The following is a 230686-nucleotide window of genomic DNA, read 5'->3' as shown; positions in this document are numbered from 1 at the left end:
GGCAGTATCCCTGCCTGGACAGGTGGTATTACTAAGCCACCTGCAGAGTATAAAGTGGGTATGCACCACCCAGACCCCTTCGCAGATGACAAAATCTTGTTCACGATTGATAAAACTAATCTGGACAAGTACAAAGATAAGTTGAGCCCTGGTCAGGTTGCCTTGTTCGAGACTTATCCCGATACGTTCAAAATGCATATCTACCCGACTCGACGCAGTGCTGCATATCCGCAGTTAGTGTACGATGCAACCAAAAAGTATGCATCTACAGCACAGCTAATTGAAGACGGTAACGGTATTAAAGATACTGCAATTGGTATCCCGTTCCCGATCCCTAAGAATGGCTTAGAAGCTATCTGGAATCACTTGCTTCGCTATCGCGGTTTGTCTATTGCACGTTTCGGCGGGCAGGCAATGCCAACTGCATCGGGCTCATACAACATCATCGGCTTTGATGAAAAACTGTTGGTTAAGTACTCTAGCCCTGAAGTTACGCCTGAAGAACTGAAAGAGTCTAATGTCCTGTTTAAGTTTAAACAAAAAGTAACTGAGCCTGCGAACCTTGCTGGGACTGCTTTGTTGGTACATGAAACAATGGACCAAATCCTGACACCTCGTCAGGCTTGGACATATAACGCAGGTCAACGTCGGGTGCGTCGTGCACCGAATGTAGCATATGATGCACCGGGAACTGCGTCAGACAGTCTGCGTACGACAGACGATTTCGATATGTTCAACGGTTCACCTAACCGTTACAACTGGACATTGAAAGGAAAGCAGGAACTTTATATTCCATATAACAGCTACAAACTTCACAGTGATAAGCTCAAGTATGATGATATTCTGATGGCAGGTCACGTAAATCCTGAGCACGTTCGTTATGAAAAACACCGTGTCTGGGTGGTTGAAGCAAACCTGAAAGAAGGTACTCGCCATATTTATAAGAAGCGTGTTTTCTACATTGATGAAGACAGCTGGCAAATCCATGTTGCTGACCTGTACGACAACCGTGACCAAATGTACCGCGTCGCGATGGCACATGGTTTGAACTACTATGAAGTGCCGACACACTGGAGTACGTTAGACGTGTATCACGATCTCAACTCTCGTCGTTATCTGGCAATTGGCCTGGATAATGAAGAAAGCATGTATGATTTCAGTCAGTCTTTCCAGGACAATGAGTTCACACAAAGCGCTTTACGCCGCGAGGGCAGACGATAAGCGTAACTGCCGGCTAGTGCTGGCAATGCGCAACTCCTCAGGAGTCACGGTAGTGACTCCTGAATTGCACTTCCTATTCTCTCTCACAATAATTTTCGAGTATTCATCATGATTAAGAAGTTAGTCGCAACCACGATTGCTGTTTTGGCAATGCAAAGTGATGCAGTAGTCGCAGCTTCTGATGCACTAATGGTGGCACATCCACAACGTACATTACTGACAGATATTAGTTTTACAGGCTCCCGGCTCGTTGCGGTTGGCAAATATGGCACGATCGTTACAAGCAGCGATGGGAGTAATTGGCAACAAGCCCAGGTTCCTGTACAAAGCTTATTAACGGCAGTGACTTTTGTAAGTGAAAGCAAAGGCTGGGCATGTGGCCATGACGCTACAATTCTGAGCACTGAGGACAGTGGTCAGAGCTGGCAGATCCAGCAACATTTACCTGACATCGAAAAGCCCTGTCTGGATATTACCTTTGCTAACGAGCAAGTTGGCTATGCTGTGGGTGCTTATGGCATGATGTACGAAACCACAGACGGTGGAAAAAACTGGCAAAAGCGCTTTATTGATACCTTCGTCCACCCGGATGATATTGATTATCTAGCCGAACTAAAAGAAGAAGACCCCGCCGCCTATGAAGACGAAACTGCGTTCATACTGCCACATTTTAATTCTCTTTTGATTGATGGCACAGACTATTATCTGGCCGGAGAAATGGGCCTGTTTGCTGTCAGTAAGGACGCCGGAAAAAGCTGGCTTAGAATGCCAAGTTTTTACGCAGGCTCACTGTTTTCAGTAAATAAAACGTCTGATGGCCGTATACTCACAGCCGGTCTGCGTGGAAATGCATTTATATCCGACTCAGAGCTCTCCTCGTTCAATCGCTTGGCACTCAGTAAAACCGCAACCATTAATCAAGTTCTGTCAGTTGATAAGCAGCAGTACCTCTTTGCAAACAGCGGTGTGATTTTCAACCGAACCGAAGACGGGTTATCCAGTAAGCAGCTGAAAAATGGCAAATCCATTATGGCCGGCGTTGTATTCAATGGAAAACTGGTCCTGGCGACTGAACAAGGGATCCAGATAGTAGAGGCTAAACACTAATGCAGTCATTGTTAAACCAACTTGTGTATGTCGTGTTCAGACACAGAGTTGCGATGATCTTTATGTTCATTGTGGCCACTTTGTTTTTGGGTTACCGCACAACCCACATCCAGCTCGATGCATCTTTTAATAAAAACATTCCGTTAAATCATGAGTACATGAAAGTATACCTCAAGCATGAAAAGCAATTTGGCGGTGCGAACAGTATCCTTATTTCAGTGTGTGACGCAGACGGTGATATCTTTAACCCCGAATTTTTTTCCCAGTTAAAAGCCGTTCATGACCAACTTTACTTTATTCCCGGTGTAAACCGTCCTCTGGTGAACTCGATTTTTGCACCGAGCGCGCGTTTTGTTGAGGTCGTGGAAGATGGATTTGCCGGTGGCCCTATCATTCCGGCTAATTTTACGGCGGACGAGGCCGGACTCGCAGTTGTTAAACAAAATATAGAAAAAGCCAAAGTCGTGGGGCGCATGGTGGCCAGCGACTACTCCTGTGCAATGGTGACTGCTCAGTTAATGGAAATTGACCCACAAACGCAGGAAAAGCTCGATACATTGGCATTTGCTAAAAAACTGGAAAGTGAAATTCGTGCGCCACTGAGCACAGATAAAGTCTCTATCCATATTATCGGCTTTGCCAAGATGGCTGGCGATATCGCAGATGGTGCAAAAGGCGTTGTGCTGTTTTTTGCGGTAGCGATTTTGTTTACCTTTGTGATGGTGTGGCTATTCTGTAAGAGCTTCAAGTTAACGCTCTTGCCTATTATGTGCTCCTTGATTGCCGTGGTATGGCAAATGGGCCTGCTCACTATACTAGGGTTTGGTTTAGATCCCATGTCTATCCTGGTGCCTTTCCTTGTCTTTGCAATTGGTGTGAGCCATGGTGTGCAAATGATCAACGCGATTGGTAAAAAAGTGGCGGAAGGCGTGAGCAGTAAAGTGGCCGCAGAAGCGAGCTTCAAAGCCTTGTTAATCCCGGGTGGTATCGCTTTACTATCAGATACAGTGGGCTTTTTGACCTTGCTTGCCATCGATATCGGCATCATTCGTGAATTGGCGATCACCGCGAGTTTAGGTGTGGCTGTGATTATTTTCACTAACCTGATATTACTACCAATTCTGGCGTCTTACTACAATTCCAGCAAAATTCACCGTGTCGATGATGGTAACTCTCTGAGCCACAGGTTATTTACGGCGTTGCGTGAAGCCTTAGTTAAAACCACTGACAAACGAGTTGCACGTGTTATTTTACTGGTGAGTGCGGTGCTATTTGGTCTGGGCTACTGGCAATCTCAGCATATGCAAATCGGTGATCTACATGCCGGTGCACCAGCGCTGCATGAGGATGCACGTTACAATCAGGATACTTTCCTGATCTCTGATCGCTACGCAATTTCATCTGACATCCTTAAAGTACTGGTAGAGGCTTATCCTGCGGCTTGTACTGAGCATGATACAATGGATAGGATCAGTCGTTTCCAATGGCGTGTGGAAAACTTACCGGGCGTTCAGTCAGCTGTGTCTTTGAGCTCAGTCGCGCAGTCTGTCAACGCGGGCTATAACGAGGGTAATCTGAAATGGCAAACTCTGCCACGTAACAGTGCATCTCTGGTACAGGCTACGTCTCGTGTAGAAACGAGTACCGGTCTGCTAAATGGTGATTGCTCTGTGATGCCTATCATCATATTCATGGCCGATCACAAGGCCCAGACCATAGATAATGTGGTGTCTCAGATCAAAGCTTTTGCTAAGGAAGAGGGCACAGATACAGTGCAATTTAAACTTGCGTCTGGTCCCATAGGTGTAATGGCTGCAACGAACGAGTCAGTATCGGAGGCGCAGCTGCCTATGATGATTTACGTGTATGGTGCAGTGATTATACTATGTCTGATTAGCTTCAGAAGTATACGCGCGACTATCGCCGTTGTATTGCCTCTGTATATAGTATCGACTCTGGCACAAGCATTGATGGTCAAACTCGAAATTGGCCTGACTGTATCTACCTTACCAGTAATTGCTTTGGGCGTGGGTATTGGTGTCGACTATGGTATCTATATCCTGTCTTCTATGATGACACAACTCAAACAGGGCATGCCACTTCCACATGCGTATCGTAATGCACTGGCTGAAAGAGGTAGTGCAGTCTTGTTCACTGGGATCACATTAGCGATAGGTGTCAGCACCTGGATTTTCTCGGCGCTCAAGTTCCAGGCGGATATGGGGATATTATTAACCTTTATGTTCCTGGTTAATATGTTGGGTGCGGTTTTGTTATTACCTGCAATAGGAACCTTAATCTGGACAGACCAGAAAAAAAAGTGTGAATAAAAGTGCTTATAAATGGTCGGTTTCGGCCATTTATATCTATATTTAGTGAATATCTGACCAACCGGCTGAAAAGGCTATAATGTTTTCGTCGAAAAGGCTTTTTATTAGCGCCAGAAAGGTTAAAATTCACATGACTCCACGCTAATAAATGGCTGTACAAATAATCTACCGTTCAAAGGTGGTATAGATTAAGGAACACATAATGACACAAAATGAAGGTCCAGCATCGGTTATCCTGGATAACGTCACCAAGCTGATCCACAAAAAAGTTCATGCCGAAAACGTGTCGCTCGTTGAAACTTTTGCCAAAGCCTTGTACAGCAATATGTCTAAAGAGGACTTGGCACATCGTAACGACAGTGACTTATACGGAGCCGCATTGAGTCTTTGGAATTCTCTTGAAAAGAATGCCTCTGACGATGCGGTTATTCGCGTTTTCAACCCTGAAGTCGCCAAAGATGGCTGGCAATCCTCTCACACGATCGTAGAGATCATCGCGAAAGACATGCCGTTTTTGGTTGATTCTGTGCGCATGGCGCTTAGCCGTAAAAACATCGTGTCTCACTTACTGTTACATAGCCCGCTTAAAATCAAGCGCGACAGTAATAACAAGATCACTGCACTATCAAATTTAAAAGCAGATCAAGAATCATCGTCGACCAAGACGGTGTTTTTCATTGAGATTGATCGTCAGACCGATGCTAAGGTAATCAAAGAGTTCACCGAGGAACTGGAATCAGTATTAAAAGACGTGTCTGTGGCCGTTGAAGACTGGAAGCCAATCCGCGACAAGCTGGTTGCAGTCAGTAAAGAAATCCCAACGCGTCACCATGACTGCTCTCAGGCAGAAGTCGATGAAGCGGTTGAGTTCCTTGAATGGCTATCTTCAGATAACTTCACCTTTATGGGCTATCGTCAATATGACTTGGTGCCTGTACAAGGGGATCACGAATTACGGGCAGTGCCAGACACCAGCCTTGGTTTGATGAAAAACTCAAGCCATGATGGTGGCCGTCTGCTTTCAGAATTGCCAGAAGTTGCGCGTAAAGAGGCGCGCAGTAAGAATCTGCTGATTTTAACTAAGACTAATTCATTGTCTCGTGTTCATCGTCCAGCTTACATTGATTATGTCGGTATTAAGCGTTTTGACGAGCAGGGCAATGTGATCGGTGAAGACCGCTTCATTGGTTTGTTCTCATCAAGTTTTTATAACAATAGTGCGGCAGATGTCCCCGTCCTTAAGAGCAAAATCCAACGCATTATGGAGCAGTGTGACTTTGCAGAAGGGACGCACGCTTACAAGGCGGTACTGAACTTGCTGGAAACGTACCCGCGTGATGAACTCGTGCAGGCCCGCGAAGCCGAGCTACTAGAAGTTGCGACAGGTGTTTTGCAAATTCAGGAACGCGACATGTGTCGTCTGTTCGTCCGCCGTGATGTATACGGACGTTTCTTCTCATGTATGGTCTATGTACCACGTGAGCGCTATAACACGGCACTACGTCGTGAAACTCAACAGTTATTGGCAGATGCATTTAAGTCCAATGAAAAAGTTGAGTTTACGACCTTTTTCTCAGAGTCCACACTGGCGAGAACGCATTACATCGTGCGTGTGGCAGATAACAGTATTAAGTACAACGTGAAAGACATCGAAAACAATCTGGCAGAAGCCGCTCGCACTTGGGAAGATAAACTACAATCTGCATTGCTTGGCAGCAATGGTGAAACCCGTGGTAACGAGCTAAACCGCAAATATGCTAACGCGTTCCCACACTCATACAAAGATCAGGTTTTACCTAGTGCCGCTGTGGTCGACATTGAGAAGCTGGAGCAGCTGAGCGATGAGAAAAAGCTGGAAATGCTTTTCTATCGTCCTCAGGAAGAAGCTAACAGTGAAATCGTACGCCTGAGCCTGTTCCATAAAGATGTACCAATTCACCTTTCCGATGTTATGCCTATGTTGGAAAACTTTGGCCTGCGCGTCATTGGTGAAACACCTTATGCAATCAAGAGCAGCGATGGTCAGGTAAACTGGATCATGGATTTCTCCATGATGATCGACTCCAAAGGCATTGCTGATTTCGATAAAGTTTCAGCACGTTTTCGCGCCGCATTGACTAACGTGTGGAATAACCGTCTGGAAAGCGATGGTTTCAACCGCATGGTATTGCTGGGTGGCATGACCGGTCGTGAAGCGTCTATTTTGCGTGCGTATGCTAAGTATATGCGTCAGATCGGTGTGACATTCTCGCAATCTTATATCGAAAATACCTTTGAGCACTATCCACACATTGCAGCACAAATTGTAGAGCTGTTTGTGAAGAAATTCTCTCCTGCAAAGAAAGCGGCACAGAAAACGCTGGACAAGCTGATTGAGAAAATCTATCTGGAACTTGAAAACGTTGCGAACCTGGATGATGACCGTATCATTCGCATGTACGTTGACATGATCAACGCAACACTGCGCACTAACTTCTATCAAAAAGAAGCGGACGGCACAAACAAGTCATATATTTCATTTAAGATTAATCCTCGTGCCATTCCAGAAATGCCACTGCCGTTACCAGCGTTTGAAATCTTCGTCTATTCACCGCGCGTAGAAGGTGTTCACCTGCGTGGTGGTAAAGTGGCTCGTGGTGGTCTTCGCTGGTCTGACCGTCGTGAAGACTTCCGAACTGAAGTTCTGGGTCTGGTTAAAGCGCAGCAGGTTAAAAACACAGTAATTGTACCTGTTGGCTCAAAAGGTGGATTTGTATGTAAGCAACTGCCTAATGACCGCGAAGGCTTCTTTAAAGAAGGCCAGGAATGCTACAAGATGTTTATCCGTGGCTTGTTAGATATCACAGATAACATCAGTCATGGTGAGATAGTACCGCCGGTAGACGTCGTACGTCATGACGAAGATGACCCGTATCTGGTTGTTGCCGCAGACAAAGGCACAGCTACTTTCTCTGATATTGCCAATGGCATTGCTGAAGAATACAACTTCTGGTTGGGTGATGCATTTGCCTCTGGTGGTTCAATTGGTTATGACCACAAGAAAATGGGTATCACAGCGAAAGGTGCCTGGGAATCTGTTAAACGTCATTTCCGTGAAATGGACATCGACTGTCAGACTACAGATTTCACCGCGGTAGGTATCGGTGACATGGGTGGTGACGTATTTGGTAATGGTATGTTGCTGTCTAAGCACATTCGCCTGCAGGCAGCCTTTAACCACATGCACATTTTCATCGACCCGAACCCGGATGCAGCAAGCTCTTATGTAGAGCGTGAACGCTTGTTTAATCTGCCTCGCTCAAGCTGGGAAGATTATAACAAAGAGCTGATCTCGGAAGGGGGCGGTGTATTCTCTCGTGCGGCCAAGTCAATTAACCTGACGGCTGAAATGAAAAAGATGCTGGGCACCAAAAAAGTCAGCATGACACCAAACGAGCTGATAAAAGCCCTACTTAAAATGCCGGCTGATCTGTTATGGAACGGCGGTATCGGAACATATATTAAAGCTAAACCTGAATCCAATGCAGATGTAGGCGACCGTGCGAACGACGGTCTACGTATCGATGGGTCAGAACTGGGTGCTAAGATCTTCGGTGAAGGTGGTAACCTGGGTGCAACGCAACTGGGTCGTATCGAGTTTGCCGAGAAAGGCGGACGCATAAACACCGATTTCATTGATAACGTAGGTGGCGTGGCGTGCTCGGATAACGAAGTAAACATCAAGATCCTGTTGAACGGTCTGGTTGCTGAGGGTGATCTGACTAAGAAGCAGCGTGATGAACTGCTGTATGCTATGACGGACGAAGTGTCTGAACTGGTACTGGCTGACTGTTACCGTCAAACACATACCTTGTCTATCACTAAGTCGAAAGGCCCGGCAACACTGAAAGAGAAGATCCGCTTTATTCATGCGCTGGAAAAAGAGGGCAAGCTGGACCGTACCATCGAGTTCCTGCCGACCGATGAAGAGCTGGCTGAGCGTGCTGCGGCAGGTTCTGACCTGACTCGTCCAGAGCTGTCTGTATTGGTTTCTTACTCTAAGATGGTGTTGAAAGAATCACTGGTTGTTGATGAGATTTCGGAGAATCCATACTACCGTCAGCTGTTAGTGAATTCATTCCCGGTGCCTCTGCGTGAGCGCTTTAACGCGGCGATGGATAACCACCCACTGCGTAAAGAAATTATTGCGACTAAACTGGCCAATAACATCGTTAATGATATGGGTCTGAACTTCATGATCCGTATGCACGAAGAAACAGGTGCAACGGAAGCAGAAATTGCGCTGTGCTATTCAATTGCCAGCGAAATTTTTGAAATGAAGGATACCTGGCAGTCAATCGCAGCACTGGATAACCATATTCCTTCGGCTGTTCAGACTGAAATGCTGTATCAGCTACGCCGCACTGTACGTCGTACCACACGTTGGTTCTTGCGTCACCGTAACAAAGGTATGACAATTGAAGAAACCATCGCGTTCTTTGCGCCGACCTTTGCAGATCTAAGCAACAACCTGAACAACTACATGGTTGAAGAAGAAAGTGCACGTTTGGCTGAAAAAGCCGATGCACTTATCGCACAAGGTGTACCAGAGCAAATCGCTATGCGCATTGTTTCTCTGTCTAGCTTGTTCTCAGTCATGGACCTGGCAGAAGTAGCTGCAAACTCAGGTCGCGCGATTGATGTGGTGTCTAACACATACTTCAAACTGGGTGCGAATATGGGTCTGCACTGGTTCCTGGATCAGATCACTGCACAACCTGTTGCAAACCACTGGCAGGCGCTTGCACGCGCCTCTTACCGTGAAGAGCTGGACTGGCAACAACGTGCATTGTCTGAAGTTGTATTGAACAGCTTTGAGGGCGATGACCACGATGTTGATTCACTGATCAATCAGTGGATGGAAAATCAGTCTACCTTATTGCTACGCTGGCAGCAGATGCTGGCTGAGTTTAAAACGTCGCAAAGTCATGACTTTGCGAAGTTCTCAGTGGCATTGCGTGAACTGATGTTGTTGAGTCACAACTGTGACACTTCCAAATAGAAAATAACCCGTTAAAATACCCCGGCTTTGCTGGGGTATTTTTTTATCCCAGATTTGAAATTGATACCAAGTCGCTTCATTAATGGCCTAATCATTGTGAGGCAAGAAAATTTCGACAATAACCAGGCAAAGATTTTGCTGGTTAGTTGTACTAAATAAAAAATCTTTTACTTAGTCAGCGGCAGATTTTATCCTTCAAATTGGTTATGCATGAATGTGCTTGGTGTCATACGTTACTAGGAACTTAAGGAGTCTCCATGTTTTATGATTTAGCGCGTCGCTATATGTTCAGTAAAGATGCTGAGTGGGCTCATGATTTTGCACTCGGAAATTTACGCCGCTTCGCGAATACCCCATTAAGTATGGCCTGGTCACAGTCACTTCCAAAGAAACCGGTTAATTTTCTGGGTCTCGAGTTTGATAACCCGGTAGGGCTCGCGGCAGGCTTAGACAAAAATGCAGAGTGCATTGATGCGTTCAGCCAGATGGGTTTTGGGTTCATTGAAGTTGGTACGGTCACACCCAGACCCCAGGTTGGCAATGACAAGCCACGCATATTTCGTTTGCCAGAAGCCAATGCCATCATTAACCGCATGGGCTTTAATAACAAAGGGGTTGATAATCTGGTTGCGAATGTTAAAGCAGCTCGCTATCAGGGGATCCTGGGTATCAATATTGGTAAAAACAAAGACACACCAAATGAGCAGGGCAAAGACGACTATATCCATTGTATGCGTAAAGTTTTTGAGCACGCGTCATATATCACAGTCAATATTTCCTCACCTAATACGCCGGGATTAAGGGATTTGCAGTACGGCGAGGCCTTAGATGACTTGTTGCAAAGTCTGAAAAATGAACAGGTTGATTTGATTGAGAAGCATAAGAAGTCGGTTCCTATGCTGGTCAAAATTGCCCCAGATGTGGATGCAGTGCAATTGCAGCAAATTGCTGAGTCGTTAGTGAATAACCGCATCGATGGTGTGATTGCAACCAATACCACATTATCACGTGACGCGGTCAAAGGACTGGAACATGCTGAGGAAGCCGGTGGTTTATCTGGTCGTCCGGTACGTGAAAAGTCCACCCAGGTTGTTAGTGAGCTAAAACGCATGACACAAGGCAAGCTACCTATTATAGGTGTAGGCGGGATCGATAGCGCTGCAGCGGCAAAAGAAAAGCTTAATGTCGGGGCAGATTTAGTTCAGGTTTATACAGGCTTTATCTATGAAGGCCCTCAGCTGATCAAAAAGATCGTCACAGAGATCTAACCAGCTGTTCTATAAGTAATTGAATGTATTTGTAATTAATCTGTAATATTGTGGCGCATACAGCAATACTTCACTTAAACGATCATTTTTTCGCAAGGATGATCGTTTTTTCCTTATAAAGATCATTCATATAACGCGATGATCTAAAACAATTTGTTATTACAAAAATTTTTACACTGTGATAATTCGCGATATACTTCTGAACAGGTCTTAAATACGTAACACATTGATATCAGGAGGTCAGTTTTGCAAGCATCCAAAGAGTGGCGTTGGATAAGATGTAGCCACAGAAACAGACTGCTTGTGGACTTAGGCGACGACCTTCAGTTGTGTACGCCGTTTCGTCTAAGACAACTCACGGAAGACTCACTGCACAGTGTCGATATGAGTGTGGATGAGGCTGCCTTCTACCGTAATGTGTACGACTATTTGCTCGGATTTAAAGTCTGGTCCGAGCCCCAATGTTGCCAGATTGCACTCAATGCCACCGCTGCTAAATTCCATTTACTCCCCGTGCAAGCCAAAAGCTGGTTTTTTAAAAGCTATACTGGCGGCCAGCCTCTGGTGGATGCCGTTATCACTTTACATTCGAAATGCCAGCCAGGTGAATTCTTGATTGTGGATCATAATCAGGAGAGCAGCCTGTGTATCAATCTTACCCATGGATTTATGTTAGATGAGAACATCGAGCTTGAGCAATTTCAGGCTATAAAAGTGCTCAATGACAGGGTACATCCGCTTATTCAGGCACATAAGCTTACTCAATCAGCCTGATAACAACCCAATCATTCTGGCTTATGTCATATGACTAGGCTGCACACACCGCCGCTTGCTGTGTTATACTCGCTGCAATTGAAATTACTGAGTATTTACATTGCAGTTTATCGCCTTAACGTCTATCGGTATTGAAAACCTGTTGCTTGAAGAGCTTCAGTCTCAGGGACTTGAAGTCGTCAAACAAACTGTCGGTTCAGTTCGCTTTACCGCGGATAGCCTGGCAGTTCAAAAATTCTGTATGACCACGCGTTTCGCAACGCGTGTGATGATGCTGATTGATGAGCACGAAAACATCAACAACAAAGATGACTTGTATAAATTTGCTCGCTTTCAGGGCTGGCAGGAATGGTTTGGTCCAAAACAGACGTTTGCGATTGAATTTAACGGCACTAACCGGGAACTGAAAAACACCCAATTTTCTGGCCTGGTGATCAAAGATGCCATTGTTGATTATTTTCAGGACCTGTACGAGCAGCGTCCATCAGTCGATAAGCAAGATGCCAATGTTCGCGTTATCGCGAAGCTCAATAAGCAAAAGATTGCGCTTTATATAGATTATTCTGGTCCGCGTCTGTCGGACAGAGGTTATCGCACCAAACAGGGTAGAGCACCTATCCGCGAAAATCTGGCTGCCGCTTTGGTGCAGCGCAGTGGTTGGCTGAGCGATACATCAAAACCTCTGTTTGATCCGTGCTGTGGTTCAGGCACTTTACTGATTGAAGCAGCCAGTATGGCACTAAACATCCCTGCCAATCTGAACAAAGATTTTGCCTTCAAGCGCTTACCAGGTTTTCGTGACGCTAAATTTAAGGAACTGAAAACTGAGTTAAAACAAGCGCAAGTGGATAAACCCTTATGGATCATTGGTCAGGATATTGATGTCCAGGTCTTGGATACCGCCAGAGAAAATGCGAAGCGAGCCGGACTGGAAGACATCATTCGTTTTAGCGAAGGGGATGCCAGTAAACTGACCTGTGTTGCTAAGCGCCCGGGGACATTACTAAGTAACTTACCTTATGGTGAGCGTTTAGGGTCAATGGCGGAGCTGATTAACCTATATAGAGGCATGGGCGAGCGCTTTAAAAAGCATTACAAAGACTGGTCTTTGGCGTTACTTGGCACAGATGAAGCACTGTTTAAAACGCTGAAACTGTCGTCGAAAAAACGCTATAAGTTTAAAAACGGTCCGCTCGATGTTGCACTGTATCTGTATGACATGGACGAGCGTCAGGTGGCACAAAATGAACAGTCGGGGGCGTTGCATTTTGAGCAATCCCGGGCATTTGCTAACCGTGTTAAAAAGAACAAGCAATCATTAAAAAGCTGGCTTAAAAAAGAACAGGTCCAGGCTTATCGTGTCTATGATGCCGATATTCCAGAGTATAATGTCGCAGTGGATGTCTATGGTGACAGTGCTGTGGTGTTTGAGTATGCTGCACCGAAAGAAATAGACGAGCAGATTGCAAATAAACGCCTTCAAGACATCATTACTTTGACTGCTGAGACCTTAGATATCGACCCCAGCAATATTGCGGTTAAGGTACGTAAGAAACAAAAAGGCCAGGAGCAGTATAACGCGCTCAGTAAACAAAATCGGGTGCAAGTAGTTGAAGAGTTTGGCGCCAAGTTTAAGGTGAACTTGTTCGATTACCTGGACACCGGATTGTTCTTAGATCACCGGCTGGCCAGACGCTATATTCAGCAAAATGCCAAGAACAAACGTGTACTTAACTTGTTTGCATATACCGGCAGTGCGTCGGTCCACGCGGCACTTGGTGGCGCAAAAGCCGTGACTACCGTCGATATGTCTAAAACTTACCTGAAGTGGGCAGAAGAGAACTTCGCGTTAAATGAGTTGCGTAACCCACGTTTTAGGTTTGAGCAGGCAGATTGTCTTAAGTGGCTTGAACATGCGCAGGGCCAATATGATTTGATCTTCCTCGATCCGCCGACCTTTTCGAATTCAAAGCGTATGAAAGAGGTGTTTGACGTTCAGCGCGACCATATCCAGTTGCTTGAATGGGTGAAGAAAATTCTTAGCCCGGGTGGTACTTTGCTGTTCTCCAATAACAAGCGAGGCTTTAAAATGGATGAAGTCGGTCTGATGGGATTAGGCCTCAAAGCAGAGAATGTATCAGATAAAACCTTGTCGCCGGATTTCAAGCGTAATAAACAAATCCACAACAGCTGGTTGATCACCCATGGCTAAACTCACATTATTTTATACTGACGGTTGTCATCTTTGTGAGCAGGCTTATGAGCTGGTACTCAGGTGTGTCACCAGTGATCTTGTCATACATAAAGACATAGTGGACGATCCTCAGTTGATGGCTGAATATCAGACATCAATTCCCGTACTTAAGTCAACAGAGAGTGCCAGAACCCTGTTCTGGCCTTTTACAGAACAAGATATAAAAGAGTTGTTAAAGTAAGATGGATTTAATCAGAATAGCGAGAGCCCAGCTGGCTTTTGGTACTCACCCCTTGTTAGACCAAGCCGACGCGGTGATTGAAGCCGGAGAGCGGGTCTGTATTGTTGGTCGTAACGGCGCCGGAAAGTCAACCCTGCTAAAAGTGCTGGATGGCCAGGTTCAACTGGATGATGGAGAAATCAACCGGGTATCAGGGTTAAAAGTTTCACGGTTGGAGCAAGACCCGCCAAAAGGCGCACAGGGCAGTGTATTCGATTACGTAGCCGGTGGCCTGCCTGATATCGCCCAACTGCTGATTGACTATCACAATGTCAGTGAAGCCTTGCAGAGCGATCACTCGAGTAATCTTTTGAGTCGACTTGAGCGTTTATCCGCTGACATTGAAGCGAAAGATGCCTGGCGATTTGAAAGTCGTATCAAGCTTGTTTTAACTCAATTACAGCTTACGGCCAATATGAAACTGGAAAAGTTATCTGGTGGCTGGTTACGAAAAGTGGCTCTGGCAAAGGCTTTGGTGAGCGATCCAGATCTGTTACTGCTGGATGAACCGACCAACCACCTTGACATGAGCAGTGTTGAATGGCTTGAACAGTTTTTGAAAGAGTTCAAAGGCGGGATTGTATTTATATCGCACGACCGGGCATTTATCCGCGGTGTTGCGACTCGTATTCTTGATCTGGACCGCGGTAAGCTTATCTCTTATCCGGGAGATTATGCTAAGTACCTGGAGCAAAAAGCGCACGACCTAAAAGTTGAAGAGGCACAAAACGCCTTATTTGACAAAAAATTAGCCGAGGAAGAGGCTTGGATCAGACAAGGGATCAAAGCGCGTCGTACTCGCAATGAAGGCCGTGTCAGAGCCCTCAAAGCACTGCGGGTAGAGCGAAAGCAACGGGTTGAGCAAGTTGGCAAGACTGACTTTAACATTGAATCAGCTGAACGTTCAGGCAAATTGGTATTTGAGGCGCAACATATTGGCCATGCCTTCAAAGATAAACGCATAGTCGATGAATTCTCGACCCTGGTTATGCGCGGCGATCGAGTTGGCTTAATTGGTCCTAATGGGGTAGGTAAAACGACGCTACTCAAAATTCTCTTTGGTGATATAGCTCCGGATAAAGGTAAAGTAAAACAGGGCGTTAACCTTGAAGTTGCCTATTTTGACCAATACCGGGAAAAGCTGGACGAGGAGAAAACGGTTCAGGACAATGTCGCGGAAGGTAAGCAGGAAGTACAAATGGGGGGCCGAAGCCGCCATGTTCTGGGGTATCTGCAAGACTTCTTGTTCCCGCCAGCGAGAGCGCGCACGCCGGTTAAAGCATTGTCGGGTGGAGAGAAGAACCGCCTGCTGTTGGCCAAGCTATTCCTCAAGCCTTCAAACGTTTTGGTACTGGATGAGCCAACCAATGACTTGGATATCGAAACACTGGAATTGCTGGAAGAGATCATCAACCAGTACCAGGGAACAATCCTGATTGTTAGTCACGACAGGGAATTTATTGATAATACCTGTAACAGTGTATGGGCGTTTGAAGGCCAGGGCAAAGTCACGGAGATTGTCGGTGGCTTTAGTGATTTTGAGGCGTACCGGGCGCAACGGCTTGAGCAGCAAAAAGCGTTGGAAAAGCTCGACAAAGAGAAGCAGCAAGCGAGCGATAACAAAAAAGCCGCCAATAAAAACAAATCAGGCAAGTTAAGCTACAAATTAAAGCTTGAACTGGAAGCATTGCCGGGTAAAGTAGAGGCTCTGGAAAACGAGCTGGAAGAGCAACAAAACCTGGTGAATTCACCGGAGTTTTTTAAGCAAGATCCTGAAACGACCCAAACCGCGTTGAACCATTTGGCTGACCTTGAGTCCAAGCTTGAAGCCGCGTTTGAGCGTTGGGAAGAATTAGAAGCATTACAGAATCAGTAGTAAGGATTGAAATGAAATATTCACTTATGGCCGCCAGTATTATTTTCGGCCTATCTGGTCAGGCAATTGCCGCACCGTACAAACTCACTGAATTACCAACCAGCGACATTGGCAAAATGCATTATGTCTCTGATGTTAACGAAAGTGGTGACGCCATTGGCCGTGTGACAGGTTTATATAACTTGCCAGTCGACATTAGCTATATTGATTTTTCGGACACGTCGTTCATCGAATATTACGAACTCTACAAGGAGCAATCAGTAAAGAAAGGTGAAACCATCGAATTCACCTTAGATGATATAGAAAATGGTGACGCGCTTTCAACAGATGCAGATGCGCACACTTTTATGCTGAGCTATTTATCGTCTAATACGCAAAGTGCTAGCGCTGAATTTCAGAAAATCAGTTCTGTAGCTGGGCTTGAATTCACCGGTACCACTACTAATTTGATTGACATTTTTGATGTAGAGTCGCCCGACTATGCGGGACTGACACGTTCCGTCAGTAATGCAATGACTGCCATCGCGGCAGATGGCACTGTGGTAGCCTGGGGGTCTGCGCCTTTTAAAAAAATCACGTTTACCCCTGACGGAGAGAGTGAGGCAAAAACCTATTTTGTTCGTGACTGGCATGCGCGTGGGATAGTGATCTCTCCGGGTGGCAAGCGCGTTACTCTTGAGCCCCCGTTTACTGAATATGGCGGCTACAGCATTGCAAATGATATAACCCTGACAGACGAAGGTAACTACCTGATCGTTGGTCAGGCATCTGTGGGCTTACCTGAAAACAGTCAAACCACGATTACTGACAACTGTGATGATAAAGATGAGCCTGAAGCGGTGTGTATCTGGCGTCAGGGACGAGGTGTCTATGATCTGCGAGCTTACCAATGGACGTTGGATAAAGATTTCAATGTCATTGATACAAAAGATCTGGGTATTGGTCTGGAGCGTAAGGATGATGAAAACAACCCGTTCTATAGTTCTGCATTTGCCATCAATAAAGCAGGTATTGCCGTAGGTAAGTCCAGAGTCAGGATTGACGATAGCCTCAAGGCCTTTGAAGAGCCAGGCTATTATCAGGATGGTCAGTTTTTCACTTTGCGCGAGCATGATGACATTTATCAGGCAGGGTTTGCTGTTGATATCAACGACAGCAATGTGATTGCGGGATACGTAGGCAGGCAGAACCAGGGCACCTTATTCGACGTGACCGGGTATTACTACGACATGAATGATAAAAAGTTTGTAGAGCTCCCTACCTATTTCAATGGCTCAGACACTGTTGTGAGAGACATTAATAATACTGGATATATGGTTGGTGAAGGCGAGGTTGAGAAAAATGTTACTAGTCCTCGCTATGAAGGTTTCATGTATAAAATCGGTGATGAGAATTTAACTAACATCAATGATTTACTGCCTTGTAAAAGCGATGACTTTCCATATACCGTATCCGAAGCGATCCGCATCACGGATGACAATACTATATATGCAATTGCAACCAAAACGGTTGGAAAGCTAGACTCGCTGGGAAAACCAGATAAAGACGCGAATGGCAATGATGCATCAGAGTCAATCGTGGTGTCTGTGGTGCTGACTCAAACCGGTAGCACAGAGTTGGAGCAGTGTGCTGAGCCGGAAGCGGAAACGTACGAGCGTCAGTCTGCTTCTTTGAGCTGGCTATCTATGCTTGCGCTGCCTTTGGCATGGACACGTCGCAGACGTCGCAGATAGTACCTGTTAGCAAGGGCCCAATCGTCCGCGGCTGTGCCCTTGTTATTTGCCGGATTTAGCATACAAACACAGAGTTTTAAAACTTCTTACTGGTTTTTTGAGTGGAAACTGCCAGCCAGATCTACACACCTTCCAATATACCTTTAATTGCTCAGAATTTAGCAAGTTATTGTCAATTTCAGACATGATCGTCTGATCTGAATTGACAATTGACCACGACAAAGTATTCATTGCTGTTCTATTTTTACTCTGCTTTTTTATTCATTGTAAGCGAGTCTTATCTTCGTAAAAAAGTAACGGATAAAAAGACTGCCACTAAAGTGTTAAATAATTTAATTGTAGCCATCCTTACGTCTGTTCTTACCAGTGCCGTTTGTAAACAATAAATTCCAATCGGGAACGTTCCAAATATATTGTTATTCATAAAAGTGCAACAAATAAATAATCTTCATAATAAACAAGGGGGTAGTGAATTTCTGGTGTGTTCACAACAATAGAGGTTAAATAATAATGTACTAGATTATTACTTTTAACTAGTCACTTGTTATGTTTTTTCACATCGTTACACTGCCTCCGCCTGCGCCGATGATAGGAAATAATGTCATTTCCATTGATGTCAGGTTAAAAAATAAAACAAGTGAGGATGCATTTATGCAACTAGTTAACATAAAGACGCCAACTGTTAAGGTCAGTGCAATAGCATTGGCATTAGCTGCACACCAGGCCAATGCGGCAGTGGATTGTAGTGAACTACCGCAGTGGCAAGCAGGTCAGGTGTATACGTCTGGTCATCAGGTGCAACAAGATAACATTGCTTTTGAGGCAAATTGGTGGAATCGATCATCACCTAAGCTGCGCTCCGGGCAATGGCAGGAATGGCGCAAGCTGGGAGAGTGCCGGGGAGGTGAGCAACCCAATCAATCACCTGTGATTGACCTGAAGCAACCGGATGGTGATATGAAGGTGACAGAAGGTGAAAAGCTTCAGTTTGTTTTCAGTGCACATGACAGCGATGGCGTCGTCAAGCAGGTTTCAGTCTATCACAATGATGTTTTGGTCAAAGTGCTGGACCTGGCTCCTTATGTGCTCAACTGGAAGGCGCGTGTTGGTGAGCATGTTTTCCATGCCGTTGCGATTGATGACGATGGCGCAAAGTCGGTATCGGCAAAGCGCACTGTTCAGGTAGTTGCATTGCCGCCGGAAGATAAAAATACTGCACCTGTCTCACGCCTTACGGCTGAATTGCCCAATGAACTGGAGGTGGGTAGCCTGGTCCGGCTGACACTACGAAGTCATGACAAAGAAAATGACCGCTTAACTCAGGTACTGACGCTTAATGGTCAAGAGATTAAACGCACAGAACTGACGGAAGCGCAATATGAATGGTCAGCTGCGTCAGCTGGGCGCCATGAGTTTACTTTGCAGGCAACGGACGAGCATGGTCTGGTGTCAGAAAGCATCACGCGTACTTTTATTGTGAAAGCGTCGGGGGACGATAAAACCAGTCAGTTGGATTGTTTGCCGGCCGGTCTATATCGCACACCCGGCGTAACCAGTGCCTATTGTGATGTATACGATAGCGAAGGTCGGGAGAAGATGGGGGCTGATCATCCCCGGCGCGTGATTGGTTACTTTACCAGCTGGCGCCATGGCAAAAATAACCAGCCAAGCTATCTGGTCAATAATATCCCCTGGGACAAGATCACTCACATCAACTATGCCTTTGCCCATGTAAATAGCCAGAATGAGCTAAGTATTGGCGACCCTAAAGCTGAGGGTAACGCTGCAACCAATATGACCTGGCCAGGTGAGGTAGGCGCCGAAATGGATCCAAGTCTGCCCTATACCGGTCACTTTAACTTATTGAGTCGCTACAAAAAGCAGTATCCACACGTCAAAACCATGATCTCTGTTGGTGGCTGGGCTGAGACGGGCGGTTACTTCGATGAAACAGGCAACCGCGTCAATAGCGGTGGGTTCTACACCATGACCACCCATGCCGACGGTAGTGTGAATCATGAAGGGATACAAGCGTTTGTCGCCAGCTCTGTGGCTTTCTTACGTCAGTACGGGTTTGATGGTCTGGACATTGACTACGAATATCCGTCGTCAATGAAAGACTCGGGTCACCCTGAAGATTTTGATATCAGTAACCAGCGCCGTGCTGGCCTGAATAAGTCTTATCAGGTGCTGATGAAATCTTTGCGTGAAGCGCTGGATAAAGCGGGTGAGCAGGATGGTAAGCACTACATGCTGACCATAGCGTCTCCTTCTTCGGGTTACTTGTTAAGAGGCATGGAAACGTTTCAGACTGCACAGTACCTGGATTTTGTGAACATCATGAGTTACGACCTGCACGGTGCCTGGAATGACCATGTTGGCCACAACGCGCCTTTGTATGATACCGGTAAAGACACTGAGCTGAAAACCTGGAATGTATACGGTACCAATGAGTTTGGTGGTATTGGCTACCTCAACACAGACTGGGCCGTGAATTATTTCAGAGGTGCATTACCAGTCGGGCGGATCAACATAGGTATTCCCTATTACACCCGTGGATTTAAGGATGTGCGTGGTGGTGAAAATGGTCTTTGGGGTCGTGCGCCATTGCCTGATCAAAACGCCTGTCCGAAAGGGACAGGGATCGGTGAGAAGAACAAATGTGGTAACGGTGCCATTGGCATCGACAACCTGTGGCATGACATTGAAAATGGTCAGGAAGTCGCGGCGGGCTCGAGCCCTTTATGGCACGCCAAAAACCTGCAACATGGTATCAATCCAAGTTATCTGGCTGACTATGGTCTGACGCCTGCTACAGATCCGGATGATGTGATGCGAGGCGACTATGTGCGGCATTACGATGACATCGCTGTCGCTCCCTGGTTGTACAACGCGCAGAAAAAAGTCTTCTTGTCGATGGAAGATACTGAATCCATGCAAACCAAGCTTAATTATGTGGTTGAAAAAGGCCTGGGTGGCGTGATGTTTTGGGAGCTTGCAGGCGACTTCGACTACCATGCGGACAAAGGAGAGTACTTCATGGGGTCAACCATGACCAGTCTAGCCTACAACACCTTCAATCAAAGTGGCACAGACTACGCTACGGTGCAGGGCGATGCAGAATTTGTTGTGCCTGAGTCAGCGGTTGATATTCGCTTTAACGCCAAAGACTTCCCGGTTGGCGATCAGAACTACCCGATCAGACCCACATTCGCGTTCACCAACCACTCAGAGCTGGACCTGAGCGGGGCGACAATCAGCTTCAATGTGCCAGTCTCAACCTCTGCGATCTTTAAGTCCAACTGGAATGCTCGCAAAAAGCTGGGCATGAAAGTAGAGCACGATGCCAGCAATGCACGCGGTAACAACATTGGTGGTTTTGACAACGCATTCCATCGCTTCTCAATCACCCTGAAAAACGAGTGGGGTGGTCAGCTGGAGTCGTTTAAGCCAGGCGAGACCGTAAATGCTCAGGTTATGTACTACATGCCGATCACGGGGCCGGTTAATTTTGTCATTGAAAAAGGTGGCAAACAATACGCCTTCAGTAGCGAATATCCTCAGTTGCCTGTAGCGAAAAAGTCGGATGACACTTCCGGTGGTAACCCTCCATCCGGCAGGCTTTGCGAGGGGGTTGAGTTGAGTAATATCAATCATTACCCACAGTGGCCGCGCACCAACTGGGCCGGTACACCAAGCCATGCGCTCGGTGGCGATATGCTGATCCACAACGGTTACGTTTACAAAGCCAAGTGGTGGACCAATGCCACGCCATCCAATGGTGGTGCCTGGCAGCAGGTTTGCTCGCTGTAATCCTCAATAAATAGCGGTGGCATAGCTGCCACCGCAGGAGATAACCCTATGAAATATAATAAAACCCTATCGGCTCTCGCCGTGGGGATGACTTTGGCTGCTGCCAATCAGGCATTAGCGCATGGCTATATGGACTTTCCTAAGGCCCGTCAGGCGATTTGTCAGGAGCAGGGCGGGTTCTGGTGGCCAAAAGATGGTTCCAAGATCCCCAATGCAGCCTGCCGCGCCGCATTTTTGAAATCCGGTCATGTACAGTTTATTCAAAAGCATGAATTCGCTGCCAACACGGCAGAGTTTAACGATCAAAGCGCGGTTGAGGCGAATATTCCCGATGGGACTTTATGCCATGCCGGTGATAAAAACAAAGCCGGCATGGGTTTACCCTCCAAAGACTGGCAGAAAACCCCTGTGACGGTCGATGGTCAGGGGCAAATCAAGATCCGTTATCGCGCCACAACGCCGCACAACCCGAGTTTTTGGCAGTTCTATCTGACCAAGCCGGGTGTTGATTTTGAAAACAAAGCGCTCAGCTGGGCTAATCTGGAGCTGGTGCAAAGTCATGGCAATATTGACTTTTTTATGGCGCCCGACGGCAAACGTTACTACGAGATGACAGTGGCCATTCCCGAGCGTTTTTCGGGCGATGCTGTCCTGTACAGTCGCTGGCAACGGGATGATGTGGTCGGAGAAGGTTTTTACAACTGCAGTGATATTACTATCATCAGAGACGCTGAACCCCAGCCGCCACAAAGCTGGCATAGCGCCGGGTATTATCTGCGTCAGGGGCAGCAGGCCAATATTGGCGACACGGTCTGGCTGCGGGCGTTCGATGGCAACGGCAAAGAACTTATTCAGGAAAAGCTCGCCATTTCTGAGCAGCGCCTTGCCGACTGGCCAGCGTATTTTGCGACTCAGCTCAATGAGGCGTTTGCTGCACTGATCCGTATTGGGGTGCAGGATGAGCATGGCAATATTTACTTTGATGCAACCAGCCTGGCGAGTAATCAGGTTTTTGTTACTGATCAGACGCATAGCTTCAATCTCAGTGTGGTGGCTAAACCTGCGAATACACCACCTACGGTACACACCCCAGCAATATTGACCGTACAGGAAGAGCAAAGCGCTCATTTGCATGTGCATGCTTTCGATGATCAGCAAAGCAGACTGGATTTCGACTGGCAGCTACCGGCTCAGATCAGTTACACCGGCACCGGCTCAACCATCACCGTCACGGCCCCACAGGTTGATAAAGACACGCAGTTTAGTGGCAAGGTCACTGTTTCTGACGGACAGCTAAGCACTTCAGTCAATGTGATCATTGCGGTGACTAATCAGGATACCACTCCGACACCGCCTGAGAGCGATGCCTGGCAAGCGGATAAGGTTTATACCGGCGGAGACATTGTTAGCTTTAACGGCAGCCAATATCGCGCCAAGTGGTGGGTTCGCGGGCAACGTCCCGATACAAGCCATGCCTGGGAGCGCATTGCATCACCTTCTGAACCAAAAGACCAATGGCAAGCCTCCGTGGCTTACGCCGGCGGCGCAATTGTGCGCTATCAGGGTGAGCGTTATCAGGCGCGTTGGTGGACCCGAGGCCAGCAACCTGGCAAGCACAGCGTGTGGAAAAAACTATAACAACGAACGAGGAAAAAACATGTTTAACTATTTGATAAGTGCGGCTGCGGTCGCGTCAGCATTATCGGTAGCGACAGCAGTCGCTGCGCCATCAACCCCGAGCATTAACTGGAAGCCGCAAAACTACTCCTTTGTTGATGTGAACATTTATGGCAGAGGCTCCTACAAACAACTGATCCAGGCCAAAGAAGTGGTCGATATTGCCATTGAATGGAATGCCTGGTCGGGCAAAGGGGGTGACAGTTACAAAGTATACTTTGATGACAAGGTGGTCAATGAAGGACAGCTGGCGAAAGGCACCACCAGCGGGGTGATCCGCTTCCCTTATCATAAATCAGGGCGTCATGAATTGCGTATTGCACTATGTGATGCGTCGGGCTGTGCCACCTCTGCCAGCAAGCCTATCGTGATAGCGGATACCGATGGCGGACACCTGGAGCCGCTCAAGCTGAACGTCAACCCCAATAACAAGCAATATGACACCGACCCCAATACCGTGGTGGGTGCCTATTTTGTCGAGTGGGGCATATACGGCCGCAACTTTGATATAACGCAGCTCCCGGCGGATAACCTGACTCACCTTTTGTATGGCTTTATTCCTGTTTGTGGGCCGAATGACTCGCTGGCAGAAATTGAAAATGGCAATAGTCTGCGCGCGTTAAAGCTGGCGTGTGGCAGCTCTGAAGATTATGAAGTGGTGATCCACGACCCCTGGGCTGCGGTGCAAAAAGCCCTGCCGGGGATCAGCAGTAAAGATCCAATTCGCGGTACCTACGCACAATTAATGGCGCTTAAACAGCGTAACCCGGACCTGAAGATCTTACCTTCTGTGGGGGGCTGGACTTTATCCGATCCCTTCTTTGACTTTACCGACAAAGCGAATCGCGACACCTTTGTCAGGTCTATGCGCGAGTTCCTGACGACCTGGAAATTCTATGATGGTGTGGATATAGACTGGGAATTCCCGGGCGGTGATGGTGCCCACCCTGATTTGGGCGCTAGCACGGATGGCGAAACCTATGTGTTGCTGATGAAAGAACTCAGAGAGATGTTGGATGAGCTGGAAATTCAAACCGGTCGTGAATACGAATTAACTTCAGCCATTGGTACCGGCTGGGACAAAATCGAAGATGTGGATTATCGCGATGCTGCGCAGTACATGGATTACATCTTTGCCATGACCTATGACTTTTACGGTGGCTGGAACAATGAAACAGGCCATCAGACGGGTATTTACTGTGGTTCACACCTGAGTTCAGATGAATGCCAGGGTAATGGGTTAGATGAGCAAGGGAAGGCAAGAAAAGGCCCTGCTTATACCCTGGACAATGCCATTCAGTTATTACTTAAGCAAGGTGTGCCCAGTGAAAAGCTGGTAGTTGGCGCAGCCATGTACGGACGTGGCTGGGAAGGTGTTTATCCGAACAATGCGCAAATTGCAGATAACCCGATGACGGCGCCGGCCAACGGTAAGTTGCGTGGCAGTACGTCACAGGGCGTTTGGGAAGCCGGTGTCATCGACTATAAAGGACTCAAGGCACACATGATTGGCAGTGATGAGCAGGGCATTAATGGCTTTGAAGTGGGTTATGACACCACAGCCGAAGCGGCTTATGTTTGGAACCGCGATACAGGCACACTTGTGACCTATGACAGCCCGCGTTCCGTCAGAGCCAAGGGGCAATATGTCCGTGAACACAATCTGGGTGGTTTGTTTGCCTGGGAAATTGATGCGGATAACGGTGATATTCTCAATGCGATGCACGAAGGATTGGCCGGGAAAGTGACTGAGCCGGTACCAGTGAACAAAGCACCAGTAGTCACTATGCCGACTAACCTGACGCTGGCGGCGGGTGACATCTATATTCTGACTGCCAATGCGCGCGACCCCGAAGGCAAAGTGCTGACCTATCGTTGGTCAGGTGATGCTCAACTGAATCTGCAAAGTGAGGATGACAGCGTTATCGTAACGGCGCCGAATGTCGCTCAGGATGCGGTGTATACGGTTAACTTGCAGGTCTCCGATGGGGTGAACAAGGTACAGCGACAGGTCAAAGTACTGGTAAAAGCGCCGGTGGTTGAAAATAAAGCCCCCGTTGTTGGAGACATAGCGAGTATTAGCCTGGATGAAAAGTCCAGCAAAACGCTGATCGTGGATGCCACTGATCCGGAAGGTAAAACACTGAGTTACCAGTGGAATGTGCCTGGTCACACAATCAGTGGTCAGGGCGCATCTGTGACCCTGACGGCCTCTAAAGTGGATAAAACACAGACTGTGACCGGGACTGTGACCGTCAGCGATGGTGTCCATGAAGTACAACGTCAATTCAACGTTACCGTGAAAAATCTGGCTGAAACACCTGAGCCGATCCCAGGTGACGGCAACACCACCTGGGATGCCAACAAAGTGTATGTAGGCGGCGACAAAGTGTTTTACAAAGGTGTTGAATATCGCGCTCGCTGGTGGACACGAGGTGCGCTGCCTTCGAATGGCGGTGTGTGGCAGGAGATCATCCCAGACGATGGCAAAGTGCGTGCCTGGCGCAGTGACCTGGTTTATACCGGCGGTGACAAAGTAACACATGACGGCGAAACCTGGCAGGCACGCTGGTGGACCCGAGGTCAGACGCCTGGCAGTAACGGTGTGTGGCGCAAGCTTTAAATTAACCGCTGTTACGGATAACGCCTGTGAGCGCAGGGATGCGCTTCTAAAGATAAATAAAAACAACGAACAAAAAGAGTAAAATCATGTATAAGTTATCACCCATAGCTGCTTTTCTCGCTGCAGTGAGTGTATTTGGTGCTACTGCAAACACCGCACCGATCAGTGTCCACAGTAACAAACAGCTGGAATCTCAGCTGATAGAACAGTTGCAGCAGTCAACGCGCTTTTTCCAGTCCCGTCAGGCAAACACTCAGCCTGGCTTTGAATTTAAAACCCACAGTCGCAGCAAAGATGGCAAACACCTTCGTCGTAGCCAGTATTATCAAGGGGTCCGCGTACACGGTGGGGAAATTGTCACACACCATGACGCACAAAACTTGTTTAGTGTGTGGTTTTCACCGGAGGGGGATATCACTGGGATCAGTGGTTCAGTGGTACCGGCGCCTAAGCTGGATTCAGTTGTTGCGTCAATTGATGAAGCACAAGCACTGAGTACCGCAAAGGACAGTATTCCGGATCTATTGCTCACTCACGATGAGCAGGTTGAACTGGTGGTTTATCCTTACCAGGGCGGCTTTAGACTGGCATATATGATCACTTTATTTGCTGAGACAGAGCACGCCCCCAGCAGGCCGGAGTTTTTCATTGATGCACACAGTGCCGAGATCCTGAGTCATGTTGAGACTCTGACCCATGGAAAAATTGGCACGGGCCCCGGCGGCAATGAGAAAATCGGCCGCCATTACTACGGCGAGGATAAGCCTAAGTTTTATGCGACGGAGCGTGAAGACGGACGCTGTGCCCTGGCGCATGATGATATTCGCGTTATCGATATGGAACACGACATCAGTAATACAGAGACTTTTGTGTTTGATTGCCATGAGAACCAGCATAAGTCAGTTAACGGTGCCTACTCTCCACTCAATGACGCCATGTATTATGGTAAAGCAACGCTGGAGATGTTTGATGACTGGTACAGCAGTCGCGCATTGGAAGGCGATTTGGTGATGCGTGTTCACTACCGTGAAAATTACCTCAATGCATTTTGGAATGGCAAGGAAGTGACGTTTGGCGATGGCAACTTATCTCGTTATGGCGTGTATCCTTTTACATCACTAGGCGTGGTCGCCCATGAAATTGCCCATGGTGTGACGTCACAAAACTCGAAGCTGGTATACAGCAGTATGTCCGGGGGGGTGAACGAAGCGTTTTCAGATATGACGTCGGAGGCGCTGGAGTGCTTTCTGAATCAAGACGCCGATGGCAATTGTGAAGTGGACTGGTTAATAGGTGCCAGCATTTTCAAAAACCGTACAGCGCTGCGCTATATGGATGACCCAACCAAAGACGGTAAGTCCATTGGTCATGCGGATGACTACACCATAGGGCTGGATGTCCACTATAGCTCTGGGGTGTTTAACAAAGCATTTTATCATCTGGCAAATACGAACGATTGGGGCGTGAAAAAAGCCTATGAAGTGATGTTGCATGCCAACAAACACTATTGGGTTTACAATGGTAATTTTGAATCGCTTGCTTGCGGTGTAACGGATGCTGCCGAGGAGCTGGGTTACGACATTACAGATGTTGGCGCGGCGTTTAAACAAGTGGGGGTGTTTGCCTGTACAGAAAATAAAGCACCAGAAATCACCATAACGAATCCGGGTGAGGGCAGTCGCTTTAAGATTGAGTCAGAGTTGACCTTCAGTGCTGATGCAAAAGATGACTATGGTGAGGTTGCAAAAGTGACCTTTATGGTGAACGGTGAGCAATATCGGACATTAACCGCTGAGCCTTTTGAGGTGCGCTGGCAAAGCGGTGAAACCGGCATCTATCAACTCAGTGCTGTTGTAGAAGATAATGAAGGACTGACAGTCACTTCAGAACCCGTGCGGTTTACTTTAATAGACCCTGCACAATGCCAGACTCCTCAGTGGAGAGAAAACCAGGTCTATGTACAGGGCAATAAAGCCGCCTTTGATGGCTATGAATATATCGCCAAATGGTGGAACCGAGGCCAGAGTCCCGAGCATAACTCAGGTTCCTGGGGCGTATGGCAGCGCGGTGTAGAGTGCGGTGTCACTCAGGAGCAGCCAAATCAGATACCTGAATTGGCTTTCTTATCACCAGATAATCACCTGGAAGTGAGTGAAGGTAGTAAGGTGGCGGTAGCATTAAATGCAACCGACAGAGATGGCACAATTAAACAGGTACTAGTTAGCGTCAATGGACAGTTGCTGACTGAGCTTACTCAGGCACCTTATGCATTTAACTTTGACGCAAAACAAGCTGGAGAGTACACCCTGAGTGCGGTTGCCATAGATAACAAGGATGCCCGCTCCGTTGTGGCAATACGCACAATCAAAGTGAATGTAGCAAAAAGTGAGGCTCATGCACCAGAAGTAACTCTGAATAGCCCTAAAAATGGCAGTGAGTTTGCTCCGGACCAGCCAATCGCACTGCAGGTCAGCGCATCTGATAAGGATGGCGACCTGGCTCAGATCCGCTATTTTGTTAATGGCAAACAGGTGGCCAGTAGTCACACGAAACCTTACTCTGCCTCGGTGACTCTGAGCGAAGCGGGTTCTTATGAGGTTTATGCCGTGGCCAGCGATAAAGGTGGGCTGCAAACTCGCTCAGCAACGCACAAAATAAGTATCAAAACACAGACTCCCGGATGTCGGGCCGGTGTCTGGTCCGCCAATACGGTTTATACCGCTGGCGATCAGGTGAGTTACAAAGATCGATTGTTCGAAGCCAAGTGGTGGACACGCAATCAGAATCCGGCCGACAACTCCAGCCGCTGGGCAGTGTGGAAAGTAATGGGGGCATGTAACTAAACTAACATAGGGGCCGGATCCGTCAATGACGTCAGGCCCTCTTTAAAATGGTCTGCACAATCACAACCAGAGCACGGTGTTTTATTGCGCAAAGGGTAACATTTAATAACACACAAGCCATTGTTACCCATACATATCCAGATACAATATGGCGAATTTTCAGTTTAAGGATAACACATGATGAGGATAAAAACACTGGGTGCATTGGCGCTGGCTAGCATGTTAACAGGCTGCGGTTCAGGCAGCGACGGAACGACTCCCGGGCAGGGGATACCACCCAAGCCCACCGAGAAAAATTCAAAAACGGTCACCCAAGGGTTTGAGGTTCACATTTTCAATCGAATGGCGGAACAGGACATACAAAACCCAGAATATAATCGAGACACACCGTATCAGGTAGCTGAGGAAGTGACCTATCAGGACATTGTTTTTGGGCTGGACACTCAAACGATGTCGGTCACAACAGCATCCTGGCTTGATATACCTCATTCGTTTTCATTGATCAAAAAAGCCTATGCTTTGTCGCCCGTACCGCCTCAAACAGAAGAGAACATCGTCTCAATTGACATTACTTCAGCGTCCGATTTTAGCCAGGCATATCCGTCGGGTAGCAATCTTAATGCTCTATTCTCGGTAACTTACGCTGATGCACTGAATAAGTACTACTCCTACAAAAACGAGACGAAAACCTTTTTTACGGTTGAGGAGTATGTGCAATATGGTCGGGCTAATGGCGGGCTAAATGCCGGGTTTACACGCAATCTGGTGTTGAATAGCGGGCCAGACTACCCTGTGAATATGACTTTTTATATCGAGATTGAGTTGGATAATGGCAAAATCTTCTCTCTTGAAACACAAGAAGTGGCCTTTAAAGGCGTGGATAATTAAAGGGAATTAAGTAACCGCCATGGGGTCATATGAACGTCCGATTGACCCCAGATGCAATCCGAGTCACAGTATCTGCACCCAAGTTATAAACAAACAGGAACCTTACATGGCAGAACTATTGGCGCCATATCAGCTTAGCATTTTGGTACTCGGACTGTCGGGTGCATTATTCTTAATTCAACTGGCGATTGTCGATATTGTCGCCATTAAGCAAAAGCACCCACCGGGAGTTGCAGTTGCTCAGGACCCGGATGACTGGTTATTTCGTTGCAACCGGGTATTTGCGAACAGTAATGAGACGGTCGGTATATTCGTGTTAGTCATACTCTTTGCCATGTTTTCCGGTGCGGATCCCAGGTGGCTGAATACAATAGCCTTAACCTACCTTTTCTCTAGGGTAGGGCACATGTTGTGTTACTACTTCGGCCAGAAAATATTGCGCAGCGTTGCATTTGGCGTCTGTTATCTGAGCCTGCTGGGGATATTTATCATTGGGTTATCAGCCTGGCTAAATTAAGCATGGGGTTTAAACTCATAATTTAAACTGGCTGGTTGCTGCGACCAGCCTGTCTGATGCTTCGTGCAGTCTGTGCGATACATCGTCAAGGTCAGCAAATGATGCATGTACCTGCTGTTGCCCTTCGTTCATCTGTTCAATGGTATCGGCAACCTGTGCGGCAACAGAGCTTTGCTGTTCTGTGGCCGACGCAATTTGATTATTCATCAACGTAATATTGGCAATCTTAGACTGTATCTCTTCCAGTGCTTGTCCTGCTTTTAATGCCCGACTTTCATTACTTGCGGCTTGTTCATCGGCCTGGCTCATCATTTTAACACTATGATCTGCCGCGTTTTGCAAGGAATCGAGCAGGGAGCGGATTTCAGTGGTGGCATCACCGGTTCGAGATGCCAGAGTTCTGACTTCGTCAGCGACGACAGCAAAACCACGACCTTGTTCACCAGCCCGAGCGGCTTCAATGGCCGCATTAAGTGCGAGCAGGTTCGTTTGTTCCGCGATGGAGCTGATGACATCCAGGATAGACGACACGTTACCAGTGCCTTTGGCAAGGTCATTGACGGCCTCGGCGGCATGACTGATCTGTTGGTTTAATTCCTTGGAATTGGCAATGGTGTCTGTAACTGCAGTCAGGCCGTTGTGGGCTTCCTGCTCGGTTTCATGTGCTGCGGTATTTGCCGCAGAGGCCGCTTCACTGATGCTGGCGATAGACTGAATAAGTTCATTGATAGATTGTTGTGTCTGTGATGCCTGAGCTGACTGAGTATTAGTAACTTCTCTCACTTTTTCGGTACTATGAACCAATTTTTCTGAGGTATCTAACAAAGGTTGAGAAACCGACATCACGCCGTTAATGGCCGAGGTCAGCGTATCCATAAACTTATTGAAGTTTTGCGCGGTGAGACCGAGCTCATCTTTGCCCAATACTTTTATACGTTGGTTCAAATCACCGTGTCCTTCTGCAAGTTCACGTAAAGATGATCTGAGTTCATTGGCGGTAAAGCTGATATTACGCGCCACCGACAGAGCCACAACTACAAGTAGGATGGTCAGCACCACGCCGGATTGAATCGACATCCATAGGCCGTCATTGCCGCTTTGATAGGCCTTCTTAATGGTTGACTGAAAAAGTGCATCTACGTTTTGCTGATAAGCGCTCAGATCGCTATCGGTTTGCTCAAACAGCTCCGATTTTTGTTTTGCTTTGGCAGGTAAGGTACTGAAGTCTATGGTGTCGTTGATCATGCCCTGCGCGATCTGCTCGGACAGCGCCTTATATTCGTCAATTGTGTTGAGTTGGCGCTGAATTTGTGTGGCATTGTCAAGGTCCAGCACGCGCAGTTCATCCAGGTTGGCTTTCAAGTCTTGCACCGTTTGAGACGCCTGATTCAACACGTCATTGTCTGCAAACGAGACGGCCTGACTGTAGAGCTCATCTGCGCGGCGGATAAGCACACTATTTATGGTGGATAACTGGACGGTTTTGTAAATTTGCTTTTCCAGCAACATAAGCTCTTTTTGTGTGCTTTTAAAGGCGAAGAAGTTAATTAACAGGTTCGCTGTAAATACGGATACCGACAGAGCGACGATTAGACAAACTTTGTAAAATAACGGTAGGTTTTTAAACCATTGCATAACCTTAATCTCCAAGGGAGGTGCTGTATTTATATCTGCACCACAGCCCCGTTGTGCGCCGATAAGTTGTTCAGTCCACTACCAAGTTTTAGTCATAAGACAAAAAAAAGCCAATTGTTTAGTTAAATTTAACAAAGTGCTCGTGTTGCTCAGTCTGGCCTTTGTTACGCTGTATTCGCTATTGTCTCAGAAATCGCACAATGTCCTATCTAACCACCTGTTAAAAATTGGCTAATTATTAACCTCTCTACTACTTTGAAGGGGGAAGTTTGTGCACAAAACTTCTTGATTCTGCCACTCACATGAGGAAACGATTATGTCAATCTCCGTCAAGAAGGCGTGTTGTGCGGCCATGTATGGTGCCGCACTTTTGAGTATGGCCCAGCCCTTGCACGTACATGCCGAAGTTGTTGTCATTGTTCATCCAAGCAATGACTCATCCTTTGATCAGGGTGAAATTAAAAAGATATTCCTAGGAAAAACAAAGTCTTTTTCTAACGGTCGCAATGCGATTTTGATCAGTGCCAGTGCGGATGACCCAGCGACCGACGAGTTTAACGAAAAGGTGATAGGCCGCTCCAGCAGCCAGGTGAAAGCCTACTGGTCAAAAATTTTGTTCACAGGAAAGGGCACCCCCCCGCAGGAGATGAACTCGGCTCAGGAGGTGATCTCGACTGTGGCCTCTAATCCCGATGCGATTGGATATATTGACGCGAGTGCTGCAACAGACTCGGTCAAGGTTGTTGCGAAATTTTAATAGGGCATAATCATGAAAAAATTATTAGCATTCTCATCTTGTTTGTCTTTATTACTGTCAGCATCGGCCATGGCTGAGATGCGGATAAGTGGATATGGTTCTATCATTGCCGGTAAAACCCTGGGTACGGTGGATGACCCACTCAACCCCGGACAAACCCGCGATGAAATATTGACCGCTGACTTTTATGATGTGGGTCAGTATGACAATGACATCACCTTTAATGCCGAGTCAATTTTAGCTGTACAGGCTGTGGTTGACCTTAACGAAAAGTTCTCAGTCACTGCGCAGCTGGTGGCCAAAGGGGTCGACGATTTTGAGCCTGAATTCGACTGGTATTATGTGACCTATCAGGCCTCAGATCAGCTCACCCTTATGGCAGGACGTCGTAATATCCCCATGTACTATTTCTCAGAGTTTTCAGAGGTTGGTTATGCTTACCCCTGGATGCGACCCCCTTCAAACTTATATTGGTGGCAGGTTACTCAGTTTAACGGGGTCCATGCAATGTATAGCTTTGATCTGGGTGATTACAGCAATACACTCACCTTTTTCTACGGTAACGAGTATTCAGACGATAACGTCGAAATGCTCTACTACGATAAACTGTATGGTGGCAACGCGCGAACGGTCAATGAATTCTGGACCGATATCACAGGAATGAACTGGAATATTTCTGGCGACAACTTTGACCTGAGATTTGTTTACTTCCAGAACGACCGCGACAGGGAGACCATTCAGCAAGACGGTAGTATTGACCCTTATACGCCATTTTCTCAGACCTTTATTGGCCTGGGCGGGAGCATCAATTTAAGTCAGTTCACGGTACTTTTTGATGCCAACTTTGTTGATTACGATGACGATCTGGGCACTGAATTTCCTACCTATCTGGTTTCTCTCGTCTATCACTGGGATGATATTCAACCCTATGTATCTTATTCAAAAGCCGATCATGAACGCTCCAAAGTCCCGACAGAAGATTTGGAAGAACACTACATGCTGAGCTTTGGTGTTCGCTATGATTTTATGCCTAAGGCGGCTTTCAAAGTCCAGTATGACAAGTTTGTCGATCAGGGCGATGTACCTAACGGTTGGGCCTATCACGGCGATTCGCGCACCATCAGTATGGGTGTCGACTTTGTCTTTTAGTCCTGTATTCGCGCTGAACGGTCCAGATCGTTTCAGGGGTTAAGCTATGTGACCTTGTTAAATACTCTCAGCCCGATATCACTTTTCCGATTTCGGGCTTTTATTACTCCCTGCGTTTTTGGCCTTGTTAGCACTATCCTCAGTGTTGTTATCTTAAAAATACAATTATTTCTGATTCCTACATCTGCTCTTTTCGCTCTAACGTATCAGATTGTGAAACTGCTCAACCACATTTGAATAGAGGAAGCTTTGTTCAAGCAAGGCTTCCATCAGCCCTTCAGGTCTTGCTTTGATAATGGCCGCTTCCAACGCTTCTTTGTCGGCCAGACAAGGGCTTTGGTTAGACAAGGCAAGGTACACAGGGTTGATTTGTACAGGTTCAGGTAACATGGCAAGTGGCAAAGACTGCTCACTATACACATTCAACCAACTGCTGATGGCCTGCCACTGTGGGGCAATAAAGTAATCAATCCGACCCAGCGCCAGCATTTTAAGGGCTTTTTCAACGCTATCCGCCGTCGTCAGGGTCAGTTGGGTGAGATCAAATCCGGTGTGGCTATGTGTGGCTGATTTAGCTTCACGTAACGCTGCGCCTCTGAGCGGCAAAAGTGCATGCAAGTTACGCAGCGGTAATTCTCGGCGTCGATAAAACACACTGTGTGCAGACGTTGTCAGAGGAGGCTCTAAATAGGTAAACCACTCAGGCGGGTAGTGGGTGCTTTGCAGACCAACCAGCAAGTCAATATGGCTATCTCTTGCCCATTGAATGGCTCTGAGCCAGGGCATGGGCTTTGCTACTTCAACGTGCGTTTGCTTAGGCAAAATTTGCCGAACAAAATCAAAGCCAATTCCCCGTAAACTGTCTTCACTAATAGCATAGCTAATGGGAGGGGCATCAGGGCTGCCGCCATGCGTATTTCAGAGCACATCGCAAAACTGTATTTGCTAACCAATAAGCAAAGCAATAAAAGGGCTATAACATGGGAGCGATTCACAATTTTACCACCAACTAAGGTGAAGGCTGTTATTAGTTATAGCTTAATTCTGTTTGTTTTTCGCGGTGCTATTGAGGCTCAGTGTGAGCGGACAGTATGCTAAAGGTCGTCATTGGAGCGGCGTAATTTATTATTTGTATCGCAATACAAATTCAAAGAGGTGCCAAAATGCAACTAAATTGTACTAATTTAAGTAATAGCTTTGAGTTCTCTAAAGAACCGTGAAGGGGTGGTATATGCCGGAAAATTTGAATGGCCTTAAGTGCCTGGTTTGCTTATGTCTGTGCCTGACATTCAATATGGCATCTGCGACCCAGTCACCTGCGTCACCCCAGAAAATGGCTGTCAAGATAGAAGATGCTGAAGGCCATGATAAGGTCGAAGCAATCATTGATTTCGTTGCGGCGCACTTTCATTTTCATTCTACTCAGTCACTTACCTACGGGAAAATCGGATTATCCATGCTGTCAGATAATCCCAATAACGACCAGGCAGCGCGGTTGCTGAGTCATCTAGCTCGGGCCCATATATCGAAACGTGAGCTAAGCGAGGCCAAAGAATTGGCACAGCGCGCGAACGTATTGGCAGTACAAAGTGGTATCGAGACTAACCAGGTGCTAGCCAGACTGGTCTCTGCAGATGTTGCGACACGGCAGGAAAATTTCGCAGTTGCAGAGGCTGATCTTGCTACGGCAATGGCGCTGGCAGCCAATATAGGGCATGACAGGTATCTCGCCAGAGCACGACAGTTATCGGGTGTACTCAATGTACAGTTAATGCGTTTTGATGATGCATTGGCCGATTTTCTTCATAGTCTGAATTTATATCGCAATTTACAGGATACCTACAGGGCATCTTCGGTACATCAAAGTCTGGCGTCGCTTTACAGAAAAATGAATCTGTATGAAAAGGTGCTGATCCATCAGAATCAGGCCATCCAGATAGCGGTAGAGCTCAAAGACGACAGAAAGCTTGGCATTTATTACAGCAACATGGGTACCTACTTTGAAGAGATTGGTGACTACAACAGCGCCATTGATATGTACTTGAAGTCACTGGAGTACAAAAAAGTGCTGGGTTATAAAATGGGTATGATCCACACTTACAATCGGCTGGGTTCCGCCTATCGTTTAGCAGGGGACTTTAGTCGTTCTGAAAGTAGCCTGATGGAGGCCGAGCAGTTAAAGCAGGCAATCAAACGCTATGACACTAATATCTCTACCTACCTGGACCTGGGGCGTTTGTACTTAGATACAGGCGAGTTGAAAAAAGCTGAAGACTATCTTAATAAAAGTTTGCCATTGTATCTGGGGTCACCGTGGGAAGACAGGATAGCTGAGATTTATCAGGCTTTCGCGCAATTGTCGTTGCAGCGGGGAGACGCAAATCAGGCGATTGAACACTATCTCAGAGCCATTGAAATTGCTCATCGGCATCAAAGAGACACGCAGGTGTTGCACTACCATCGTGAGCTTGCGCAGGTCTATGAGCGCGTTGGTCAGGTGCAGGAGGCGCTTAGATATCTGAACGCTTATTTACTGCGTCAAACCGAGTGGGAAGACAGAAATAACCAATATCGGCTCAGTGCGTTGAGTGTGGAGTTTGATGTTGAAGAAAAGGAACGTGAAATTGCTGCCCTGGTTCAGGAAAATCGAATTAAAGATTTAGAAATAGAAAAGCAGGCATTCCAAAAAGGCGCTGTTCTGATTGCGTTAGTACTGGCATTTGGCACCGTCTTCTTTTTGTATTTTTGGTACAGCAAAAACAAACAGCTCAAGATAGAGCAACTTGCTTTACAACAAGTGAGTGATGTAAAAGAGCGCCTGAGACTGGCCTTATGGGGAAGTGGGGATGAACTGTGGGATTGGGATTTGGCTGCGGGGGTTATCACACGAGATAATCGACTGGGTAATTTGCAGTTACCTGATGCTCAGATTGGTTCTGATCTTGGCACACTCAAAGCGTCCGTTCATCCACAAGACTATACAAGGTTACAAGAGGCGTTCAACAGACACTGTAGCGGAGAAAGTGATTATTATGAGGTGAGTTACCGGGTTAAAGACAAGCAGGGTAACTGGTTGTGGGTGCTGGACAGAGGCAAAATAACGGCACGAGACGAAGCGGGCAACGCCATCAGAGCATGTGGCACAATCAAAGATATATCAGAACTTAAGGCCACAGAGCTGGCGCTGGCAGAACTCAATAAATCCCTTGAAAAGCGGGTCGAAGAGCGAACCGAGCGATTGCAACAATCCGCCGATGAGCTGGCAAATACCCTTGAAGAACTCACCGCAACACAATCTACCCTGGTGGAAGCGCAAAAAATGGCGTCTCTTGGACGTCTTGTCAGCGGTGTTTCTCATGAGCTCAACACTCCACTTGGCACAGCCATAACGGCCAGCTCAGTATTAACTCAGTCTTTGCGAAGCTTTAAGGACAAGCTGGACAGTGGCAAACTGACATTAAGCGACACCCAAGCGTTTATTGAACTTTCAGAGTCTAGCGCACAGCTGATGGACAGCAATACAGCCCGCGCAGCTCAGCTGGTTAAGCGTTTTAAGCAGGCATCCGCTCAGGAATATATCAGCAGTAACGACCCAATCGAATTGAAACCCTTTATAGAGGCGTTTTTGGCATACAGGATAAAGGAAAGCAAAGTAAAGGTTGAGCTTGACTGTCATGACGCAATCAATATCTTCAGTAATGGTCAGGCACTTGAAAAAATACTCGAAGACTTGCTTGCAAACGCGATTGATCATGGCTTCGATGCTGCTGAGGGGCGTATTTTGATTCAAGTCAGACAACAAGAAGAAATGATAACCATGCTGTTTTCAGATAATGGTAAAGGGATCGACAAGGCAGAGCTTGCGCAGATTTTTGAGCCATTTCATACTACTGCGCGCCATAAAGGGAGTGTAGGCCTGGGCTTATATATGGTGTTTAACCTGGTGACCTATGTACTAAATGGCAACATTCAGTGCAAACCCAACGTACCACAGGGCTGCACGTTTGAGGTGGTATTCCCGACAAAATTAAGATGACTGTATATTTTTCAGTGGCTTAGTTGAATTAATCGACTCATTAGGTCAATGTATATGCACCCATAATAAGCACAATAAGGAGCTCTGTGTGACAGAGTTACTGGTCCCATATCAACTGACTATTCTGGTGCTCGGGTTATCGGGTGGACTATTTTTAATTCAGCTGGCGATTGTCAATATTATCGCAATTAAGCAAAAGCATCCGCCTGGCGTGGCGGTCTCGCAGGACCCGCAAACGCTGTTGTTTCGAAGTAACCGAGTGTTTGCCAATAGCAACGAAACAGTGGGGATCTTGATACTGGTGGTGCTTTTTGCGGTATTCCCGGGCACACATCCGGGTTGGCTCAACGGATTAGCTGCCACATACCTGCTGTACAGGGTCGGGCATATGGTGTGTTACTACTTAGATCAGAAACTAATGCGAAGTATCTCTTTTGGCGTCTGCTATCTCAGCCTGTTGGGTATTTTTGTTAGTGGTATGGCCGCCTGGTTAAGATAATCCAGGCGTGCGTATTCAGGTTATGGCGCGAATAATGATCCCGGGATCTGTGATCCCTTCTTTTTTCAGCGCTTCCTGAATGTTTTTGATCATATCGAAATACTGCTCCTGCAACTGCATCAGGTACTGGCTTTTCATTTCTGTCAGTTGCTGAGTTGCCTCATCGGGTTCTCGTTCTGTTTGCAATGCCATTAACTCTTCTTTGAGTAAGGTCATTTCTTCTTTGAGCTTTTCCAGACGCTCCAGCATTCGCTGGATATAGGCAGGGACATCTTCAAATTCCTCAGCGTCTTCTTTGGCTTTTTCCCCGGATAGTACATGCTTGTCTTCATTAGATAAAGTTATGCCCTGAGCTTCTTCTGCGGTATCTGTTGCAGACGGCGTCGTCTGTTGTTCTTTGGTTGCAGCCACTTCGTCTGTCGCGGTGGCTGCAGGTTTACTCTGAAAAGCGGTAATGTCTCTGGATGTCTGGTGAATTATAAATGTCATAGCACTTTCCCTGATCACGCTTGGCTAAACATACAAAGTATCGATTAATACTTTTATCTTAATTTATATCGACATTTAATTGGACATCTTTAGGACAAAAGTTATGACAAATGCGACGGCCTGCGCCAGAATTTGTCTTTTAATAGCGAGAGGGCACCAAGCAAAATCAATAAATAAGCACCAGAGAAAGGCATTATGATCGCCAGTACCACACCAAATAAGGTGAGTGAGGGGGCAAATAGCCCTGGCACGGGTATCTGATATGTACTGAGTTGGCGTAACACAGAGCCAAGGAGTAAAAACAACACCCCACTGCTTAGAAACCACACGATGGCTTCGCGGTCAAATAGCATACTGCCGTTGACGACGGTCGTGGCGAACCAGCCTTCCTGATGCATTGCAGTGAGTACCTCCCAGCCCATCAAAATGCCGACCAGGTTGTGAAGCAGGCCTGTGAATATCAGCCCATTTCCTAAAAAAGCGGCGCGATTCATAATAATGCCTCCAGTTGCGTTTTCGCCTGTCGGGAACTCAGTGTCAGGCACTCCTGAACGGACAGGCGAGGGTAGAGCTGCTGTAGCCCCAGAAAGCTGGCATAGCTGGTGGTTGCTAGTTGCTCTGCCTGCGTTGAGTCTAAACCTAATTCAAGGTAACAGGTTTTAAGGTAATGCTGACGCTGAGCGTCTATGGTGCACAAGTGGTGCTGGATGCTGGTATCTTTCAGGGCCCAGGCCCGAATATGCATTTCAGCTTCAATGTCCGTCACTGCAATGGCTTCATCGAGGCGTTCCAGCCTGGTCTTGGGACAGGGCTGTGTATCGGCAATGGCAATCAGGCGTGCAGTGGCTTGCTCATACCAGTAAGTCATCAGTGCATCGATAAAAGCCTGGCGATTTTTAAAGTGATGATAAAAAGAGCCCTTAGTCACTTTTTTACGGCTGCATAGTCGGTCTATGGTCAGAGCATCTGGTCCACTGCGGATCAGCGTTTTTAGCGCAAATGCCAGCCAACTCTGTTTTGCATCGCTCATAATCTTCCTGCCTTCTTGGCATTGTGAATAACACTGCGCGCGATAACATAATGAAAGGGTAAAATGGCAGTGAGGTAAATGCGACCCGTCAAGGTTTTTGGATTAACCAAAGTGGATACAATCACCGTGTTTTGCTGTTTTTTTACGCTCAGGTAAAAGGCCATATGGCGGTCTTCAGCGTTGCTGATAATCTCCTCAGGGTACTTTTCGCAAACGTTCAGAAAGCCTGCCTGATCGCCTACATCCAGCTCATCACCGGCGGGCACCATAGTGTTTTGCCCGACTGAAAAACCAAATGCAGCGACTAACTTATTTCTGAGTCGCATCAACTGTGTTACCCAGCCGGGCATAGTATTAAAAATCCGGTATTGCAGCTGGCTGGGTGTTAGGGATGGTGTGTCGAGCGTGACTTGTAGTGCGTCACGAAAATGGTGCGCGCATGCTTTTGCCTGAAGGCGATCGTGCTCAGGTTTAAGGCTCATAATCTGACTAAACATAAACAACTCCGTTTGATGGCAACTGAACATACCATACTGTATGGTATGTTTCTGTGCAATGGTTTTACGTGGTTTTTATTCGGAAGTAATAGCAAGGGGGGACGTAAGCCGGGTCAGTGACAATAACCCGGCAAAAAAGCGTGGCTTAGAATGTCCAGGCCAGGTGCACCTGAGGAACCGATTCATTGGTGTCGGTGCCCAGTTTATTTCGCCAGTACTGCCATTCGATACCCAGCATCAGCTGGTTTTCGGGCATCTCCAGTGCGTGACCCAGATCCCAGCGCAAAATAGGTTGTGCCAGTAGCCAGCCTTTCACATCACCGCCCACTTCATTGTCGCGGCCGGTGATGTATTCCACATGACCTGTAAACTCAAACTTGTGTCCGCCAATGGTAAACGGGTAGCCCCAGGCCACATCCAGCATATAACTGTTGGTCTCTTTCGGCGCGCCACCGGCATTCACGCCGCGACTGTCGTCGATGTAGCCGGTCAGAGTGGTAGAAAAGAAATTAAACCCGTCGATATTCCAGGAGAGTTTTACGCCTGGCAGGTATTTCATGACTTTGGCATCGCCTGCGGCGTTAAAGCCCATCACAATCCCAACGTCCTGAAGTGGTGAGTCATTAAACTTCAGATCTGCCAGCTTCCCCAGACTAAATGTAGAGTACCATTCTCCGTAAAAGTCGCCATCCTGATAGCCATCGTCCAGATCGTCTGTGCTGTAATCGATAAAGAAGAAGTTATCGCCATAACGGTAACCGGAGGCATGTTGCAGAGAATAAATCGTCTGATTGGCCTTTTGCTGACTAAATGGATTTTTAAATTCACCGTGATTAAGGTGTAGCTGAGTGTTACTCCAGTCAGCCGCTGCAGCCGTACCAGCACTAAGCATAAGACTCAGAGTGAGCGCAGAAAAAAGTGGTGTTTTCATTGTTTCTCGTGTGTATGGGGTTATAAACAGCTGAATTATAAACGCAAATCAACAAACAAGTGGAATAAAAACACGCATTTTCTTGGTTTAGGACAAATAATGGCACCCTGAGGATGCCATTTCTGTTTGGTGATTAGTCTTTATGGCGGCGCAAACATATAACGGCAATGGCCGTAAACGCCAGAATAAAGCAGTAAAAGGACGAGGTAGAAACTTCCCAGGGGCTGATCTTAAAAGTCGCGCCCAGCAACAAAGCTTGTGCGCCATAAGGCAAGGATCCCTGCATGACACAGGCAAAAATGTCCAACAGGCTGGCTGAACGCTTACCAGAGATCTCACCATCATCGGCCAGCTTTTTAGCAACCGGACCAGCAACAATAATACTTACGGTGTTGTTGGCGATACACAGGTTACTGGTCAGTACCAGCGCGGCAATACCCAGCTGATCGGCCACTTTTCTGTGCCATTTGGCAATGATGGCCGTTATTGTCTGGATCTTGTGAGCCAGATAATCCAGCCCGCCATTGACGCGGATAAATTCAGACAAGCCACCGATGAACATAGATAACAGGAAAATTTCCTGCATATCACTGAAGCCCTTGTATACGTCTTTAACGAAAGCGGCACCCTGATAATCGCCGGTGAACCCCATCAGTGCAGCGAAAATAATACCACTAAAGAGCACCACAAAGACGTTGATGCCGATCACTGCCAGCACCAAAATAAAGGCATAGGGCAATACCAGTAGCCAGTCAAAAGGCTTGGTTTCAACCGCCTGTGGCTCTGGGGTTAGGAATACCAGCAGCGCTACGGTAAGCACGGCAGCGGGCAGGGCAATTTTCAGGTTTTCTTTAAATTTGTCTTTCATTTCACAACCCTGAGTACGGGTTGCTGCTATGGTGGTATCCGAAATGATAGACAGGTTATCACCAAACATCGCACCGGAGACAATGGTACCGGCCATCAGAGCGGGATCGATACCGGTTTTAACAGATACCGCGTAGGCAATCGGGCCAATCGCACCGATAGTACCCATTGACGTACCCATGGCAGTCGAGACCACAGCGGCAATTAAAAACAGCCCGGGTAGTAGCAGGCTTGGCGGGATCAGCGATAATCCGGCATTGACGACGGCATCAACGCCGCCCGTGGCACTGGCCACCGATGAAAACGCACCGGCAAGCAAGTAGATTAAGCACATGGTAATGATATTGCTGTGTCCGGCGCCTTTAATAAAGGTTTCAACGCTCTGGTTGATGGTGCCTTTGTTGATCCAAAACGCGATAACTATGGCGGGTAAAATGGCCACCGGTGCCGGTAGCTGATAAAAAGCATAGTCGACGCCCTGTGATTGCAGGTACAGACCTGCGCCCAGGAACAGGCCAACAAAGGTTAAAAGAGGTAGCAAAGAAAGTTTTGCTTGTGTGTGATTTAAGTGTGGCTGCATAGCACTCCCCAAAAACTAACCACAGCCAACGAGTCCATTATTAGCTGCATTTAAACTACATCGCCCGCAATAATTGAAATCGGCGAGGGCGGAAGTTTATATGGTTAGACGTCTAAAGTCCATTGTGTTTCGTTATTATATTTTTCTACCTGTCTGAGCGTTTAGCTTTGAGCGTGAGCAGAGCTTTTGATAGCTCAAAACACGACTTTAAAGTGTGCTCGGCCTTGCTGGTTGCACGTCAATGACGAGCCCGCAAAACAGGATAGATTCGTATTATTGTCAACTGACTATGACACAGAGATAGGGTAAACTCTAGAGCACAAAATTAATCACCTGGCATAAAAGCGGGGTGATCGAGCTTATCTCTCTTGCGCTGAAAATCGGGAAAATACGTTTCCGTACCACCAAACAGGTGGCATATCTAACACAAAGGAAAACCGTAAAATGACACAAATCGGTATTTTTGGCGCCAATGGCCGTATGGGCCTGGCGCTGATTGAAGCAGTCCAACAGTCTCAGCATTGCCAGCTTGGCAGCGCATTCGTCAGAGCGTCCTCGCCACACCGTAACCAGCCTATTGCCACACTACAGCCGCAAGCACCTGCCGGGTCGACCTTCAGTTCTGAACAGCAATTGGATCCTGAACTGGATGTACTGATCGACTTTACGCTACCAGAGGGTATGCTCGGCCACTTGCAACAGGCTGTGGCGAATAAAACGCCCATGGTAATTGGCACAACCGGCCTGAGTGCAGAGCAAATGCAGGCACTGGAAACCGCCTCTGAGTCTATTCCGATTGTTTTTGCACGTAACTTTAGTGTCGGTGTGACGCTGATGCTGGACCTGGTGCAAACTGCCGCGGCAAAGCTGGCCGATGAAATGGACATTGAAATCTTTGAAGCTCATCACCGTAATAAAGTCGACGCACCGTCGGGGACCGCGCTGGCGATTGGTGAAGCCATTGCCGAGGCAAAAGGGTGGGATCATGACCAGGTGGCGCGCTATGACAGAACTCAGGTACATGAGGCTAAAAGTCAACAAGAAATTGGCTATTCAGTGCTCAGAGCTGGCGATATAGTTGGTGAACATACGGCTTATTTTGCCACTATGGGAGAAAGGCTGGAATTAACACACAAAGCAACATCAAGATTAACCTTCGCATCAGGTGCTGTAAGGGCTGCGCAGTGGTTAAAAGATAAGCCGAACGGACTTTATTCCATGCAAGATGTGCTTGGATTGAAGAGGTAAGCTTACTATTTTAGCGTGTTCGTTAGTAAAAGTCGCTAAAAACCTTATTTTTTTATTTTTTACGCGAATTATTAGACGAATCTAAGAAAGTGCTGTAGACTATAACGAATTTGCCAAAATTTTAATAACTGCGTGTTACCAAGCGCTTTGTAGACGGGAAAACAAGCGTTGGCTTGCTCCCGTTTTTTACTATCTAGGAGGTTAACTTGACTAAATCCGCTCTCTTAGTCCTTGAAGACGGCACTGTGTTTCGCGGTACTGCCATTGGCGCTGACGGCCTGTCCGTTGGTGAGGTAGTATTCAATACGTCTATGACGGGATATCAAGAAATTTTGACGGATCCTTCTTATGCAGAACAGATTGTGACGCTGACTTATCCACACATCGGGAATACCGGTACTAATAGTGAGGATGAAGAAGCCGATAAAATCTGGGCTAAGGGTCTGGTAATTCGGGATTTGCCATTGCTTGCAAGTAATTTCCGTAACGAGCAATCGTTAAGTGACTACTTAAAAGCACGCAATATCCTTGGGATTGCCGATATAGATACGCGTAAGCTGACGCGTATCCTGCGTGATAAGGGCGCTCAAAATGGCTGCATCATCGCGGGCGATGAAATTGATGAGCAGCAGGCACTGGAAGCGGCAAAAGCGTTCCCAGGCCTTAAAGGGATGGATTTAGCGAAAGTCGTAACAACAGAACAGACTTACGAGTGGCGTGAAGGGAGCTGGACTTTAGGTCAGGGCTTCCAGACTCTGAGTGCTGAAAATGAGCAATTCCATGTTGTTGCGTATGATTTTGGTGTGAAAAAGAACATTCTTCGCATGTTAGTCGACCGTGGCTGTAAACTAACTGTAGTACCAGCAGAAACCTCCGCTGCAGAAGTACTGGCGATGAATCCAGACGGTATTTTCCTGTCTAATGGCCCAGGCGACCCAGCGCCTTGTACCTACGCAATCGATGCGATTAAAGCTTTCTTAGAAACTGACACGCCTATTTTTGGTATTTGTTTGGGCCATCAGTTACTGGCGCTGGCCTCAGGTGCACAAACGGTGAAGATGAAGTTCGGTCACCACGGTGGTAACCACCCGGTGAAAGACCTGGATCGTGACGTGGTAATGATCACAGCACAGAACCATGGTTTTGCTGCGGATGAAGCAACTTTGCCAGATAACCTGCGTGCAACGCATAAGTCGTTGTTCGACGGAACCTTGCAGGGCATTCATCGTACCGACAAACCGGCATTTAGCTTCCAGGGTCACCCAGAAGCAAGCCCGGGTCCGCATGATGCAGCGCCGCTGTTCGACCACTTCATTGAATTAATGCAAGCACGTAAAGCCTAATTAGAACCGGAGTAACAATGCCAAAACGTACCGACTTAAACAGCATACTGATCCTGGGCGCAGGCCCAATCGTCATCGGCCAAGCCTGTGAGTTTGACTACTCTGGTGCTCAGGCGTGTAAAGCGCTGAGAGAAGAGGGCTACCGGGTTATTCTGGTTAACTCAAACCCGGCAACCATCATGACTGACCCGGAAATGGCAGATGCGACTTACATCGAGCCAATTCACTGGGAAGTGGTTGAGAAAATCATTGAAAAAGAAAAGCCAGATGCGGTACTACCGACTATGGGTGGTCAGACTGCTCTAAACTGTGCGCTTGACCTGGACAAGCATGGTGTACTGGCTAAGCACGGTGTTGAGCTGATCGGTGCAACTGCGGATGCCATCGACAAAGCTGAGAACCGCGAGCGCTTCGACGTTGCAATGAAAAACATTGGCCTTGAGTGTCCTCGCGCAGAGATTGCACACTCAATGGATGAAGCGCACGATGTACTGTCGCGCATCGGCTTCCCGTGTATCATTCGTCCTTCTTTCACTATGGGTGGTACCGGTGGTGGTGTTGCCTACAACATGGAAGAGTTCGACGAAATTTGTACCCGTGGTCTGGATCTATCTCCAACCAACGAGCTACTGATCGACGAGAGCTTACTGGGCTGGAAAGAATACGAAATGGAAGTGGTGCGTGACAAAAACGACAACTGCATCATTGTGTGTTCTATCGAAAACTTCGACCCTATGGGTGTTCACACGGGCGACTCAATCACAGTTGCACCGGCACAAACTCTGACTGACAAAGAATATCAGATCATGCGTAACGCCTCGATGGCGGTATTGCGTGAGATTGGCGTAGAAACCGGTGGTTCAAACGTTCAGTTCGGTGTTAACCCGGATGATGGCCGTATGGTTATCATTGAAATGAACCCGCGTGTATCGCGTTCATCAGCACTGGCATCTAAAGCAACCGGTTTCCCGATCGCTAAGATTGCAGCTAAGCTGGCTGTGGGTTATACCCTGGACGAGCTACAAAATGACATCACAGGCGGTGCAACCCCTGCGTCATTCGAACCGTCAATCGATTACGTTGTGACTAAGATCCCACGCTTTAACTTCGAGAAGTTCGCCGGCGCTAACGACCGTCTGACGACACAGATGAAGTCAGTGGGTGAGGTGATGGCCATTGGTCGTAACCAGCAAGAATCACTACAAAAAGCACTTCGTGGTCTGGAAGTGGGCGCAACAGGTCTTAACCCAATTGTTGCACTGGACGACCCGAAAGCGAAAGAAACCATTATTCGTGAACTACGTGAGCCAGGCGCAGAGCGTATCTGGTACATCGCCGATGCAATGCGTCACGGTATGAGCGTAGAAGAAGTGTTCGAGCTGACCAAAGTTGACCGCTGGTACCTGGTTCAGATTGAAGACATTCTGAAAGACGAAGCAACCATCGCTGAAGTGGGCATGGCTGGTCTGAATAAAGACTTCCTGCGTCGCCTTAAGCGTAAAGGTTTCTCAGATCCACGTATCGCTGAGATTGCGGGTGTGTCTGAAAAAGAAATTCGTAAGAAACGTCACCAGCTGGATATCCTGCCGGTTTACAAGCGCGTTGATACTTGTGCTGCAGAATTCAGCTCAGACACTGCTTACATGTACTCATCTTACGATGAAGAGTGTGAAGCGGCACCGTCTGACAAAGACAAAATCATGGTGATCGGTGGGGGTCCTAACCGTATCGGTCAGGGCATCGAGTTCGATTACTGTTGTGTACACGCCGCGCTGGCAATGCGTGAAGACGGCTACGAGACCATCATGGTGAACTGTAACCCTGAAACGGTTTCAACAGACTACGATACGTCAGACCGTCTGTTCTTCGAGCCAATCACATTGGAAGATGTGCTTGAAATCGTGCGCGTTGAAAAGCCAAAAGGGGTAATTGTTCAGTACGGTGGTCAGACGCCACTGAAACTGGCCCGTGACCTTGAAGCGAATGGTGTGCCAGTAATTGGTACTTCACCAGATGCGATTGACCGTGCTGAAGACCGTGAGCGCTTCCAGCAGCTGGTTGAGCGTCTTGACCTGCTTCAGCCTGAAAACGCAACGGTTACGTCACTGGAAGAAGCGGTGGCAAAATCTCAGGAAATCGGCTTCCCGCTGGTTGTACGTCCTTCTTATGTACTGGGTGGCCGTGCGATGGAAATCGTGTATGACGAAGATGACCTGCGTCGTTACATGACCGAAGCGGTTTCTGTGTCTAACGAAGCACCAGTATTGCTGGACCGCTTCCTGGATGACGCTATCGAAGTAGACGTTGATGCGATCTGTGACGGCGAAAACGTCATCATTGGTGGCATCATGGAGCACATTGAGCAAGCCGGTGTTCACTCAGGTGACTCTGCCTGTTCACTGCCTGCACACTCACTGTCGCAGGACATTCAGGACGTAATGCGCAAGCAAGTGCGCGACATGGCACTGGAGCTGGGCGTGGTTGGTCTGATGAATACTCAGTTCGCGGTAAAAGACGGTCAGGTTTACCTGATTGAAGTGAACCCGCGTGCTGCGCGTACCGTGCCGTTTGTTTCTAAAGCAACCGGTGTTGCGCTGGCAAAAGTGGCGGCCCGTTGTATGGTTGGCCAGTCACTGGAAAGCCAGGGCGTGACGAAAGAAGTTATCCCGCCTTACTACAGCGTAAAAGAAGTGGTACTGCCATTTGCTAAGTTCCAGGGTGTTGACCCAATGCGTGGTCCTGAGATGCGCTCTACCGGTGAGGTAATGGGTGTTGGTGAAAACTTCGCCGAAGCCTTCGCAAAAGCGCAATTAGGTGCATCAAACGCTTTACCACGTGGTGGTCGCGCGCTACTATCTGTTCGCAATGGTGACAAGGCACGTGTTGTAGAGCTGGCTAAGACCATGAAAGCCATTGGCTTTGAGCTGGATGCAACCAAAGGTACAGCACAAGCTCTGGAAGACGCCGGCATCGAAGTACGTCGCGTAAACAAGGTATTTGAAGGTCGTCCACACATTCTTGACCGCATCAAGAACGGTGAGTACAGCTACATTGTGAATACCACAGAAGGCCGTCAGGCTATCGAAGATTCGAAGGTGTTACGTCGTGGTGCACTTCAGCATAAGACTAACTACACCACTACGCTCAACGCAGCGTTTGCAAACTGTACAGCCAATGAGGCTGACGACAGAAGTTCTGTAAACTCTGTTCAGGAGCTACACCAGCGTTTGAACTAAGAAGAACAAGGCCAGGGCGCAAGCCCTGGCAATGAGTGAGATACTATGCAATCAATTCCGATGACAGTACGAGGCGAAGAAATGCTTCGTGAAGAACTGAACCATTTAAAGAAAGTCGTCCGTCCTAAGATCGTTGCCGACATCGCGGAAGCGCGTGAGCACGGCGATCTGAAAGAAAACGCCGAATACCACGCTGCACGTGAGCAGCAGGGATTCTGCGAAGGCCGCATCCAGGAAATTGAAGCCAAACTGTCTACATCACAGGTTATTGACGTCACTAAAATGGCAAACAATGGCAAAGTGATCTTTGGCAGCACGGTGACCATAGTCAATGTTGATACAGACGAGGAAGTGACCTACAAGATAGTAGGTGACGACGAGGCAGACATTAAAAACAATCTGATCTCGGTTAACTCGCCAATTGCACGTGGTCTTATCGGAAAAGAACTGGATGATTCAGTGACCATTCAAACTCCAAACGGTAGCGTTGAATACGACATCATCGAAGTTGAATATGTCTAGATTTGTCTAACCTATAGCACCAAAAACCCGACCCAGTGTCGGGTTTTTTATTGCCCACTCCTTAACCTTGTGCCAGATCAAAGAGCCGCAAAAGCAGCGCGTTATGATGAGTTTAACAAAGGAGAACATCATGACTGCTGACCAATTAACGAGTTTTCTCAAATCCAAACAAAATGAACTGAGTCAACGGATAGCCGCCATTGAAGCCGATTTCAGAAAGGGCCGGTCGGCCAACTTTGCAGAGCAAAACACAGAGCGTGAAAACGACGATGTACTGGATGAAATTCATCAGGAAGCCAAGCAAGAGCTGGTCATGGTCAATCACGCGATACTGCGAATAGAGCAGGGCACCTATGGCCTGTGTCAGCACTGTGAAGAACAAATCAATCCGGAGCGTTTAAACGCTCTGCCTTACACAACGACTTGTATTAAATGCGCAAAATAGAAAGGACCGTATTATGACAATTGAAAAACATGATCTGCACCACGAATTTCCGGAATATAAAGACGAGATCCACCATCTGAAAATGAACGACGCACACTTCGCCCGTTTGTTTAAAGAATACCATGAGTGCGATCACGAAGTACATCGCATCGAAACCGGCGCAGAAAATACCTCTGACGCTTACCTTGAAACACTCAAAAAGCAGCGCCTTCACTTAAAAGATCAGCTGTTTTCTATTATTAAGAAAGCACAGACTGTTGCTTGATTCTCAAGTGCGCCCATCCGGGCGCACGCTTACAATGAGATTTAGGCCAGATAATTTAGAGGTTGTTATTATCACTTCATGACAGTATTAGCTGAATTTAATGACGAAAAAGCAGTTAAGACAATAACAAATCAATAGAGCAATCATAAACAAGGCTGTGCATCCAATAACCTGGAATTAATATCCTTTTAAGCTGGCTGATGAATCATCACAAAGCTCTACATTATATAACCTGTATTTATTCTTCTTTCTTCAGAGTGAAATGATCTAGATCATTATGTATCGAAGTCGAAGAACTTATCTAATTTACCCGTTACGTGGTGAAAATAAATATCGCAGTTTATTTTTTGTGTATATTTATTGTAAATTCATGGTAAGGGTTCAGTGTCATTGGATTGGTCATTGAGATATCACGCACTGCGTAGGGAGTATTAAATTGAATGTATCTATAGAAGCGTTTCGTCATTTTGATTTTCGGCTCATTCCTGAACCGTCGCCGCTTGATCTTGTCATTACTGAATCGCTCGAAAGTCACACTAAAGTTAATGGCTCCAAATCTGGCGCTTTGCTTCCACTACCGTTTCAGACTGGGATCGGAAAAACTTACACGGCATTAAACTTTTTGCTCCAGCAGATGCTTGCTCAAGTGCAAAATGAATTACAGGAAGAAAAGAGTGGTAGTAGATCCAAGCGTTTGCTCTATTACGTTACAGATTCAGTAGATAATGTCGTAAGTGCGAAAGCAGACTTGTTTAAGTTAATTGAAGAGCAAACAGTTAAGGGGCGACCTCGCTTCACTCTTGAACAACAAGACTACCTTAAAGCACAAATAGTCCACCTACCTAACCAGTCAGAGCAGTTGTTGCAATGTTCTGATGCTGTAATGAATGAAGTGTTGACAGGATTTGACTTGAACGCCGAGCGCGATGTTAAAGCAGAATGGAGCGCTATATCGGGCCTAAGGCATCATGCGAGCAAGCCAGAAGTTAAAGTTTCTTTAAGTCGTCAAGCCGGTTACTTTTACCGCAATTTAGTTGCCCGCTTGCAAAAGAAACAAAAAGGGGCCGATAGAATCTCGCTGAATGGCTCGTTACTGACCTCTGTTGAAGCACTTCTGCCGGGAGAAAAAATCCGCAATGGAAGCGCTCATGTTGTTTTCTTAACGACGAGCAAGTTTCTGAAAGGCTTCCACAATACCCGCTCGCGCTACAGTCCATTACGCGATTTAAGTGGTGCGGCGCTTATCATTGATGAAATTGATAAGCAAAATCAAGTCATCCTTTCCGAACTGTGTAAACAACAAGCGCAGGACTTAATTTGGGCTATAAGAACTCTGAGAGCAAACTTTCGAGATCACCAACTTGAGAGTTCGCCTCGCTACGACAAGATTGAAGACCTGTTTGAACCACTGCGTGAGAGACTCGAAGAGTTTGGCACCAAGTGGAACCTAGCGTTTGCGTTTAATACGGAAGGACCTAACTTGAATGAACGACCTGTTCGGTTGTTTTCAGATAGAAGCTTCACGCATGTAAGCAGTGCCACTCATACGCTGTCATTAAAATCAGATCTATTGAGGCAGAAAAATCTCATATTTAGTGATGAGAAAGTGGAAGGTTCTCTCATTGAAAAAAATGGGCTTTTAACCCGCTTTGTCAATGAAGCGGATGTTATATACCAGTGGTTTCTTGGCACTATGCGTAAAGCCGTATTTCAGTACTGGGAGAACGTTCGTAGCCTTGAAATTGAAGGGCGCGAAAATAGAAGCCTAGAAGGAACGTTTCAAGAAGCCGTTCAATCCCTGCTTACTCACTTTAACCTACAAGAATTTGAGTCTGCTGTTTACGAGTCTTTTGATACTAGGGGGCTGCGGCAATCAGCGGGTGGACAAGCGAGCAAGTTGAGTTCTAGCAAGAGCTACCATCATACCGGAATGAAACTTGTTGAAGTCGCCCATAATCAGGGGACTCGCGATACCGTAAATTGTAAAGCGTCATTCTTAAATCTTTCACCATCGGGTGTCTTGGCGGATATGGTTGATGCCGGAGCTGTTATTCTCGGTATAAGTGCAACAGCGAGAGCTGATACCGTAATACATAACTTTGATTTTAAGTACTTGAATGAGCGTTTGGGTAAAAAGCTTCTATCTTTGTCTAGGGAGCAAAAGCTGCGGGTAAATGATTATTATCATAGTAAGCGCAACTATAAAGATAATGGTGTGGTTTTAAAGGTTAAGTATCTTAATAGTCGAGATGCGTTTCTTGATACTTTGTTAGAAGAATATAAGCCGGAGGCTCGCTCAAGCCACTTTATCCTAAATCACCATCTCGGTATTGCTGAGTCAGAGCAGGCATTTGTTCGGAGCTGGCTGTCTAAGCTCTTAGCGAGTATTAAAGCGTTTATGTCAGTTCCTGATAATCGTTATATGCTGTCGCTGTTAAACCGTACTCTTGATACAACACGTCAGGATATTAATGAATTCATCCAGTTTTGCTGTGATAAATGGGCGATAGAATTTAATGTTCCAACCAAGACATATTTTGGCGTGAACGCTGATTGGATGAGGTTAGTTGGCTATGATGAAATTTCCAATCACCTAAACACAGAAGCAGGGAAAGTCGTTGTGTTCAGTACATATGCTTCAATGGGTGCTGGTAAAAACCCTGATTATGCAGTCAATTTAGCGTTGGAAGGTGGAAGCCTAATATCCGTTGCCGATGTTACTTATAGCACCCAGCAGCGAAGCGATATAGACAGTATATATCTTGAAAAACCTACTCAGCTAATGTTGTCAGATGATTATTCGCATACTGCTAACCAGCTTTGTCAGTTTCACCAAATCTTATCTTTGCAAGAGAACGGAGAGTTGTCGCCGAAAAGTGCTGAAAGCTGGTGTCGTCAGCAACTTATGGGCATGAGCAGAGAGCGCTCTTTACAGCAATATTACCAAACAAGTGACTACCAAAGCGCGGTAAGGAAATACATTGAACAAGCGGTAGGAAGAGCCGGGAGAACATCTCTGAAACGAAAACAAATTCTCTTGTTTGCTGATTCCAGTTTGAAAGAAATTCTGGCGGAAGAGAGTAGAGACCCAAGCTTGTTTTCGCACGAATATGTTGCTTTGGTTGATAAAGCGAAATCAGCTAATGAGCCTTTAGTTGAGGACAGGGTTGTTCGACGTTTGTTTAATCTTGCCCAACGAAACAACAAAGACGGTATTCAGTCAGTCAAGGCCCTAGTTCGTCGTCTACATAATCAACGTGCATCTGATAATGATATTCAAGAGTGGCAAGACATTAGAACTCAGTTACTTCGCTCTCCTACGATTGCCTCTCAACCTGCCCGATTCAATCGATTGTACTTACAGTCTATGACCAAAGGGTATTACCGTTACCAGGGTAATTTAGATGGTGACCCGAATGCCTTCGAGTTCTTTGATAGAGTGCCTACTGGCGATATGGTTTCTGAGGAAGCATGCAGCCTAGCTACGTTAGTTCAGAACCAATATGTGAGGCCTTGGTTTGAACACAAAGGTTTTGCCTGTTCGTGGCAAAAAGAAGCGTATGTGATGACGCCAGTTATGTTTACCAACATTTATAAGGGAGCATTGGGCGAGCAAGCGGTAGAGGCGGTGCTAACAGCATTCGATTTTATCTTTGAAGAAGTTCCAAATTCTATTTACGAGCGATTTGATAATAGAGTCAAATTTGCAGGGGTTGAGCAACCGATCTGGCTAGACAGCAAATACTGGAAGCATGAAGGTAATGAAAGCAGCGAAGATTACAGTTCGAAAATTTCATTGGTAGAAGAAGAGTTTGGACCTTCGAAGTTTGTTTACGTGAATGCGTTAGGGGATGCCTCAAAGCCGATTAGATATTTGGACTCGTGCTTCGTAGAAACCTCACCACAGTTAGCTAAAGTTATTGAAATTCCGGCACTAATTGATGATAGCAATGCCGACACCAACCTAACCGCAGTACAGGAGTTGATAAAATGGTTACACAACAGCTAGAACCTTCCTCACACGGTCCTTTATCAACCTTAGCGGAACAAATATCCATTGACACTGATTGGGTTGATAGAAGCTTCGCGATTTACTGTGTCAGTTATAAAGGAATAGACTTCTCAGAACGACCTAAGCGTTTAGTAACATTAGCGTCTGAAATCTATAAGTCAGGAAGTGTTTATTGCTTAGTCAAAGGTGCCAATAAAGAAGCGTGTTATTGGGTGCTGTTAGCAAAGGACGCCAAATTAGACCTCAAAGACACGTCTTTGGCTATCAAACCAGTTAATGCTGTCGAGCTACCTACATGGCAATTGGCCCGTTTACTGATCAAAGCGATACCAAAAGTATTGAGTGGCACTACGCCAGAGATAAAGCGCTTTGAAAGTGAGGGTTTGTATTATCTAGTCAAAAGCAAAAAGTTACCGAAAGGCCATTCTGGCTATGAATTAACGACCGTGGAAATCGACTTAGCACCATGTGCAGCACTTGGATTCAAACAAACACTTTCAATGGGTACTAAAACATTTTCTCCCTTGTCTTGGTTTACGCTAGAGAACGGAGAGATACAAAAAAAGGCAAGGTCTGCTATACGTTATCAACTTGATGAAGTGGGGATGTTGGTCAGCAAATCCATAAAGGGCGACTACATCAAGAAGCCGCTTTACTCTAATGCGAAGAATCGAATCCAGGCGATTGATATTACTAAAGAGTCTTATAGCGGTTTTCAACTATCTAAGGTCGGAATTCTTGAACAATTCATGCGAGATTTGAAGCAAGCTTATGGTGACTCAGTTGCGGTGAAGTTGCAGCGGATTCCCGGAGAAAAGCATAGATTTGTTTCAGATACGATTGTCAAAAATCACTATGTCGGTCTGTTTGATGCGTTGAAAGAGCATCGTTTGGTGGTCTGTGATTTAACCGAAAGCAAAGATACTGACGCTGCATTAACCTTGCTTCATGGTATCGAACATCTAGATATAAACGCAGAAATAGCTGAAGTTCCGATTTGTGGGGCACTGAATATCCTAATTGTTGGTAATAAAGACACCTACAAGTCAGCTGAAGAAGATCCGTACCAGGTTTATCGCAAAAAGTACCAAGACACAGTTTTTCAATCGTGTTACCCAGAGCGCTTATGGAATCGTCAAGGCCAGCCAAACCGACACGTGGTGGAAGTGCTGTTAAAAGAACTACTTATCAAGCTAGAAGTTCATACAAAAAAGCATTTGATTGAATACCCAAGAAGCCCTGAAGGATGTGTATATTACATGCCTCATCGACCGCAAGGCGAATTTTCAGAGGTGCGAGATGGGCCGTGGCCAGTGTATGCGTCTAAGTTAGTGGGCGATGAATGGCAATATATACAAGCGACTCAAGAGGAGCTTGAAGATATTGAACTCGATTTAGGTAATGATAAATGGCAAGTATTTCAAGGATTCCAACGTTCCCCTTATATTTATTGGCCGGAGACGGGGGACTATGCCATTTTCATTGATACGGGTATTCAAATGCTGCCGGAATTTGAAGCGGTTGCGGAGCGATTGCGTGAGCTTAAAAAAGGACGAGCCCAAGATGTCCCGATTGCATTGTTGACTCAGTTCATTGAAGAAAACCCAGAGAGTAAAGTAATCAACAAACTGAGAGCGATATTGTCTGAGTGGGATGATACGACCCCTCTACCGTTTGATGAGTTTTCGACAATTGCATACAAAAGCAATGATGAAAAACAATTCTATGATTGGCTGCGCGAACAAGGATTCTTCTTAAAAACATCGATGAGAGGACAAAGTGACGGGTTCTTTAATGCATCTTTAGGTTTCTTCTATAACCGAGAGCAGGGTATGTACTTTGCTGGTGGCAAAGGCAGCCCACAGAGCAAAATAGAAACTTTTAGCCATTTATACCTAATAAAACATTCGTTTGATGCACTACCTGAAGAGGTAGAAAACTTGTTTGACGTTTATCACTTAAGGCATCGTTTACCAACTGTAACGCCTTATCCTTTTAAGCATCTACGTGAGTATATTGAGATGCAGCGTTTTAAATCTTGATGGTAGGCCAAACTAAGGAGCTAGTAGCGAGCAGAAACCAATGTTTTATTCGCTACTAGCGTCAAAAGTCAGTAAAATCCTGCCCAAATACCCCTATTGTTATTGTTTGAATTTCAAGCAACTATCATTTAAGAAGAATATTATGGACCACTCAGTACATAACAAACTCGTTTCATTTATCTGGTCGATTGCCGACGACTGCCTTCGTGATGTCTATGTTCGTGGTAAATACCGCGACGTTATCTTACCTATGGTGGTGCTACGCCGTCTGGATACGCTTTTAGAGCCTTCAAAAGAAGCAGTATTGGAAGAAGTTAGATTCCAAAAGGAAGAGATGAATGAAACTGAGCTTGATGATGCGCCATTATGTGCAGCATCAGGTTATGTGTTTTACAACACTTCCAAGTGGACCCTCCAAACGCTATTCAGTACTGCGACCAACAACCAACAGATTCTGCTGGCTAACTTCGAAGATTACCTCAACGGTTTTAGCAACAACGTAAAAGAGATTGTTGAGTGTTTTAACCTGAGAGCTCAAATCCGCCACATGGCGGGGAAAGACGTTCTGCTAGATGTGGTTGATAAATTTGTCTCGCCATACATCAACTTAACGCCAGAGGTTAAAGAAGATCCTGAGGGCAACAAACTACCGGCGCTCAGTAACCTTGGTATGGGTTATGTTTTTGAAGAGTTGATCCGTAAATTCAACGAAGAGAACAACGAAGAGGCAGGTGAGCACTTTACTCCGCGTGAAGTTATCGAATTGATGACGCACCTTGTCTTCGATCCAATCAAAGATAACTTGCCCCTTTCAATCACAGTGTATGACCCTGCATGTGGTAGTGGCGGTATGCTGACAGAAACACAGAACTTTGTTGAAGAGAAGTATCCGGCATCGAACCGTGATATTTACCTCTACGGTAAAGAGATTAACGATGAGACTTACGCCATCTGTAAGTCAGATATGATGATCAAAGGTAACAACCCTGAAAACATCCGTGTTGGCTCAACCCTTTCTACCGATGAATTCTCATCAGAGCGCTTTGACTTCATGCTTTCTAACCCACCTTACGGTAAGAGCTGGGCGAGTGAGCAAAAACACATCAAAGAAGGCAAAGAAGTCGTTGATGGTCGCTTCAAAGTGAAGTTAAAAGATTACTGGGGTGTTGAGTCAGAACAAGATGCAACCCCTCGCTCCAGTGACGGTCAGTTACTGTTCCTGATGGAAATGGTCACTAAAATGAAGTCGCCTCAAGTTAGCCCATTAGGTTCACGCATTGCGTCTGTTCACAATGGTTCAAGCTTGTTTACCGGTGATGCGGGTAGTGGTGAAAGTAATATTCGTCGTTTCATCATCGAAAATGACATGCTGGATGCGATTGTTCAGTTGCCAAATAACCTGTTCTACAACACGGGTATTACTACGTATATCTGGCTTCTAAATAACAACAAGCCTGAAAGCCGCCAAGGCAAGGTGCAGCTGATTGACGCTAGCTTGCTGTTCTGTAAGTTGCGTAAGAACTTGGGTAACAAAAACTGCGAGTTCTCGCCAGAACACATTGCGGAAATTGTCTCGACCTATCTAGATAATCAAACCGTTGAGCGTGCCATCGACGCGAAAGGTGATTCGGTGGGTATTGCTGCTCAAGTCTTCAAGAACCAAGATTTTGGTTACCACAAAGTGAACATTGAGCGCCCAGATCGCCGTAGTGCTCAATTCCGCGCAGACCTAATTGAACCGCTACGTTTTGAAAAATCACTGCGTGAAGTGATGGAGTACTTGTACGCCGAATATGGCGAGCAAGTCTATGACGCTGGGTTTGTTAAAGGGATTGAAAAAGAGATCACTAAGTGGTGTGAAGAAAACGATATCAGCCTAAACAAAGCAGCGAAAACCAAGTTGCTGGATACGAAAAACTGGATTAAACAGCGCACACTGGTTAATTCAGCGAGTCAATTACATAGCAAGATTGGTGATGAAGTTTACAACGACTTTAATCAGTTCAAACAATTGGTAGATGCAGAGCTTAAATCACTCGGTCTTAAACTCGCGGCAACTGAGAAAAAAGCCATTGTTGATGCGGTAAGCTGGTATGACGAAAGCGCAGAAAAAGTCATCAAGAAAGTCGCCAAGCTTAAGCAAGACAAGTTAGATGACTTGCTAGCAAACTACGAATGTGAACTGCAAGACTTGTCAGATTTCGGTTACTACCCAACGGGCAATCACAATGAATTCGTGACTTATGAGTCAAGCTCAGATCTGCGTGATAGCGAATCCGTGTCACTTGAGCAAAGCATTTACCAATACTTCCTTGATGAAGTAAAACCGCACGTAGATGAAGCTTGGGTAAATTTAGAATCAGTCAAGATTGGTTACGAAGTCAGCTTTAACAAGCACTTCTACCGTCACAAACCACTGCGCTCAATGGATGAAGTGGCTAGCGATATTATTGCGCTTGAGCAAAAAGCGGAAGGTTTAATTGCTGACATTCTTGGTATCTCTGTAGCTAAGGTTCAAGGGTAAGCGAATGACAGATACGATGATTAAGCGTATGTCCAAGTATGAGTCTTATAAAGAGTCCAATGTTGATTGGATTGGCAAAATCCCTAAAGAATGGGACGTTGTTAGACTAGGTGGTTTGTTTAGAGAACGTCGAACAAAAGTTTCTGATCTTGATTTTCCAGCATTGTCGGTGACCAAAAAAGGTATATTACCGCAGTTGGATAGTGCTGCTAAGACAAAAGATGGTGATAATAGAAAGCTAGTGAAGTGCGGGGACTTCGTTATCAATAGTAGATCAGACCGTAAAGGCTCTAGTGGTGTGTCAGACAGAGATGGCTCCGTGTCGTTGATTAATATTGTTTTAGAGCCTCAGAAAATTGAAGCGACATTCTGTCATCATTTACTAAAAAGTAATGCTTTTATAGAGGAATACTACAGAGTTGGTAGGGGGATCGTTGCTGACCTGTGGACAACAAGATATGACGAAATGAGGACGATAAGTCTTGCGTTACCGTCTAAAACGGAGCAAGTAGCAATTGCCAGGTTCCTTGATGAAAAAACAGCACAAATCGATGAAGCCATCGCAATCAAACAAAAGCAAATTGATCTGTTAAAAGAGCGCAAGCAAATCATCATTCAGCAAGCTGTAACGCAAGGTTTGAACCCTGATGTGCCAATGAAAGATTCTGGTGTGGATTGGATAGGAGAAATTCCTGAACACTGGGGGATTGTAAGATTTAAGAACCTATTCACTCAGAGTCGACTACCAGTACGCAAAGGAGATGGTGTTGTTACTTCTTACAGGGATGGGCAGGTCACTTTACGCTCGAACCGCCGTGTAGGTGGGTACACTGAAGCAATCTTGGAAGGTGGCTATCAGGGCATCAGAAAAGGGCAACTGGTTCTTAACTCAATGGATGCTTTTGAAGGCGCTATTGGTGTTTCAGACTCTGATGGAAAATGTACACCTGAATACGTGATATGTGACCCTATCAATAGTGTTAACGTATCACAGTATTATTTTGCCTACTTACTAAGAGAAATGGCTCTTGCTAAGTATATTCAGGTTATTTGCAATGCAGTTCGTCAACGTGCCGTGCGAATTCGTTACAATAACTTAGCGCCTTTGTTTATGGTGGTTCCTCCTGTAAAAGAGCAGGAAGATATAGTGTCTTTTATTGAAAAAGAATCAGCAAAGTTAGATGCGGGTATCAAGCATCTAAATGAACAGATAAGTAAACTAAAAGAATACAAAACTACCCTAATCAACAGCGCCGTTACAGGTAAAATCAAAGTGACGGAGCTGGCATAAATGGCGGTTGTTGTTGCCAGTTGCACACTGGAAAATCTGTTTTCTGCTGTGCCGATTTTAGCTTCTGACGGTAAGGTTGAAAAATACGTTCACGGGATGCTTGCCATCCCTGAATATCAGCGCCCATATCGCTGGAATGAAGAGCAAATCACACGCTTGTTGAATGACTTTAAGCTTCATCAGCAAGATCTAGCTGGTAAACCTGACGCAGAACATTGCCCATTTTACTTGGGCAGTGTCATTTTGCATCAACAAGGCAGCAATCTTAATATCATCGATGGTCAGCAACGCCTTACCACAATGGCGTTGATTTCCCACTTAGCAAATAAACACTCTGACCTTGAGCTGGTTTATGAATCCCCTGAGAGCCAACAGCAAATCAAACATAACCTTGGTTGGCTGTATAAGCATGAGGCTTCATTGGCTGATATCGATTTTGCGCAAATCAACATCACCTTGGTAGTGACAGACAGCGAAGATGAAGCCTACCGATTTTTTGAAACCCAAAACACGGGCGGGGTGCGTTTAGCAGGGCCTGATATTATCAAAGCTCACCATCTGCGAGCCGTTGATGAGAAAGACAAATCTGCGGTAAACACCTTTGCTACTCGTTGGGAAGCGCTGGGGGATTTAAACCCTGTTGTTGATATTTTGCTGCGTGGTCGCTATTGGCAATACCTTAACTTCCGAGACTACCCGCTTCACAACCAAACTCAGCAAGTGCGTAATAGCATTGTTACCGAGCTGGCAGAGCAAACAGGCAAAGGCGACGATATTGCATTTGGCAGAATTGCTCGTACTTACATGCCAAATGGCGGTGAGAGCTTGGCTCAGCCTCAAGTCGGCTATGAACTGCGCCAGCCGTTAAATAGTGGTGCCAATACCATTCACTATTTGCAGTATTTTGAGCAGCTGCGCCAAACCTACTTGTTGAATAATACAGCGCAAGGTGAGCTTGCTGGCTTTTACGAGTTTTATCAAAAGCTGGTCTGCAAACTTGATGGCTGCGGCTATCTTAAACAGCTCTATGACGCATGCCTGTTGCTCTACATCAGTCAGCATGGGCAGCGAAGCCTAGAGGTAGCAGCGAAAAAACTTTTCCGCGTGGTTTATTCTCGTAGAGTAGAGAACCAGAAAGCAGTAAAGGAGAAATCGGTTCCTGCTTTTGCCAAAGAAACCCCAGTGCTGGATTGGATTGCAATGAGCTATACCCCAGAGCAGTGTTTTGCACAGTTAGATAGTTTCAAGTTGTCGGTCGACAAGAGTGGCTTTGACAAAAACAGCGTTAAAAAACGTTTCGTCGAAAAAGTATCTCAATACTTTGGCCTGGATATAGAAAAGCAAGATTATGCCAATCAATTTGGCCCTGCATTTAGCCAGCACATCTCTGCGTTAGGAGTAAAACATGGGTGATCATTTATCAGTGCAAACTGAGCTTTTGACGCTCGAGAAAATCTACACCGAAAACTACCAGTTTTCTATTCCTAGCTATCAGCGTCCTTATGTCTGGTCAGACGATGATGTCTTACTGCTGTTCAGAGATATTAAAGAAGCGTGTCGATTAAAAGAGCCAAACTATTTTATCGGCACCATCCTGTCGTCTCGCATTGAACAAGATGGAGAGCGGATCTATGAGTTGATCGATGGCCAGCAGCGCACGACAACGCTAATGCTCATGACCATTGCCTTTAAATACGCAGGCATTAAATCTGATCTTGCAGGGCTTGCTGTTTATACATCGAGTGATGGTGAAGATAAGCCACGTCTCCAATTCTCAATTCGCGAGCAAGTTCAGCAGCTTTTGGGTGGCCTAGCGGGGCTAAATAACTATCAAGTGCCGTCTAAGGAAACGATCGCCGACAATGCTTATTTGAAACAGATGGGCGTGGCGTTAGATGTATTGACCAAAGAGGTAGAGAAACTCAAATCAGATGATGAGGTGAGTGCCGAAGCCATGGGGGATTACCTCTACCGCCAAGTTCAATGGGTAAATAACATTGTGCCAACACAAATGGACTTAAACCGATTGTTTGCCACCATGAATACCGCTGGCATTCAGTTGGAACAAGCGGACATTTTAAAGGCGAAGCTCTTCAAGCACATTCATACTGACAAAGCACAGTATGATGCAATGTGGGTGGCGTGTGAGCACCTGGAAAACTATTTTGAACGCAATGTACGCAAAGTATTCCCTAATGCTGATTGGTACCATATTGAACCCGAACATTTGGCGTCTTTTGATGCTGAACGCTTCGCTGCAAAAGATGAAACGTCAGAGGCGTTACCTGGCTTGTCGATTGCTCAGTTAGCGTCACAAGTTAAAGCAAGTTCAATTCCTGATAACACCGAGCAAGAGAAGTTTGAAACCTACGATTTGGATGTTGAAACAGTTTACTGTCGCCCAATCATCAAGTTCCCGCTGTTATTGATTCACGCTTACCGAGTCTACTTGGCGCTTAATGATCATAATGATATTGAGCCACGTCTGCATAGTGATCGCTTGTTGGAGATATTCGAGCCACTTATCAATGGTGATGAGCAATCGGTAAAGCTGTTTATCGAAACGCTATGGCAGGTTCGCTACCAGTTTGACCGTTGGGTTGTGAAATGGGTTGAACGTGACGATGCGACAGATGCGCAGCTTGGTTTAACGTATCAATCTCGCAGCAAGTCTAATGACACTTACTACATCAACCGAACGCAGAAAGAGTTAAGTGACATTGTTCTTTTGCAAAGTGTTCGCAACTTTACCGGTGAGCGCAGCGCTCAGTATTGGTTAACGCCATTTCTTTCAGGCTTGATCCGTTCGAGTATCATACAAGACTCTGAGGCGCTAGAGCTGCTAGAAAATATCGACAACAAAATGTCACTATCAATCGATACTCAGAAAGAGGCAAGCTTTGCAATGGCTGAGGGCTTGGAGCCTAACTACCAGAGTTGGCAATCACAATCGACGTACTTTGAACAGTCGTTAGGGACGAGTTTCGAGCACTACTGGTTTCAAAAGCTTGAATATTTGATTTGGAAGCAAATGAAGGTTTCAGAATCTTCGTTGACTAATGAAGAATTGAAGAAGTTTAAAAAGTACCGAATTACGTCCAAAAATTCAGTAGAACATGTTCATCCTCAAAATGATGAATATAACAATAGGTTAGACTGTAAAACGTTAAATTCATTTGGTAATTTAGTGCTACTTAGTCCTGGTGAAAATTCTTCTTACAGTAATCAAGACGTTGACAAAAAGCGTATCGATTTTGATAAGAAGCACCATTTCGACGCACTGAAACTAAGAGAAATATTTGGTGCTAAAGGCCAGGGTTCATGGGGTAAACAGCAGATAGATGAACATCTAGAGGACATGATGACTGTTTTTGAACAGCACTACGAACATTAATAAAGACTCTGAATAATCAAAACAAACAACGGGAATTTATGGTTAGTAAAACAAATGAGCAGGCACTAGAGGCCGCAATAGAAAAAGGTTTAGCCGGTATTTGTAAAGAAGAGCTAGCGTTGGGTGAAGCACCGCTTAATTACAATAACGCGCTTTATCTTATTGGCTCTCCAAGTGACTTTGACAAACAGTATGCTTTAGATATCCGTTTGTTTTGGCAGTTTCTCGAAGATACCCAAGCGAGTGAGCTAGAAAAGCTCAAACGCACCAGCCCTCACGATTGGCAGAGAAAGATCCTTGAGCGCTTTGATCGTATGATCAAGCGTCATGGTGTATTGCGGCTATTGAAAAAGGGGCTAGACGTTGATGACGCGTTTCTAACGTTAATGTATCCAGCACCTCTCGCAAGTAGTTCTGAGAAGATAGAAAAAGATTTCGCAGCCAACTTGTTTAGCGTGACTCGCCAAGTTTGTTATTCCAATGCAAACCCATTGGAAGAGATCGACATGGTACTTTTCATCAATGGTATTCCGCTGATTACTCTTGAACTTAAAAACCATTGGACGGGACAAAATGCTGCTTATCATGGTCAGAAACAGTACCGAGATGATAGAGACGCTAACCAACCTCTGTTGAATTTCGCACGTTGTTTGGTTCATATGGCGGTTGATACCGATGAAGTCTATATGACGACCAAATTGGCAGGTAAAAAGACATTCTTCCTACCGTTCAATAAAGGCTTCAATCTAGGCAAAGGAAACCCGACTAACCCATATGGCCACAAGACGGCTTACTTGTGGCAAGAGGTGTTTCGCAAAGAAAGCATCGCTAATATTATTCAGCACTTTGTTCGCCTTGATGGCAGCAGCAAAAAGCAGTTGGACAAACGAACTTTGTTCTTCCCTCGATACCACCAAATGGATGTCGTACGTCGCTTGGTTGATCACTGCTCAGTTAATGGTGTTGGGCAAACCTATCTGATACAGCATTCAGCGGGTTCAGGTAAGTCTAACTCAATTACATGGGCTGCATATCAGCTCATTGAAACTTATCCTATCAGCGATGATCTACCAGGGAGTAGAGGAAAAGAAGTGCCTCTATTTGATTCGGTCATCGTTGTTACTGACCGTCGATTGCTCGATAAGCAGCTACGCGACAATATTAAAGAGTTCTCCGAAGTGAAGAACATTGTTGCGCCTGCGTTTAAATCGTCTGAGCTAAAGTCAGCATTAGAGAATGGCAAGAAAATCATCATTACCACCATTCAGAAGTTTACATTCATTATTGATGGTATTGCAGATTTAAGTGATAAGCGTTTTGCCGTCATTATTGATGAGGCCCACAGCTCTCAGTCAGGCTCCGCTCATGACAATATGAACCGTGCAATGGGCAAGAGGGAAGTGGCAGAGCTGGAAGATGCTCAGGACAAAATCCTACAGGCAATGCGCTCTCGTAAGATGCGTGGAAATGCCTCTTATTTTGCTTTCACTGCAACGCCCAAAAACACCACTCTAGAAAAGTTTGGTCAGCGACAAGCGGACGGAACTTACGCTCCTTTCCATTTGTATTCGATGAAACAAGCGATCGAAGAAGGGTTCATCCTCGATGTTATTGCCAACTATACGACTTATAAGAGTTATTACGAGATTGAAAAATCAATCCAAGATAACCCTGAGTTCGATAGTAAAAAAGCGCAGAAGCGTTTGCGAGCGTATGTAGAGGCAAGCCAAGAAACCATAGATACGAAAGCCGAGATCATGCTTGAACATTTTCTCAAACATGTGATTAACGGTAAGAAGCTAAAAGGCAAAGGCAAGGGCATGGTGGTGACTCAAAATATTGAGTCAGCTATCCGCTACTATCGAGCGTTAACTAGGCAACTCGATAAGGTGGGTAACCCATTTAAAGTTGCCATTGCCTTCTCTGGCACCAAAGAAGTTGATGGAATTGAATACACTGAAGCAGATCTCAATGGCTTCCCAGAAGGTGATACCAAAGATTACTTTGATGTGAACTACAAGCGTAAGGATTCGGACTCCCCAATTCCTAAGCATGTAGATCAAGATACTTTTCGTTTGTTGGTCGTGGCGAATAAGTATTTGACAGGTTTTGATCAACCGAAGCTTTGTGCCATGTATGTGGACAAGAAACTGGCGAGTGTACTGTGTGTGCAAGCGCTGTCTCGTTTGAACCGTTCAGCACCAAAGTACGGTAAGAAAACGGAAGATCTGTTTGTGTTGGATTTCTTCAACTCAGTGGATGATATAAAAACCGCATTCGACCCTTTCTATACATCGACAACGCTTTCTGAAGCGACAGATGTCAATGTTCTTCATGAGCTAAAAGATGATATGGATGGCACTGGTGTTTATGAGTGGTTTGAAGTTGAGGAATTCAACAAGCTTTTCTTTGAAGGAAGAGATGCTCAGGACCTAAGCCCAATCATTGACATAGCAGCTGCGCGTTTTAACCACGAGTTAGAACTTGAGAACGAATTTAAAATCGATTTCAAAGTGAAAGCCAAGCAGTTTGTGAAAATCTACGGTCAGATGGCATCTATCATGCCTTATGAGGTCGTTCAGTGGGAAAAACTGTTCTGGTTTTTGAAGTTTTTGATTCCGAAGCTTTCCGTCGAAGACCCGGATAAAGAAGCATTAGACTCGTTACTAGATTCCGTCGATTTGAGCTCTTATGGATTACAAAGGGTTAAGCTTAACCACTCCATCGAGCTAGATGACTCTGAAACTGAGTTAGATCCTCAAAACCCGAACCCGCGTGGGGCACATGGCGCTGAAAGTGAGAAAGACCCGTTAGATGAGATCATCCAAATCTTTAACGAACGTTGGTTTCAAGGTTGGAGCGCAACCCCAGAAGAGCAACGAGTTAAGTTTGTGAATATTGCTGATAGCATCCGAAATCACCCAGACTTCGAAGCTAAATACCAAAACAACGCAGACCCTCATACTCGAGAGCTAGCGTTTGAGAAAATGTTGAAAGAAATCATGCTTCGACGCCGTAAAGACGAATTAGAACTCTACAAGCTGTTTGCCCAAGACCCAGCTTTTAAAGCGTCTTGGACGCAAAGCATGCAACGTATGGTAGGGATGTAAAAGCCTCTATATTAAAAAAAGCTTTATTAAATAACTTACCCTGGGAATAAATTGATTCACAAAAAAGTTTGAATTTTTCAGTTTTTGACCAGAAATTAGAAGCCTAAGTGTGAACAATGAGTATTATAAACCGTTGCTTAACTTAACACATGCGCCCATCTGGGCGCACACCTTCATACTTTGAAACGATTTGTCATACTCCTCTGGACCCAGCTTTGTTACACTTCCTGCATCATAGTTATCGCATATAGGAAGTATTATGTTTTCTTTAATCAAAGGGTTACTGTTTAAGTCACTGAAAAACCAGGCGGGCCGAAAGGTGGCTGATGCTGTTGTTGAAAAATGTGTTCAGCAGGGCATGGAGTATATGCGAGGGCGTGGCGTTGAGGGACAGCGGCAGGGCAGTGATCTGGATGGATTGATCGTCGGGCTGAATAACCTGACGGCAAAGCGGCTCCCCGATGGTCAATATCCGATCAGATTAGAGCATCGGACTCTGATAGTCACGATTGAGCATTATGGCATAGTGTCTATCACTGAATTACATAACAATTAACCTGCGCAGAGTGATGGGCGGCTAACTCTTTCTTCAGCCGCATTATGTGCTGTTTTAGCGCGGCACTCAGATGATGAATGGTTGCCAGGGTCTTGAGTGGGCTTAGTAGCAGCGCCTGACTGGCAAAAGCGCATCAATTCAGGCACTGTCTGCACTTAGCTAATCTTACAAGCTGGATACTGTCACAGATTTCATCGTTTCTTTCCCTATACAGATCTGTATGGCAATGAATGTTCTATTTTTCACGCTTATTGGCGGTGCTACACGTTAACTATATGGGTACACCTGCCTTTAGTCTATTGCTTTTCACTTTTGCTTCTCACCGCATTGTCATACAGCTTGGTTAACAGGTTGCTGATAACTGCAAAACTGTACAGCCGGTTTGTTGATGTTTTTGCTATATATTTTTGGTTCATTGGGCGGTTTTTCGAACAACAAACAGGGCAAGCGCACTCTTTTTTCTGTCACATAACCGCTAACTTTCTGACTTAAATGAATAAATAATGCTTAAAAGGAAAAGTAAGGAGGCATATTCAATAAAATTATATAAATTATATTGTATACATAGTGAAATCGGTGTTAATAATATGTCACCTCTTATGGGGTTTGGATACACATTTTAATAAGGTTACATTATGAAAATAAAAGCAATACTCGCTGCGCTTCCCTTGCTATGCACTAGCGTGCAGGCAACGCAGCAACAAGTTGAGAGACAATTTAAACCACTGAACGCTGCCGATTTACAGTTGGCTCATGGCGACGAAGGTCATAACCACACTGCACAAGACAATGCACCAACAGCAGCCCGTGACTCTGTAATGCATTCGCATTTGCCGGTAGCAATGCACTTGGCTTCATCACAGGTCGATGTGGCAAGCAGTTGCGACCTGGCGGCTTTTGCCAATGCCAGTGCATCCACGATTGTTGCGCAAGTCTCCGGACAGGGGGCAAGTTGTGTCAATGATCTGTTCAGTGCACCTTCTGATACCCAGGTTGCCACCTTTACAACCGCAAAAATGCTGGCCGTCGCTGCGCAGGCAAAGACCTTGTCTGTGAATTATTCAGGGACTGGCAGTGCCGATCTGGAAGCGTTTTTCTTGTTTATTCGGGCCGGTTTTTACGTCGAGTTTTATAATGACTCAGTTACCTTCGACGGCAGTGTGCAAACTGCGGTGAAAGGCGCGCTGGATGCGTTTGTGGCCAATAGCCATTTCTATGACAACAACGATGCGCATGGCGAGGTACTCAGCGAGGTGATCACCACCATGGATTCTTCCGAGCTTCAGCATGTTTATCTGCCAGTCGTGAAAGCCTGGTTGTCGCGCTGGAGCGAAAGCTATGCGACCAGCTGGCATATGCGTGGCGCGGTGAATGGCATATTTACCATTTTATTTCGTGGTCAGTGGAACAGTGATTTTGTTGCGCTAGTCGGTAAAGATGCAGAACTGGTGAGTTTACTGGCTAACTTTACCAAACAAAGCTGGATGCTGGGGTCGGATGCTGAATTCATGATCATTAACGCCGGCAGAGAGCTTGCCAGGCTCAAGAATTATACAGGAACATCAATCCAGCCAGCCGTCGATACAGCCCTGAAAACTCTGTTCTCTACCTACCAGAGCTATGGTTATGGTGATGGGATCTGGCTTGGTGCCGCTGATATCGCGACCTATTACGCGGATTGTAATGATTTCGGGATCTGTGGGTTTAAAGAGGAGCTGATTGGTAAAGCGTTGTCGCAGAGCTATCAGTGTAGCAGCACTATCCGTATTCGCTCTCAGGAGATGACACAGGCGCAGCATTTGTCTGCCTGTGACACCATGGCGGCAGAAGAGACGCGCTTTCATACCATGCTCGAAACCAATCAAACACCCGTCGCCGATGATAATAACACCATGCTGCAGGTTAATATCTTTAACAGCAGCGCAGATTATAAGAAATATGCGGGTCCGATATTTGGTATAAACACCGACAACGGTGGAATGTATCTGGAAGGGGACCCGAGTGTTGTCGGTAACCAGGCAAACTTCATCGCTTATGAAGCCAGCTATGCTAAGGCTGATCACTATGTGTGGAATCTGGAGCACGAGTATGTGCATTACCTCGACGGACGATTTGACCTGTATGGCGACTTTAATGCCCCAACGGAGGCCATTGTCTGGTGGAGCGAAGGGGTGGCAGAATATGTGGCCAACCTGAATGACAATCAGGATGCCATAGATACGATAAAAGACGGCAGTACCTATCAGTTGGGTGAGATCTTTGAAACCACCTATGACGGCTTTGATCAGGACAGGATCTATCGCTGGGGTTATCTTGCTGTGCGCTTTATGATCGAAACACACAAAGATGAAGTGAATGCCATGCTGGGAGAAACCCGGGTCGGTAACTGGAGTGCTTATAAGGCGCGCATGAATAACTGGGCTGCGCAATATGGCAACGAGTTTACCCGGTGGACGCAACAACTGGCAGGCGATACAAATCAGGCGCCGACAGCGGTTATAAATGGTCCTTATCAGGGCACAGCCGGCGCATCTGTGCGTTTCAGCAGTCAGGGCAGCTCAGATCCGGAAGGACAGTCTCTAAGCTATGCGTGGCAGTTTGGAGATGGCGCGCAAAGCACACAAGCGGACCCAGTTCATACGTACCAGGATGCCGGTAGCTACACGGTTACACTCACTGTGACTGACAATCAGGGGCTGGCACATCAGGTGACAACGCAGGCAACGATCAGTGCAGATCAGGGGATTGTTGAGTTACAAAATGGCAAGGCTGTGCGTGTTGCCGGTGCTCAGGATGAACTGACATACTTTAAAATTCAGCTTCCGGCAGGCGCAACGGACTTAACCGTCAGTACCAGTGATGGCAGCGGAGATGTTGATTTATATCTGCGTCACGCGCAGCAACCTACACTGGATACCTACGATTGTCGGCCTTATGTTGGTGGCAATGCTGAGCGTTGTGACGTTGCAACACCAAAAGCAGGTGAGTATTACATTATGCTCAGGGGCTACAATGCATATGCCGACGTTAACCTGATTGCCAGCTATACCGCGCCGGTAGCGGCTTTACCTGATACCTGTGTGACTCAGGGGAGCGTGTCTGGCGGGCGGCTGTCAGAGGGCGTTGCTGTGTGTATGGGCAGTCAGGATCCAATGTGGTTTAGTCTGGAAAACGTCAGTGGCCAGCAGAGCATTCGAATCGAAACAGCCCATGGCAACGGTGATCTGACACTGGAGTACAGTAATCAGGGGTGGCCGAACGACAATAATGTTGAGGCCGGATCTTACCGGACAGGTAACAGTGAGTGTATTAACCTGAGTGATCAAAGCCAGTATTGGGGATACCTTAAGGTCAGTGGCGCGCCTGTCGGTGCGACTGTGCAAGTGACCTATAACGATGGGTGGTGTAATTAACCGTTAAGAGAATTTAACCAATGTGCTTGAAGGTTGGGGAGACTGGCTCTAGATTTAAAGAGTCTTCTCAGCCTTTTTATGGCAGTCATTTGTGAAAATAAACCCGTTGATAGTCAGCTTCATCTTAACCCTTTTCAGTGTGCTTTTACCCGTTTATGCAGCTGAACGAATGAATATATTCGTCTATCACAACAAGCCCCCTTACATCATGGATCAGGCAGAGCAACAAGGTTTGTACTTTGACTTTGTGGCATTACTTAACGCCTCGCAGTCTCACACTCGCTACAAACTGGTGTACTTGCCTCGCAGACGTATCGAGCGGGATCTCAATGAACAGACCTTAAATGGTGCGGTACTGGGAGTGCATCCCGTCTGGTTTAAAGACCCGGACAAGACTCGCTACTTATGGAGTGAGCCACTGATGTACGATACCGATGAGTTTGTATCCTGTGCCGAAAATCCCTTTGAATATGATGGGGTGGCCTCAATGAGCAATAAAAAGTTTGGTGGCATTTTGGGTTATCACTACTTTCGTACAGTCAAACCGGTCAGCGCAGGGGTGTTGGAGCGGGTCGATGCCAACAGTGAAGAAGGCTTGCTGGAGCTGGCGTTGCGCGAACGTGTGGACTTTGCCATTGTGAGTCGTTCCACACTTAACTACTTTATTCAAAAGAACCGCTGGCAGGAGCATTTCCATTTGTCTAAACAGCCGCATGAGTCTTATTACAGAGCCATGCTGGCACCTCCACAGCTGCAATCACAGTTTGAACGTTTAGTTACCACATTAAATGAGGCGAGCTTTCGCAGTAAACTGACTCAGCTTTTGAGTCGTTATCAGATTGATGCCGGCCCCGCCACCGCGAAGTAGCGAAGTGACAGCGTTTTGACTGGCTTCGATACTTCGCGACCTGTATACCTTGACTGAAACGGCGATGTTTACCAGCTGCCGGTGTTTTCCATGCTCAGCCAGGGCTCTTTTGGTGGTAACGGCTCGCCCTGTTGTAATAGCTCAATCGAGATACCGTCGGGAGATTTAATAAAGGCCATATGCCCACATCTTGGTGGCCGGTTTATGGTGACTCCCGCAGCCTGGAGCTTGTCACACAGAGCGTAGATGTCTTCAACAGCAAAGGCCAGGTGACCAAAATTGCGCCCGCCACTGTACTGCTCTGTATCCCAGTTGTAGGTCAGTTCAATGGTCGGTGAAAAGCTGGTTTTCGCTTCATCCAACTGTGTGGGTGCTGCCAGATAGACCAGAGTAAAGCGCCCGGCTTCACTGTCTTTACGTTTAACTTCTACTAATCCCAACAGATTACAGTAAAAGTTTAAAGATGCATCCAGGTTTTCAACCCGAACCATAGTGTGCAGATATTTCATAAAATTGCCCCTGTTTGTTCAGGTGTCAAAGATAAGGGCAGATGAGTAAAAATCAAGGAGAGTAGGGTGATTACTCTCCTTGTTGCGTCAGACTATCAATACTCTGCGGTTAATGTCACGCCGCTGAAGTCTTTATAGGCTTTGACGGAAATATGCCAGATGCCCGTTTGAGGTTGCGTTTGTGTACAGGTTTCCGTATTACCATCTTCATAGGGGCGGCAATCGTATCGAGAAGAGGTAGGCTGCGCACCAAAACGCACATAAAGATCGGCATCACCAGTGCCGCCAGAGGTGCTCACGGTGAGCTTAGTGGCACTGGCAGGTACGTCAAAGGTTTTGTGGATCCAGCTTCCTGCTGTTGCACTTAACCCGCTCCATACTTGCTTATTGCCATCGCCCGGTGGTGTACCCAGATCGTATTGGCCGACTAATGATACGCCCGAGAAGGCTTTGTAACCGCGGACAACAATATAATAGGTACCCGCCTGTACGTTGCTGATGGTACAGGTTTCATTATTGCCATCTTTATATGGGCGGCAATCATATGTTGAGGTTGTTGGCTTTTGCGCAAAACGTACATACAGGTCGGCATCACCATTACCGCCACTCATAGTAAAGCGCAAATTGCTTGCGCCCTCTGGCACAACCATAGTGAACACCTTTTCACTGTCGGCACTGCCTGCGAGGTTACCGACCGGCTGGCCATTTTGTAGCTCATTGCCCGGGTCAACCGGACCACTGTCTCTGTCGATAATTGAAAGCGAATTGGCGGCGCGCTTGAGCGTCATGGTTTCTCCAAGCTCACTGGCATACCACCAACTGATATTGGCAGGCAGAGCAAGGGCGTCGGCAGTGCGTTGTTCACGTGTGAGTGTATCAGCACCGGCAGTAAACTGAGCCGTTTGCACTTTCATGCTGTCCGCAGTCACACTTAATACTTTAAACTGCTGAATACTGGCTAAATCAATAGTCCAGCTTTTCGGGTCGTTGGCTGAACGAGCGGGGGCACCCCAGCTACCTTCACCTACATACACGGTGCCGCCGGTAGTGGTTTTGGTAAATCCGGATCCTGAAGGTTGCAACGCTTCGGTCAGCTTATTGATGTGTGTATCAGATTCAACGACCAGGTTCATTCCATGCTGATAGAACAAGTCTGCCCACCAGGTATGCAAAATAGTATTGTCCGATTTCCCTGAGTAATGTGGGTACATAGGCTTGTGATACTGAGCAATACGCCATTTGGTGCCGGCACCATTGCTTTGCAAGTCTTGTTTAAGCCAATTGTTCATGGCGGTTGCATAGCTAGACCAGCCACTGTCTTTGTATTGGCTGTTTAAGGTATAGACGCGTAGCAGGTTCGCGATGTTAAAGGCGCCGTAACTATCTTTATTGGTACAGGCACCGTCTTGGTCATAATCAACCCCAAAAACCTGACACAAGGTTTTAAAGTTGTCGTCTTCATGGTTACCAAAGGTGGCAACAAACGGGTAGATGCGTTTGTAGCTTTGCCCATCGATAACGTCATCAGAAAAGGTCAGCTGCCAGTCTTTGAGGTACTCACGCATTTCCTGGGCTGAATTGGCATTGGTATAATCGCCACCATGCATAATAAACAGAGGGCGGATCTTGGCTATCAGTGCATTGCCTTCACGTCGTGTTGTCCAGCCTGTTCGAGTGTCTCCGCCCGCGACCGCAACAAACCCTGTGGTGGTGTCTGGCGCCGTTTTAAACCACATCCGCTGACCACAGCCCGCGTTGCCGCACACCCGATAGTAGATGGCTGTGTTGGCACTGAGCCCTGTCAGTGTGACGAACTGGCTGTTGAGACTACCATCAAAAACGGCGGTTGCGGTGGGCTGCTTTACCTGCCAGTTTTGTTCATTCGTGGTGGTACCATATTTGACAAAATGTCCGCTTCCACTTGTGGGTGTAAAGCCCACCGTGGCCTGATGACTGGGATCGGTATCCCAGATTAAGCGGTGATAGTCACTGGCACTGTATGCAGCTGAGGTAAATAAGCTTACGGTAGTGAGGCCTGCTAAAAGCACTCTCATATCCTAGTTTCCTGTTGTTGGTTGATGAGTCACGCCTGAGGTGCGTGAAGAGTGATGCTCTGATGGCAGATCGGCCACCAATAGCACGAATGCGGCATTGCGATAGGGCAACGAATACTGTTTACCGGTATGAAAATTAACGGCCAGAGCGCCTTGTTTAAAGCGCCGGTAATGGCCAGACAGAGGTTGAGAGTGATCGGCACTCCAGTAGTCTCCGTGCTTCATATGGGGAAAAAAGTCCTGAGCAATATGGGCATGACCCGGACGGGCCGGTACCTGCACTAAGCTGCTTAGCTCTTGTGCGCTGGGGAGTCGCCATTGAGTCAGGCCACACAAGGCAGCTTGTCTGGTTCTGTTGATCAGGTCCTGGGTATCGCAACGATTCGCTTCAAAATAGCAATCGCCAAGGTTGGCTTCGCCTCTTGCCCGGTCTGAAGAGCGGGAGTCGCCTGACAGGTACCAGGAATATGTCCAGTAGCCATCATGGATGTTTTCGCTGTCGGTTTTAACTTCCCACACCAGTTGCTGTGACGTATCCAGCACGCAGGACCAGGGGCCTTGCCATGGAGACAGAGGACTGCCATATTCATCCAGTTTGACATACCTGGGATGCGGTTGCGCCACCGGAGTTGCCGGGTCCAGCCAAAGCACAGAAGCCACAATTAAAACAGCGGCCAGCGACATGAGCAATCGGGCGATCATAGTGGGTACCTCAAAATTGCAGGGCGCATATGGCGGGTATGTCCAACCTGTGCATGATCAAAGGCAGAAAACCACATACAGGTGCCGTTTGTGAGTGGTACATCGTGCTCAGAGCCTGTATCGTGCTTGCGCACTAACTCCAGCGTCCATACGCCGTTGTCCCAGGTTCCCCGTGCCCTGACATCGGCACGATCACCTTCAAAACGATTGGAGCGATAGAGAATCGATGACAGTGTACTGCCTGGTGCAAAATCATCATTTTCGGCGGTATAGGGGGTGCTGCCAAACCAGGGCAAGACGCTCAGGTGTGCGTTGCTTTGGTCGGGCAATCGTTTCGGGGTAACCAAACCCGGCTTATACCATTGCCAGTTCATCACATAGGCGCCGCTCTCTTTGCCGTCTGGCTGGTAGCCTGCCGTATATCTGCGTTGGCCTTTTTGCTCTTTGGCAGGGGGGCCGAAAAAGTTGTCGTCCGCTAGATACATGTCGTTGGTACGAACCGCTTTCCAGTGCCACAGGTCGCGAATTTTTCCATCCATACTGGCGTGGAACCCCTTACCATGCCAGTTTGGTGGTTTTCCATCAATCGGGCGGTTGCCCAGCTGAGCAGTATTATCGGCTCCGACTTCGCAAGAGTGCGACAGCATAACGGCTAGTTTGTCTTCATAAAATGTACGCTCATCGAACTCATAAAACCCATTTTGCTGAATTTTCCAGCCTGCTTGCGTTTTTAACAAAGGAAGGTGATTGGTGCTCATACTTGAGTCTGTCCAGCGAACGAGAAAATAACTTTCCTGGCTGTTTGCCAGAGCCTGAACCTGGATGGTGCTGCGGCCATCATCAAAGTTGATCCCCCCGTGTGTCTCAATTGTGTAAACTGGCGCCCTCTGCCAGTGTGACTCATCACCAAGACCGTCGATCTCGATAAACTCCTCGGGCGCGAGTGATGCAACAGTTAAGGTTTCACCGGAGTGTTGAGCGGCGCTGTATAAGAGTATGCCTCCGGCAGTGACGCTGATAACAACCGCGATACTGTGTTTGTCTGGCTGTTTTGGCAGTAAAGCGGATATAACGTATTTGCCATGTTGAATGAAGTAGGCCCATCCATGCATGAGCAGGTATATGAGCAATAACCAGAAACTGTAAAAATGCAGAGGCTGTGCGATTGCAACAAATCGCCCCAGCCAGAGCAGCCATCCGGAGCTCAGTAATACCAGTATGATTAGGTAACCAAACCGGTTCACCCACAGGTGATAGTGACTCGGGCTGCTGCGATATGGACGCCACAAAGAAAGCAACAGGTATCCTGCAGCCAGCGCAGATAATAAACTGGCACTGCCGATGTGCCAGAAGTACAGGTTCCCCTGAGGTAGCAGAGCACTGAGGAATTTTAACCAGTCCTGAGTGAGCAAAGAAAACCTCAGGCCGGTAAACAAACTGCAGATCACCAATACGATGATTAACATATGAAGAAAAACAAAAGTAGCCTTACGCATGTCATTGATTGTTATTTTTGTGTTTAAATAGTGTAAACTTAAAGGGTTGCGGTTTTATGTCAAGCCCTAACTTGTGTGTTGGCTCAGGTGCGGTTCTCCCTGTTTTTCTTTGTACATTCCCACAAAACCTCGACTAAACTAACTAAAGTGCCAAATGTAGGATGCAACAGAGTGAGTAAAGGATGAGTGATCTTGTGTTAGAGACGATGGATTCCCTGAATAGTGGTGAAGTGATTGACAGCATGACGGACATAGTTGCCTGCTTAAATACCAGTGATTCTATCCAGCGGTTTTTGCTGGATATACACTGTATCTTGCAAAAGGTGACCTATGCGGACAACTTTTACGTTGTTTTATATCGCGAAGATCGTAGTCTGACATTTCCCTATTTTCATGATGTGAAGGATGATATTAACCCTGAAGATCTCGAAGCCCTGTCACTGGAAGAAATCGCCCATTCGCTGACTGCGTATGCATTACAATCTCAGTCTGTATGCAACTACACAACTGAGCAGCTCAAGGAGTTGGTGGCACAGGGTGAGTTAAATATTATTGGTACTGTCCCCAAGCAATGGCTGTGTTTTCCGTTAGTGAATCGCAATAACTTTATGGGCGCGTTTATCATTCAGTCCTATCGCCGTGAGGATGAATATTCAGGCGTGATCGTCGATGTGTTATACACCATTAGCCATGTTATCTCGTCTGCACTGGATGCCTTTAATAACCAGCAGGCATTGGTTGAGGCAAACAAAGTTTTGCAAAATTACCAAAGTGAATTGGAAATTAAAGTTGCGGAGCGCACTGAGGAGCTGGAGTCCAGCTTGGTTGAACTGAAAAAAGAGATAGGGATCCGCGAAGCGCTTCAACAGCGGCTGGAACACGAAGCTTTGCACGATACGCTGACCGGATTGACGAATCGCAAGTTCTTATTCCGGGAGCTGAATAATCTGGCCGAGCGTTCAAAACGTGGCCCGGTGAGCGTGCATATTTTGTATCTCGACTTAGACGATTTTAAACCCATTAACGATAATTTTGGTCATCACAGTGGGGATATCGTATTACAGGAAGTGGCGCAGAGAATTAAAAGAGAACTGCGCAGCTATGACGTGTTATGTCGCCTCGGCGGAGACGAATTTGTTGTGGTACTCTCCGATCCGCTTGAAAAGCAGGTATTAATGCAGATCTGTTCACGTCTGATAACCTGTATTGCGAGTCCTATTCAGCTGGAAGGCGGGCAGCAGGTGCAATGCGGTTGTAGCATAGGTATCGCCAATAACACTGGCGTATTCAGTGCAGAGGCTTTGTTGAAGTGCGCTGACAGTGCTTTGTACTCTTCAAAAGAGCTGGGTAAGAATCAGGCATATTTTTATGATGAGTCTGAGATTCGGTGATAAATTCCTCAATCCATCTTAAATGTTGAAAATCTATCTACGTTGGTTTTTGCTTTGCAACTGCGATTGCATTAGGATCGGGTTTTCTCCTTAACTTTTTGGTTGTTATGGCACTAAGATTATTTTTACTGAGTTTGTTTGGCTGGTGTATGGCTGCAAGCGCGGTTGAGGTAACAGATCTGTACGAAGCTACGTTGCAGGTAGATAACAAGACACGCGCAAAACGTGTCGTTGCAAGCCAACAGGCGCTGGACCGCGTAATCCAAAAGTTGACAGGCCGCACTGAGCACTTAAACCATCCACTGATCCGCCAAAGTAAAAAACGCATTTCTGACTATATGCTCAAATATGAGTATATCGAGTCTGCGGATGGCGATATCAAAATACGGGTGAAGTTTGAAGCAGATAAAGTAGAGCAGCTGGTCAGAGACAGTAATTTGCCTTTGTGGGGCAACCGTCGGCCCATGATTGCTATCTGGTTAGTGATTGAGGACAACCTGCGACGTGAGTTTGTAACGCAGGAAAGCTACCCTCAACTGGAACGACTCATTTATGACACCGCGGCCGAGTGGGGGATCCCTGTGGTGGTGCCGCTGATGGACCTGACCGACCGGGCTCAGGTGGGCATTGCTGAGGTATGGGGGAACTTTTCCCAGCCAGTTGAGGCGGCATCTATGCGTTATAACGCAGAGCGGGTGATAACAGGCCGGTTGTTTAAACAACCCAATAGCAGCAGCTGGCAACTAGACTGGCGTTATACGGATACCGATCAATTTGAATCAACGCAACAAGTGGGTGATAAACAGCAGCTGCTTATCGCCATGATCAATGATATGTCAACGGCGCTGGCTGCTGAATATGTGATTGACCCTAATCGCTCTTATGCCACTAACAGTACAGTCTTAACGGTTGATAAATTGACTTCATTCAGCAAAATCGAGCTGGCCAGAAGACAGTTAATGAGCATCAGCACGGTACAGGATGTCGACGTGATTTATCGTCAGGGCGATTTGGTGAAGTTTGAAGTGGAGCACGGCTCGTCTGTGGTTGATTTACAAAAATCACTTAAATTAGAGCGCGCTTTTAGTGTGTATGTTGACCCGCGTGCATTTTATCAGGTGGCCAGTGCCAATAACCTCAGATACAGCTGGGTGGGGCAGTAGTATGATGCAGCCTATGCAAATGGCTTTGCCAGTAACCCTGCCCGACGATGAAACCTTCAGCGCTTATTTTGGGGGGGAGGGCTCGCTTGAGGTAACACATCTGAAAAACGCACTTCAGGCAATTCACCAGGATTTTCAGTTTACTTATCTTTGTGGTCTGGGTGACTCTGGTAAGTCACACCTGCTTTATGCCACCTGTATTCATGCTCAGGAACAAGGCCTGTCTACAATTCTGTTGTCGCTCAGAGAGCTGATTAACTTCGGGCCTGCGGTGTTAGATGGACTGGAAGCGCTGGATGTCGTGTGCATTGATGATGTGCATTTGGTCGCGGGCAATGAGCCCTGGGAAAAAGCACTGTTTAACTTTTTTAATCGGTTTAATGAGCCAGGTAAATGTTTGGTGGTCACGGCCGATCTATTGCCGAATATGCTCAATCTGAGCCTGCCTGATCTGGAATCGCGTTTTACCTGGGGCACTACGTTTCAGATCCGCTCGATGAGTGATGATGATAAGGCCGAAGCACTGGTTAAACGGGCCAAAATGCGTGGACTGGAACTCAGTGATGAATGTGCCCGATTCTTGCTGACCCGACTTAGTCGGGATATGCGTGCCCTGTTGGATGTGTTGGATAAACTGGATCATGCATCCATGGCGGCACAGCGAAAATTGACGATCCCGTTTATTAAAACCACCCTGAATTTATAACCTCTTGCTGTGGAATTTTTGAACGCCGGTATCTCAAATTCCACCAAAAACCTCAAACCAGCCCAAAATTAACTGACAACCTTTAAATTGTCCATGAAAAGCCCCTAATTTGGGCTAGAATCTGCCCCGTTGTTTCAGTTATTATAACCGATTCAATCAAAGGCAAATTACCTCAACAAGATCAGGTATAAAATGAACTTAGAGAATATTTTAGCGCAAGCGCTGGACGCCGTTGCAAACGCGAGCGAAGTTGCGCAACTTGAGGAAGTCAGAGTTAACTACCTTGGTAAAAAAGGTGAGATCACTGGACTACTAAAAACCCTGGGTAAACTGGCACCAGAAGAACGTAAAGAAGCGGGTCAGGTGATCAACCAGGCAAAAAATCAGGTTCAGACCGCGATCAATGACAAGCGTGAAGCGCTGGAGCAGGCCGCACTGGCTCAGAAGCTGGCAGCAGAAACTATCGATGTGACTCTGCCCGGACGTACTATGCCACAGGGTGGTTTGCATCCGGTAACACGGACTATAGAGCGAATCGAACAGTTCTTTGGTGAGCTGGGCTTTGCGGTTAAATCCGGTCCGGAAGTTGAAGATGACTTCCACAACTTTGATGCACTGAATATTCCAGAGCACCACCCGGCACGTGCCGATCACGATACGTTTTACTTTAACCCTAAGCTGGTTTTGAGAACCCAGACAAGTGGCGTTCAGATCCGCACGATGGAAGCTGAGCAGCCGCCACTGCGTATCATTTCTCCGGGCCGGGTATATCGTAACGATTACGACCAGACACACACGCCAATGTTCCACCAGGTTGAAGGCCTGATGGTCGACACCGACGTGAGCTTTACTGAATTGAAAGGTATTTTGCACGATTTCTTGCGTAACTTTTTCGAAGAAGACATGGAGATCCGTTTCCGTCCATCTTACTTCCCGTTCACTGAGCCTTCAGCAGAAGTAGATGTGAAAGGCAAAAATGGTAAGTGGTTAGAAGTCTTAGGCTGTGGCATGGTACACCCGAACGTACTGCGCTCGGTCGGCATTGACCCTGAAAAATACACCGGCTTTGCATTTGGTATGGGTGTAGAGCGCCTGACTATGCTGCGATATGGCGTCAATGACTTGCGTGCTTTCTTCGAAAACGATTTAAAATTCCTAAACCAATTCAGATAAGAGCGATACAACAATGAAATTTAGTGAAAAGTGGTTAAGAGAATGGGTTAATCCTGCGATTGATACCGAGGCTCTATCTGAACAGTTATCAATGGCCGGTCTGGAAGTCGATGGTGTCGACCCGGTTGCAGGTGATTTTGATGGCGTGGTTATCGGTGAAGTCGTTGAGTGTGGTCAGCACCCGGATGCAGACAAACTGCGTGTCACCAAAGTAAACGTTGGCGAAGACGAGCTGCTGGACATCGTATGTGGCGCGGCAAACTGTCGTGCGGGCCTGAAAGTGGCTGTGGCGAAAGTCGGTGCGGTACTACCAGGCGGCTTTAAGATCAAAAAAGCAAAATTACGCGGTCAGCCTTCACACGGCATGCTGTGTGCGTTTGAAGAGCTGGGCATGGCTGAAAGCTCCGATGGTATTTTAGAGCTACCAGCTGATGCACAAATTGGCCAAAACATCCGCGAATACTTTAACCTTGACGATGTCACCATCGACGTTGACCTGACGGCTAACCGCAGTGACTGTTTGGGTATTAAAGGTCTTGCACGCGAAGTAGGCGTATTAAATGGCATTGATGTCAATGAGCTGGCTATTCCCGCCGTTGAACCTACTATTGATGACAAAATTGAGATTGAACTGGTGAACAGCCAGGCCTGTCCTCGTTACCTTGGCCGTGTGGTTAAGGGCATCAACCTGGATGCGGTTACACCTCTGTGGATGGTTGAAAAACTGCGTCGCTCCGGCATTCGCTCAATCGACCCGGTTGTAGATATTACCAACTATGTGCTGCTTGAGCTGGGCCACCCAATGCATGCTTTCGATTTGAATGCCATTGAAGGTGGGATCAAAGTACGCAGCGCAGCAGAAAGTGAAGAGCTGGTACTGCTCGATGGCAATACGGCCAAGCTGAAGCCAAGCACGCTGGTCATTGCAGATCATAACAAAGCGCTGGCCATGGCCGGTATCTTCGGTGGTGAAAACTCAGGTGTTAAAGAAGGCACAACAGACATCTTGCTTGAAAGTGCATTCTTCAGTCCTTTAGCTATTGCTGGTCAGGCACGTAGCTATGGCTTGCATACCGATGCATCACACCGCTACGAGCGTGGTGTTGATTATCAACTACAGCGTGATGCCATGGAGCGCGCAACGGCGTTGCTACTTGAGATTGCGGGCGGACAGGCAGGCCCTGTGGTAGAAGCTGTGTCAGAATCAGATTTGCCAGAAGCAAAATCAGTAACGCTTCGTCGCGCACGTCTTGATCGTGTTATTGGCTACCATATTGAAGACAGCAAAGTGGCAGACATTCTGACGCGTTTGGGTCTGGATGTGACTTTTGCCAACGACAGCTGGACAGCCACGGTACCAAGCTACCGCTTTGACATCAGTATTGAAGAAGATCTGATTGAAGAAGTTGCACGTGTATTTGGTTACAACAACATTCCAAACGTTGCCCCTACAGCAGCGTTAAAGATGACCGACCATCAGGAAGCGCGTCTACCTGTTTCTCGCTTGCGCAATGAACTGGTTGCACGTGGTTATCAGGAAGCGATTACCTACAGCTTTGTCGACCCGAAGAAACAACAACTTTTACACCCAGACAGCGATGCACTGGTATTGCCGCACCCAATTTCTGTAGAAATGTCGGCAATGCGTGTGAGTCTGATGCCTGGACTGCTTAATGCGGTGGCGTATAACCAAAACCGTCAGCAGTCACGTATTCGCTTGTTCGAACACGGCCTGAAATTCATTAAAGATGAAGCGGCTGAAAACGGCGTTCGTCAAGCTCCGGTCATTGGCGGCGTAGTTTATGGTAATACGCACAATGAACACTGGGGTATTGCGAGCCGCAAAACCGACTTCTTTGATGTAAAAGGGGACGTTGAAGCATTACTTGCCTTGTGTAACGATAAAGCGCGTTTTAGCTTTAAAGCACAGGTATGTGATGGACTACACCCAGGTCAATCAGCTGCAATTTACGCTAACGGAGAGCAAGTCGGCTTCATTGGTGCGGTTCATCCACAACTGCAAAAATCATTGGATCTGAATGAAACGGCGTATGTTTTTGAAGTTGAAACAGCGGCAATTGCACAGCGACACCTTCCAGAAGCCGTCAGTATCTCGAAATTCCCGTCAAATCGCCGTGATATTGCTATTTTAGTTGCAGATGATGTAAAAATAGGCGATATTTTAGAAAGCATTGAGAAAGTTGGCGGAAATCAATTAGTTGACCTAAACTTATTCGATGTGTATAAGGGCAAAGGTATTGAGCCTGGTTATAAGAGTTTAGCCATTGCTCTAACACTGCAAGCCGTTGATAGAACGCTCGAAGAGAAAGACATCAACGACACTGTAGAAATCGTGGTGGCCGAATTGGCCAAACAATTTAATGCATCGTTGAGGGACTAGATATGGCGCTTACTAAAGCCGACATAGCTGAACACCTATTTGAGAAATTGGGGATAAATAAAAAGGATGCCAAAGACTTAGTTGAAGCGTTTTTTGAAGAAATCCGCTCAGCGCTGGAAAGTGGAGAGCAGGTAAAGCTGTCCGGTTTTGGTAATTTCGATCTGCGCGATAAGAAAGAACGCCCAGGTCGTAATCCTAAAACTGGTGAAGACATTCCCATCTCGGCACGTCGTGTTGTAACTTTCAGACCTGGTCAGAAGTTAAAAACACGCGTAGAAGTGGGTACCAGTAAAAACCTGTGATCACGCAGTGGGCTAAGTAGTTAACCACAGGAAGCTTTTCCTGAGGTGCTCAAAGGCTATCTGTCTGATAATTAAGAAACCCTGGCGCAAGCCGGGGTTTTTTGTCATAAAAACTTCATTTAGCTGTTTTACCATCTGGCCTTTGTATTTGAGTTTGGAGTGCGAAGTTGACCCAGGGTAATCACTCCTTGACTGATCGTATCAAAAATATCATCGTCGCCTGGTTAATTAGCTCTTTTTTGTTTGGGCTGCTTGCGATCTTTGTCTACGTTCAGCAAAAAGACGCCGCAAAGCAATCCGTTCAGGCCGCTTCCGAATTGATCCGACTGGAGCTGGATTCGCAGCTTCACAATATAGATGTTTTCCTTAAGCAGGCAGAGCAACTAAATACACACTGTGATGCAGACACCATTGCTCTAATGAGAGAGCAGGTTTTTGTAAATCCTGCATTGAGTGAAATTGGCATTGTCGATCAACAGGGGCGCTTACTGTGTAACTCATTTGGCCGTCTGACACCACCCGTACAAACCACTGAGCCTGTCAAACAATCTGGATTAAGATACCACGGTCCGATCATCACTGACTTTTTACAAGTACCCGCATTTGTACTGGCACGGACACGCAGCGATGGGTTTGAGGTCAATGCATTACTGCCAACCAGCTGGCTGAGCGACACATTGGATATTACCCGGCATAGAAATCTGGCGTTTATTGCTTTGCTTGATGGTGACTCAGGAGTACCCATTTTTTTGCGTGGAAAATATACGTTGCCACTGGGTGAGGCGCTTTTCCCGATGCACGATGTGGTGGAGTTTGAAGGGGACTTTGATGATGGAACACAAAAGTATATTTTTGCTCGCCCGCTTGCAGCCTTACCACAACTGACCATTATGGTTGCCAGTGATGCTAAGCAACTTTCCACGATTCAACCTGTATGGTTGCTAACCCTCTTGCTTTTATACTGTGGCAGCCTGATTGGACTCACCATGCTGTTAAACTACTATGACCGTCGCGTACTGAGTAGCCGCGCACTTTTACTTGGAGCCATCAGCAGACAGGAACTTTTTAACGTTTATCAGCCACTGGTGGATGCTACGACTCGTGAGGTTGTTGGTGTTGAGGTGTTGATCCGCTGGCAGCACCCGGTAGAGGGCGAGCTTAGCCCGGCCTACTTTATCCCCGAAGCAGAACGAGATGGCAGTATTCTTGACCTGTCGATTTATCAGATTGAGAGGGCGCTGACGGAATTGAGCGAGATTGTTCAAAATCACCCTGACTTTAAGGTGTCGTTTAACGTCAATGGATACTTGTTAACCTGCAAAGACTACCTTGAGGTTTTGCATAAAGCGAATCTGGTTATCCCTCAGCTGACCATAGAGTTGACCGAGCGAGATGTATTATCTCAGGCGCAGATACACTCGGTTTTGCAGTCACTGGTAGAGCAGGGCGTTGAGATAGCAATAGACGACTTTGGTACAGGCTACAGTGGCTTACATTACCTGCAGAGCTTTCCGATTGATCTACTCAAAATAGATCAAACCTTTGTTGCTTCTATTGGTATGGAGAACCTGCAATCCCCTGTACTAAATGCAGTGATAGAGATGGCGGCAAAGCTTGATAAAAAGCTGATTGCGGAAGGAGTAGAAACGGCGCACCAGGCGGAATACCTGTCCCGGCAGGGAGTGTCAGTACATCAGGGGTGGTATTATTACAAAGCGATGCCAGTGCACGAACTGAAGCAAATTTGCTAAGTTGCATCAGATAACTGTATAAAAAAAGCCCCGCTGTCGGGGCTTTTGTTCAAGGGGTTACAATGAAGCAAAGTAGCAACCAAATCCGGGCAGGGATAGTTGGTTGTGTTCATAGTGACCATTGTGATGAACAATTTCCAGGTGTGGTGCATGGTCTTTAATGTCCATTGCAAGTTGCGTTGGCTGCTCACCGAGGTTGAACACACATAGCACCGTTTTACCCTGATGACGTCGATAAAATGCCAGCACAGGTTCCGGTGTATCAATAAATTCGATATCACCGACCTGTAGCTCAGGCACAGTATTACGCCAGGCCATAAACGCCTGATAGCGGGCTAAAACAGAATCAGCTGAGTCAGTCTGCTGAGAAACTGCTTGTGACTGATGTGCCGGTGATACAGGTAACCAGGGTTTTCCTTCGGTGAAGCCCGCATGTTCACTTTGCTCGTTCCAGGGCATTGGGGTGCGACATCCGTCACGACCCTTAAAGTTTGGCCAGAAGGTAATGCCATAGGGGTCCTGTAAATCCTCAAACGCAACATCTGCTTCGCCCAGGCCCAGCTCTTCTCCTTGATACATACATACACTGCCGCGCAGCGAGCCAAGCAGGGCTGTTAGCATACTTGCTTGTCGTGCATCGACCGTTTTTCCGTCTTTTGACCAGCGGCTTGCGACACGCTCAACATCATGGTTGCTGAATGCCCAACACGGCCAACCTTCAGTCATGACAGCTTCAAGACGAGATACCGTTTCACGGATGTAGCCTGCACTGTAGTCTTTCGTCAGCAATTCAAAGCTATAGCCCATGTGCAGCTTATTGCCACCTGAGGTGTATTCAGCCATGGTCTGAAGTGAGTCCTCAGACGAAATCTCACCCAGGCTTACGGTGCCCGGGTAGCGATCGAGCAGGGCGCGGATCTCGGCCATGAAGGCAAGGTTTTCTGGCTGAGTGTTATTGTAATAATGGTACTGGAACGCATAGGGGTTGTCTTCGCTAAATCCACGGCCCTGACGTAACTCTTTAGGTTTAGCCGGGTTATCTCGCAATTGCTGATCGTGGAAGCAGAAGTTAATGGCATCGAGACGGAATCCATCTACGCCTTTTTTTAACCAAAATTCCACGTTATCCAGTACAGCCTGACGTACCTCTGGGTTGTGGAAGTTTAAGTCAGGTTGCTCGGTCAGGAAATTGTGTAGGTAGTACTGACAGCGGCGCGAATCCCACTGCCAGGCCACGCCACCAAATATTGACAGCCAGTTGTTTGGTGGACTGCCGTCAGGCTTAGCATCCGCCCAGACATACCAGTCAGCTTTGGGGTTAGTCTGACTGGCACGGCTTTCGCTAAACCAGGGGTGCTCATCTGAGGTATGGCTAAGTACCTGGTCAATAATGATCTTAATATTGCGTTGATGTGCTTTATCAATCAGCTCGTCAAAGTCTTCAAGGCTGCCAAACATAGGGTCGATGTCACGATAGTCACTGATATCGTAACCAAAGTCCTTCATTGGTGACTTAAAAAATGGCGAGATCCAGATGGCATCTACGCCGAGCGATTTAATATAGTCGAGCTTGCTTATGATCCCCTGAAGATCGCCAATTCCATCGTTATTGGTATCACAAAAGCTACGAGGATATACCTGGTAAATAACCGCGCCTTTCCACCATTCATTTTGAGCCATGCACTTTCTCCTGCGCCGTGCAGTCGGGTTGTCGTATACAAGTTTACCTCTGGGGGCCATCTCTTAACTCTGTGTATTGAGTAGCATAATAACTGTAGTCAATTCAGTCGGGTTGAGATCAGGTTTTTGAGTAAGCGGGTTACGCCAACACGGAATATTAACAATGGCGAAGAGCATACGGCATGCTTTGATATGAGTAAAAAGCCTGCATACGTATGCAGCGTAATTAGTTACGCTTGAAATAGAATATAAGAATAAATACAGACTTGTCGGTGCACTTTACCAATATTGCCATCAATCTCAGGCCTCCCTGTTTTATCTGTGTTACAGTAAGATTAATTGGTAATACCAATTTCCATTGGTAGAGTGTGAAGGAAAAATATGGCAAGTTTTATCGACGATTAACTGGCAGATATTTTAATTTCGTTAAAACTTAGTGAACCTGAAGAAGCATGTATGACCAGTTTTTCGGGAAAGATTGTTGCGCTAACATTTATAAATTTTACAGTAAGTTAGCTTGTTTGATGGTGAACATTCTGTGAACAGCTTTCGCTGCAAGTTGCGTTGAATACGTATGCATAAAGTTGTTTGCGTGTTGAACGCAGCGCTACTATTGCCGCTGACAACAAAATTACCGCCTTTATAAATCGTTGTAGCGCCCCACGGGTCACCGTGTGACGAATTAACAAACAACTAGGCGTCATAAAAATGGTTAATTGGGATAAAACACTATGTCTATGTTCAAACCAAGTATGCTAACAGTTGCGCTTATGGCCGCTGGCGTTAGCCACTTTTCGGTCGTTGCAGAAGAAGAGAAAGCAGTAAAGAAAGAAGACGTTGAAGTTATTGAGGTACGCGGTATTTCGCGCAGTATCATCGCTTCTATCGATAAAAAGCGCTACAGCGACACAGTAGCTGAAGTTGTTGATGCCGGCGACCTGGCATCTCTGCCCGATGTATCCATTGCAGACTCTTTGAGCCGTTTGCCCGGTGTAACCGCGGTTCGTGCCAGTGGACAGTCATCACAGCTGAATATTCGTGGTATGAACGGTGACTTTATTCAGACTACCCTGAATGGTCGCGAGCAGGCCAGTACTAGTGGTTACACCGCAGGTAGCCGTTGGATTTCATTTGACCAGTACCCGTCAGAGCTTATTAATCAGGCTGCGGTCTATAAGTCACCAAAAGCCTCTTTGGTTGAAGGTGGGGTTGCTGCAACGGTTGAGCTTAAAACAGTCAACCCGCTTGAGGCAAAAGAGCAGCATAACTTTAGCTCTTCAGTACGTTACTCCTATAATGACGCGGCATCAGATGTCGGTGCTGATTCTAGCGGTGAGCGCATCAGCTTCTCTTATCAGGGCAAATTCCTTGATGAAACTTTGGGTTTTGGCATTGGCGCGGCCTTCTTAAACCAGCCTAATAATGCAATTGACGTTTCAGCGCACGCACCAAAACGCTCACAAGACTTTGATGGTGACGGTAAAGAAGAGCGTTCAGTTAACGGTTACCAGGTTCGATCTGCAAAAGGGTCAGACGAGCGTCTGGGCCTTATGAGTACTTTGGTCTACCAGCCTACAGATGCTCTGAAAGTACAATTTGACTATTTTCGTTCTGAGTTTGAATCGGAAGACCGTAAAAGCGGTTTGAACATTGAAGGCTTCGAGAAAGATGTAGGTTCCCTGTACTCACTTAACAACGCGGTTGTACAAGATGGTTTCTTAGTTGCCGGTGATGTTGTGATCACTGACCACAAGGGCCCATGGGTTGAAATGCGTTCTGAAGATCAGTCGACTGATTCTACGACAGACAGCTTTGGTCTGGACTTAGAGTATGTGACAGACAAGTGGGAACTCAGACTGGACTTTGCACATAGTAAAGGCGAGAAAACGCGCCGTGATATGATTGCATCTATGCATGCCTACGAGTTTGGAAATGCCGTTGTAGATGGCACTTTGGTTGAAACATGGCAGGAAATGCGCAACCAGAGCTTCTCTTTTGTACAGCAAGAGAAAGATTTACCTCAGCTTACCCTGGGCAATAGTTACACAGATCTGTCTAACATGCGTCTGGGTGACTGGGAGCAATTCCCACACCGGTACACAGATGAATTGGACAGCTTTAAAGTAGACTTTAAGTATCATGTTGAAGCTGGGTTTATCTCTTCAATTGAAGTTGGTGCTCGCTGGTCAGATCGCGAGTTCACGGACCAGCGTTCAACGTTCCGCTGGGGTGCGCGTGAAGGTCAAAATGGTTACAAAATGCCTGATGGTACAATTGTTACCAATAAAGGGTGTGAATTTAACCACCAAAATCATGCCTGTATTCCGCACTCTCTGGATGGTTTCGTCACTGTGGAGCATACTCGAGGGTTCAACTATCTTGAGCTAGACTTGGTGGGTATTGCTGACGCGGTATTTGGTCCGGGTAATTACGGCGCACAGCAGACCTGGGAGCATAACTGGACACTGATTGAAAGTGGCGCTGTTAAAGAAGAAGTGTTAGCTGGTTATGTGATGGCCAATATAGATACTGAAATTGGGAACATTCCAGTTACAGGTAACTTTGGTGTACGTGTTGTCAAAACAGACACTAAATCAGTCGGGATCCAGCAGATCCAGGGTGATGAAGTAGGCGATACCATTGTTGATGATAACGGTGTTGCACGTACTGATTATCGTCATGTTGAATACGGACCAGAGTACACAGATACATTACCTTCTTTAAACCTTAATTTCCGTGTTAGTGACGAAGATCAAATACGCTTCGCTGCGGCAAAAGTAATGGGTCGTCCTCCTGTGTATCAGTTACGTGGCGGTGCAGGTTCTTGGGCCGATACAGCCAATGACGGTGAAAGTCCTCGTTACAATGTTTGGTCAAAAGGTAATCCAAACCTTGATCCGTTCCGTGCAACTCAATTTGACTTGTCGTATGAGCGTTACTTTGAAGATGGTGGTGCATTCGTTGCGGCAATTTTCTGGAAAGACATTGAGTCTTTAATTGAAAGCATTACTTATCAGGAAGGTGAGGTTGACTGGTCAAGCATCGGTCTTGAAGTACCGGAAGGCTTTGTTGCTGGTCAGTATCAGACAACTCAAAACAATGATCAGGGTGGCTATATTCGTGGTGTGGAGTTAGCTTACACTACTATGTTTGATAATCTGCCAGGCGTGTTCTCTGGCTTAGGTTTCAATGCTAACTATTCATATACCGAAAGTGAAACAACCGTTGATGGCGGCGGTAACTTCCCGGATCAGCAGCTGCCAATGCCTGGCTTGTCGAAAAATGTCTGGAGTGCGACAGTTTTCTGGAATATCGATGCATTTACGACGCACCTGAACGTTCGTTATCGTGATGAGTATGTCTATGAAGGCGCATCACCGGGTGGCTCGTCTTTGGCGTGGGCGGATGAATATACAGTGATTGACTGGCAGGGAACGTATGACTTTGAAAATGGTCTGCAGGCTGTGTTACAGGTCAATAACTTAACTGATGAGCCTAACACCACTAACTATGGTACGGCATTGGCAACCGGGGAGTATAAAGAGTTCGGTCGCCAATACTTCTTAGGGTTTAACTATAGTTTCTAAGCACCGAGCGAGATCTGATATAAAGCCACCAGTCTTCTGGTGGCTTTGTTTTATGAGGTGAAAATGATGAATAAAAAGAGAATCGTGATTTTAGGCGGTGGTACTGCAGGCTGGATGGCGGCTAACCTGATGGCCAAAAGCTGGCAGGGCCAGCCGATTGAGATTGCCCTGGTTGAATCTCCGGATATTGGCATAATTGGCGTGGGCGAAGGCTCTACTCCCCAGTTCAAGGGGTTTATGGACTTTATGGGGATCAGTGAAGCGCAGTGGATGCCAGTATGCAATGCAACGTATAAAAACGGTATTCGCTTTATTGACTGGTCAACGCGCCCCGACTTTAGCAGCTACTTTCATCCTTTTCCTTCACAGCCCGACGATTACTCAGCACCAGCCTTTTTTCACAACAGCTTTGTACGAAGAAAAGCGATTGATGTAGCAGGCCACCCGGACCCATTTTTCCTTACCACTTATCTGGCAGAGCAGGCTAAAGCGCCAATCGCTGCGCATCATTTTCCGTTTGAAATTAACTATGGCTATCATTTCGATGCCGGTAAGCTTGGACTCTTTTTGGCTCAAACAGCCCGCGATTTGGGTGTAGAGCATATTCAGGCCAATGTCAGCGATGTGCGTAAACACTCTGACGGTGATATTGCTGCCCTGATCTGTGAATCCGGTATGGAAGTCACCGGGGATGTCTTTATTGACTGCTCTGGCTTTCGCAGTCTATTGATGCAGCAGCATTTAGAAGTCGGTTTCGATTCCTTTGCTAATAACTTGTTTAACGACGCTGCCGTGGTGTTGCCAACCGAGCAGGGCGAGGTGATTTCGTCAGAAACCCAATCGATTGCCAGAAAATTTGGCTGGAGCTGGCACATACCACTTACCAACCGCGTTGGTAATGGCTATGTTTACAGCCGACGCTATTGCGATCCGGATAAAGCTGAGACCGAGTTGCGCGCTGCGCTGGGATTACTGGACAGTGAGGTTGAAGCACGTCATTTGACCATGAAAGTAGGGCAGGTCAAAAAGCACTGGCATAAAAATTGTCTTGCCATTGGACTGTCGCAAGGATTTATTGAACCGCTGGAGGCGACTGCACTTCATATTGTACAGGAAACTGTTCAAAGCTTTATTGAATGCTATCAGGACGGTGAGTTCACCGATAAATTCAAAACCAGACACAACCAGTCACTCGATGCGCGTTATCAGGCAATCCGAGACTATATTGTGGCGCATTACCGTGTAAACAGCAGAACCGATACCCAATACTGGCGCGATAACGCGAACAACAATCAGCTCTCACGTTCTTTATATGACGTATTGCAAACCTGGGTGTCGGGCAAAAACTTATCGGATGAATTGCATCGTCAGGATATCGACAAATATTATCCATCCGCAAGCTGGCACTGTTTACTTGCCGGTTATGGCATTTATCCGGAACAGTCTCAATTGATCGCAGGCAATGAGGAGGCGAACAAGTACGATTTATCACAGATCCGGGACTACATTGCCCGATGTGGACTAAATTTTGATGACCATCGTGTGCAACTTGAGCGATTAGCCCAAAAGCGATAAATCGACGAACTTTGCCTTTGAGCGGCGTTTACATCTGAGCACTAAGAATATTGAACATGACGCGAGGATGAATAGCCGCTCTGAATACGTATGCAGGCGGTTCACCCGTGATTATCAAGTCAGTAGACTCATTAAAAATACTAAAAATGACAATATTATGATGACAGTAAAACCGCAGGTGTTCGCCCTTGGGCTGATCACCGGCTCTGTGGTACTGAGTGCCTGCAACAGTACTAACGACAACAAGACAACAATCACCGACACTCAGAGTCTGGCAGCGCAGCCCGACGACGCAAAGCCAGTTGTTTATCAGGTTTTTACCCGCCTGTTCGGTAACACCAATAGCAACAATATTCCCTGGGGTACAAAAGAACAAAATGGCGTAGGCAAGTTTGCCGATTTCACCCCAAAAGCCCTGTCTGAAATCAAAGCCATGGGCGTGAGCCACGTCTGGTATACCGGGGTATTACATCATGCCCTGGTGGGCGATTATACCGAGTACGGGATCACTCAAGACGACCCGGATGTGGTTAAAGGCCGAGCAGGTTCACCCTATGCCGTAAAAGACTATTACAACGTCAATCCGGACCTGGCCGTGAACCCTGCCAACAGACTCGCTGAATTTGAAGCCCTGATCGCCCGTACCCATGAAGCGGGCATGAAAGTGGTGATTGATATAGTGCCCAACCACGTTGCCCGAAATTATCAATCGCTCAGCGCACCACAAGGTGTCAGCGACTTCGGCGCAAACGACGACACTTCAGTGACCTATGCCCGTGATAATAACTTTTACTATGTGACCGGCGAAGATTTTAGCGTGCCAAGCTCGCAAGACTATCAGGTACTTGGCGGTGAGCCACACCCGCTTGCCGATGGCCAGTTCACTGAGAGCCCGGCCAAATGGACCGGTAACGGCGCACGCGCGGCCCGGCCCCATATTCATGACTGGTATGAAACCGTAAAAGTGAACTATGGTGTTAAGCCCGATGGCAGCTACGACTTTGCACCACTACCGGCGCATTATGCCCAGCTTGATTATCGCGAGCACTATGCATTCTGGCAGGATAAAAAACTGCCCGACAGCTGGTATAAGTTCCGCGATATTACCTATTACTGGCTGGATAAAGGCGTAGATGGCTTCCGTTATGATATGGCCGAGATGGTGCCCGTTGAGTTCTGGAGCTTTCTCAATGCGTCTATCAAGATGAAAAACCCCGACGCCTTCTTGCTTGCTGAGGTGTATAACCCAACGCTTTACCGTGCTTACATTGAGCAGGGCAAGATGGACTACCTGTACGACAAAGTGGGCTTATACGACTCACTCAAGGCCCTGATGCAGGGCAAAGGCACGGCGCAGCAAGTGCTGGATGTGCATGCCAGCGTTCAGGATATTGCACCGCACATGCTGCACTTCTTAGAGAACCACGATGAGCAACGTATTGCCAGCCCACAGTTTGCAGGCGACGCCAATAAAGGCAAACCAGCCATGGTGGTGAGTCATTTGATCAGTCAGTCACCAACCTTATTGTATTTTGCTCAGAGCGTGGGTGAAGACGGCTCAGAAATGGCCGGGTTCGGCAAGCCCAGCCGCACCAGCATCTTCGATTACATAGGTGTACCAGCCCATCAAGCCTGGATGAACCAGGGCAAGTTTGATGGTGCCTTGCTGAGTGAAGAGCAAAAGGCGTTGCGCGCTTATTACCAAAAACTGATGAACATGGCCTCATTCAGTGCGATAGCACAGGGCGAGCTAGTCTCGACACCAGTCACAACGCGTAGCGGTCAATCCGCAACCAAAGTGATTGGGTTTGCCCGTCAGAGCGAGTCACAACGTCTGGTTGTGATCAGCAACTTTGATGCAGACTCCCCTCAAGCTGTTTCTGTCACTTTGCCAGATGGCTGGCAGGGTAAAGCAATTGACAGACTGGAGCAACATGGGCAGGTTGCGCTTAACAACAATCAGCTGACAGCCACCCTGGCTCCACTCGCCAGTGCGGTCTTTGAACTAGAGAATTAATATGCAAAAACAAAAACCACAACTCAGTTTCTGGCAGATCTGGAACATGTGCTTTGGCTTTCTGGGGATCCAGTTTGGCTTCGCACTGCAAAACGGTAATGTCAGCCGGATCTTTCAGACGCTGGGTGCCAAAGTCGATGATATTCCCATTCTCTGGGTTGCCGCACCACTTACTGGTCTGATCGTACAGCCAATTATCGGCTACTGGAGTGACCGCACCTGGGGCAAGCTGGGACGTAGACGACCCTTCTTTCTGTATGGCGCCATTTTGACCACCTTATCGTTATTCTTTATGCCTAATTCTCCCACGCTCTGGATAGCTGCGGGCATGCTGTGGATCATGGATGCCTCTATTAACGTGACCATGGAGCCATTCAGGGCTCTGGTAGGTGACAACCTCAACGAAAAGCAACGCGCCAATGGCTATGCGATGCAAAGCTTCTTTATTGGCGTAGGTGCCGTGGTGGCATCGGCCTTGCCCTGGATGATGACCAACTGGTTTGGGATCAGCAATACCGCAGAGCCGGGTCAGATCCCAGAGTCTGTCAAGTATGCTTTCTACTTCGGTGGTGTGGTGCTGTTTTCGGCGGTGGGCTGGACCATCCTAAATACCAAAGAATACACGCCGCAGCAGCTGGCGGAGTTTGCCGGTGAAGCGGTTGAAACGCAAACCAGTCAGAGCTATCAGGTGATCAACTATGCACGCGCGGCACTGATTTCTGGCGTGATTGGTGGGGGGATCCTGGCTGCGGTGATTGGACTGCAACTGGAAAAAGAGCTGTATCTGCTGAGCGGGTTGTTCTTATCCTTTACGTTGGTCCTGTTAATTGCTGGCTACTTTCAGCAGCGCGGTAGCACCTCAGGTGGCTTTTATAACGTTATCTACGATGTCTTTACTATGCCGGGCACCATGCGTCAGCTTGCCGTGGTGCAATTCTTCAGCTGGTTTGCCTTGTTTGCTATGTGGATCTATACCACCTCTGCGGTTACCAGCTTTCACTACGGCACAACCGAGGTAACCAGCAAAGCCTATAACGATGGTGCTGACTGGGTGGGTGTGCTGTTTGCCGCCTACAACGGTTTTGCCGCACTGGCTGCTGTGTGTATTCCTGTGATGGTGAATCGCCTGGGCATGCGTGGCGCACACTGCATTAACTTACTGCTGGGCGCAGGCGCACTATTGAGCTTTAAAATGATAGCCGATCCGAGCCTGCTTTGGCTGCCGATGATTGGCATTGGTTTTGCCTGGGCCTCAATCTTGTCGCTGCCTTACGCCATGCTGAGTAATTCGTTGCCAGCCCATAAAATGGGCGTCTTTATGGGGATCTTTAATTTCTTCATCGTGATCCCGCAGCTGATGGCGGCCAGTGTACTTGGCCTGATCCTGAGAAACCTATTTGATAATCAACCGATTTTTGCATTAGTGGTTGGTGGTGTGTCGTTCCTGCTCGCAGCAGTTGCTGTGATGCGGGTGAAAATCGAACAACAATAACACCACCCAAGGAGACTTTATGAAAAAACTATCTAGTTTAACTCTGGCACTGGTTGCTGCCGGACTTGTGGGCTGTGGCAGCGCAAATTACGCCGATAAACCGCAGACTACAGCACCAGGCGCACCGGGTGACAAACCATACTGGGCGTACTCAGGTAAAACCGGTATTGGTACTTCCTACGAAGCTTACAAGCAGGGCCAGTATTCTGATCAAGCAAGTACGCAAGCCGTATCAAAAGTGTGGTTTTCCATCGCCAAGGGCATGATCACGGAAACGATGTTTGGTCTTATTCACCAGGCACAGATCAAAGACATGCAGTTTATTGTTACCGGCCCGGATTTTACGGTAACGGAACAAGATGCGCTGGACGTCAGTATCGATTACCTGGATAAAGATGCTCAGGGTCGTCCGCTGTCTTTAGCATACAAAGTGATCAGTAAAGACAAGCAAGGCCGTTTTACGCTAGAGAAGCACATATTCACCGATCCTGACGGGCAAACGCTGTTCGTCCGGGCGAAGGTACACACAGAGCTTGATGGCGTGAAGCTGTTCGTTAACGTGAACCCGTATGTGAATAACAACGGCCTGAACGATTTTGCGAAAGTCACTGAGCAGGGCCTGGTTGCCTGGGAAGGAGACAATTACCTGACACTGCAAAGCAGCACAGGCTTTAAGCAGGCAAGCGTGGGCTTTACCGGTCAGAGCGATGGTCTGGCACAGCTTAAGGCAAGCCAGTCAATGGCACAGCGTTACACCAGCACAGGCGCACAAAGCGGCAACGTTAATTGGCTGGCGGAGCTGGGTGACGTGGATCAGCGGGCGACATTCGACCTGGCACTGAGTTTTGGCAACTCGCAAAGCGCGAGTTTCCAGGAAGGCGCTCAGTCACTGGCGCGTGGTTATCAGCAGGTGCTGGCCCACTACAATGGTGAAGGAGAAGCCATTGGCTGGCGCGACTACCTGAACAGTCTTGAGCCTATGCAAAAGCTCAGCGCTTATACGGCCGATGAGGGCAAACTACTTTACACCAGTGCTTTGGTGTTAAAGGCGCAGGAAGATAAAACCCACGCAGGAGCCCTGATTGCTTCTTTGTCTAACCCCTGGGGTGACACCGTGGCGGCTGAGCAAGGCCACACCGGTTATAAAGCGGTATGGGTGCGCGATTTTTATCAGGTTGCGATGGCATTTTTGGCCATGGGCGATCCGCAGACCGCACTGACCGCATTCGAATATCTGGAAAAAGTACAGGTCACGGAGAAGACGCCTGGCAACCATGGCGATACCGGCTGGTTCTTACAAAAAACCCATGTTGACGGTGAGCTGGAGTGGGTAGGCGTGCAGCTGGATCAGACTGCTATGCCGATTATGCTGGCGTGGAAACTCTGGCAGGCCGGCGTACTGAGCGATGAGAAGCTTGCCTACTGGTACAAGCGTATGCTCCAGCCAGCGGCTGAATTCCTGGTCGACGGCGGGTTGGCAAAAATCCTCTGGAATGACACGCAGATCACACCACCGGCCACACAGCAGGAGCGTTGGGAAGAGCAGGACGGCTATTCACCGTCGACCACCGCCGCCATTATCGCTGGCCTGGTCGCTGCCAGTGACATTGCAAAGCTTGCCGGAGATAAAGCCGGCAGTGAGCGTTACATGGCAACGGCTAAACGCTACGACAGAGAAGTGGAATCGACCATGTTCACCACTGAGGGGAACCTGCCTTCTAAGCAAAGCGATGGTAAATATTTCTTCCGTATTGGCAAAGACGCCAACCCGAATACGGATACTAAGCTGAGCGATAACAATGGTCGAGCCGGGATGGATAAGAAGCAGATCATTGATGGTGGCTTCCTTGAGCTTGTGCGCTACGGCGTCAGAGCGGCAGATGCCAGCAGCATTACCAATACCTTGCCAGAGTATGAGGATGAAAACCTGCCGGAGAACCTGCGAGTTAAATACAGCTTTAACTTTGCCGGGGATCCTAATAGTTATCCGGGCTACCGCCGCTATGGTAATGACGGTTACGGAGAAGACGAAGTGCGTGGAACCAATTATGCTGAGCAGGGTCAGAACACAGCCGGTCAGCGTGGTCGGGTATGGCCTTTCTTCACCGGTGAGCGTGGCCATTACGAAATCGCAGCGGCCAGCCAGGCTAATGGATTGGATGACAATGCCGTTAAGCGTATCAAATACACTTACATCAAAGGCATGGAGCACTTTGCAAATGAAGGCCTGATGTTGCCTGAACAGGTTTGGGATGGCGTGGGTGTGAATCCGTTCGGTTATACACTGGGCGAGGGCACAAACTCTGCTACACCACTGGCCTGGACGCATGCCGAGTATGTAAAGCTGGTTCGATCACTTGCCGATAAGCAAGTTTGGGATCATTACCCGATTGTTGAGCAGGCGCTTAAATAGTCGGTTTCTCTCGATAACAAAACGCGGTATATCTGAGGGTTACCGCGTTTTTTATTTACTGATATTTAATCTAGCAGTTTATTATCAGACTTAAGCTCAGGGTCAGCGTCGAGAATAGACTTAGATCACACTTTTGTACTTCAAATTTCATTACTTCAATTCTATTGTAGGTGTAATTCCTCGATTATTGTATTATAAATCCAATAATTTATAGGGAATTAAATACCCAATTATAATAAGGGAAGAGTAATGAATAGAAAAACTTTAATATCTCTGTTTATGGCTTCTGCATGTTCTGTTAATGCACAGGATTTACAGTTTAACCAAATTGCAGAGCAGGGTACCTCTGTCGGAAAAGCGGCGCAGCAAGCAATATTTACAGGTGTTGCGAGCTTTAATGACTCTACTGCTGGTACCGTTTCTGTTGTTGACAATAACGATGGCACCGTAAATATCTCATTCTCTGAGTGGCCTTATCTGGATGGTGCGCATCTGAGTGAAACTGTGTCAACCTTTGTCTTAGATTATGGGAGACACTTTCAGTCAGACGGTTCTATCTGGGAGGTTGGAGTGGTTGACCTCAATGGCAGTAGTCAAATGTTGTCTTTTTCAGAGACAATGCCGCAAGTTCCGTTTGTCTTTCTGACTGGTCAAACGCGCAATGGTGTTGACCCCTACACTGCCAGAGCGAGTCACGTTACACGACTAGGTTTTAACGCTCAAGTTCAGTATCAGGAAAGCAGTACTGGTTCTGAAGTATATGAAAAAGTGGCTTACCTTGCTATTTATACGCCAAATAGTGAAGGTCGGCTTGATTCAGGTATCTCATACAAGCTCGAACAGGTGAAAGCTACTGATCAAATTACTCCAGTGGGTGAGCATGATATTTTTCTTCATGAAGAGCAGTCTAAAGATACAGAGTTAACGCATACCACAGAAGTTGTTAATGTACTTGAATTGAATGGTCACTTGTTTGCGCAGGACATTACAACCCTGGGCAGTGATACGATGACCGTTCGCGCGAATCTAAATGTTCGCGAGCCTGAAGCGCCTGAGCCACAAAGCTGTCAAGCTATTCTAAGCGCAGATCCCAGCGCGCAATCTGGCTATTATACACTGGATGTGGATGGCAGAGGTGGTCTGAGCGAGTTCACGACTTACTGTGATATGGAATATCAAGGTGGTGGCTGGACTTTAGTCAGCATCAGGTTTGCACCTAATAAAAACTATGATGGCTGGCCAAACGACTTAACCGGTTTTATGGTCGAAGCGCAGAACATTACATCACTTGATGACAATTACCACCTGCCAGACGCACATTGGCAATATATCAAAGATACCTATAGCGAGCTGATGATGACAATGCCCACCTTCAATGGTGCGTATGCGATTGCTGATATTTCTGTGCTTAAAAACGCAAATTGTGTGCCTCTTCAGGACACGCTTGGTTTAATTCCGGGCGAGACGGGAGAGAGGAGATATCGGTTATTTTGGCATGAAAACTCAGGCTGTTCAGGCTCTGGTTCTGATTATTCAATGCTAGACTATCAGAATATTTACGGTTATTCCAAGATCTATAAATCTACAAATATTGTGACTTACGTAAGTCAACAGACTTCATATGTGTATGTTCGCTAGCTGAGTCTGAGATAGCAGGTTCTTAAACCAAAGTGTTTGGTTTTCATTGCATATTAAGTAGAGAACCATTATTAACCAAACCTAGTGTCAAGCATTAGTCTTTAACTGATAAAACGCGGTACACCCTGAATGTACCGCGTTTTTTCCTTTGTGTAATACCTTTGCCTTATCTTATCGCTGTGGTATGAACTCATTATGGGTTTGCCTGCGTCTCAAAGCTAACCGTTTGCAATATCGGGAAGATTTTTAACCGTTTTTCTCTATACTTTATGGCAACTAATAGGGAGCTCAAGTCTGAGCAGTAATATAATACTGTAAAGATTGGATTAGCCAATGTAATGAGTGTGCTTTGGGCACCCTCGGTTCTCTATTAGTTAAGTCGCTGACGCTGTGCTGTAGTAAACAGACAATAGAATGGCCTTTGGTAAGAAAGTATTTAATGCCATTTACGCTTTGTTTGTCGCAATCTTCAGATTGCAGCAAGTTAAATAGGAAAAATAAGGAGAAGTAAGAATGATCGACAGTTATTTATCTGTTTTAAAAAACTATACGGAATTCAAGGGTCGAGCAAGACGTAAAGAGTATTGGCTGTTTATGCTATGTAATCTCATCGTCATGATTGTGCTGGGTTTGGTTGATATGATGCTGGGAATGTACTCTGAGGAAGCGGGTGTCGGTCTCGTAAGTGGCTTGTATGCGCTTGCCGTAATTATTCCAAGTATTGCAGTTGGTGTACGCCGTTTGCACGACATTGGCCGCAGTGGTTGGTGGATGCTGTTAACATTTGTGCCTTTAGTCGGCCCTTTGGTACTGCTTGTGTTTAATGTGATGGACAGTAATCCGGGTGAAAACGAATACGGTCCTAACCCAAAAGAAGCACCACAAGCTGAGCTTGCTTAGCTTTGCGCAGTTTCCTGGGTGGCTTAACGCTCGCCCAGGATCTCAAAATCATCACTTTGCAGGCGAGCTCTGCCGTCTTGCTCAACCACCCAATGTTCAGCGTGGATCTTGCCAAAGGCTTTGTTCATCGTCCAGTTTGCACTGAGTAAGTAACCTGTTTTTGGGTGCTTTTCCCATACGACGTCGAAATAGACTACATCACTGAACCCCTGGTCGATAATGTCCTGCCAAAATGCTCTTATATCATCAGCTCCTGTAAACATGCCTACTGGGCGCGCCTGCATAGTACAAGTTGATGCATATTGTGCAGCGCAGCCAGCGGCATTTTGTCGGTTAAATGCATCCTGCCAGGCTTGAATACCAGCCTGACATAAAGCCAGTTCTTGTTGGTCTGTCATCGAGAGACTCCGTTTGTTTTGTTTCAGTGAGATTAGAATAGTGGTTTTAATTGTTCTTAAAAACAAAGATAATAAAAAACACTGTTTAGTTATTCCACACAATCAATATGCGCCAACTTGGAAAAATGTCGTTGTTTGCCCACGTCGTCGAAGCCGGTTCTCTGTCTGGCGCGGCAGAAAAACTAGGCTTGTCAAAATCCGTGATCAGTCAGCATTTAAAAGTGCTTGAGCAGGAGTTGGGGGTGGTGTTGATCAAACGCACAACTCGTCGACAGTTTCTGACTGAGCCAGGCAAGCGCTTTTATGAGGCGTGTAAAGCACTCAATCAGATAGCCGAAGCGGCCTGGGAAGATATTCAGGCCCAACAGGTTGAACCTGAGGGAAGCGTACATATTACAGCGCCGAATGCACTGATAGAAAGCCTGCTCACTCCGATTATTTGTGAATTGATGCAACAGTACCCAGGTGTGCTAGTCAAACTAACTTGTGATGATCAGCACCTCGATATGATGGCGCATAACATAGATATTGCAGTCCGTATTGGTACGTCTAAAGACAGCACACTCAGACAAAAAAGGCTGGGTCGCTTTCGCGATGTACTATGCGGCCATGCACGTTTTTCAAAAGAGAAACTGACACAGGCTCCTTATATTGCAAATGCCTGGGAAGGCGCGCAGATAACGCATCAGTTTATCACGGAAAATGGTGAAAAAAGGACGCTAACTCCTAAGGTTAGTTGCATCACAAATGCATTTCATAGTACCGTTTCACTAATCCGGGCCGGGGCAGGAATAGGCTTAGTTCCGGACTTTTACTTAAAGCGCTTTTTGAGGGATGTTACTATGCTCATGCCACACGCAAGTATGCCCGAAAATTCGGTTTACTTGCTCACTCCCTTTTCAAAGCATACACCTATGGCTGTCCAGGTATGCATGGATGCGCTGAGTGCGGGTATTCGGGATAGGTTGTCTGAGCATGACAAGGTAAAATGATATCTGGAGACAGAATGAAGCTGACTAAGCTACTTATAGTGATAGGGGTCTTGTGTGCAGTGGCGGTTTTTACGCTTGATCGTGTGCAATTGAACTGCTTTCACTGTGTTGAGGTGTATCAATTTAATGTGTTGGTAATTCCTCTCGGAGTCATTTCTTTTATTATGCTTGTGGCTGGGTTGATGAGGCTGCTCAATAGCCACAGGATCAAATCGTCCGCCGTTCAAATGACCATAGCATGCGACGCAGAAAAGCCTGGTGCGTAACCTACTAATTAGATACTAAATCGAACCATGACAGAAAAAAAATGGACACTTAAAAGCATTGCAGCGCATCTTGGTGTGTCGAATGCAACGGTATCCAATGCCTTTAACCGCCCCGATCAACTGTCCGCTAAAAAGCGCGAGGAGATCCTGGCTGCTTGCAAGGCATTGGGTTATTTCGGTCCAAATAAAGCCGCCCGATCTTTGAGAAAGGGCACGTTTAACATTGTTGCACTGGTTTTACCGGATAGTGTGGAATACATGGTGTCCGATCCCGTAGCCAGTAGCTTTATGCGAGGTGTGGCTAAAGTACTGGAGCCACAGGGAATTAATCTACTGCTATTTTCGGGCAACACTGACAGTGTTAACAATGTCCTGGATTTTGTCGATGGCTTTATTTGTTATGGACGGCCACGTAATCCAAAGTTGATAGAACAATTAGCAACGGTGACCAAACAGGTCGTTACCGTCGATTTTGAACTTGAGGGACAGGCCAGTGTGAATATCAATAATCGCCAGGCAGCCTATGATGTGGCTGAAGCAGCCCTGACCCGGTTCGAGGCACCATCAAAACAAGCTGATATCGCCATCCTCGGACTGAGGTTACTTGATACCGAGTTGATATGTCGGGTGTATGATCGTCATTTGCCTCAACTAAACACCTCAATTGCACACCAAAGATTGGCAGGTTACCGACAGGCGCTGCAAGACCATCAGGTTGGACTGTCTGACGACAGGATCTGGAATATTCCGGAAAGTAGCGAGCGCTATGCGCGAATTGCCGCCAAAGAAGCACTTGCCGTTCAGCCAAGGCCCAATGTTTTACTGTGTATGAGTGATTTAATTGCACTGGCTGCAGCGCGTGAGGCATTCTCTCAGGGGATCCGAGTCCCGCAAGAGCTTAAAATAGTTGGGTTTGACGGAATTGACGAGGCCCAGTTGTTTCAACCTGCTATTACGACGATACATCAAAACAGTGAGAATAAAGGTGAACAAGCTGCTACTTTGTTTATTGGCAAAGAGAAACAGCAAGTATGCCTGCCTTTTGAACTCAGAGCAGGGCAGTCAATCTGACGGCCCCGACATCGGCTAATTCAGTTCCTACAGTAACTCAGCCAGGTTGACGCGCTTTATTTGCCCAGGCTCTTCGAGCATTACGGACGCTGCTCTTGTTGTCAGGTTGATCTCTAATTTGGCACTGACTTGCTGATTGCGCCACTGCAAAGAGAATGTATCTTGTGCTCCTGACAAAACAAATTCTCCGTCGAATGCACTGCTTTGATTTCGTAATTCAATCAGCTTGCACAGTCCGTTGACTACGGGTTTGGATAACGCATCTTTAACTTGTTGCTCATTAAGATAGCTACGATTGATATCTCTACCAACGTTTGTACTTTCAAGCAGATCCATATCATTGTGAAGCGCCAGCAGGCCACCATAATAAACTTGCGGAACGCCGGGAGAAAAGAACTGAATGGCCCGGGCTATCAGGTAGTCAAGATCAGTGCGCCCAAGCGCATCATAGTAGGTACAATTGACCTGGTACAAATCAACGTTGCTTGCGGCGGCACCGGTTGCCTGCTTGCTCTCACCTTGGCTATTTATATGAATGGTTTCTACCAGAGTGTCGATTTGCTGTGCATTGAGCAGACCGGGTTTGTTTCCGTCCGGGCCCGCGTCCACAATGCCGATACCGTCATGAGTATCGAGTACTGTCAGGCAATTGCGAGGCGATTGTTGCAACCAACACAGCAGGGCATCGGCATTATTGTTGAACAAAGTGTGTAAGATTAACGGAGGCAAAGCAAAGTCGTATACGCGATCTACTTTCGATGCCACGTCAATTTGAGTCTGATAATGGCTGTGGATCTCCGCAATGGTTTCCATACCGAGCGCATTGGCCTGACGCGACAGTTGGTTGATAAACTCGAATGATTCAGGGGTCATAAAACAACTTGTTCCTGCGCGTTTTATGGCATACCCGGCCGCGTCAAGGCGAATAATCTTTACATTGTTTTGCGCAAACAAAGTGAGAATTTTGTCCAGATACGCTTTGCCCTGAGGTGTTTCAACATTGATATCAACTTGGTTATCCGTGAAGGTGGTCCAGAAGTTGACCGTGTCACCATTATCGAGCTTTTTGGCGGTAAAACAGCTGGTTGGTCGAGGTCTGAATATTGTCTTGGCTTGCTCGTCATTTATTCCATCGGGAAAAATATCGCGTTCCTTTAAAAACAAAGGCCAGTAGGGCGACTGTTCACCGTGTTTGAGTACATCCTGAAATTCTGGCGATTGAGCCGAAGCGTGATTGACGATTAAATCGGCCATCACCTCAAAGCGCTCCCCAAGTGCCTTCACACTTGCCCAGTTGCCCAGTCTTTCATCAACCTCACTGTGGTCTATCGGATCGAACCCGGCATCACTACCGTCAATCGGGTAATAAAACGGCAGGATATGGACACCGCCGAACAATCCAGCTAACGGACCGTCCAACAGCTGAGTGAGTTCAGTCAGGCCTGCACCGCTTAAGCGATCGGCGTAGGTTATCAGTTGCACTTGGTTTTTCATGGTTCAGTTCAATTCTCATTGTTGAAACTTAATCGATTAAGTTATATCTTTAATCAGCACGACGAGATATTCAAGCACTATTTACAGGAAAATTGGCACAAGGGTGCGATTGAGTTTTAAACTTAACCGGGCTTTGCCGCAATACCTGAGAGGTAATAACTATGACAAGCAGCAACTTAGGCGCATTGCGCTGGCTGACATACATGATGTTCTTTATGTTTGCCATGACATCGGATGCCGTGGGCGTGATCATTCCTGAGCTGATCCGGGATTATCAATTAACCATGACGCAGGCGAGCGCGTTTCATTACGCGCCAATGATCTGGATTGCCGCCAGTGGTCTGTTACTGGGCTTTATGGCCGATAAAATAGGTCACAAGCCGACTATCATCATTGGCTTTGTACTTTTTGCCGGCGCCTGTTTTGGCTTTGCAATGGGCAAAACGTTTATCACCTTTGTGTGCTTACTGAGTGTGATTGGCCTGGCAATCGGCCTGTTTAAAACCGCTGCACTGGCTTTGTTAGGCTCACTGACGCCAACCAGTCAGGCGCACACCCGGACCATGAATATGGTTGAAGGCTTCTTTGCCGTCGGCGCCATCGTGGGCCCGGCAGCGGTAAGTTATATGCTGGCGTCGGGTGTCAGCTGGGTTTACCTCTATATTCTGGCAGGAGGGTTATGCAGCGTTTTGTGTTTAATCACGTTCGCTGTGAAGTTTCCTGAACGGCCCGCTAAGCAGGTTAACCAAGGCAGTGGATTCAGGCAGACTCTGCTGATGCTTAAAGACAAACATGCACTGGGTTTTTCGGCCGCCATTGCGCTGTATGTCGCAACAGAAGTGGCCATTTATGTCTGGATGCCGACTTTGCTCAAAACCTACGAAGGGAGCTGGAGCCTGCTGGCAACCTACGCACTGACCATCTTTTTTATTTTGCGGGCGGTGGGACGCTTTATGGCGGTCTGGCTGTTAAACCTGTTTAGCTGGCAGAGCGTGATGTTTGCGCTGAGCACCGCCATTTTTCTGTGCTACCTGGTGACTTTTGTGTTTGGCGTCAATGCCGCGATAGTTGCATTACCGCTCAGTGGACTGTTTATGTCGATGATTTACCCAACCTTAAATTCGAAAGGGATCTCCTGCTTTAACAAACACCAACATGGTTCAGTCGCTGGTGTGATTTTATTTTTTACTGCGCTCTCAGCGGCGCTTGCACCACTTTTGATGGGTATGGTCAGCGATTATTTCGGTCACATCCGTTATGGTTTTGCGTTAGCAATGGGTTTTGCAGCCTTGCTGATGCTGGCTATGGCTTACAATTTCTGGAAAGACCCGGCGCAAGCCCGGCTTATGACAGCATGCTAGCTAACTATTTCATATTTTAGATCAATAGGTTATTTAAATAAAAATCAAATAACGGCAATTTATGATTGCAAAGAGACCGATATTTGCTAATTTACTTAATCGATTAAGTGAGTGGATCCACTGAATGTGGTGCCAGCATCTATAATTGACAACAAAGAGGCACATTATGACAACATACACCCCCAGTTGGTTTGCACTCAGTGCACTGACTCTGGCTCTCAGCACCACGGCGTTGGCTGAAGAGAAAAAGACACAAGCAAATACACAGGCGCAAAATGAGCTGGAAAAAATCATTGTGACTGGCGTACCGCAAAGACGTACTGTGATGGCATCGAGTGTGTCGGTAAGCAGTATCTCTGCTGAGCAGGTAAGCGTTGCAACGCCCAGAACCACGGCGGAGGCGTTTCGCTTATTACCAGGCGTAAGGTCTGAGTCAACAGGGGGCGAGGGGAATGCAAATATTGCGGTACGTGGGCTACCAGTCGCTGCCGGAGGCGCAAAATTCCTGCAATTGCAGGAAGATGGTTTGCCAGTACTACAATTTGGCGATATCGCGTTTGGTAATGCCGATATCTTTATGCGCCTCGACAATACTGTGCAATCTATAGAGTCCATCCGTGGTGGCTCTGCATCTACTGCAGCCAGTAACGCACCCGGTGGAATTATCAATTTCATTTCTAAAACGGGTGAAAGTGAATCGGGCAGCATAGCGACCACCTTTGGTCTGGATTATGACGAATTCAGAACTGATTTTGAATTTGGCACTTACTTGTCAGACAGCGTACGGTTTCATGTCGGTGGCTTTGTACGTCAGGGAGAGGGGCCGAGAGATACCGGATATACAGGAAATAAAGGTGGTCAAATAAAAGCCAATCTGACTAAAGAGTTTGAGTCCGGTTATATCCGAGTCTATTTGAAACACCTGGATGACCGCAGTACCGCTTACCTGCCCATGCCAATGTATGCCAATGGAGATTCAATCGCCGGGTTTGATGCCCTGTCAGATACACCACATTCTGCTTTGTTTATACAAACTCAGGGGCTGGGTGCCGATAATGATATTCGTCGTGGCGATATGCGTGATGGCATGCATCCGCAGGTCGACAGTGTTGGCGTTGAGGCCAGCTTTGATCTCGACAATGACTGGAAAATCGAGAATCGTTTTCGCATAGCTCAGGTTAAAGGCACCTTTAATTCTCCATTTCCTGCTGAAGTGGGGAATGCGCAATCCATTGCTCAGAGCATTGCAGGTGAAGGTTCGACTTTAAAGTATGCCAACGGTGCACATGCGGGGACTGTGTTTGAAGACGACAACCTGATGCGAATTCATACATTTGATGTTGAGATGCAAGACTTTGGCTCACTGGTGAATGACATTAAGCTCACGAAACAATTGGGTGATACATCAGTAACCCTGGGCTATTTTGCATCAGAGCAAAGCATTGAAATGTCATGGCTTTGGAACTCCTATCTGATGGAAATAAAGGGCAATAACGCGGCATTGGTGGATGTGTATTCAGCAGAGGGGACAGCCTTTTCCGAGCAGGGATTATACGCCTACGGCACACCTGCCTGGGGGAACTGCTGTCAGCGAAACTATGACACTGAATACTCGACGCGTGCACCTTATCTGGCGCTCTCTTCTGTGCTTGGCGACCTGACGCTGGATGCCAGCGTACGTTATGACTCAGGGGAAGCGACAGGGACGTATGCCGGAGCTGTTGTGTCGCAGCGTGATATCAACTTTGATGGAGTGATCTCTAAACCAGAAGAGGCGGTTGCAGGTATTGATCTGGCTAACTCTTCGCTGGTGGACTATGACTGGCACTATACGAGTTATTCAGTCGGCGCCAATTACCTACTGAGCCCAACTCTGGCAATGTTTGGACGTTTTAGTGAAGGTGCCCGAGCTAATGCTGACAGGCTTTTATTCGGTAAAGTTAACCCGGACGGAAGCGTGGCAAAAGAGGATGCAATAGATGAAGTAACTCAACTGGAGTTTGGCCTCAAGCAACGATTGGAAAACGGCAGTGTGTTTGCAACTGCGTTTTATGCTCAGACCGAAGAGCAAAATTTTGAAGCAACCAGTCAACGCTTCTTTGACAGAGAATACGAGGCGTATGGTATTGAACTCGAAGGGGTCTACTTTATTGGTTCGTTCGACTTCAGAGGCAGTCTGACCTGGACGGATGCAGAAATAGCGAAAGATGCTCTGGCGCCTGAAGTGGTGGGCAACACGCCACGGCGACAGGCTGATTTTATTTACTCTTTAATGGCGCGTTACAACCTGACTCAGGGAGCCGTTGGTCTGAGTCTGATAGGGTCCGGCGATGCCTATGCACAGGATAATAATGACCTCAAATTTGACGGGTACACACAAGTTAATGCATTTGCCAGTTATGATCTGACGGATGACTTGTCATTATCGTTGAACGTGAACAACCTGTTTAATGCGGTCGGGATCACCGAAGCGGAGGAAGGCAGCATTCCTGAATCTGGTATCATCAGAGCTCGGGCCATTAATGGGCGGACAACCTCCTTTACCGTTAATTACCAATTCTAGTGTGTTTCAAAGCGTGACATTTACCAGGCGTATCCGAATCGCCTGGTACCCGCAATGATGGCAGTGTCGACAGATACTGCCTTTTTCGTCTTTGCGGCCAGGAACCCGATTAATGATATAGCTAGCTGATATCAACATTAATGAAATGATGACTAAAGATTAATATTGCGTTGACGAGGCGCAGGGGATGTGGGCATTATGAGGACATTAATTCAAAGGAAAGTGCATAACAATGAATAAGTATACTGGATTGCTTTGTCTTTCGTTATTGCCCACTCTACTGCTTAGCGCTTGTGGGGGCAGTGGTGCGTCGAATGGTGATAGTCAAAACAACTCTGCGCAGGACCAGGCACGAGAAAGTGCAACTGATTTAGTCAAAAACTACATCAAACCAGCCCCTTTGGCAGTCAACTCCGATGTCGAACACTACCAAATTGCTATGGTGGGTAATAGTCACTCCAGTGGCCTTGCCCCAACTCTTAAGCACACGATTGAAACTATGGCGCCCGATAAAACAGTTTATGTTGAAGTGTTAGGGTTTGGCTTCACTGACAATTTGATTAACGACTATGAAGTCGTTAAGCGCTTTACGCAACCTGATACACCCTGGACACATTTGATAATTCAGGGTCAGAAATATTCTCAGTCTATGTCGAAGTCTTATTCGACAGAAGCAACCAGGCAGTGGGTCGCAATGGCCAAAACACAGGGCGCTACACCTATTTTGTTTCCTGAACATCCACAAAGAGGGAATAGTGTAGAAGGTGGCTATGTTCATGGTATTCATAAGTCTATCGCTGCCGCAGAGCCAAGTTGTCTGGCGCCCATAGCAAAGGCCTGGTACGGCGCCCTGGCCAGTAGACCAGAACTAGCACTACACGCGGCAGACGGCAATCATGCTGACTCCTTGGGTATCCTGTTAAGCTCTCTGGTATTCACGCAAATCATCACCGGACAATCCGTAGATACAGGAGCTACCAGCATTGTGGCCGGCGCGTCGCCCGAACTGCAAGGAGAGCTGGCTCAACATGCGGCACAGGCTATTGCTGAACAACCAGCCTGCCCGGAGAACACTTAAACGGTATTAAAGAGCAGGAATATCACAGTATTTACCCGCAGTGCGATAAAACAGGACAATGAGTGTGTTCCGGGTTTATCGATAGTGTATTTCCTGCAGTCCATACTTTTTGGCTATCACCGCAAGGCGGCCATCGAGCTGTAATCTGAGCACACCCAGGTCAAGCGCCAGTGAGAGCTTTTCGCTACTCGTCAGTTTGGGAGAAAAGGCAATATAAGCGCTCTCCCGGGGGCTGACGGATCCAACGGATTTGATTTTGTTAATGATCCCCATTCTCTTAGCCTGAAACCAGACTACCGGATCGGCATCCACATAGACATCAATGCGCTTACTGGTGAGCAGTAGCAGGCTGCGTTTTACAACATTGTCTCCGGATATTTGTGTAATGTAACTATTGGGAGACGTGCGGTGAGATTTTATATAGGCATTTAGCAAGTGACCGTAGTCGTAGCCTTGCACAACACCAAGGCGCACTTTGTTGAGGGAGTGTTGATTGTTGAATGCCCAGGTGTTTTCTGCCAGTGTGAATAGTGTATTTGGGCTGAGTTTGAGAATTGGGATTTTTGGAAAATAAAAATCCGGCGCGTCATCTTTGAACGCGCCCACGATAGCATGTATTTTTCCTTCGCGGGCCTGATGAATGGCTCTGAGCCAAGGCATTTCAATGTATCGCACCTCATACCCGGAGATTGCCAGTGCTTCGGTGGCGACATCAATCATAAACCCTTTATCTTTATCATTTTCTCCGCAGTTCACCGGGCACCAGTTATCTCCAGCAATAAGGACCAACCTGTCGCTGTTTGATAACACTGCTAGCGGAAACATGAACAGACAAAAAAGTGTGATACGTAGCATATTGCGGAAAATGAATGATGATACAGGGAGTCTAGTCAAAAAACGTTAGTCCGGCAACGTATTGAAGAACGCCTCGATTGCCCGCCTTTGTTTTGACATTGTTAACGCTGCTTGTGAAATTAATACAAAGTCAGCAGAGTATTATACTGTTATCGTAAAGCGCCCTTTGTTTCCATAATATCCTGAATTTAATTAATATATTTTCTTACTATCTTAAAGTCATCCAGAAATCACCCGGAAGTCAGGCAGAGCGGAGCTGCTTTCGCTAGGTTATCGCTTATACAAACAGGAGAGGTAACATGATCAAACAAAAGATAGTAACGAGCTTAGTGGTAACCCTGCTTATAGGCAGTTTTAGTCAGTTAACAATGGCAAAGTGTGCTCAGCCCATAGAGGCCACGCAGGCTGAATTAGAGGGAGGGTACCGGGATGTTACAGAGCTTAAAAGCGCCTTTATTGATACAGCGCCAAAGCGAAAAAACGACGGCTTGACTGTCGGAGCGGCCGGAATAGATGGCGGTAACAGGGCACTGTTAATAAAATTGGCTAAAGAAATAGAAAACAACATGCATGGGCAGTTTGACAGCCTACTTATCGCCCACAAGGGCAAGCTGGTGTTTGAGTCCTATTACTCCCGTGGCCGCATCAATTTGCCACATTATCAGGCTTCCGCAACTAAAGTGTACACCAGCATGGCACTTGGCAGGGCCATTCAGCTGGGTTATCTGAGCATGGCAGATCTGGACAAACCTTTGGTGAGTTTCTTAAAGGGTCTGGATAGCAGCAAGCTGACAACAGGCAGTGATAAAATTACGCTCAATCTGGCCCTGACCATGCGCTCAGGTATTCGACTGAGTGACGAGCAAAAGAAAGGATTGGAACAAATATCTGAACAGCTTAAAGGTCAGCAACATGCTCAAGCGTTGCTGGAGCGCAGTGCTCCCATCAGTGCACAAACGCAGACATTTAAATATCAGGATGACCCAATGCTGATCATGCATGTGATTGATGCCGTGGTGCCCGGATCCGCTGAAGCGTTTATCAAGCAAGAGCTACTTGATAAGCTGGGGATCGAGCAATATCGTTGGCAAACCGCTGATAACGGCCTCCCTGAAGCAGGCTGGCGGGTCAACATGACATCCCGTGATATGCTCAAGTGGGGCACATTAGCCAGCAACAAAGGTATGTGGCAGGGTGAACGGTTGATCCCGCAAGATTACATCACAAAAGCAATAAGCCCTCAACTCTATACTGGGGATGAAGACATGTTTGGGGGCGGTAAAGATGTATCTAAACAGGGCTATGGTTATTACTGGTGGAACGCTGAGCTTCAATCAGGAGAGAAACGTTTCTATAGTGTGTCTGCTCAGGGGGGCGGTGGTCAGTATATTATTTTGGTCGAAGAACTTGGCTTAGTTGTTGTGGTGACTGCCAATCGAAGGGAAAACAGCACACTGCAATTAATGGCAGAACGGGTGTTGCCTGCCTTTATGTAGCAGTAAATGGAGAATACCTGTCAAAGGGCTATTCTCCTTTGTAAAACAATTAATTGGTATTCTACGAGTATTGGCATAGGATCGTCATACATTCATCTCACAAAGAAATTGAAATGCGTAAAACAGTTGTTGTTGCCATTAGCGGCGCTTCAGGATGTGGAAAAACGTCTCTGGTAAAAGTGCTTTCTGCGCGTTTCGGATGTCCCGGCATATTCTTTGATGACTATGTCGATACTCGGAGCTATCCACGGAATTTGCGGCAATGGCACGCAGATGGGGCGGATGTATCCAAAATTAAAACGCCAGCTATGAATAAGGCACTAGAATTAGGTTTTGCAGGCAGACCCGAATATGTGTTTGTTGAAGAGCCATTTGGCAAAGCACGTTCCAGTATCGCGTCGTTGATAGATTATGTGGTGCTGCTTGATCTGCCATTGGCGCTGTGTTTATCTCGTGTGATCAACAGACACTTTGTCCTCAGGCAATCGGATTCATCCAATGCGCTTCAAGACTATCTGATAAAATATCAGGATCATTTAAAAGAAATTTATGCAGACACGGTCAGTATGGCCCGGCGCAACTGCGATTTGAGCATTACAGAGGCTCTGTCGGTTGAGGCCTGCGCTGACACAGTGGTGGACTGGCTGCAGTCGTTGCGAGTATAAGGTAAAAGACAGTGAAGGTATTGGTAACGGGTTCGGCAGGTAGAGTTGGGCGGGCAATTTATATCAAACTGATGCGTGAATACGAGGTGGTAGGTCTAGATAAAACCCCATGTTCAACGGCTGATTTTGTTGGGGACATTCGTGATATCGATTTGTTAAACGAGGCCGTTGAGGGCATTGATGTAGTTGTCCATACAGCAGCTCTGCATGCCCCTCATGTAGGGCTGGTTGATGAAGATATGTTTCAGTCCATCAATGTAGACGCGACAAAACAACTTGCTCTGGCTGGAGTTCGGGCTGGGGTAAAGCACTTTGTTTTTACCAGCACGACTGCCTTGTACGGTCATGCTTCTACACCTTCAGGGCGCGCAGGTTGGATCACCGAGCAAACCGTACCTCAGCCAAAGTCGGTTTATCACCGAAGTAAAATATTGGCAGAGCAAGCATTACAAACTATCTCGACAGAGCATATTTTACCGGTAACGGTGTTACAAATGTCGCGCTGTTTTCCTGAGCCTGCAGATCTGATGTCAATCTACAGGCTGACACGTGGTATCGACGCCCGGGATGTTGCCAATGCACACCTGTGTACTATCAAAAAACGCCTGCCAGGCTTTACGCGCTTTATTATTTCTGGCGCAACGCCTTTTTGTCGTGACGATCAAACGCGCCTGTTTTTGCAAGCCAGTAAGGTGATTGCTGAAAAATGTCCACAACTTGTGTCAGCATTCGAACAACGTGGCTGGAGTCTGCCTGACTCTCTGGATAGGGTCTATGACTCTTCAGCTGCGCAACAACAGCTGAACTGGCAGCCAGACTATGGGTATGAGCACGTTTTGCAGATGCTCGATACGCAAAGCGCAGAAGTATTACCCGTATTAAAACACCAGGTACAGCCGTTGGTGTAGTCTGTATCTTTGTTGATAATTTTTGCTTAATCTTTGTTCATCTCAGCCGATAACAAACTACATGGATGGGAGCGGAGGAGCTATGAAAATTGAAAATGCACAAGTTAACATGAGTAATAAGCATGAGGGTCAGGCCCATGTTTATGAAAAGCGGACTGAAATTTCGGATCCACCAACGTCTGAGAACGTTAACCCAATCCAGTCTGGCAATGGGGGCCAGACCTTACAGGGGGAGGTGGCGGAAGTAGACAGTACATCGACAGAGCTGGATATGCAGACCAGCGCCAGAATGTACATCCTGAAATTGCTGGTTGAAAAACTCTCAGGCAGTGACGTTCAGTGGTATGACGCTGTGGTGGGAAAAGATATTTCACATGCTGAAGTGTCCGAGATTATGCCGGCGGGAGAGCAGGCAAATGCCAGTCCAACTGCGCCTACACAGGTTATCGTTGAGCGGTTAGCACACGAGAGCCAGTCAAACGTGTTCAAAGCCGATGGGCAAATTCGGCTTGAAAGCGGGGAGCAGATCAGCTTTGCGTTCAAATCTGTCTTTGAGCAGTCACATACCAGTTATGAACGCACCATTGAAAACGTGAATATGAAAGATCCCCTGATCATCAGTTTCACCAATCGTGCCGTAGAATTGGACAGCGAGCGTATGGATTTTGATATAGATGCTGATGGCGACGCAGATACCTTTGCGCAACTGAAGAAGGGGTATGGTTATCTGGCATTGGATCTCAACCAAAACAATCAAATCGACGATGGTACGGAGCTGTTTGGTGCGCTTAGTGGCAATGGGTTTGCCGACCTCGGCAAGTATGACGACGACGGTAACGGCTTTATTGATGAAAATGACAGTATCTTTGACAGCCTGAAGGTTTGGGTTAAAAACAAAGATCAGGATGAATTGATGTCACTTCATGATGCCAACATAGGTGCAATTGCGTTACAAAACGCAGATACGCCAATGAACATTAGATCAGATGGGCAGCTACAGGGCGCGATTCGAAAGTCGGGGTTTTATCTCGATGAGAACGGAAAAGCAGGCCTTGTCCAGCAGGTAGATTATGTGGTTTAAACCCAAAGACATTTAACATAAGTACTTACCCTAAATGCAATTGTTTGGTGTAGAATACTGGGCGATTGTATGAGGGTAGGCTTAACTGACTTGTGTCACACCATCAGCCCAACATTTCTCTTACAATCCTAATACTCAGTTAGCCCGTATTGGCTAACTAACTCACCGTCGTTTTTGTCTTTATTTAGGTTGTATTATGAAATTTAAGATGTTCACCGTATTGTTTATGCTTTTTTCAATAGCTGCGTGTCAGACAACACTTCACCCTGATAACCGCACATCCATCAGCAATATCATCGTTGAAGAGCCATCAGATAATCAATCGCAAGACAGTGAAGTCAGAGTATCTAACGTGGCAGTAGGAAAATATAATCGAAAAGGTGGCAAATTTGCTCTTAGCCTGAGATCGTCTAGCTACATAGTAGGTAACTACCAGGTCACACCATACTGGGTCATTGAGCCTGCTAACCTGGATACTTTCAAAGAGCTACTTTCAAATTATTTAAAACCTGAAGAAGAGAAAGAGTTTACACTGTCTGTCGATCTCGGTTCGGCTGGAAGAGTACTTGTTTTGCAAGGTGAAGAGCGGTTGTATCTCAATAACTTTATGAATGGTTCTTTCGTATTTACCAAAGAAACCGTTGCTGAGCTTTATCAGTTTATTAATAAGCCCTATGTGTTACCAAAAAAAGGGAAGTAACAGTGGCGGCGCTTTTTAAAGCAATTTTCTAATCAATGATGGTGAAAAAGCGATGCGACTTATCTATGTAATGGACCCCATGTGTGGCTGGTGTTACGGATTTCAACCTGAGTTAGAACTGTTTCTGGCAAAATACCCACAAGCGCAGATAAATTGGATTATGGGTGGACTGGCGCCAGATACTATTCAACCCATGGCGCAGGCATTGAGAGAAACCATCTCATCGTACTGGTATCAGATTGAAAGTAATACCAAGGTGTCATTTAACCATGATTTCTGGCAGCTTAATACCCCAATACGTGCGACTTATCAGGCTTGTCGAGCCGTGATTGCCGCACAAAGCATACGGGAAAACAGTGCTATGGACATGGCAAAAGCCATTCAGCGAGCCTACTATCAGCTCGCACAAAACCCTTCTTTGGATGACACACTGATAGCGTGCGCAGACTCCATCGGGCTCGATAAGCCAAAATTTCAGGAAGTACTGGGCAGTGCTCAGACACAAACACAACTCAACCAGCATCTGGAGTTAACACGTCGTTTAAGGGTTTCTGGCTTTCCTGCGTTGTTTTATGTCAATGAACAGGACAACGCTTATCCTCTGACATTGGGGTTTTGCAGCGCAACAGAACTTGAGCAGCGCTTTGGGCAACTGCCAACAGAATGAACTGTAATCTATCCTTACAAAATGAAACAGCCAATAAACATCACATAAGCTGCTATTTGCTACATTGATCCGCAAGTCTCTGCATATCTGACAACTGTTATAAATAAGGATTAATACAGTGAAAATTAGCAGTTCTATCCTTCTTACAATCGGTCTGTTTACCTCGTTGGCCAACGCCATCGTTATTCGACACGACGTACCGGAACAGCACTATGACGCTTCGCTTTCTGACTTTCCGCCATTGGCAACCCTTTATAACATCGGTGTCCATGGCACTTTGATAGCGCCCGACTGGGTACTGACAGCAGCCCATACCGTGTTTTGTATGAATCCGGGGCAATCAATAAAAGTGGGCAATGAGCTGGTTAAAGTATCACAGCGTTTCAGTTACCCCGAATATCGATTAGGCAAGCAACACGACATTGCTTTGCTCAGGCTATCTCAGCCAGTGACGAGTGTGAAACCGGCTGAGGTTTACAATATGCAGGACGAACAAGGTCAAGTGGTGTGGTTTATTGGAGCTGGTGGTTTCGGTACCGGTGATCAGGGAGAAACAGTCAATTATAAGGACAACAAAGGGAAGTTAAGAAAAGCGCAAAATAAGATCGTCAAAGTAACAGACGCCGATATTGTCTTTAAATTTGATGAAGGGAGCAAAGGAGAGGCGTTGGAGGGGGTCTCTGGTAATGGTGACAGCGGGGGACCTGCCTATATCAAACAAGGCGGACGCTTAGTATTACTCGGTGTGAGTTCACGAACAGATTCCTGGTTTTACGATGTTGGTGAATATGGCGTTACTGAGCTTTATACCCGAGTTTCGTCTTATCAGAGCTGGATTGAGCAAGTGATTGGCGCGAAAAGCGATACTGCCAGACGTCAATTAGCCAGCGTGGATCCCTTTTTGCACGAAAACATGGAAGAGAAAAGAATGGATTCATTGTGCAGCTCACTGTCCTTTGAAAAGTGAGTTAGCTAAAAAAGTAAGCCATTTTTTAATCGTCTCAGTTTTTTATAGGGAACTCAGTATTAAATGACCTTCGCTGACCATAGTTGCATTGAGCAGGGTTCAGAGAAGGTCAATCCAGTTTTATCAGCTGAGGGCTTGCTGGAGTTGCTGCATATAACGATCGCCATCAATTACATTGCCAAATGAGATAACACGCTTCGATTGTGTATCGACAAAAACAGGCTGTTCTTTTTTACCGCTATCCACAATGATGTTTAGTGACATTGACAGTTCTTTAGGCGGGCTTTGTGAATGTAAGTCCTGAGACTTATCCATATAGAGCACACACCCTTCCTCTAATACAAAGTCGCCATTGAAATGAATATCAATCTCTTCACCTTCTTCATAGGCGCTGCCTTTATGTTGATACTCATACATGTGTGTTGTATAGCCGCTGCCACTTAGCCCCAGCGTCAATAACTCGAAATTGTGGTCATGACATAAGCCGTATGCGAACAGATTTTCATCATCTTTAGTGTAGTCACTGTCTGTTCTTGGCTCCCACACAACGGCACGTAGCATCAAGGTATCATCTTTATATAGTACAAATGAGTTCTTACCGTATGAATTGGTTTCGGGGTGCTGAAGTGATTGCATAATATGATCCAATACATCGGGAATATTCGCTCTCAGCCCCATTAACTGGTCTACCAGGCCTGGCGTGTCACACAATCTCTGACCTTCTTTTATATTGTTTTTAATAAACGCCATCAATCCTGCAATGGAATTAGGGGCAACGGTTTTTGGTGAGTAAAATTCCATATGACTAACACGCCTCTTCAAATTCTGTTAACTGAGCCAGGGTAGCTTTGGCTTGCGCTCTGATGATTTGGCAGGGGTCTTCTAAGAACTCAATTAAAGTACTTTTTGCCAGCTGATGGTCCACCTTGAACAGTTCCACCAGAGCTTGCCAACGAATGGCATTTATTCCGTGTTTGGTGAGTGCACTCAGGTACGGGGCGCCTGTTGCACCAAATTGAGGTAAAAACCCGACAAGGACCTTATATCTTTCCAGATTTTGAGTACCAGAGTAACTCGCGATTTTATTGCCCGTTGCAATTTCATATTGCGGGCATACGTCTCGCGTGACTGACTTCTTGTGCAGGGCAACGACGACTTTTTCTTGTTGTCCATGAAATACGTAAGCGTAATCTTTTGCAAGTATTTTCAGGTTTTTAGTCTTGGTAAGGTTATTTTCATCGGGTAGTGCAAGTACACCATTGAGCTCAGGATAGACGCTCACTGCGTAATGATGATCTGAAATAACACAGTATAAAGACTCGGATGCAAACGTGTTTGCTACACCACTTTGAGTTGCAAAAGCATCCAAAGTAATAAGCATTAGCCAGGTATCATCTTCATATAGTGTAATACCCCTGCGGCCGATTTTACCCAAAGAAGTGCTATCTTTGCACGCAACCATGTGCTCAATTTGTGTTTTGAATTGCTGTTTTTCCACATAGTCAAAGAATGTGTTTTCGAGACCTTCAACTGAGCTGCTTGTCGATAACATACTTATAAAGTTATCAGTCATCATATGCCGTCCTTTTATACTGCCATAATACGAAATTGTTTCGTGAAAAGAGGTGAAGTAGCGATACCACTGCTACTTCGACCTATCTATAGCGCTATCTAATTACTTGATACCGATAAACTCAGGTGGAAGTGAAGTGCCATAGCCGCCTGCGATTTCTTTCAGATTAAGTGCTTCAATTGTTTTTGGTGTAAATGTTTTTGGATTGTTCATTCTCATATCCTCAATTAAAATTTATTAGTGTGGATTGGCTCGTGGTAGCCGAAGAAACTTGGGCCAACGATGCCAGCTACATTTCGCTAATTAATGGATACCGATGAATTCAGGTGGTAATTCAATACCATATCCGCCAGAGATCTCTTTAAGGTTTAGCGCTTCGATTGTTTTTGGTGCAAATGTTTTTGAATTTTTCATTGTTATATCCTCAGTTAAAACTTAATGTTTTCGATTGGCTCTTGGTAGCCGATGAAAATTGGACGGTCAATCCCGATACCGCCACCGGTAACGTCTTTTAGTTGTAGTGCTTCGATTGTTTTAGGTGTAAATTGATTTGCTTTTTTCATTGTTATTTTCCTCAGTTAAAACTTAATGTTTTCGATTGGCTCTTGGTAGCCGATGAAAATTGGACGGTCAATCCCGATACCGCCACCGGTAACGTCTTTTAGTTGCAGTGCTTCGATTGTTTTAGGTGTAAATTGCTTTGCTTTTTTCATTGTTTTTCCTTAATTAAAACTTAATAACATCAATTGGATCTTGGTAGCCAATAAATACTGGGCGGTCAATGCCTGCACCGGTTACGGCTTCTTTAAGTTGTAATTCATCAATTGTTACTGGGCTGAATGATTTTGATTTGCTCATTGTAATTATTTCCTTTATTAGGGCTGGCCGATGAAAATTGGTGGCTCAAAAATGCCGCCGCCGTTAACAGCAGATTTTACTTCTAATGCGTCAATAACTTGTGGTGTAAAGGTTTTGTTTTTGCTCATGGTATTACTCCAGTTATTTACATAAAACGAGGCTTTTTAAACGCTTCGTTATATGTTCTTGTTATTTATAGTCTTCAGGGAATGTAGGTACTATATCAGGCGGAAGCTCACCACCAGAGATAGTGCGTACACAATCATTTGTAAGTGTTTTCATGTTGTTTATACCTTTTATGTCAAGTTCACGAACTAAGCTGACGTTACGTTTTTGAGCGCCTCACCTAGTCGACGCCACACAGAATGGATGAAAAGTCTGGCAAATGCAAAACACACAGAAATTGAAAAATAACAATTAAAAACAATGGCTTGTCTTTTTTTGTTATACACAGGTAATAACTAGGTTGTTCAGTAATATTACTTGCGTAAATAATGCTTAAAAAATGTATTGTGAAAGGTTTCTGATGATAACCTTTTATAGTAATGGTCATCTTATGATGAGTGAGAATTACTTGGTGAGTTTTAGCTGCTCTTCACGTCTATTTAATCTTGGTTGCATTTAAAAGTGTATTTCAAATTTTCCTGATATATTTTAAATCGCTAGCGCAATGCATAATGTGTGGAGTGATTAAATTGCCACCAGAAAAAGGGGCTGCTGTCTGAAATTAAAAAGATGCCATCTAAGTAATATAGTCTGGTAATTTCACTATCTAGCAATGAGCTCTTTATTTTATGCGGTACAATGAGCTGGATGATGTATTTAAAACTAACATTGTAATCACTGTTTTTTAAATAATTAAGAAGTCTCCGCCTGAAGTCAAAATATGTGCAATAAGCTTTGATTTAAACTATGCTATTTATTTCCTGCCCGGTTTGCTTAAGATGATGTTTTGGTTTTAAAGATATACGTTTTTATCGGATCATGAATTACTGTAATTGAGGGAAGTTAGATGAATTCACCCCTAAACGAAGAGAGCTCACAATATGATGACTACAGAAAATATGGTATGTATTTGCTGTTAGGGATACTTTTTTTGTTTTTATCTTAGAGGTTTTTATTGGAAGTCCGAAAGATCGTGCTTTTAAAAGCGAGTTGACGACTCTAAATGCCGTGCTAGCTGAGAGTGACCCGAAAATCAGGGTAGTCAATTATAGTAAATATGATAAACGCCTCCATTTGCACATTGACTATTCCGATGGAGCTGAGCTAGCAAAGGGAGCACGCAGACCAAACAGGCAAGCTATCAAAGATATATACAAAGCCAGTTTGTTGGAGAAGGTGTGCCAGGCAGAGCTTTTCATTGAAATGTTGGAGCAGGGACAGGTTATTGAAATCAACTTTTTTGACAAAGATCCGTCTAATCGCCCGGACCAGGTGTTCAATTTGAGAGTGAATTATGAGCGGTGTAATGGCGCGCAATATACAGATCAATAAAGCGATAAGACCTGCACAAATCTGGCATCACAACTTTTAAACTGAGTTGGTTCGCATAAAAGCACGCGATGCCAAAAAGTATCCATAAAGGATGTCTTGTTCTTTATAGGTGGCTGTCACACTCCAGTGCAGGCAATACAATATCTACCCATACCAGACGATGATCTGATGATGATGCTCTGTCTGCCACCAGCTCTGCGCCCGCCTCGTCACTCGCTGGCCAGAATACACCACTGCCGCTGACGGCAAGATCAGCAGAGGGCAGTACGTAATCTGCTCGCATTCCCCAGTGTGCGGTATGGGTAGCTGAATGTGGATTGTCGGGTTTATTGAGTTGTCCACCTTGTGAAGTTGGTGCAGGATAGCCGTTAACGCGCGGGTGGGTTAGCAACTGATCAATGGCACCCGGGTAGGCATCACCATCAACCGAGCTGGCATTCAAATCGCCCAAGATCACAAATGACTCATCTGCAAATCCACCAGCTCGTCCTTTGTCGTCATAAATGTAGTCGTTACCTGAAGCGCTAATGTAGTCTTTCCACAATCTTAGCTCATCATAATTACGCTTGCCGTTTCTGTCTTCCGGACCATCAAACACCGGTGGTGTAGGGTGGCTGGCCAAGACGTTGAGCTGTTTGTTGCATATCTGTACAGGAATATCCCAGTGCGACTTCGAGGATAAGCGCATGGCGGATACCTCTTCTGCTGAGTACCAACTACTGCCATCTTGCTCCGCGGGCATCAGGTTCCCTGGCATATCTTTCCATAGGAAATGCTGAAACGTTCTTATCTGCTCCTGTTTGATTGGATATCTAGATAGTAACACCATGGCATACTGGCCTGGGTACTTACCAAACCCATAATGAGTCAGGCGAGCATTATCACCAGTAAATGGCGTTGTTACACCGGTATTAACTGGTGCCAGATACACATAAGGATACTCAATGGGCGCAAAGCCATTCTGGGATACTTCAAGGTAATCATGTTTAAACAAGTTAATGCCTTGCTCTGGTTCTTCTATATAGTCGAACTCGTTTAGCAGGATAATGTCGGGCCGGGTGCGTTGAATGATCTGTGCGATATTATTTATCTGCTCATACTCGCCACTTTTTAACGCAAAGGTTAACGCATTGCCAGAGAGTGACTGTTGATTCGACATATCATAATTAGTCGCCTCCATACTGACATTAAATGTGGCCACTCTCAAAGTCTGCTCACTTGTTGGCTGTGAGTCTGAGGAGAGTTTGGTTGAAGTGCTCTGACAACCTGTATTTAAAACGGTGGCGGCCAGTGCTAAAGGTAAGAAAATCGGTTTCATTGTTAGCCTGATACAGATGAATACTCATTTCACTATACCGTTTTTCTGCAAAGAAATGTGTTAATATTTCGTTGTGTGTTTGATTCTAAGTCTAGGTTAAATAAGGAGCTTACCGGTATGAGTCGACGATATGGCATTGTTTTATTACTGCTCGCAACCCTTACCGCTTTCTTAGTTGCCGTTGCGCATATGTCATGTATTTACTTTGGTCCGCAGTGCTATGCGGCCCAGATGGCACCGCCATTTGTGGTGGAGTCTGCTCGTGCAGGCACGCTGATGGCACCGTTACTGACGTTGGCTGTATCTGCGATTTTTATCTTACTGGGTTGCTATGCACTATCTGCCGCTCGGTTTATTCGACGGTTGCCTTTTTTGCGGCTGGGTATTTATAGTATATCTGCTGTCTGTATTGTTCGGGGGGTGTTGCCCATTCAATTGTTTTTTCGTTATCCGGAAAAAATCAGTGATCCAGTGCTGATTGCTGGCATTGTCTGGTTACTTGTCGGGCTGTGTTATCTGTTTGGTTTTCGGGCGGTCAAAAAACATACCATGCATTGAGTTCTGTCAGCCGCGACCTGAATGTTGCAATTCGCTCAGGACATCCAAGCACAAGTGTCCTGAGCGAGTTAGCCTCGCCCTCAGAGCTTGGCTTTATTCACCATCGCCTCTATGTGTTTTATAGCAATCCAGGGGTCGCTTTCATCAAACAGGTGCGAGGCGTATTTCATCGTTACCGCTTCGGTATTTAGGTTCAGCTTCGCCAGCTTCTCTTGTGAGTCGTTCCAGGTTTGTGTGTATACATCGATATCAGCGTAACTCATTTTAGTTTGCCTTATGGTCACATGGGGTATACCACGGGACAACACAGTAACAGGCAGATCGTCTTTAATTTTATAAAGCGCTGTATGCCTTGATGCCTCGGCAAAGTCTTCAAACGAGTTATGTTCACGCTCCCAGTTGATGATCATCTCCATCGTGTCCCAACCGGGTTTTGACATGTTTGCTTTCATGGCGTCGAACCAGGACTCGTGAGCTATGTCTATCAGCACCATTCCTTGTACTTTTTCCGGGTATTTACTGGCATAGGCACGGGCAACAAAACCGCCAAAAGAATGTGGCACCAGCACCAGAGACTCGACTTTCAGGTGTTCAACCAGCCCTGCCAATTCGTCGCGCAGTTCAACCATAGTTCTGACCTTGGGATTCTCGTACTGGCTTTTGCCATAACCAGCCCGGTCATAAAAACACAACCGGTAACCCTCTGGATTGGCATTATGCAAGGTGTTTTTATAGGTAGTATGCGCGTCTAGCCCCATACCAGAGACCAGTAATGCCGTGACTTTACCTTGCCCCTGACAGGCATAGGCCAGCGTTTTTCCTCCGATTTCTGTGTATTGATAGTTATGGGTATCCTGAGATTGGCCAGCCTGGCCTGCAAATGTGGCGCCTAACAGCACGACGACGGCGAGTTTGTTCATAGTACAAGTTCCTGTTGTGAATTGTTTATTATTTGATTTACCACAGATAGCTTATCGCAAATATTATTGAACTTTCAATAAACATTGAAAGCTTATCGCTGAACTTTTTCTTTTCCGGGTTCGTAAAAGATGGCATATAAGCAAATCTAACAGGGCTGCGCGTGAAAAAAACACTTTACTGGTTTACACAAGATCTGAGGCTGGATGATAACCTAGCACTGGATTTTGCTGCTCAAAATAGTGATGCGCTGATGTTTGTGTATGTGATTAACCCAAGGTATCGCACCCAGACCAATCATCGCTGTAAATTACTTGGCGACAGACAGGCAGCGTTCATCGCTGACTCCCTTATGACGTTAGACAGCCAATTAAAAGCCTGCGGGCAGAAGCTTTTTGTGCTTGAAGGTGAGCCCAACCTCTTGTTGCCGGAAACTGTCTCAAAGTACCAGATAAATCAGGTGATCTGTGCGGAACCGATTGGCTTGTATGAGCGTACTATAGTGCAGCAGACGCGTCGGGCACTGGGATCTGTCCCTGTACACTGCTTCTGGCAACATACTTTGTTTGACCAAGCTCAGATCCAGACATTAAACAGCGATTTAGGCAGTTTTACTCAGTTTCGTAAGCGGGTTGAAAAGGCACCTTTGTCAGTGGTGACGTCCTGCCGTTTTGACCCCAGGAACTTACCGGTACCACTGGTCATTGAGGATGACACTCTAGCTTGCATACAGCTAGAGCAGTGGCAAACACATCTCCAGTCGAGCCTGTCAGAAACCAGAGTACCGCTGGACTTTCCAGCCGGTGAAGAAGCCGCTCAGGCGCACCTTAAAGACTATTTTGATAGCGGTGTTGCAAGTAGATATAAACAGACCCGCAATGAACTGGATGGCTGGCTGAACTCAACCAAAATGAGTCCTTACCTGGCGCTGGGCAACTTGTCACCCCGCCAGGTTTGGTGGGCAACCGAAGCGTTTGAGAAGCAAGTGGAGGCCAATGAGTCGACCTACTGGATCAAATTCGAGCTGTTGTGGCGTGAATATTTTCAATGGCTTAGCCTCAAGCTTGGGTCAAAGCTTTACCGTTTTCAGGGGTTGGCTCAGTCAAAGCCCTTAACTACTTTTATGAGTGAGCGTTTTCAACGCTGGTGTGAAGGCTGTACTCCCTCTGCTTTGGTTAACGCACTAATGAACCAGCTCAACGAAACGGGATATATGTCAAATCGGGGCAGGCAAATTGTCGCCAGTTATTTTGTGCACGAACTGGGGCTGGACTGGCGCTACGGCGCAGCTTATTTTCAGCAACAGCTGCTCGATCATGATGTCGCCTCAAACTGGGGGAACTGGCAGTACATCGCGGGCGTCGGTGTTGACCCTCGGGGTGGTCGCCACTTTAACATTGAAAAGCAGGCACACCAGTATGACGAGCATGGTTTGTTTGTACAAAAGTGGCGTGGTGAGCAAGGCGTCACGGCACTAGATAGTGCAGATGCTGCGGACTGGCCGATACCAGCAGAGGTCGATGCATGAGTGTTGCGGTTGTCTGGCTTAAACGCGATCTCAGATTGTCTGACCACGAACCTTTGTGTCAGGCGATAACCGGTGGCGCACCTGTACTTCTGCTGTATTGTTTCGAGCCTATGTTGCTGGAAGACCCGCATTATTCGCCGCGTCACTGGCAGTTTGTATTACAGTCTTTACAGGATATAAGACAACGTATTCCGGACGGCGCGTTATGGGTTTCAGACAAACCTGCGCTGGATACGCTGGAGCACATCCACAACACGTGGCAGATATCGGGGTTGTATTCTCATCAGGAGATTGGACTGGCCAACACGTTCGAGCGAGATAAGGCGGTGTCAGCATGGTGTACAACACAGGGGATACACTGGTCAGAGTCCCGCAGTGGTGCAGTGCAACGCGGGCTGAGGCAACGGCAGAGTTGGGACAAGCAATGGCAGAAAACCATGCGTTCCATATGCGCGACGCCTGACTTGTCTCAAATAAATTGGTTTAAGTTGCAAGCGAGCGAAGGAAGACTTGATGAAATCCAGCAGAGGTTTAGTGTCCCTCCTGGCACTTTTCAGTCTGGCGGAGAGTCTGAGGCGCATCGTGTTCTGGAAGCGTTTTATCAGGGGCGGGGTAAAGGTTACTCATACAGCCTTTCAAGCCCGCTGCTCAGTCAGCAGGCCTGCTCGCGTATGTCTGCTTATCTGGCATGGGGCAACATTAGTTTGCGTCAGGTGTACCAGAGTGTGCTGGCCCACTTGCAAATGGTTGGCTGGCGCCGCACTCTGGTGGCCTTTTCCTCCAGGCTGCACTGGCATTGCCACTTTATTCAAAAATTTGAAAGCGAATGCGAGATGCAGTTCAGGCACATTAACCGTGGCTATGAGCAGCTACCGCGCTGCACTGGTGAAGAGGCGCAGCGCAGGTTACACGCCTGGAAGACGGGCAACACCGGTATCCCCATGGTGGATGCATGCATGAAGTGCCTGATTGAAACTGGCTATATCAACTTTCGAATGCGTGCCATGCTGGTCAGCTTTTTATGCCATCATCTGGAGCTTGACTGGCGCTCTGGGGTAGATCACCTCGCGCGACTATTTCTGGATTTTGAGCCTGGCATTCATTACAGCCAGTTTCAAATGCAGGCCGGCGTGACGGGGATCAACACCATTCGAATTTACAGCCCGGTAAAGCAGGGGGAAGAAAAAGACCCCGATGGCGAATTTGTGAAAACCTGGCTACCTGCACTCAAAGATATTCCACCGCCGCTGGTACACCAGCCCTGGGTACTTTCCCCGATGGAGCAGCTGATGTACGGCATTGAGCCTAGCACAGACTACCCTGAGCCAATTGTTGATTTAAAGCTAAGCTATAAAGCTGCTCAGGAGTTGCTGTGGCAGTGGCGCAAGAAACCGCAGGTAAAAAAAGAGGCGCAGCGGATCCTGAAGCGGCACGTACGGCCAAGTTAAAAGCTGGATGAGAGAATGAAAAAATCACAGTTACCGCAAAAAACCTGTCCGGTCTGCCTGCGCCCTTTTTCCTGGCGCAAGAAATGGCAACGGGACTGGCCTAATGTTAAGTATTGCTCCAAACGTTGTGCAGGCAACAAGTCAACACTAAGAGAACCTCATGAGTAAGCAACTGAGATTGATCCTGGGCGATCAGCTTAATGCTGGTCACTCCTGGTACAAAGAAAAATCCGACGATGTACTGTATGTGGTGGCCGAGCTGCATCAGGAAGCCAGCTATACACGGCATCATGTTCAAAAGGTGTGCGCGTTTTTTGCTGCAATACAAGCCTTTGCGCAGGCGCTTGAGTCGGCCGGACACCAGATACTTCACCTGACACTGGATGATACTCAGGGTTTTGCGTCTCTACCTGAGTTACTGACGCACCTGTTTCGCGAGCATAACATCAGTCATTTTGCCTATCAGCTCCCTGACGAATACCGGCTGCGCACGCAACTGGCTGAGTTTTGTGAGTCGCTTTCAGTCACATCAAGTGTGTATGACACTGAGCATTTTTATCTCGCCGACGAACAGCTAAGTCGTTATTTCAAGCGCGACAAGCGTCATCGCCTGGAGCACTTTTATCGCAATATGCGCAGTGAATTTAATGTGTTGATGATCGATGGTGAGCCGCAAGGAGGCCAGTGGAACTTCGACAGCGATAACCGCAACAAACTCAAAGCGGCGGATCTTGCCGATATCCCCGAGCCTCTGATGTTTGCTAACGATGTTACTGACATTTTATCGCGACTGGAGCGCCACCAGATCAAAACCATAGGTCAGACAGATAAGCAGTTATTGTGGCCCGTTAATCGGGTTCAGGCAAAAGACTTACTGACGTTTTTTTGCCAACATTGTTTGCCGACTTTCGGTCGATTTCAGGATGCCATGACAGGCAAGCTGATAGAGATGGGTGAAGACCGGGGCTGGAGCTTGTATCACTCCCGCCTGTCTTTTGCGATCAATGCCAAAATACTCAGCCCAAAAATGGTAGTCGATGCGGCCATTGCGGCATTCGAGCAGTCACAGGGGACCATCAGCCTGGCTCAAATCGAAGGCTTTGTCCGTCAGATCATAGGCTGGCGTGAGTTTGTGCGGGGGATTTATTGGGCCAATATGCCCCAGTATGCACAGCGTAATCATTTGCAGGCCAAGCGTGCTCTACCATCCTGGTTCTGGAACGGCCAGACCAAAATGCGTTGTCTCAGTCATGCCATCACCCAATCGCTGACCTACGCCTATGCGCATCATATCCAGCGCCTGATGGTCACCGGTAACTTTTGTCTGGTAGCTGGCATTAACCCGGATGAGGTGGATGACTGGTATCTGGGTATTTATATCGACGCGATTGAATGGGTTGAAATGCCAAATACCCGGGGCATGAGCCAGTTTGCCGATGGCGGCATTGTTGGCTCCAAGGCCTATGCAGCCAGTGGGAACTACATTAAAAAAATGAGCGATTATTGTGGCGATTGCGCCTACAAGGTGACAGAAACCGTCACTGACTCTGCCTGTCCGCTCAATGCCTTGTACTGGCATTTTATGCAGCAACACCATGCACAGTTTGCCAGTAACCCGCGTACCAAAATGGTATACAGCAACTGGTTGAAAAAGTCAGACGAAGACAAACAAGCCGTGCTCGAGCGTGCCAGGCAGGTGCTCGATAATATTGAACAGCTTTAACACTGGCGTCCCGGGAGGCGTGCCAGTGCATTAGAAACAGTGATAAATGAGGAAGATATATAGATGATCAAACAGCTTAGTCGGGAAGATCTGGCAAATATGCAAGAGCGAGAAAGGGCACGGCTCGTAAATAGCTTGTCCGGGTTTAAAAGTGCCAACCTGGTCGGCACACAAGATACACAGGGCAACCCAAACCTGGCCATTGTCAGCTCGGTGTTTCATATCGGGGCCAATCCGCCGCTGATAGGCATGATCATTCGTCCCGATACCGTGCCAAGAGATACTCTGAGTAATCTCAAAGCCACAGGTTTTTATACACTGAATCATGTGAATGCGGAAATCTGGCAACAAGCGCACCAGACTTCAGCGCGTTATGCGCCCGGCGTTTCTGAATTTGCGCAAGTCGGGCTGGAGGTTCAGCAAGTAGCGGGCATTGCTGCGCCTTATGTGGCACAAAGCCAGCTTAAGTTTGCGCTGGCGTTGCGCGAAGTGCAAAAGCTGGAGATTAATGGCACCACTTTGGTCATTGGTGAGGTGATGGACATCCAGCTGCCGCAACAGAGCATTAAAGCCGATGGTTATATCGATATTGAGTCTCTCAATACGGTCGCTATATCCGGACTCGACAGTTATCATAAAACCCAAAGGCTGGGCCGTTTGAGTTATGCTAGGCCTGAGCAGCCGCCCAAAGCGCTGAGTCTGGACGGCGAATAGCTATCACAAAAAGGAGCATTAAAATTAAGGTGACAACCGCTTTTTATAAGATATGGCATTCAACCATTGTAGCAACGCTGTTATTAGCCTGTAGCACGGTTCTGGCTGCGCCAAAAATAGAGATAACAGACTCAGGGGTAAACGGGGTTTATATCGTATCCGTGTCTGATCCCGACGCGCGGGCGACTGAGCTGCTTACATTGTGGCTGAGCGCAGCAAAAGAGTTGTGTGCAGGTAGTACCTACCGCGTTGAGCCTAAAGGTCATCCGGTGATACGGGAGAAACGCTGCAGCGACGCTGTGAAGTTAGTCCAGAATGACTTGCAATGCCTTGAGGTAGATGCCAGCGTGTTCGGAAAAGTGATCTGTGAACAAGCCCCGCCTTCAGCATCTCGCTAAAAGCGGGCCCTGCGCTTATTTAGTCAATCGCATTGCCAGAGCGTTGATCTCCCGAAGGACACTTTGGCGATTCATTTCCATAAAGATCCACAGCTTGGTGGCAATTTGCACCAGTAACCCGGCGATAAACCACACCGCCCAGAAGATTTGATCCATCACCGATGTGGCAACATAAAAACGATAACCGCTGTATACAAAACCTAAGGTGATCAACAGGGCGCTGATAGACGCCAAAATCACCCAAAAGCGGGTATTGCCCTGATATACATTGCCCAGCATAGTGAACAGGCCTTTTTCCTCAACGAGGATCGGGGCCATCTCGGCTTGCTCTTGTTGTAATGCTTTACTGATCTCTTTGTCTAAATTCATGATGCTTGCTCCTCGTTAACCATGGCACGCAATTGGGCTCGTGCGCGGTTTAATCTCGATTTAACGGTGCCCTGGGGGACATCCAGAATATTGGCGATGTCTCTGAGCGACATCTGCTCTAAATAAAATAAATACACACAGTGGCGCTCGTCATCCTCAAGCTGATGTATCAGTGCCAGAATGCTCAGCGAGGTATCCAGATCCGGTGTTTCGTAGGCTTGCTCTGGTTGGGTGTCTTCGAACCGACTTTCGCCTTGCTTTTGACTGATAAAGCGTCGATAGATGGCTCTGAACACCCAGGCGCGAAAAGCACTGGGCTCTTTCAGCTGCCCCAGCTTTTTTGCCACACTGGTCCAGACGTCCTGGCAGATATCATCTGCACAGGCGCGCTGGCCACTGAGTTTCATTGCAAATCGCCAGCTTGGCTGATAAAACGCTTCGCATAAGGTTTCGAACGCACGCCGGTTACCCTGTTGGGCAGACAATACCAGTAATGCGGCCTTTGATGGTTCCATGCTATTCCTTGTGGCTTTTTCTACAAGACGGCGCAGAACATAAAAAGGTTCACGAGCATCAGATTATTTTTCCCAGTAAGGGATATCGCCGAAATAACGGGTCAGGTAATCAATAAAAACCCGTACTTTGGGCGCGAGTAATCGGGAGCTGGGATAAACCAGCCAGATGGCGGTATCAGACTTAAGAGGATAGTCCGCGAGCACCTCAACTAACTCACCAGAGCGTAATGCCTCATAAGCACTCCAGCGCGAATTAATGGTGATCCCAAGGCCAAGTTGACAGGCTTCTCTGATGGCATCGCCATTGTCAGCGCGCAGCTGGCCCTGAACTTTAATAGTCTGGACGCCATCCGGTGTATTAAAAGACCAGTGTTCCAGCCCAGAGAGCGTAATGCAGGCATGAGAGCGCAGATCCTCAGGGCTTTGCGGGGCTCCTTTAAGGGCCAGGTAATCGGGAGCCGCAGTGAGCAGGCGAGTGTCTGTTGCTAACCTTTTGGCCACCAGAGTTGAGTCTTTCAGCGCACTATTTCGGATGGCCAGATCAAACCCGCCTTCAACCAAGTCCGCAATGGTGTCAGAGAGTTTCAGGTCGAGCTTAATGTCCGGATACAGTGCAAAAAAGCCGGGCAAAGCAGGCAAGACGTGCATCCGACCAAAGGAGGCGGGCATGGTCAGCCTCAGTGTGCCACTGGGTTTGGTGGTGCCTGCGCCGATGGCGGCGCGGGCCGCTTCAACGCCATTCAAGACATCCTCGGCATGAGGCAAAAACGCCAACCCTTCTTCGGTCAAGGCGACCTTGCGGGTGGTGCGGTGCAGCAGTCTTACGCCCAAGTCGGTTTCAAGCTTATTAATATGACTGCTCGCGACTGCGGCTGACAGCCCCAAATCCTGACCTGCCTTACTGATGTTGTGTGTGGAGGCAATGCGTATAAACAGCTTCAGATGTTCAATGTTCATTATCAACAAAATTCATAAAGTGATTATGAAACCAAGTCTATTATCAAAATAGTGAAAGGCAAGTATAGTTTTCGTCATCAACACAGGAGAGCACAATTATGAAAGCAATGGTTTTGAATCAATATGGCGATGACGCTGAGTTTACTATTACAGATGTGGCTAAACCCAGCGTGAGTCCCGGTCATGTGCTGGTACAGGTCGCAGCCAGCAGTGTTAACACCGTGGATACTATGATCCGTACCATGGGTGAGGCGCTGCCCTTGTCACCAGCTTTACCCGCCATTTTGGGGATGGACTTTGCCGGTACAGTGGTTGAGGTAGGTGAAGGCGTAACCGGCTTTGCGATAGGCGATGAAGTTTATGGCTGTGCCGGTGGGCTGGCCGACTTACAAGGTGCGCTGGCGGAATATATGCTGGCCGATGCACGACTGATTGCACGTAAACCGCGTAATCTGAGTATGCGAGAAGCTGCGGCATTACCCCTGGTTGGGATCACTGCTTATGAAGGGTTACAACGTGGCGGTATTACAGCCGGCCAACAGGTGTTAGTGCATGGTGGCTCTGGTGGGGTCGGTCATGTGGCATTGCAGTTAGCTAAGCATTTTGGCGCTCGTGTTTATTCTACCGGCGGCGGTGAAGCGCAGCTGGACTTAATTCAGCGTCTGGGCGCCGAACCAATCAACTATAAAACCGAGTCGGTTGCCGACTATGTTGCTATGCACACCGATGGCAAAGGGTTTGATCTGATCTTTGACTCGGTCGGGGGAGCCAATATGACCAACTCGTTTGAGGGGGCTGCACTGAACGGTCACGTTGCCTCAACGGTGGCCATGGTGGACCTGGATTTATCGGTGGCACATTTTAAAGGGTTATCGTTGCATGTGGTCTTTATGCTGATCCCCATGTTGCATGATCATAATCGTGAAGCACATCATCATATTTTGAATGCATTGACCCGCATCGTTGAAGCCGGTGAGCTGGTACCTGTACTGGATGAGCAGCGTTTTGAGTTAGCCCAGGCAGGGCAGGCGCATGCACGTCTGCAAAGTGGTGCGGCGATGGGCAAAGTGGTGATTGATGTTTAGGGCTTTTTAGCAAACATATTTGTTGTGATGACGGAACAGCGTCTAGAGTTTAAGTGCTTAATAGAAAAGGACTCATTACTTATGACGCTGTATTTGGGACTCATTTTAGCGGGTATTGCCATGCTGACACTGGGTGGTGAGGCGCTGATCTGCGGTGCGGTGGCAGCGGCCCGGCGGTTTAGGGTTTCTCCTATACTCAGTGGCCTGGTGATTGTCGGGTTTGGCACTTCAGCGACGGAATTGGTCGTCTCTGTAGATGCCGCAGTTCAGGCTCAGCCCGATATAGCCATGGGGAATGTGGTTGGCAGCAATATTGGTAATATCTTATTGATCCTTGGATTGTGTGCGTTGATAAGCCCTATGTCTGTACAGCCACTGATCTTCAGGCGCGATGGCGTTATCATGGTACTGAGTTGCTGGTTGTACTGATAGGTAGTCAGGGGCTTTCGGCTACAGACAGCACGATCCTATTGGGGGCACTAGCCGGGTACCTGGGTATTGCCTACTGGAGTGAAAAAAACCACAGTTCACCTGCTTCTGTAGTGTATGCTGATGAGGCAAAGGAAATTGCAGTAGTGTCAGATGCTGCCTGGCGCACTATGTTGTTTTTAGTGGCCGGTTTGGCGTTGTTACTACTAGGCTCCCAGGTGTTGCTGAAAGGCGCTGTGGGACTGGCTCACCATTTTGCTATCCGTTACCAGAACTGTCTGTGTCTTTGATAGCGGCGTTGCGTCGCCATGCCGATGTAGCTATTGGCAATGTGCTGGGCAGTAATATCTTTAATATCCTTGGGATCCTCGGTGTTTCTGCTTTACTACAACCACTCCTGCTCACCCTCGCGTATTACAGTTTGATTTGTGGGTTCTACTTGCCAGTGCATTTATTTTGTTGTTTTTTCTGTTCACCGGGCGTCGTCTGAGTCGACTGGAAGGCGGCACGTTGCTTAGCGGCTACATAGCTTATCTTATCCTCAGTTTTAAGGTCTTTGGCAGCTAGTCAATACATAACCCATTTAAGGGAGCTTGCTTCTATTTACCAATGGATACGCCATTAGGCAGACCGATATGGCATAGCTTTTGACTCTGTAACTGCAAAAGAATTACAGTCTTGCGAGCATTAAAATCCTAAATCATTGAAAAGTAATGGGTTAGTGAGTCGTGGGTAAAATGCAAGGCAGATCATCAACAAAAACAATAACCAATCTGGTGCAATGCATGAGTCTGAAACTAGCTGCTTGCACCAAAAGGGGGCAATATGAACTATTACGAAGTAAATTTTGATGGCCTGGTCGGCCCAACTCACAATTACGCCGGGCTGTCGTATGGTAATGTGGCGTCCAAATCAAATGCCAACAAAATCTCGAACCCAAAACAGGCGGCACTTCAGGGGCTCGAGAAAATGTGGCATCTGGTTCAGCTGGGTCTGCATCAGGGCGTGGTTGCGCCTAATGCCCGGCCGGATTTAATCACGCTCAGGGCTTGCGGCTTCACAGGCTCAGACAGTGCGGTGATCAGCAAAGCGGCAAAAGCCCAGCCTCAGCTGCTTAAGGCGTGTTATTCCGCCTCGTCCATGTGGACCGCGAATGCCGCGACCGTGTCGCCTAGTTGCGATTCAGCCGACGGTAAATTGCATGTCACACCAGCCAACCTGAATAACAAGTTGCACCGGGCCATTGAAGCACCTCAGACCAGCCAGATCCTCAAGGCCATGTTCAGTGATCCTGACTTTTTTAGTCATCATGATGCACTGCCACAGCACCCATTGTACGGCGACGAAGGCGCGGCAAACTACACACGTCTAGCGGACAGCTATGGCCATCAAGGTCTGGCATTATTTGTTTATGGCGAGGACGCCCATACTCAGGTTAAGCCACAATTATTTCCTGCACGCCAGACGCGCCAGGCATCCGAGGCGGTTGCGCGTAGCCACCAGCTGGACTTACAGCATACTTTATTTATTCAGCAAAACCCTGAGGTGATTGATCAGGGCGTATTTCACAATGACGTGATTGCCATTGGCAATGAAAATGTCTTTTTATTCCATGAGCAGGCGTTTTATCAGCAGCAAAGCGTGATTGAGCAGATCAAAGCGGGCTATCAGGGCGACCGACCGCTTCACCTGATTGAGGTAAAAAATGCCGATATCAGTGTTGAAGAAGCGGTTAAGAGTTACGTGTTTAACAGCCAGCTGGTCAGCTTGCCGTCCGGTGGTATGGCCGTGATTGCGCCGGGAGAATGTCAGATGGTAGGCAAGGTGGAGCAGTATTTATCTGCGTTGTGTCAGGCCAGCAACCCGGTAAGCGAAGTGATTTATATGGATCTTAAACAAAGCATGCAAAATGGCGGCGGGCCGGCTTGCTTACGCCTGAGAGTAACCTTGTCTGAGCAAGAACTCAGTGCTGTGAATCAATCGTGTTTACTCAATCAGCGCTTATATGACCAATTGCGTGACTGGATAAACACACACTACCGCGACAGGTTGAGCGAAGCCGATCTTGCAGACCCAAGTTTAATGACAGAGTGTCAGACGGCACTGGATGAGTTAACGACTATCCTGAATTTGGGGTCAGTTTACTCATTTCAACAGGCATAAGTCGTGAGGCGTTAATCAAGCGAAATGATCGGCGCCTCATTGAATACGTCCGTGTTGAGTGGATGTGTTACCAGTGTGACCTGAATAGTGGGCTGCTCACTGTATTCGGCAAAGGCCAGCTCTGCGACCTGAGCATATTTGCTTAGGGTGTGTTGTAACTCTTGCCACATTTTATCATGCAGTATGGGTGGCATTTTCAAAGGCTTGATCACAACATGATGCTGAGGTGTTTTGTGTGGGGCCATTACGGCTTCCAGCGTTTGTTCCATGTGCTTACAGGCTGACTGTTTGACTACCATGCTGTCCGGCGCGAACCCCAAAGGTGGGCTCACCAAAAACCTGAACCTGTTCTGGGGTTTTAATTCCAACAGCTCAATATCCTCCAGCGCGCGTAAATATCGGTAGCTGGAAAGGTCGCTCAGACCGCATTCGCAGGCAATTTTCTCCACGCTATGTTGCTGGTAAAACAACCGTGAAAAATAACTTAACAGGTGCGGGTTTTCTGCAAATGCCTGATCTTGACGCGCAGAAAAATAGGTGTGCGCTGATCTGTGTTGTTGACTCTTACTAAGCAGCTCAGCCGTATCTAATCCGCACAACTGTGCCAGCGTTAACAGCCTGTCTAAACTAATGTCATCCTGATTGAGCATTCGCTTGATGGTGTTTTCAGACACGTCAAACAATGCAGCAATATCCTGATAGGTAAGTTGTCTGGCTTTTAACTGGACTTTAATCGCATCGAGGCATCGCCTGATTATCTGCTTGTTGAGATCGTTGGACACTTTATCTGCTCATTCACTATTTTCGTCGTAAGGTATCATAAAATGGATGTTAGAGTATCAAAATATGGTTCTTGGTGATTTGTCATTATCAGGCCGTTGTACCCTTAATGACACGTGTATACAGTGATGGCGCATCGACAAACACACTTGATAACACAAACCGGAGCAGACATGCCCAAAGATACGGCACACAGTCCACAAAAAACGTTTGCATTTACCTGGTTGCTGCCACTAGTTATTGCAGTTGGCGTAACGCTCGGTTCGCAGCTCATATGCCAATGGATGTGGGGAGTCAGACTGTCTGTTATTGCAAAACTGACTGTTTACTTTTCATCGCATTTTATCTGTGCCTGCCTAATAAAAAAGTACCTTGCCAGTCAACCAGGCAATGAACCTCACCCAGGTTTAAACTGGCCGCGTCCGGGTATTCATCGTTATCTGGGGCGTTACGGCATGATGTTTACCGCACTCCCATCCTTGGCGCTGACATTCCTAAACCCTGTACTGGCCTTTCAACAGGCTAAGCTAGTTGTTTGTCAGAGGTCAGTTGCACGGCGGGTCTCGGCAGAACAAAAAGACAGGGCCAGATATCAAAACAAAGTACGCTATCAATTACCGTTTGAAGGCTGCTGGTTGGTTTACAACGGTGGTCGTACACCCTTGACATCACACTCGTGGGGAGTGCTCTCGCAAAGATATGCTCTTGACTTTGTGATGGTCGATCACAATTATTCTCGCCATACCTCCAAGGGCCTGATTGTGAGCGATTATTATTGTTTCAATCAGCCTATTTTGGCGGCAGCTGACGGTGAGGTAGTGTCTGTATTCGATAAGGTGGCTCAGGCGCCTTGGGTAGGATTTGGCATGATCGACTTCCTGTGCCGTCATTTTGCCGGTAATCATATTGTTGTTAAACATGCACCTGGCGAATACGGTTTCTATGCTCATTTGCACAAAGGGTCTGTCTCAGTGAAAGTCGGAGACAGGGTGAAGCAGGGAGAGTTGTTGGGGCGCTGTGGGTTCACTGGTTTTACGAGCGAGCCGCATTTACACTTTCATCTTCAGGACCACCCCAATATGTATTGTGCAATGGGATTACCCGTAACGTTTTGGGTTACACAAGGCCCGGGAAGTCATCAGGAAGCCTTACAATTGACGCGCGGTATGCTGGTCGGCAATAAAATGTAGGGACATTTAAAGCAGACTGTGGCTCAAGGGCTTGTCATCACGGGGGGTCAGGGGTTTAATGGAGAGAGTAATAATACGCATGGAGGAGTACTATGTCTGCCTATACCATCAGCACCGACCCGACACGGCTTAATTTTGACGTGATTTATCACTTTATTTCTGACTCTTACTGGGCGAAGAACATACCCCGCGATGTGATGGCCAGGGCTATCGACAACTCACTGTGTTTTGGCGCATACAGCGAAGCGGGGGAGCAAGTGGGCTTTGCCCGGCTAATTACCGACAAAGCAACTTTTGCTTATCTGGCGGATGTGTTTATTCTTGAGCAGCACAGAGGTCAGGGAGTAAGTAAAATGCTGGTTGAGGCGGTGATGAAGCACCCTGAATTACAAGGCCTGCGCCGAATTATGCTGGCAACCAAGGATGCTCATGGCTTGTATGCCCAATTTGGTTTTGAGACGCCGGACGACCCGAGTATTTTGATGCAAATATGTCAGCCAGATATTTATCAGAGAAAGACATAACTGCCTTACATAAACGCTATATTGCGCGCCTCACAGAGCGTTAAAAAGTGTAAAGCGCAATCTGGGACACTTTTTTAGTGTCCTGATCTGTAACACTGGCTTCCTGTTTGTAGTACTAGCGGAGCCTGTTGTGAAACTCCTGAACCCCATTTCCTTTACTGCGATTATTCGCACTAGCCCAGTTAAGATCTTTGCCACCTGGACTATGGTGATCTTAGAAAATGTCTTGCTGATTTTGTTACCTTTGTTCATCGGGCACGCCATTGATGGCGTGTTAGCTCAGTCACTGACACCGCTCACCTGGTTTGCACTGGTGCTGGTGGCGCTGGTGGTGATCAGTGTGCTGCGGCGCTTTTATGATACCCGTGTATTTGGTGACATCCGTGTCTGGTTGGCTGAAATGCTGGCCTATAAGCTACGCGGTGCTCCGGTGTCAGTAAAAGACGCGCGTCTGACTATGTCACGTGAACTGGTTGATTTTCTCGAAAATGACCTGCCTGGTGTGTTTACCGCTGTGATTCAACTGGTCGCTACTGTGGTGATCCTGGCGTCATTCCACTTGTATCTGGCCTATAGTGTTGTATTGGCAGCGGCATTGATGTGTTTAATTTATGCGCTGTTTCATGACCGTTTCAGTCTGCTTAATAGCAAGCTTAATGACCAACTTGAGCAACAGGTTTGGGTGCTGAGCCACAGACCGCTTGGTGCAATCAGTGCGCACTTTGAACGCCTTAAACGATGTGAGATCCGACTATCCGATACAGAAGCCTGGGTTTATGGCCTGATCTTCCTTGTACTCTTTGCTGCTGTGCTTGGTAATTTGTGGATGGTGCAGCTGATCCCCGATATTAGTGTTGGCCAGGTGTTCTCAATTGTGACCTATTCCCTCGAATTTGTAGATACCGCAATTATGTTGCCCATCACGTTACAGACGCTGTCTCGCCTGAGCGAAATCAGTAAACGACTAAACCAACCCGTTGATATCGTGCCTAACCAGGAGGTGATCCATGATGTTTAAAGCCCGTTTGCCGGCCATTGCTGCCGGTGCCACATTACTCTTGTCATTAGTGACCGTGGTGCTTATGACACCCGTTGAACCCATGCCTCGGGTAGAACAAGTTGTGGTACCAACCGTCTCTGTGTTGACCATAGAACGTACTGAACGGACGCCTACATTATCAGTCCAGGCGCATACTCAGGCACGCTGGCCTGTACAATTGAAGGCAACCAGCAGCGCCAGGTTAGAGTATCTGGGCACACATATGGAGCCGGGTAAGCATGTGAAAAAAGGTCAGGTACTGGCACGGCTCAATACCCGTTTACTTGAATCTCAGCTTTTTGAGGCGCGGAGTACATTGAAACAGGCTGAACTCAATTTACAGCAACAGCTGCATGAACAAGAGGTCGTACAAAGCATGCGGCCCGCTCAAAACAGCACGGCATTTGCCAGAATGGAACCGCATCTGGCGGCTGCGCGAGCGGAATTGGCACGCGCACAACAAAATGTAAAAAGTGCACAACAATTGCTGGATGACGCCATTATTGTTGCTCCTTATGATGCCATGATCACACAGCGCTTTGTGAGCCCGGGAGAATGGATGGAAGCCAGTCAGACTCTGTTCGAACTGGTGGCCAGCGACAGTATGGATATTCATGTGCCCCTGTCACAGCATGACTGGGACAGAATAAGTACAGCTGATCTCGATAAAAATGTGATTAAAATACACAGCCGCTCGGGTGTGAGCTGGCCGGCATCTGTGCGTTATGTGTCGCCACTGGTCAATGAAACAACGCGCCAGCGAACGTTAGTGCTGACGGTGTCCGATCCCTATCATCACGAAACTCAGTTGCTCCCGAACCAACAGGTGAAAGTGCAGTTTGAGCTCAAAAATGAAGGAGCCTTATATGAACTGCCTCTCAGCGCTGTTGATCCGGACGAATTTATCTGGGTGGTAACAGCGCAGCAACAGCTGCGTCAGCTGAATGTCCGGGTTATCGAGGTAAGAGCGAACAGCGTGATTGTGTCATTGATTGACGAGCAACCCGCTTCATTGCAGATTGTGCGTTTCCCACTGCGTTCCATGATGGCTAAAAAGAAAGTAAATCCGGTTACAGAGGCGTTGCAGGTTGCAGACAAGCAGGAGGCGCTATGAGCTGGCTAAGCAAATGGTTTATTGATAACCCGGTGGCTGCCAACTTACTGATGGCGATGATTATTGCTGGTGGCCTGCTGGCGTTTGGTCAGCTCAGAGTTGAGTCTTTTCCTCAGATAGCGCCATCCAGTCTTAGTATTCACGTAGCATATCCGGGCGGCACTGCAAGGCAGATTGACGAAAGCATTACACAACGTGTTGAGGAGTCGGTCAGCTCGGTGGCGGGGATAAAACAAATTACCAGCCAGTCGCAGGCTGGATTGTCTACCGTAACCATTCGCAAAAAGCCCGATGCGGATCTTGGCAAGTTACTGGAGGAAGTTCGCAATCAGGTTAATGCTATCAGCCACTTTCCGGCTCAGGCTGAGAAGCCCATTGTGACCCGGGATGAATTTACTAATCTGGCGGCGTTTGTCATTGTTTCTGCGCCGCGCAGCGATGAGGCTCTTCAACAAGTTGCCAGGCGCATAGAGTTGGCGCTAAAAAAGCACCCCGACATTTCCAAAGTCAGCAACTGGGGAGCGCGTGAGCCACGGATATACATTGAACCCGACCCTGAAGCACTGCAGCGCTATGGCATGACTCTGGAGCAGCTTGCGGGCACAATGGTGCAGATGTCGCTCGAAACACGCAGTGGGCAATTGCAACATGAAGGCGGGCGTATTACCTTGCGTGGAGACGGCTATCTGAGCGCACTGGGTGAGTTAAAAAAGCTACCTGTGATAAACGGTCCGACGGGAGAAGTGACTTTAGGCGAGGTTGCAACTGTGCGTCGAGGCTATGAGCACAGCGACGCCATAGTTCGCAACAATGGCATACCCGGTATTGCACTGATGGTCAGCACTAGTCAGAGCGATAATCTACTGGATGTCAGCGCGGCAATTCGTGACACCATTGCTGAGCTAAAGCCTGTACTGGCAGAAGACATTGAGATCACTACCATGGCAGACATGGCACCTTATATTGAAGAGCAGTTACAAAGGCTGGGCAGCAGTGCCTGGCAGGGTTTACTGATAGTTATTTTACTGTTGGGGGTGTTTCTAAACCTGAGGCTGGCATTTTGGGTCGCTGCGGGGATCCCGGTTGCCATTTGTGGCACTTTATATGGTATGCAGTTGCTGGACTACAGCCTCAATGACATTACTTTGTTTGGCTTTATTTTGGTATTGGGCATTTTGGTCGATGATGCGGTCGTTGTAGGTGAAGCCATTGATGAACACCAAAACGGCAATGCCAACTACAAGCAAGCCGCCTTCTCAGGAGTTGAGTCTGTGACGGTCGCAACCGTGTTTGGTGTACTGACTAGTATTGCGGCCTTTTCGCCTATGCTCTGGATTAACAATGATCTGGCAAAATTGTTTGCAGGGTTTTCGGCTGTCGTTATTCTGGCATTGTGTTTTTCACTGGTCGAAAGCAAGTTTATCCTGCCATCGCATCTGGCTGCAATGTCTCGTAAAGGGGCGCGAAGCGGGATTGTCGCCACAGTTCAAAACAAAGCGCGCTGGGCACTAACCCAATTTATTCAGCGCATCTACAAACCCATGCTGTGTGTGAGCCTGAAGCATAAAAGATCCACTTTGGTGATGTTTTTATCCGCTTTTGTATTGGCCTATGGTCTTTGGCTGGGTGGCGCGATACGAAGTACTTTGTTTCCGGATATTCCGGGCCGATATGTGACTGCGAAGGTAACTTTGGAAGAGGGAGCGCCGCTTGGGTTGCAGGCACGGGCGTTGAGCCAGCTTGAGCTCAGTGCGCAGAAGGCTAACAACACCCTGCAGGCAGACTACGCCCTAAATGCAGCTCCGATGAAAAATATTCTGGCGTGGTCCAATGGGTTTGGTGAGCTGGAAGTGACCGCTGAGCTGACCTCGGAAGCACTTAATGTACTACCGGCGAACACACTTAGCGACGCTTGGCGTGAGTATGCTGCAAACATAGAGGGCAGTTACGCGCAGCACTTTAGTGCCGCAGAGCCTCCGGCGGGGGGCACTTTTCTGGCCATTTCATCCCATGATGTTCTGCAGGCAAAGCAGGTCAGCGACCTGTTACGTGAAAAGCTGGCAGGTTTGCCCGGCGTGAAAGACGTACGAGACGACCACCAGGCAGCACAGCGACAGATCCGGATCAGGCTAAACGCATTCGGTCGCCAGTTGGGGCTCACCCAGGCACAGGTGGCAGAGTTGGTCGCCAATGCGCTTGGTGAGCGAGAGGTGTATAGGTTGTTATATCAATCTCAGGAACTAAAAGTGGTTTTGCGCTTTGCACAGCAGGCGGTACGAACAGAGCATGAATTAAAGGATATGCGGGTAATACTCAAGGACGGGCAAAGTGTTGCACTGGGTGATGTGGCCCGGTTAAGTTATGAGTACGAACCACAGGCTTTACAGCGTCGGGATCGCTCACGGGTGATCAACCTCTATTGGTCTCAGGATCGTGCTGCAGGCTCACCGGAGCAAACGTTGGCATTACTGGCCAAAGAGATTGAGACACTCAAAACCCAATATCCTGAGGTGGGTATCAAGCCTGCGGGTGAGTATGAAGAAATCGACGAAGTGAGCAAAGGTTTTAAAGCGGCATTAATACTGACATTGATGCTGATCTATGTGTTGCTGGCGATCCCACTTAAGTCCTACTGGCAGCCGCTTATCATCATGGCGGTGATCCCCTTTGGGTTTGCCGGTGCCATTTTTGGCCATGCCATAATGGATCTGCCTGTCAGCTTATTGTCATTGTTTGGTATGATGGCTATGACAGGGATTGTGGTGAATGACGCCTTAGTACTGATGACTCGCTTTAACAGCGAATATCGCAATGGCATTGAGCCCACTGAGGCGCTGATAATGGCAGGTACCGCTCGTTTCAGAGCAATTTTCCTGACCACAGTAACCACTGTGTGCGGTTTATTGCCTTTGTTGTTCGGGACATCTGAACAAGTCCAGTACTTAAAACCTGCTGCGGTATCTCTGGTATTTGGTGAATTATTCGCAACCCTGATCACCTTGTTCTTAATACCCGTGTTGCTTGGCTTCAGCCATAGACAACCCCGCTCTGCAGTCTCGTCAGCCAAGGAGACAATGACGGTCAGTTGACTTCGGGCTACTGCCTGAGCGATAGTTGTCGCCCAGGATTTACCAGTGAGCCCTTATGTCCGAAAACAAAGATCCCGCGTTTAATCTGGTGCCAGAAATTGCTTTGCTGGCACCTTTGCCCGATCACATGCGTAAACGATTTGAACAGGCTTTGCTGTTGATGCATGAGCAGCTTGAAGAGGGCTTGACCTGGCAGCAGATCGCTAAAAAAAGTGCTATTTCTGCATTTCATTTTCATCGTCAGTTTAGCAAGTTGTTCAATGAAACCCCGGGGCGTTATTTAAGTCGGGTCCGGCTGCAATACGCGGTGTATTATCTGTTGTATCACGACACTCTGTCGGTTACAGATATTGCCCAGTTATGTGGCTTTGCTTCTTCGCAGGCGTTGGCCAAAGCACTCAAACGCGACCTCGGGTTAACCGCAAAAGCGGTCCGTTTAATGGCTCAGCAAGCAACTCCTGCGCAAACAACGGTATTAATGAATAAACTGGCTCACCCTGGCAAGTCTGGTTCACTTGAGAAACAACTTGCTGAGGCCTTGCCATGCACTCGAGCGTTTTTTGACACACGTAATATTAAGCTCATCTCCACAGATACGACCGATTGGGACCAGATTTTGGACCACTATGGAGAGAAATCGGTAGGACTGCTGGGGATCACACGAACCTCTGAGCTTGAGAAAAGCTGGTCGGATATCCATACTCAGATAGGAAAAGTGGCGGATCAGTCAGAGTCCTATGAGCTGGAGATCGCAGCCGGTCACTACTTTTGCTGCCGGGCCTATCTTTTGTCGGATGTGGCCTATAGTCAGGTACTGCACACTTTATTTGAAAAAGCCCAAATCGCTGGCTATGAGGTCGATCCCGAGGGATTCTTTATAGAGTGGCTCGAAGAGGTAGATATGGAGCAGTACGGGGGAATCACGATGCAATTTCAGATCCCCATTCTGTCATGAATAAATGTACATGGAGGCAAAATGGCAAGTCTATTTGTATATGGCACATTAGCTCCCGGGCGTTCCAACGAGCACATTTTGGCCGATGTAGATGGTCAATGGCAACCAGGTAAAGTGTATGGCCAATTGTGTAATGCTGGCTGGGGTGCTGAGTTAGGGTATCCGGGACTGATTCTGGACAATGGCACACAGCAGGTCGCAGGTCTGGTCTTTACGTCAGAACAATTGAGCATTCATTGGCACAGACTGGATGAATTTGAGGGAGCGCAATACACCAGAGTACTGACTGACGTAGAGCTCGATAGCGGAGCGATAATACAAGCGTATGTATATACCCTCGCGCAAGGTTAGTTTAATGATTAAAAATCGGCTTTTTATAATTTTCTTAGCAGCTGTGGGCGTGACGTTCATTGTCCATGCATGTCGTTTGGCGGCTAGTTGGATATCATCTGATAAGGTATATATCGGCAGTCAAAGAGCCTATGTTGTCGAGGTCCTAGGTGAGCCAAGCCAGCAAAGAGCTAAGGCTTCCAGCCTTGATATATGGAACATAAGAGCATTATTCGGCGGCGTACAGATACTGGTAAATTATGGCGGAGAGAATTGCAGTATTGAGTTAAGTACCGATTGTCATGTGATCAGTTTAGACGTGCGTTACTTCACTGTTTGGGGTAATACGGCCTTTCTGTCTTACGCAAAACATGCTCACGTGTAGCTCTAAAGCTGCGCCGATAATTGACACTTTTCGAAAATTCGGTCTACTTTTAATTAACCGCAGTTTAATGCATGTGTGATTGCAACCATCAGGTATTAAGCCTGCGAGCGCGTGCTTTCACCTATGCTCAGAGGTTAATTGATGATTCAGTCACTCTTCTCCGGTAAGTCGGATAACACTCAAGCTATCCTGGATCAGGCTATTGATGCCGTGATCAGTATCAACACCAAAAACAACGTTACTTATATGAATGCAGCTGCAGAAAAACTGTTTGGCTACAGTAAAACCGAGGTGATAGGTAAAAATGTCAAAATGCTTGTTCCCCGGGAATTTGCGACTAACCATGATGAATACGTTAATGCCAACCGCAACGGTGGGCCAGATAAAATCGTCGGCACGTCGCGCGATATTCAGATTGAAACTCGCAGTGGCGAGAAGAAGTGGTGCAGTCTGTCATTGTCTAAGGTGCGCCAATCTGATGGCATTCATTACACCGCATTTATTAAAGATATTACCGTACAAAAAGAAGCACAAGAGCGGATCGACCAGACGCTTGAGCAGTGTATTGACGCTGTTGTATCTATTGACCACAGCAACATAGTGACGTTTTTTAATCCAGCGGCAGAGCGTTTGTGGGGCTATCAACGAGATGAAGTGATAGGTCGCAATGTAAAAATGCTCGTGCCAAAAGCAATTCAGGGCAACCATGACGAAATGGTTAATCGCAATCGCAGAACTGGTGAAGATAAAATTGTCGGTACGTCGAGGGATGTGGAAATTGAACGCAGTGACGGTCAGGTATTGTGGGCCAATCTGTCCTTGTCGAAAGTTAATGTGGCTGGAAAAATAGCTTATACCGCATTTGTTAAGGATATCACCGAAGAAAAAGCCCAGCGAGACCAGATTGCGCTACTTTCGTTGGTTGCTAACGAAACAGACAATTCTGTGATTATCACAGATGCAAACGGACTGATTGAGTATGTAAATCCCGGATTTACCAAGTTATCGGGGTACGAGCAACACGAAGTGTTGGGCAAAAAGCCAGGCCATGTCTTGCAGGGTAAGCATACTTCACCGGATACCAAAAAACGGATAAAAAAGAACCTGGAGCAGCGCACCCCGTTTTATGAAGAGATCCTAAACTATACAAAAGAAGGCGACCCCTACTGGATAAGTTTGGCAATCAATCCGGTATTTGATGACAAGGGGAGTTTGATCCGCTTTGTATCGATTCAGGCAAACGTGGACAGTACTAAGCGTGTCGCATTGGAAAATGATATCCGCCTCAGAGCCATAGGTGAGGCTAATATAGTGCTGGAGTTTGATCCTCTGGGTGAGTTGACACTGATCAATCCTATGGGTCTCAGTGCTTTGGGCGCCAGCGATAAACGTGCCGTGCAGCAAATGCTAAAAACCTTGTCGAGTTACCTCAGTGACGAGCAGTGGCAGTCGATACGCGACGGTCAGTTCGTTAAAACCCAGCTTGCCCTGCCAACTGGTTTAAGTGAAGTGCAGATAGACGCAGCCATTTCTCCTGTGTTAGATGAAGATGGCAACTTAAATAAAATCTTGCTGTACGGTACAGATGTGTCCGAGCGCAATGCGGTACTGACTGAAACGCACCATGCCATGGCGCAGGTCCTGTCAAAGATCAGCACCATCATTAATACCATCAACAGTATTTCGGACCAGACCAACCTGCTGGCACTTAATGCGGCCATTGAGTCGGCCAGAGCTGGTGACGCGGGCAGGGGCTTTGCGGTTGTGGCAGACGAGGTTAGAAGCCTGGCGATGCGTACCACAGAATCAGCGGGAGAAATCGGTGGTTTAATTGATGAAACGCGACAACATGTGGATCAGCTGAGTAGTTACATTCAGGCAAAGTAAGCTTGGAGGGCAGACTATTAGTCTTCGCGCATTGATGTCCGTAACAGGCAAGCCTCCTGTAGGAACATAAAGGCGTCAATGAGTATCCTCAGTTGATGGTCTGAATCAGCAAGCCCATGGTCAGGCGCTTACTTTGACCGACGACCCAGCTGGCTGTGATTCTATGACTATTTCACACAATTTTTTAATTACTAATCATCCCAATGATTTCCTCAGACGTATATAGGTTATGTGCGTTGCATAATTCTGGTTTTAACGCTCTTTAAGTTGGTTACATATGCGGTATGTTAATTTAATTGTTTTGGTTTCATTTTTGCTGTGGTCTTTAGTCGCTACAGGCCAGGATTCACCTTTGAAAGGTTTAAGTCAGCTCAAAATTGTAACTGAAGATCTGCCGCCATATCAGATGTCAGGCAAGAATGGGCAAGTAGAAGGCGTGGCCGCTGAGAAAGTTACTAAATTACTGTCCGATTTGAATATTAAAGCCGACATTGAAGTTATGCCGTGGGCCAGGGCATACAAAACAGCAGTAGATGAACCAGGAACCTTGATTTTCTCAATTGTAAGAACACCGGACAGAGAAGCCTTGTTTCACTGGGTCGGTGTGCTGATGAGCACCAAAACTTATCTCATTGCACTGCAAGACCGAAGCGATATTAAAGTGGAGAAACTATCTGATCTGCTTAACTACAAGGTCGGGGTAAAGCGTGACGATGTGGTGTTCCAATATCTGTCAGGAAAGAAACTGCTCAACACCACAGTTGTGTTGCCCGAGACATTGGTCACAGTAAAAATGTTGCTAAGAGGCCGGGCGGACATAATAGCTGCATCCCCGGTACATTTGGACTATATGTGCAGTAAAATTGGCTGTAAACGAAGCGATTTTAAATTTTTATTCGAACTGGATGAACTTAGCAGCGACTTTTACCTTGCCGCGAACAGGCAAACGCCATCTGAGGTGATCTCACTCCTAAAACAACAGCTCACGGAGCCAGACTAAGCATTGAAAAGTTACAACGCAGAGCATGCGCTTAATAGGGACCTAAATTCCGTTTCATGAAATAATCCAAGTATTTAAAATCATAGTGTTTTTGAAAATTTCACAGTTGAATATGATATAAACGTTGTTGATTAAAATAATATGTAAGGAAAACACAGTGAAACAAAACACGATAAGGAGCTTTGCAGCGCGGCACTTGTTCGCTGCAACAACTGTTCTATCTGCCGTTTATTTGCCCGCAGCACTTGCACAAACCATAGTGAATAACATCTATTCAGAAAAAGGGCTGGCTGGCACAATGAGCCAGACACAGTTAGATGCGAGTACATACACATCACAGGCTCGATTTGGCTGGAATAACCGTCGTATTGTGATTGATGAGACGCTCAAACTTGACGACAAAGGCAGGGTTTTGGGCTTTGAAGTCCAGGGGCAGTCTGCTTTTGGCGCAGACATCAGTGAATCTTATGTGTGGGAAAATGGTCATGCCAAGTGGCGAAATAATGACGAGCAGAGTAGTGCGAACACAACCCAACCGATATTTTACGTTCCAAAGAACAGCACGTTAGCAATCGACAATGCGCTGATCCGTTACCTGATCAAAAATGATCTTGATCAGATCGAAGTGTTACCCCACGGGAAAATCACATTCACAAAGTTGGACACGGTAAAGCTGGGTGATGAGCAAGTCTACTTGTATGCCAAATCCGGATTGACCATGACACCAGATTTTGCCTGGTACGACGAAGAAGGTAATTACTTTGCTCAGAGCTGGGGTGGCATGTATGTTATCCGTGACGGCTTTAGTACAGAGCAGTTTGACCAGCTAAAGGCCCGTCAGCTAAAAGCGGAGCAAATATATCTGGAGACCTTGGCTAAGCAGCTTACTGAATACCACTCAGCGTTGCTGCTAGATCAGGTGAACGTATTTGACGTAGAAAAAGGGACCACGCGCACAGGTCAGCAGGTACTGATTGAGCAAGGCAAAATTGTTCAGGTCGCGCCGAAGATCAAGCTTAGTAAAAAGGTGGCAACAGTAAATGGGCAGGGCAAAACCTTGATCCCCGGTCTGTGGGATATGCATGGCCATTTAAGTAAAGATACCGGTATCCTGAACATTGCTACCGGTGTAACCAGTGTACGGGACATGGGCAATGAACATCAGAATCTGATGGAGATTCAGTCTTTGTTTGATACAGGTAAAGTACTGGGTACTCGTGTATATCGCGCGGGATTCATGGACAAATACAGTGAAAACTCTGCCGGTTTAAGCGTTAAAACGCTGGAAGAAGCGCTCGAGATGGTGGATTTTTTTGCCGATAATGGCTACGTCCAGATCAAGCTCTATTCATCTATCGATCCTAAATGGGTTGAGCCGATAGCACAACGGGCGCATAGCCGAGGGCTTCGCCTCAGTGGTCATATTCCGGCTTTTATGACCGCAGAGCAGGCCGTGCATGCCGGGTATAATGAGATCCAGCATATCAACATGCTATTTCTGAACTTTTTGGCGGGTGAAAAAGTCGACACTCGCACCAAGCAACGTTTTTCTTTGATCGGTGAAAAAGCAGCTGAAATGCCGATGACCGGTGAGGAAATGGATACCTTTATCAAGCTACTGGCAGATAAAAACGTGGTCATTGACCCTACCGTGTCTACCTTCAGAAGCCTGTTAATGAGTAAAAACAAACAGATTGACCAAGAGTTTGCCGAGATTGCATCGCATTTGCCACCTAATTTTGTGCGCAACCTGAAAGGGGCTCAGATGCAGGTTGAGGAAGCGCACCAAAGTGCCTATCAGAACTCAGGAGACGCTATGCTGAAAATGGTTAAAATTCTCTATGACGCAGGCGTACCTATGGTTGCAGGCACAGACAGTGTCCCCGGGTTTACCTTACTTCGAGAGCTTGAGTTGTACACTATGGCCGGTATCCCTGCTACTGAGGTCCTGAAAATGGCCACAATCGATAGCGCCAGATTGATGGGGGTCGCACATCAGACTGGCTCTATAAGTGAAGGTAAAGTGGCTGATCTGCTTTTGGTCGACGGTGATCCGAGTCAGGACATCAAGGCCCTGAGAAAGCTTTCTCTGGTGATTAAAGGTACTCAAGTCTTTAAGCCGGAAGCGATCTTCGAGCAAATTGGCATTGCACCTTTTACCAAAGCAAGCCGCATCGTACTTTAATAAGTTAGTTGCAAGCTGGTATCTCATCAGCTTGCGCTCAAAAGCAACAATGCACCACGGGGGACACATACCATTGTGAAAAAACCTAACGCAGCCATGCCTGTGGATGAATTAGCAAGAGCGTATCCGGTCTTTGATGCAGTCACTGGGTGGTATTTCAGATGCCGGGAGGTGGGCCCGGGGCAATATCTAGCGCAGGGACGAGATCAATGGGGCCGAAGTGTTAGCGCGCACAGTACAGATCACAATACAGCACTTACTGAGTGTACTCAGTTTGCACGCGACATTCAGCACCGTGAGCGCTCTTCTAAATTATGACAATTGCGTGAAATATTTGTGCATCGGCCTTTGCTGGTTGCTTTTTGAGCAAAATGGCAACACACTGTTTGTTACCAATATTGGTGCAATAATGTAAAGGTGAAAATAATGACATTGATACTCAACAAGAAGAAGGTAAAAAACCTGTCTGGGCAGGTGGCCCTCGGTAATGGCAAAACACGTCAGGTTGGCGGGGCAATTTCCGCGATGGGATGTGGTCCAATCTCAGATCCAAACTATTCCTGCCCTTTATCTGTTAATGGTTACACTTGCTAGCTAAGGGCAGTTACTAAGGGGTAGGCCTAAGTGGTATGGCCTGGCCCTTTAATAACCCTTGATTAAAGACGTATATAATTCTACAAAAGACATAAGAGGCTCAACAGAATACAGTACAGGAGAAAGCATAATGGACTATAAACACACCCAAATTGGCACCGCCATATTGGCTGTTATGGGCACATCTGCACTGGTTCTTGCCTATAGCGCTGTCGTTAAACCCGAAGACAACGCAAGCTTTGCTTTTGTTGTCGTTGGCATCATCGCCATATTGTTTAGTTCACTGACAATTAAAGTAGGTGAGGGGCAGGTCCGCTGGTTTTTCGGCCCGGGTTTTTGGCGTAAATCACTCGATTGCGCACAAATAGACTCGGCAAAAATCATAAAAACAAAATGGTACAATGGCCTGGGTATTCGCCTGCTATCTACCGGCTGGTTATATAATGTCTCCGGTCTGAACGCCGTAGAACTCACACTGAAAGACGGCACCACCGTCAGTTTAGGCACCAATGAGGCAGAACAGTTACTTGCTGCGATTGAAAAAGCCTCAAGCTTGCAAAAATAGTTGTCAGGCATTACTGATAGAGTGCTTGTCAGTAATGCAAGATTTTTATGTCCTTCCTCAATGACGAGTAGAGATTACTTCAATAAACTTGGTAGTTGCAGAGTCTGCTGCAATATCATTGCACGGCAAACTTCATTGAACATTGCTATATCCAAAATGATTTCAGTTTTTACACATGAAGCAATGTTACATAATTGCTTCAATCTAAACTAACCTTTCATAGTTCATGTAATAGTTTACCTATCATTTATTCGCATTTTTTACGTTTGATTTACTTGAGAAAAGGCATTTTAAATGTTATTTATGTTAACAAATGTAACATTTTAGTGCTAATACTTAGAGCAGGAAGGGCTCTATTAATCAGTGAAGCGGGTATAACGCATTAGAATTCCTAAATATTTCGCTCAACCTTTCCTTGTCGATTGATAAAGGAAGAGCATTAATTTGAACTGAGCGCAGTTTAGGGCTGAAGGAGTAGAAATGTATAAAAGTATTGACGAGCGCAAGCCAAGATTGTGCCTTGCAACTAAAGCTAAATTCATAAGCATATTTTTCTGTGCATTTAGTGCAAATGCTGAATTCATATCGATCGATGGTAATAGTTGCCCATCTAATTTTCATTTGGCCACCCGTGCCGAGGCCAGTCTTAATCATAGCGAAGTTTGTAACATGCTTGCCGAAGATGAAGTACTTCGTCTGGATGATTTGGCTTCTATTTCAGGAGCGGGAGCTAATTGCAATATTACAGACTATGATCCTAGACAATTGAATAGCTCTTTATGTAAAAGTGACGAAATTCAATGTGGTGAAGGTGAGCAAGTTATCCGAGGACAAAAGATTAAAGACTATTGTGCTAGCGTAACTCTACCCGAAGATTTATCTGCATGGAGTTTAACAGCCAGTCTGAAATGTCACGAAAAAGGGCTGAGTGGGTTTTCACATTTTCAATATTTGCACCTTCCGCCTGGCAGTGATTGCCCCGAACAAGTGTTATTAGAAGAAAAAAATATCTTTGGACGTACTGTTGACTTTAAATTTGTAACGGGCAGTAAAACCGCGTTTTGTGAAGATAAAGTACAACCAGTATACAACGAGGACGGAAATATTATTGCGTGTCCCTATGGTTCTGAACTCGTTAGAGGTCAAACAGCAGAAGATCATTGTGCTTTCTATTGGGAAGATTCTGGCTTGGATACCAATGGAGCTCAAGTCTGCCAGAGCTATGGTGGGTTTAAAGAGTATCAGTACCGGCTGTTAAAAGACGATTACGCTCCAAGACTCCCAGAGTACAGGCCAGTTTGCAACCCAGATGGTAATACAGTCTTTGTATCGGAAGCAAGCAAAACTGTGATCTGTCAAGATGAGCAACTCCCACAGTATAACGAGTCGGGAGATTTGTTGAGCTGTCCTTCCTATACCGTAAGGGTGAATGGTCACAGCCCCGGCGTTGTGGATCACTGCGCATTTTTAGAGGGACATTTTTGGTATGGTCTAAGCCCTGAATTAGATCAAAATGACCAGTTAGTAGAAGAGGACATTTGTTTTACTGTCGCCAGACGTGGTAGCGCAGTCAAGAGGGTGAAAAATCGCGACGGTTCAATGACTTTGCTTTGTAGCAAAGAGGACTTTGCGCATCCAGTGGCTACGGAGATAGAAATAGCGAATGATCCAAGTGGTTTAAGCTGTGACAACAACACACAAGAGTACATTTCTGCAAATAGACAATATTTAGGACTGGTATTTCGCAGTCATTGCGCTTGGTTACCAGATGCGGAGCAGTTTATTGCAGAAGGCCTGGATATTAACGGGGTAGATGTTTGTGGCGAACATTCTCAGCCATATAGCGCTTTTAAGTTTGCAGGCTACATCTACCCTGGAGGAGTCAAAACCCCCGATTGTCAATGTGAGGGTCGAGGCTGCCCAAGCAGCCAAGATTCGGGACGGTTCAAAGGTCCCAATTGAGGGTTGAATAATGTTTAGCCGGATCACTAAAGCCATACTGCTGTATTGGCTTGCGGGTATTCACTTTTGTCAGGCTTATGCGATATATCCTGTGTTTAGTCATATAGATCGAAAACAGGGCCTGTCACACCCTCACATCAACGCCATTGTAAAAGATGCTCAGGGGTTTATGTGGTTTGCGACAGAAGATGGACTCAACCGCTATGATGGTTATGAAATCAAAGTGTATCGTTACAAGGCAGGTGACCCTAACTCAGTGAATGATAATCATATCACCACTTTATTGCTTGATAGTCGTGGACGCTTGTGGGTTGGTACTTTGCGTGGCGTCAGCCGTTATATTCCCGGTCAGGATAATTTTATCCGATATCCATCGATATATAACACGGCAGCCCGAGTATTTTCTCTATATGAAAACACTCAGAAAGAGGTGCTTGTAGGGACAAACGGTGATGGAATCATGCGGGCTGTTGATGACACCTTATCGTTGGAGTCGCCACGTGAACTAGATTTTATGCAAATAAAAAGTCGCAAAATCAAAGTACTGTCTGAGTTTGAACGTACTTATGTAGTGGGAACAGATGATGGATTATTTGTCATTGAACCGGATCAAAAAGTACTCAAAGATTATCACTTCAGTTATTCAGGTGGTGATGATCTGTTTTCAAATGATATTTATGCGATCCATAAAAAAGGTCCGTATGAGCTGCTAATTGGCAGTGGAGATGGTTTACATGTTTTAAACCTGCAAACCCAGCAATATTATACTGTGAGTAAGGTCATGCTGGATGGGTCTCAGACAAGTCATAAAGTGATCAGGACTATTGCTGATATGGGAAAGGGGATATTATGGCTAGGGACAGACGACGGAATAAGGGTGACAGACCGTGAAATAACACAATCGTCTAGTGTAAGAAGTAACCAAGAAGATCCTCGGTCTTTAAATGCGAACTCTGTGACCAGTGTTTTTAAAGATGATACAGGGCTTGTCTGGATAGGCACAAAGAATAGTGGTATCAATCTTTATAACCCAAATGTTCAGGCATTTGGTTTGCGTAAATTTGCAAATGACAGTCATGGATGTGTGGCAAGTAACGTTCACTTCAATATTATTAAGTCTTCCGAAACAGACATATGGCTCGATGCCTATCAGCAGGGACTATATAGACTTAATCTGACCTCAGGAGCATGCTTTCAATATGAAGGTATCGCGCAAGAACTATACCTGAAGAATGACGTGATCAATGCAGGTTCACTGTTTGAGCACAGCCAAGGTGATATCTGGTTTGGTACTTTGAAGGGGGCTATTTATCGGTTAAAGAAAGGACAGCATACCTTTGAACGATTTGTCGGTAAAAATGAAGCGCAACTTAGACCCGGTGCGCTGCGTGCGGTTGTTGAAGACTACAAAGGAAACCTATGGATGGCTTTTGATTATGGTGGCCTGCGTTATCTCGATTATGAAACCGAGCACTATCAGGCATTTTATTATGATGAAAATGATCAAAACACACTGAGCAGTAATTTTATCTTTGCGCTTGCATTGGACGAAAAGCGTAAAGCACTATGGATTGGCTCGGAGACCGGTGGCGTTGATAAGTATGAACTGGATACTCAACGTTTTATTCGTTACTGGCATAGTGAAAAGCGCGTTGATGGCTTTAAAAGTGGCGTCTATTCATTAATTTATGATGAGCGGGGAGATGTTTGGGCCGGCACTATGGGTAGTGGTTTGGCGCGTATTAGTGAAAAAAGTAGTGAAGTACGCTATTTCACCACGGACAATGGGCTACCGAATGATACAATTTATAAAGTCCTGAAGGATAATCAGGGAATACTATGGCTTGCAACAAATAAGGGCTTGGCGAGGTTTGATCCTGAAACACACGTAGTACACAACTATTACGCCAGTGATGGGCTGCAGGGAAATGAATTTAATACCGGCGGTTTTTTCGATTTGCTCAGTGGTGAAGTACTTCTCGTTGGCTCTCAGGGAGTAAATATATTCTCTCCGCCCAATATAAAGCTTGACCAGAGCAAAGCCCGCACAGTGATCACACAATTATTGCTGTTCAATCGGCCTCAAAATGCATTGCTAAAAACTGACGATGAATATCAGACCTATCTAAATTTAGAGTATCATCAAAACTTATTTAGTTTTGCTTTTTCCGGATTGCATTATGCTGATCCTCAGAGGCAGCATTATCAATATAAGCTTGAGGGATTCGATCTTCATTGGCGCACAACCGATTATAAGCTGCGTACAGCGACTTATACTAACCTCGACCCAGGAGAATACTTGTTTCGGGTAAAGTCTAGTAATCACCATGGTGTTTGGGGAGACGAAACTCAGGTTAGAGTAACAATTTTTCCACCTATGTGGTTAACCTGGTGGGCTAAACTTAGCTATCTGATTGTAGCCGTCGTCGTCGCGGTCGCTGCATATCGCTTTAGGACACGAAGTATGCGTGCGCAAAACCGGGAACTTGAGCTTCGCGTAGCATCTCGCACTCATGAACTAAAGCAGGAAAAGCAGCGGGTAGAAGCTCTGTTGCAACACAAGTCAAAAGAGTTTGAAAATATTTCCCATGAATTCAGAACGCCTTTGGCGATTATTATTGGCCGTGCCCAACAGCAATTACAGCAAACGATATCGCCGGAGCAAAGGGCGGCTTTTGACGTTATTGCCGTTACCGGCCAACGCTTAGCGCAGACCGTAGATGATGTAATTGCGTTAGCGAAGTTTCAGCAGCAAGAGCCGCAACATTGTTTTCGGTTGGTGTCTGTGTCCACACTGATAAGAGACATCTGTGAGCGGATGTCATGTTATGCCATGCTTAAACAGCAGCAATTTTCAACTTTTATTGACTCGGATATCTTTCACTATTGCCAGCCCTATGCCATAGAAAAACTGGTCAATAACCTGCTCTCCAATGCTATCAAGTACACACCAGAATACGGGCGAGTTACTGTAGTACTTCGGCAGCTAGGTGAAAAGTATCAGCTCACAGTCTCGGACAATGGTGTCGGCATTGCCAAAGCGCAGCAGGAAATGATTTTTAAACGTTTTTATCGATGCGATGACAGCTCTTTGATTGCCCAGGGTTCCGGGATCGGTTTATCGCTGGTCAGCGATGTCGTAAATCTTCATGATGGTGAGATAGAGCTGCACAGCGAGTCAGGTAAAGGCAGTCAATTTACTGTGACCTTTTGTTCTGCGCCGCAAAGGGCCGAAGAGCACGATTACGTAATTGACCCCAAAAGTATAGAACTGATGATGTTAGAGCAGCAAATCAACGAGCAACACACAGACACCTGGTCGGATAGTGCGTTATTGCCGAGTTTATTAGTAGTTGAGGACAACCTCCAATTGAATGCGCTGTTGCGAGAGCAATTGGAGGGCCGTTATCAAGTGCTTTGTGCATTTAACGGAGTTGATGGATTATCTATGGCAATAAATCAAGTACCGGACTTCATAATTAGCGATATTAATATGCCGAAAATGGATGGCTATCAGTTACTTGATAAGGTGAAAAACAATCCAGCAACCAGCCATATTCCCGTGCTCTTATTGACGGCCCAATGTGATGCAGAGTCACGGCTTACCGGGTTTAAATATAAAGCCGATGCCTATGTGGCTAAACCCTACCGCCAGGATGAGTTGCTGGCGATAATTGAAGCCCAGCACTTTAATCGTCAGAAAGTACGAGAACATATTGGATGTCTGTTAGCCAATGACCGTCCGTTAAGTGAAGCTGGTTTGGATGAATATAGTAATGAAGTTATTGACAAATGCGTCACTTATATAACCGAGCACTATCAGGAGGCGTCGTTGTCCGTGAAAACGTTACTCGATATCGCCTGTTTAAGTGAACGTCAGTTGCAGAGAAAGTTTCAGGAAACACTGGGGATGACACCCGGAGAGTTTATTAAGGAGCACAGGCTCAATTGTGCGCAACCTTTACTTCGTAAAGCCATTAAAGTGAACGATGTTGCACACAGAGTTGGCTTTAGCAGTGCTAATCATTTTTCTCGTCAGTACAGAGACAAGTTTGGTTATCCACCTTCTCAAGAAGCAAAGCGTTCGGCTTAAGTTTTAATAGCGCGAGATAAGGTTGTGAATGATTATCTGAGCTTGTATGTGAGGTGGTTATGCATAATGGTGTGAACGAAAGTAATCTCGACTCAAGTTGTCTCTTTCAAAGCATGAGTACAAAAACGACAAAGTTAAGATACAATCCGACATTTAAATAGGTGTTTGTTTTAATTGAATTTTAATCTTGTAATCTGAGCTCGCGTCAAAGCTGTAAGACAGCGATTGTGGCGCAATATATATTAACAGATAACAAGGTTCTTTTATGAAATTACATAAATTACTTTATCCCTCATTACTGGTTGGGGGGTTAGCCGGGCAGGCTGTGCATGCAGCTGACATTAATTTTTTTGCTATCTCAGATCCACAGTTTGCATTTGGTCATGGCAATGATGGGCGAGCAAGCCAAACCATGCGTGATGTGGCGATATTAACAGACAACTGTGCTGATTGTGCTAAAGTTGTTCCGATAGCTGGCGATCTTAGTATGGATGGCAATGGCAGAACCACTTACGGCAATGCCTATAAGGATATGGTTAGCCGGGGAGCGAAGCCGTTGGATGGTGTAGGCAACCATGATACCCATGATTACGCTTATGGCGAGACTAGTTTTGATGACAAAACTCAGCTTCTCAAGGGACAGGATTTGACCAACAAAGGATGGAAGATCTTTCACTACTCAGCGAACGAAATGAAAGCCGATGGTGGTGACTGTAATATTGGTGCGTATTGTAAAAATGCATCAGTTTATTACTATACCGCTAAGCTTCAAAACCCCACCGATCGCAGCGGCTCTGCTTACCTAGTCCAGCTGCATAATAATATCAATTCGGACAGTGCAGTTGCCTATCTGGAAAAACTGATACAAGATAAAGGCAGGGAAATTGGTGAGTCGCCCATCTTCTTGATTTCCCATCAAATTGACAAGAATAAAGGTGACAATGCAAAGATGCGCACATTGGTTGAAGGCCTAAATGTAGTGGCTGTTATCCACGGTCACTATCATTGTGAGCAGGTGGCGGGTAAAGGAAATCACTGTAATGCCACGGAGAGTGAACCTCAGCAAACTATTGAGCGCTTTTCATTGGGTAACAATGTTAAGGGTGTACCAGTGCCCTTTTTTAATGTCAGTGCTGCATTTCACAATATTTTCTGGGGTTTTAGTATAGATACAGATACCAATGTCTTGTCTTATAAACGCTTTAATCGTGGAGCTATGGGCAGCGCCTATAATTACGCCGGATCTTTTTCTGACCTGATGAATGATATTCCCTTAGGTGCTCATAATTTACCTTATCGTCAGAAAGGTTTTTTAACATGTAAGCTTGAAATAGGTAAAGGTGATTGTGTTACGCAGGCGCTGACGCAATATACAGAGCATAACAAGAAAGATGACAAGTGGCACGCCGGAGGCGCTTATGCCGAAGGGGTTGCAGAGAAGGACGATCATTTTGGTAAAGTGATTGCAACTGGGGACTTTGATGGTGATGGCTACGCCGATATGGCCATCGCGGCGCCAAATGAAGATATTGGCGGAGCTGATGACAGCGGTACTGTGAATATCATCTACGGAAGCCCGGCAGGTACAAATTCGATTAAAAGAAGAGGGTACGCGACGGCATTCAGTCAACAGGATATTAGTGGTGCCGCGCCTGAAGCGGATGACCATTTTGGCTTTGCGCTTGCCTCTGGTGACTTCAACGGCGATAGCTATGATGATCTGGCCATTGGTGTACCAAAGGAGGATTTGAGTTTTGGTGGAAATAACAATGACGGTATGGTTGTTGTTCTATACGGAAGTACTGCGGGGCTGAAGGCAGATAGCAAAGAGATTATTCATCAAGATACCAGAGGAGTTGCTGGGTCTCCTGAAAAAGATGACCATTTTGGCTTTGCACTTGCCGCAGGGGACTTTGATGGCGATAACTATGATGACCTGGCCATTGGTGTACCGAAAGAAGATGTAAACGATGGTGATAATAACAATGACGGCATGATACATGTGCTCTATGGTCGCAGTAGTGGGATCCTTAACGGCTCTGGCGTAGAAGAGCAGTCTTTCCATCAAGGCAAATTTGGTGGTATGAAGGTTGAAAAAGACGACCACTTCGGGTTTTCTCTTGCAGCTGGAGATATCAATGGTGATGGTTATGCTGAACTGGCTATTGGTGCTCCTTATGAAGATATTGGTGGTGATGATGATACTGGCCATGCCACTATCATGTACGGCCGCAGCTCGGGCCTGAGTACCTCGGGCTATCAGACTATTCATGGTGATAATTCAGAGATCCCCGGATCGGCGGAAGCTAATGACAGACTTGGCTGGTCACTGACAATAGGTAACTTTAATGGCGATAATTATGGTGACCTTGTTGTTGGCGTTCCCTATGAAGATCTTGGCTCAGGAGGTAACAACAATGATGGTAATGTGTTTGTTATATATGGTAGCAGCAGTAAGTTAAGAAAAAGCACGGTTCAGGAGTTCCATCAGGACAAGTCCGGGGTTCCAGGTAGTGCGGAAAAAGATGACAAGTTCGGTTACAGCGTCGCACATGGAGACTTCAATAATGATGGGTACGATGACCTGGCGGTCGGGTCGCCAACAGAAGACTTGAATGGTAAAGATAATGCCGGCAAAGTTGACATCATTTTTGGCTCGCGATCTGGGTTGAGTTATTCAAATATAAAAAGTTTTCACCAGGGCTTAGCTACAATCACTGGCTCTTTAGAAACCGATGACCATTATGGCTATGCCATTGCGACCGGCGACCTGAATAATGATGGGTATGATGATGTGATAATTGGCGTGCCTAAAGAGGATGTTAGCGCCGGAGATAACAATAATGATGGCACTGTGTCTGTTATTTATGGTACCCGTAATAAATTCACTATCATCAATGAGCAAGAAGTACTGCAAAAAACAAGATAGCAGAACAATTCAAACGCTAAAGCAGATACACTAATGAGGGTATAGTCGTGATACTTACCCTCATTGTTTTTTGCAGCGTTCCAGACGATTCTCTTCGCTCGAATATAACGAGCGCTGTATTGACTGATAGATCAGAGACATTTCATTTCACCTAGGGATGAGAGCCAAATTCAGTGACTCACCCACCAAAGTAAGCACAGAACCGACGAAGTTAGGTGTGAATACGACATGGTTACAACCTTATGTTTTTATTAGTTCTTAAGCCCTCTAATATGAGCCCGGCAGAGAGTGATAACAGATGTGTAGTCGCGCTATTTGATTCACCGTAATCGAGACTAGGGCGTTGACTGCCATGTGTTATTTATTCGACTTAAAGGTCAATAAGGACTCGCTTCTGTGGTGGTATTTAATCTGTGTAAAGACTTAAGGAAGTTCAATGAAAAACTATAAAAAATCAGCCTGTGCCGTAGCTTTATTTAGCGCGCTTTTTGTTTCTGCCCATTCTGCAGATGCCGGAAACTGGTGGGGAGAGGAGCAAACGTTTAGTGATATTCCTTACAACTTAGCCATTCAATTTAGTGTGCACAATACCTATGACAAAAAAGATGTTTATGGCATAGGTGAGAACGATGGATTCTATGGGTTTCTAGATCAACAGATAGCATCACTGGAAATTGATTTTATTGCCGAAAAAGTTGACGGTGTAACTCAATTCAATGTCGGACATGGATGGGGAGATCTGCAAAACGGAACAATTTGTGAGGAAACAAGTGGCAACAAGAGCCCTTTGGCGAATTGCCTGAGTGATGTCAAACGTTGGATTGATGATAACAATCCTGACTATCCCATAACCTTATTTTTAGATCTAAAAAATAGTGGTGATTACGATAGTAGCACCTATCAGGAGCTGGAGCAGGTATTCACGCAAAGCCTGGGGGATGTGACCTTATTTTCACCACCGGCTCTTATGGTTAGCACTGATAAAGTATACAGTTCTCCCCGTGAACGAGTTGAAAAAGTCGGCTGGCCAACGATGGCGCAAATGGCAGGTAAGGTGATTGTGTTTATTGCGACCAACAATGACAGGTTAGTCAGATACGCTCAGGGGGCTTATCACGATAACAAATGGGAAAATGCGAAGTTTTTTGTTGTTCCGACTCCGTGTGAAAGTGGTGAAAGCGATATTAACAGTACAGGTTGTAATTTTAGTCGCTTCCCTGGTCAGGTGGTTGCTGTTAACCAAAAACATCAGTACAGCACAGCCAAGGCAATGGGCTCCAGGGCATTGTCTAATGGCTTTGTGCTGCGTAATTGGGATACAGATGATGACTGTGATAGCAGTAGAGAAGATCTGTCTTACAATGATTTTCAAAGTGCTGTTAATGAGTTTTTTGCCACTCACTATGGAGCTGATCCCAGACGAGGACAGCGAAGCAATAATTATCCAACAACATGTGGTGTTCCATTATTAAAAGATCATCAACTATTACCGGGTCAAACCACGGAGCTTGCATTGGGGACGCGCATGGTGTCGTCATTGAGTCAAGAGCTTGCTGCTATTTCTGACGATGATTCAGTGTCTCACTACTTTCAAATCAAAAGTGTAGAGCAGGGCTTATGTCTGAACGAGGCCAATATCAGTGTCGGTGAATTAATTTCAATGCGCGATTGTAGCGATAACAATACTCGATTCCGAATAGAGAAAGTAATTGGTGGCCGTCATTGGCAGACCTCTGGTGGCACATTAATGCTGGAAGTGATGTTAAAGGATGATGGAAACAGTAATTTGCGGATGGAAGCCGAGAGCTATAGTGCCGGACGACCTGTGAAATGGGGCACCCTACCCAAGCCAGAGGCGCAGATGAATTGGTACCTAGCAAAGATGCCTGGTGGTAATTATCGTATTTTAAGTAAATACAATGGCCTATGCTTACGAGCGCACTATGACGATTACGTAAAAATTGATGCCTGTAACGGCCATGTCAGCAGTGAGTGGCAGATTAGCGCCTGGTGATCAAAATTTGCCTGTGGGATGCGGACGAGTAGCGTCTCGCAGATTCGCGTTAAGGAAGAGTTATGTTTAAAAATAATATGTTATATATGGGCATGATTGTTGCGTTTATTTTTTACTCTGCATGTTGTGCAGCTGAAGATAAGATGACTTATGGTGAGCGTTTGATTAAAGGGACCCATAATTCTTATTCCGGCTCTATTGATAGGCCGGGCAACGTACGGGGTAGCATCATTCAGCAGTTAGATTGGGGGTTTAGATCTTTGGAGTACGATGTACACCCTTACAATAAACAAAATATCTATTTGAATTACTGGTCTGCAAAAGAGCGGGTATTTACCGCTTTCTCCTTGGGACACCAAACTTTCAACCTAGACTATAGGCCGGACAATGGTCAGGTAGCGATCAATAAATTCAATATGGATGGTACTGATAGTGATAGTTCTTTTCAGAATGTTTATTTGACTCGTTGGGCGCCAAAAGCACGGGAGTTCACGAGTTTCACTGTCAATGGTAGAGCCTTTGTACTGGCCTATCAGCAACAAGATGGGTTGATTGGCATCGCAGAATTTACCTATAAGAATGAAAAGGGGGCGCTGAGCAATATATATCTCTCAGATTGGGCAGATAAAAGTCGTGTTTTTACTGCTTTTACACTACAAAATCGCGCTTTTATAGTGAATTACCGAGCAGACTCCGGCCGGATTTCCATTGATGAGTTTAGCTACAGTGACGGAAAGGGCGAACTTAATAATGTTTATCAGAGCAACTGGGCAAATAAAAGTCGTGAAATTAGTACGTTTAAACTATTGAATGGAAAAGAAGAAAAAGCTTTTATTGTGAATTATCGAGATGATAGTGGTCAGGTTTCTGTAGATGAGTTTAGCATAAATGACGATACGATAAGTTTACGGCAGGCTTATAAAACCAATTGGGAAGGAAACCGCAAAAGAGAGCTCGCTGCATTTTCGGTTAAAGATAGAGCATATGTCGTCAACTATACCCATACAAATGGAATTGTTTCTATCGATGAGTTTTTTCAGGGGCCAAGTGAATATGAAATGGGCCAGGTTGTCTATTTGAGGTTTGGCGATACAGAACGTCAAATCACTGCTCTTCCCTTTGGGAATTTAGGAAAGGAAGTGACAACATCAGAGGGACAACCAGTGTTATTTCTGAGTAATTTCCGTCGTGACAATGGTCAGATTAGTGTGGATAAAATCGATCTAAACACACCTACACTCGGCCATGATGACATTGGTCATGACGTTGACCTAGATGGTAATCCAACGGATTTGACCCTGAAAACCTGGCTTAAGATCGTCGCCGATTGGCAAGTGGCTAATCCGGAATTCAATGAGCCCTTGTTCTTAATGATTGAAACCAAAGGCCACCGCCAGTTGAATGATTATTTTCGTTTGTGGTTACCCGGTGATAAGGTAAACCATATTATTAATACCGTATACGCAACTTTTGGACAGGACAAGGTTAGGCTACTTGAATCTCAATATACTATAGACAAAAATTACGCTGGCGTGACCGCAAATACGCCTTACGAAGAATTAATGGGCAAGGTAATCCTATATATAGAAGCACCTGCAAAGATCCTTGAGAACGGGGAGTGCGTTAAAGCGGATTACCTCAACAAAACAGCCGCCATGGCAAACAGCTATCGGAGCTTATGCAATTTTCGTTACAACAACGTTATCAAGGGAGTACAGTACAAAAGTGACTGTGTAAGGGATAAAAGCTGCGCTCATCCCGGTAGTCGATATTTGTATCGTTTATTTCGAATGGGAGAAGGTGACAATGGCAAAGTCAGTGATTATCCCCTGTGGTTTTGTGATGAGTTTAATTTTTTGAGTTCTGATATCGTGGACAAAAGATACCTTGATCTGACATGTCCAGACAAGAGCTAGCGATAGACTTAAAGCAATTTTTACACCCAATAGCTGCAACTTGTAAGTTTGAAGGGAAGTGGCAGTTGTTTTTTTGTATTAAGGGGGCTCATATTAGCGATCTGGTGGTTGGCTTGAATGGGCTAGTCCTTTAATGTTCGCTTTAATCGTATTTTTTCAACTGAAACACCAACCATTATTAAGAGAAGTAAGACGCCGGTATATAAACTGACCAGGTAGAGAGGAGGTAAGGAAAAGCTTCCAAGTCGAAAATCTGGAAGTGACACGGCCAAAACCCCACTCATTAAAGAGCAAATAGTGACATGTGTATAGGATAATCTAAGCCAGAACTTGCCATAAATAGCAAAAATTGCTGTACTGGCAGATAGCATACAAGTAATGATTGCTTCTGTTAGATGTATGAATACCATGTTTGTTTTATCAGGTGCAAACGGATAGATTGGATTTTCTGGGGCGAGAAATACGCCAGTTAACAGTCCCAAAAGAGAAAGCGCTTGAAGTAAAAGCAGCTTTTTCAATATATCTTCTCGTGACAAAGAGCGCTTCACTATGGCATATCCACCTTGGTTGATTAGGCCATACAAGCTAGCATTTTGATCAATACTGCTCAAGTGTACCGGATATCATGATATTCGTAGCATGGCTGGTTATACAGCCATGCAGATTTGTGGTTTGTCTAAAAATGGATTTTAAACATTTCCCAGGAACATGGGTATGTGGCATTACAGCCAATCACCGTTGGGTAGACATTTGCGCCAGATCCTCCGTTACCAGCCGCTTGCACGTAATACCCGTTGATGGATTTGAGGGCGATTTTGTCTCCGTTTTGTATCAAAGCGCCAGGGTTGTTTGGTAGTTCGATGGTAAACGTTTCCCAAATAGATGCTGCGGTCCTGTTGGCATTGAGTTCCGCGCCACCGCCTTGCTCTGCAACAAAGTAGTAGCCTGAAGTCGTCTGAATATGGACCTGATCGCCACTATTCAGGTCGCCACCGTTGATATCAATCAAGTTAAACTGCTCCCAAGGCCCAATAGCCAAACGGTTTGCATTCACCGTGCTACCACCATTGCCTTCTGCGACGAAATAGTATTGTCCACCTGTTTCAAAGGATACGTTCGAATAGCTCGTCGGACCGCAGGGGAGCGTAGTAAAGGTGAGATCTTCACCCTGAATAGTTGTGCGGGGCGGTTTGGGGTCACCTCGAAAGCGAAAGTGATACTGTGTGCCGCAATCCAGGTTGGAAATTTGTGCACTCACAGGGCCATTAACACCTGGAGGAATGGCCAGTGCACCATTTCCGTAACTGGTCGTTTGCCCATAGTCAAAAATCTCACCACTGAGACCAATTGTGGAAGAGGAGTATCCGTTCAATTGAGCTGAAGTTTGCGTGATATTACTGGCAGGTTGGGTTAGGTACTGGGTTCCTGCATGTACCAAAAAAGTGCTACTAAATAACGCACACAGCATAAATTTTGAGATAGTCATAGTCTGGCTCCTTGTGTGGATGGCTGTCAGGGATAACAGCCTTGAGAGTTTAGGCGTCGGTACTAAAAATACTATTACACTGCCTTACATGGCTTTTACCTGAACGCACGAATCTTTTGCAATCGCTAATGTCTTTAGACATATGATGCCGATAAGCGGTAGCTACACGGCTAAGCATGTATGGAAAATGAATTCAGGTCGATGATGCGTATTAGTTTTGTAAGTAAAAAAGTGTGTTTGTAGTGCCTGGTAATTGATTGTAAGCAACTGTAATTTAGACTTTTTAACCTTTTTAAAAATGTTAATGTGCACATGTTTTCGGATGACAACTCATTACTAAAAGGAATATCAGTATGAAAAACAAATTAAATGCACTACTAAAAGTATCATCAATTATCGCGTGTAGCTTCATGGCCACTGCACATGCCCAAGACAGCTCACCCATGTCTTGCTATTGGCAGTCTGATAAACAAAATGAAATAGGCACATGGGAAAACAAAATGTGCACTCATCCGGTAGATGCCAGTTTACCAGACATATTGGTTGCTAACAGGGTGAATATTCCCGGCTATGGTGTTTGCACAATAAACTGGCTTGATGGTTACCGGACTGAGCTTAAAGGTACAGTGAAAATTGGTGGGAATAAGGCTAATTGTTTAGGACACGCTGTGTCTTTTGAGCCGGCGCCAGATACACGCATCGTCGATGGGCTGGAGGAAAAACGTCTGGATTGTCGCTGGAATAATGAGGGCGGTAACGCTCATAAACTCATGTGTGATGACATTGACGGGCGCACATTAAATCTACCCATAGCGACTAAAATCCAAGCTACCGATTCTTCAGCGTGTATGATGAGCTTTAACGACTTTACACTTAACTATTTCGCTGGTGGAGTTGCTGTTGTCGACAATAAGCCTGCTCAGAACGCCTGTGACGTTGGTCCTGTTTACTTTAGAGCTTACCCTGCCAAGCGTATGGTAGACGGATTTGAAGAAACCTTATTGCAATGCTCCTGGCGAGATGCAGATGCCGGTACTCGCATTAAGTCTTGCTTTAATGTGGGTTCATCAAACAAAGAGGTGACTGTTATGATTGAGGTAAATGGCAAACAGCATTCTTTAATTGATGCGGTAAATAATCAATTGTCAGATGGGGAAATTGTCGAAGACAACACCCTTAATCCACTCTATCCGGCGCTTTATTTTAGAAAATACTAAGGCGGGACGCAGGATGTGAGCCAAGCAGTCGAAGTTTCCGACCTGGTGTATGATGTTTGGCACATCTGATAATATACTTAAGAGCTCAGAGCATAACTGGGCTCAATATCTATGTAACTCCCCCGACCCCTCTTTTTGAAATGCTATTTTCATCATACTTTCTATGAGATTGATGAATTGCTCCGCAGATTGCATTTTTCTTTGATTTATCTTGATCACCTAGCTTGGCTAATAGAGGTAAAAGTCACATCAGCCAGGCGTGGTTAATAATTGTCCTGTTAAATGCCATATATTTGTTTTATTTGAGTTGGTGCCTGAAAATTCCGCTTAAATACAGCGGCTTGAGTTACGGTTACTAAAAATAGAATGACTTGACTTTGCAATGTTATAATATAGCATTTGCTTTGCGTGTTAAATGCACGAAATACAATTATATGTCAATTATGTGACTACTGAGATCTATTTATAAAACGAGTGCCTGATGATGATCCATACTCTCTTTAGAACAACCCTGATTACGACTGTAATCTTTACGGTTTCATGCGCCAACCACAGCGAGCCTGATCCTAAAACGACAAAAAACTCGGAACCTAAAAATATTATTTTAATGATATCTGATGGTAACGGATTCAACGGTTGGCTGGCCGCAGATTACTATCAGGGCCTTGCTGGTAAGCAAACCTATCAGGTAACTCGACCGGATGGGACATCACCATTGGTTTTCGGGCTAGCACACAATGCACTTAACCTGATTGATGAGCAGGGGCGACCCTTACCAAAGGGAGCAGACGCTGCCAAGGCCGTAGGGGCTGTCGCGCAAGGCTATGACCCAACAACTCGCTGGGCACGCTTTGAAAATGCGATGATCAATGATTACACGGCTTTTGGTAGCTACACCTCCTACACTGATAGTGCTGCCGCGGGTACAGCACTGATGAGTGGCCGAAAAACTTCGGTTGGCCGCATCAATATGGACTGGAGTAACAGTGAGCGATTCGAAACCATTGCTCAACTCGCCATGAAAGCGGGCTTATCCGCGGGTACGGTAACCTCCGTGATGATATCTCACGCGACACCTGCTGCGGCGATAGCGCACAGTAGCTCTCGCAATAACTACGCAGATATATTTAATGAAATGCTGGCATCAGATCTGTCTGTTATTATGGGCGCCGGCCATCCGTTGTATGGTGCGAGCGGGGATATCAAAGCACTTGCTGGTGATAAAGACTATAAGTATGTTGGTGGAGAGCAAACCTTTACGTCACTTGGCAATCAAAAAGGTCACGAGGGTATGTCTTATATAGACTCGCTCGCCGATTTTAAAGCGCTTGCTCAGGGTAAAAATGTCCCTCAACGAGTGATCGGTATTGCTCAGTCGGGCTCTACATTGCAGGCTGGTAGAGAATCGTTACCTGGCGACGATACTCCTTCGGGTATGGCGTACAATACCAATGTGCCAGATCTGGCGACTATGAGTTTGGGGGCGTTGAATGTACTCGAACAGGACCCGGATGGCTTCTTCGTTATGATTGAAGGCGGTGCAGTAGACTGGATGGGCCACGCCAACAATATGCCAAGATTTATAGAAGAGCAGATTGACTTCAATAAGGCGGTAGATGCCGTTATTAGCTGGGTAGAAACAAACTCAAGCTGGGATGAAACACTGCTGATTATCACTTCAGATCATGAGTGCGGCGGGATCTGGGGAGAAGGGACCTGGACAAACAGTGCGGGTGGCTATGTGGCACAAGACAGAAGCAAAGAATCGCTGGAAACAGCACGTTTTCACCCTGAAGAAGATACATTCAATGCGTTTTTTGCTGTTCAGAACCGTGGTAAAGGCAATATTCCTGGATATCAGTGGGCTTCTCGCAATCATACCAATGAGCTAGTGCCATTGTGGGCAATAGGGGCTGGCAGTCAGCGGTTTAATGAGTTTACCCTTACAGATTTAAAGGCAGCGCAATTGTGGGGCGAGCAGTATAAATGGAACGGTAACTATGTTGATAACACAACCGTGTTTGAAGTGATGGAAGCTGCTTTACTACGTAAGCCATAATTGTACACAAGAGGAAAAGCGAGCAATATCAAGGAGGTAAAGAGAGAACTCACCCTCAGATAGTCAAACATTTACAAAAGTCGGTATTTGAGGAAGGTGAGGTGTTTTTAAGAATGTATCTAGATTTATGAGAGAACTGCTAATAGGGTTAACTATTATTTTGGCCTGGGTTCCATCAACCTTGCTGGTAATCATCGCAGTTCTCACCTTAATTGGTGCAGTCGGTAATATTCTTGAATTGCCAATACTTTTTAGCGTGAAATGGATTTTTACTTCAATATTTGGAATTTTTGGCTACATCGCTTTAACGTCCGTAAGTTGGGGCTTAAAGCTTAAGCAAAAAACTCGATTAGTGTTTCTTATTCTAGGCCTCTCAGCTCTGGTATTTACTTATTGGTCAGGAATTAACTATAAAGGTGAAATTTTTAAGCTGGTTAGTACCTGGTTAGAGTTTTACTTGTTTTTATGTCCGGCGATATTCTTAATAATCCATCTTGTCTTACACCTGGTTTGGAAGCAAAAGGGTGAATAAGAAGCCATTAATACCTCATTCAAAGAGTGACACATACTTTAAAATGACGTATGGTTGTTTTTGTTGTGGGTACGTGGTTTTAGCCGCATTAGTAACCTTTCGGTTTGATAGAGTTGAGTTTTAAATCCGTGTTATGACAAAAATAACTACATTAGCTTTTTTACTGCTGCCTCTGTTTTCCTATTCGCAAGAGGAACTAGCAGATTTCTTTGATGGACATTGGGAATGCACGGCCAATACTGAAATCGGTGAGGGCTCAACCATGGAGTACCATGCAGTTGATTATTACTCAATAGAACAATCAAGCGCGTGGTCTAATGCAACTTACAAAATTTATGATAATTCACAGCCCGATGTGGCGTCTGTTATTTATATCGAAACTTCAGCACGTTTTGAGATAACCGGAGATATTGTTAAAAGCTTTGCTTACAAGAAGCATTTATCCAGACTAGAAAAAGATGAGTTGAATATATTTACACCCCAATCAGTGGAGTCTTTTGTAAACCACAGCCCAGACAGTGTTTATTATGGAAAAATTATAAAGATTGACAACAATCACTTCAAAACGCATAACCTGTCGGATGAATCACGCGTGATTCCATGTACTCGTATTAACCCATTATAACAACCGGACATGTATCAAAGCCGGAGTATTGAATTGGCAAAATAGTAGACATGAAGATGTAAATTTTCTGATGATGACGCTAAGAGGTTCACTTGCTCAGGCAAATGAAGCGCGAAGGACTGGGGTAGACAAGTGTGTTGTTAAGCCTTTCAATTTTGCAGGCTTAAAAGCTGGTGTAGAGTTTTTTACTATAAGAATGCCAGGTTAACTCTATACAAATTGCCCTGATCGAGTAGTTGTTGGGGGGGCTGAAGTGATGCAGTGAAAGGGCAGATTTAATCACGACATATCAGACACAGAAAAGCCGACTGTTGTCGGCTTTATCAATGAAATTGCGACTAAGTACGCTTAGTTACCGTTTTCATCGCCATAGTTTTTACACGCTTCTTCATCGTTACACTCACCATACAAATACAGCGAGTGGTTGGTCAGTTTAATGCCGTTCTCTTTGGCAATTTCTTCCTGACGACGTTCGATAAGTTCGTCTTCAAACTCGATGACTTTACCACACTTAAGACATACCAGGTGGTCATGGTGTGTGCTGCCTGACAATTCAAATACAGACTTACCACCTTCAAAGTGGTGACGGGTCACAATGCCAGCGTCGTCAAACTGGTTTAATACACGATAAACGGTTGCAAGACCGATTTCTTCGCCCTTGTCCAGCAAGATTTTGTATACGTCTTCGGCACTGATGTGCTGGTTATCAGGACACTGCAAGATCTCTAAGATCTTAATACGTGGCAGGGTAACCTTTAAACCCGCTTTTTTTAGCTCTAAGTTGTGATCAGTCATTAATCTGTCTCAATTTGTCTAATTTCAGTTACTACTTAAGTCTAGCACGACACAGACTTAAAAATAGTGTGCTTTGGATTACTAACCCCAGGTAGAGGTTGTTAGTCTTCCAGCTCGCTTAGGCACATTTCTTCGTATACCTGAGCAGACCACTTTTTAACACGTTCTTCTGTCAATTCAGGCTGACGGTCTTCGTCAATTCCCAGACCAACAAAGTGACCGTCGTCAACCAGGGCTTTAGACGCTTCGAAGTCGTAGCCTTCGGTAGACCAGTTACCAATCACGATTGCACCACGTTCAGTGACGATGTCGTTGACCATGCCCATTGCATCGAGGAAGTATTCAGCATAATCTTCCTGGTCACCGCAACCGAAGATTGCGACCAGTTTGCCTTCAAAATTGATTTCTTCCAGCTCAGGGAAAAAGTCATCCCAGTCACACTGTGCTTCACCGTAGTACCAAGTAGGGATACCAAAAAGAATCAAGTCGAACTCTTCGATATCTGCTTTGCTGCTCTTGGCGATGTCTTTAACGTCGACTAATTTTTTGCCCAATTCTTTTTGGATCATTTTTGCAACGTGTTCGGTGTTACCCGTGTCACTGCCGAAAAAAATACCTACGCTTGCCATTAACTACTTACCTTTTATCTATTAATCGCTAATTTTTCTTGCAAAATGGTTTCTATCAGCGCGCTACGACTGATGTTTTGCTCTTCGGCCATATCGCTCAATGCCTGATATAGCTCAGAGGAAATTTTAAACTCGACGCGCTTTAACCCTCTTGCTCTGTCTCTTTTAATCTGATTGCGCTTGTTGATCTTTAGCTGCATCTCTCTGGGGAGAGGATTTGTCTTAGGCCGACCAGGGCGCTTTTCATTTTCAAACAAGTCGATAGTGGTTCTATCTAATTCAGACTTGGCCATTAACCAACACCCGCACCTTGCCAAAATACTTGTATCAGGCCCTTGGCGATAAAGCCTGAGCACCCTAAAAATAGCACTAACCAGACAATGTATCGACCAAACTTGGGCACGTCTCCTTTCTTTAGGACGTCCTGAATGGCCATACCTATAAAGAAGAAAATCCCGGCGAGAGCAAAGTAAAGACCAATGGTTTCAAACTCATTCATAAATTCGTTGATCATCTTTGCACTACTCAAAATATAAACGGCGGCTACTATACCATACCTGTTACCGATAAATTAAGTTTGCTGAGAAAAAACTGGGGTAATTATTGAATAAAATCAATAATTGAACGATTGACGGCTTGCGGTTTCTCTGCGTGCAGCCAATGTCCGGCACCCTGGATGATTTTTGCTCTGGCATTGCTAAAGGCTTGCATGATGGCGTCTTTATGTTCTGCCAGAATATAATCTGAGTTGTTTCCTTTCAGGAACAGGGTATCACACAAACAAGAATGAGTTGTATTTATATTTGATATGATCTTATCATAGTTGGCCTCTATGACAGCCAGGTTAAAGCGCCAGTTGAATTCCCCATGCTCGTCTTTTGCCAGGCTTTTGAGCAAAAAGCCGCGTACGCCTTGTTCTTCTATAAACGCCTTCATTTTTGTGTCGGCTTCAGTGCGGCTTGCTACCTGTACAGAGGCAACGACGTTCAATGCCCGGATAATGCTGTCATGGCGAGGATGATAATTCACCGGGGCGATGTCCAGCACAACTAGTTTGTGGATTTTACTTTCATCCAGCATAGCCACTTGCATGGCAACTTTGCCGCCCATTGAGTGGCCAACCAGATGTGCTTTTTCTACTTTAAGATGTTCAAGTAGAGTCAGTACGTCCTGGGCCATACTTGGATAATCCATCACGTCACTTTTGAATGACAGGCCGTGATTACGCAAGTCAAGATTGATCACAGCGTAAGACTCACCCAGTGCGCGGGCTATAATATTCAGGTTCTCCAGCGAGCCAAACAGGCCGTGAAGTAACACAACGGGCTCGGCACTGCCCAGTGGCTGTCCCGATAATTTGTAGTTAAGCAACATAATACCTCCGGATCCGGCGCATAGTTTGCCAGTGTTGAAAGCAAAATCATAGCCGTAGAGGAATAAGTTAAATTTAGATATAATCCCGAGAAGATGCAGTAGATGTATAAAATGACAGGACAAGCATGAAAAAAATAGAAATAGATGACGAGCTATATCAGTACATTGCCAGTAACACGCAAAGTATTGGTGAAAGCGCTTCCCAGATCCTGCGTCGTTTATTGAACCTGAACTCAGTAGCGCAGCCCGTTCAGGAAACCGTACAGCCAGCAGAATCGGCAGCTCAACCTAAGGTTGAGTCAGAACCCGCAGCGGTTTCAAGTGAGCCTTCAGGTAACGTATTTGATATTCTCAATAAAGAAGAGCTCGCTATGCAAAAAGGTGTAGTAGGGCGCTTTTTGTTTATTTTGGCGGCATTTCATCGCAGCCATAAAGCGGATTTCCATAAAATTCTGGAAATCAAAGGGCGAGATCGCATTTATTTTTCGACCAGCAAAGCAGCATTGCTCGAAAGCGGTAGTAGTACGAACCCGAAGAACATTGCAGACAGTCAGTATTGGGTTATGACAAACTCAAATACGACGCGCAAAAAAATGATGTTGCACGAAGTTGCGCTCATACTTGGTTATTCGGCGCAACAGGCAGAAACTATCCGAGACTACCTATAAGGAAATGTGATGGCAAATCACCCCAATGCAGGCAAACCAGCACCGTTAAGTCAGCTGGCTAATATTCCCAAACTGGTATCGGCTTACTACCTAAATGAGCCTGATCTGGAGCAAAACCCGGAGCAGTGCGTTGCTTTTGGCACGTCAGGTCACCGAGGCTGTTCATATAATGTAAAGTTTAATGAGTCTCACATCCTGGCCATCACCCAGGCTATCTGTGATTACAGAAAAGCCAACAATATTTTTGGCCCGCTGTTTTTAGGCAAAGACACCCATGCCTTGTCGGAAGCTGCGTTTAACTCCGCTATCGAAGTGCTGGTTGCCAACGAAGTTCATGTGGTAACGCAAGAAAACGATGATTACACACCAACTCCGGTGATCAGCCACGCCATTGTGTGTCATAACAAGACGCACCCGCATGAGCTGGCCGATGGTATTGTAGTGACGCCATCGCACAATCCGCCGGAAGATGGCGGCTTTAAATATAACCCACCCAATGGTGGGCCAGCCGATACTGATGTGACTAAGTGGATTGAAGATCGCGCCAATCAGCTATTAATAGAAGATTTGGTTGAAGTAGAGTTGTTCCCATTTGCTAAAGCCAGTCGCTCAGGATTTGTAAAATATGTCGATTTGATCACGCCTTATGTGGAAGACCTGGCGAACATTGTCGACCTCGAAACAATTGCAAAAGCAGGCGTACGCATTGGTGTTGATCCGCTGGGCGGCTCTGGCATCAATTTCTGGCCGGTGATTGCGAAGCAATATGGGTTAGATCTCACGGTTGTGAATGAACAAGTTGACCCACGCTTTGCGTTTATGCCACTGGATAAAGACGGCAAAATTCGTATGGATTGTTCTTCGCCATTTGCGATGGCTAACCTGGTGGCGATTAAAGACGACTATGATATCGGTATTGGTAACGATCCGGATTACGATCGTCACGGTATTGTTACTCAAGACGGTCTGATGAATCCAAACCACTTCCTGGCCGTGTCGATTGATTACTTGCTCAAGCATCGTGGCTGGGGAAGTGATATAAAAGTTGGTAAAACCCTGGTTTCCAGTGCAATGATCGACAAAGTGGTCAAAGGCAATCAGCGCGAAGTGTACGAAGTACCGGTTGGTTTCAAATGGTTTGTTGATGGCCTGAGCGAGCAATGGCTGGCTTTTGGCGGTGAAGAAAGCGCAGGTGCATCTTTCCTTCGCCGTAATGGTGAGGTCTGGAATACAGACAAAGACGGCTTTATTCTGGGTTTACTGGCTGCTGAAATCCTGGCTGTGACCGGTAAAACACCGTCACAATACTATCGTGAACTGGAAACGCAATATGGCGCGCCGGTTTACAAGCGTATTGATGCGCCTGCATCACCCGAGCAAAAAGCCAAACTAAAAGCCTTAAGCCCGCAAGATGTCACGGCCAGCACGCTGGCAGGTGACGCCATCACGGATATTCTGACAGAGGCACCAGGCAACAATGCGGCCATCGGCGGATTAAAAGTGGTAACCGAGTCGGGTTGGTTTGCGGCTCGCCCATCAGGCACCGAAGACATTTATAAAATCTATCTTGAGTCTTTTAAAGGCGAAGCGCATCTTGCTGAGCTGGAACAGGCGGCCAAGACATTGGTAGATAGCGTGATCCGCTAACTTTAAGTGATAAAAGGCCATACATTGTGATGGCCTTTTTTTATACCTACTATTTAGTTGCTGAAATATGATTCCTCAGCAACGCTCATTTCTCTCACAAAAGGTGATGTTCGTATGTACCTTGATACATTAAAACAAACTGGAGACTTCCTGACTCTGACTCGCAATAACGAGTTTTCCCTTGCCGCTGAGCAATTTACACTGAGCAACGGTACTTTGGTTGAAGTAAAAGACACTGGCGTTATCCAGTTCACGCCTGCCACTTATGGTAGCAAAGACATCGTGTTGTCGAGCGCGGTGCATGGTAATGAAACCGCCCCCATAGAAATATGCGACGAGTTTATTCAGGATGTGATCCTGGAGCGCATTGAACTGGCACACCGTGTTTTATTTGTATTTGGTAATCCTAAGTCCATTAATATTGCAGAGCGTTTTGTGGATGAAAACCTGAACCGACTGTTCAATGGTGCCCACGAAAACCGCACCGAAAACCCGGAGCAGATCCGCGCTGCAAAGCTAGAGGGCTATGTGCGCGACTTTTTCACCAGCGTACCTGAGGGGCGTTATCGCTGCCATTATGATCTGCATACTGCAATTCGTGGCTCCAAGAACGAAAAGTTTGCAGTGTATCCATTCCTGCATGGAAAGCCGTGGAAGAAGTCACAACTACAATTTATGCTGGCCTGTGGCGTCAATACTATTTTGATGATGCGCTCAGCAGCAACCACCTTCAGCTACTTCTCATCGTTTCAGTTTGGTGCCGATGCCTTTACGGTTGAGTTGGGGCAGGTGAAACCTTTTGGCGAGAATGATATGTCACGCTTTACCGCAGTAAAACAAACGCTGAAAGCATTAATTAGCCAAGAAGGTGTCAAATTTGGTGATTTTAATGCAAGTGACTTCGAGTTGTTTCAGGTGCATCGTACGATAAACCGCACCTGTGAGGCGTTTTCATTCCCATTCCCTGATTCTGCGGTAAATTTCACCGGTTTTGCTAAAGGAGAATTGCTCGCAACCGACGGTGATAAGGACTACTTTGCAGAAGTTGAGGGCGAAGCCATCATTTTCCCGAATGCTAAAGTCGCGCTGGGTCAGCGTGCATTACTGACTGTGATCCCGCTGGAAGTAGACGAAAACTTCGTATAACCCTATGTAAATAAAGCGCTTAATAAAGCGTATCAAAAACTTTCCACCGCAAAATGTGCAAATTAACGGTTATTCATCTAGGATTAGTTGAATAACCGTTTACGTTAACGTAAAGTGGCAAAAGCTTTAATTTAATTAATTTGCATTTACCGCACTAATTATTCAAATCTCTAACCGCGGATCCGGCCCATTTTAAGCGGCTTTGGCATTGCAAATTAGTTATGACAACAAGAGAAGGTAGGTTATGACTAACCCCAATAACATATCGTTGAATATCAGCCATGCGCTCGAATTTATCGATGGCCATGCGCTTAACATCCCGACGCTGAAAATTCTCAGCGAAGACGGTGATATTTTGGACGGTGCAACTGCACCTGAGTTAGACAAAGACACGGCGCTACGTATTTACTCCACAATGCGTTTTATCCGCCTGCTGGATGAACGTATGCAGGCGGCTCAGCGTCAGGGTCGGATCAGCTTTTATATGCAGTGTCTTGGTGAAGAGGCTGCTATTACCGCCAGTGCGGCTGCGCTAAAACAAGAAGACATGATCATGGCACAGTATCGCGAGCAAGCGGCACTGCACTATCGTGGATTTTCGCTTGAGCAGTTTATGAACCAGCTGTTCTCTAACGAAAAAGACTTGGGTAAGGGTCGCCAGATGCCAGTGCATTATGGCTCAAACGAATTACACTACCTGACCATTTCATCGCCACTGGGCACACAAATCCCGCAAGCAACGGGCTATGCGTACGGCCAGAAACTTAAGCATATCGATGCACAAAGCGGTGAACTAAGCAACGAAATTGACAACGTCACTATTTGTTACTTTGGGGAAGGTGCTGCATCGGAAGGTGACTTCCACGCAGGTTTGAACATGGCCGCAGTGCATAAGGCACCGGTACTTTTCTTTGCCCGCAACAATGGTTACGCCATCTCTACGCCAGCTGATGAACAATTTAAAGGCGACGGTATTGCCTCTCGCGGTGTCGGCTACGGCATTAAGACCATTCGTGTCGACGGAGCGGATACATTAGCGGTTTATGCGGCAACGCAAAAGGCCCGTGAAATTGCAGTGACGACAGGCGAGCCGGTATTGATCGAATCCATCGCTTATCGTTTAGGTGCGCACTCTACGTCGGACGACCCGTCGGGCTACCGTACTAAAGACGAAGAAGCCGAGTTTAAGTCAAACTGTCCGGTTGCACGCTTCAAGGCCTGGTTGCTAAAACAGGGCTGGCTAAACGAAGAAGAAGACGAAGCACAAAAAGACAAAATCCGTGAAGAGATATTGGCAGCGCTAAAAGTGGCAGAAAAGGTTCAAAAACCAGCACTGGAAGAGCTTGTTTCTGATGTTTACGATACACCTATCCCGGCACTACAAAAACAATACGAAGAACTTAAAGAGCATATTAAACAGCATCCGGATGCGTATCCAATCACGGCTGGGAGGGTAAAATAATGGCTAAAATGAACATGCTGCACGCCATTAACTCGGCGCTAGACATCACCATGGCAGAGCACCCGCAGGCCTGTATTTTTGGTGAGGATGTGGGTTACTTTGGCGGTGTATTCCGTGCCACTTCAGGCTTACAGGAAAAATACGGTAAACACCGTGTGTTTAACACGCCACTGACTGAACAGGGGATCCTGGGTTTTGCTAATGGTCTGGCGGCTTTCGGTGCACCGGCGCTTGCTGAGATCCAGTTTGCTGATTACATTTTCCCGGCGTTCGACCAAATAGTAAACGAATCCGCCAAGTTCCGTTACCGCTCTGGTAATGAGTTCAATGTCGGCAATCTGACCATCCGCACACCTTACGGCGGTGGTATTGCCGGTGGTTTGTATCACTCACAATCACCCGAAGCTTATTTTGCACACACCCCAGGCCTTAAACTGGTTGTGCCACGTAACCCGTATCAGGCAAAAGGTCTGCTGCGCGCGTGTATTAAAGATGACAACCCGGTGATTTTCTTTGAACCAAAGCGTTTGTATCGCGCGTCTACGGGTGAAGTGCCTGAGGGCGATTACACCATTGAAATTGGTAAAGCCGAAGTAGTGAAAGAAGGTAAAGACGTGACACTACTTGCCTGGGGCGCACAGATGGAGATCATTGAGCAGGCAGCAGCCAAGGCGGAAGAAGCCGGGATCAGTTGTGAAGTCATTGACTTGCGTTCAATCTTGCCGTGGGATGTCGAGACCATCGCTAAGTCTGTAACTAAAACAGGTCGCCTGGTTATCAGTCACGAAGCACCTATCACGAACGGATTCGGCGCTGAAATCGCAGCAACTATCCAGAAAGAGTGTTTCCTGCATCTTGAATCGCCTATCGAGCGTGTTTGTGGCCTGGATACACCTTATCCGCTGGCGCTGGAAAAAGAGTATGTACCGGATGCACTTAAAGTATTCGCTGCAATTAAGAAGTCAGTAGAGTTTTAAGGGACGGATCATGTCTAAAGAATTTATTTTACCGGATATCGGCGAGGGGATCGTCGAATGTGAACTGGTCGAATGGCTGGTGAATGTTGGTGATGAAGTAAAAGAAGATCAGCCTATCTGCGATGTGATGACAGACAAGGCACTGGTCCAGATCCCGGCTGTACACAACGGCGTGATCACCCAATTACACTATGCAAAAGGCGATATTGCTAAAGTCCATGAGCCTCTGTTTGCAATGGATGTTGCTGGCGAAGCACCTGCACCTGCCAGCAATGCAGGTGACAGCGGTTCAGCACCAGCTGCGTCTGCGGCACATTTAGAAGACTTTATTTTGCCGGATATAGGTGAAGGTATTGTTGAGTGTGAAATCGTCGAGTGGTTGGTCGCAGAAGGCGATGAAATCAAAGAAGATCAGGCTGTGTGTGATGTGATGACAGACAAAGCTCTGGTGCAAATCCCAGCCAAGTACGATGGTGTGGTTGAAAAGCTATATTATCAAAAAGGCGATATTGCGCAGGTGCACAGTCCGTTATTCCAGATGCGCTTAGGTGCGGATCACAGCCCGAAACAAGACGAGCTGGCGGTCCACAAGCCACAGCCTGTTAGCGAAAGCAAAGCGGCGTCTGCACAACCAGCTACAACGACTAAAGTGAATGGCAAAGCCGTTGCCTCGCCAGCGGTCAGACGCCGCGCGCGCGAGATGGACATCGACATCACTCAGGTACCAGGCTCAGGTAAAAATGGTCGTGTATTTAAAGAAGACCTCGAGCGCTTTGCGCAAGGTGGCACTGTCGCCGTTCAGTCGACTACGCCTGCTCAGACCGAACAATCAACACCGGCACCGGTAGCATCAGGTGGAACACGTGTCGAGTCAATCCGTGGTATGAAAGCTGCGATGGCCAAACAGATGGTCGCGTCGGTTTCAACTATTCCGCATTTCACTTACAGTGATGAGATTGATCTGACTGACCTGATCGCATTACGCAAATCGCTAAAAGATCAGTATGCAAAGCAGGGCATTAAACTCACAATGATGCCATTCTTTATCAAGGCGTTATCACTGGCGATTAAAGAATTCCCAATTCTTAATTCGCAGGTGAACGATGAGTGCACAGAGATCACTTACTTTGACGATCACAATATCGGTATGGCGGTCGACAGTAAGCTTGGATTACTGGTACCAAACATTAAACAGTGTCAGAACAAATCAATTGTGGATGTCGCTGAAGCGGTAACACAGCTTACAGACGCTGCGCGTGAAGGGCGAGTTTCTCCCAATGACCTCAAAGGCGGCACGATCTCAATTTCGAACATCGGCGCAATCGGCGGAACGACAGCGACACCTATCATCAATAAGTCTGAAGTGGCCATTGTTGCACTGGGTAAATTACAGCATCTGCCACGTTTTGATGATAAGGGCAATGTGGTATCACGTGCGATTATGCAAGTGAGCTGGTCTGGCGATCACCGTGTTATTGATGGCGGAACGATTGCAAGATTCAACAATTTGTGGAAGTCTTACTTAGAGGAGCCGGCTAAAATGATGATGGCGATGCGCTAATCATTGCTTTTGCTAGTTTCTTACTTGTTGTAAAGGGCCTTTACGGCCCTTTTTTAATGCTCCCGCCGATAAAAAACCAAAAAAGCACGTACTGGCTTAGCGAGATAGATTTTCGTTGATCCGGGTAAATCGCTTATACGTATTACAAGTCAGATTTAACTGTTTGGCCTGATTTTATGATGCAAAGCGTGCAAATGGCACTTTTTCCACTACCCGTATTTCTCCTGCCCGGTGGCGTCACTCGGTTGCGGATCTTCGAGCAAAAATATTTGCGTATGGTGAAAGAAGCGGGCGATGACCGTCACTTTGCACTTAGCTTGTACAAGTCTGCGACTGAATTTCAGACTGCACCATGGGCAAGTTGGGTGGAAATCATTGATTTCGGCTCCGCGGAAGATGATATTCTAACCATCGACGTACGTTCTAAGGGTTTGCTGGATGTGACCGAAGTCTGGATGGACGCTGACGGATTACGCCAAGCTCGCTTTGATGTAAGACCACACTGGTCGTGCTCTGAACTGGCACCCAGATATCAACACATTAGCGATGAGCTGCTGCGTATATTCAAACAAAACCCCGAACTGGCTGCGTTATACCCGGAACCCCGATTTGAAGATGCTGCATGGGTAGCCGGACGTTTTTTGGAGATTTTACCGTTTTCTCCGGAGCATAAAGAGGGCTTTTGCGAGCCAGGCACATTGCCTCAGGCACTGAAATTCCTTGATACCATTTTAACGGGTCAGGACGACTGATATATTCGTCAGCATGTGTGATCCACATCTATTTGTTCGACGTATAACGTGTATAGAAATAAAAAATTCGTTTTTAAACTTCCATTATGTATGGATGTGAGCTAATGATAGAAAAAAGCCGTCAGCAAAGTACCGAAACGCCACAGGGGTCAGTTATGAAAGACGTTGCTGCTACACAAACTTCGGAGCAACGCCTGCTCAGTCCCGAGCAACAGGCGCAGTTGTGCGACTGGATGCACCGCATTGCCAAACAAAGGGACAGAAAAGCATTCGCCTGTTTATTCAAGTGGTTTGCACCCAAGGTGTTGCACCTGGGTCGCCAACGCTTTGGCGATGCAAGTCAGGCACAGGAGCTACTTCAGGAGAGCATGGCTAACGTGTGGCGAAAAGCCCATTTGTTTAATGCCGAAAAAGGCGCTGTAACCACTTGGATTTATACTCTGGTTCGGAATCAGTCATTCGATATGCTGAGAAAGATGCAGACCAACCGCGAGGACAATCTTAGTGAGGACATCTGGCAGCAACATAGCAATGAGCGCGATGACAGTGCCGAATTTTCCGATCATTTGTTGGACAGGCAGCTCGTAGAGTATGTAGAAAAGCTACCTGAAGAACAAAAAAATGTAGTGAAAGGCATTTATTTTCAGGAGTTGAGTCAGGAAGAGCTGGCAAATCAACTTGGTATACCTTTGGGCACCGTAAAATCCCGGCTGAGACTGGCATTGGGCAAACTGAAAGCACATATGGGGGAGCACCATGATTAAATACCACCCATCCGAACACATTCTTCAATCTTATGTTCAGGGAGAACTGTGCGCGTCACTCAGTGTGGCTGTGAGTATGCACGTGGCTATGTGCCCGCAATGCCAGCAGCTGACTAGTCAGTTTGAAGCAAGCTGTGCGCATAGCTTTGCTGGTGAAGATATGGAGCTGCAAGGTGACGAAAACTGGGACGATTTAATCGCTCAGATTACAGAAGACACGCAGTTTACAGACCAGCCTGCTTCTGCACCTCTTGAAATTGAAGTGAAAGGAGAGCAATTTGTGTTGCCATCCAGTCTGCAGAATGTTGGATTGAGTGGTTGGTTGAAGTTGGGCAAGCTTTCTCGCTCACGGCTCAATCTGGGCGACGGTAAGCTGCATGCCAGTTTGTTGCACATTGAAAAGGGCGGCAGTGTACCTCAGCATACCCACAAGGGCTTTGAGCTGACATTACTGCTTTCCGGTACATTCAAAGATGAAATGGACAGTTACGTTCCGGGCGACTTTATTATGCTAGATGGTAGCCATGAACATTCACCTGTTGCGACTGAGTCTTGCTTGTGCTTTACACTTGCCGACGATGCGTTGCACTTTAGCCAGGGCCTGAGCCAATTGTTTAACCCCATAGGTAAGTTGGTCTACTAAATCAGCATTAAGTCTTATTTTAATTCCTCCTTCGACTTGAGCACAAAGCCAGCCTTTGTGCTTTTTTCATTTATAGGGTGCTGATTTCAAGCGCTTTATCAGAAAAGCTGCTAATGTTCTAGGAGTAACTTGTGCGTCCATTTGATATCAGCCGGTATCAGCGTAAAAGGTTACCCCAGACTCAGAGAGTTTGATCTGATGTCAGTCTGACCCCGTATAACAAGGCATAGTATCAAAAAGGACAAAGTAATGACCGAACAACCAGACTGGCTAAGTAACTTTGTAAGGATTTACAATAAGCTGGACAAAGAAACCTTGCACTTGCTGGAAGAAATTTATCACCAAGATATCCAGTTTAGCGATCCGCTACATGGCATTAATGGACTGAGCAACCTCAGCACATACTTTTCCGATATGTACAGCAATGTGATCAGCTGTCAGTTTGATATTCACCATAGTCTGTCGCAAGGCGACCAGGCCGCGCTTTACTGGACCATGCGCTATCGGCATAACCGGTTGGGAAAAGGCCGGGAAATAAGCGTAGAAGGCCATTCTTACCTAAAAATACAGGACGGCAAAGTGATTCTACATCGAGATTACTTCGATGCAGGCAGCTTGCTGTACGAACATATCCCATTGATGGGAGTGGGTGTACGTTGGCTCAAAGCCCGTATTTCTGGTGAGCAAACCAGCGGTGTAAACAACAAAGGAGCACAGGCATGCCCGAAATTTTGATAACGGGTGCAAGTTCCGGAATAGGGCTCGCCCTCGCCAGACGCTATCTTAATGCTGGCTACAAAGTGCATGTGTGTGGTCGTAGTAAAGAAAAACTTCAATCGGTTCTGCCTGAATCTGAACAAGTCCGACATGTATGTTTTGACCTTAATGATAAGGCTGCCATTTTTGATGTGGCAGACAAACTGCCACACCTGAATGGGATTATCCTTAACGCCGGTGGCTGTGAATACATAGACGACGCGAAACAATTCGATTCTGAACTGTTCGAGCGGATCATCCGCGTTAACCTAATCTCAGTCGGCTACTGTCTGGATGCCTGGCTTGGCAAGCTACGTGCTCCTTCTTTTTTGGTGTTTGTCAGTTCATCGGCAAGTTTCCTGCCTTTACCTCGTGCTGAGGCTTACGGTGCTTCAAAATCGGGGCTTACCTATCTTGCTAAGACACTCGATGTGGATTTGGCCGGAAATGGCATTCAGGTCAGCGTCGTACACCCCGGCTTTGTTGATACCCCGCTAACACAAAAAAACGACTTTCCAATGCCTTGTCAGATAACCAGCGAACAAGCCGCGGAGCGTATCTTTCAAGGGGTAGAAAACAAACAGTTTGATATTCACTTTCCTCGCAGGTTTACCTACCTGCTTAAATTTTTTGGTTGGTTGCCGCATAACGTTTGGCGACATGTTGCGGCAAAATGGATAAAAAGATGAAAAAAATAGCCGTCATTGGTAGTGGCGTTTCAGGTATGGTCTGTGCACGTTTGCTCAGTACCCAACACAATGTACATTTGTTTGAAAAAAGAGACCGCCTTGGTGGCCATACTGCCACAAAAGAGGTTGAGTACCAGGGCCAAACCTATCAGGTTGATACCGGGTTTATTGTTTATAACGACCGAACTTATCCAAACTTTATTAAATTGATGGACAAGCTGGGGATCCAGGGCAAGGCCACTGAAATGAGTTTCAGTGTGCACAATAAAGACACCGGGTTGGAATACAACGGTCACGACCTTAATACCTTGTTCGCCCAACGGCGTAACTTAGTTCGCCCTAAATTTTGGCGCCTGATCCGCGAAATCGTACGCTTCAATAAAACGGCCAAACAGCGCTTCGCGGATGATGATTTTTCTGCGAACGAAACACTGGGTAGTTTTCTTGACGAGCAAAACTTCAGCGAATTTTTTGCTGAACATTATATTTTGCCGATGGGTGCTGCTATCTGGTCTACCAGCTTACAGAAAATGAAGGAATTCGAGCTCAAATTTTTTGTCCGCTTTTTTTATCATCACGGCTTACTCAATATCAGCGACAGGCCCCAGTGGTATGTGATCCCAGGTGGCTCCAAGCAGTATATTGCGCCGCTGTTAAGTGGCCTGGAGGCCAATATCCATCTTGATGCAGACATCAAAAAAGTGACCCGAGAAAACGGCCGTGTTCAGTTGCACTTTGCTGATACTGTCAGTGAATTTGATGAGGTGGTACTGGCCTGTCATAGCGATCAGGCGCTCAACTTACTCGGCGATGCCAGCGCAGAAGAAAGCAGTGTGCTCTCGGCTATTCCTTACTCAAAAAACAGCGTGATTTTACATACTGATACGGACTTGCTGCCGAAGCGTCGTCTAGCCTGGGCTGCCTGGAACTACTTGCTCGACAACAATGAATCCCGCCCTGCGGCAGTAACATACAATATGAATATATTGCAGGGTATCGAGGCACCATGCACCTTTTGTGTGACGCTGAACCAGCCAATCGATGAAGACAAGGTGATCGGTCAATATCAATACGCGCATCCGGTATTTAATACTCAGAGCATGGCGGCCCAACAGCGTCGCAAGGAAATTTGTGGACTTCAGCATACTCATTTTGCGGGCGCCTATTGGTACAACGGTTTTCACGAAGACGGCGTGCGCAGTGCGGTTGATGTAGCAGCACGGTTCGGCATTAGCCTGGATGACCTGTAATGAGTGACTCGCAGCACAGTTCGCCCTTATATGTAGGCCAGGTCAGGCATCGGCGCTTTGCTCCTGTGCCTCATGGCTTTTCCTATCGCCTTTATATGCTGTGCCTGGATCTGGATGAAGACACCTTTGTGCAAAAAGGCAGAGGACTCATTGGTCCCCAGTGGTATCGGCCCATTCGTTTTTGCCAACAAGACTATCTCAAAGGTGATCCCGGCACACTGCAACAACGTATAAAAAACAAAGTCATAGAGCTTGGCGGGCAATGGCCCGGAGGTCGCGTAAAAGCACTGGTTCAGGGGCGTTGTCTGGGATTATATTTCAGCCCGCTTAATGTGTACTTTTGTTACGACGAGCAGGGCAAGTGTAACCTGATGCTGGCAGAAGTAAGCAATACCCCCTGGAATCAGCGACATTATTATCTGGTCGATATCAGTCAGGCACACAGAACCGACAAGGTATTTCATGTGTCGCCATTTATGACTCTGGATATGCAGTATTTGTGGCGTGTTAGTGCACCGCCAGCACAAGGGTCGGGGCGATTACTTGTGCACATAGAAAACCACGCTACGGCCGAACATGAGTACAAGCAAAAGGGCGCTTTACAAGACGACAAGCTGTTTGATGCCACCATGGCACTCAAGTCAACACCCTTGTCGGTTAAAAGCCTGTTGGGTCTGGGCCTGTGTTTGCCCTCTATGACATTGAAAATATGCCTGGCGATTTACTGGCAGGCACTCAAACTTTGGGTGAAGCGTGTACCTTTCATACCGCACCCTGAAACGCATTCTAACTGTAATAAAGCGAAGTGATACATGGAACAAAATAGCCAAACCATCTCTAAGCCTGCCACTGTATCTTGGTGGCGCCAGTTGATGATTAATAAAGCCAGAGCGTTCATTTTTAAGCTACTGAAAAATCTCGAGCATGATCGGCTAGAGATCATAGAAGGAAGCGAGAAAGTGTTACTGGGTGCGATGCAACCACGGCTCCAGGCGACCATCTTCGTGAGCGATCCCAGCTTTTATATTGACGTGCTCAAAGGAGGGGGAATAGGTGCGGCTGAGGCTTTTATCGATGGAAAATGGGCCACTCCGGAGCTGACTAAGGTGATCCGTATATTTGCCTGCGCTCAGTCTCAGTTAGACGAGCTAGAGGGGAAAATGTCTTGGCTTACTGCGCTTAAAAATAAGGTATTTCACTTTGGCAATCGCAACAGTGAATCAGGCTCCAAGCAAAATATTCTTGCCCATTATGATTTGAGCAACGATTTGTACCAGGCTTTCCTGGATCCGACCATGATGTACTCCAGTGCTGTGTTTGAGACATTGGATCAACCGCTTGAACAGGCCCAGCACAACAAACTGAAGGTCATTTGTGACAAGCTTGAGCTGAGTCCTGATGACCATCTGTTGGAAATTGGCACTGGCTGGGGCGCACTGGCCATATTTGCAGCGCAAAATTACGGCTGTAAAGTTACAACCACTACCATATCAGATGCCCAGCACGACTTTACCGCACAACGAATTAAAACTGCCGGCCTGGAAACGCAGGTTACTTTGTTGAAGCAGGATTACCGGTTGCTGGAAGGCGAGTTCGATAAACTGGTGTCTATTGAGATGATAGAAGCAGTTGGACATAGTTATATGGCGGGTTTTTTTGCCAAGTGTAGTAGTTTGCTAAAAGATGACGGCTTAATGTTGCTTCAGGCTATCACCATTTCAGATGGGCGCTATGACCACTATCGAAACAACGTTGACTTTATTCAACGCTATATTTTTCCTGGTGGTTGTCTTCCGTCAGTTGCGGTGATGTCTGCGCATCTGGGTACTCAAACAAATATGGTTGTGCGTGACATCGACGACATTGGCTTGCATTATGCGCAGACACTCAAGCGCTGGCGGTTGCAGTTCGAGCAAAACTGGCAACAGATCCGTACTTTCGGTTTTGACGAGCGCTTCAGGCGCCTATGGCTCTTTTATCTGCAGTATTGTGAGGGCGCCTTCCTTGAGCGAGTGATCAGCACACATCATCTCGTTGCCCGTAAGCCCAGATACGTTGGGGTCAACGATGCGCAATTTCTGGCTAATTAACCTTGTCATTTTTCAATCTGTCTGGTGGCTTAGCGCACTGTTCACTCACCAGGCAGTCATCGCGGTAGTCGTTATTATGGCTCTGCATTTTGCACTTTCACCTAGCCGAAAAGCAGATGTGGTCAGTTTAACGATTTTACCTGTGGGATTAGTGGTCGACCAAACGCTTGCAGCACTTGGTGTTATCTCCTTTGTTGATGGTCAGCCTTGGTTGCCATTGTGGTTAGCGTTGTTGTGGGCGCATTTCCTGTTAACTCTGAATCATAGCCTTAGCTGGCTGGGGCGCTTCAATGTGGGCGTTCAGGCAATGACAGGCGCGGTATTTGGTGCCCTGAGCTATATCGGCGGTATCAAGCTGGGAGCTCTCAACAGTTCGCTGTCTCTTATTAATGTGTTTTTAGTGTTCGCCGCTGTGTGGGCGATAGTGTTACCCCTGGTGGTCTACCTAAATACACGCCTGAATACGCAATCGGGGGTTCAACATGTTTAGTCGATTAGGTCGAAAATTAATAACGGCAGCTGCCATATTGGTAGCGGCTCAGGCAGGGGCATCAACTGCTACGCAATTGCCAACGCTTGAGCTACGTGGAACTGCAGAATTACGATATCTGTTTTGGGACATATACTCCGCTGCGCTTTATACATCAGGGGGGAGGTATCAGGAAACAGAGTTTCCGCAAGTACTCAAATTGACCTACAAGCGTGACATTGAGGCGCAAGAGCTGGTCGATGCAACGCGAGAGCAATGGCAAAAACAAAAACTTAAGCTTGATAACAGCGAACAGTGGCTCAGACAGCTTGGTCAACTTTGGCCTGATATCCGTAAAGGAAATCAACTGATATTAGTCGTTGATAAAGAGCAACAGAGCCGTTTTTACTTTCGTCCTGAAGCACCAGAGACGTTGAAAGTATCTCTTTCAGAGTCTGCACTTAAAGAATCCGCTCGGTTTCTGGGCGCGATTAATGACAGTGCCTTTGGCCCTGCATTTTTGGGGATCTGGCTGTCTGAAAAAACCACTGAGCCCAAGCTGAGAAAACAGCTTATAGGGAAAAGGTAAATTACAATGAAACTACTAACGACTATTGTGCTGATGTTGCTATTGAGTGGTTGCACCAGCAAAACGATTGCGGACTACAGTGATACCAAGCCTGAACTTGCATTGGAGCAATTCTTTGAAGGAGAGCTGACAGCCTATGGGATAGTGCTGGACCGCAGTGGTAATTTGACCCGGCGCTTTGAGGCCGATCTGATAGGTAACTGGCAGGGTAATAAAGGTGAGTTAAAAGAGTGGTTTCGATTCGACGATGGAGAGAAATCGACGAGAGTATGGCAGCTGGAAAAAACCGCAGGCAATCGCTATCAAGGTACGGCAGGCGACGTTATTGGTGTGGCGCAGGGAGAAATCGCCGGGTCTGCTTTGTACTGGCGATATCAGCTGGAGATCCAATATCAGGGCAAGCCACTGGAAGTCACCCTGGATGACTGGATGTATCTGGTCAATGAAAAGCGATTATTCAATCGCACAGAAATCATAAAGTGGGGTTTTAAAGTTGGTGAAGTGATATTGATCATCGAAAAACATGAAGCCTAGTTTTTAGCACCACTTCATTTGTCACCATGTAGTTAACAAGGCCTGCGTCTGCAGGCCTTTTGCTTTTACTATACGGCAAAGTAGTACAGGCCATATCCGACAAGAAGCGCGGGTATGGCGGAATAAACTGTTGCCAAAACAGCTGCCCCAGGTGCCAGCGCAAGGGCAGGAAACAACGCGTCACCATCGTTAGCAACCGCATTTGCCGCCAGTGCACTGAAAGGTAAAATCCCCTGAATGTAAAGAGTGGTCACCACTATTTGCGGCCCACAGCCAGGTAGTAACCCAATGGCAACCGCGATAAGAGGGGCAAATACTGCGTACTCAGAAAACCAGGCTGCCAGATCCAGGCCAAACAGCGCAACAGACAGCTCGTAGAGCATAAAGCTGGCAACAACCCAGGCGGTGACAAAGTGGGTGTCGTGTATGACTTTAGCCAGTTTGGATGGGGGATCCTGTTCATCATCTTCAGCTGTGACTTCGCGGTAACTTTGCCCCTTCGAAGAAAGTGCCCAGATAGTGAGCGCAAATATGGCTAAGGCAGCCCCTGCCAGCTCTACAGGCTGTGTGAAGACGCCCAGGTTTGTGTTAAACGCAATCAGCAACGCAATGATTAGACTGGGTATAAGTGCCCAGCGCCAGACCGGCTCACTGAAGCGAATGGCAGCAGAGGGCGCTTTGCATTGTATGGCGTTTTTACTTTGCAGGTTTGGCTGGCAAAACTCAGGCTTGTGGAGCAAGTTTACAGTCAAACCACTGGCAATGCCTACAGCGATACCTAAAGCGATAATTATCAACCCTTCGAGAGGTTGTTTTGCCAAGAGTAAAAAAGCAGCATCCCCCATGGTGGCCGTTAGTACAGCAACCACAGAAGCAAAGCTTGCCTGTCCTTTGGTAAACTGCGTGACCACTATGATTGCGCCGCCGCAGCCCGGCAGTGCACCCAGCACCGCTGCCATTGCAATTTCCAGCACAGGGGACTTGGCTTTCAGGTAACTGAGTTCCAGTTGAGGTAACCTGTCGATCAAAAAGTAATAGATTGCCAGTGTTCCGGCAACAAACACACTTACCTGAAAAAATGCGTCGGCGAGTGTTGCGATAGTAAGGGCGCGCAGAGGCTCAAAGGCGGCAGCCAGGCAGAGTAAAAATGGCAGTAATAATCGTTTGTTTGCCAGCAAGGAGGAGAGTGCAGATCTGCTTCTGGTTGTTACAGAATAGGATTGTGAGAGCATAAAAGTGCAACCGATTGAAAACACAGTTGCACTTTAGAATGATATTAAATGAAAATCAATATCATTTGTATTTATTTGTTGCGTTGGAACTCAGAGGTTGCTTTCCACGTAGGCCAGTCGCTCTGCTGAGAAATGTCGTAGCCAACCTGGAAGAATAACTGAAGATCCTGTACGGCACCGCTTAAGTCCCACTCATCACGGTAGCGATCACAAGGTTGGTGATAGCAGCCACGTAGCACTAAGCTCATGCGCTTACGGTATTGTGCTGTGGCTTCGTCACGTGCTTCTGTTCCACCACCGGCATACATGGCCGGAACACCCATGTTGGCAAAGGCAAAGTGATCAGAGCGGTAGTAGCCGCCAGCTGCCGGACGTGGATCGCCAGAGACAAGGCGGTTTTGTGCTTTCGCGGCGGTTTCCAGCATTTCGTCCAGTGATGATTTACCAATACCCACGACGCTGATGTCTTTTACTTTACCCAGTAGGTTAAGGCTGTCCATGTTGATGTTGGCAACCGTTTTATCGGCTGGGATAACCGGGTTTGCGGCGTAGAACTTTGAGCCCAGCAGGCCCTGTTCTTCGGCGGTAACAGCCAGGAACGTGACTGAACGGTCTGGTTTAACGGGCAGCTTGCTGAAAGCTTCAGCGACTTCGATCATGCCACCTGTGCCGGTTGCATTGTCATGAGCACCGTTATAAATTTTATCACCTTTGCGGTTAGGATCTGTGCCTAAGTGATCCCAGTGAGCTGAGTAGATGATGTGCTCGTCACTGTGCTTTGCACCAGGCAAAGTCGCGATGAAGTTATAAGACGTTGAAGTGCTGATCTTACTTTTTACAGTAACAGACGCTGTTAAATCGCCCATGTCTGCATGGTACGCACCAGCAGCGGCTTTTTCTTTTGCTTCGGCAAAGTCCAGGCCAGCTTTTGCAAACAGCTCTTTGGCAACATCACTGGTTACCCAGCCCTCAACAGCGACGCGGTCCATGTTGTTGTTTTCTTTCTGGAAGCCAAACTGAGGACCACTCCACGAATTCTCAACAACGCTCCAAGGGTAAGAAGCTGGTGCGGTTTCGTGAACGATAATAGCACCTGCAGCGCCCTGACGGCTTGCTTCTTCATATTTGTAAGTCCAGCGACCATAGTAAGTCATGGCTTCACCCGTGAACAAAGCAGGGTCTTTACGTGCAAAGCCCGGATCGTTTACCAGCATGACCACAGTTTTGCCACGTACATCCAGACCTTCGTAGTCGTTCCAGTCATATTCAGGTGCATTGACACCATAACCGACAAACACCAGTTCAGAATCTTTAATCGACTCTAATTTACTGATACGACCCGTGCCCATTACCATGTCTTTTTTATATTCGTAGTCTTTACCACCAATACTTAGCGTCATGTTCGGATCGGCTTCGATAGATACCAAAGGGACCTCCTGGAAGAAGCTGTCACCATTGCCTGGTTGGAAACCCAACTCGGTGAAATGCTTTTTCAGATAGGCCAGAGTAAGTTCTTCGCCTTTGGTAGAAGGGGCACGACCACCAAACTCGTCAGAGGCCAGAGTTTTAATGTGGGTTGCCAGTTGGTCGGCATTGATGCTGTTATAAGCGGCGGTTACATCGCCAGGCTGATTGGTTTGTGTTGCCATACAGCCAGCTAACACAGCAACAGACAGTGCGCTTAGCGCTAGTTTTAGTTTCATAGTGTTATTTATCTTCGCTTGTTGTTATATGCCGCTAGTATAACGTTATTTACACTGATATTTCGACTTTTGGCGATAATTGACGAAATTGGCGATTTACTAAACAAAGTAAGCTTGGGGTATTGGGTTCGGGTGAGGTAAAATGCCAGCTTTGAACACTGCCTGAGAAAGACATATCGGCAATATGAATAAATTCACCGCGCCAGAGCACTGGCATGCAGACCTGTTCAGTCAGGCACCTTTTGAACATTTAGAAGAACTGTTTTCACTTAGCCACCAAACTGACTGGCCGTCATTTGACTGGCTGAATGGCCAAAAAGATCAGCAACACAATCGGGATGTGGTATTTACACCCAATAGTGAGCTGGAAGGCGAAACTCTGTATTACGAAGAGATCATTGCACAGACAAATCGTATTCCCACCCGCGAAAACAACTGGCATGATTTTTTTGGTGCCCTTATCTGGTGCCTGTTTCCACAAACGAAGTCTTTGCTGAATCGATTGCATATGCAGGAAATCGGCGAACATGGCCTGAAGCAGCGTAGTAAAAAGCGCAATGCGCTGACATTATTCGACGAATGCGGGGTGGTATTGGCGGTACCTGATATCAGCTGGCAAACGGCATTACGTGCCCACCAATGGCAGGAAGTATTTTATGAATACAGTGCGATGTGGCATCACAACCTGCTACCCTTTGTATTTGGTCATGCAAACTACGAAATGCTGACTAAGCCTTTTACCGGTCTTACGGGCAAGGTCATATGCATCGAAGTAGATGAAGCTTTTTATCACTTGCCTTTAAAGCTTCAGTATCGTCATTTAGACCAGAAACTGGTCAATATGATAGAACGTCAGGGGTTGCTGGACAACAATAAGCATATGTCACCTTTACCCTTACTTGGGATACCCCAATGGCATCAAGGTCAGCAGGACCTGGCTTTTTATAGCGATACCGATTATTTCCGCCCCAAACGACTACCGGCAGCAAAAAAGGACACACAGTGATACAGGTTGAGGGTTTAAAAAAGCGCTTTAAGCTCAGCAGGGAGCACAACAAAAATAAAACCAGTGACGACCCCAGAGAAAGAGACGGTTATTTTCATTCGGTTGAATCTGTGTCGTTTCAGTGTCAAAGAGGGGAAGTATTGGGGTTACTCGGCCCTAATGGGGCTGGTAAAACAACCACGCTCAGGTTGCTGTCAACGGCACTGTCTCCTGACAGCGGGGCTATCATTGTCGCCGGGCAAGATATCGTCAAAAACCCGCTACATGGCAGGCGTCATATCGGCTTTTTGTCTGGCACTACCGGCTTGTATGGGCGCCTGAGTGCAAAAGAAAATGTCGAGTACTTTGCCAGATTACATGGCCTTAGAGGCAAAGAGTTAAAGACCCGCTGTGAACTATTGTTCGAAACGCTGGATATGACCTCGTTCCTGGATAAGCGCTCAGACAGCTTATCTACCGGCATGAAACAGAAAACCAGTATAGCCCGAGCGGTAATTCATGACCCACAGGTGGTCATCCTGGACGAGCCAACAACAGGTCTGGATATTATGACCAAGCAAACGTTACTGTCTTTTATCAGGCAATTAAAAGAGCAGGGCACGCCGGTCATATTCTCTACGCATCACCTTGATGAAGTCGATATGTTATGTGATCGGGTGTGTGTGATTGACAAAGGCATCAGCTGTTTTGAAGGCAGCCTGACCGCTTTTCGCGAGCAGGGGCAAAACAGCGAGCTCAATCAGGCGTTTTTAACTATCATTCAGGGAGAGCGATATGTTTGAAGTCATGCTGAAGGAGCTGCGCGAATTACTAAGAGACCGCAAAACATTGTTTTTTGTGATTGCGCTTCCCATCGTTATCTTTCCAGTTTTATTTGCTTTTGTCGCTTTTCTGACTTCTAAAGCAGCTTTAGAGGCAGAGCAAAAGGTTCATACGTTCTATGTGGTTAACGAGGACTTTGCCCGTCCTTTCGCCGAGACCTTGTTCTATCATCGCAGTTTTAAACGCTATGAGGGCGATACTAAGCTCGACAGTGTTGACGCACTCAGTGATGCTGTCAGAAGAGGTATTATTGACGTGGGGATCTACATTCCGTCAACTCCCAAGGAACAGGTGACTCTGGGTGAACAAACCCGGTTTCAGGTGGTCTTTAATGATGCGCAGTCTATTAATTTTATTTATGGCCGGATAAAAAAGGCCATTGACGAGTATTCGGCCAAACTGACAGAGCAGGCTCTCACTGAACTGGGTGTTGAAGCGAATAAACAAGCGGCTGTACTTAAACCTGTAATAATGGAAAAAGTGGACACGGCTGACAGGCGCGAAAACATTGGTGAGAAAATCGGTGCGTTTATTCCCTACATGCTGATCCCGCTGGTATTGATGGGCGCCAGTTACCCTGCAATTGATCTGGGTGCTGGTGAGAAAGAGCGCGGTACGCTGGAAACCTTACTACTGACACCGCTGACTCGCACTCAATTGGTGCTGGGCAAGTTTCTGACCATTCTTATTAGCTCTATTGCCTGTGCTTTGGTCACTGTGTCTAGCATGGCCATCTGGATTGGGATTGCCAGTGGGTTTGGTACATTGGATCCTATCCTGAGTGCATTTTCGAGTGTCACACAGTGGGATTTTCTGCTGATTTTTGCTCTGTTATTACCCGTTGCCATGATGCTGTCGTCTCTGGTGCTGGCGATTTCCATTTATGCTCGCAGCTTTAAAGAGGCACAAAATTACATGGGACCGCTGAGTATGTTGGTGTTTGTGCCTATTGTGGTTTCCGTTTTGCCGAATATGACTTTAAATGCCAAAACCGCTTGGATCCCAATCACTAATGTGGCGCTGGCCATCAAGGAAATTGTTAAAGGGACGGTTGATTACCAGGCGGTTGCGTTGATCTTTTTAGCTTCAACTCTGCTCGCTGCGGCTCTGTTGGGTTGCTGTGTACGCTGGTTCAGTCGCGAATCCGTATTATTCAGATAAATTGGTAGCATGGATAATGCCATGCTACCTCATGCGGTAATTCAGGCTGCCTTGACATCCTCGGGGGAGGCAGCTTCAGGCTCGACCACGGTCAACACCTTCTTAATGTCAGACCAATGCAGTAATTCAATTCGGCCTTGTTCATTTTCTACCAGCGCAGTGCAGTTTTCTATCCAGTCGCCATCATTGCAGTACACGATACCATCCATGACAGCAATTCTTGGTTGATGTATGTGACCGCAAATAATGCCATCAACACCGCGTTTTTTTGCTTCGTGCACCGCTGCTTGTTCAAAAGCATGGATTGCTTCACGGGCCTTGTGAACCCGGTTTTTTAACCACGAAGCCAAAGACCAATAGTGCCCGCCATAAAGCCTGCGTACTCGATTGGTCCAGCGGTTAAGAAACAGCAAGAAATCATAGGCTGCATCGCCTATGATGCTGATCAGTTTGTTATAGCGGGTTGCTGAGTCAAAATCATCACCATGTAACAACAAAAATTGTTTGCCCGCAGATGTGGTATGAATATAAGTTTTGTGTACTTCAACATGAAACAGGGTTTTACCTACGTAATTGCGGAAAGTTTCATCGTGATTACCGGGAATGTAAATGACTTTAGTGCCATTTTCAGCCTTGCGTTGAATACATTCGAGTACCTGGTAGTGGCTGGAGTGCCAGAAAAACTGCCGTTTGAGTGACCACAGGTCTACGATATCACCGACAAGATACAGGGTGTCGCAACGTGTGCTGTTTAGAAAGTCCAGCAGAAACTCGGCTTTGCAGTCTTTATAGCCCAGATGTACATCAGAGATCCAAATTGTTGGATAGTAGGTTTGTGTCATAGCCATACTCTCGAGCGTAATAAGCCCTAAGTTAGAGACGAGGGATGACAAAAACAGGGCAGTTAAGAGAAGCTATTGTGACAGTGAGGATAAAGCAGAGCACAGCTCAGTGCACTCTGCCGGAAAAGGGGTTATTTACCCAATGCTTTTGCGATCTCAGCTACCGCAGAGTCAATGTCCAGCATCAGTTTTTCACCAGTACGGCGGTTCTTAAGCTCTACCTGGTTGTTATCCAGGTTACGCTCGCCGATCACCAGTGTAAAAGGCACACCCAATAGCTCCATGTCGTTAAACATCACACCCGGACGCTCTTTACGATCGTCGAATAGTACTTCAACACCAGCCGCTTGCAGGTCAGTATAAAACTTTTGTGCAATATCCGGGATGCGATGCGATTTATGCATATTCATTGGTACGATAGCCAGCTCAAACGGCGCTATGGCCTGTGGCCACTTAATACCGTAATCGTCATTATTCTGCTCGATGGCAGCCGCAACGATACGCGAAACACCAATACCGTAACAGCCCATGGTCATGACCTGGTTTTTTCCACTTTCGCCTAGGACGCCAGCGCTCATGGCTTCTGAGTACTTAGTGCCTAGCTGGAAAATGTGACCAACCTCAATACCACGTTTGATCTGTAGTGTGCCTTTACCACACGGGCTTGGATCGCCTTCAACCACATTGCGCAGATCTGCAACCGTATAGTCTGTAACATCACGATCCCAGTTAATACCGCTGTAGTGAACGCCATTTTTGTTCGCACCTGCAACGAAGTCTGCCATGACAGCAGCGCTGCGGTCGACGATAACAGGCATGCTCAGACCAACCGGGCCCAGTGAGCCTGGCTTAGCACCAATTGCAGCAACGATGTCTTCTTCTTTTGCCATTTCCAGTGGTGAATCAACCAGAGGAAGTTTCTCAGCTTTCAGCTCATTCAGCTCGTGATCGCCACGCAGGATAAGCGCAACCAGACCACGCTTATCGTCTTCGTCCGGCGCGCCGTAGACTATCAGAGTCTTCACGCCACGATGTGGTTTAACACCATACTTTGCTTTTAATTCGGCTATCGTGTTGGCTTCAGGCGTATCGAAAGTATTCAGTTCTTTCGAAGGCTCAGGGCGAGACTCAGAGGGCGCAACGGCTTCGGCCTTTTCGATGTTAGCTGCATAGTCACTTTCAGTGCTGAAAGCGATGGCATCTTCACCCGATTCAGCCAAGACGTGAAACTCGTGAGACACACTACCACCGATTGAGCCTGTATCTGCGATAACCGGGCGGTAATCCAGGCCCAGGCGTTCAAAGATATTGCAGTAGGCCTGGTGCATTGCCTGATAGGTTTTTTCCAGGCACGCTTCGTCCAGGTGGAAAGAGTAAGCATCTTTCATGGTGAATTCACGGGCACGCATTACACCAAAACGAGGGCGTACTTCGTCACGGACTTTGGTCTGAACCTGATATAAGGTCAGTGGCAGTTGTTTGTAGCTGCTGACTTCACGGCGCACCAGATCAGTGATCACTTCTTCGTGGGTTGGGCCCAGTGCGAACGGACGATTGTGTCTGTCATTGATACGCAGTAGCTCAGGACCGAATTGCTCCCAACGGCCCGACTCTTGCCATAAGTCGGCGGGCTGAATGATGGGCATCAGCATTTCAATGGCGCCGGCTTTGTCCATTTCTTCACGGACGATTTTTTCTACTTTACGCAGCACTTTCAGGCCGGAAGGTAACCAAGTGTATAAACCGGAGGCTAATTTGCGGATCATGCCCGCGCGTAACATCAGCTGATGGCTGATCACTTCTGCATCTGCAGGCGTCTCTTTTTGAGTCGCTAAAATATATTGACTGGTACGCATACTTGTTCCGTTCAATTGATGATTACTCAGGCCTCGGCCAAAGTAGTCATACGTTGTTGTAGTATTTTTGTCGGGTTAGTTTAACAGTGCTAAAACCGCTTAAAAAGCTTTATTTATCGCGAAAAAGCGACAGTTCAGATAGCTGAGGGATTTTTGTTCAATCCGACTCTGCCTGGGCTACTTCAAGGACATGGTTGTGTTCGCCATCTACTTGCCAGCGAATATTAAAGTCATACAGGTTCATGCCATAGTTTTGCGGATTTTCCTGTTTTTTCTTATATGCAGGGCGAGGGTCTTGTTTGAGCACGTTACTAATAAAGTCCCTTAAATCCGGGTAATCACCCTGTTTAGAGATAAAATCTTCGGCCTGTTCACTGAAAGTCACCGTCATTTGCGTCTCGGGGCGGGTATCTGCAAAACCCGCTGCAGCACCGGCCAGAGCATCTGAATAGGGTAAATAGGGTTTAATATCGACTATCGGCGTGCCGTCGAGCAAGTCTATTCCAGATAGCAGTAGTGCGAGTTGACCATTTTTGTACTCGACACCTTCGAGCTTTACGGCACTCATACCAATGCCATTTGGTCTGAAGGTGGCGCGGGTTGCGAATACGCCTTTGCGCGCATTGCCGCCTAACCGTGGCGGTCGTACCAAAGCAGAGTACCCTTTGTCGGCGGTCTCGTGAAAGCGGAATAACAACCACAGGTGGCTAAACTCCTCAATACCGCGTACAAACTCTTCTCGGTTAAAGTCTGCACAGAATACCAGCTTAGCTTTGGCTTCTGGTACAAGGCGAGGTTGTCTTGGAATGGCAAACTTTTGTTTGTAGGGTGAATGGATCACACCAATGGGCTGTATATCGAAGTGCACGCAATATTCCGGCTAGTAAATTTGCGCGTATTGTAGCGATCTAAAAGCGTAGTAACAAATGGAACTGACTCTGAGCTGTAATCCTGTGTAATTCCCCAGTTTGCTGTTTGTAGCTAGGATCGGGTTATTACATAATGTATTGGTTTGAAAATGTTTAGTATAGAAAGTGCTCCGCAGTCTGAGCAAAAAGGTCGCCTTGTTTCCAATATGATGGAGCCGACATACAGTCGTCTGGTAAGTAGTATTTGCCGTCGGGTTTTTACTGAGCAGTCTCCGGTAATGCCTTTAGTCGTGGAGCAGCTCTGTAAACGTCGTGTGTTTTTACAACCATTATTTGCAGGAGTAGGAGATGGGACGGTCCGGGCTACTCAACTCAATTCGGCATTGCAATGTGAAATCGAGCTGGTTGTGAGTAAAGTCATGTCGCAATGTGATATGCCACGCCACGAGCTTATCAGGCAAACAAATACAACAATGTTCGAGCTGGCCAGGCAAGCTATCTAATTATTATCTACCACGTCCGGGGCTGCGTTATCCAGGTGTATCATCAGTTTGTCCAGGTTCTTACGAACCTGCTCGCTGCATTTATCCAGCTCAAAGCGCACGCCCAGCAAACAGTCTTGCTCTGGGCCTTCGTTTGCTTCTATACGCACAATCGACCCATACAAAGGGGAAATACTCAAAGCGTGAGGGCCGTTAAAGTTGTCAAAGCTCAGGTTGAATTCGGTGGTTTTGTATAGTTTAAGCGCGTCCACATAATCAGAATAAACCTGCATACCGGTGTGGCTGATGTTATTTACCTTGGCTTCAAGCAGGGCGTCGGATGCAACAATACGCAATGCGTGTGATGGCAAGTCAGAATGGCGCACTGAGTTACGTTTACAAGCGCCATTCCAGGATTTATTCACAGCAGCTTCAAGTTTTTCTGCCCTAAACGGCTTGACGACAAAGTGGCTAACGCCATTTTTGATCGCGGTTATCACAAAATCGCGCTCACCGTTAGAGGTCATCATGATAAAAGGCAGGTCTTTAAATTTTGCGCTATTGCGGACTCGGTAGAGCAGCTCTTCGCCATTCATTTCAGGCATTTGCCAGTCAGAAATAATAATGTCGACGGGCTTTGACTCGAGGATCTGAATTGCCTGCTTACCATTAGCTGCCATGATCACCTGATCTGACCCCAGGCGTGTCTTTATGATATTACGTACGACATTGCGCACTGCGGTACAATCGTCTACCACTAAAAACCGGACATTTCTCACTACTATTTGCTCTTTCTTTGACCACAATTTAAGCCGGCGGCAATCATAGCACAGCTCTTACCAGCAGGTAAGAGCTACACTGGATAAATTTAAACCGTTCCAAAATGGGTGACTTAAATACATGAAGGCGCCTGAAATGTGAATAACTGTTGTGGTATGGCGCACAAAGTTACAGTTGCTCACAAGACCCTCACTGAGTTTTGCATGTTTTTATCACATCATGAGTACGTGGAGTTCAAGGGGAAGTCGGCGCATTTGCTTAGCCGTTATCGGCAGACTCCCGAACTTTCAATCTCAGCGCAATAACACTTTTAGAGACTAGGAGCTCAGAATGATCGGGATATTTAAAAACTCAGTGGCCATGGCTGGCGGTTTATTTTTGGGTCTGGCAAGCATGTATGGTAACGCCTCCGAGCAAGGGCAGGATGACTGGGAAGTCAAAATTGGTGCAGGTGTATTAGTGGCAGACTTGCCCTGGAAGGGAGTTGGCAACGAAGTGGCGATAGTGCCGATGGCCGACATCAAAAAAGGTAATTGGTTTTCCAATGAAGACAGTACCATCGGTTATCAGTTTTTGAACTTGAATGATACTTTTACCGCCTACGCTGGTCTTGGCTATCGCAACGAAGGGTATGATAGTCTGTTTGGTAACACCAGCTCAGACAGTAAGGTGTTTGACGGCTATGACGCACCTGATGGTGAGTTAGTGTTGAACTATGGTGCCAGATTCTTATGGTTCGGTGTATCCGGACATACCGATTTGTCTGACGAATCAGACGCCACCAATTTTGCACTCAGTGCAGAAGTTCCTTTGTATGAAAGTGCTCATGGATTTGGTATTTCGGCACAGGCACAGGTGCGCTGGCTGGATTCAGATTACGTGAATACCGTATACGGGATCAGCGGCAAAAATATCAATGCATCAGTTGGGCGTACAGCGTATCAGACTGACGACAGTGCCGTGAACGTCACGTTTGGCTTAAACGCCTACTACCAGCTGACGCCAGAAGTTACCTTGATAGCCAGTGTAAGCAGAACAGAGCTGGATAGCGTTATCAGCAAGAGCCCTCTGGTGGGTGATGACACTATGGATGTGGCCTTTATCGGCGCATTGTACACCTTTTAAGCGTAAATACCAGACTCGCAAAACCACTGTACACACTGGATCAGTCACCCTGATCCAGTGTATTTTGTAACAATGATTCGGTCTGAATCGCAATTTCTTTCATCTTAATGGCATATTGTTCCAGCGATTTTTGTTCCTGGGTTTTCGCTTCATACTTGGCAACCGGGATAGGGTAGCCAGCTTGGTCCATGGCAATAAAGCTGATGATGCAATGATTGGTTTCGACCATGTGTTGCTTTTGTGGGTCGCCACAACGTACCTGAATAAAAATTTGCATGCTGGTTTTGCCGGTATGGGCAATGCGTGCAGAAACTTCAACAATTTGGCCAACCAAAATTGGGCGGTGAAAACGCACGCCCGCGACGGAAACCGTAACACAATAGGCGCCACTCCAGCCTGCAGCACAGGCATAGCCCGCCTGATCGATCCATTTCATTACTACGCCACCGTGGACTTTACCGCCAAAGTTCACGTCGGTTGGCTCGGCTAAAAAGCGAAACACCACTTCAGATTGCTGCGCCATAGGGCACCTCATATTCCAAAAAACGTTTGCTTAAGTATAGAAAAAAAGGGGCATTTTGCCCCGGCAATTTAGGATAAATAGCATTTGTGGCAGGTCAGGGACACCTGCCAGCTTAACTTACATGTTGGGATAGTTAGGACCACCTGCGCCTTCTGGCGTCACCCAGGTGATATTTTGACTCGGATCTTTGATGTCACAGGTCTTACAGTGAACGCAGTTTTGCCCGTTAATCACAAACTGTTTAGCGCCGTTTTCATCTTCGTTGACCTCGTACACCCCTGCCGGACAGTAACGCTGTGCAGGCTCAGCATACTGCTCAAGGTTTACCTTGATAGGAATAGAGGCATCTTTAAGTTGCAAATGACAGGGCTGCTCTTCTTCATGGTTAGTATTGGATAAAAACACAGACGACAGCTTGTCAAAACTCAGTTTACCGTCCGGTTTAGGATAGTTAATTTCCTGAGAGTCTTTTGCCAGCCTGAGAGAAGCATGATCCAGCGTGGTATCTTTGAGTGTGAATGGCAATGAACCTGAAAACAGGTTTTGGTCAACCATGTTGTAGGCACCACCCAATATGCGACCAAACTTGTGCATGGCCGGGCCAAAGTTACGTGACTGGTAAAGCTCGTCATACAGCCAGCTGCTTTTGAAGTTATCGGCAAACTCGCTTAAATCTGCGCGAAGGTTTTCTTCCCCTAGCGCAGCTAAAATGGTATCCGCAGCTATCATACCCGACTTCATTGCCGTGTGATTGCCTTTGATTTTGGCAAAGTTCAGAGTACCGGCATCACAGCCAACCAGCAAACCGCCCGGGAAGTGCATTTTAGGCAACGCATGTAGACCCCCTTTGGCAATCGCTCGGGCACCGTATGCAACGCGTTCACCCCCTTCCAGCGTGTCTTTAAAGACTTGTTGATGTTTCATGCGCTGAAACTCGTCAAACGGGCTCAGGTAGGGGTTTTTGTAGTTAAGATCTATGATTAATCCGACTACGACTTGATTATTCTCAGCATGATACATAAACGACCCACCGTGGGTTTCGTTATCGAGCGGCCAGCCCGTACCATGGACAACTTTGCCTTCCTGGTGTTTTGCAGGGTCTATCTGCCAGATCTCTTTAAAGCCAATACCGTAGTGCTGAGGGGTTGCATCTTTATCCAGGGCGAACTGGCTGATCAGCTGTTTGCCCAAGTGGCCACGACAACCCTCTGCAAATACTGTGTATTTGGCTCTCAGTTCCATACCGGGCATGTAACTGTCTTTTGGCTCACCATCTTTGCCAACACCCATATCACCGGTGATGATGCCTTTCACTTCATCATCTTCGACTATCAGCGAGTGCGCGCTGAATCCGGGGAATACTTCCACACCCAGTTGCTCAGCCTGCTCAGCCAGCCAGCGACAGACATTGCCCATAGACACAATATAATTGCCATCATTTTTAAAGGTCTTAGGAACAGCAAAATGCGGGATGCTGGTCGCTTTGCTCTGATCTTTAAACAGGTAGATTTCGTCTTCAGTCACTTTTGTGGTGACAGGGGCATTTTTTTCAGCCCAACCCGGGATTAATTCGTCCAGCGCTTTAGTTTCAAAGACAGCACCAGACAAAATATGTGCTCCGACCTCTGAGCCTTTTTCAACGACACAGATCATCAGTTCTTGTTGTTTTTCCTGTGCCTGTTGTGCAAGTCGGATCGCGCACGATAAGCCCGCAGGGCCCGCGCCAACGATCACGACATCAAATTCCATGGTTTCGCGTTCGACCATTTTTACCTCACATAGATTGACGGTAGTTTAACTAAAACGAGGCTTTAGTTTTGTTAAGGTTAAGCTAAGGTTATTTTAGGTTGACGTTTACGTCAACAGGAAGTAGTCTGGATTCATTAAATTGTTTTGTTGACGTTTACGTCAGCCCTATAGAATAACCAGATGATGGAGTAACCATGAAAGTACTTGTGCCAATCAAACGCGTGATTGACTACAATGTCAAGGCAAGAGTCAAGGCCGACAACAGTGATGTTGATCTGGCCAATGTAAAAATGGCAATGAACCCGTTCTGTGAGATAGCGGTAGAAGAAGCAATCCGCCTTAAAGAAGCCGGTACCGCCAGCGAAGTAATTGCAGTATCAATCGGCGATAAAGCTTGTCAGGAACAACTGCGTACGGCACTTGCTCTGGGCGCTGACAAAGCCATTCATATTGAAACAGATGCTAAGCTGGAGTCGCTTCACGTTGCTAAACTACTGGCAAAGCTGGTAGAGCAAGAAAGCCCTGAACTGGTTATTCTGGGCAAACAATCTATCGATTCTGACAACAATCAAACTGGTCAGATGTTAGCAGCACTTACTAAACGCCCTCAGGGCACGTTTGCGTCTAAAGTCGAAATTGCTGACGGCAAAGCGGTTGTCACGCGTGAAGTAGATGGTGGTCTGCAAACGGTAGCACTTAACCTGCCAGCGGTTGTAACTACAGATCTGCGTCTGAATGAGCCGCGCTATGCATCTCTGCCAAACATTATGAAAGCCAAACGTAAACCACTTGATGTGATTGCAGCAGATACGCTGGGTGTAGATCTGGCGCCGCGTGTGGAGCTGGTTCGTGTGGCAGAGCCGGCTAAACGTGAAGCGGGTATCGTTGTTGAAAGTGTAGAAGAACTGGTTAATAAACTAAAAACTGAAGCTAAGGTGATCTCATGAGCGTACTAGTTATTGCTGAACACGAAAATGGTGTATTAAAGCCAGAAACGGCAAAAGTGGTTCATGCGGCGAGCAAGCTTGGCGCAGAGATCCATGTTCTGGTCGCGGGTCATAACGTTGGATCGGTGGCTGAGGCTGCGGCACAAATCGCAGGCGTAACGGCGGTCAAGTTGGCGGATGACGGCGCGCTTGATCATCAGTTGGCTGAAAGCACAGCGGATTTGGTTATCACACTTGCTGAAGGTTACAGCCATGTTCTGGCTGCGGCATCGACTACAGGCAAAAATATCATGCCTCGCGTTGCGGCCTTGCTGGATAAGTCGCAAATTTCTGAAATTGTAGACGTGGTAGATGCAGACACCTTTATGCGTCCCATCTATGCTGGTAACGCCATTGCTACGGTTAAATCATTAGAAGCACAAAAAGTTATCACCGTGCGTGCCAGTGCGTTTGATGCGGCCGGTGAGCAAGCCCCTGTTGCTGTTGAATCACTTACTACGTCGGTTGAAAACACCAGCAGCAGCTTTGTTGGTGTTGAACAAACTGAATCAGAGCGCCCTGAGCTGACGGCAGCACCTGTGGTTATTTCTGGCGGTCGCGGCATGCAAAACGGGGAGAACTTCTCACTGTTGGAAGGCATAGCAGACAAATTAGGGGCAGCCATTGGTGCGTCACGTGCTGCGGTTGACGCAGGCTTCGTACCAAATGATATGCAGGTTGGTCAGACGGGTAAAATTGTAGCGCCAGACCTGTACATTGCCGTGGGGATCAGCGGTGCGATTCAGCATCTGGCCGGTATGAAAGATTCAAAAGTCATCGTTGCTATCAATAAAGACCCGGAAGCGCCCATCTTCCAGGTGGCAGACTATGGCCTGGTGGCTGATTTGTTCGAGGTTTTACCTCAGTTCGAACAAGCCCTGTAACAACAAATTCTGGTTGTTAAAGCCGTGAGCACCTATGTGCCGCGGCTTTTTTCGTTTATATCGGCACAGAGGCGAAATCATCGCCTATTTAGTCACGGGGTCAAAACAGCTCATACAAGTCAGCAAGCATGCGACATATGCGCATTTATTTCAAAAAAACCACCGTGTTACCGCACTGACAGGGGTCATTTTAGCTCAATGTGGTGTAAAAACACTCAATTTGGTGGCATATGAGTCGTGTTCTCTATCAGGCTGCAATAATTCGTTCATTGAGCACCGTTAAGGTCGTCCCGAAATTTATTAAAACCCCTTTTCTGTGCGAGAAAAAACATGAAGAACACTCTACCGACTGGTATATCGAAAATCTGTGCTGGCGTTGCCATTGCACTGGGCCTGCTGAGTACCTCTGTCTCAGCGAATACATTGCAGGGCGAATTGACTGATGCGCAAAATAAGGCGCGTTTTGAGGGGGCAAAGGTCATCATCAAGGAATTGGGCCGTGAAGTGAGCTCTGAGCGAAATGGTGAGTTTAGATTCATCAACCTGCCTGCCGGGACTTACACGCTGGAAGTTCGCTACATTGGCGCGCAATCTGTCACTCAGCAAGTCGTAATTAAAGACAGTGAGGTTACTCAGACACGAGTTGTGCTGAGTGCCTATCAGGGCGAAATGGATAACATTATTGTCAAAGGGCAGCGTGCAGGGCAGGCCGGAGCCCTGAACAGACAGAAAAATGCCGATGGTATTAAATCTATTGTCAGTGCAGATAGCATAGGTCAATTACCTGATCAGAATGCAGCAGAAGCGCTGCAACGTTTACCGGGTCTATTTATTGAGCGAGATCAGGGGGAAGGGCGTTTTGTTGGGATCCGGGGCATTGACCCCAACCTGAACAACGTCACCATCAATGGGGCTGCTGTACCTTCACCGGAAGGCGGTGTACGCAGTGTAGCCATGGACGTACTTCCGAGCGAAATTATTCAGAGTCTGGAAGTGAGCAAGACAGTCACGCCTGATATGGATGCGAATGCGATTGGTGGCAGTATTGAAGTGAAAAGCTTAAGTGCGTTTGACCGCGAAGGGGAAAGCTATAGCTTTACGGTGCAGGGGGCCTACAATGAGCAGGTCGAGAAGAGCAGCCCTAAATTGTCGGCAAGTTACAGTGATATCTATGAGATCAGCAGCCAGACACAGCTGGGTGTTGCAACCGCGGTCTCCTGGTTCGAGCGCAAGTTTGGCTCGCATAATATGGAAACCGATGGTGGCTGGATGGAACTGGAAATGGACGATGCCAATACAGGTGAGGAAGTGGCATTTTTTGGTGCTGAGGAAATTGAGCAGCGTCTGTATACCATCACGCGTGAACGTCTGGGGGCTGCACTGAATCTGGATCTGCACCAGGGTCTGTTCAATAAGTATTACCTGAGAACCATGTACAGTGAATTCTCGGATAACGAATTCCGTCTGCGTAACGAATACAAGTTCGACAAAGGCGAGTATCTGAGCGATCAATCTGACGATACTATGGCCTACTTCAGTGGTGCCGAAATGGATCGGGACAGCAAAGACAGGTATGAAGAGCAAAGCATCTTGTCTGTGGTGGCCGGTGGTGAGCATTTGGTCAGCGATTGGTTTATAGAGTACAGCCTGGTGTACTCAAAGTCAGATGAGCAGGAGCCTGACCGTTTAGATATGGCATTTGCGGCTGAGGACCTGACACTGGGGTATGTCAGCCTGGGTGATACGCCTACTTTGTCTCGCAGTGAAGGCGCTCATCAATTAAATGGCTTCGAACTGGATGAAATCGTTCATGAAAATAACCTGAGTGAAGACGAAGCGACCAGTTTTAAGCTGGACCTGACAAAAGATTTAGTGATTTCAGGTCATAATGCAGAGCTTAAATTTGGAGTTAAATATCGCGACCGTGAAAAATTCAACTCAGTCAACGCGGTCGTCTATGACGGCGGATTTGATGATGTGACGGCAGAGCAGTTCAAGACTGTCGCACCTGAATATAACCTGGGTGACTTTGGTCCGGGTATGTCAGAGCAGGCACTGCAGAGCTATTTTGCAAATAACAAAAGTGCCTTCGAGCGTAATGACCAGGAAACCAGTATAGAGTCTAAAGGACGTAGCTATCGCTCTGAAGAAACGGTCAGTGCGTTATATACCATGATTAACATAGATTTTGGTAAACTTAATTTGATCACGGGTGTCCGATATGAGGACACCGACTACACTACCCGTGGCTATCGGGTTGCACTTGAAAATGACAAGCTAACCGACAGTGAACAGGTCAATATCAGTTCCTGGGAAGTAGATAAATCATATGATCACCTGATGCCAAACCTGACTCTGCGTTATGAGCTGGCAGACAATGTGATTTCCCGATTTGCTTATACGCAAACGATTGCCCGCCCGGGGTTTGAGGAAGCTGCTGCTTATCAGCTACTGGAAAGCGAAACGGATGAAGACGACGGACAGGTCGTGACTGAGCGAGAGGGGGAGGTAGGCAACCCCGATCTGGACCCTTACGAGTCTCACAACTTAGATTTGTCTGTTGAATACTACACAGGCAGCATTGGGGTTATGTCAGCGGGTTTGTTCTACAAGCAAATCGATAACTTCATTACTGAACAGGAAGTGCAAGATCAGGCCCAATGGGCTGGTTATAAGAAAGTTATGCAGTACGTTAATGGTGGCGAGGCAGATCTGACAGGTATTGAGCTTGCTTACAGCAAAAACTTTAAAAATGGGTTGATGCTTTCTGCCAATACCACCTTAATTGACGCCGATGACAAGCTGACCCGCCAGTCAGATACCGTGGCGAACCTGATGGTGGGATATGAAGATGACTCCGTGAGTGCGCGTCTGAGCGGTAACTACAAAAGTAAAGCTTACCTGAGCACAGAAAACGATGCCCGTGTATATCAGGACGACCATATGCAGCTGGACTTAAGTGTTAAATACTATTTCACTGAGCAAATGCAGGTGTACTTCAATGCCATTAACCTGACCGATGAACCGCTGTACATTTATCATGGCGAGCAAAAGTACAACTTCCAGTATGAGCAATATGGCCGCTCTTTCGAGCTCGGCTTTACATACACTTCTTTCTAACCTGTTTAGCGGAGCGTGCCGGGGAAACCCGGCACTGTGTGCTACTTATGACTTTAAAGCGCTTTATTGTTTCCTGCCTGAGTGTGTCTGTTCTGGCCTCTTTTGCAGCCCAGTCAGATAATTCGGTGTCCTTCCTGGCGTTTGGTGATGGCGGCTACCACCCTGACTACCCCAAGTTAAAACACATCCATAAGCCAAAGAACAAAGCACAATTTATTGCTGCTGAGCGGGCAGACTGGATAGCGGAGCATCGACCGGTTGATGAGTTCAATCACGCGCCGGTTTACGTTTATCCGGGCACAGACATCGCCACTGAGCAAACTGGTGCACTTGCAACTGGTAAAGCGATGGCTAGTTTATGCCAGCAGAAAAAATGCGACTTTGCTATTCAGTTGGGCGACAACATATATCCGGATGGTGCCGGTGCCAACGATGGCAAAGATGATCAACAGCGCATGAACGACCTGATCCTAAAACCGCTGCGTCCGTTATTTGAGCAGCAACCGGATCTGGTCGTATATTCCGCATTGGGCAACCATGACTGGAAAACGTCACGAAAAGGCGTGAAGCTTCAAACAGAATGGATGGCAAAACAACCAAATTTTTATATGTCGCCCAAAGGCTACTACAGCTACACCATAGGTGAACCTGGCAACGATGTAGAGCTATTTGTACTGGATACCAATATGTTGCTCTCAGGTCAGCACTATTACGAGGTGCCGCTTCGCCCCGATGGCAGTGAGCAGGGCTTAGCCAGCGCCCTCGCATCCGGTCAGGCAGAGGTTGAAGATATCGAACGTCATGAGTTACCAGTCAACGGCGAAGATCATCGGCAGCTTGCCTGGCTGGCGGAAGGATTAAAGCACTCAAAGGCTAAGTGGAAGCTGGTGTACGGGCATCATATTCTGTGGTCAATCGGTGGTTCCAAATATGACGAGGGTCACGTACTGAGAAGACTCATTTTGCCTGAACTCTGTCAGTATGCTGATGCCTATATCGCAGGGCATGAACATGATCTGGAGCTGCTAACGGACGATTGCAGTCGTGTAATACCAGGTAACTCTAAACCTAAGCTGCCCTTGATTATCAGTGGAGCTGCGGCAAAAATGCGCGGAACACACACACCGTTTGCACAGCAGCAGGAGAAGCGCTATGCAGAATACGATCTGGTATGGTCTAAAAGTTTCATCTGGGGCTTTGCCCATATTGAGCTGGATAACAATCTGAACAAACTGAATGTGTCTTTTTACACGACGCCACATGACCAAAGTGGCAAGCTTGAGGCTGAACAGTCATTTAGTTTTGCAAAACGTAGTGACTGATAAGCAAAGGGATAGCACGGCAGGTTAGTGCTGGGGCTATCCCACTCAAGCTGTCAGTGTTTCAGAGCAAAAAATTATGGTATTCGGTAATTTGCACTATAGTTAAACTCACGCAAACAGACATGCGTACGCCACTTACTGCCGTCAGGCTAGCTAGGTACTGTTATTGTCGAATACGAGTTGAGCTGCCAATGAATACCAATGATCCTTCCATGGAAGAAACCTTATTTTTCGGCCAGTTATTGGAAAACTCCTCTCCAATTGAACTACTCAAACAAGTGTTAATGCGCTCGCAGCACGCCATAGTCGTCACTGACGCTAATCGTGATGAGGGGTACCGTATTGTGTATGCTAACAGAGTATTTTGTCGTCATACCGGCTACGAGCTTGCCGAGTTAGTTGGCCAGTCAACTGCCATATTACAAGGGCCCAAGAGCAACCGCAGAGTACTGGCCAGGTTAAGCCCTGCACTGGAAAAAAACGGCTATTTTTACGGTTCTTCGGTCAATTACAGAAAAGACGGCTCTATGTATCCGGTTGAGTGGAATATCTCAGCGATAACAAATGAAGCGGGGGAGGTGACACATTACATTTCCCTGCAAAAAGATCTCACTAACATGCGCCGCCTGGTTCGGCAGATCAGAGAATCGACGGACGTGTTTAAGCAGTTTTATCAGGAATCGGCTCGCCAGGGCAGTCGCTTTGGTAAAGGGGCTGATTCTGTCCTGAGTGCTTTGAAAAGAAGTGCCAAGCTACTCAACGGCCGATTGCACCTCAAAGACAACGTCGAGCTTTTTCAGGAAGCGTTCCCGTATCAGGAGCCAGATGAAAACAGCTTCGATGAACTGTTTTTTGATCTAGATGAAGATTCAGATAATGGTGCTGATCAGCGCCTGAACAAACAAGCTATGACTGCTGAAGCGTTCTGGACCGACAGCCCAATTGAAGAGGATGATGTTGAGTCCATTGTTGGGGCTCTGAACGAGCTTGAATCAGAAACAGGTTTAATAGAGCTGAACGGTTATTCTGAAGCTCGGTTTAAAAATGTTGCAAGACTCTACAAAGAACTGGCCAACACCTTGTACTTTTGTATTGAGTTCAACGATGGGGCACTGATGATAGATGAAGTGGCTGATCGTCTTGAGTCTCAGGCTGCGGACTCCAACTTTCCAATCGAGTTTTTGCTGATGTTTAATAAAGATATTAACAGCTGGCTTAACGATGTGTTTGTCGAAAAAGAAACTGACAATGTATTTGGTGGCGAGAGCAATGCGATAATGGCTGGTGAGCAGTTGTTATCACTTATCGGTGAAAACTAATTGGCTCGTTGTTGCCGCTGGGGCGGTTGTTGATGTGGGCTCCAAGGTGTTCCTGTCCTGGGTATCCACTGGACACCAAATTAATGTCCCTATCTTGATCTCTGGTCAAGCTTCCAGCTCTGCTGACTGCTCCGGACAATACATAATCTGCCAGGTTCACTATGAGCGGGTTACTCGTTGTCTATAAGAACCTATAAGCAACCTTAAGCCATTTGGAAGCAGTATAATACTGCATAGCTTTGTGCCTGGGCGCTTTCATATTAATTACTTGCCACAATGGAAAGTCACTGCTAATCTTTAGTTTCCACCATGGAAAGTAAAGGAATGACTATGAACAAAGATTCTAATATCGGGGCAGAGGCAGCACGTGCGTCTCTTATTACGGCGAATGCTGCCAAACGTCAGGTCAATCTGCTTTTAAGGCCGCCAGTTTGGTTAAACGTACTTATTAGTCTGCTTGCTGCATTGGCTACAACGGCAAGCGCTCAGGCAAGTCAAAGTAGTTTCTGGACTTTGCTAGCGATAGGCGCAGCACTGAGTGTAATTGCATTGGCATTGGGCTGGTCTCATTATCTGCGGGTGTCAGGTGTAAAAGCAAAAACCCTGAAAGGTGTATCAAGAAAAACGCTAACTACTGTTTCTCTGGCATTATCGAGTGCCTTTATTGTATTGCTCGCATTCTATCTGACCAAACAGGGGATCTGGCAGTCCGCTTATGTCGCAGGTGCGATGATTTTCCTGTTTAGCAGCTTTGCTTTTTACAAGCTGCCGGCGGGAGAATGGCTGACAAAGGATTCTGGCAATGAGTAAAGCCTGTTTTGACTCGCTTATTCATGCCCACAATCGGCTACAGATCTGTGCGTTACTTCACCCCGTTTCAGAGCTTGAGTTTTCTGTGGTTAAAGCACAGCTTGAAGTCAGTGATTCCGTGCTATCTAAACACATCAAAGCGCTTGAGCAGGCTAATTACATCTCAGTGGCAAAGCGAGCAAGCTTATCTCGCCCCCGCACCTGGCTGTCTTTGACTGAGTTAGGTGAAGCGGCTTATCTTGGTCATGTCGCGGCGCTTAGAGAGATTGTTGGTTTGTAAAGGCATCAGCTTCAAATAGTTCTGCACCGACCTTTATTGAGGTGTTTGATCGACACTCATAAAATTACAGGTTCAACAGCATGGTTGTTGAACCTGAAAAGCCGAGCAACCAGTGCAAATAAGGAAAGTGCTCTGTTTTCGTGGTAACAAACCCTTTACGCGCATAAAGTTTTTTTGCTCTGGCATTACTATCAATTACATCCAACCGCACTGATGCGTAGCCGTGTGTCCGAGCATGAGAGATAATGCTGTCCAATAACCTGGAGCCTACGCCCAGCCCACGACAGGATTCTTGCACGGCTATACCGTCCATAATCATTTCATTCTGTCGTGGCTCACGTTCATACAGGCTAAACAACAAACAGGCACGTATGCCGCCCAATATCCCTAAATGCTCGAACAGTCCGTTTGTATCAAGGCCTGCTGTTAATGAACCACTGACTTCACTAAAACCTGCAATCCCTACCAGTTCATCGTTTTTCAGTGCAACGAACGAGTATTCTGGTATGAAACAGCTTTCCAAGACTGCAAGTCGCTTTGCCCGACAGGGGATTGCGTTGGCAAATTTGTTTCCGAAAGCCTGGTCGTAAAGCCGGGCAATCGAGTGACTATACTTTCGATCCCATCCTTGTTCTATTTTGATTGTCACGGTATTTCTCCAATCAATTTATACTTGTTTGCCAATTTCTATTGCTCTCGCTTTTTACAAGGCTTCAAGTACAAAACAGCAGCAATTACGAGTTTATGGCATAAAACACATCTACCATCGAATGGAAGGGAGCTGACGCTCCCTGAGTTAACGAAGCTTATAGTTTTTCCAGGATCACTTCTGCTTTACTGACTTCAAATGTCTTTGGTGCTTCAACCAGTAAAGTGGTGACAACCCCGTTATCAACAATCATAGCGTAGCGTTGAGAGCGGATCCCACCGAAGCCGTCTGTATCCATATCCAGACCAAGCGCTTTGGTAAAGCTGGCATCACCGTCACCTAGCATCATAATTTCGCTTGCATTGTGCGCGTCACCCCAGGCGTTCATTACAAAGGCGTCATTCACTGAAACACAGACTATGGCATCGACTCCTTTGGCTTTGATTTTGTCCGCCAGGGCAACGTAACCTGGTAAGTGAGCTGCAGAGCAGGTAGGGGTAAAAGCGCCAGGTACGGCAAACACAACGACTTTTTTGTCTGCAAACAGGGTATCACTCTGGTGCGTGACCATGCCATCAGCAGTCAGTTCGCTCAAAGTGGTTTGGGGCAAGGCGTGTCCTTGTTCAATCATGGTTTTTCCTCATCGGATGTTACGGAGATTAGCTCTATTCTAGACGTAAAAGCGGTGATTAAACACGGACAAAAAATAAGGTTAAACTAATTTCTGAGAAAAGGAGAGCATGGAGCAGATGATAACCCAGTCGCGCGAGTTATCACCGGTATAGACAAGCTAATTACTTGAACCATGAATAGAACTAAAGATATGACTTACTTTCGCATTCTCAGTTGGACCAGAATAGCCATGACAATTAAAACAGTTTGCTGCTGGTTGCAGATTGTTCGGGCCTGTATAGACAACCTCAGCAAACCCTTGTTGTGCATTGGTTTCCATCGTCGTGTTTGCCAATTGTATGGACCCACGCTGGTTGTCGCGATTCTTAGAAGGTTGACTCACATCATTTAACCACAGCCCGCCAACCAGTTCGTACTTGGCCAGTACTCGTAAAGAGTTATAGGTTGGCATACGCTTAAATACTTTGTTTAACTGCTCGTTAAGAGAAATGATATTAGCCCGGTTATGCTCTGCCTGGTTGTCTCCCTCGGCCGTACCCTGAGCATAAACCTGACAGACTTCCGTCGGTGTACCTGTCAAAGGAGAAGCGCCAGTCTTAGTAGGGTCGATCGTCTTGTTAAACGCACAATTTGCATCCGGATTTGGCAGGCCAGCTGCACATTGCTCACTGGCAAAACTCCAGTCAGAGGTTGGCTGATTTGTTTTTTGGCAATCGGGTGCATTGTATTTATGCTCAAAGGTCGCCCAGATAAACTCAGGGTGATCTTTGGTGCTAATCACCAGGTGAAAACCCACCATGCCGTACAACTCATCGGCATCGATTTTGCCATCATTGTTGGTGTCCGAGCGAACCCACACATAGTTTAGCATGTCTTTTTCGGTGATTTTACGCCACGAAGTTTTAATCTCAGTAGTACCTGCAGGTAAAGTTGCAGAGCCTCGGGCAACATTGCACATATCCCGATCAAAACGAGTCTCGTAAAGTACGATATTCCCATTTTGGTCATACAATACGGCGTTATTCAGTGCCTGATTCATCTCATGGGGCGCTGTGAAATCTTCACTGGTGGTGTGTGGATCTTTATCTCCTCGGACAAACAGTTTGGATTCCAGTGTATTGGGCGCACAAGAGTCCTGATCGCTACCGAGATAGATGGCATAGCGGTCTTCATTTAAGAAAGTCCGGTCCTTGCCATTTGGCGCGTTGATTAAAGAGATAAACCATTGCCAGGAAAACTGATAAAACTGACACAGATTCTGCCCACCACCCGGAATGTCGTTTGGTGGGTTATTGGGGTTCGTTACCCAGTTAATATTTGCAGGACAAAACAAGGGATCCTGGCTGGCTGTATTGTCAGAGTCAGCCGCTGAACCTGAAGGCTCAGTAGAGCATGCAAGCAAGGTCGTGAGTGCAGCACTGAGCAGAGAAAGCTTGAGGGGGGGCATAACAAATTCCTTTCAATATCGAGACGGTCACCTTAACTCTAGAGCAATTTTAAGAAGTTACCATTACCGGGTATTACACATTAAACGTAGCTGATTACCCGTTATTTCGAAGTACTTAGAGGTGGTTATCTTGTGAGAAGCCTCGGTGGCTGGGCCAGCAGAACAGTTATCTGTGGAGGTGCTTGATTAGTTTAAAACGCAAAAACCATGTTTTCTCTTTGGGGGGATATATTATTAATCGTTCATTTGATAAAGCTTTCCAATAGCTACTTTGATGTATGTATAGTGAGAGTTTATGTTAAAAGGCGCAAAGTTGGCACTTGAGCTGTTTGAGCCACAGTGTTAGCTTGTTGTTCCCGCTGCTGTGTTCGTTTTTGTCACAGTGGAAGAATTAAGTCAGTATCTTATACCAACAAGAACGTTAGATATGCATGACTATATTGCTGATATGGTTGGGATTATTTTCTTCACGTGGTTATCAAGGATTTTGTCGAATAGAAGTTTAATCGAAACAAGAGGGCACTCTTAAGTGGACCGTTCAATAACGAAAATAAGTACAGCAATAACTTCTCACGCTATAAGTGAGGCGTTCTTTGGTGCATCCGGCATTAGCGTAGCCGATGAGTCAACTTTGGCCAGGCTACAAATAGGCTTTAGCATTCACCCTGATGGCTCAGATTTAACAGGGACAGAAGAGGGAAGTTGGTATCAAAGCTGGGTTGTCATAGCTACTGACAGTGAATTGGGCGACCCGTTTTTCGTTGATACAAGTGATCCTATGATGCCGGTTTATACTGCTATGCATGGCGAGGGCGAATGGATCCCAGAGCAAGTTTCAACTTCATTGAATTCTTTCTTGGAGTCGCTTTTGTATCTAAACAAACTCAGTAAGCAGAGCTTTGCTCAAGTGAGCCCCGACGAGAATACAATTACAGACCCCAGAGAGCTCGCTATTATTGAGCGTCAATTACAAACGATTTCGGGAGAAACAGAGTACTGGGAATACTTCATGGAACAACACAGGGAGTGGGTTGAGGACCATGAGTAAGGTTACGCTCACCGGTGTTTTGATGTCACCTTCAAATTTGATTCAGATAAACGATAGGGATGAGTCTGTATGTGGATGCTGATACTTCTGCCTTTAGTCTATGTGATTATTGCTGGCCTGATTGTCTCATTTGGCTATAGCAAGTCCGAAAATCTCAGCTTAAAGAAAAAAATAGCGTTGCGAAGTGGCCTGTTAGCTTGTTTTTTTAGCCCGGCATTTATTTGGGTGTTCCCGTTTTCTTTTCCTGCACCTGCAATCATTGCAATGATATTAAGCGTGATAAGTCTTTTCACAGCTGAGCCATCAAGGCTCCTGGTGGGAACACTTGCCTTCGCATTTATACCTTTTTTACTATTCTGGTTGGTTTATTTTGGTGTGTATATGCTGGCTTTAAGGCTAAGAGCATTGTAAGAAGCACGCCTTAAACTCAGTAGCTGCATAAAACAAAGCGGCCTGTCGGCCGCCAAAAAGTCTCAGGGCTATTTAAACATGGTCTGGATCCGTTCACGCTCCGTGTTTGTCGCATAGCTGGTGAAGTGAGCAAACAGGTTCATTAAGGGCGCTTCCATATGAGTTGCAAATAAAACCATATTGGGGAATTGATTAGCTAAAGGTGTGGGTGGGTAGAGTTTTGGATGCTTTTTCCGTACGTCCGAAAAGTGCGCTGTGTATGAATCTAATTTGGCTCTCACATCCGGTTTTAGCGTTGCTTCAAATGTTTTATTCGGACCATAGTGGATCAGCAGCCATTTAATGGTGCGAGGTTTAATGTTGAACCAGCTATTTGCCATCACCTCAATGGCGTCGTTGAAATAAACGGCAGGTCTGGTGTAGTTTTCCATGCTGTCCCATAGCTGTTGTAAAAAAGGCAGGAAAAGTGCTGAGTCAAATATCTGGTTGTGTCTGAAGTAACGAATGCTTTGCCCCTGCAACTGAGCTTCAGTGAGATTTGCATATTGATGATACCCAATCGACAACCCTGCTTTATTGCCTGTGTGCTGGTAAGGGGTATATCCAAACAAAGTGGGTAACCACATATCAACCACAATATTCCAGCTGTTGTCTGAGTTATCCGGGTCACGGTAAACACTTTGCAGGGCGTTTGAGAACGACAGCACCTGATCAATGTCGTCAAAAGCAAGTAGATTAGCGATACCATTGTCTTCAATGCCACCGCCATCCGCAAAGCGTGCAGCCACACCCGGCTTTTCCTCAGCAACATCTGCCGCTGACCAGTAATTATATTTAGGATCTATGCCATCCATTCCTTGAATGGCCGTTGCAAAAAACGCGCTGCTATTGGCGGTAACATCAGCCAGCGAAAACGCTGAGACCTGATTATCATTATTCAGGGGCAGTTTGGCATTGATGTTGGACTTAGCCGAGGAGGTGAGTTGAGTGTCAAAACAATAACTTGACACTAAACCGCCACCAACCTGTTGTAAATCAGTAGCCGTCGTTTCCACAGTTCCTAAGTCGTCAGCAAAGATGCCTGTTGCGATAGCGGTGCACTGGACGGGCGCCAGCATATCACCGGTTTGCGGGTTTGTATTAGGCGTAATAAATGCGGCTGTATTGCACAAATGGAACGGTCGTTTTATACGCCCCTCACTTTGCTGATATGTGTGCACTGTGTCAGGTAACCCCGGGTTCTGTGCTTTTATGTGCGCCGCGTCTTCCCGACTATATGCAAACCATGCGGTTTCGATGACTGGCGTCATAAGTCCGTCGAAATGAGTGGAAGACAATCCCGATGGTTCCAGAATGTTCTTTGCTATTTGATAATTCCAGATCCGGTTATTTGGAAAGTATGGGTTAACAAATAACTTTCCAGCCGAATACGCCATGTTATCCCACTTAATGCCATCCAGAGTGACGGTTGTGCCGAGATAGCCCGATGGTGCGTAATCTAAAGTACTCAATGTCAGCGTGGAAGGATCTTCCACAAAAGGGCCGAGAAAAGTTGCATCGTCGATGTGATCCGGCAGATAAGTAAAAGGTACAACTGCCCAGCTACCACCAGATACCGTTGAAATTGCCCGCGCCTGACCGAGTACACCCATATCGTTGAGTGCTCGCATCTGACCGAGTGCTGCAATCATGGCAATGGAACCGCCACCGGAAAAACAAATTCCGACGTTGCCAGGTGTGTCACCCTGAGTAATGAAATCAGTGGTTTTGTTACAGGTCTGGGTTGCTAACCAAGTACCACTGATCTGAACGTCAGACCATTTACGTTTACGCCATGCCGGATCAACTTTGGTTTGACTGGTTGGGATTTGTTGGCTCATCTCAATTCCTCTTTGATTTGTATTCTACCGCTCGTCGCGCTAAACCATAGTCAAGGTTAGCCATTTGCTGTATTACAGTTGATTACAGTTACTAACCACGTTCGAGGCTGGGTAGCTTTTATTTATAATAATTGGCCGTGACATATCGCTCACAAGTAAATTGTCAGTGATTGATGATTGCGAAGCTAAATGGTACTGTTCTCGCTCTTCATTGTCATGGTTAAAGCTTTTGTGCAGTACTAAGGACGAGTTGTGAGCTATATACAAGTCTATATGTTGGTTATGTTCTGTGCATTTACAGTCTGCTTTGTGGTCTCATATTTTAAGAAGCGAGCTCTGCGACATAAATCTGAAGACAATGTTCAGACACCCAAGTGCGAGAGCAACAAGCCAGCTATCATGCTTGACTATGATGAGAGTCTTGCAAGAGAACTAGAGCACAATCCATTATTTCTGTCTGTATATAGCGACTGTGAAAAAGCTCAGGCAGAGTTTTCCAAAGACCCAGGGGCTTTTTCTGCGCTTGTTATGGATATTTTGGATGTTGTAAGGCGCCGCTCAATCAGGCACAGAGAAATCGACGCAAATCTATGGTCAGGCATCATAATAAGAAAAATGTTTCCTGAGCGGTATAAGTAGCTCGGATTATCTCGCGCACCGGCAATGGCCAGATTGGGCTGGGGTGCTGCCAGTGGAGTCTAATAAGGAGAAAATTTGCTAGTCGCATTTGTTATCGCTATGGCAGGGTTAGTCATCTTATTAGTCATGGAAAAGGGGTTTTCCAGACAGTCTCAGCCAAAGCCAAACAATGAACTTACGACCCTGTCTGTTGCTTCGAGAACGATAACCAAACGCATTGTGAGTATAACACCCAATGAATCAGGGGAGTTGATTATACAATTTCCAGATAATGAGTATCGCTTGCTTTGTTTAAGTATCCCCAGGAAGGCTTTTGGCTGGCAAGCGCTTGCCCATCCCGGTAACGCCAAGAGATTTACGTTTACGCCAGAAAAAGTATCCTTAGAATTTGGCGGTGAGCTGGATGCGGACTATCTGTTTCTTAATTCAAAGCGAATAGAACCTGAATTGTTAGCAAGACAGTGGCTCGGGCTTTGCCGCAGAAATCAAGCACCGACGGATCGTCACCCTACCCATCATGTTTTTTCTGTGTCTATAGCGCCTTTCAGTGAAAAGCTCTTTGCTATCAGCCAGTCAATAGGAGGAGGGATCGCAGACACCGGGGGTGGACAAAGTTACACACTGGAGGAGCTGTTAACCTGGCAGAACTGGAAAATTCACTTTGAACTTTCGGGCTGTTCATGGGCCATCCCAGTCATCGAAAATAGCCAAGATAAAAAAAACATGATAAACACGCTGATTACAGAGGCCTGCAAAAGGAAGGGCATGTAAACATGGTGCAAGGGCCGAGTACACGCCCAGCTAATCGGACTTTCTTTTCCTGCTACGCCAGTTATAGTGCAGGTATATAAGAAAGTCAGATGTGGGTTCACATCAAGGAGCTAATTTATGAGTAACACCTATACAATCCGCACTATGACTCGTGCCGAAGTTGATCTCGCGGTTGACTGGGCTGCACAGGAAGGCTGGAATCCGGGGCTGGAAGATGCGCAATGCTACTACCAAGCCGATCCTGAAGGGTTTCTCATTGGTACTGTAGATGATGAACCAATCGCAGTCATCTCTGCGGTCAAATATGATGATACATTCGGGTTTATCGGATTTTACATAGTAAAACCTGAATATAGAGGACAGGGTTTTGGTTTGAAAATCTGGCAGGCAGCTATGACCAGGCTGGCGGGGTGTAACATTGGTCTGGATGGTGTAGTTGAGCAGCAGGAGAACTACAAGAAGTCAGGCTTTACTTTGGCTTATTCCAATCGTCGCTATCAGGCTAGCAGTCAGATGCTGGCCGTTCGAGGTACGACAGAAATGACAGATCTGAACGCGTTACCACACAAAACAATAGAGCGATTTCTTGAGCCGTTTTTTCCGGTACAGAGAACCAGGTTTTGGCATGCCTGGCAGGCACAGAGCAATGCAATATCTATTGGTTTGCTGATTGGAGGAGAATTGCAGGGAGTCGGGGTTATCAGACAGTGCCGGGAGGGCTATAAAATAGGCCCCTTGTTTGCCCAAAATGCACAGCAGGCTGAGGCTTTAATTGGTACATTGAGCTCAAAAGTTGGGAGTGATTGTGCTGTATATTTGGATGTGCCTGCATGTAATTCATCGGCGACTGGACTCGCGGAAAAACTCAACATGACGCCGGTGTTTGATACGGCACGAATGTATACGCAAAGGGGGCCTGATATTGGCATAGACAAAACGTTTGGCGTAACATCGTTTGAAATTGGTTAGTCAAAAAGCCGAAAACGCGCACATCAGTAAGTCAAACGCACTTGTATCCAAATGACAAGCGCGTTTGCATATCAGGGATAACTCAAGCTTGCGGTAAGGCTAAAGCTTAAGTTTTCTTTTTGGTTGTTAAAAGCGAAATTGATTTTGCTTCAATCTGTATCTTTTCTTGTTTGAACAAACCACCAATGGCCTTTTTAAAATTGGCTTTGCTGGTGGAGAAGGATTTTTTGATCAATTCAGGATCTGATTTGTCACCCAGTGGTAAAAAGCCATTGTTTTCTTCCAACTTTTTAAGGATCTGCTCGCCCAGTTCTGAGATCTTATCCATGCCAGGTTTTTCAAGTAAGATATCTATCTTATCGTCTTCATGGACCTGTTTAACATAACCTGTCATGCGCTGGCCGATGTACATACGCTTAAACACGGTATTAAAAAACACCATACCAAAATGTTGTTCATTAACAATAACCTTATATCCCAGGTCAGTCTTTGCTGCGACAATCAGATCGACTTGCTCAAATTTTTTGTACTGAGCAGGCGTTTTGTTAAGAAATTTCCCAAGGTTACTTGAGGCGCATAAACGCTTGCTGGCATTGTCGAGGTAAAGCTTCACCAGGTAACTGAATCCCTCGCGCATTTTTGGCTTCTGCTCGTTATAGGGGGCCAATACATCTTTACTGATCCCGAGATCCAAGAATGCACCTACTTTATTAATTTGTTTTGCACGTAGCAGGGCAAACTGACCTAATTGAGCGAGAGGCTTCTGCGTGGTTGCACAGGGGTGGCCTTGATTATCACTAAAGACAAATACTTCAACGTTGTCACCTGCTTCCAGATGGTCGGGCAGCTCTTTAAGCGGCAGGAAAACGTCGCCATGTTCCTTGCCATCCAGGTAAGCGCCTTCGGCACAGATCTCTTCGATCATTAAAAACTGAGTAGTACCTAGCATATTTATTCCTCGGTTGGCTTTTTAGGTTTTCTTCTTAGTGGTGCGTGTCCGTCGACATCAAACGGTGCCGGAACGGCCTTTTTAGGTTGTTGCGGTTTTCGTTTGGGGGCGCGTTTTGCTTTGGCTTTTGTGTTTGCTAATTGAGGCTTTGCATTTTGCTTCGGTTTGGTCGTTTTTGGCTTAAACCCTTTAAATTTAGCTTCCAGCCCCTCGACTGCCTGAAACTGAACTGATTCTTTCAGATAAGCTGCAATTGCCTCATAGCTTTTCCAGTCTTTAGGACCGACAAAAGAAATCGCGTCTCCTTTAAAGCCGGCGCGGCCTGTACGACCAATTCGATGCACGTATTCTTCAGCCTGCTTTGGTAAGTCGAAATTGATCACGTGTGATACGTTAAGCAGATCTAGGCCACGAGAAGCAACGTCTGTAGTAACTAACACCTTATACAGACCACGGCTAAATGCGTCCATGATATCAAGACGTTTACTTTGTGCCAGATCGCCTGCCAGTGCAACAGCTTTGATGCCAAGTTCATTAAGCATTTCACTGAACCGAGTCGTGTCCTGACGCGTTGCCGTGAAAATAATGCATTGCTTAACGTTATCCTGTTGTACGAAGTGCTTTAACAGCGCCTCTTTGTGATCCAGGTGGTCGGCAAAATACATCGCCTGACGAATATCATCATGTTTCTCGTTACTGCCGCTGAGCAGAATTCGCTTGGGTGATTTGAGCAGATCTCTGGAGGTGATTTCAATTTGAGCATGCTCAAGCGTTGCTGAAAATAATAAAGTCTGACGAAGTCGGTGATCGGCTGCCTGGTTAATGGTCGAAAGTTGTTTTTCAAAGCCTAAGTCCAGCATACGGTCGGCTTCATCAAAAATTAGTAATTCAAGGCCATGAAGTTGTAAGCTGCGCTGTTCTATATGGTCAGTAATACGACCGGGCGTGCCGATCACAAAGTGAGGATCTTTACGCAGGGCTTTGACCTGATCATTAAAGTTCTCACCACCTAGCACTTTAGTGCAAGACATGGCAGTACCGGCAATTAATAGGCGACATTGGTTAAACACCTGCGTGGCCAGCTCACGAGTTGGTGCTACGATGAGTACACGAGGGTCGCGTTTACTGAGCGCTTTTTGTTTCATCACGCGCTGAACAGCGGGCAGCAGAAAAGCCAGAGTTTTTCCTGAACCTGTCTTTGATTGTGCAAAGGTATCGTGCCCGGCAAGGGCAGTGGGAATGGCCTGAGCCTGGATCTCGGTTGGGGTTGTGATCCCCTGGTGTTCTAATTGTTTTTCAAAGCGCAGGTCAAGACCCAGTTCGGAAAATCTCAAGGTACTTTTCTCCAGTAATTATTTTCTAAAACGCAGTATTATAACAAACTAAGTCTACCTACCACCATAACTTTACTGCGCTTTGTGTCAGTTCTGCTTTGGTCGCTGACAAACGGTTTTGCAATTATCCCTAAAATCCGTAAAATATCGCGCCTGGCGCCGGATTTACGATCCGGTTATGTGCTTACACGTCGTGCTTAAGTGTAGGCTGTTTTAAAGCTTATCGAAGAGAAAGTTATGAATAACCATTTTGTTGTATGTGCAATGTACAAGTTTGTGTCCTTGCCAAATTATCAAGCGATCCGTCAGCCTTTACTGGATGTGATGGAGGCCAATGAAGTGCGCGGTACTTTATTGCTTGCAGAAGAAGGTATAAACGGCACGGTCGCTGGCAAACGTGAAGGCATTGACGCTTTACTGGCGTGGCTGGACAAACAGCCTGGTCTTGACAACATTGTATATAAAGAGTCATACGACGAAACCTGCCCGTTTTATCGCACTAAGGTAAAGCTGAAAAAAGAAATCGTCACCATGGGTGTTCAGGGTATCGATCCTAAAGAAGTGGTTGGTACTTATGTTAAGCCGCAGGACTGGAATGCACTGATTTCTGACCCTGACGTGGTACTGGTTGATACCCGTAACGATTATGAAATCGAGATTGGCACATTCAAAAACGCCATTGACCCTAATACAAAAACTTTCCGTGAGTTCCCGGCTTGGGCAGAGAAAAACCTGGATCCTGCAAAACATAAGAAAGTAGCTATGTTCTGTACTGGTGGTATTCGTTGTGAAAAATCAACGGCGTACATGAAAGAGCAGGGTTTCGAAGAAGTATATCATCTGGAAGGCGGTATTCTTAAGTATTTGGAAGATGTGCCAAAAGAGGAAACAATGTGGGAAGGCGAGTGTTTTGTCTTTGATAACCGTGTTGCAGTGGATCACGATCTAAACAAGGGCTCTTACGATCAGTGTCACGCATGTCGCATGCCGATCACCGAAGAAGAAATGCAACGTCCGGAATATATGGAAGGTGTTTCTTGCCACCACTGTTATGAAAACGTGACTGAAGAGCAAAAAGCCCGCTTTGCTGAGCGTCAAAAGCAAATTGAGTTAGCGAAACAGCGCGGCGAAGGACACATTGGTCATGAGGCGCAGGAAACGTTACGTGCCCGCAAAGAGCAGAAACAAGCAAAGAAAGATGCACAGCGAGCTAAATCAGCATAGTGAATCGAGTTAAATAAAATAAAAAAGCCAGCTTTATGCTGGCTTTTTTATTTTTCGAGCACGAGCAATATTATATGACCGTTCTGTTGTTTATTAATGAGTATGTATTGCCTATTCTATATAGTAATAAATGCTTATTATTTAACTTTGGGTAAATGAAATAGGATTGAATTAAGTCAAGGTTTTAGTGGATAATATATGCTTAAATTTAGCCAATAGTGCATCTTTAACAAAAAACTCCCATAAGGGAAGAATATTTCACTTGATTATTACATGCAAAGGATTTTTACATGTTTAATAAAACGCTTCTTACGTGCTGTATCCTGGCTGGTGCTTCTGCACGGGCATTTAACCTTGGCGAACACACAGTGACTGACCAGAGTTTAGCGATAGCAAAAACTGCACAACAGGTGCTGATTACTGGTGTAGCAAGCTTAAATGATGCTGAGCCTGGCAACGTGATGGTGACAGATAATGGTGATGGGTCTGTGTCAGTACGATTTGCTGAGTGGGATTATCAGGATGGTACCCACCAAGGAGAAACGGTGTCTACTCTCACTTTAGAGAAAGGTCGACATGAAATGGCCGACGGCTCAGTGTGGGAAGTGGGGAGTATTGTGCTTGATACGGCAGATAAAGAGTTTCGTTTTGCACAGCAAATGCCACAGATGCCTTATTTATTTCTGAGTGGTCAGAGCGACGCTAACCAGTCCTCTTATGTTACTCGTGCGAGTAACGTCAATCAGCTTGGTTTTAGTGCCTATGTACAATATCAAGAGTTACCAGTTTCGGGTCGCGGCACTACTCAACAGACTGTTGCGTATTTGGCTATCTACGCCCCAAATAAAGAAGGAAGGCTTGATTCAGGCGAAGAGTACAGCGTAGATCAGGTTGTCGTTGACCATACTGGTAGGGTGTTTAAGCAGCACGAGCTGAAATTATTGGAAGAGCAGTCCAAAGACACGGAACTGACACATATTGAAGAAATCGTTAACGTACTCACCATTGACGGTCACTTGTTTGCCCATGACATCACTTCTCATGGCGCTGATACAGTGAGTATTCGTGCAAATAAAGATGCCGTTGTTTTACCCAGCCCTTACTATACAAGCTGTAACGAGTTGTTACAGAATGAGCCGCAGACTCCAACTGGCTTTTATGTCCTGGATCAGGACGGTAATGGCGCAATGCCAGAGTTTACCACTTATTGTAATATGGATGAGCATGGCGGAGGCTGGACACTGGTCGGTTTACGCCGAGTGGTCGGTTACGATTATGCAAATAGTAACACCATGTTGGATGGATGGTTTGAAGAAACACAAAATATCACAAGTTTCGATGCAAACTACCACCTGACAGACGCCCAGTGGGTAAATTATAAAAATAGCATGCAGGAAATGTACATGGTGATGCCGGCTATTAATAATTACGCCATTGCAGATATCAGCGTGTTAAATACAGCAAACTGTATTCCTCTTCAAGATACGCTCGGCCAAAATTCAGATCGAACTGGTGAAGCGAGATTCCGTTTATTCTGGCACGAATCTTCAGGCTGCTCTGGTGGTGGCCAAGATTACACTATGCTTAACTACGCAAATATCTACAACTTTAATAGCGCTATGTACAAGCAGACAAACGTTAATGGCTACGCACATAGCCAGGTTACCTATATCTATGTCAGATAATTACAGCTTAAAGTTTATTGTGTGCTGAATGATAGCCAGATTTTACCTTGGCGGTCTTCGTAACTATAAAAGCCAGCATAACGCTGGCTTTTTATTTTAACTCGTATTCGTTGAGCTATTAGTGCAGCAGGTCGCTACATACAGTGTAAGCTTCGCGAGAATAGCAAAACTGTGAGCCACAAGTGATACCATCTGACGCACAATTTGCGGTTCCGCCTGCTACCTGAGGTGTTACCGCCGCATTAAGTGACTGTGATGACTTTGAAAGTTGTTTCATTTTTTTTGCTTTTAACTTGATTTTCATTTTTAATTTCCTTTTATAGATACAAAGCCATTGAAAAATAACAGTATTGTTCTCGAGTATCAAGTAAAAAGTTGTAAAAGCTGATGTATCCATGGTTTCGTATATTCAGTTGTAGAAGCGCATTGATAGACCAATACACCTACTTACCACTATCTAAATGTATTTCTTCAACCAAAGATTTTATCCAAGATGGTACATTCCGTCGATATATAGCGAATACTTGCTCAGTATGATTTTTTTTATCACATTGACGCGTTAATTTACGTAGCTGCCAGGCTGAAAGCATGTAATCGGGCAGGTAAGCGATTGCAAGCCCGTTTTTGACCAGCTCGCATAACGCAGCGTAATCATTGACTATCCATTTGATTTGTCTGTTCATCGTATCATCATACCAGCCATCACAACTTGACCCGCGAAATTCACCACAAAACGGTGACGTATTAGGCACCGCGAAGGGGTAACTCGATAACTCTAAGGGGGTTACGCTATGCTTGCATGCAAGCGGATGAGTTTTCCCAACGGCCAGTTCGAGGGTTAACTCTCCAATTGGCATAGCTTCGAGCTCTTCATTCAGGTGGGGCCGGACCAGGCTGGTTGTCAGTGCTACATCTACCAGGCCCTGTTTGACCTTATTGAGTGCCTCCATTTCGAAGTCAGACTCATACTCAATTAGGATCCCGGAGGCTGCGGCACCGAAAAGGCTGATCCAGCGATACTGAAGGATTGCTGGCGCTGACACTCGACATGTGAAGACTGTGTTTGTGGGCGCCAGTGCAATTTGTGTACTGCGTGTGATATCAAGAATTTTTATCGCTTCAGGAAGTAAACGAGCGCCATTTTTGTTTAAGACAAGCTGCTTACCAACTCGGTCGAATAACAATACACCTAATGATGACTCTAGCTTTTTTAATGACTTTGAGAGCGCACTGGGTGTTGTATTTAAGTCAATTGCAGCCAACTGTAGACTCTGTAAATTTGCTATCGCAACAAATCTTTTTAGTTCTAATATTTCCATATTGGAATTTATATACGTCAATAGTTGATGATATGGAATTAAATATACCTTAGATTGCGTAACTACGTTGCCCTATTTTTGGAGTATTTAATGATTAGATGGTTGGTGTTGTTGTTTCTAAGCCCAATTGTACTGGCACATCAGGAGCACAGTACATTCGGTGTTCATGGTTTGGTAATAATGCAAGTAGACAGTAAGGTAATCGCCTCACATTTGCCTATGCCCCGGGGAATGCATGCCAGACAATTTGTATTTGAGGTCAAACCTACACCAGCGCTGGCCCCTATTTTTGAGAGGCTTTTTAAGTCTCAAGTTTTGGTCACGTTTGTGCCCAGAGCCTTTGAGCTAAACAAATTGCGCCTTGGAGACATCCCTGCTCTGTCTGGAAGTGTGTATCAGGGTCATTTTGAGCGTGATGGAAAGCTAGCAGGAAAAAATGTAACACTTGAGGTGGGTAAAGTTATTTTAGATGAGCCTGTGACACCAGTAAAAAATGGGTACTTCTATGTCAGACCCGTTACTCGGGGACACTGTTTACTTATTCATAGAATTGGTCATTTACCCAGTTTTGACCAATTGGTTCAGGTGAAGTGTCACCATCAAAATGCATTACCAGCCTTAATACATGGTGGTGCAAGGTTACCTCTGACCGGGCAAGTTCCGGTGCCCTATAAGTTTGTCAACGCACTTTATCTGGAAACTCAGGATTTCGACGAATAAAATAGAGATGCTCAGGGCTTGATACAAAACTTGCGAGCCTTTAACCAAGCTGGAGCGGGCTTAGTGAGCTGGGCAGGGTTTGTACTTGGGGTCACATTTACTTGTACTTTGGGCGCAAGATAGTGCTTGATTAAAAATTGCAGCTTGACGCTTTCCAGGCGGTCAAATGCTAATACTAACTCGTCTTTTGTCGTTTGAGGCAGGGAGTTGCCCAAGTTTGTTTCATTGGCGTTGACTAACCACTGCAACAGGGCTTTTTTTGATTCGTCAGGGTAAGCGTCTATTAAAGCTGAAATTGGACTTATCAGGCGCTGGAAGTTGAGAGTGTGGCCCTGGATTGCGAAAATGAATAATAGATTAGTGCCGGCGGTAATGTTTCCGCTGCGCTTATCGCTGGACTGGTAGCCGATTAGCGCCTGCCGATAATATTTCTCTGCTAATTCTATATCGCCTTCGTCCAATGCTAAGGTGCCAAGGTTGTTGTTTACGTTTGCTAGTGCACGTTCATGATGGAGCCTAAGCGCTATGTCTCGCGCCTCCTGATAGGATTGTTTAGCTAATGGATAGTCATTCATATGGCGCGAAAGCACAGCCAGATTAATCAGCAGGGCCATTCGCTTCTTGTCGGGCACATCAAGTCCGAGAGCGCAGGTATAAAAAGACTTGGCCTGGTGAAAGTAACCCAGGCGCCTCAAAGCTATACCCATTGCACTTATTATGCTTGCAAGGCGTTTTTGGAAGTAATCTTGATGCTGAAGCTTCAACAGCGCAATGAGTTCTGCTTCTATATCATCAAAATTATTTGTCGCTATTGCTGATCGTACCTTGATTAAATGCCAGCGGATCTGTTGCGATGGAGAGAGATTGGTGATTGTCGCAACTTGCCTGAGCAGGCGATAAGAATGAGAGGGTTCAACAATGATGTAATCCTCGGCTTCTCTTAGAATGTCAGCGGAAGACCTGGAGGTGAACTGAGGTATTGCAGTTGCTGGCATGATATACAAAATGCAGAGAAGTACGAATAAGGTGTATCGCAAATTATCTCCCGTTGTTGAGCATACCCTGTAATACTTTTTAAGATAGCGCAACAATGAAAGTGCGTCTACATATCAGGTATTCGTATAAAGTAATGGGAAGAGGGCGCGGCCGGACAAAGCTGTGATAGCAGTTTTTCCGGACGCTTTGTAAGTAATTTACTAGAGCGCTTTATCTAGTTCAAGATAAACGCAAATTTGTTTGAAAACCGATGCTCTGGTTAAAGGGAGGTGACAGATGCGATTCTGGTTGTAGCAAGTAAGTCACCTTCGCACTTTGCGTAACTTTTTCGGAATGAAAAGACAATTTGGTATATGCATGTTTAAGCGCTATCCCCAAACTTAAACCCAGGCACAACATCAGGACAAACAAGCCACTTTGTTTTACTCGTTGCTTCATAATTTTCCTTATTATTCTTATTTTTATGATGGTGCAAACTAGCACGGCTCCTAAATTACAAAAGGGTATTGAATGTGTCAATTATTTTAACAAGTTATTATTAAGGAGGTTAACGGCTTTCTGATCGCGTCCTTGGTACATTTCCTGTGGAGTGATGCGGCTTTCTGAATGTTAAGAAAGTTACCCAGGTTAGCAGAGATGCGAGGAATAATGCCGCACAGGTGGAGATCGCCGCGCCAGTAATACCATGAGTTGGAATGAGTAGCCAATTCAATATCGCGTCAGTAACTAATGTTAAAAGCCCAATTACAACGACATATTTCCCTTTTCCTGTATATTGAAGCCAGGTTGAGATAAAAGCAGTAACAGCCCAAAAGCAGGAACCCAGGATCAAATATCTCAGTGCCCCTGTCGCTGTGAAAAAGTCCTCACCAAACAATTTTAATAGATGAGAGCCAGATATCATCAATACAATTGAAAGTATTACAACAATTACAACCAACACGCGTTGAGCTTGCCAAAGCACGAACTCGGCATGCTCTTCGCCTTTTTCTAAGGCCTGGCCGAGCAAGGGGACGAATAAAGCAATGATGCTAACCTGAGCGACCGGAAGCACATGAGCAGTCGTCACTGCGCCGGCATAGTGACCCACCTCATGTTCCAAAGCCAGAAGCTCCAGCATGTAAAGGTCTAATTGAGAAATAGCAATTGTAACTAACATTGCGAGCATCATGGGAACGGACGTCATAAGGAGTTTTGTACCATTATTGACGGGCGTTAAAGGAGCGAAAGACAGTAGGTTTTGCTTACGTAAAATCCCTAATTGCCAAGAGGTTATAATAAGTAACAGCCCAATACCCGCGGCAATTACCTGCCAAAGGTGAACTTGTTCCAGTAAAGCGGCCAGTGCAACGACGGCTATTGTTTTTCCAAGCGGCAAGCCAATCCGCCAGGGCAGGTTGGCATAAACCAGCATCTTTGCGCTTTGCAATACACGGCTCAAGATTGCACCGGTGGCAATTAGTGGTATGGCAGCAGATATCCACAGTAATGCATGATGCTCCTCCAATGACCAGCTACCTAAGTGCCAATAGCCACTTAAATAAGTAAAGATAAAAAGGAGCAAAGAGAGCCCGGCTGCAATTTTTATGAAAAACAAGACAAACCCGCCTACCTGACTGGTTGCATTGTCAGCAAGCGGCTTAGCCAGAAACTTAGGGGCGACGCGATCACCTCCCAAAAGCACTAACACACCGCAAATTGTGGCATACGCGTAGGCGACTTTATAATCGCCGTATTCATGGGCACTGAGGTTGCGACTCAGGCTGAGGTTAAATAAATAATCCACAATAAAGCCGATTATAACCGAGACACTGAGTGTCAGGGCGCCATGTTTAAGGTAGCTATCTTGTTGCATGGTATATCTGACCAAAGCATGCAGTAAGTAATGATAAAGGCATTATAGTGCACTGGGAATAATGGTTAAATTTCACCAGATTACACACCAAATGCTGACTGAGCGTCGTACGCCAGTGCAATATCGATACAACGCAAAGCTGCCTGTTTGTCTCCTTGAACAAAGGCTGACACCGTGGCACCTTCTTTGAGTAAACACAAGGTATCAACCAGTCTGTCATCTGGCTGCGGTAAACTTTGTGTGATCAGGTGCCTCACAGCTGTTTTATGTCTGGCACAGCTATCCATGATTTGTGCGTTCAGTGACGCTGATTCACTGGCGGTATTAATGAAAAAGCACCCCCTGAATGGACCAAGCTCAGGTGCATGATCGTGAAACCAGTCACTTAATGCATGAAACAGTAACTCGATGAGTGCTGCATTACTTTCAGCGCCCAACAATTTGCTTCTTAGCCACTGCAAATATTGTTGATGCCGAAGTGACAATGCGGCAAGCACCAGGTCGTCTTTGGAGCTAAAATGATGATAGAGGGTTTTCTTCGCAACCCCACTGTGTGAGATGATCTCGTTTATTCCAACGCCACAGATCCCTTTTTGATAGAACAGTTCTAACGCCTTGCTTAGCAACAACTCTCGTTTATCTGACATATCCGTCTCCTAATACTTGCACTTATCTTGACATGAGTAGACAAAGTTGTCTACGATGTTTGGTAGAACAACCTGTCTACCTGAGGAGGTGGTGTGTCAAACTGGACTGTTTATTTTTCTGCAGGTTTAGGCTCTACGCTGGCAATTACGGCTTTGGCTCTTATTGGCGAGCATGAGCAGGAACATTGGCTTTTAATGGCTGCTTTTGGGGCGTCTTGCGTGCTGATATTTGTCTTACCTGATAGTCCGCTCGCACAAGCACGCAATGTGATAGCAGGCCATTGTATTACGGCACTGGTGGGAGTCACTTTTGTTGAAATCGTCCCTGTAAATGCGTTCTCGTTGGGCGCGGCAACAGGGTTGGCTGTTATGCTCATGATGTATACAAAAACGGTGCATCCGCCGGCTGGCGCAAACCCATTGTTTATTATGCTTACCGGTCAGGGATGGACATTCTTGCTGTTCCCGGTATTAACTGGTGCGATTGGTTTGGTTATGTTTGGCCGTGGTTATCACCTGATACGTACTTACGCGCTATATAAAAACCAAAAAGCAGAGCATAGTGGATAGTTTGTTTCAATAAAGCTAATGGTAGTGATTATCAATGCTGTTTGTGTATAATATACAGGTTATTGCCCATACAAATACAGGGAGGGATAGTGCTCAATTCATTTCAGGTACTGCTCTTGATTGCAGGTACCTTGTTATTTTACCTAAGCAATAAAAACCAACAGCTACTACCTAAAAAACTAAGCCGCGGGTTTCGGGCAGTATCTTACCTGATACTGCTTTGTGCATATGGCTTTATTTTTTCGCAAATGAATGGACCCTCAGTTATTTTTCAGAGCTTTGTTGTGGTCATGTTAGGGTTAATTATTCCTCCTTTT

The 230686-nt window shown here is 46.5% G+C and carries 186 protein-coding genes and 2 pseudogenes (1 of these 188 running past the window's edge); 134 read left to right on the top strand and 54 right to left on the bottom strand.

Features of this window, described 5'->3' with window-relative positions:
- The 16 genes from NH568_RS06070 to NH568_RS05995 all read left to right on the top strand — a co-directional run.
- A protein-coding gene (locus tag NH568_RS06070) for a DUF1329 domain-containing protein (protein WP_253045619.1) crosses the window boundary here: on the top strand, nt 1–1221 show its 3' portion. 147 nt of this gene lie to the left of the window's left edge; only the last 1221 of its 1368 coding nucleotides appear in the window; its start codon lies off the left edge, out of view; its stop codon occupies nt 1219–1221.
- Between the two features lie 108 nt (nt 1222–1329).
- Nucleotides 1330–2328 (top strand): YCF48-related protein, encoded by a 999-nt coding sequence (locus tag NH568_RS06065; RefSeq protein WP_253045617.1) that lies wholly within the window; start codon nt 1330–1332, stop codon nt 2326–2328.
- Nucleotides 2328–4658 carry an MMPL family transporter gene (locus NH568_RS06060; RefSeq protein ID WP_253045615.1) on the top strand — a complete coding sequence of 777 codons (2331 nt, stop codon included), beginning with the start codon at nt 2328–2330 and terminating at the stop codon, nt 4656–4658. The genes NH568_RS06065 and NH568_RS06060 overlap by 1 nt, the downstream gene beginning before the upstream one ends.
- A gap of 202 nt (nt 4659–4860) precedes the next feature.
- Nucleotides 4861–9699, top strand: coding sequence for an NAD-glutamate dehydrogenase (locus tag NH568_RS06055; RefSeq protein ID WP_253045614.1), 4839 nt, complete (start codon nt 4861–4863; stop codon nt 9697–9699).
- A 257-nt stretch (nt 9700–9956) separates the two neighbouring features.
- A complete protein-coding gene (gene pyrD / locus NH568_RS06050; RefSeq protein ID WP_253045612.1) occupies nt 9957–10967 on the top strand; it encodes a quinone-dependent dihydroorotate dehydrogenase in 1011 nt (336 codons plus the stop codon).
- Between the two features lie 246 nt (nt 10968–11213).
- Complete coding sequence (locus tag NH568_RS06045; RefSeq protein WP_253045610.1) at nt 11214–11741, top strand: cell division protein ZapC domain-containing protein; 528 nt, start codon at nt 11214–11216, stop codon at nt 11739–11741.
- A 100-nt stretch (nt 11742–11841) separates the two neighbouring features.
- The gene (rlmKL, locus tag NH568_RS06040) at nt 11842–13953 is read left to right on the top strand and encodes a bifunctional 23S rRNA (guanine(2069)-N(7))-methyltransferase RlmK/23S rRNA (guanine(2445)-N(2))-methyltransferase RlmL (protein ID WP_253045609.1); all 2112 of its coding nucleotides are present in this window, start codon (nt 11842–11844) and stop codon (nt 13951–13953) included.
- The gene (locus NH568_RS06035) at nt 13946–14176 is read left to right on the top strand and encodes a glutaredoxin family protein (protein ID WP_253045607.1); all 231 of its coding nucleotides are present in this window, start codon (nt 13946–13948) and stop codon (nt 14174–14176) included. The genes rlmKL and NH568_RS06035 overlap by 8 nt, the downstream gene beginning before the upstream one ends.
- A gap of 1 nt (nt 14177) precedes the next feature.
- A complete protein-coding gene (locus tag NH568_RS06030; protein ID WP_253045605.1) occupies nt 14178–16091 on the top strand; it encodes an ABC transporter ATP-binding protein in 1914 nt (637 codons plus the stop codon).
- A gap of 11 nt (nt 16092–16102) precedes the next feature.
- Complete coding sequence (locus NH568_RS06025) at nt 16103–17824, top strand: DUF3466 family protein (RefSeq protein ID WP_253045603.1); 1722 nt, start codon at nt 16103–16105, stop codon at nt 17822–17824.
- Nucleotides 17825–18475: 651 nt separating this feature from the next.
- Nucleotides 18476–21637, top strand: coding sequence for a glycosyl hydrolase family 18 protein (locus tag NH568_RS06020; protein WP_253045601.1), 3162 nt, complete (start codon nt 18476–18478; stop codon nt 21635–21637).
- A gap of 48 nt (nt 21638–21685) precedes the next feature.
- The gene (locus NH568_RS06015) at nt 21686–23275 is read left to right on the top strand and encodes a lytic polysaccharide monooxygenase (RefSeq protein WP_253045599.1); all 1590 of its coding nucleotides are present in this window, start codon (nt 21686–21688) and stop codon (nt 23273–23275) included.
- A gap of 19 nt (nt 23276–23294) precedes the next feature.
- Nucleotides 23295–25937: a glycosyl hydrolase family 18 protein gene (locus tag NH568_RS06010; RefSeq protein WP_253045597.1), complete on the top strand. Its 2643-nt coding sequence runs from the start codon at nt 23295–23297 to the stop codon at nt 25935–25937.
- Nucleotides 25938–26023: 86 nt separating this feature from the next.
- Nucleotides 26024–28780 carry an Ig-like domain-containing protein gene (locus tag NH568_RS06005; protein ID WP_253045595.1) on the top strand — a complete coding sequence of 919 codons (2757 nt, stop codon included), beginning with the start codon at nt 26024–26026 and terminating at the stop codon, nt 28778–28780.
- 177 nt (nt 28781–28957) lie between these two features.
- Complete coding sequence (locus tag NH568_RS06000; protein WP_253045591.1) at nt 28958–29668, top strand: hypothetical protein; 711 nt, start codon at nt 28958–28960, stop codon at nt 29666–29668.
- Nucleotides 29669–29774: 106 nt separating this feature from the next.
- Nucleotides 29775–30185: an MAPEG family protein gene (locus tag NH568_RS05995; protein WP_253045589.1), complete on the top strand. Its 411-nt coding sequence runs from the start codon at nt 29775–29777 to the stop codon at nt 30183–30185.
- Between the two features lie 15 nt (nt 30186–30200).
- On the opposite strand, the gene NH568_RS05990 is transcribed toward NH568_RS05995, so the two are convergent.
- Entirely contained in the window at nt 30201–31820 is a 1620-nt protein-coding gene (locus tag NH568_RS05990; protein ID WP_253045588.1) for a methyl-accepting chemotaxis protein, read from the bottom strand.
- 352 nt (nt 31821–32172) lie between these two features.
- Here NH568_RS05990 and NH568_RS05985 point away from each other — a divergent pair, with 352 nt between their 5' ends.
- Nucleotides 32173–32577: a substrate-binding domain-containing protein gene (locus NH568_RS05985; RefSeq protein WP_253045760.1), complete on the top strand. Its 405-nt coding sequence runs from the start codon at nt 32173–32175 to the stop codon at nt 32575–32577.
- Between the two features lie 12 nt (nt 32578–32589).
- A complete protein-coding gene (locus NH568_RS05980; RefSeq protein ID WP_253045585.1) occupies nt 32590–33726 on the top strand; it encodes a hypothetical protein in 1137 nt (378 codons plus the stop codon).
- Between the two features lie 198 nt (nt 33727–33924).
- On the opposite strand, the pseudogene NH568_RS05975 reads toward NH568_RS05980, so the two are convergent.
- A pseudogene (locus NH568_RS05975) lies at nt 33925–34623 on the bottom strand (transporter substrate-binding domain-containing protein); the annotation flags it as partial.
- Nucleotides 34624–34957: 334 nt separating this feature from the next.
- Between NH568_RS05975 and NH568_RS05970 the strand changes: the two are divergent.
- Together NH568_RS05970 and NH568_RS05965 are read left to right on the top strand one after the other, a co-directional pair.
- A complete protein-coding gene (locus NH568_RS05970; protein ID WP_253045583.1) occupies nt 34958–37762 on the top strand; it encodes a tetratricopeptide repeat protein in 2805 nt (934 codons plus the stop codon).
- Nucleotides 37763–37850: 88 nt separating this feature from the next.
- The gene (locus NH568_RS05965; protein WP_253045582.1) at nt 37851–38261 is read left to right on the top strand and encodes an MAPEG family protein; all 411 of its coding nucleotides are present in this window, start codon (nt 37851–37853) and stop codon (nt 38259–38261) included.
- A gap of 15 nt (nt 38262–38276) precedes the next feature.
- Here the strand turns inward: NH568_RS05965 and NH568_RS05960 are convergent, their stop codons facing one another.
- From NH568_RS05960 to NH568_RS05935, 6 genes are all read right to left on the bottom strand, one after another.
- Nucleotides 38277–38750 (bottom strand): hypothetical protein, encoded by a 474-nt coding sequence (locus tag NH568_RS05960; RefSeq protein ID WP_054017172.1) that lies wholly within the window; start codon nt 38748–38750, stop codon nt 38277–38279.
- A 101-nt stretch (nt 38751–38851) separates the two neighbouring features.
- Nucleotides 38852–39244 (bottom strand): DUF6463 family protein, encoded by a 393-nt coding sequence (locus NH568_RS05955; RefSeq protein ID WP_253045581.1) that lies wholly within the window; start codon nt 39242–39244, stop codon nt 38852–38854.
- Nucleotides 39241–39780: a TetR/AcrR family transcriptional regulator gene (locus NH568_RS05950; protein WP_253045580.1), complete on the bottom strand. Its 540-nt coding sequence runs from the start codon at nt 39778–39780 to the stop codon at nt 39241–39243. Before NH568_RS05950 ends, NH568_RS05955 begins: the two co-directional genes overlap by 4 nt.
- Nucleotides 39777–40277, bottom strand: coding sequence for a DUF2867 domain-containing protein (locus tag NH568_RS05945; protein ID WP_253045578.1), 501 nt, complete (start codon nt 40275–40277; stop codon nt 39777–39779). The genes NH568_RS05950 and NH568_RS05945 overlap by 4 nt, the downstream gene beginning before the upstream one ends.
- Before the next feature lie 145 nt (nt 40278–40422).
- Nucleotides 40423–41208, bottom strand: a complete 786-nt coding sequence (locus NH568_RS05940; protein ID WP_253045576.1) for a nucleoside-binding protein — start codon at nt 41206–41208, stop codon at nt 40423–40425.
- A gap of 133 nt (nt 41209–41341) precedes the next feature.
- The gene (locus NH568_RS05935) at nt 41342–42655 is read right to left on the bottom strand and encodes a Na+/H+ antiporter NhaC family protein (RefSeq protein WP_253045574.1); all 1314 of its coding nucleotides are present in this window, start codon (nt 42653–42655) and stop codon (nt 41342–41344) included.
- A 444-nt stretch (nt 42656–43099) separates the two neighbouring features.
- On the opposite strand from NH568_RS05935, the gene dapB reads away from it, so the two are divergent.
- From dapB to NH568_RS05855, 16 genes are all read left to right on the top strand, one after another.
- Nucleotides 43100–43903 (top strand): 4-hydroxy-tetrahydrodipicolinate reductase, encoded by an 804-nt coding sequence (dapB, locus tag NH568_RS05930; protein ID WP_253045572.1) that lies wholly within the window; start codon nt 43100–43102, stop codon nt 43901–43903.
- A gap of 206 nt (nt 43904–44109) precedes the next feature.
- The gene (gene carA, locus NH568_RS05925) at nt 44110–45246 is read left to right on the top strand and encodes a glutamine-hydrolyzing carbamoyl-phosphate synthase small subunit (RefSeq protein ID WP_138550584.1); all 1137 of its coding nucleotides are present in this window, start codon (nt 44110–44112) and stop codon (nt 45244–45246) included.
- A 17-nt stretch (nt 45247–45263) separates the two neighbouring features.
- Nucleotides 45264–48482, top strand: coding sequence for a carbamoyl-phosphate synthase large subunit (gene carB, locus NH568_RS05920; protein WP_253045570.1), 3219 nt, complete (start codon nt 45264–45266; stop codon nt 48480–48482).
- 45 nt (nt 48483–48527) lie between these two features.
- Nucleotides 48528–49004 (top strand): transcription elongation factor GreA, encoded by a 477-nt coding sequence (gene greA / locus NH568_RS05915; protein WP_046003103.1) that lies wholly within the window; start codon nt 48528–48530, stop codon nt 49002–49004.
- A 130-nt stretch (nt 49005–49134) separates the two neighbouring features.
- Complete coding sequence (locus tag NH568_RS05910) at nt 49135–49449, top strand: TraR/DksA C4-type zinc finger protein (protein WP_054017181.1); 315 nt, start codon at nt 49135–49137, stop codon at nt 49447–49449.
- 13 nt (nt 49450–49462) lie between these two features.
- Entirely contained in the window at nt 49463–49714 is a 252-nt protein-coding gene (locus NH568_RS05905; protein WP_010386117.1) for a YdcH family protein, read from the top strand.
- 436 nt (nt 49715–50150) lie between these two features.
- Nucleotides 50151–53723, top strand: a complete 3573-nt coding sequence (locus tag NH568_RS05900) for a hypothetical protein (protein ID WP_253045568.1) — start codon at nt 50151–50153, stop codon at nt 53721–53723.
- Nucleotides 53705–55768 carry a hypothetical protein gene (locus NH568_RS05895; RefSeq protein WP_253045566.1) on the top strand — a complete coding sequence of 688 codons (2064 nt, stop codon included), beginning with the start codon at nt 53705–53707 and terminating at the stop codon, nt 55766–55768. Before NH568_RS05900 ends, NH568_RS05895 begins: the two co-directional genes overlap by 19 nt.
- Nucleotides 55769–55910: 142 nt before the next feature.
- Nucleotides 55911–58292, top strand: a complete 2382-nt coding sequence (locus NH568_RS05890; RefSeq protein ID WP_253045565.1) for a class I SAM-dependent DNA methyltransferase — start codon at nt 55911–55913, stop codon at nt 58290–58292.
- 4 nt (nt 58293–58296) lie between these two features.
- A complete protein-coding gene (locus tag NH568_RS05885; RefSeq protein ID WP_253045563.1) occupies nt 58297–59583 on the top strand; it encodes a restriction endonuclease subunit S in 1287 nt (428 codons plus the stop codon).
- Complete coding sequence (locus tag NH568_RS05880) at nt 59584–60996, top strand: DUF262 domain-containing protein (protein WP_253045560.1); 1413 nt, start codon at nt 59584–59586, stop codon at nt 60994–60996. It abuts the gene before it with no gap.
- Nucleotides 60989–62977 (top strand): DUF262 domain-containing protein, encoded by a 1989-nt coding sequence (locus tag NH568_RS05875; protein ID WP_253045555.1) that lies wholly within the window; start codon nt 60989–60991, stop codon nt 62975–62977. The genes NH568_RS05880 and NH568_RS05875 overlap by 8 nt, the downstream gene beginning before the upstream one ends.
- Before the next feature lie 38 nt (nt 62978–63015).
- Nucleotides 63016–66087, top strand: a complete 3072-nt coding sequence (locus tag NH568_RS05870; RefSeq protein WP_253045550.1) for a type I restriction endonuclease subunit R — start codon at nt 63016–63018, stop codon at nt 66085–66087.
- Between the two features lie 259 nt (nt 66088–66346).
- The gene (locus NH568_RS05865) at nt 66347–66643 is read left to right on the top strand and encodes a hypothetical protein (RefSeq protein ID WP_138550574.1); all 297 of its coding nucleotides are present in this window, start codon (nt 66347–66349) and stop codon (nt 66641–66643) included.
- A gap of 635 nt (nt 66644–67278) precedes the next feature.
- A complete protein-coding gene (locus NH568_RS05860) occupies nt 67279–70056 on the top strand; it encodes a collagenase (RefSeq protein WP_253045546.1) in 2778 nt (925 codons plus the stop codon).
- Between the two features lie 169 nt (nt 70057–70225).
- Nucleotides 70226–70924, top strand: a complete 699-nt coding sequence (locus NH568_RS05855) for a transporter substrate-binding domain-containing protein (protein WP_253045534.1) — start codon at nt 70226–70228, stop codon at nt 70922–70924.
- Nucleotides 70925–70992: 68 nt separating this feature from the next.
- Here NH568_RS05855 and NH568_RS05850 read toward each other — a convergent pair whose 3' ends face one another.
- From NH568_RS05850 to NH568_RS05835, 4 genes are all read right to left on the bottom strand, one after another.
- Entirely contained in the window at nt 70993–71433 is a 441-nt protein-coding gene (locus tag NH568_RS05850) for a VOC family protein (protein WP_253045530.1), read from the bottom strand.
- A 95-nt stretch (nt 71434–71528) separates the two neighbouring features.
- Nucleotides 71529–73487, bottom strand: a complete 1959-nt coding sequence (locus NH568_RS05845; protein WP_253045526.1) for a pre-peptidase C-terminal domain-containing protein — start codon at nt 73485–73487, stop codon at nt 71529–71531.
- Nucleotides 73488–73490: 3 nt separating this feature from the next.
- A complete protein-coding gene (locus NH568_RS05840; RefSeq protein ID WP_253045524.1) occupies nt 73491–74189 on the bottom strand; it encodes a DUF1566 domain-containing protein in 699 nt (232 codons plus the stop codon).
- Nucleotides 74186–75685, bottom strand: a complete 1500-nt coding sequence (locus NH568_RS05835; RefSeq protein ID WP_253045521.1) for an ethylbenzene dehydrogenase-related protein — start codon at nt 75683–75685, stop codon at nt 74186–74188. The genes NH568_RS05840 and NH568_RS05835 overlap by 4 nt, the downstream gene beginning before the upstream one ends.
- Nucleotides 75686–75867: 182 nt before the next feature.
- Between NH568_RS05835 and NH568_RS05830 the strand changes: the two genes are divergently transcribed.
- The 7 genes from NH568_RS05830 (at nt 75868) to NH568_RS05800 (ending at nt 84572) form a co-directional block, all read left to right on the top strand.
- Nucleotides 75868–77076 carry a GGDEF domain-containing protein gene (locus NH568_RS05830; RefSeq protein WP_253045518.1) on the top strand — a complete coding sequence of 403 codons (1209 nt, stop codon included), beginning with the start codon at nt 75868–75870 and terminating at the stop codon, nt 77074–77076.
- A 107-nt stretch (nt 77077–77183) separates the two neighbouring features.
- Nucleotides 77184–78239 carry a DUF2066 domain-containing protein gene (locus NH568_RS05825; RefSeq protein WP_253045516.1) on the top strand — a complete coding sequence of 352 codons (1056 nt, stop codon included), beginning with the start codon at nt 77184–77186 and terminating at the stop codon, nt 78237–78239.
- A 1-nt stretch (nt 78240) separates the two neighbouring features.
- A complete protein-coding gene (hda, locus tag NH568_RS05820) occupies nt 78241–78945 on the top strand; it encodes a DnaA inactivator Hda (protein ID WP_253045512.1) in 705 nt (234 codons plus the stop codon).
- 192 nt (nt 78946–79137) lie between these two features.
- The gene (pheS, locus tag NH568_RS05815; protein WP_046004550.1) at nt 79138–80118 is read left to right on the top strand and encodes a phenylalanine--tRNA ligase subunit alpha; all 981 of its coding nucleotides are present in this window, start codon (nt 79138–79140) and stop codon (nt 80116–80118) included.
- 13 nt (nt 80119–80131) lie between these two features.
- Nucleotides 80132–82519, top strand: coding sequence for a phenylalanine--tRNA ligase subunit beta (gene pheT / locus NH568_RS05810; protein WP_253045510.1), 2388 nt, complete (start codon nt 80132–80134; stop codon nt 82517–82519).
- A gap of 2 nt (nt 82520–82521) precedes the next feature.
- Nucleotides 82522–82821, top strand: a complete 300-nt coding sequence (ihfA, locus tag NH568_RS05805) for an integration host factor subunit alpha (RefSeq protein WP_010384797.1) — start codon at nt 82522–82524, stop codon at nt 82819–82821.
- A gap of 188 nt (nt 82822–83009) precedes the next feature.
- On the top strand, nt 83010–84572 hold the full coding sequence (locus tag NH568_RS05800; RefSeq protein WP_253045505.1) for an EAL domain-containing protein: 1563 nt from the start codon (nt 83010–83012) through the stop codon (nt 84570–84572).
- Between the two features lie 57 nt (nt 84573–84629).
- On the opposite strand, the gene NH568_RS05795 is transcribed toward NH568_RS05800, so the two are convergent.
- The gene (locus tag NH568_RS05795; RefSeq protein WP_253045503.1) at nt 84630–86252 is read right to left on the bottom strand and encodes an alpha-glucosidase family protein; all 1623 of its coding nucleotides are present in this window, start codon (nt 86250–86252) and stop codon (nt 84630–84632) included.
- 731 nt (nt 86253–86983) lie between these two features.
- Here NH568_RS05795 and NH568_RS05790 point away from each other — a divergent pair.
- The 7 genes from NH568_RS05790 to NH568_RS05760 all read left to right on the top strand — a co-directional run bounded on the left by NH568_RS05790 (nt 86984) and on the right by NH568_RS05760 (nt 99874).
- On the top strand, nt 86984–89839 hold the full coding sequence (locus NH568_RS05790) for a TonB-dependent receptor (RefSeq protein ID WP_253045501.1): 2856 nt from the start codon (nt 86984–86986) through the stop codon (nt 89837–89839).
- A 66-nt stretch (nt 89840–89905) separates the two neighbouring features.
- Nucleotides 89906–91414, top strand: coding sequence for a tryptophan halogenase family protein (locus tag NH568_RS05785; RefSeq protein ID WP_253045499.1), 1509 nt, complete (start codon nt 89906–89908; stop codon nt 91412–91414).
- Nucleotides 91415–91571: 157 nt separating this feature from the next.
- Nucleotides 91572–93431 carry an alpha-amylase family protein gene (locus NH568_RS05780; RefSeq protein ID WP_253045497.1) on the top strand — a complete coding sequence of 620 codons (1860 nt, stop codon included), beginning with the start codon at nt 91572–91574 and terminating at the stop codon, nt 93429–93431.
- Between the two features lies 1 nt (nt 93432).
- Nucleotides 93433–94923, top strand: a complete 1491-nt coding sequence (locus tag NH568_RS05775; RefSeq protein ID WP_253045495.1) for an MFS transporter — start codon at nt 93433–93435, stop codon at nt 94921–94923.
- A gap of 19 nt (nt 94924–94942) precedes the next feature.
- A complete protein-coding gene (locus NH568_RS05770; RefSeq protein ID WP_253045493.1) occupies nt 94943–97336 on the top strand; it encodes a glycoside hydrolase family 15 protein in 2394 nt (797 codons plus the stop codon).
- Between the two features lie 249 nt (nt 97337–97585).
- Entirely contained in the window at nt 97586–98974 is a 1389-nt protein-coding gene (locus NH568_RS05765; protein ID WP_253045491.1) for a fibrinogen-like YCDxxxxGGGW domain-containing protein, read from the top strand.
- A gap of 516 nt (nt 98975–99490) precedes the next feature.
- Nucleotides 99491–99874, top strand: coding sequence for a DUF805 domain-containing protein (locus tag NH568_RS05760; protein ID WP_253045758.1), 384 nt, complete (start codon nt 99491–99493; stop codon nt 99872–99874).
- A gap of 23 nt (nt 99875–99897) precedes the next feature.
- Here the strand turns inward: NH568_RS05760 and NH568_RS05755 are convergent, their stop codons facing one another.
- Nucleotides 99898–100272 (bottom strand): nuclear transport factor 2 family protein, encoded by a 375-nt coding sequence (locus NH568_RS05755; RefSeq protein WP_253045489.1) that lies wholly within the window; start codon nt 100270–100272, stop codon nt 99898–99900.
- A gap of 125 nt (nt 100273–100397) precedes the next feature.
- On the opposite strand from NH568_RS05755, the gene NH568_RS05750 reads away from it, so the two are divergent.
- A complete protein-coding gene (locus tag NH568_RS05750) occupies nt 100398–101264 on the top strand; it encodes a LysR family transcriptional regulator (RefSeq protein WP_253045487.1) in 867 nt (288 codons plus the stop codon).
- A gap of 293 nt (nt 101265–101557) precedes the next feature.
- Nucleotides 101558–102601, top strand: coding sequence for a LacI family DNA-binding transcriptional regulator (locus NH568_RS05745; protein WP_253045485.1), 1044 nt, complete (start codon nt 101558–101560; stop codon nt 102599–102601).
- Between the two features lie 27 nt (nt 102602–102628).
- Here NH568_RS05745 and gtfA read toward each other — a convergent pair whose 3' ends face one another.
- The gene (gene gtfA, locus NH568_RS05740) at nt 102629–104095 is read right to left on the bottom strand and encodes a sucrose phosphorylase (RefSeq protein ID WP_253045482.1); all 1467 of its coding nucleotides are present in this window, start codon (nt 104093–104095) and stop codon (nt 102629–102631) included.
- A 161-nt stretch (nt 104096–104256) separates the two neighbouring features.
- Here gtfA and NH568_RS05735 point away from each other — a divergent pair, with 161 nt between their 5' ends.
- The 3 genes from NH568_RS05735 to NH568_RS05725 all read left to right on the top strand — a co-directional run bounded on the left by NH568_RS05735 (nt 104257) and on the right by NH568_RS05725 (nt 109097).
- Nucleotides 104257–105456 (top strand): MFS transporter, encoded by a 1200-nt coding sequence (locus NH568_RS05735; protein ID WP_253045468.1) that lies wholly within the window; start codon nt 104257–104259, stop codon nt 105454–105456.
- A 166-nt stretch (nt 105457–105622) separates the two neighbouring features.
- Complete coding sequence (locus NH568_RS05730) at nt 105623–108019, top strand: TonB-dependent receptor (protein ID WP_253045463.1); 2397 nt, start codon at nt 105623–105625, stop codon at nt 108017–108019.
- A gap of 232 nt (nt 108020–108251) precedes the next feature.
- Nucleotides 108252–109097, top strand: a complete 846-nt coding sequence (locus NH568_RS05725; RefSeq protein WP_253045459.1) for a hypothetical protein — start codon at nt 108252–108254, stop codon at nt 109095–109097.
- 75 nt (nt 109098–109172) lie between these two features.
- On the opposite strand, the gene NH568_RS05720 is transcribed toward NH568_RS05725, so the two are convergent.
- Nucleotides 109173–109922, bottom strand: coding sequence for a transporter substrate-binding domain-containing protein (locus NH568_RS05720; RefSeq protein ID WP_290444132.1), 750 nt, complete (start codon nt 109920–109922; stop codon nt 109173–109175).
- A gap of 329 nt (nt 109923–110251) precedes the next feature.
- Here NH568_RS05720 and NH568_RS05715 point away from each other — a divergent pair, with 329 nt between their 5' ends.
- From NH568_RS05715 to NH568_RS05685, 7 genes are all read left to right on the top strand, one after another.
- A complete protein-coding gene (locus NH568_RS05715) occupies nt 110252–111448 on the top strand; it encodes a serine hydrolase (RefSeq protein WP_253045450.1) in 1197 nt (398 codons plus the stop codon).
- Nucleotides 111449–111561: 113 nt separating this feature from the next.
- On the top strand, nt 111562–112113 hold the full coding sequence (locus tag NH568_RS05710) for a hypothetical protein (protein ID WP_253045447.1): 552 nt from the start codon (nt 111562–111564) through the stop codon (nt 112111–112113).
- 11 nt (nt 112114–112124) lie between these two features.
- Nucleotides 112125–113021: an NAD(P)-dependent oxidoreductase gene (locus NH568_RS05705; RefSeq protein ID WP_253045442.1), complete on the top strand. Its 897-nt coding sequence runs from the start codon at nt 112125–112127 to the stop codon at nt 113019–113021.
- Between the two features lie 82 nt (nt 113022–113103).
- Entirely contained in the window at nt 113104–114102 is a 999-nt protein-coding gene (locus NH568_RS05700) for a hypothetical protein (protein WP_253045440.1), read from the top strand.
- Between the two features lie 196 nt (nt 114103–114298).
- Entirely contained in the window at nt 114299–114802 is a 504-nt protein-coding gene (locus NH568_RS05695; protein WP_253045437.1) for a hypothetical protein, read from the top strand.
- 52 nt (nt 114803–114854) lie between these two features.
- A complete protein-coding gene (locus tag NH568_RS05690; RefSeq protein WP_253045435.1) occupies nt 114855–115469 on the top strand; it encodes a DsbA family protein in 615 nt (204 codons plus the stop codon).
- Between the two features lie 118 nt (nt 115470–115587).
- Nucleotides 115588–116436 carry a trypsin-like serine protease gene (locus NH568_RS05685; RefSeq protein WP_253045431.1) on the top strand — a complete coding sequence of 283 codons (849 nt, stop codon included), beginning with the start codon at nt 115588–115590 and terminating at the stop codon, nt 116434–116436.
- Nucleotides 116437–116559: 123 nt separating this feature from the next.
- Here the strand turns inward: NH568_RS05685 and NH568_RS05680 are convergent, their stop codons facing one another.
- The 6 genes from NH568_RS05680 to NH568_RS05670 all read right to left on the bottom strand — a co-directional run bounded on the left by NH568_RS05680 (nt 116560) and on the right by NH568_RS05670 (nt 121682).
- Nucleotides 116560–117237 (bottom strand): hypothetical protein, encoded by a 678-nt coding sequence (locus NH568_RS05680; protein ID WP_253045429.1) that lies wholly within the window; start codon nt 117235–117237, stop codon nt 116560–116562.
- 4 nt (nt 117238–117241) lie between these two features.
- Complete coding sequence (locus NH568_RS05675; RefSeq protein ID WP_253045427.1) at nt 117242–118012, bottom strand: hypothetical protein; 771 nt, start codon at nt 118010–118012, stop codon at nt 117242–117244.
- 425 nt (nt 118013–118437) lie between these two features.
- Nucleotides 118438–118572: a hypothetical protein gene (locus NH568_RS23955; RefSeq protein WP_290444131.1), complete on the bottom strand. Its 135-nt coding sequence runs from the start codon at nt 118570–118572 to the stop codon at nt 118438–118440.
- Between the two features lie 15 nt (nt 118573–118587).
- Entirely contained in the window at nt 118588–118722 is a 135-nt protein-coding gene (locus NH568_RS23950) for a hypothetical protein (RefSeq protein ID WP_290444130.1), read from the bottom strand.
- 13 nt (nt 118723–118735) lie between these two features.
- Nucleotides 118736–118867 carry a hypothetical protein gene (locus tag NH568_RS23945; protein ID WP_283235353.1) on the bottom strand — a complete coding sequence of 44 codons (132 nt, stop codon included), beginning with the start codon at nt 118865–118867 and terminating at the stop codon, nt 118736–118738.
- Nucleotides 118868–120467: 1600 nt separating this feature from the next.
- On the bottom strand, nt 120468–121682 hold the full coding sequence (locus NH568_RS05670; RefSeq protein ID WP_253045425.1) for an endonuclease/exonuclease/phosphatase family protein: 1215 nt from the start codon (nt 121680–121682) through the stop codon (nt 120468–120470).
- A gap of 117 nt (nt 121683–121799) precedes the next feature.
- On the opposite strand from NH568_RS05670, the gene NH568_RS05665 reads away from it, so the two are divergent.
- On the top strand, nt 121800–122240 hold the full coding sequence (locus NH568_RS05665) for a hypothetical protein (protein WP_253045422.1): 441 nt from the start codon (nt 121800–121802) through the stop codon (nt 122238–122240).
- Between the two features lie 80 nt (nt 122241–122320).
- Here the strand turns inward: NH568_RS05665 and NH568_RS05660 are convergent, their stop codons facing one another.
- Nucleotides 122321–123160 carry an alpha/beta hydrolase gene (locus NH568_RS05660; RefSeq protein ID WP_253045419.1) on the bottom strand — a complete coding sequence of 280 codons (840 nt, stop codon included), beginning with the start codon at nt 123158–123160 and terminating at the stop codon, nt 122321–122323.
- A gap of 161 nt (nt 123161–123321) precedes the next feature.
- Here NH568_RS05660 and NH568_RS05655 point away from each other — a divergent pair, with 161 nt between their 5' ends.
- The 6 genes from NH568_RS05655 to NH568_RS05630 all read left to right on the top strand — a co-directional run bounded on the left by NH568_RS05655 (nt 123322) and on the right by NH568_RS05630 (nt 128969).
- Nucleotides 123322–124686, top strand: a complete 1365-nt coding sequence (locus NH568_RS05655) for a DASH family cryptochrome (RefSeq protein ID WP_253045416.1) — start codon at nt 123322–123324, stop codon at nt 124684–124686.
- Nucleotides 124683–126134, top strand: coding sequence for a deoxyribodipyrimidine photo-lyase (locus NH568_RS05650; RefSeq protein ID WP_253045414.1), 1452 nt, complete (start codon nt 124683–124685; stop codon nt 126132–126134). Before NH568_RS05655 ends, NH568_RS05650 begins: the two co-directional genes overlap by 4 nt.
- Nucleotides 126135–126149: 15 nt before the next feature.
- Entirely contained in the window at nt 126150–126302 is a 153-nt protein-coding gene (locus NH568_RS05645; RefSeq protein ID WP_253045411.1) for a DUF2256 domain-containing protein, read from the top strand.
- A complete protein-coding gene (locus NH568_RS05640; protein ID WP_253045409.1) occupies nt 126295–127857 on the top strand; it encodes a cryptochrome/photolyase family protein in 1563 nt (520 codons plus the stop codon). Before NH568_RS05645 ends, NH568_RS05640 begins: the two co-directional genes overlap by 8 nt.
- A gap of 63 nt (nt 127858–127920) precedes the next feature.
- The gene (locus NH568_RS05635; protein ID WP_253045406.1) at nt 127921–128571 is read left to right on the top strand and encodes a flavin reductase family protein; all 651 of its coding nucleotides are present in this window, start codon (nt 127921–127923) and stop codon (nt 128569–128571) included.
- A 29-nt stretch (nt 128572–128600) separates the two neighbouring features.
- The gene (locus NH568_RS05630; RefSeq protein ID WP_253045403.1) at nt 128601–128969 is read left to right on the top strand and encodes a hypothetical protein; all 369 of its coding nucleotides are present in this window, start codon (nt 128601–128603) and stop codon (nt 128967–128969) included.
- A 15-nt stretch (nt 128970–128984) separates the two neighbouring features.
- Here the strand turns inward: NH568_RS05630 and NH568_RS05625 are convergent, their stop codons facing one another.
- The 3 genes from NH568_RS05625 to NH568_RS05615 form a co-directional block, all read right to left on the bottom strand.
- Nucleotides 128985–129338 carry a DUF6768 family protein gene (locus tag NH568_RS05625; RefSeq protein ID WP_253045401.1) on the bottom strand — a complete coding sequence of 118 codons (354 nt, stop codon included), beginning with the start codon at nt 129336–129338 and terminating at the stop codon, nt 128985–128987.
- Nucleotides 129335–129853 carry an RNA polymerase sigma factor gene (locus NH568_RS05620; protein WP_253045398.1) on the bottom strand — a complete coding sequence of 173 codons (519 nt, stop codon included), beginning with the start codon at nt 129851–129853 and terminating at the stop codon, nt 129335–129337. Before NH568_RS05620 ends, NH568_RS05625 begins: the two co-directional genes overlap by 4 nt.
- Before the next feature lie 63 nt (nt 129854–129916).
- A complete protein-coding gene (locus tag NH568_RS05615; RefSeq protein ID WP_253045396.1) occupies nt 129917–130810 on the bottom strand; it encodes a LysR family transcriptional regulator in 894 nt (297 codons plus the stop codon).
- Nucleotides 130811–130908: 98 nt separating this feature from the next.
- Between NH568_RS05615 and NH568_RS05610 the strand changes: the two genes are divergently transcribed.
- From NH568_RS05610 to astB, 5 genes and pseudogenes are all read left to right on the top strand, one after another.
- The gene (locus NH568_RS05610) at nt 130909–131895 is read left to right on the top strand and encodes a zinc-dependent alcohol dehydrogenase family protein (RefSeq protein WP_253045394.1); all 987 of its coding nucleotides are present in this window, start codon (nt 130909–130911) and stop codon (nt 131893–131895) included.
- Nucleotides 131896–131976: 81 nt separating this feature from the next.
- A complete protein-coding gene (locus tag NH568_RS05605; protein WP_253045391.1) occupies nt 131977–132324 on the top strand; it encodes a hypothetical protein in 348 nt (115 codons plus the stop codon).
- Nucleotides 132309–132614, top strand: coding sequence for a hypothetical protein (locus NH568_RS05600; protein ID WP_253045388.1), 306 nt, complete (start codon nt 132309–132311; stop codon nt 132612–132614). Before NH568_RS05605 ends, NH568_RS05600 begins: the two co-directional genes overlap by 16 nt.
- Nucleotides 132605–132891: pseudogene (locus NH568_RS05595) on the top strand (hypothetical protein). Before NH568_RS05600 ends, NH568_RS05595 begins: the two are co-directional and overlap by 10 nt.
- 258 nt (nt 132892–133149) lie before the next feature.
- Nucleotides 133150–134487, top strand: a complete 1338-nt coding sequence (gene astB, locus NH568_RS05590; protein ID WP_253045384.1) for an N-succinylarginine dihydrolase — start codon at nt 133150–133152, stop codon at nt 134485–134487.
- An 11-nt stretch (nt 134488–134498) separates the two neighbouring features.
- Here the strand turns inward: astB and NH568_RS05585 are convergent, their stop codons facing one another.
- Complete coding sequence (locus NH568_RS05585) at nt 134499–135269, bottom strand: helix-turn-helix domain-containing protein (protein WP_253045382.1); 771 nt, start codon at nt 135267–135269, stop codon at nt 134499–134501.
- Nucleotides 135270–135440: 171 nt separating this feature from the next.
- Here NH568_RS05585 and NH568_RS05580 point away from each other — a divergent pair, with 171 nt between their 5' ends.
- From NH568_RS05580 to NH568_RS05525, 12 genes are all read left to right on the top strand, one after another.
- A complete protein-coding gene (locus tag NH568_RS05580; protein WP_253045380.1) occupies nt 135441–136457 on the top strand; it encodes a M23 family metallopeptidase in 1017 nt (338 codons plus the stop codon).
- A 92-nt stretch (nt 136458–136549) separates the two neighbouring features.
- Nucleotides 136550–136981, top strand: coding sequence for a GNAT family N-acetyltransferase (locus NH568_RS05575; RefSeq protein WP_253045378.1), 432 nt, complete (start codon nt 136550–136552; stop codon nt 136979–136981).
- Nucleotides 136982–137111: 130 nt separating this feature from the next.
- Nucleotides 137112–137999 carry an ABC transporter six-transmembrane domain-containing protein gene (locus NH568_RS05570; RefSeq protein ID WP_253045377.1) on the top strand — a complete coding sequence of 296 codons (888 nt, stop codon included), beginning with the start codon at nt 137112–137114 and terminating at the stop codon, nt 137997–137999.
- The gene (locus NH568_RS05565; protein WP_253045373.1) at nt 137989–139134 is read left to right on the top strand and encodes an efflux RND transporter periplasmic adaptor subunit; all 1146 of its coding nucleotides are present in this window, start codon (nt 137989–137991) and stop codon (nt 139132–139134) included. The genes NH568_RS05570 and NH568_RS05565 overlap by 11 nt, the downstream gene beginning before the upstream one ends.
- Nucleotides 139131–142223, top strand: a complete 3093-nt coding sequence (locus NH568_RS05560) for an efflux RND transporter permease subunit (RefSeq protein WP_253045369.1) — start codon at nt 139131–139133, stop codon at nt 142221–142223. The genes NH568_RS05565 and NH568_RS05560 overlap by 4 nt, the downstream gene beginning before the upstream one ends.
- Nucleotides 142224–142278: 55 nt before the next feature.
- Nucleotides 142279–143178 carry an AraC family transcriptional regulator gene (locus NH568_RS05555; protein WP_253045364.1) on the top strand — a complete coding sequence of 300 codons (900 nt, stop codon included), beginning with the start codon at nt 142279–142281 and terminating at the stop codon, nt 143176–143178.
- Between the two features lie 21 nt (nt 143179–143199).
- A complete protein-coding gene (locus NH568_RS05550; RefSeq protein WP_253045359.1) occupies nt 143200–143529 on the top strand; it encodes a gamma-glutamylcyclotransferase in 330 nt (109 codons plus the stop codon).
- Nucleotides 143530–143533: 4 nt separating this feature from the next.
- The gene (locus NH568_RS05545) at nt 143534–143893 is read left to right on the top strand and encodes a hypothetical protein (protein ID WP_253045347.1); all 360 of its coding nucleotides are present in this window, start codon (nt 143534–143536) and stop codon (nt 143891–143893) included.
- Nucleotides 143894–144034: 141 nt separating this feature from the next.
- The gene (locus NH568_RS05540; protein ID WP_253045342.1) at nt 144035–145780 is read left to right on the top strand and encodes a PAS domain S-box protein; all 1746 of its coding nucleotides are present in this window, start codon (nt 144035–144037) and stop codon (nt 145778–145780) included.
- A 352-nt stretch (nt 145781–146132) separates the two neighbouring features.
- Nucleotides 146133–146780, top strand: coding sequence for a transporter substrate-binding domain-containing protein (locus NH568_RS05535; protein WP_253045338.1), 648 nt, complete (start codon nt 146133–146135; stop codon nt 146778–146780).
- A gap of 157 nt (nt 146781–146937) precedes the next feature.
- Nucleotides 146938–148965 (top strand): amidohydrolase family protein, encoded by a 2028-nt coding sequence (locus NH568_RS05530; RefSeq protein ID WP_253045335.1) that lies wholly within the window; start codon nt 146938–146940, stop codon nt 148963–148965.
- 75 nt (nt 148966–149040) lie between these two features.
- Nucleotides 149041–149283, top strand: a complete 243-nt coding sequence (locus tag NH568_RS05525) for a hypothetical protein (RefSeq protein ID WP_253045331.1) — start codon at nt 149041–149043, stop codon at nt 149281–149283.
- Here the strand turns inward: NH568_RS05525 and NH568_RS24175 are convergent.
- The gene (locus NH568_RS24175) at nt 149273–149398 is read right to left on the bottom strand and encodes a hypothetical protein (RefSeq protein ID WP_366040828.1); all 126 of its coding nucleotides are present in this window, start codon (nt 149396–149398) and stop codon (nt 149273–149275) included. The genes NH568_RS05525 and NH568_RS24175 overlap by 11 nt on opposite strands.
- Between NH568_RS24175 and NH568_RS05520 the strand changes: the two genes are divergently transcribed.
- From NH568_RS05520 to NH568_RS05490, 7 genes are all read left to right on the top strand, one after another.
- Nucleotides 149392–149559 (top strand): hypothetical protein, encoded by a 168-nt coding sequence (locus NH568_RS05520; RefSeq protein WP_253045328.1) that lies wholly within the window; start codon nt 149392–149394, stop codon nt 149557–149559. The two genes, NH568_RS24175 and NH568_RS05520, sit on opposite strands and share 7 nt — an antisense overlap.
- 130 nt (nt 149560–149689) lie before the next feature.
- The gene (locus NH568_RS05515) at nt 149690–150124 is read left to right on the top strand and encodes a hypothetical protein (RefSeq protein WP_253045325.1); all 435 of its coding nucleotides are present in this window, start codon (nt 149690–149692) and stop codon (nt 150122–150124) included.
- A gap of 480 nt (nt 150125–150604) precedes the next feature.
- Entirely contained in the window at nt 150605–152086 is a 1482-nt protein-coding gene (locus NH568_RS05510) for a hypothetical protein (protein WP_253045323.1), read from the top strand.
- A gap of 10 nt (nt 152087–152096) precedes the next feature.
- The gene (locus NH568_RS05505; RefSeq protein ID WP_253045319.1) at nt 152097–156179 is read left to right on the top strand and encodes a hybrid sensor histidine kinase/response regulator transcription factor; all 4083 of its coding nucleotides are present in this window, start codon (nt 152097–152099) and stop codon (nt 156177–156179) included.
- Nucleotides 156180–156444: 265 nt separating this feature from the next.
- Nucleotides 156445–159108, top strand: coding sequence for a hypothetical protein (locus tag NH568_RS05500; protein WP_253045316.1), 2664 nt, complete (start codon nt 156445–156447; stop codon nt 159106–159108).
- Nucleotides 159109–159544: 436 nt separating this feature from the next.
- Nucleotides 159545–161122, top strand: a complete 1578-nt coding sequence (locus tag NH568_RS05495; RefSeq protein ID WP_253045313.1) for a Ca2+-dependent phosphoinositide-specific phospholipase C — start codon at nt 159545–159547, stop codon at nt 161120–161122.
- A 62-nt stretch (nt 161123–161184) separates the two neighbouring features.
- Entirely contained in the window at nt 161185–163038 is a 1854-nt protein-coding gene (locus tag NH568_RS05490; RefSeq protein WP_253045310.1) for a hypothetical protein, read from the top strand.
- Between the two features lie 122 nt (nt 163039–163160).
- Here NH568_RS05490 and NH568_RS05485 read toward each other — a convergent pair whose 3' ends face one another.
- Nucleotides 163161–163649, bottom strand: coding sequence for a hypothetical protein (locus NH568_RS05485; protein WP_253045308.1), 489 nt, complete (start codon nt 163647–163649; stop codon nt 163161–163163).
- A 65-nt stretch (nt 163650–163714) separates the two neighbouring features.
- Nucleotides 163715–164524, bottom strand: coding sequence for a peptidase S8 (locus NH568_RS05480; protein ID WP_253045305.1), 810 nt, complete (start codon nt 164522–164524; stop codon nt 163715–163717).
- A gap of 353 nt (nt 164525–164877) precedes the next feature.
- Between NH568_RS05480 and NH568_RS05475 the strand changes: the two genes are divergently transcribed.
- From NH568_RS05475 to NH568_RS05460, 4 genes are all read left to right on the top strand, one after another.
- A complete protein-coding gene (locus NH568_RS05475) occupies nt 164878–165741 on the top strand; it encodes a hypothetical protein (protein WP_253045301.1) in 864 nt (287 codons plus the stop codon).
- A 481-nt stretch (nt 165742–166222) separates the two neighbouring features.
- Nucleotides 166223–167800, top strand: coding sequence for an alkaline phosphatase (locus NH568_RS05470; protein WP_253045296.1), 1578 nt, complete (start codon nt 166223–166225; stop codon nt 167798–167800).
- Between the two features lie 127 nt (nt 167801–167927).
- Nucleotides 167928–168332, top strand: coding sequence for a hypothetical protein (locus NH568_RS05465; RefSeq protein ID WP_253045291.1), 405 nt, complete (start codon nt 167928–167930; stop codon nt 168330–168332).
- A gap of 133 nt (nt 168333–168465) precedes the next feature.
- Entirely contained in the window at nt 168466–168957 is a 492-nt protein-coding gene (locus NH568_RS05460) for a hypothetical protein (protein ID WP_253045287.1), read from the top strand.
- A 348-nt stretch (nt 168958–169305) separates the two neighbouring features.
- On the opposite strand, the gene fur is transcribed toward NH568_RS05460, so the two are convergent.
- The 5 genes from fur to NH568_RS05435 form a co-directional block, all read right to left on the bottom strand.
- Entirely contained in the window at nt 169306–169752 is a 447-nt protein-coding gene (gene fur / locus NH568_RS05455) for a ferric iron uptake transcriptional regulator (RefSeq protein ID WP_010384733.1), read from the bottom strand.
- A 101-nt stretch (nt 169753–169853) separates the two neighbouring features.
- Entirely contained in the window at nt 169854–170381 is a 528-nt protein-coding gene (gene fldA / locus NH568_RS05450; protein ID WP_138545604.1) for a flavodoxin FldA, read from the bottom strand.
- A gap of 14 nt (nt 170382–170395) precedes the next feature.
- Entirely contained in the window at nt 170396–170674 is a 279-nt protein-coding gene (gene ybfE, locus NH568_RS05445) for a LexA regulated protein (protein ID WP_010384731.1), read from the bottom strand.
- On the bottom strand, nt 170674–170895 hold the full coding sequence (locus NH568_RS05440; protein WP_046004500.1) for a DUF2788 domain-containing protein: 222 nt from the start codon (nt 170893–170895) through the stop codon (nt 170674–170676). Before NH568_RS05440 ends, ybfE begins: the two co-directional genes overlap by 1 nt.
- Before the next feature lie 86 nt (nt 170896–170981).
- A complete protein-coding gene (locus NH568_RS05435) occupies nt 170982–171755 on the bottom strand; it encodes an alpha/beta fold hydrolase (protein ID WP_253045284.1) in 774 nt (257 codons plus the stop codon).
- A gap of 125 nt (nt 171756–171880) precedes the next feature.
- Here NH568_RS05435 and seqA point away from each other — a divergent pair, with 125 nt between their 5' ends.
- From seqA to NH568_RS05350, 17 genes are all read left to right on the top strand, one after another.
- A complete protein-coding gene (seqA, locus tag NH568_RS05430; RefSeq protein ID WP_253045281.1) occupies nt 171881–172423 on the top strand; it encodes a replication initiation negative regulator SeqA in 543 nt (180 codons plus the stop codon).
- Nucleotides 172424–172432: 9 nt separating this feature from the next.
- Nucleotides 172433–174070: a phosphoglucomutase (alpha-D-glucose-1,6-bisphosphate-dependent) gene (pgm, locus tag NH568_RS05425; RefSeq protein ID WP_253045277.1), complete on the top strand. Its 1638-nt coding sequence runs from the start codon at nt 172433–172435 to the stop codon at nt 174068–174070.
- 114 nt (nt 174071–174184) lie between these two features.
- Nucleotides 174185–175216, top strand: a complete 1032-nt coding sequence (astE, locus tag NH568_RS05420) for a succinylglutamate desuccinylase (RefSeq protein WP_253045273.1) — start codon at nt 174185–174187, stop codon at nt 175214–175216.
- A 244-nt stretch (nt 175217–175460) separates the two neighbouring features.
- Nucleotides 175461–176678 carry a thiamine pyrophosphate-dependent dehydrogenase E1 component subunit alpha gene (locus NH568_RS05415; RefSeq protein WP_253045268.1) on the top strand — a complete coding sequence of 406 codons (1218 nt, stop codon included), beginning with the start codon at nt 175461–175463 and terminating at the stop codon, nt 176676–176678.
- A complete protein-coding gene (locus tag NH568_RS05410; RefSeq protein WP_046004494.1) occupies nt 176678–177655 on the top strand; it encodes a transketolase C-terminal domain-containing protein in 978 nt (325 codons plus the stop codon). Before NH568_RS05415 ends, NH568_RS05410 begins: the two co-directional genes overlap by 1 nt.
- Nucleotides 177656–177665: 10 nt before the next feature.
- Nucleotides 177666–179216: a dihydrolipoyllysine-residue acetyltransferase gene (locus NH568_RS05405; protein WP_253045266.1), complete on the top strand. Its 1551-nt coding sequence runs from the start codon at nt 177666–177668 to the stop codon at nt 179214–179216.
- A gap of 194 nt (nt 179217–179410) precedes the next feature.
- A complete protein-coding gene (locus tag NH568_RS05400; protein WP_253045263.1) occupies nt 179411–179968 on the top strand; it encodes a hypothetical protein in 558 nt (185 codons plus the stop codon).
- Nucleotides 179969–180072: 104 nt separating this feature from the next.
- Nucleotides 180073–180732, top strand: a complete 660-nt coding sequence (locus NH568_RS05395; RefSeq protein ID WP_052713104.1) for a sigma-70 family RNA polymerase sigma factor — start codon at nt 180073–180075, stop codon at nt 180730–180732.
- Complete coding sequence (locus NH568_RS05390; protein WP_253045261.1) at nt 180725–181375, top strand: ChrR family anti-sigma-E factor; 651 nt, start codon at nt 180725–180727, stop codon at nt 181373–181375. Before NH568_RS05395 ends, NH568_RS05390 begins: the two co-directional genes overlap by 8 nt.
- A 249-nt stretch (nt 181376–181624) precedes the next feature.
- On the top strand, nt 181625–182110 hold the full coding sequence (locus NH568_RS05385; RefSeq protein ID WP_253045245.1) for a nuclear transport factor 2 family protein: 486 nt from the start codon (nt 181625–181627) through the stop codon (nt 182108–182110).
- Nucleotides 182095–182820 (top strand): SDR family NAD(P)-dependent oxidoreductase, encoded by a 726-nt coding sequence (locus NH568_RS05380; RefSeq protein ID WP_253045241.1) that lies wholly within the window; start codon nt 182095–182097, stop codon nt 182818–182820. Before NH568_RS05385 ends, NH568_RS05380 begins: the two co-directional genes overlap by 16 nt.
- Nucleotides 182817–184070, top strand: a complete 1254-nt coding sequence (locus NH568_RS05375; RefSeq protein WP_253045237.1) for an FAD-dependent oxidoreductase — start codon at nt 182817–182819, stop codon at nt 184068–184070. The genes NH568_RS05380 and NH568_RS05375 overlap by 4 nt, the downstream gene beginning before the upstream one ends.
- The gene (locus tag NH568_RS05370; RefSeq protein WP_253045235.1) at nt 184070–184879 is read left to right on the top strand and encodes a DUF1365 domain-containing protein; all 810 of its coding nucleotides are present in this window, start codon (nt 184070–184072) and stop codon (nt 184877–184879) included. The genes NH568_RS05375 and NH568_RS05370 overlap by 1 nt, the downstream gene beginning before the upstream one ends.
- Before the next feature lie 3 nt (nt 184880–184882).
- Nucleotides 184883–186160, top strand: coding sequence for a cyclopropane-fatty-acyl-phospholipid synthase family protein (locus tag NH568_RS05365; RefSeq protein WP_253045233.1), 1278 nt, complete (start codon nt 184883–184885; stop codon nt 186158–186160).
- Nucleotides 186138–186650, top strand: a complete 513-nt coding sequence (locus NH568_RS05360; protein WP_253045231.1) for a DUF2878 domain-containing protein — start codon at nt 186138–186140, stop codon at nt 186648–186650. Before NH568_RS05365 ends, NH568_RS05360 begins: the two co-directional genes overlap by 23 nt.
- The gene (locus tag NH568_RS05355; RefSeq protein ID WP_253045229.1) at nt 186643–187218 is read left to right on the top strand and encodes a chalcone isomerase family protein; all 576 of its coding nucleotides are present in this window, start codon (nt 186643–186645) and stop codon (nt 187216–187218) included. Before NH568_RS05360 ends, NH568_RS05355 begins: the two co-directional genes overlap by 8 nt.
- Before the next feature lie 6 nt (nt 187219–187224).
- Nucleotides 187225–187752, top strand: coding sequence for a DUF3833 domain-containing protein (locus NH568_RS05350; RefSeq protein ID WP_253045227.1), 528 nt, complete (start codon nt 187225–187227; stop codon nt 187750–187752).
- Nucleotides 187753–187820: 68 nt separating this feature from the next.
- Here NH568_RS05350 and NH568_RS05345 read toward each other — a convergent pair whose 3' ends face one another.
- Both NH568_RS05345 and NH568_RS05340 read right to left on the bottom strand, forming a co-directional pair.
- Entirely contained in the window at nt 187821–188984 is a 1164-nt protein-coding gene (locus NH568_RS05345) for a putative manganese transporter (RefSeq protein ID WP_253045223.1), read from the bottom strand.
- Nucleotides 188985–189055: 71 nt separating this feature from the next.
- On the bottom strand, nt 189056–190687 hold the full coding sequence (locus NH568_RS05340; RefSeq protein ID WP_253045221.1) for a M28 family peptidase: 1632 nt from the start codon (nt 190685–190687) through the stop codon (nt 189056–189058).
- A gap of 184 nt (nt 190688–190871) precedes the next feature.
- On the opposite strand from NH568_RS05340, the gene NH568_RS05335 reads away from it, so the two are divergent.
- From NH568_RS05335 to NH568_RS05325, 3 genes are read left to right on the top strand one after another with little or no spacing between them, the layout of a single operon-like run.
- The gene (locus NH568_RS05335) at nt 190872–191693 is read left to right on the top strand and encodes a DUF3025 domain-containing protein (RefSeq protein ID WP_253045219.1); all 822 of its coding nucleotides are present in this window, start codon (nt 190872–190874) and stop codon (nt 191691–191693) included.
- A complete protein-coding gene (locus NH568_RS05330) occupies nt 191690–192475 on the top strand; it encodes an ATP-binding cassette domain-containing protein (RefSeq protein ID WP_253045217.1) in 786 nt (261 codons plus the stop codon). Before NH568_RS05335 ends, NH568_RS05330 begins: the two co-directional genes overlap by 4 nt.
- Nucleotides 192468–193676, top strand: a complete 1209-nt coding sequence (locus tag NH568_RS05325; RefSeq protein ID WP_253045214.1) for an ABC transporter permease — start codon at nt 192468–192470, stop codon at nt 193674–193676. The genes NH568_RS05330 and NH568_RS05325 overlap by 8 nt, the downstream gene beginning before the upstream one ends.
- A 41-nt stretch (nt 193677–193717) precedes the next feature.
- On the opposite strand, the gene NH568_RS05320 is transcribed toward NH568_RS05325, so the two are convergent.
- The 3 genes from NH568_RS05320 to tsaA form a co-directional block, all read right to left on the bottom strand.
- Nucleotides 193718–194518, bottom strand: a complete 801-nt coding sequence (locus NH568_RS05320; RefSeq protein ID WP_138552467.1) for a UDP-2,3-diacylglucosamine diphosphatase — start codon at nt 194516–194518, stop codon at nt 193718–193720.
- A 131-nt stretch (nt 194519–194649) separates the two neighbouring features.
- Nucleotides 194650–196374, bottom strand: a complete 1725-nt coding sequence (locus NH568_RS05315) for a proline--tRNA ligase (protein WP_253045211.1) — start codon at nt 196372–196374, stop codon at nt 194650–194652.
- 157 nt (nt 196375–196531) lie between these two features.
- Nucleotides 196532–197242: a tRNA (N6-threonylcarbamoyladenosine(37)-N6)-methyltransferase TrmO gene (gene tsaA, locus NH568_RS05310; protein ID WP_253045207.1), complete on the bottom strand. Its 711-nt coding sequence runs from the start codon at nt 197240–197242 to the stop codon at nt 196532–196534.
- Nucleotides 197243–197392: 150 nt separating this feature from the next.
- Between tsaA and NH568_RS05305 the strand changes: the two genes are divergently transcribed.
- A complete protein-coding gene (locus NH568_RS05305; protein WP_138552470.1) occupies nt 197393–197746 on the top strand; it encodes a hypothetical protein in 354 nt (117 codons plus the stop codon).
- Here NH568_RS05305 and NH568_RS05300 read toward each other — a convergent pair.
- Nucleotides 197743–198504, bottom strand: coding sequence for a response regulator (locus NH568_RS05300; protein WP_253045204.1), 762 nt, complete (start codon nt 198502–198504; stop codon nt 197743–197745). The two genes, NH568_RS05305 and NH568_RS05300, sit on opposite strands and share 4 nt — an antisense overlap.
- A 331-nt stretch (nt 198505–198835) precedes the next feature.
- Here NH568_RS05300 and NH568_RS05295 point away from each other — a divergent pair, with 331 nt between their 5' ends.
- Nucleotides 198836–199630: a MipA/OmpV family protein gene (locus NH568_RS05295; protein WP_253045202.1), complete on the top strand. Its 795-nt coding sequence runs from the start codon at nt 198836–198838 to the stop codon at nt 199628–199630.
- A 40-nt stretch (nt 199631–199670) separates the two neighbouring features.
- Here NH568_RS05295 and NH568_RS05290 read toward each other — a convergent pair whose 3' ends face one another.
- Nucleotides 199671–200153: an acyl-CoA thioesterase gene (locus tag NH568_RS05290; protein WP_253045198.1), complete on the bottom strand. Its 483-nt coding sequence runs from the start codon at nt 200151–200153 to the stop codon at nt 199671–199673.
- A 117-nt stretch (nt 200154–200270) separates the two neighbouring features.
- Nucleotides 200271–201920 (bottom strand): electron transfer flavoprotein-ubiquinone oxidoreductase, encoded by a 1650-nt coding sequence (locus NH568_RS05285; protein WP_253045195.1) that lies wholly within the window; start codon nt 201918–201920, stop codon nt 200271–200273.
- 176 nt (nt 201921–202096) lie between these two features.
- Between NH568_RS05285 and NH568_RS05280 the strand changes: the two genes are divergently transcribed.
- The 7 genes from NH568_RS05280 to NH568_RS05250 all read left to right on the top strand — a co-directional run bounded on the left by NH568_RS05280 (nt 202097) and on the right by NH568_RS05250 (nt 210623).
- Nucleotides 202097–202849 (top strand): electron transfer flavoprotein subunit beta/FixA family protein, encoded by a 753-nt coding sequence (locus NH568_RS05280; protein ID WP_253045193.1) that lies wholly within the window; start codon nt 202097–202099, stop codon nt 202847–202849.
- The gene (locus NH568_RS05275; RefSeq protein ID WP_253045189.1) at nt 202846–203772 is read left to right on the top strand and encodes an FAD-binding protein; all 927 of its coding nucleotides are present in this window, start codon (nt 202846–202848) and stop codon (nt 203770–203772) included. The genes NH568_RS05280 and NH568_RS05275 overlap by 4 nt, the downstream gene beginning before the upstream one ends.
- Nucleotides 203773–204102: 330 nt before the next feature.
- Nucleotides 204103–206892: a TonB-dependent receptor gene (locus NH568_RS05270; RefSeq protein ID WP_253045185.1), complete on the top strand. Its 2790-nt coding sequence runs from the start codon at nt 204103–204105 to the stop codon at nt 206890–206892.
- A 47-nt stretch (nt 206893–206939) separates the two neighbouring features.
- The gene (locus NH568_RS05265; RefSeq protein ID WP_253045180.1) at nt 206940–208214 is read left to right on the top strand and encodes a metallophosphoesterase; all 1275 of its coding nucleotides are present in this window, start codon (nt 206940–206942) and stop codon (nt 208212–208214) included.
- Nucleotides 208215–208405: 191 nt separating this feature from the next.
- Nucleotides 208406–209533, top strand: coding sequence for a PAS domain S-box protein (locus NH568_RS05260; RefSeq protein ID WP_253045178.1), 1128 nt, complete (start codon nt 208406–208408; stop codon nt 209531–209533).
- Nucleotides 209534–209863: 330 nt separating this feature from the next.
- A complete protein-coding gene (locus tag NH568_RS05255; RefSeq protein WP_253045175.1) occupies nt 209864–210343 on the top strand; it encodes a hypothetical protein in 480 nt (159 codons plus the stop codon).
- A complete protein-coding gene (locus NH568_RS05250; RefSeq protein ID WP_253045173.1) occupies nt 210336–210623 on the top strand; it encodes a transcriptional regulator in 288 nt (95 codons plus the stop codon). Before NH568_RS05255 ends, NH568_RS05250 begins: the two co-directional genes overlap by 8 nt.
- 64 nt (nt 210624–210687) lie before the next feature.
- Here NH568_RS05250 and NH568_RS05245 read toward each other — a convergent pair whose 3' ends face one another.
- From NH568_RS05245 to NH568_RS05235, 3 genes are all read right to left on the bottom strand, one after another.
- The gene (locus tag NH568_RS05245; RefSeq protein WP_253045171.1) at nt 210688–211272 is read right to left on the bottom strand and encodes a GNAT family N-acetyltransferase; all 585 of its coding nucleotides are present in this window, start codon (nt 211270–211272) and stop codon (nt 210688–210690) included.
- A 157-nt stretch (nt 211273–211429) separates the two neighbouring features.
- Nucleotides 211430–211903, bottom strand: a complete 474-nt coding sequence (locus tag NH568_RS05240) for a peroxiredoxin (RefSeq protein WP_253045169.1) — start codon at nt 211901–211903, stop codon at nt 211430–211432.
- A 159-nt stretch (nt 211904–212062) separates the two neighbouring features.
- A complete protein-coding gene (locus NH568_RS05235) occupies nt 212063–213352 on the bottom strand; it encodes a hypothetical protein (protein WP_253045165.1) in 1290 nt (429 codons plus the stop codon).
- A 529-nt stretch (nt 213353–213881) separates the two neighbouring features.
- Between NH568_RS05235 and NH568_RS05230 the strand changes: the two genes are divergently transcribed.
- Together NH568_RS05230 and NH568_RS05225 are read left to right on the top strand one after the other, a co-directional pair.
- Nucleotides 213882–214400 (top strand): hypothetical protein, encoded by a 519-nt coding sequence (locus NH568_RS05230; protein WP_253045161.1) that lies wholly within the window; start codon nt 213882–213884, stop codon nt 214398–214400.
- A 69-nt stretch (nt 214401–214469) separates the two neighbouring features.
- The gene (locus NH568_RS05225) at nt 214470–214811 is read left to right on the top strand and encodes a hypothetical protein (protein WP_253045157.1); all 342 of its coding nucleotides are present in this window, start codon (nt 214470–214472) and stop codon (nt 214809–214811) included.
- A 68-nt stretch (nt 214812–214879) separates the two neighbouring features.
- Here the strand turns inward: NH568_RS05225 and NH568_RS05220 are convergent, their stop codons facing one another.
- Entirely contained in the window at nt 214880–216691 is a 1812-nt protein-coding gene (locus tag NH568_RS05220; RefSeq protein WP_253045154.1) for a hypothetical protein, read from the bottom strand.
- Between the two features lie 714 nt (nt 216692–217405).
- On the opposite strand from NH568_RS05220, the gene NH568_RS05215 reads away from it, so the two are divergent.
- Both NH568_RS05215 and NH568_RS05210 read left to right on the top strand, forming a co-directional pair.
- Complete coding sequence (locus NH568_RS05215; protein ID WP_253045152.1) at nt 217406–218101, top strand: hypothetical protein; 696 nt, start codon at nt 217406–217408, stop codon at nt 218099–218101.
- Nucleotides 218102–218218: 117 nt separating this feature from the next.
- Entirely contained in the window at nt 218219–219070 is an 852-nt protein-coding gene (locus NH568_RS05210; RefSeq protein ID WP_253045150.1) for a GNAT family N-acetyltransferase, read from the top strand.
- 106 nt (nt 219071–219176) lie between these two features.
- Here NH568_RS05210 and NH568_RS05205 read toward each other — a convergent pair whose 3' ends face one another.
- Together NH568_RS05205 and NH568_RS05200 are read right to left on the bottom strand one after the other, a co-directional pair.
- Nucleotides 219177–220019, bottom strand: a complete 843-nt coding sequence (locus NH568_RS05205) for a S1-like domain-containing RNA-binding protein (RefSeq protein WP_138545501.1) — start codon at nt 220017–220019, stop codon at nt 219177–219179.
- A gap of 2 nt (nt 220020–220021) precedes the next feature.
- The gene (locus tag NH568_RS05200; RefSeq protein ID WP_138545502.1) at nt 220022–221353 is read right to left on the bottom strand and encodes a DEAD/DEAH box helicase; all 1332 of its coding nucleotides are present in this window, start codon (nt 221351–221353) and stop codon (nt 220022–220024) included.
- 237 nt (nt 221354–221590) lie between these two features.
- On the opposite strand from NH568_RS05200, the gene NH568_RS05195 reads away from it, so the two are divergent.
- Entirely contained in the window at nt 221591–222577 is a 987-nt protein-coding gene (locus NH568_RS05195; protein WP_253045148.1) for a rhodanese-related sulfurtransferase, read from the top strand.
- A 290-nt stretch (nt 222578–222867) separates the two neighbouring features.
- A complete protein-coding gene (locus NH568_RS05190) occupies nt 222868–224262 on the top strand; it encodes a fibrinogen-like YCDxxxxGGGW domain-containing protein (RefSeq protein ID WP_253045146.1) in 1395 nt (464 codons plus the stop codon).
- A 118-nt stretch (nt 224263–224380) separates the two neighbouring features.
- Here the strand turns inward: NH568_RS05190 and NH568_RS05185 are convergent, their stop codons facing one another.
- Both NH568_RS05185 and NH568_RS05180 read right to left on the bottom strand, forming a co-directional pair.
- Entirely contained in the window at nt 224381–224566 is a 186-nt protein-coding gene (locus tag NH568_RS05185) for a hypothetical protein (protein WP_253045144.1), read from the bottom strand.
- Between the two features lie 139 nt (nt 224567–224705).
- Entirely contained in the window at nt 224706–225581 is an 876-nt protein-coding gene (locus NH568_RS05180; protein ID WP_290444127.1) for a LysR family transcriptional regulator, read from the bottom strand.
- 90 nt (nt 225582–225671) lie between these two features.
- Here NH568_RS05180 and NH568_RS05175 point away from each other — a divergent pair, with 90 nt between their 5' ends.
- On the top strand, nt 225672–226301 hold the full coding sequence (locus NH568_RS05175; protein WP_253045140.1) for a hypothetical protein: 630 nt from the start codon (nt 225672–225674) through the stop codon (nt 226299–226301).
- Nucleotides 226302–226312: 11 nt separating this feature from the next.
- Here NH568_RS05175 and NH568_RS05170 read toward each other — a convergent pair whose 3' ends face one another.
- From NH568_RS05170 to NH568_RS05160, 3 genes are all read right to left on the bottom strand, one after another.
- A complete protein-coding gene (locus NH568_RS05170; RefSeq protein WP_253045136.1) occupies nt 226313–227338 on the bottom strand; it encodes a tetratricopeptide repeat protein in 1026 nt (341 codons plus the stop codon).
- A 506-nt stretch (nt 227339–227844) separates the two neighbouring features.
- Nucleotides 227845–229152 carry a polysaccharide biosynthesis C-terminal domain-containing protein gene (locus NH568_RS05165; protein ID WP_253045132.1) on the bottom strand — a complete coding sequence of 436 codons (1308 nt, stop codon included), beginning with the start codon at nt 229150–229152 and terminating at the stop codon, nt 227845–227847.
- 80 nt (nt 229153–229232) lie between these two features.
- On the bottom strand, nt 229233–229799 hold the full coding sequence (locus tag NH568_RS05160) for a TetR/AcrR family transcriptional regulator (protein ID WP_253045129.1): 567 nt from the start codon (nt 229797–229799) through the stop codon (nt 229233–229235).
- A 93-nt stretch (nt 229800–229892) separates the two neighbouring features.
- Here NH568_RS05160 and NH568_RS05155 point away from each other — a divergent pair, with 93 nt between their 5' ends.
- Nucleotides 229893–230369, top strand: coding sequence for an HPP family protein (locus tag NH568_RS05155; RefSeq protein WP_253045127.1), 477 nt, complete (start codon nt 229893–229895; stop codon nt 230367–230369).
- Nucleotides 230370–230686: the final 317 nt, after the last annotated feature.

It is taken from the genome of Pseudoalteromonas sp. XMcav2-N (genome assembly GCF_024124545.1).
Lineage (GTDB): Bacteria > Pseudomonadota > Gammaproteobacteria > Enterobacterales > Alteromonadaceae > Pseudoalteromonas.
Note: the sequence above shows the minus strand (reverse complement) of the source record. Positions and strands in the feature narration are given on the sequence as shown.

What these genes read in the sequence shown, in the direction of transcription:
- NH568_RS06065 (WP_253045617.1), top strand. Translation starts at nt 1,330, where the DNA reads ATGATTAAGAAGTTAGTCGCAACCACGATTGCTGTTTTGGCAATGCAA.
- NH568_RS06060 (WP_253045615.1), top strand. Translation starts at nt 2,328, where the DNA reads ATGCAGTCATTGTTAAACCAACTTGTGTATGTCGTGTTCAGACACAGA.
- NH568_RS06055 (WP_253045614.1), top strand. Translation starts at nt 4,861, where the DNA reads ATGACACAAAATGAAGGTCCAGCATCGGTTATCCTGGATAACGTCACC.
- pyrD (WP_253045612.1), top strand. Translation starts at nt 9,957, where the DNA reads ATGTTTTATGATTTAGCGCGTCGCTATATGTTCAGTAAAGATGCTGAG.
- NH568_RS06035 (WP_253045607.1), top strand. Translation starts at nt 13,946, where the DNA reads ATGGCTAAACTCACATTATTTTATACTGACGGTTGTCATCTTTGTGAG.
- NH568_RS06030 (WP_253045605.1), top strand. Translation starts at nt 14,178, where the DNA reads ATGGATTTAATCAGAATAGCGAGAGCCCAGCTGGCTTTTGGTACTCAC.
- NH568_RS06025 (WP_253045603.1), top strand. Translation starts at nt 16,103, where the DNA reads ATGAAATATTCACTTATGGCCGCCAGTATTATTTTCGGCCTATCTGGT.
- NH568_RS06020 (WP_253045601.1), top strand. Translation starts at nt 18,476, where the DNA reads ATGCAACTAGTTAACATAAAGACGCCAACTGTTAAGGTCAGTGCAATA.
- NH568_RS06015 (WP_253045599.1), top strand. Translation starts at nt 21,686, where the DNA reads ATGAAATATAATAAAACCCTATCGGCTCTCGCCGTGGGGATGACTTTG.
- NH568_RS06010 (WP_253045597.1), top strand. Translation starts at nt 23,295, where the DNA reads ATGTTTAACTATTTGATAAGTGCGGCTGCGGTCGCGTCAGCATTATCG.
- NH568_RS06005 (WP_253045595.1), top strand. Translation starts at nt 26,024, where the DNA reads ATGTATAAGTTATCACCCATAGCTGCTTTTCTCGCTGCAGTGAGTGTA.
- NH568_RS06000 (WP_253045591.1), top strand. Translation starts at nt 28,958, where the DNA reads ATGATGAGGATAAAAACACTGGGTGCATTGGCGCTGGCTAGCATGTTA.
- NH568_RS05995 (WP_253045589.1), top strand. Translation starts at nt 29,775, where the DNA reads ATGGCAGAACTATTGGCGCCATATCAGCTTAGCATTTTGGTACTCGGA.
- NH568_RS05990 (WP_253045588.1), bottom strand. Translation starts at nt 31,820, where the DNA reads ATGCAATGGTTTAAAAACCTACCGTTATTTTACAAAGTTTGTCTAATC.
- NH568_RS05985 (WP_253045760.1), top strand. Translation starts at nt 32,173, where the DNA reads ATGTATGGTGCCGCACTTTTGAGTATGGCCCAGCCCTTGCACGTACAT.
- NH568_RS05980 (WP_253045585.1), top strand. Translation starts at nt 32,590, where the DNA reads ATGAAAAAATTATTAGCATTCTCATCTTGTTTGTCTTTATTACTGTCA.
- NH568_RS05970 (WP_253045583.1), top strand. Translation starts at nt 34,958, where the DNA reads ATGCCGGAAAATTTGAATGGCCTTAAGTGCCTGGTTTGCTTATGTCTG.
- NH568_RS05960 (WP_054017172.1), bottom strand. Translation starts at nt 38,750, where the DNA reads ATGACATTTATAATTCACCAGACATCCAGAGACATTACCGCTTTTCAG.
- NH568_RS05955 (WP_253045581.1), bottom strand. Translation starts at nt 39,244, where the DNA reads ATGAATCGCGCCGCTTTTTTAGGAAATGGGCTGATATTCACAGGCCTG.
- NH568_RS05950 (WP_253045580.1), bottom strand. Translation starts at nt 39,780, where the DNA reads ATGAGCGATGCAAAACAGAGTTGGCTGGCATTTGCGCTAAAAACGCTG.
- NH568_RS05945 (WP_253045578.1), bottom strand. Translation starts at nt 40,277, where the DNA reads ATGTTTAGTCAGATTATGAGCCTTAAACCTGAGCACGATCGCCTTCAG.
- NH568_RS05940 (WP_253045576.1), bottom strand. Translation starts at nt 41,208, where the DNA reads ATGAAAACACCACTTTTTTCTGCGCTCACTCTGAGTCTTATGCTTAGT.
- NH568_RS05935 (WP_253045574.1), bottom strand. Translation starts at nt 42,655, where the DNA reads ATGCAGCCACACTTAAATCACACACAAGCAAAACTTTCTTTGCTACCT.
- dapB (WP_253045572.1), top strand. Translation starts at nt 43,100, where the DNA reads ATGACACAAATCGGTATTTTTGGCGCCAATGGCCGTATGGGCCTGGCG.
- carB (WP_253045570.1), top strand. Translation starts at nt 45,264, where the DNA reads ATGCCAAAACGTACCGACTTAAACAGCATACTGATCCTGGGCGCAGGC.
- greA (WP_046003103.1), top strand. Translation starts at nt 48,528, where the DNA reads ATGCAATCAATTCCGATGACAGTACGAGGCGAAGAAATGCTTCGTGAA.
- NH568_RS05910 (WP_054017181.1), top strand. Translation starts at nt 49,135, where the DNA reads ATGACTGCTGACCAATTAACGAGTTTTCTCAAATCCAAACAAAATGAA.
- NH568_RS05905 (WP_010386117.1), top strand. Translation starts at nt 49,463, where the DNA reads ATGACAATTGAAAAACATGATCTGCACCACGAATTTCCGGAATATAAA.
- NH568_RS05895 (WP_253045566.1), top strand. Translation starts at nt 53,705, where the DNA reads ATGGTTACACAACAGCTAGAACCTTCCTCACACGGTCCTTTATCAACC.
- NH568_RS05890 (WP_253045565.1), top strand. Translation starts at nt 55,911, where the DNA reads ATGGACCACTCAGTACATAACAAACTCGTTTCATTTATCTGGTCGATT.
- NH568_RS05885 (WP_253045563.1), top strand. Translation starts at nt 58,297, where the DNA reads ATGACAGATACGATGATTAAGCGTATGTCCAAGTATGAGTCTTATAAA.
- NH568_RS05880 (WP_253045560.1), top strand. Translation starts at nt 59,584, where the DNA reads ATGGCGGTTGTTGTTGCCAGTTGCACACTGGAAAATCTGTTTTCTGCT.
- NH568_RS05875 (WP_253045555.1), top strand. Translation starts at nt 60,989, where the DNA reads ATGGGTGATCATTTATCAGTGCAAACTGAGCTTTTGACGCTCGAGAAA.
- NH568_RS05870 (WP_253045550.1), top strand. Translation starts at nt 63,016, where the DNA reads ATGGTTAGTAAAACAAATGAGCAGGCACTAGAGGCCGCAATAGAAAAA.
- NH568_RS05865 (WP_138550574.1), top strand. Translation starts at nt 66,347, where the DNA reads ATGTTTTCTTTAATCAAAGGGTTACTGTTTAAGTCACTGAAAAACCAG.
- NH568_RS05860 (WP_253045546.1), top strand. Translation starts at nt 67,279, where the DNA reads ATGAAAATAAAAGCAATACTCGCTGCGCTTCCCTTGCTATGCACTAGC.
- NH568_RS05855 (WP_253045534.1), top strand. Translation starts at nt 70,226, where the DNA reads ATGAATATATTCGTCTATCACAACAAGCCCCCTTACATCATGGATCAG.
- NH568_RS05850 (WP_253045530.1), bottom strand. Translation starts at nt 71,433, where the DNA reads ATGAAATATCTGCACACTATGGTTCGGGTTGAAAACCTGGATGCATCT.
- NH568_RS05845 (WP_253045526.1), bottom strand. Translation starts at nt 73,487, where the DNA reads ATGAGAGTGCTTTTAGCAGGCCTCACTACCGTAAGCTTATTTACCTCA.
- NH568_RS05840 (WP_253045524.1), bottom strand. Translation starts at nt 74,189, where the DNA reads ATGATCGCCCGATTGCTCATGTCGCTGGCCGCTGTTTTAATTGTGGCT.
- NH568_RS05835 (WP_253045521.1), bottom strand. Translation starts at nt 75,685, where the DNA reads ATGCGTAAGGCTACTTTTGTTTTTCTTCATATGTTAATCATCGTATTG.
- NH568_RS05830 (WP_253045518.1), top strand. Translation starts at nt 75,868, where the DNA reads ATGAGTGATCTTGTGTTAGAGACGATGGATTCCCTGAATAGTGGTGAA.
- NH568_RS05825 (WP_253045516.1), top strand. Translation starts at nt 77,184, where the DNA reads ATGGCACTAAGATTATTTTTACTGAGTTTGTTTGGCTGGTGTATGGCT.
- hda (WP_253045512.1), top strand. Translation starts at nt 78,241, where the DNA reads ATGATGCAGCCTATGCAAATGGCTTTGCCAGTAACCCTGCCCGACGAT.
- pheS (WP_046004550.1), top strand. Translation starts at nt 79,138, where the DNA reads ATGAACTTAGAGAATATTTTAGCGCAAGCGCTGGACGCCGTTGCAAAC.
- pheT (WP_253045510.1), top strand. Translation starts at nt 80,132, where the DNA reads ATGAAATTTAGTGAAAAGTGGTTAAGAGAATGGGTTAATCCTGCGATT.
- ihfA (WP_010384797.1), top strand. Translation starts at nt 82,522, where the DNA reads ATGGCGCTTACTAAAGCCGACATAGCTGAACACCTATTTGAGAAATTG.
- NH568_RS05795 (WP_253045503.1), bottom strand. Translation starts at nt 86,252, where the DNA reads ATGGCTCAAAATGAATGGTGGAAAGGCGCGGTTATTTACCAGGTATAT.
- NH568_RS05790 (WP_253045501.1), top strand. Translation starts at nt 86,984, where the DNA reads ATGTCTATGTTCAAACCAAGTATGCTAACAGTTGCGCTTATGGCCGCT.
- NH568_RS05785 (WP_253045499.1), top strand. Translation starts at nt 89,906, where the DNA reads ATGAATAAAAAGAGAATCGTGATTTTAGGCGGTGGTACTGCAGGCTGG.
- NH568_RS05780 (WP_253045497.1), top strand. Translation starts at nt 91,572, where the DNA reads ATGATGACAGTAAAACCGCAGGTGTTCGCCCTTGGGCTGATCACCGGC.
- NH568_RS05775 (WP_253045495.1), top strand. Translation starts at nt 93,433, where the DNA reads ATGCAAAAACAAAAACCACAACTCAGTTTCTGGCAGATCTGGAACATG.
- NH568_RS05770 (WP_253045493.1), top strand. Translation starts at nt 94,943, where the DNA reads ATGAAAAAACTATCTAGTTTAACTCTGGCACTGGTTGCTGCCGGACTT.
- NH568_RS05765 (WP_253045491.1), top strand. Translation starts at nt 97,586, where the DNA reads ATGAATAGAAAAACTTTAATATCTCTGTTTATGGCTTCTGCATGTTCT.
- NH568_RS05755 (WP_253045489.1), bottom strand. Translation starts at nt 100,272, where the DNA reads ATGACAGACCAACAAGAACTGGCTTTATGTCAGGCTGGTATTCAAGCC.
- NH568_RS05750 (WP_253045487.1), top strand. Translation starts at nt 100,398, where the DNA reads ATGTCGTTGTTTGCCCACGTCGTCGAAGCCGGTTCTCTGTCTGGCGCG.
- NH568_RS05745 (WP_253045485.1), top strand. Translation starts at nt 101,558, where the DNA reads ATGACAGAAAAAAAATGGACACTTAAAAGCATTGCAGCGCATCTTGGT.
- gtfA (WP_253045482.1), bottom strand. Translation starts at nt 104,095, where the DNA reads ATGAAAAACCAAGTGCAACTGATAACCTACGCCGATCGCTTAAGCGGT.
- NH568_RS05735 (WP_253045468.1), top strand. Translation starts at nt 104,257, where the DNA reads ATGACAAGCAGCAACTTAGGCGCATTGCGCTGGCTGACATACATGATG.
- NH568_RS05730 (WP_253045463.1), top strand. Translation starts at nt 105,623, where the DNA reads ATGACAACATACACCCCCAGTTGGTTTGCACTCAGTGCACTGACTCTG.
- NH568_RS05725 (WP_253045459.1), top strand. Translation starts at nt 108,252, where the DNA reads ATGAATAAGTATACTGGATTGCTTTGTCTTTCGTTATTGCCCACTCTA.
- NH568_RS05720 (WP_290444132.1), bottom strand. Translation starts at nt 109,922, where the DNA reads ATGTTTCCGCTAGCAGTGTTATCAAACAGCGACAGGTTGGTCCTTATT.
- NH568_RS05715 (WP_253045450.1), top strand. Translation starts at nt 110,252, where the DNA reads ATGATCAAACAAAAGATAGTAACGAGCTTAGTGGTAACCCTGCTTATA.
- NH568_RS05710 (WP_253045447.1), top strand. Translation starts at nt 111,562, where the DNA reads ATGCGTAAAACAGTTGTTGTTGCCATTAGCGGCGCTTCAGGATGTGGA.
- NH568_RS05700 (WP_253045440.1), top strand. Translation starts at nt 113,104, where the DNA reads ATGAAAATTGAAAATGCACAAGTTAACATGAGTAATAAGCATGAGGGT.
- NH568_RS05695 (WP_253045437.1), top strand. Translation starts at nt 114,299, where the DNA reads ATGAAATTTAAGATGTTCACCGTATTGTTTATGCTTTTTTCAATAGCT.
- NH568_RS05690 (WP_253045435.1), top strand. Translation starts at nt 114,855, where the DNA reads ATGCGACTTATCTATGTAATGGACCCCATGTGTGGCTGGTGTTACGGA.
- NH568_RS05680 (WP_253045429.1), bottom strand. Translation starts at nt 117,237, where the DNA reads ATGGAATTTTACTCACCAAAAACCGTTGCCCCTAATTCCATTGCAGGA.
- NH568_RS05675 (WP_253045427.1), bottom strand. Translation starts at nt 118,012, where the DNA reads ATGATGACTGATAACTTTATAAGTATGTTATCGACAAGCAGCTCAGTT.
- NH568_RS23955 (WP_290444131.1), bottom strand. Translation starts at nt 118,572, where the DNA reads ATGAAAAAAGCAAATCAATTTACACCTAAAACAATCGAAGCACTACAA.
- NH568_RS23950 (WP_290444130.1), bottom strand. Translation starts at nt 118,722, where the DNA reads ATGAAAAAAGCAAAGCAATTTACACCTAAAACAATCGAAGCACTGCAA.
- NH568_RS23945 (WP_283235353.1), bottom strand. Translation starts at nt 118,867, where the DNA reads ATGAGCAAATCAAAATCATTCAGCCCAGTAACAATTGATGAATTACAA.
- NH568_RS05670 (WP_253045425.1), bottom strand. Translation starts at nt 121,682, where the DNA reads ATGAAACCGATTTTCTTACCTTTAGCACTGGCCGCCACCGTTTTAAAT.
- NH568_RS05665 (WP_253045422.1), top strand. Translation starts at nt 121,800, where the DNA reads ATGAGTCGACGATATGGCATTGTTTTATTACTGCTCGCAACCCTTACC.
- NH568_RS05660 (WP_253045419.1), bottom strand. Translation starts at nt 123,160, where the DNA reads ATGAACAAACTCGCCGTCGTCGTGCTGTTAGGCGCCACATTTGCAGGC.
- NH568_RS05650 (WP_253045414.1), top strand. Translation starts at nt 124,683, where the DNA reads ATGAGTGTTGCGGTTGTCTGGCTTAAACGCGATCTCAGATTGTCTGAC.
- NH568_RS05645 (WP_253045411.1), top strand. Translation starts at nt 126,150, where the DNA reads ATGAAAAAATCACAGTTACCGCAAAAAACCTGTCCGGTCTGCCTGCGC.
- NH568_RS05640 (WP_253045409.1), top strand. Translation starts at nt 126,295, where the DNA reads ATGAGTAAGCAACTGAGATTGATCCTGGGCGATCAGCTTAATGCTGGT.
- NH568_RS05635 (WP_253045406.1), top strand. Translation starts at nt 127,921, where the DNA reads ATGATCAAACAGCTTAGTCGGGAAGATCTGGCAAATATGCAAGAGCGA.
- NH568_RS05625 (WP_253045401.1), bottom strand. Translation starts at nt 129,338, where the DNA reads ATGAATTTAGACAAAGAGATCAGTAAAGCATTACAACAAGAGCAAGCC.
- NH568_RS05620 (WP_253045398.1), bottom strand. Translation starts at nt 129,853, where the DNA reads ATGGAACCATCAAAGGCCGCATTACTGGTATTGTCTGCCCAACAGGGT.
- NH568_RS05615 (WP_253045396.1), bottom strand. Translation starts at nt 130,810, where the DNA reads ATGAACATTGAACATCTGAAGCTGTTTATACGCATTGCCTCCACACAC.
- NH568_RS05610 (WP_253045394.1), top strand. Translation starts at nt 130,909, where the DNA reads ATGAAAGCAATGGTTTTGAATCAATATGGCGATGACGCTGAGTTTACT.
- NH568_RS05605 (WP_253045391.1), top strand. Translation starts at nt 131,977, where the DNA reads ATGACGCTGTATTTGGGACTCATTTTAGCGGGTATTGCCATGCTGACA.
- astB (WP_253045384.1), top strand. Translation starts at nt 133,150, where the DNA reads ATGAACTATTACGAAGTAAATTTTGATGGCCTGGTCGGCCCAACTCAC.
- NH568_RS05580 (WP_253045380.1), top strand. Translation starts at nt 135,441, where the DNA reads ATGCCCAAAGATACGGCACACAGTCCACAAAAAACGTTTGCATTTACC.
- NH568_RS05575 (WP_253045378.1), top strand. Translation starts at nt 136,550, where the DNA reads ATGTCTGCCTATACCATCAGCACCGACCCGACACGGCTTAATTTTGAC.
- NH568_RS05565 (WP_253045373.1), top strand. Translation starts at nt 137,989, where the DNA reads ATGATGTTTAAAGCCCGTTTGCCGGCCATTGCTGCCGGTGCCACATTA.
- NH568_RS05560 (WP_253045369.1), top strand. Translation starts at nt 139,131, where the DNA reads ATGAGCTGGCTAAGCAAATGGTTTATTGATAACCCGGTGGCTGCCAAC.
- NH568_RS05555 (WP_253045364.1), top strand. Translation starts at nt 142,279, where the DNA reads ATGTCCGAAAACAAAGATCCCGCGTTTAATCTGGTGCCAGAAATTGCT.
- NH568_RS05550 (WP_253045359.1), top strand. Translation starts at nt 143,200, where the DNA reads ATGGCAAGTCTATTTGTATATGGCACATTAGCTCCCGGGCGTTCCAAC.
- NH568_RS05545 (WP_253045347.1), top strand. Translation starts at nt 143,534, where the DNA reads ATGATTAAAAATCGGCTTTTTATAATTTTCTTAGCAGCTGTGGGCGTG.
- NH568_RS05540 (WP_253045342.1), top strand. Translation starts at nt 144,035, where the DNA reads ATGATTCAGTCACTCTTCTCCGGTAAGTCGGATAACACTCAAGCTATC.
- NH568_RS05520 (WP_253045328.1), top strand. Translation starts at nt 149,392, where the DNA reads ATGACATTGATACTCAACAAGAAGAAGGTAAAAAACCTGTCTGGGCAG.
- NH568_RS24175 (WP_366040828.1), bottom strand. Translation starts at nt 149,398, where the DNA reads ATGTCATTATTTTCACCTTTACATTATTGCACCAATATTGGTAACAAA.
- NH568_RS05515 (WP_253045325.1), top strand. Translation starts at nt 149,690, where the DNA reads ATGGACTATAAACACACCCAAATTGGCACCGCCATATTGGCTGTTATG.
- NH568_RS05510 (WP_253045323.1), top strand. Translation starts at nt 150,605, where the DNA reads ATGTATAAAAGTATTGACGAGCGCAAGCCAAGATTGTGCCTTGCAACT.
- NH568_RS05505 (WP_253045319.1), top strand. Translation starts at nt 152,097, where the DNA reads ATGTTTAGCCGGATCACTAAAGCCATACTGCTGTATTGGCTTGCGGGT.
- NH568_RS05500 (WP_253045316.1), top strand. Translation starts at nt 156,445, where the DNA reads ATGAAATTACATAAATTACTTTATCCCTCATTACTGGTTGGGGGGTTA.
- NH568_RS05495 (WP_253045313.1), top strand. Translation starts at nt 159,545, where the DNA reads ATGAAAAACTATAAAAAATCAGCCTGTGCCGTAGCTTTATTTAGCGCG.
- NH568_RS05490 (WP_253045310.1), top strand. Translation starts at nt 161,185, where the DNA reads ATGTTTAAAAATAATATGTTATATATGGGCATGATTGTTGCGTTTATT.
- NH568_RS05480 (WP_253045305.1), bottom strand. Translation starts at nt 164,524, where the DNA reads ATGACTATCTCAAAATTTATGCTGTGTGCGTTATTTAGTAGCACTTTT.
- NH568_RS05475 (WP_253045301.1), top strand. Translation starts at nt 164,878, where the DNA reads ATGAAAAACAAATTAAATGCACTACTAAAAGTATCATCAATTATCGCG.
- NH568_RS05470 (WP_253045296.1), top strand. Translation starts at nt 166,223, where the DNA reads ATGATGATCCATACTCTCTTTAGAACAACCCTGATTACGACTGTAATC.
- NH568_RS05465 (WP_253045291.1), top strand. Translation starts at nt 167,928, where the DNA reads ATGAGAGAACTGCTAATAGGGTTAACTATTATTTTGGCCTGGGTTCCA.
- NH568_RS05460 (WP_253045287.1), top strand. Translation starts at nt 168,466, where the DNA reads ATGACAAAAATAACTACATTAGCTTTTTTACTGCTGCCTCTGTTTTCC.
- fur (WP_010384733.1), bottom strand. Translation starts at nt 169,752, where the DNA reads ATGACTGATCACAACTTAGAGCTAAAAAAAGCGGGTTTAAAGGTTACC.
- fldA (WP_138545604.1), bottom strand. Translation starts at nt 170,381, where the DNA reads ATGGCAAGCGTAGGTATTTTTTTCGGCAGTGACACGGGTAACACCGAA.
- ybfE (WP_010384731.1), bottom strand. Translation starts at nt 170,674, where the DNA reads ATGGCCAAGTCTGAATTAGATAGAACCACTATCGACTTGTTTGAAAAT.
- NH568_RS05440 (WP_046004500.1), bottom strand. Translation starts at nt 170,895, where the DNA reads ATGATCAACGAATTTATGAATGAGTTTGAAACCATTGGTCTTTACTTT.
- NH568_RS05435 (WP_253045284.1), bottom strand. Translation starts at nt 171,755, where the DNA reads ATGTTGCTTAACTACAAATTATCGGGACAGCCACTGGGCAGTGCCGAG.
- seqA (WP_253045281.1), top strand. Translation starts at nt 171,881, where the DNA reads ATGAAAAAAATAGAAATAGATGACGAGCTATATCAGTACATTGCCAGT.
- pgm (WP_253045277.1), top strand. Translation starts at nt 172,433, where the DNA reads ATGGCAAATCACCCCAATGCAGGCAAACCAGCACCGTTAAGTCAGCTG.
- astE (WP_253045273.1), top strand. Translation starts at nt 174,185, where the DNA reads ATGTACCTTGATACATTAAAACAAACTGGAGACTTCCTGACTCTGACT.
- NH568_RS05415 (WP_253045268.1), top strand. Translation starts at nt 175,461, where the DNA reads ATGACTAACCCCAATAACATATCGTTGAATATCAGCCATGCGCTCGAA.
- NH568_RS05410 (WP_046004494.1), top strand. Translation starts at nt 176,678, where the DNA reads ATGGCTAAAATGAACATGCTGCACGCCATTAACTCGGCGCTAGACATC.
- NH568_RS05405 (WP_253045266.1), top strand. Translation starts at nt 177,666, where the DNA reads ATGTCTAAAGAATTTATTTTACCGGATATCGGCGAGGGGATCGTCGAA.
- NH568_RS05400 (WP_253045263.1), top strand. Translation starts at nt 179,411, where the DNA reads ATGGCACTTTTTCCACTACCCGTATTTCTCCTGCCCGGTGGCGTCACT.
- NH568_RS05395 (WP_052713104.1), top strand. Translation starts at nt 180,073, where the DNA reads ATGATAGAAAAAAGCCGTCAGCAAAGTACCGAAACGCCACAGGGGTCA.
- NH568_RS05390 (WP_253045261.1), top strand. Translation starts at nt 180,725, where the DNA reads ATGATTAAATACCACCCATCCGAACACATTCTTCAATCTTATGTTCAG.
- NH568_RS05385 (WP_253045245.1), top strand. Translation starts at nt 181,625, where the DNA reads ATGACCGAACAACCAGACTGGCTAAGTAACTTTGTAAGGATTTACAAT.
- NH568_RS05380 (WP_253045241.1), top strand. Translation starts at nt 182,095, where the DNA reads ATGCCCGAAATTTTGATAACGGGTGCAAGTTCCGGAATAGGGCTCGCC.
- NH568_RS05375 (WP_253045237.1), top strand. Translation starts at nt 182,817, where the DNA reads ATGAAAAAAATAGCCGTCATTGGTAGTGGCGTTTCAGGTATGGTCTGT.
- NH568_RS05370 (WP_253045235.1), top strand. Translation starts at nt 184,070, where the DNA reads ATGAGTGACTCGCAGCACAGTTCGCCCTTATATGTAGGCCAGGTCAGG.
- NH568_RS05365 (WP_253045233.1), top strand. Translation starts at nt 184,883, where the DNA reads ATGGAACAAAATAGCCAAACCATCTCTAAGCCTGCCACTGTATCTTGG.
- NH568_RS05360 (WP_253045231.1), top strand. Translation starts at nt 186,138, where the DNA reads ATGCGCAATTTCTGGCTAATTAACCTTGTCATTTTTCAATCTGTCTGG.
- NH568_RS05355 (WP_253045229.1), top strand. Translation starts at nt 186,643, where the DNA reads ATGTTTAGTCGATTAGGTCGAAAATTAATAACGGCAGCTGCCATATTG.
- NH568_RS05350 (WP_253045227.1), top strand. Translation starts at nt 187,225, where the DNA reads ATGAAACTACTAACGACTATTGTGCTGATGTTGCTATTGAGTGGTTGC.
- NH568_RS05345 (WP_253045223.1), bottom strand. Translation starts at nt 188,984, where the DNA reads ATGCTCTCACAATCCTATTCTGTAACAACCAGAAGCAGATCTGCACTC.
- NH568_RS05340 (WP_253045221.1), bottom strand. Translation starts at nt 190,687, where the DNA reads ATGAAACTAAAACTAGCGCTAAGCGCACTGTCTGTTGCTGTGTTAGCT.
- NH568_RS05335 (WP_253045219.1), top strand. Translation starts at nt 190,872, where the DNA reads ATGAATAAATTCACCGCGCCAGAGCACTGGCATGCAGACCTGTTCAGT.
- NH568_RS05325 (WP_253045214.1), top strand. Translation starts at nt 192,468, where the DNA reads ATGTTTGAAGTCATGCTGAAGGAGCTGCGCGAATTACTAAGAGACCGC.
- NH568_RS05320 (WP_138552467.1), bottom strand. Translation starts at nt 194,518, where the DNA reads ATGACACAAACCTACTATCCAACAATTTGGATCTCTGATGTACATCTG.
- NH568_RS05315 (WP_253045211.1), bottom strand. Translation starts at nt 196,374, where the DNA reads ATGCGTACCAGTCAATATATTTTAGCGACTCAAAAAGAGACGCCTGCA.
- NH568_RS05305 (WP_138552470.1), top strand. Translation starts at nt 197,393, where the DNA reads ATGTTTAGTATAGAAAGTGCTCCGCAGTCTGAGCAAAAAGGTCGCCTT.
- NH568_RS05295 (WP_253045202.1), top strand. Translation starts at nt 198,836, where the DNA reads ATGATCGGGATATTTAAAAACTCAGTGGCCATGGCTGGCGGTTTATTT.
- NH568_RS05290 (WP_253045198.1), bottom strand. Translation starts at nt 200,153, where the DNA reads ATGGCGCAGCAATCTGAAGTGGTGTTTCGCTTTTTAGCCGAGCCAACC.
- NH568_RS05285 (WP_253045195.1), bottom strand. Translation starts at nt 201,920, where the DNA reads ATGGTCGAACGCGAAACCATGGAATTTGATGTCGTGATCGTTGGCGCG.
- NH568_RS05280 (WP_253045193.1), top strand. Translation starts at nt 202,097, where the DNA reads ATGAAAGTACTTGTGCCAATCAAACGCGTGATTGACTACAATGTCAAG.
- NH568_RS05275 (WP_253045189.1), top strand. Translation starts at nt 202,846, where the DNA reads ATGAGCGTACTAGTTATTGCTGAACACGAAAATGGTGTATTAAAGCCA.
- NH568_RS05270 (WP_253045185.1), top strand. Translation starts at nt 204,103, where the DNA reads ATGAAGAACACTCTACCGACTGGTATATCGAAAATCTGTGCTGGCGTT.
- NH568_RS05265 (WP_253045180.1), top strand. Translation starts at nt 206,940, where the DNA reads ATGACTTTAAAGCGCTTTATTGTTTCCTGCCTGAGTGTGTCTGTTCTG.
- NH568_RS05260 (WP_253045178.1), top strand. Translation starts at nt 208,406, where the DNA reads ATGAATACCAATGATCCTTCCATGGAAGAAACCTTATTTTTCGGCCAG.
- NH568_RS05255 (WP_253045175.1), top strand. Translation starts at nt 209,864, where the DNA reads ATGAACAAAGATTCTAATATCGGGGCAGAGGCAGCACGTGCGTCTCTT.
- NH568_RS05250 (WP_253045173.1), top strand. Translation starts at nt 210,336, where the DNA reads ATGAGTAAAGCCTGTTTTGACTCGCTTATTCATGCCCACAATCGGCTA.
- NH568_RS05240 (WP_253045169.1), bottom strand. Translation starts at nt 211,903, where the DNA reads ATGATTGAACAAGGACACGCCTTGCCCCAAACCACTTTGAGCGAACTG.
- NH568_RS05235 (WP_253045165.1), bottom strand. Translation starts at nt 213,352, where the DNA reads ATGCCCCCCCTCAAGCTTTCTCTGCTCAGTGCTGCACTCACGACCTTG.
- NH568_RS05225 (WP_253045157.1), top strand. Translation starts at nt 214,470, where the DNA reads ATGTGGATGCTGATACTTCTGCCTTTAGTCTATGTGATTATTGCTGGC.
- NH568_RS05220 (WP_253045154.1), bottom strand. Translation starts at nt 216,691, where the DNA reads ATGAGCCAACAAATCCCAACCAGTCAAACCAAAGTTGATCCGGCATGG.
- NH568_RS05210 (WP_253045150.1), top strand. Translation starts at nt 218,219, where the DNA reads ATGAGTAACACCTATACAATCCGCACTATGACTCGTGCCGAAGTTGAT.
- NH568_RS05205 (WP_138545501.1), bottom strand. Translation starts at nt 220,019, where the DNA reads ATGCTAGGTACTACTCAGTTTTTAATGATCGAAGAGATCTGTGCCGAA.
- NH568_RS05195 (WP_253045148.1), top strand. Translation starts at nt 221,591, where the DNA reads ATGAATAACCATTTTGTTGTATGTGCAATGTACAAGTTTGTGTCCTTG.
- NH568_RS05190 (WP_253045146.1), top strand. Translation starts at nt 222,868, where the DNA reads ATGTTTAATAAAACGCTTCTTACGTGCTGTATCCTGGCTGGTGCTTCT.
- NH568_RS05185 (WP_253045144.1), bottom strand. Translation starts at nt 224,566, where the DNA reads ATGAAAATCAAGTTAAAAGCAAAAAAAATGAAACAACTTTCAAAGTCA.
- NH568_RS05180 (WP_290444127.1), bottom strand. Translation starts at nt 225,581, where the DNA reads ATGGAAATATTAGAACTAAAAAGATTTGTTGCGATAGCAAATTTACAG.
- NH568_RS05175 (WP_253045140.1), top strand. Translation starts at nt 225,672, where the DNA reads ATGATTAGATGGTTGGTGTTGTTGTTTCTAAGCCCAATTGTACTGGCA.
- NH568_RS05165 (WP_253045132.1), bottom strand. Translation starts at nt 229,152, where the DNA reads ATGCAACAAGATAGCTACCTTAAACATGGCGCCCTGACACTCAGTGTC.
- NH568_RS05160 (WP_253045129.1), bottom strand. Translation starts at nt 229,799, where the DNA reads ATGTCAGATAAACGAGAGTTGTTGCTAAGCAAGGCGTTAGAACTGTTC.